General features: G+C 72.0%; 210 protein-coding genes and 8 pseudogenes (1 of these 218 cut by a window edge). 102 read left to right on the top strand and 116 right to left on the bottom strand.

Annotated elements, in window-relative coordinates:
- The 4 genes and pseudogenes from K7G59_RS11635 to xylB form a co-directional block, all read right to left on the bottom strand.
- Positions 1-315 (bottom strand): annotated as a pseudogene (locus K7G59_RS11635) (hypothetical protein); the annotation flags it as partial.
- Positions 316-430: 115 nt separating this feature from the next.
- On the bottom strand, positions 431-1036 hold the full coding sequence (locus K7G59_RS11640; protein ID WP_225833131.1) for an N-acetylmuramoyl-L-alanine amidase: 606 nt from the start codon (positions 1034-1036) through the stop codon (positions 431-433).
- Between the two features lie 304 nt (positions 1037-1340).
- The gene (locus tag K7G59_RS11645) at positions 1341-2549 is read right to left on the bottom strand and encodes an ROK family transcriptional regulator (RefSeq protein WP_225833135.1); all 1209 of its coding nucleotides are present in this window, start codon (positions 2547-2549) and stop codon (positions 1341-1343) included.
- Entirely contained in the window at positions 2546-4039 is a 1494-nt protein-coding gene (gene xylB, locus K7G59_RS11650; protein WP_225833138.1) for a xylulokinase, read from the bottom strand. The genes K7G59_RS11645 and xylB overlap by 4 nt, the downstream gene beginning before the upstream one ends.
- A gap of 136 nt (positions 4040-4175) precedes the next feature.
- Between xylB and xylA the strand changes: the two genes are divergently transcribed.
- Complete coding sequence (gene xylA / locus K7G59_RS11655; protein WP_225833141.1) at positions 4176-5342, top strand: xylose isomerase; 1167 nt, start codon at positions 4176-4178, stop codon at positions 5340-5342.
- 217 nt (positions 5343-5559) lie between these two features.
- Here the strand turns inward: xylA and K7G59_RS34660 are convergent, their stop codons facing one another.
- Both K7G59_RS34660 and K7G59_RS11660 read right to left on the bottom strand, forming a co-directional pair.
- Positions 5560-5682, bottom strand: a complete 123-nt coding sequence (locus tag K7G59_RS34660; RefSeq protein WP_263976207.1) for a hypothetical protein — start codon at positions 5680-5682, stop codon at positions 5560-5562.
- 370 nt (positions 5683-6052) lie between these two features.
- Positions 6053-6862, bottom strand: coding sequence for an IclR family transcriptional regulator C-terminal domain-containing protein (locus tag K7G59_RS11660; RefSeq protein WP_225833142.1), 810 nt, complete (start codon positions 6860-6862; stop codon positions 6053-6055).
- Positions 6863-7048: 186 nt separating this feature from the next.
- On the opposite strand from K7G59_RS11660, the gene K7G59_RS11665 reads away from it, so the two are divergent.
- From K7G59_RS11665 to K7G59_RS11675, 3 genes are all read left to right on the top strand, one after another.
- Positions 7049-8134: a homoserine dehydrogenase gene (locus tag K7G59_RS11665; RefSeq protein ID WP_225833144.1), complete on the top strand. Its 1086-nt coding sequence runs from the start codon at positions 7049-7051 to the stop codon at positions 8132-8134.
- On the top strand, positions 8127-9557 hold the full coding sequence (locus K7G59_RS11670) for an aldehyde dehydrogenase family protein (RefSeq protein ID WP_225833147.1): 1431 nt from the start codon (positions 8127-8129) through the stop codon (positions 9555-9557). The genes K7G59_RS11665 and K7G59_RS11670 overlap by 8 nt, the downstream gene beginning before the upstream one ends.
- A gap of 76 nt (positions 9558-9633) precedes the next feature.
- A complete protein-coding gene (locus tag K7G59_RS11675) occupies positions 9634-10980 on the top strand; it encodes an aspartate ammonia-lyase (protein ID WP_225833150.1) in 1347 nt (448 codons plus the stop codon).
- Here the strand turns inward: K7G59_RS11675 and K7G59_RS11680 are convergent.
- The 5 genes from K7G59_RS11680 to K7G59_RS11700 form a co-directional block, all read right to left on the bottom strand.
- A complete protein-coding gene (locus tag K7G59_RS11680) occupies positions 10964-11401 on the bottom strand; it encodes an Lrp/AsnC family transcriptional regulator (protein WP_225833153.1) in 438 nt (145 codons plus the stop codon). The genes K7G59_RS11675 and K7G59_RS11680 overlap by 17 nt on opposite strands.
- A 93-nt stretch (positions 11402-11494) precedes the next feature.
- On the bottom strand, positions 11495-12286 hold the full coding sequence (locus tag K7G59_RS11685; protein WP_225833155.1) for a cyclase family protein: 792 nt from the start codon (positions 12284-12286) through the stop codon (positions 11495-11497).
- A complete protein-coding gene (locus K7G59_RS11690) occupies positions 12283-12963 on the bottom strand; it encodes an HAD hydrolase-like protein (RefSeq protein WP_225833158.1) in 681 nt (226 codons plus the stop codon). The genes K7G59_RS11685 and K7G59_RS11690 overlap by 4 nt, the downstream gene beginning before the upstream one ends.
- The gene (locus K7G59_RS11695; protein WP_225833161.1) at positions 12960-14408 is read right to left on the bottom strand and encodes an amino acid permease; all 1449 of its coding nucleotides are present in this window, start codon (positions 14406-14408) and stop codon (positions 12960-12962) included. Before K7G59_RS11695 ends, K7G59_RS11690 begins: the two co-directional genes overlap by 4 nt.
- A 188-nt stretch (positions 14409-14596) precedes the next feature.
- Entirely contained in the window at positions 14597-15058 is a 462-nt protein-coding gene (locus tag K7G59_RS11700; RefSeq protein WP_225833163.1) for a hypothetical protein, read from the bottom strand.
- Between the two features lie 167 nt (positions 15059-15225).
- Between K7G59_RS11700 and K7G59_RS11705 the strand changes: the two genes are divergently transcribed.
- Complete coding sequence (locus tag K7G59_RS11705) at positions 15226-16005, top strand: IclR family transcriptional regulator (RefSeq protein WP_225833166.1); 780 nt, start codon at positions 15226-15228, stop codon at positions 16003-16005.
- A 437-nt stretch (positions 16006-16442) separates the two neighbouring features.
- Complete coding sequence (locus tag K7G59_RS11710; RefSeq protein ID WP_225833168.1) at positions 16443-16628, top strand: hypothetical protein; 186 nt, start codon at positions 16443-16445, stop codon at positions 16626-16628.
- A 103-nt stretch (positions 16629-16731) separates the two neighbouring features.
- On the opposite strand, the gene K7G59_RS11715 is transcribed toward K7G59_RS11710, so the two are convergent.
- Positions 16732-17592 carry a hypothetical protein gene (locus tag K7G59_RS11715; RefSeq protein ID WP_225833172.1) on the bottom strand — a complete coding sequence of 287 codons (861 nt, stop codon included), beginning with the start codon at positions 17590-17592 and terminating at the stop codon, positions 16732-16734.
- A 271-nt stretch (positions 17593-17863) separates the two neighbouring features.
- Between K7G59_RS11715 and K7G59_RS11720 the strand changes: the two genes are divergently transcribed.
- Positions 17864-18772: an oxygenase MpaB family protein gene (locus tag K7G59_RS11720; RefSeq protein WP_225833175.1), complete on the top strand. Its 909-nt coding sequence runs from the start codon at positions 17864-17866 to the stop codon at positions 18770-18772.
- On the opposite strand, the gene K7G59_RS11725 is transcribed toward K7G59_RS11720, so the two are convergent.
- A complete protein-coding gene (locus K7G59_RS11725) occupies positions 18746-19285 on the bottom strand; it encodes a PadR family transcriptional regulator (RefSeq protein WP_225833178.1) in 540 nt (179 codons plus the stop codon). The two genes, K7G59_RS11720 and K7G59_RS11725, sit on opposite strands and share 27 nt — an antisense overlap.
- A gap of 127 nt (positions 19286-19412) precedes the next feature.
- Here K7G59_RS11725 and K7G59_RS11730 point away from each other — a divergent pair, with 127 nt between their 5' ends.
- Positions 19413-20168 (top strand): alpha/beta fold hydrolase, encoded by a 756-nt coding sequence (locus K7G59_RS11730; RefSeq protein WP_225833180.1) that lies wholly within the window; start codon positions 19413-19415, stop codon positions 20166-20168.
- 17 nt (positions 20169-20185) lie between these two features.
- Here the strand turns inward: K7G59_RS11730 and K7G59_RS11735 are convergent, their stop codons facing one another.
- Positions 20186-20785: a class I SAM-dependent methyltransferase gene (locus K7G59_RS11735; protein ID WP_225833182.1), complete on the bottom strand. Its 600-nt coding sequence runs from the start codon at positions 20783-20785 to the stop codon at positions 20186-20188.
- A 286-nt stretch (positions 20786-21071) separates the two neighbouring features.
- Here K7G59_RS11735 and K7G59_RS11740 point away from each other — a divergent pair, with 286 nt between their 5' ends.
- Together K7G59_RS11740 and K7G59_RS11745 are read left to right on the top strand one after the other, a co-directional pair.
- A complete protein-coding gene (locus tag K7G59_RS11740) occupies positions 21072-21398 on the top strand; it encodes a DUF742 domain-containing protein (RefSeq protein ID WP_374114211.1) in 327 nt (108 codons plus the stop codon).
- Positions 21399-21431: 33 nt separating this feature from the next.
- Positions 21432-22034: an ATP/GTP-binding protein gene (locus K7G59_RS11745; protein WP_225833184.1), complete on the top strand. Its 603-nt coding sequence runs from the start codon at positions 21432-21434 to the stop codon at positions 22032-22034.
- 9 nt (positions 22035-22043) lie between these two features.
- Here the strand turns inward: K7G59_RS11745 and K7G59_RS11750 are convergent, their stop codons facing one another.
- A complete protein-coding gene (locus K7G59_RS11750; protein ID WP_225833186.1) occupies positions 22044-22475 on the bottom strand; it encodes a PPOX class F420-dependent oxidoreductase in 432 nt (143 codons plus the stop codon).
- A gap of 91 nt (positions 22476-22566) precedes the next feature.
- Between K7G59_RS11750 and K7G59_RS11755 the strand changes: the two genes are divergently transcribed.
- Both K7G59_RS11755 and K7G59_RS11760 read left to right on the top strand, forming a co-directional pair.
- A complete protein-coding gene (locus K7G59_RS11755; RefSeq protein WP_225833188.1) occupies positions 22567-22980 on the top strand; it encodes a roadblock/LC7 domain-containing protein in 414 nt (137 codons plus the stop codon).
- Between the two features lie 127 nt (positions 22981-23107).
- Entirely contained in the window at positions 23108-24103 is a 996-nt protein-coding gene (locus K7G59_RS11760) for a DUF6397 family protein (RefSeq protein WP_225833190.1), read from the top strand.
- Between the two features lie 14 nt (positions 24104-24117).
- Here the strand turns inward: K7G59_RS11760 and K7G59_RS11765 are convergent, their stop codons facing one another.
- Together K7G59_RS11765 and K7G59_RS11770 are read right to left on the bottom strand one after the other, a co-directional pair.
- Positions 24118-24984 carry an acyl-CoA thioesterase II gene (locus K7G59_RS11765; RefSeq protein WP_225833192.1) on the bottom strand — a complete coding sequence of 289 codons (867 nt, stop codon included), beginning with the start codon at positions 24982-24984 and terminating at the stop codon, positions 24118-24120.
- A gap of 19 nt (positions 24985-25003) precedes the next feature.
- Complete coding sequence (locus K7G59_RS11770) at positions 25004-27517, bottom strand: RNA helicase (RefSeq protein ID WP_225833195.1); 2514 nt, start codon at positions 27515-27517, stop codon at positions 25004-25006.
- A gap of 145 nt (positions 27518-27662) precedes the next feature.
- Here K7G59_RS11770 and K7G59_RS11775 point away from each other — a divergent pair, with 145 nt between their 5' ends.
- A complete protein-coding gene (locus K7G59_RS11775) occupies positions 27663-28457 on the top strand; it encodes a metal-dependent hydrolase (RefSeq protein ID WP_225833196.1) in 795 nt (264 codons plus the stop codon).
- Between the two features lie 131 nt (positions 28458-28588).
- Here K7G59_RS11775 and K7G59_RS11780 read toward each other — a convergent pair whose 3' ends face one another.
- From K7G59_RS11780 to K7G59_RS11790, 3 genes are all read right to left on the bottom strand, one after another.
- Positions 28589-29059 carry a DUF5709 domain-containing protein gene (locus K7G59_RS11780; RefSeq protein WP_225833199.1) on the bottom strand — a complete coding sequence of 157 codons (471 nt, stop codon included), beginning with the start codon at positions 29057-29059 and terminating at the stop codon, positions 28589-28591.
- Between the two features lie 759 nt (positions 29060-29818).
- Positions 29819-31600, bottom strand: coding sequence for an ABC transporter ATP-binding protein (locus K7G59_RS11785; RefSeq protein ID WP_225833202.1), 1782 nt, complete (start codon positions 31598-31600; stop codon positions 29819-29821).
- Positions 31597-33441: an ABC transporter ATP-binding protein gene (locus K7G59_RS11790; protein WP_225833205.1), complete on the bottom strand. Its 1845-nt coding sequence runs from the start codon at positions 33439-33441 to the stop codon at positions 31597-31599. The genes K7G59_RS11785 and K7G59_RS11790 overlap by 4 nt, the downstream gene beginning before the upstream one ends.
- A gap of 527 nt (positions 33442-33968) precedes the next feature.
- Between K7G59_RS11790 and K7G59_RS11795 the strand changes: the two genes are divergently transcribed.
- A complete protein-coding gene (locus K7G59_RS11795; RefSeq protein WP_225833208.1) occupies positions 33969-34451 on the top strand; it encodes a hypothetical protein in 483 nt (160 codons plus the stop codon).
- A gap of 84 nt (positions 34452-34535) precedes the next feature.
- Here the strand turns inward: K7G59_RS11795 and K7G59_RS11800 are convergent, their stop codons facing one another.
- Both K7G59_RS11800 and K7G59_RS11805 read right to left on the bottom strand, forming a co-directional pair.
- A complete protein-coding gene (locus K7G59_RS11800) occupies positions 34536-36560 on the bottom strand; it encodes an N-acetylmuramoyl-L-alanine amidase (protein ID WP_225833211.1) in 2025 nt (674 codons plus the stop codon).
- Between the two features lie 164 nt (positions 36561-36724).
- A complete protein-coding gene (locus K7G59_RS11805) occupies positions 36725-38251 on the bottom strand; it encodes a M1 family metallopeptidase (RefSeq protein ID WP_225833213.1) in 1527 nt (508 codons plus the stop codon).
- 162 nt (positions 38252-38413) lie between these two features.
- Between K7G59_RS11805 and K7G59_RS11810 the strand changes: the two genes are divergently transcribed.
- Positions 38414-40024: a peptide-N4-asparagine amidase gene (locus K7G59_RS11810; RefSeq protein WP_308295019.1), complete on the top strand. Its 1611-nt coding sequence runs from the start codon at positions 38414-38416 to the stop codon at positions 40022-40024.
- Between the two features lie 72 nt (positions 40025-40096).
- Here K7G59_RS11810 and K7G59_RS11815 read toward each other — a convergent pair whose 3' ends face one another.
- A complete protein-coding gene (locus K7G59_RS11815; protein ID WP_225833216.1) occupies positions 40097-40588 on the bottom strand; it encodes a MarR family winged helix-turn-helix transcriptional regulator in 492 nt (163 codons plus the stop codon).
- A gap of 116 nt (positions 40589-40704) precedes the next feature.
- On the opposite strand from K7G59_RS11815, the gene K7G59_RS11820 reads away from it, so the two are divergent.
- Positions 40705-42507, top strand: coding sequence for an ABC transporter ATP-binding protein (locus K7G59_RS11820; protein ID WP_225833218.1), 1803 nt, complete (start codon positions 40705-40707; stop codon positions 42505-42507).
- A gap of 52 nt (positions 42508-42559) precedes the next feature.
- A complete protein-coding gene (mltG, locus tag K7G59_RS11825; RefSeq protein ID WP_225833220.1) occupies positions 42560-43462 on the top strand; it encodes an endolytic transglycosylase MltG in 903 nt (300 codons plus the stop codon).
- Positions 43463-43474: 12 nt separating this feature from the next.
- Here mltG and K7G59_RS11830 read toward each other — a convergent pair whose 3' ends face one another.
- Positions 43475-44554 (bottom strand): NAD(P)-binding domain-containing protein, encoded by a 1080-nt coding sequence (locus K7G59_RS11830; protein ID WP_225833222.1) that lies wholly within the window; start codon positions 44552-44554, stop codon positions 43475-43477.
- 173 nt (positions 44555-44727) lie between these two features.
- On the opposite strand from K7G59_RS11830, the gene K7G59_RS11835 reads away from it, so the two are divergent.
- Positions 44728-45150 (top strand): secondary thiamine-phosphate synthase enzyme YjbQ, encoded by a 423-nt coding sequence (locus K7G59_RS11835; RefSeq protein ID WP_225833224.1) that lies wholly within the window; start codon positions 44728-44730, stop codon positions 45148-45150.
- 550 nt (positions 45151-45700) lie between these two features.
- A pseudogene (locus K7G59_RS11840) lies at positions 45701-46078 on the top strand (helix-turn-helix domain-containing protein); the annotation flags it as partial.
- Positions 46079-46313: 235 nt separating this feature from the next.
- Here the strand turns inward: K7G59_RS11840 and K7G59_RS11845 are convergent.
- On the bottom strand, positions 46314-46928 hold the full coding sequence (locus tag K7G59_RS11845; protein ID WP_225833227.1) for a TetR/AcrR family transcriptional regulator: 615 nt from the start codon (positions 46926-46928) through the stop codon (positions 46314-46316).
- A gap of 107 nt (positions 46929-47035) precedes the next feature.
- On the opposite strand from K7G59_RS11845, the gene K7G59_RS11850 reads away from it, so the two are divergent.
- The 3 genes from K7G59_RS11850 (at position 47036) to K7G59_RS11860 (ending at position 49862) form a co-directional block, all read left to right on the top strand.
- A complete protein-coding gene (locus K7G59_RS11850; RefSeq protein ID WP_225833230.1) occupies positions 47036-47605 on the top strand; it encodes an ester cyclase in 570 nt (189 codons plus the stop codon).
- A 736-nt stretch (positions 47606-48341) separates the two neighbouring features.
- Complete coding sequence (locus K7G59_RS11855; protein WP_225833233.1) at positions 48342-48626, top strand: hypothetical protein; 285 nt, start codon at positions 48342-48344, stop codon at positions 48624-48626.
- Between the two features lie 270 nt (positions 48627-48896).
- Positions 48897-49862 (top strand): LysR family transcriptional regulator, encoded by a 966-nt coding sequence (locus K7G59_RS11860; protein ID WP_225833235.1) that lies wholly within the window; start codon positions 48897-48899, stop codon positions 49860-49862.
- A gap of 120 nt (positions 49863-49982) precedes the next feature.
- Here the strand turns inward: K7G59_RS11860 and K7G59_RS11865 are convergent, their stop codons facing one another.
- From K7G59_RS11865 to K7G59_RS11905, 9 genes are all read right to left on the bottom strand, one after another.
- Positions 49983-50159 (bottom strand): hypothetical protein, encoded by a 177-nt coding sequence (locus K7G59_RS11865; RefSeq protein ID WP_225833237.1) that lies wholly within the window; start codon positions 50157-50159, stop codon positions 49983-49985.
- A gap of 54 nt (positions 50160-50213) precedes the next feature.
- Positions 50214-51410: a M6 family metalloprotease domain-containing protein gene (locus K7G59_RS11870; RefSeq protein WP_225833239.1), complete on the bottom strand. Its 1197-nt coding sequence runs from the start codon at positions 51408-51410 to the stop codon at positions 50214-50216.
- A 63-nt stretch (positions 51411-51473) separates the two neighbouring features.
- Positions 51474-52754, bottom strand: a complete 1281-nt coding sequence (locus K7G59_RS11875) for an alpha/beta fold hydrolase (protein ID WP_225833242.1) — start codon at positions 52752-52754, stop codon at positions 51474-51476.
- The gene (locus K7G59_RS11880) at positions 52751-53773 is read right to left on the bottom strand and encodes an ABC transporter ATP-binding protein (protein WP_225833244.1); all 1023 of its coding nucleotides are present in this window, start codon (positions 53771-53773) and stop codon (positions 52751-52753) included. Before K7G59_RS11880 ends, K7G59_RS11875 begins: the two co-directional genes overlap by 4 nt.
- Positions 53770-54591 (bottom strand): ABC transporter ATP-binding protein, encoded by an 822-nt coding sequence (locus tag K7G59_RS11885; protein WP_308295020.1) that lies wholly within the window; start codon positions 54589-54591, stop codon positions 53770-53772. The genes K7G59_RS11880 and K7G59_RS11885 overlap by 4 nt, the downstream gene beginning before the upstream one ends.
- Positions 54588-55580 (bottom strand): ABC transporter permease, encoded by a 993-nt coding sequence (locus K7G59_RS11890; protein WP_225833246.1) that lies wholly within the window; start codon positions 55578-55580, stop codon positions 54588-54590. The genes K7G59_RS11885 and K7G59_RS11890 overlap by 4 nt, the downstream gene beginning before the upstream one ends.
- Positions 55577-56524 carry an ABC transporter permease gene (locus tag K7G59_RS11895; RefSeq protein WP_225833248.1) on the bottom strand — a complete coding sequence of 316 codons (948 nt, stop codon included), beginning with the start codon at positions 56522-56524 and terminating at the stop codon, positions 55577-55579. Before K7G59_RS11895 ends, K7G59_RS11890 begins: the two co-directional genes overlap by 4 nt.
- Positions 56521-58203 (bottom strand): ABC transporter substrate-binding protein, encoded by a 1683-nt coding sequence (locus K7G59_RS11900; protein ID WP_225833250.1) that lies wholly within the window; start codon positions 58201-58203, stop codon positions 56521-56523. The genes K7G59_RS11895 and K7G59_RS11900 overlap by 4 nt, the downstream gene beginning before the upstream one ends.
- A gap of 309 nt (positions 58204-58512) precedes the next feature.
- Positions 58513-58746, bottom strand: coding sequence for a hypothetical protein (locus K7G59_RS11905; protein ID WP_225833252.1), 234 nt, complete (start codon positions 58744-58746; stop codon positions 58513-58515).
- 700 nt (positions 58747-59446) lie between these two features.
- Here K7G59_RS11905 and K7G59_RS34665 point away from each other — a divergent pair.
- The 6 genes from K7G59_RS34665 (at position 59447) to K7G59_RS11930 (ending at position 64391) form a co-directional block, all read left to right on the top strand.
- The gene (locus K7G59_RS34665; RefSeq protein WP_263976209.1) at positions 59447-59569 is read left to right on the top strand and encodes a hypothetical protein; all 123 of its coding nucleotides are present in this window, start codon (positions 59447-59449) and stop codon (positions 59567-59569) included.
- 8 nt (positions 59570-59577) lie between these two features.
- Positions 59578-59790 (top strand): hypothetical protein, encoded by a 213-nt coding sequence (locus tag K7G59_RS11910; protein ID WP_225833254.1) that lies wholly within the window; start codon positions 59578-59580, stop codon positions 59788-59790.
- Between the two features lie 199 nt (positions 59791-59989).
- Positions 59990-60469: a hypothetical protein gene (locus K7G59_RS11915; RefSeq protein WP_225833256.1), complete on the top strand. Its 480-nt coding sequence runs from the start codon at positions 59990-59992 to the stop codon at positions 60467-60469.
- 1131 nt (positions 60470-61600) lie between these two features.
- Positions 61601-62458 carry a hypothetical protein gene (locus tag K7G59_RS11920; RefSeq protein WP_225833257.1) on the top strand — a complete coding sequence of 286 codons (858 nt, stop codon included), beginning with the start codon at positions 61601-61603 and terminating at the stop codon, positions 62456-62458.
- Between the two features lie 214 nt (positions 62459-62672).
- Positions 62673-62993, top strand: a complete 321-nt coding sequence (locus K7G59_RS11925; RefSeq protein ID WP_225833260.1) for a hypothetical protein — start codon at positions 62673-62675, stop codon at positions 62991-62993.
- A gap of 987 nt (positions 62994-63980) precedes the next feature.
- On the top strand, positions 63981-64391 hold the full coding sequence (locus K7G59_RS11930; protein ID WP_225833262.1) for a DUF5959 family protein: 411 nt from the start codon (positions 63981-63983) through the stop codon (positions 64389-64391).
- Between the two features lie 156 nt (positions 64392-64547).
- On the opposite strand, the gene K7G59_RS11935 is transcribed toward K7G59_RS11930, so the two are convergent.
- Complete coding sequence (locus K7G59_RS11935; protein WP_225833773.1) at positions 64548-65846, bottom strand: phosphatase PAP2 family protein; 1299 nt, start codon at positions 65844-65846, stop codon at positions 64548-64550.
- Positions 65847-66856: 1010 nt separating this feature from the next.
- The gene (locus K7G59_RS11940) at positions 66857-68269 is read right to left on the bottom strand and encodes a PLP-dependent aminotransferase family protein (RefSeq protein ID WP_225833264.1); all 1413 of its coding nucleotides are present in this window, start codon (positions 68267-68269) and stop codon (positions 66857-66859) included.
- Between K7G59_RS11940 and K7G59_RS11945 the strand changes: the two genes are divergently transcribed.
- Positions 68268-69536 (top strand): aminotransferase class V-fold PLP-dependent enzyme, encoded by a 1269-nt coding sequence (locus K7G59_RS11945; RefSeq protein ID WP_225833266.1) that lies wholly within the window; start codon positions 68268-68270, stop codon positions 69534-69536. The genes K7G59_RS11940 and K7G59_RS11945 overlap by 2 nt on opposite strands.
- The gene (locus K7G59_RS11950) at positions 69536-70828 is read left to right on the top strand and encodes an MFS transporter (protein WP_225833269.1); all 1293 of its coding nucleotides are present in this window, start codon (positions 69536-69538) and stop codon (positions 70826-70828) included. Before K7G59_RS11945 ends, K7G59_RS11950 begins: the two co-directional genes overlap by 1 nt.
- 366 nt (positions 70829-71194) lie before the next feature.
- Here the strand turns inward: K7G59_RS11950 and K7G59_RS11955 are convergent, their stop codons facing one another.
- The 5 genes and pseudogenes from K7G59_RS11955 to K7G59_RS35295 all read right to left on the bottom strand — a co-directional run bounded on the left by K7G59_RS11955 (position 71195) and on the right by K7G59_RS35295 (position 74642).
- Positions 71195-72970 carry a DEAD/DEAH box helicase gene (locus tag K7G59_RS11955; RefSeq protein ID WP_225833272.1) on the bottom strand — a complete coding sequence of 592 codons (1776 nt, stop codon included), beginning with the start codon at positions 72968-72970 and terminating at the stop codon, positions 71195-71197.
- Positions 72971-73057: 87 nt separating this feature from the next.
- Positions 73058-73261: a cold-shock protein gene (locus tag K7G59_RS11960; protein WP_023544341.1), complete on the bottom strand. Its 204-nt coding sequence runs from the start codon at positions 73259-73261 to the stop codon at positions 73058-73060.
- A 333-nt stretch (positions 73262-73594) separates the two neighbouring features.
- Positions 73595-73750: pseudogene (locus K7G59_RS11965) on the bottom strand (hypothetical protein); the annotation flags it as partial.
- A 218-nt stretch (positions 73751-73968) separates the two neighbouring features.
- Positions 73969-74307 (bottom strand): annotated as a pseudogene (locus K7G59_RS11970) (zinc-binding dehydrogenase); the annotation flags it as partial.
- Entirely contained in the window at positions 74286-74642 is a 357-nt protein-coding gene (locus K7G59_RS35295; RefSeq protein WP_374114212.1) for an alcohol dehydrogenase catalytic domain-containing protein, read from the bottom strand. The gene K7G59_RS35295 and the pseudogene K7G59_RS11970, both read right to left, overlap by 22 nt.
- A gap of 313 nt (positions 74643-74955) precedes the next feature.
- On the opposite strand from K7G59_RS35295, the gene K7G59_RS11975 reads away from it, so the two are divergent.
- Positions 74956-75120: a hypothetical protein gene (locus tag K7G59_RS11975; protein ID WP_225833276.1), complete on the top strand. Its 165-nt coding sequence runs from the start codon at positions 74956-74958 to the stop codon at positions 75118-75120.
- Positions 75121-75241: 121 nt separating this feature from the next.
- Positions 75242-75652: a hypothetical protein gene (locus K7G59_RS11980; RefSeq protein WP_225833278.1), complete on the top strand. Its 411-nt coding sequence runs from the start codon at positions 75242-75244 to the stop codon at positions 75650-75652.
- Between the two features lie 411 nt (positions 75653-76063).
- Here the strand turns inward: K7G59_RS11980 and K7G59_RS11985 are convergent, their stop codons facing one another.
- The 6 genes from K7G59_RS11985 to K7G59_RS12010 form a co-directional block, all read right to left on the bottom strand.
- Positions 76064-77788: an SWIM zinc finger family protein gene (locus tag K7G59_RS11985; RefSeq protein ID WP_225833775.1), complete on the bottom strand. Its 1725-nt coding sequence runs from the start codon at positions 77786-77788 to the stop codon at positions 76064-76066.
- An 11-nt stretch (positions 77789-77799) separates the two neighbouring features.
- Positions 77800-81606: a DUF5682 family protein gene (locus K7G59_RS11990; protein WP_225833280.1), complete on the bottom strand. Its 3807-nt coding sequence runs from the start codon at positions 81604-81606 to the stop codon at positions 77800-77802.
- A gap of 5 nt (positions 81607-81611) precedes the next feature.
- Complete coding sequence (locus K7G59_RS11995) at positions 81612-82781, bottom strand: AAA family ATPase (RefSeq protein ID WP_225833282.1); 1170 nt, start codon at positions 82779-82781, stop codon at positions 81612-81614.
- Positions 82782-82875: 94 nt separating this feature from the next.
- Complete coding sequence (locus K7G59_RS12000) at positions 82876-87894, bottom strand: hypothetical protein (protein ID WP_225833284.1); 5019 nt, start codon at positions 87892-87894, stop codon at positions 82876-82878.
- Positions 87891-88745, bottom strand: coding sequence for a DUF4132 domain-containing protein (locus K7G59_RS12005; RefSeq protein WP_225833286.1), 855 nt, complete (start codon positions 88743-88745; stop codon positions 87891-87893). The genes K7G59_RS12000 and K7G59_RS12005 overlap by 4 nt, the downstream gene beginning before the upstream one ends.
- Before the next feature lie 103 nt (positions 88746-88848).
- Positions 88849-89259, bottom strand: coding sequence for a DUF5997 family protein (locus K7G59_RS12010; protein ID WP_225833288.1), 411 nt, complete (start codon positions 89257-89259; stop codon positions 88849-88851).
- Positions 89260-89317: 58 nt separating this feature from the next.
- On the opposite strand from K7G59_RS12010, the gene K7G59_RS12015 reads away from it, so the two are divergent.
- A complete protein-coding gene (locus K7G59_RS12015; RefSeq protein WP_225833289.1) occupies positions 89318-90109 on the top strand; it encodes a LysR family substrate-binding domain-containing protein in 792 nt (263 codons plus the stop codon).
- Between the two features lie 174 nt (positions 90110-90283).
- On the opposite strand, the gene K7G59_RS12020 is transcribed toward K7G59_RS12015, so the two are convergent.
- The 3 genes and pseudogenes from K7G59_RS12020 to K7G59_RS12030 all read right to left on the bottom strand — a co-directional run bounded on the left by K7G59_RS12020 (position 90284) and on the right by K7G59_RS12030 (position 92789).
- Positions 90284-91834 (bottom strand): MFS transporter, encoded by a 1551-nt coding sequence (locus tag K7G59_RS12020; RefSeq protein ID WP_225833292.1) that lies wholly within the window; start codon positions 91832-91834, stop codon positions 90284-90286.
- 108 nt (positions 91835-91942) lie between these two features.
- A pseudogene (locus K7G59_RS12025) lies at positions 91943-92186 on the bottom strand (HAD family phosphatase); the annotation flags it as partial.
- A 126-nt stretch (positions 92187-92312) separates the two neighbouring features.
- Positions 92313-92789 carry an Lrp/AsnC family transcriptional regulator gene (locus K7G59_RS12030; RefSeq protein WP_225833296.1) on the bottom strand — a complete coding sequence of 159 codons (477 nt, stop codon included), beginning with the start codon at positions 92787-92789 and terminating at the stop codon, positions 92313-92315.
- A 295-nt stretch (positions 92790-93084) separates the two neighbouring features.
- Here K7G59_RS12030 and K7G59_RS12035 point away from each other — a divergent pair, with 295 nt between their 5' ends.
- Entirely contained in the window at positions 93085-94569 is a 1485-nt protein-coding gene (locus tag K7G59_RS12035; RefSeq protein ID WP_225833299.1) for an FUSC family protein, read from the top strand.
- Positions 94570-94712: 143 nt separating this feature from the next.
- Positions 94713-95768, top strand: a complete 1056-nt coding sequence (locus K7G59_RS12040; RefSeq protein WP_225833302.1) for a lactonase family protein — start codon at positions 94713-94715, stop codon at positions 95766-95768.
- A 100-nt stretch (positions 95769-95868) separates the two neighbouring features.
- On the opposite strand, the gene K7G59_RS12045 is transcribed toward K7G59_RS12040, so the two are convergent.
- The 4 genes from K7G59_RS12045 to K7G59_RS12060 all read right to left on the bottom strand — a co-directional run bounded on the left by K7G59_RS12045 (position 95869) and on the right by K7G59_RS12060 (position 99750).
- Positions 95869-96792, bottom strand: a complete 924-nt coding sequence (locus K7G59_RS12045) for a sirohydrochlorin chelatase (RefSeq protein WP_225833305.1) — start codon at positions 96790-96792, stop codon at positions 95869-95871.
- Between the two features lie 152 nt (positions 96793-96944).
- Positions 96945-97919, bottom strand: a complete 975-nt coding sequence (locus K7G59_RS12050) for a BadF/BadG/BcrA/BcrD ATPase family protein (protein WP_225833308.1) — start codon at positions 97917-97919, stop codon at positions 96945-96947.
- The gene (locus K7G59_RS12055; protein ID WP_225833310.1) at positions 97916-98593 is read right to left on the bottom strand and encodes a uracil-DNA glycosylase; all 678 of its coding nucleotides are present in this window, start codon (positions 98591-98593) and stop codon (positions 97916-97918) included. The genes K7G59_RS12050 and K7G59_RS12055 overlap by 4 nt, the downstream gene beginning before the upstream one ends.
- 71 nt (positions 98594-98664) lie before the next feature.
- Positions 98665-99750, bottom strand: coding sequence for an exo-alpha-sialidase (locus K7G59_RS12060; RefSeq protein ID WP_225833312.1), 1086 nt, complete (start codon positions 99748-99750; stop codon positions 98665-98667).
- A gap of 276 nt (positions 99751-100026) precedes the next feature.
- Here K7G59_RS12060 and K7G59_RS12065 point away from each other — a divergent pair, with 276 nt between their 5' ends.
- Positions 100027-100611, top strand: coding sequence for a hypothetical protein (locus K7G59_RS12065; RefSeq protein ID WP_225833314.1), 585 nt, complete (start codon positions 100027-100029; stop codon positions 100609-100611).
- A gap of 8 nt (positions 100612-100619) precedes the next feature.
- Here K7G59_RS12065 and K7G59_RS12070 read toward each other — a convergent pair whose 3' ends face one another.
- Entirely contained in the window at positions 100620-102611 is a 1992-nt protein-coding gene (locus K7G59_RS12070) for a HEAT repeat domain-containing protein (protein WP_225833316.1), read from the bottom strand.
- A gap of 134 nt (positions 102612-102745) precedes the next feature.
- Positions 102746-104431 carry a DNA alkylation response protein gene (locus K7G59_RS12075; protein ID WP_225833318.1) on the bottom strand — a complete coding sequence of 562 codons (1686 nt, stop codon included), beginning with the start codon at positions 104429-104431 and terminating at the stop codon, positions 102746-102748.
- A 70-nt stretch (positions 104432-104501) separates the two neighbouring features.
- Here K7G59_RS12075 and K7G59_RS12080 point away from each other — a divergent pair, with 70 nt between their 5' ends.
- On the top strand, positions 104502-105260 hold the full coding sequence (locus tag K7G59_RS12080) for a PaaX family transcriptional regulator C-terminal domain-containing protein (protein WP_225833320.1): 759 nt from the start codon (positions 104502-104504) through the stop codon (positions 105258-105260).
- Between the two features lie 16 nt (positions 105261-105276).
- Here the strand turns inward: K7G59_RS12080 and K7G59_RS12085 are convergent, their stop codons facing one another.
- On the bottom strand, positions 105277-106356 hold the full coding sequence (locus K7G59_RS12085) for an NADH:flavin oxidoreductase/NADH oxidase (RefSeq protein WP_225833322.1): 1080 nt from the start codon (positions 106354-106356) through the stop codon (positions 105277-105279).
- A gap of 130 nt (positions 106357-106486) precedes the next feature.
- Between K7G59_RS12085 and K7G59_RS12090 the strand changes: the two genes are divergently transcribed.
- Complete coding sequence (locus K7G59_RS12090; RefSeq protein WP_374114219.1) at positions 106487-106852, top strand: ArsR/SmtB family transcription factor; 366 nt, start codon at positions 106487-106489, stop codon at positions 106850-106852.
- Between the two features lie 79 nt (positions 106853-106931).
- Here K7G59_RS12090 and K7G59_RS12095 read toward each other — a convergent pair whose 3' ends face one another.
- From K7G59_RS12095 to K7G59_RS12100, 3 genes and pseudogenes are all read right to left on the bottom strand, one after another.
- The gene (locus K7G59_RS12095) at positions 106932-108266 is read right to left on the bottom strand and encodes an FAD-dependent oxidoreductase (protein ID WP_225833326.1); all 1335 of its coding nucleotides are present in this window, start codon (positions 108264-108266) and stop codon (positions 106932-106934) included.
- 373 nt (positions 108267-108639) lie between these two features.
- Positions 108640-108789 (bottom strand): annotated as a pseudogene (locus K7G59_RS35300) (IS1182 family transposase); the annotation flags it as partial.
- Positions 108790-108872: 83 nt separating this feature from the next.
- On the bottom strand, positions 108873-109817 hold the full coding sequence (locus K7G59_RS12100) for a beta-ketoacyl-ACP synthase III (protein WP_225833329.1): 945 nt from the start codon (positions 109815-109817) through the stop codon (positions 108873-108875).
- 90 nt (positions 109818-109907) lie between these two features.
- On the opposite strand from K7G59_RS12100, the gene K7G59_RS12105 reads away from it, so the two are divergent.
- Together K7G59_RS12105 and K7G59_RS12110 are read left to right on the top strand one after the other, a co-directional pair.
- On the top strand, positions 109908-110537 hold the full coding sequence (locus K7G59_RS12105; RefSeq protein WP_225833331.1) for a TetR/AcrR family transcriptional regulator: 630 nt from the start codon (positions 109908-109910) through the stop codon (positions 110535-110537).
- A 91-nt stretch (positions 110538-110628) separates the two neighbouring features.
- Positions 110629-110772 carry a hypothetical protein gene (locus K7G59_RS12110; protein WP_225833333.1) on the top strand — a complete coding sequence of 48 codons (144 nt, stop codon included), beginning with the start codon at positions 110629-110631 and terminating at the stop codon, positions 110770-110772.
- Between the two features lie 259 nt (positions 110773-111031).
- Here the strand turns inward: K7G59_RS12110 and K7G59_RS12120 are convergent, their stop codons facing one another.
- From K7G59_RS12120 to K7G59_RS12140, 5 genes are all read right to left on the bottom strand, one after another.
- Complete coding sequence (locus K7G59_RS12120; RefSeq protein ID WP_225833336.1) at positions 111032-111700, bottom strand: TetR/AcrR family transcriptional regulator; 669 nt, start codon at positions 111698-111700, stop codon at positions 111032-111034.
- Between the two features lie 210 nt (positions 111701-111910).
- Positions 111911-112600: an HAD family hydrolase gene (locus K7G59_RS12125; RefSeq protein WP_225833338.1), complete on the bottom strand. Its 690-nt coding sequence runs from the start codon at positions 112598-112600 to the stop codon at positions 111911-111913.
- A 40-nt stretch (positions 112601-112640) separates the two neighbouring features.
- Positions 112641-113576: a M56 family metallopeptidase gene (locus tag K7G59_RS12130; RefSeq protein ID WP_225833340.1), complete on the bottom strand. Its 936-nt coding sequence runs from the start codon at positions 113574-113576 to the stop codon at positions 112641-112643.
- Positions 113577-113714: 138 nt separating this feature from the next.
- The gene (locus tag K7G59_RS12135) at positions 113715-114266 is read right to left on the bottom strand and encodes a DUF5134 domain-containing protein (RefSeq protein WP_225833342.1); all 552 of its coding nucleotides are present in this window, start codon (positions 114264-114266) and stop codon (positions 113715-113717) included.
- Between the two features lie 332 nt (positions 114267-114598).
- Positions 114599-114991, bottom strand: coding sequence for a VOC family protein (locus K7G59_RS12140; RefSeq protein ID WP_225833344.1), 393 nt, complete (start codon positions 114989-114991; stop codon positions 114599-114601).
- 69 nt (positions 114992-115060) lie between these two features.
- Here K7G59_RS12140 and K7G59_RS12145 point away from each other — a divergent pair, with 69 nt between their 5' ends.
- Complete coding sequence (locus tag K7G59_RS12145; RefSeq protein WP_225833346.1) at positions 115061-115600, top strand: GNAT family N-acetyltransferase; 540 nt, start codon at positions 115061-115063, stop codon at positions 115598-115600.
- Positions 115601-115636: 36 nt separating this feature from the next.
- Here K7G59_RS12145 and K7G59_RS12150 read toward each other — a convergent pair whose 3' ends face one another.
- The gene (locus K7G59_RS12150) at positions 115637-116320 is read right to left on the bottom strand and encodes a glycerophosphodiester phosphodiesterase family protein (RefSeq protein ID WP_225833348.1); all 684 of its coding nucleotides are present in this window, start codon (positions 116318-116320) and stop codon (positions 115637-115639) included.
- Between the two features lie 527 nt (positions 116321-116847).
- Here K7G59_RS12150 and K7G59_RS12155 point away from each other — a divergent pair.
- The 4 genes from K7G59_RS12155 to K7G59_RS12170 all read left to right on the top strand — a co-directional run bounded on the left by K7G59_RS12155 (position 116848) and on the right by K7G59_RS12170 (position 120772).
- The gene (locus tag K7G59_RS12155) at positions 116848-118245 is read left to right on the top strand and encodes a DUF6421 family protein (protein WP_225833351.1); all 1398 of its coding nucleotides are present in this window, start codon (positions 116848-116850) and stop codon (positions 118243-118245) included.
- Between the two features lie 41 nt (positions 118246-118286).
- Positions 118287-119033, top strand: coding sequence for an SDR family oxidoreductase (locus K7G59_RS12160; RefSeq protein ID WP_225833777.1), 747 nt, complete (start codon positions 118287-118289; stop codon positions 119031-119033).
- Entirely contained in the window at positions 119030-120100 is a 1071-nt protein-coding gene (locus K7G59_RS12165; protein WP_225833353.1) for a low specificity L-threonine aldolase, read from the top strand. The genes K7G59_RS12160 and K7G59_RS12165 overlap by 4 nt, the downstream gene beginning before the upstream one ends.
- A gap of 78 nt (positions 120101-120178) precedes the next feature.
- A complete protein-coding gene (locus K7G59_RS12170; protein WP_225833355.1) occupies positions 120179-120772 on the top strand; it encodes a transglutaminase domain-containing protein in 594 nt (197 codons plus the stop codon).
- 38 nt (positions 120773-120810) lie between these two features.
- On the opposite strand, the gene K7G59_RS12175 is transcribed toward K7G59_RS12170, so the two are convergent.
- Positions 120811-121287 carry a hypothetical protein gene (locus tag K7G59_RS12175; protein ID WP_225833358.1) on the bottom strand — a complete coding sequence of 159 codons (477 nt, stop codon included), beginning with the start codon at positions 121285-121287 and terminating at the stop codon, positions 120811-120813.
- Between the two features lie 438 nt (positions 121288-121725).
- Entirely contained in the window at positions 121726-122454 is a 729-nt protein-coding gene (locus tag K7G59_RS12180) for a 1-acyl-sn-glycerol-3-phosphate acyltransferase (RefSeq protein WP_225833361.1), read from the bottom strand.
- 283 nt (positions 122455-122737) lie between these two features.
- On the opposite strand from K7G59_RS12180, the gene K7G59_RS12185 reads away from it, so the two are divergent.
- The 5 genes from K7G59_RS12185 to K7G59_RS12205 all read left to right on the top strand — a co-directional run bounded on the left by K7G59_RS12185 (position 122738) and on the right by K7G59_RS12205 (position 127279).
- Positions 122738-123070 carry a thioredoxin family protein gene (locus K7G59_RS12185; RefSeq protein ID WP_225833779.1) on the top strand — a complete coding sequence of 111 codons (333 nt, stop codon included), beginning with the start codon at positions 122738-122740 and terminating at the stop codon, positions 123068-123070.
- Positions 123071-123279: 209 nt separating this feature from the next.
- Entirely contained in the window at positions 123280-123789 is a 510-nt protein-coding gene (locus K7G59_RS12190; protein ID WP_225833363.1) for a flavin reductase family protein, read from the top strand.
- Between the two features lie 219 nt (positions 123790-124008).
- Complete coding sequence (locus K7G59_RS12195; RefSeq protein WP_225833365.1) at positions 124009-124797, top strand: electron transfer flavoprotein subunit beta/FixA family protein; 789 nt, start codon at positions 124009-124011, stop codon at positions 124795-124797.
- Between the two features lie 52 nt (positions 124798-124849).
- On the top strand, positions 124850-125812 hold the full coding sequence (locus tag K7G59_RS12200) for an electron transfer flavoprotein subunit alpha/FixB family protein (protein ID WP_225833368.1): 963 nt from the start codon (positions 124850-124852) through the stop codon (positions 125810-125812).
- Between the two features lie 168 nt (positions 125813-125980).
- The gene (locus tag K7G59_RS12205; protein WP_225833370.1) at positions 125981-127279 is read left to right on the top strand and encodes an aldolase/citrate lyase family protein; all 1299 of its coding nucleotides are present in this window, start codon (positions 125981-125983) and stop codon (positions 127277-127279) included.
- A gap of 504 nt (positions 127280-127783) precedes the next feature.
- Here K7G59_RS12205 and K7G59_RS12210 read toward each other — a convergent pair.
- Positions 127784-128833 (bottom strand): LacI family DNA-binding transcriptional regulator, encoded by a 1050-nt coding sequence (locus tag K7G59_RS12210; protein ID WP_225833372.1) that lies wholly within the window; start codon positions 128831-128833, stop codon positions 127784-127786.
- A gap of 224 nt (positions 128834-129057) precedes the next feature.
- Between K7G59_RS12210 and K7G59_RS12215 the strand changes: the two genes are divergently transcribed.
- The 3 genes from K7G59_RS12215 (at position 129058) to K7G59_RS12225 (ending at position 131496) form a co-directional block, all read left to right on the top strand.
- Complete coding sequence (locus tag K7G59_RS12215) at positions 129058-130002, top strand: ROK family protein (RefSeq protein WP_225833374.1); 945 nt, start codon at positions 129058-129060, stop codon at positions 130000-130002.
- Between the two features lie 91 nt (positions 130003-130093).
- A complete protein-coding gene (locus K7G59_RS12220) occupies positions 130094-130285 on the top strand; it encodes a hypothetical protein (protein WP_225833376.1) in 192 nt (63 codons plus the stop codon).
- Between the two features lie 155 nt (positions 130286-130440).
- Positions 130441-131496 carry an NUDIX hydrolase gene (locus K7G59_RS12225; RefSeq protein ID WP_225833378.1) on the top strand — a complete coding sequence of 352 codons (1056 nt, stop codon included), beginning with the start codon at positions 130441-130443 and terminating at the stop codon, positions 131494-131496.
- A 7-nt stretch (positions 131497-131503) separates the two neighbouring features.
- Here K7G59_RS12225 and K7G59_RS12230 read toward each other — a convergent pair whose 3' ends face one another.
- Together K7G59_RS12230 and K7G59_RS12235 are read right to left on the bottom strand one after the other, a co-directional pair.
- Positions 131504-132208 (bottom strand): MBL fold metallo-hydrolase, encoded by a 705-nt coding sequence (locus tag K7G59_RS12230; protein ID WP_225833380.1) that lies wholly within the window; start codon positions 132206-132208, stop codon positions 131504-131506.
- Positions 132209-132270: 62 nt separating this feature from the next.
- Positions 132271-133626, bottom strand: a complete 1356-nt coding sequence (locus tag K7G59_RS12235) for a dipeptidase (RefSeq protein ID WP_225833382.1) — start codon at positions 133624-133626, stop codon at positions 132271-132273.
- Positions 133627-133757: 131 nt separating this feature from the next.
- Here K7G59_RS12235 and K7G59_RS12240 point away from each other — a divergent pair, with 131 nt between their 5' ends.
- Entirely contained in the window at positions 133758-135014 is a 1257-nt protein-coding gene (locus K7G59_RS12240; protein ID WP_225833384.1) for a geranylgeranyl reductase family protein, read from the top strand.
- On the opposite strand, the gene K7G59_RS12245 is transcribed toward K7G59_RS12240, so the two are convergent.
- A complete protein-coding gene (locus K7G59_RS12245) occupies positions 135004-135510 on the bottom strand; it encodes a nitroreductase family deazaflavin-dependent oxidoreductase (RefSeq protein WP_225833386.1) in 507 nt (168 codons plus the stop codon). The two genes, K7G59_RS12240 and K7G59_RS12245, sit on opposite strands and share 11 nt — an antisense overlap.
- Before the next feature lie 126 nt (positions 135511-135636).
- Here K7G59_RS12245 and K7G59_RS12250 point away from each other — a divergent pair, with 126 nt between their 5' ends.
- The 3 genes from K7G59_RS12250 to K7G59_RS12260 all read left to right on the top strand — a co-directional run bounded on the left by K7G59_RS12250 (position 135637) and on the right by K7G59_RS12260 (position 138319).
- Positions 135637-136332 carry a TetR/AcrR family transcriptional regulator gene (locus tag K7G59_RS12250; RefSeq protein ID WP_225833388.1) on the top strand — a complete coding sequence of 232 codons (696 nt, stop codon included), beginning with the start codon at positions 135637-135639 and terminating at the stop codon, positions 136330-136332.
- Between the two features lie 98 nt (positions 136333-136430).
- A complete protein-coding gene (locus tag K7G59_RS12255) occupies positions 136431-137657 on the top strand; it encodes a sensor histidine kinase (RefSeq protein WP_225833390.1) in 1227 nt (408 codons plus the stop codon).
- A complete protein-coding gene (locus K7G59_RS12260; RefSeq protein WP_225833392.1) occupies positions 137654-138319 on the top strand; it encodes a response regulator transcription factor in 666 nt (221 codons plus the stop codon). Before K7G59_RS12255 ends, K7G59_RS12260 begins: the two co-directional genes overlap by 4 nt.
- Here the strand turns inward: K7G59_RS12260 and K7G59_RS12265 are convergent.
- Together K7G59_RS12265 and K7G59_RS12270 are read right to left on the bottom strand one after the other, a co-directional pair.
- Positions 138280-138573, bottom strand: a complete 294-nt coding sequence (locus K7G59_RS12265) for a DUF6332 family protein (protein ID WP_225833394.1) — start codon at positions 138571-138573, stop codon at positions 138280-138282. The genes K7G59_RS12260 and K7G59_RS12265 overlap by 40 nt on opposite strands.
- Positions 138574-138649: 76 nt before the next feature.
- The gene (locus K7G59_RS12270; protein WP_225833397.1) at positions 138650-140140 is read right to left on the bottom strand and encodes an MFS transporter; all 1491 of its coding nucleotides are present in this window, start codon (positions 140138-140140) and stop codon (positions 138650-138652) included.
- 85 nt (positions 140141-140225) lie between these two features.
- Here K7G59_RS12270 and K7G59_RS12275 point away from each other — a divergent pair, with 85 nt between their 5' ends.
- Positions 140226-140618, top strand: a complete 393-nt coding sequence (locus K7G59_RS12275; RefSeq protein ID WP_225833781.1) for a MarR family winged helix-turn-helix transcriptional regulator — start codon at positions 140226-140228, stop codon at positions 140616-140618.
- A gap of 34 nt (positions 140619-140652) precedes the next feature.
- Here K7G59_RS12275 and K7G59_RS12280 read toward each other — a convergent pair whose 3' ends face one another.
- Together K7G59_RS12280 and K7G59_RS12285 are read right to left on the bottom strand one after the other, a co-directional pair.
- On the bottom strand, positions 140653-141396 hold the full coding sequence (locus tag K7G59_RS12280) for a maleylpyruvate isomerase family mycothiol-dependent enzyme (protein ID WP_225833399.1): 744 nt from the start codon (positions 141394-141396) through the stop codon (positions 140653-140655).
- Positions 141397-141778: 382 nt separating this feature from the next.
- Positions 141779-142945 (bottom strand): MFS transporter, encoded by a 1167-nt coding sequence (locus tag K7G59_RS12285; RefSeq protein ID WP_225833782.1) that lies wholly within the window; start codon positions 142943-142945, stop codon positions 141779-141781.
- 550 nt (positions 142946-143495) lie between these two features.
- Here K7G59_RS12285 and K7G59_RS12290 point away from each other — a divergent pair.
- On the top strand, positions 143496-143966 hold the full coding sequence (locus tag K7G59_RS12290; protein ID WP_225833401.1) for a hypothetical protein: 471 nt from the start codon (positions 143496-143498) through the stop codon (positions 143964-143966).
- Positions 143967-144031: 65 nt separating this feature from the next.
- Here the strand turns inward: K7G59_RS12290 and K7G59_RS12295 are convergent, their stop codons facing one another.
- Together K7G59_RS12295 and K7G59_RS12300 are read right to left on the bottom strand one after the other, a co-directional pair.
- On the bottom strand, positions 144032-144394 hold the full coding sequence (locus K7G59_RS12295) for a hypothetical protein (protein WP_225833404.1): 363 nt from the start codon (positions 144392-144394) through the stop codon (positions 144032-144034).
- 239 nt (positions 144395-144633) lie between these two features.
- A complete protein-coding gene (locus K7G59_RS12300; RefSeq protein ID WP_225833406.1) occupies positions 144634-145617 on the bottom strand; it encodes a helix-turn-helix transcriptional regulator in 984 nt (327 codons plus the stop codon).
- Positions 145618-146132: 515 nt separating this feature from the next.
- Here K7G59_RS12300 and K7G59_RS12305 point away from each other — a divergent pair.
- Positions 146133-146546 carry a DUF5317 family protein gene (locus K7G59_RS12305; protein WP_225833408.1) on the top strand — a complete coding sequence of 138 codons (414 nt, stop codon included), beginning with the start codon at positions 146133-146135 and terminating at the stop codon, positions 146544-146546.
- Positions 146547-146701: 155 nt separating this feature from the next.
- Entirely contained in the window at positions 146702-147097 is a 396-nt protein-coding gene (locus K7G59_RS12310) for a luciferase family protein (RefSeq protein ID WP_225833410.1), read from the top strand.
- A gap of 12 nt (positions 147098-147109) precedes the next feature.
- Here the strand turns inward: K7G59_RS12310 and K7G59_RS12315 are convergent, their stop codons facing one another.
- Positions 147110-147889: a DeoR/GlpR family DNA-binding transcription regulator gene (locus tag K7G59_RS12315; protein ID WP_225833413.1), complete on the bottom strand. Its 780-nt coding sequence runs from the start codon at positions 147887-147889 to the stop codon at positions 147110-147112.
- 133 nt (positions 147890-148022) lie between these two features.
- On the opposite strand from K7G59_RS12315, the gene K7G59_RS12320 reads away from it, so the two are divergent.
- Both K7G59_RS12320 and K7G59_RS12325 read left to right on the top strand, forming a co-directional pair.
- A complete protein-coding gene (locus K7G59_RS12320; RefSeq protein ID WP_225833415.1) occupies positions 148023-148904 on the top strand; it encodes an SIS domain-containing protein in 882 nt (293 codons plus the stop codon).
- 56 nt (positions 148905-148960) lie between these two features.
- The gene (locus tag K7G59_RS12325; RefSeq protein ID WP_225833417.1) at positions 148961-149821 is read left to right on the top strand and encodes a class II fructose-bisphosphate aldolase; all 861 of its coding nucleotides are present in this window, start codon (positions 148961-148963) and stop codon (positions 149819-149821) included.
- Positions 149822-149838: 17 nt separating this feature from the next.
- Here the strand turns inward: K7G59_RS12325 and K7G59_RS12330 are convergent, their stop codons facing one another.
- Positions 149839-150972, bottom strand: a complete 1134-nt coding sequence (locus K7G59_RS12330; RefSeq protein WP_225833784.1) for a methyltransferase — start codon at positions 150970-150972, stop codon at positions 149839-149841.
- Positions 150973-151343: 371 nt separating this feature from the next.
- Here K7G59_RS12330 and K7G59_RS12335 point away from each other — a divergent pair, with 371 nt between their 5' ends.
- Positions 151344-151994, top strand: a complete 651-nt coding sequence (locus tag K7G59_RS12335; RefSeq protein ID WP_225833419.1) for an alpha-ketoglutarate-dependent dioxygenase AlkB — start codon at positions 151344-151346, stop codon at positions 151992-151994.
- A gap of 71 nt (positions 151995-152065) precedes the next feature.
- Complete coding sequence (locus K7G59_RS12340; protein ID WP_225833423.1) at positions 152066-153304, top strand: ROK family protein; 1239 nt, start codon at positions 152066-152068, stop codon at positions 153302-153304.
- Between the two features lie 158 nt (positions 153305-153462).
- On the opposite strand, the gene K7G59_RS12345 is transcribed toward K7G59_RS12340, so the two are convergent.
- The 5 genes from K7G59_RS12345 to K7G59_RS12365 all read right to left on the bottom strand — a co-directional run bounded on the left by K7G59_RS12345 (position 153463) and on the right by K7G59_RS12365 (position 156338).
- The gene (locus K7G59_RS12345) at positions 153463-153669 is read right to left on the bottom strand and encodes a DUF1272 domain-containing protein (RefSeq protein ID WP_225833425.1); all 207 of its coding nucleotides are present in this window, start codon (positions 153667-153669) and stop codon (positions 153463-153465) included.
- A gap of 145 nt (positions 153670-153814) precedes the next feature.
- Entirely contained in the window at positions 153815-154723 is a 909-nt protein-coding gene (locus tag K7G59_RS12350; RefSeq protein WP_225833426.1) for a phosphotriesterase, read from the bottom strand.
- Positions 154720-155313, bottom strand: a complete 594-nt coding sequence (locus tag K7G59_RS12355; protein ID WP_225833428.1) for a DUF4865 family protein — start codon at positions 155311-155313, stop codon at positions 154720-154722. Before K7G59_RS12355 ends, K7G59_RS12350 begins: the two co-directional genes overlap by 4 nt.
- Positions 155314-155335: 22 nt before the next feature.
- A complete protein-coding gene (locus K7G59_RS12360; protein ID WP_225833430.1) occupies positions 155336-155725 on the bottom strand; it encodes a cupin domain-containing protein in 390 nt (129 codons plus the stop codon).
- A 4-nt stretch (positions 155726-155729) separates the two neighbouring features.
- Positions 155730-156338 carry a TetR/AcrR family transcriptional regulator gene (locus tag K7G59_RS12365; RefSeq protein WP_225833432.1) on the bottom strand — a complete coding sequence of 203 codons (609 nt, stop codon included), beginning with the start codon at positions 156336-156338 and terminating at the stop codon, positions 155730-155732.
- Between the two features lie 185 nt (positions 156339-156523).
- Here K7G59_RS12365 and K7G59_RS12370 point away from each other — a divergent pair, with 185 nt between their 5' ends.
- Positions 156524-156814 carry an SHOCT domain-containing protein gene (locus tag K7G59_RS12370; RefSeq protein ID WP_225833434.1) on the top strand — a complete coding sequence of 97 codons (291 nt, stop codon included), beginning with the start codon at positions 156524-156526 and terminating at the stop codon, positions 156812-156814.
- On the top strand, positions 156804-156947 hold the full coding sequence (locus K7G59_RS12375; protein WP_225833436.1) for a hypothetical protein: 144 nt from the start codon (positions 156804-156806) through the stop codon (positions 156945-156947). Before K7G59_RS12370 ends, K7G59_RS12375 begins: the two co-directional genes overlap by 11 nt.
- 76 nt (positions 156948-157023) lie before the next feature.
- On the opposite strand, the gene K7G59_RS12380 is transcribed toward K7G59_RS12375, so the two are convergent.
- Complete coding sequence (locus K7G59_RS12380; protein WP_225833438.1) at positions 157024-157653, bottom strand: ATP-binding protein; 630 nt, start codon at positions 157651-157653, stop codon at positions 157024-157026.
- A 287-nt stretch (positions 157654-157940) separates the two neighbouring features.
- Positions 157941-158264: a hypothetical protein gene (locus tag K7G59_RS12385; protein WP_225833440.1), complete on the bottom strand. Its 324-nt coding sequence runs from the start codon at positions 158262-158264 to the stop codon at positions 157941-157943.
- A 296-nt stretch (positions 158265-158560) separates the two neighbouring features.
- Here K7G59_RS12385 and K7G59_RS12390 point away from each other — a divergent pair, with 296 nt between their 5' ends.
- Complete coding sequence (locus K7G59_RS12390; RefSeq protein ID WP_308295021.1) at positions 158561-159685, top strand: PLP-dependent cysteine synthase family protein; 1125 nt, start codon at positions 158561-158563, stop codon at positions 159683-159685.
- Between the two features lie 923 nt (positions 159686-160608).
- Here K7G59_RS12390 and K7G59_RS12400 read toward each other — a convergent pair.
- Positions 160609-161442 (bottom strand): DeoR/GlpR family DNA-binding transcription regulator, encoded by an 834-nt coding sequence (locus tag K7G59_RS12400; protein ID WP_225833442.1) that lies wholly within the window; start codon positions 161440-161442, stop codon positions 160609-160611.
- Between the two features lie 332 nt (positions 161443-161774).
- Here K7G59_RS12400 and K7G59_RS12405 point away from each other — a divergent pair, with 332 nt between their 5' ends.
- Positions 161775-164273 (top strand): hypothetical protein, encoded by a 2499-nt coding sequence (locus K7G59_RS12405; RefSeq protein ID WP_374114213.1) that lies wholly within the window; start codon positions 161775-161777, stop codon positions 164271-164273.
- A gap of 73 nt (positions 164274-164346) precedes the next feature.
- Here K7G59_RS12405 and K7G59_RS12410 read toward each other — a convergent pair whose 3' ends face one another.
- The 4 genes from K7G59_RS12410 to K7G59_RS12425 all read right to left on the bottom strand — a co-directional run bounded on the left by K7G59_RS12410 (position 164347) and on the right by K7G59_RS12425 (position 169107).
- Positions 164347-166785 (bottom strand): right-handed parallel beta-helix repeat-containing protein, encoded by a 2439-nt coding sequence (locus tag K7G59_RS12410; protein WP_225833446.1) that lies wholly within the window; start codon positions 166783-166785, stop codon positions 164347-164349.
- Between the two features lie 161 nt (positions 166786-166946).
- Positions 166947-167552, bottom strand: a complete 606-nt coding sequence (locus K7G59_RS12415) for a hypothetical protein (RefSeq protein ID WP_225833448.1) — start codon at positions 167550-167552, stop codon at positions 166947-166949.
- 241 nt (positions 167553-167793) lie between these two features.
- The gene (locus K7G59_RS12420; protein ID WP_225833450.1) at positions 167794-168618 is read right to left on the bottom strand and encodes an MOSC domain-containing protein; all 825 of its coding nucleotides are present in this window, start codon (positions 168616-168618) and stop codon (positions 167794-167796) included.
- Between the two features lie 42 nt (positions 168619-168660).
- Positions 168661-169107 carry a DUF6643 family protein gene (locus tag K7G59_RS12425; protein ID WP_225833452.1) on the bottom strand — a complete coding sequence of 149 codons (447 nt, stop codon included), beginning with the start codon at positions 169105-169107 and terminating at the stop codon, positions 168661-168663.
- Between the two features lie 293 nt (positions 169108-169400).
- Between K7G59_RS12425 and K7G59_RS12430 the strand changes: the two genes are divergently transcribed.
- Positions 169401-170690, top strand: coding sequence for a TerD family protein (locus tag K7G59_RS12430; protein WP_225833787.1), 1290 nt, complete (start codon positions 169401-169403; stop codon positions 170688-170690).
- Between the two features lie 32 nt (positions 170691-170722).
- On the opposite strand, the gene K7G59_RS12435 is transcribed toward K7G59_RS12430, so the two are convergent.
- Positions 170723-171880 carry a glycosyltransferase gene (locus tag K7G59_RS12435; RefSeq protein ID WP_225833789.1) on the bottom strand — a complete coding sequence of 386 codons (1158 nt, stop codon included), beginning with the start codon at positions 171878-171880 and terminating at the stop codon, positions 170723-170725.
- A 75-nt stretch (positions 171881-171955) separates the two neighbouring features.
- Here K7G59_RS12435 and K7G59_RS12440 point away from each other — a divergent pair, with 75 nt between their 5' ends.
- Positions 171956-172750 (top strand): glutamate racemase, encoded by a 795-nt coding sequence (locus K7G59_RS12440; RefSeq protein WP_374114214.1) that lies wholly within the window; start codon positions 171956-171958, stop codon positions 172748-172750.
- An 88-nt stretch (positions 172751-172838) separates the two neighbouring features.
- Positions 172839-173384 (top strand): hypothetical protein, encoded by a 546-nt coding sequence (locus tag K7G59_RS12445; RefSeq protein WP_225833454.1) that lies wholly within the window; start codon positions 172839-172841, stop codon positions 173382-173384.
- 144 nt (positions 173385-173528) lie between these two features.
- Here K7G59_RS12445 and K7G59_RS12450 read toward each other — a convergent pair whose 3' ends face one another.
- Positions 173529-174500, bottom strand: a complete 972-nt coding sequence (locus K7G59_RS12450; RefSeq protein ID WP_225833456.1) for an O-antigen ligase — start codon at positions 174498-174500, stop codon at positions 173529-173531.
- Between the two features lie 329 nt (positions 174501-174829).
- Between K7G59_RS12450 and lnt the strand changes: the two genes are divergently transcribed.
- The 4 genes from lnt (at position 174830) to K7G59_RS12470 (ending at position 179918) form a co-directional block, all read left to right on the top strand.
- Complete coding sequence (lnt, locus tag K7G59_RS12455; RefSeq protein WP_225833458.1) at positions 174830-176443, top strand: apolipoprotein N-acyltransferase; 1614 nt, start codon at positions 174830-174832, stop codon at positions 176441-176443.
- Positions 176444-176511: 68 nt separating this feature from the next.
- A complete protein-coding gene (locus K7G59_RS12460) occupies positions 176512-176991 on the top strand; it encodes an NUDIX domain-containing protein (protein WP_225833461.1) in 480 nt (159 codons plus the stop codon).
- 54 nt (positions 176992-177045) lie between these two features.
- The gene (locus K7G59_RS12465; protein ID WP_225833463.1) at positions 177046-177867 is read left to right on the top strand and encodes a 3-hydroxybutyrate dehydrogenase; all 822 of its coding nucleotides are present in this window, start codon (positions 177046-177048) and stop codon (positions 177865-177867) included.
- A gap of 104 nt (positions 177868-177971) precedes the next feature.
- The gene (locus K7G59_RS12470; protein WP_225833465.1) at positions 177972-179918 is read left to right on the top strand and encodes a GAF domain-containing protein; all 1947 of its coding nucleotides are present in this window, start codon (positions 177972-177974) and stop codon (positions 179916-179918) included.
- 64 nt (positions 179919-179982) lie between these two features.
- Here the strand turns inward: K7G59_RS12470 and K7G59_RS12475 are convergent, their stop codons facing one another.
- On the bottom strand, positions 179983-181365 hold the full coding sequence (locus K7G59_RS12475) for an MFS transporter (RefSeq protein WP_225833467.1): 1383 nt from the start codon (positions 181363-181365) through the stop codon (positions 179983-179985).
- A 943-nt stretch (positions 181366-182308) separates the two neighbouring features.
- Positions 182309-183220 (bottom strand): DMT family transporter, encoded by a 912-nt coding sequence (locus K7G59_RS12480; protein WP_225833469.1) that lies wholly within the window; start codon positions 183218-183220, stop codon positions 182309-182311.
- 347 nt (positions 183221-183567) lie between these two features.
- Between K7G59_RS12480 and K7G59_RS12485 the strand changes: the two genes are divergently transcribed.
- The gene (locus K7G59_RS12485; protein ID WP_225833793.1) at positions 183568-184626 is read left to right on the top strand and encodes a galactosyldiacylglycerol synthase; all 1059 of its coding nucleotides are present in this window, start codon (positions 183568-183570) and stop codon (positions 184624-184626) included.
- A gap of 108 nt (positions 184627-184734) precedes the next feature.
- Here K7G59_RS12485 and K7G59_RS12490 read toward each other — a convergent pair whose 3' ends face one another.
- Positions 184735-185514: a polysaccharide deacetylase family protein gene (locus K7G59_RS12490; RefSeq protein ID WP_225833472.1), complete on the bottom strand. Its 780-nt coding sequence runs from the start codon at positions 185512-185514 to the stop codon at positions 184735-184737.
- Positions 185515-185579: 65 nt separating this feature from the next.
- The gene (locus K7G59_RS12495; protein ID WP_374114215.1) at positions 185580-186386 is read right to left on the bottom strand and encodes an SDR family NAD(P)-dependent oxidoreductase; all 807 of its coding nucleotides are present in this window, start codon (positions 186384-186386) and stop codon (positions 185580-185582) included.
- 465 nt (positions 186387-186851) lie between these two features.
- On the opposite strand from K7G59_RS12495, the gene K7G59_RS12500 reads away from it, so the two are divergent.
- Positions 186852-187754: a DMT family transporter gene (locus K7G59_RS12500; protein ID WP_225833474.1), complete on the top strand. Its 903-nt coding sequence runs from the start codon at positions 186852-186854 to the stop codon at positions 187752-187754.
- 233 nt (positions 187755-187987) lie between these two features.
- Here the strand turns inward: K7G59_RS12500 and K7G59_RS12505 are convergent, their stop codons facing one another.
- From K7G59_RS12505 to K7G59_RS12520, 4 genes are read right to left on the bottom strand one after another with little or no spacing between them, the layout of a single operon-like run.
- Positions 187988-188572, bottom strand: a complete 585-nt coding sequence (locus tag K7G59_RS12505) for a hypothetical protein (protein ID WP_374114220.1) — start codon at positions 188570-188572, stop codon at positions 187988-187990.
- A 4-nt stretch (positions 188573-188576) separates the two neighbouring features.
- Entirely contained in the window at positions 188577-190112 is a 1536-nt protein-coding gene (locus tag K7G59_RS12510) for a substrate-binding and VWA domain-containing protein (protein ID WP_225833478.1), read from the bottom strand.
- Positions 190109-191296, bottom strand: coding sequence for a toxic anion resistance protein (locus K7G59_RS12515; RefSeq protein WP_225833480.1), 1188 nt, complete (start codon positions 191294-191296; stop codon positions 190109-190111). The genes K7G59_RS12510 and K7G59_RS12515 overlap by 4 nt, the downstream gene beginning before the upstream one ends.
- Positions 191293-192375, bottom strand: a complete 1083-nt coding sequence (locus K7G59_RS12520; RefSeq protein WP_225833482.1) for a hypothetical protein — start codon at positions 192373-192375, stop codon at positions 191293-191295. The genes K7G59_RS12515 and K7G59_RS12520 overlap by 4 nt, the downstream gene beginning before the upstream one ends.
- A gap of 367 nt (positions 192376-192742) precedes the next feature.
- Between K7G59_RS12520 and K7G59_RS12525 the strand changes: the two genes are divergently transcribed.
- Entirely contained in the window at positions 192743-193708 is a 966-nt protein-coding gene (locus tag K7G59_RS12525; protein ID WP_225833484.1) for an aminoglycoside phosphotransferase family protein, read from the top strand.
- On the opposite strand, the gene K7G59_RS12530 is transcribed toward K7G59_RS12525, so the two are convergent.
- From K7G59_RS12530 to K7G59_RS12540, 3 genes are all read right to left on the bottom strand, one after another.
- Positions 193689-194117, bottom strand: a complete 429-nt coding sequence (locus tag K7G59_RS12530) for a MarR family winged helix-turn-helix transcriptional regulator (protein WP_225833486.1) — start codon at positions 194115-194117, stop codon at positions 193689-193691. The genes K7G59_RS12525 and K7G59_RS12530 overlap by 20 nt on opposite strands.
- On the bottom strand, positions 194117-194629 hold the full coding sequence (locus K7G59_RS12535; RefSeq protein ID WP_225833487.1) for a polyketide cyclase: 513 nt from the start codon (positions 194627-194629) through the stop codon (positions 194117-194119). Before K7G59_RS12535 ends, K7G59_RS12530 begins: the two co-directional genes overlap by 1 nt.
- 118 nt (positions 194630-194747) lie before the next feature.
- Positions 194748-195527: an SDR family NAD(P)-dependent oxidoreductase gene (locus tag K7G59_RS12540; RefSeq protein WP_225833489.1), complete on the bottom strand. Its 780-nt coding sequence runs from the start codon at positions 195525-195527 to the stop codon at positions 194748-194750.
- A 154-nt stretch (positions 195528-195681) separates the two neighbouring features.
- Here K7G59_RS12540 and K7G59_RS12545 point away from each other — a divergent pair, with 154 nt between their 5' ends.
- On the top strand, positions 195682-196071 hold the full coding sequence (locus tag K7G59_RS12545) for a VOC family protein (RefSeq protein ID WP_225833491.1): 390 nt from the start codon (positions 195682-195684) through the stop codon (positions 196069-196071).
- Here K7G59_RS12545 and K7G59_RS12550 read toward each other — a convergent pair.
- Positions 196040-196777: a transcriptional regulator gene (locus tag K7G59_RS12550; protein WP_225833493.1), complete on the bottom strand. Its 738-nt coding sequence runs from the start codon at positions 196775-196777 to the stop codon at positions 196040-196042. The genes K7G59_RS12545 and K7G59_RS12550 overlap by 32 nt on opposite strands.
- Positions 196778-196961: 184 nt before the next feature.
- Here K7G59_RS12550 and K7G59_RS12555 point away from each other — a divergent pair, with 184 nt between their 5' ends.
- From K7G59_RS12555 to pqqB, 4 genes are all read left to right on the top strand, one after another.
- Positions 196962-197930, top strand: a complete 969-nt coding sequence (locus K7G59_RS12555; protein WP_225833495.1) for a pyridoxal-phosphate dependent enzyme — start codon at positions 196962-196964, stop codon at positions 197928-197930.
- 284 nt (positions 197931-198214) lie between these two features.
- A complete protein-coding gene (locus K7G59_RS12560) occupies positions 198215-198607 on the top strand; it encodes an SseB family protein (RefSeq protein WP_225833497.1) in 393 nt (130 codons plus the stop codon).
- Positions 198608-198736: 129 nt separating this feature from the next.
- Complete coding sequence (locus K7G59_RS12565) at positions 198737-199849, top strand: hypothetical protein (RefSeq protein WP_225833499.1); 1113 nt, start codon at positions 198737-198739, stop codon at positions 199847-199849.
- 57 nt (positions 199850-199906) lie between these two features.
- Positions 199907-200803 (top strand): pyrroloquinoline quinone biosynthesis protein PqqB, encoded by an 897-nt coding sequence (gene pqqB / locus K7G59_RS12570; protein ID WP_225833501.1) that lies wholly within the window; start codon positions 199907-199909, stop codon positions 200801-200803.
- On the opposite strand, the gene K7G59_RS12575 is transcribed toward pqqB, so the two are convergent.
- The 3 genes from K7G59_RS12575 to K7G59_RS34670 form a co-directional block, all read right to left on the bottom strand.
- Positions 200800-201198, bottom strand: coding sequence for a MarR family winged helix-turn-helix transcriptional regulator (locus tag K7G59_RS12575; RefSeq protein WP_225833504.1), 399 nt, complete (start codon positions 201196-201198; stop codon positions 200800-200802). The genes pqqB and K7G59_RS12575 overlap by 4 nt on opposite strands.
- Positions 201199-201270: 72 nt before the next feature.
- On the bottom strand, positions 201271-201621 hold the full coding sequence (locus K7G59_RS12580) for a VOC family protein (protein WP_225833506.1): 351 nt from the start codon (positions 201619-201621) through the stop codon (positions 201271-201273).
- 175 nt (positions 201622-201796) lie between these two features.
- Positions 201797-201931, bottom strand: coding sequence for a hypothetical protein (locus K7G59_RS34670; protein WP_263976218.1), 135 nt, complete (start codon positions 201929-201931; stop codon positions 201797-201799).
- A 149-nt stretch (positions 201932-202080) separates the two neighbouring features.
- Here K7G59_RS34670 and K7G59_RS12585 point away from each other — a divergent pair.
- The 13 genes and pseudogenes from K7G59_RS12585 to K7G59_RS12645 all read left to right on the top strand — a co-directional run.
- A pseudogene (locus K7G59_RS12585) lies at positions 202081-202434 on the top strand (Beta-galactosidase C-terminal domain); the annotation flags it as partial.
- A 301-nt stretch (positions 202435-202735) separates the two neighbouring features.
- Positions 202736-203197, top strand: a complete 462-nt coding sequence (crcB, locus tag K7G59_RS12590) for a fluoride efflux transporter CrcB (RefSeq protein ID WP_225833508.1) — start codon at positions 202736-202738, stop codon at positions 203195-203197.
- A complete protein-coding gene (locus tag K7G59_RS12595; protein ID WP_225833511.1) occupies positions 203194-203586 on the top strand; it encodes a DUF190 domain-containing protein in 393 nt (130 codons plus the stop codon). The genes crcB (K7G59_RS12590) and K7G59_RS12595 overlap by 4 nt, the downstream gene beginning before the upstream one ends.
- On the top strand, positions 203583-203957 hold the full coding sequence (gene crcB / locus K7G59_RS12600; RefSeq protein WP_225833513.1) for a fluoride efflux transporter CrcB: 375 nt from the start codon (positions 203583-203585) through the stop codon (positions 203955-203957). The genes K7G59_RS12595 and crcB (K7G59_RS12600) overlap by 4 nt, the downstream gene beginning before the upstream one ends.
- A gap of 78 nt (positions 203958-204035) precedes the next feature.
- A complete protein-coding gene (locus tag K7G59_RS12605) occupies positions 204036-204872 on the top strand; it encodes an undecaprenyl-diphosphate phosphatase (protein ID WP_225833515.1) in 837 nt (278 codons plus the stop codon).
- 179 nt (positions 204873-205051) lie between these two features.
- Entirely contained in the window at positions 205052-205732 is a 681-nt protein-coding gene (locus K7G59_RS12610) for a FadR/GntR family transcriptional regulator (RefSeq protein ID WP_225833797.1), read from the top strand.
- Positions 205725-207173: an amino acid permease gene (locus K7G59_RS12615; protein ID WP_225833517.1), complete on the top strand. Its 1449-nt coding sequence runs from the start codon at positions 205725-205727 to the stop codon at positions 207171-207173. Before K7G59_RS12610 ends, K7G59_RS12615 begins: the two co-directional genes overlap by 8 nt.
- A gap of 37 nt (positions 207174-207210) precedes the next feature.
- Complete coding sequence (locus K7G59_RS12620; RefSeq protein WP_225833519.1) at positions 207211-208227, top strand: asparaginase; 1017 nt, start codon at positions 207211-207213, stop codon at positions 208225-208227.
- 139 nt (positions 208228-208366) lie between these two features.
- Complete coding sequence (gene aspA / locus K7G59_RS12625; RefSeq protein WP_225833522.1) at positions 208367-209779, top strand: aspartate ammonia-lyase; 1413 nt, start codon at positions 208367-208369, stop codon at positions 209777-209779.
- 293 nt (positions 209780-210072) lie between these two features.
- Positions 210073-211101, top strand: coding sequence for a UDP-glucuronic acid decarboxylase family protein (locus tag K7G59_RS12630; RefSeq protein WP_225833524.1), 1029 nt, complete (start codon positions 210073-210075; stop codon positions 211099-211101).
- The gene (locus tag K7G59_RS12635) at positions 211098-212960 is read left to right on the top strand and encodes a glycosyltransferase (RefSeq protein WP_225833527.1); all 1863 of its coding nucleotides are present in this window, start codon (positions 211098-211100) and stop codon (positions 212958-212960) included. Before K7G59_RS12630 ends, K7G59_RS12635 begins: the two co-directional genes overlap by 4 nt.
- Positions 212961-213015: 55 nt before the next feature.
- A complete protein-coding gene (galE, locus tag K7G59_RS12640; RefSeq protein WP_225833529.1) occupies positions 213016-214038 on the top strand; it encodes a UDP-glucose 4-epimerase GalE in 1023 nt (340 codons plus the stop codon).
- Positions 214039-214077: 39 nt separating this feature from the next.
- Positions 214078-215505 (top strand): UDP-glucose/GDP-mannose dehydrogenase family protein, encoded by a 1428-nt coding sequence (locus K7G59_RS12645; RefSeq protein WP_225833531.1) that lies wholly within the window; start codon positions 214078-214080, stop codon positions 215503-215505.
- Here the strand turns inward: K7G59_RS12645 and K7G59_RS12650 are convergent.
- Positions 215439-217043, bottom strand: coding sequence for a right-handed parallel beta-helix repeat-containing protein (locus K7G59_RS12650; RefSeq protein ID WP_225833534.1), 1605 nt, complete (start codon positions 217041-217043; stop codon positions 215439-215441). The genes K7G59_RS12645 and K7G59_RS12650 overlap by 67 nt on opposite strands.
- Positions 217044-217328: 285 nt before the next feature.
- Between K7G59_RS12650 and K7G59_RS12655 the strand changes: the two genes are divergently transcribed.
- The gene (locus K7G59_RS12655) at positions 217329-218255 is read left to right on the top strand and encodes a glutaminase (RefSeq protein ID WP_225833536.1); all 927 of its coding nucleotides are present in this window, start codon (positions 217329-217331) and stop codon (positions 218253-218255) included.
- On the opposite strand, the gene K7G59_RS12660 is transcribed toward K7G59_RS12655, so the two are convergent.
- From K7G59_RS12660 to rho, 3 genes are all read right to left on the bottom strand, one after another.
- Positions 218233-218439 (bottom strand): hypothetical protein, encoded by a 207-nt coding sequence (locus tag K7G59_RS12660; RefSeq protein WP_225833538.1) that lies wholly within the window; start codon positions 218437-218439, stop codon positions 218233-218235. The genes K7G59_RS12655 and K7G59_RS12660 overlap by 23 nt on opposite strands.
- A gap of 94 nt (positions 218440-218533) precedes the next feature.
- The gene (locus tag K7G59_RS12665; protein ID WP_225833540.1) at positions 218534-219694 is read right to left on the bottom strand and encodes a D-alanyl-D-alanine carboxypeptidase family protein; all 1161 of its coding nucleotides are present in this window, start codon (positions 219692-219694) and stop codon (positions 218534-218536) included.
- A 251-nt stretch (positions 219695-219945) separates the two neighbouring features.
- Positions 219946-221208 (bottom strand): transcription termination factor Rho, encoded by a 1263-nt coding sequence (gene rho, locus K7G59_RS12670; RefSeq protein WP_374114221.1) that lies wholly within the window; start codon positions 221206-221208, stop codon positions 219946-219948.
- A gap of 501 nt (positions 221209-221709) precedes the next feature.
- Here rho and K7G59_RS12675 point away from each other — a divergent pair.
- The 3 genes from K7G59_RS12675 to K7G59_RS12685 all read left to right on the top strand — a co-directional run bounded on the left by K7G59_RS12675 (position 221710) and on the right by K7G59_RS12685 (position 224095).
- Positions 221710-222636 (top strand): hypothetical protein, encoded by a 927-nt coding sequence (locus K7G59_RS12675; RefSeq protein ID WP_225833542.1) that lies wholly within the window; start codon positions 221710-221712, stop codon positions 222634-222636.
- Between the two features lie 133 nt (positions 222637-222769).
- Entirely contained in the window at positions 222770-223327 is a 558-nt protein-coding gene (locus K7G59_RS12680; RefSeq protein ID WP_225833545.1) for a PadR family transcriptional regulator, read from the top strand.
- A 3-nt stretch (positions 223328-223330) separates the two neighbouring features.
- The gene (locus K7G59_RS12685; protein ID WP_225833546.1) at positions 223331-224095 is read left to right on the top strand and encodes a class I SAM-dependent methyltransferase; all 765 of its coding nucleotides are present in this window, start codon (positions 223331-223333) and stop codon (positions 224093-224095) included.
- 169 nt (positions 224096-224264) lie between these two features.
- Here K7G59_RS12685 and K7G59_RS12690 read toward each other — a convergent pair whose 3' ends face one another.
- Positions 224265-224849 carry a hypothetical protein gene (locus K7G59_RS12690; RefSeq protein WP_225833548.1) on the bottom strand — a complete coding sequence of 195 codons (585 nt, stop codon included), beginning with the start codon at positions 224847-224849 and terminating at the stop codon, positions 224265-224267.
- A 237-nt stretch (positions 224850-225086) separates the two neighbouring features.
- Positions 225087-225286: pseudogene (locus K7G59_RS35305) on the bottom strand (MarR family transcriptional regulator); the annotation flags it as partial.
- Positions 225287-225373: 87 nt separating this feature from the next.
- Here K7G59_RS35305 and K7G59_RS12700 point away from each other — a divergent pair.
- Positions 225374-225571, top strand: coding sequence for a hypothetical protein (locus K7G59_RS12700; RefSeq protein WP_308295024.1), 198 nt, complete (start codon positions 225374-225376; stop codon positions 225569-225571).
- Between the two features lie 18 nt (positions 225572-225589).
- Here K7G59_RS12700 and K7G59_RS12705 read toward each other — a convergent pair whose 3' ends face one another.
- Positions 225590-227116, bottom strand: the 3' portion of a protein-coding gene (locus K7G59_RS12705; RefSeq protein WP_225833550.1) for a SpoIIE family protein phosphatase. It continues 552 nt past the right edge of the window; 1527 of the gene's 2079 nt are visible here — the last part of the coding sequence; the start codon falls outside the window, past its right edge; it ends in the stop codon at positions 225590-225592.

Consider the following 227116-nt stretch of genomic DNA (forward strand, 5'->3'; position numbering starts at 1 on the left):
CCGACGACAACCCGAAAACCTCAGTAACCGCCCAACTTCGCGATGTCTACTGGCTCGACTCGCCCCATCTGCGTCATGCTCCTGTAGGTGCGCGGATTCCGACGGCCTCCGCATCGAAGCTGGTCGCCGACGAGGTCCGATGTGGCGTACGGCCACCCCGGCCCGTGCGCTGCGCCGCCACGACTCCGCCACCACCGGCCGTACCGGCCGCGGCACCGTGCCCACCGCGGTGAACGTCTCGTGTGCCCGGCGCAGCACCCGGACCCGCTCGGCGGGGTCCGTACCCGGCTCCAGGGCCACCCATGGATCGGCCAACTCCCCCTCCTCGGACGGTGCTACGACGACGAGACGATGCCGTCACGGTGGTGACACGGCGGCGGCCGTCATCGTCACTCGCGGCGTTCGCATGGACAACCGGTCGGGCGCGCCGCTAGGCGAAATTGACCAGTCTGATGTAGCGGACCCAGTCCCAGTACGGGCCGGGATCGGTGTGGTCGGTGCCGGGGACCTGGTAGTGGCCGATGATGTGCTCTCTGTCCTTGGGGATCCCGTATTTCGTACAGATCGCCGCTGTCAGTTTCGCGGACTGCTCGTAGAGGGCGTCGGTGAAGTAGGCGGGCTGATCCACCCATCCCTCGTGCTCGATGCCGATGCTGCGTGTGTTGTAGTCCCAGTTCCCGGCGTGCCAGGCGATGTCGGCCTCGCGTACGCACTGGGCGATGTGACCGTCCGCCGAGCGGACCATATAGTGCGCGGACACCTTCTTCAGCGGATTCTGGAAGATGGCCAGCGTGTTGCCATAAGTCTCCTGCGTGACATGGATGATGACCCGGTCGATGGCGTAACTGATGGGGCGGGAGGACGCCGTGTAGTTGGAGATGCTCGCAGGCTGCCACTCGGCCGGCGGGTAGTCGACCGCCTGGACCTGCGCAACGGCAGGGGCGCCGGGGAGCAGCGCGTAGGGGACGGCGGTGAGGGCTGCGCCTTTCAGGAGCAGACGCCTGCTCAGGTGCGGTCTTGCCCGGTCCTTGTCCATCCACGGTGCCTTTCGGGAGAAGTGGGGGCTTTCTCGGAAGGGGGACTCTGTGTCGGCCAACGGTGATGCGATCGCCGGGGGGCGAACTGCCATTGCGTGCAGCGCCATTTCAGCGCCACGACGGCCCGGTGATCGCTCCTCGTGTGCATCACGGTACGGCGTGTGAGAGTCGGGCAGAAGGGTGCGCCACGGTTGCGTGGACAACTCGCGAGCTGTGGAAAACTCCGTCACCCGATCGAGTGAGCTCCATCGGGTGACCGGCCGTTCGGGCGCACCGGAACCCAACGGCCTTGACGCGTAGGTGTCAGGGCTGCTCCGCCACCGCCGCCGGGTCGTCCAGCACGGCCCGCACGACCGAGTGCGCCGCGCCGAGCAGCGGGCCTTCCGGGCCCAGCCGGGACACCGACACCGGGCACGGCGGTCCCGCGGTACGGCCCGTCAACTCCGCCTGCAGTGAAGGCAGAAGCCATGGTGAGAGACCGGCCAGGGCGCCGCCGAGCACGACCGACTCGGGATCCAGCAGATTGACCGCTCCGGTGAGGGCGATGCCGAGCGCCGTACCGGCGTCCCGCAGGGCTGCCCGGACGCCCGCATCGCCCGCCTCGGCGCGCTCCGCGAGCAGGCCGACCGGATCCTCGCGCGGTGCGAGCCCGGCGGCACGCAGCACCGCCTCCTCGCCCGCGTACTGCTCCAGGCACCCGCGCCCGCCGCACGGGCACGGGGGGCCGTCCGGGCGTACCGGCACATGGCCCAGTTCACCCGCGAAACCCCGTGTGCCGCGCAGCAGATGCCCGTCCACCACCACCGCCGCACCGATGCCGATCTCGGCCGACACATGCAGGAAGTCGCGCGGGGTGCGGTCGCCGAGCCACAGCTCGGCCAGGGCGCCGAAGTTGGCCTCGTTGTCCACGGTCAGCGGAGGACCGTCCGGCAGCAGCGCGCCCACGTCGGTGTCGTGCCAGTCGAGGTTCGGGGCGCGTACGACCGTACGACCGTCCCGCGCCACCAGACCGGGCACTGCCACGGCGAGCCCGGCGGGCCACAGCCCCTCGTGCTCCGCGTCCGTGACGACCTGGCGCACCAGCGCCGTCAGATCCTCGATGACCGGGCCGGGTGCACGCCCACGGTTGCCACAGTGGCGCACGACCCGCGCGCGCACCGTGCCGCGCAGGTCGACCGCGCATACCGCGAGATGGTCGACGCCGATCTCCGCGCCGATCCCGGCCGGGCCGTGCCCGCTCACCGCGAGCGCCGACCCGGGACGGCCCACCCGGCCGGGCCGCTCCGGCCCGAGCTCCTCCAGCAGACCCCAGCGGATCAAATCGTCCACCAGGGTCGACACCGCCGCACGCGTCAGCCCGATGTGCGAGGCGACCGCGGCCCGAGAGAGCGGCCCCTCGGCGCTGACGGCGTACATCACCCGGGCGAGGTTGCGCCGGCGCATGCCCTGCTGGGTGTCCGGCAGGGCGCGGCCGGCGCCCGAGGGCCGGGACTGGTGCGGCGGTGCGGTCATGCCTGGCGTCGATCCTCGGTGTCCGCCGCTCGGCTCTGGGCGTGCGGCCTTGCTTTCGTGCCCCGCTCCAGCAGCGGGGCCGCGTCGGAGAGTACCCCGGCGATCCGAACCAGTGTCTCCTCGTCCCGTTCCACCGCATCCAGCACCGGACCCGCGGCCGTGTTCCACCGCCGGGCCACCGCCGCGGGATCCTCGCCGGTCAGCAGGCCCGCCGCCTGCGCCGCGGCACCGAGGGCGACCAGTTCCCGGGCCTGCGGTACCTGTACCGGCTGCCCCGAGAGCCGCCGCACGGTCTCCTGCCACGCCCTGCCCCGGGCGCCGCCGCCGATCAGCAGCAGCGGGGTGCCGCGGTCCGCGTCCGCGTCGAGGACCAGGTCGAGGGCGCCGAGCAGTGAGTGCACCGCGCCGTCGTAGGCGGCCTGCAGCAGCTGTCCGGCCGTCGTGTCGTGGCGCAGCCCGTGCAGCAACCCGGAGGCGTGCGGCAGGTTCGGCGTGCGTTCGCCGTCCAGGTACGGCAGCAGGGTTGCGCAGCCGCCGGGCTCGACGGCCTCGCGGTCCAGGCCGAGCAGAGCCGCGACCCGGTCGACGGCGAGCGTGCAGTTGAGGGTGCAGGCCAGCGGCAGCCAGTTCCTGTGCGCGTCGGCGAAGCCCGCCACGGTGCCCGTCGGGTCGGCCGGGCGGTGCTTGGAGACGGCGTACACGGTGCCGGAGGTGCCGAGGCTGAGCACCGCAGTACCCGGCCGCAGGCCGAGCCCGAGCGCCGCCGCCGCATTGTCACCGGTGCCGGGCGCCACCAGAGTGCCCTTCGAGAACGGAAGATCCTGGCTGTCGCGCACTGTGCCGGCCACCTCCCCCGGCCGCACCACCCGGGGGAGCAGCGCCGGATCGAGCCCGATATGCGCGAGCGTCTCCGTGTCGTACGTCTCCGTTCCGGACGCCCACCAGCCGGTGCCGGAGACATCGCCGCGGTCGGTCGTGCCCTGCCCGGTGAGACGCTCGGTGAGGTAGTCGTGGGGGAGGCGCACCGCGCGGGTGGCGCGGACCGCCTCCGGCTCGTGCTCCGCCAGCCACGCCCACTTGGTCACAGTGAAGGACGCCCCGGGGACACTGCCGGTCCGCTCCGCCCAGGCCTTCGGGCCGCCCAGCTCCTCGACCAGGCGGCGGGCCTGGGGCGCCGAACGGACGTCGTTCCACAGCAGCGCCGGCCGCACCGGTTCGCCGTGCTCGTCCAGGGTGACCAGGCCGTGCTGCTGGCCGCCGACCGACACCGCCGCCGCCTCGTGCGCCGCGTCGCCGCACTGGCGCAGCGCCTCGCACAGCGCATCCCACCACTGCCGCGGATCGCTCTCCCGGCCCGCCCCCGAGGACACGGTGTGCGAGGCCCGGCCGCTCGCCACGACCTGCCCGGTGGACGCGTCGACGACCAGCGCCTTCGTGGACTGTGTGGACGAGTCCACGCCCACGACGAGCGGACCCTCGGCTGCTGACATCGGGCTCTCCCTCCACTGTGCCGTCACGACACGTCGTCTCTTCCCCAAGGTGGGTCGTCTCTTCCCAGAGATGTGTCCGCATACTAATTTGTAAATGGCCATGACGAAATGGTCCGGAGCAGCGAGGAGCCATGGCATGAACCACCAGCCCACCCCCGACGACAGGTTCACCTTCGGCCTGTGGACCGTCGGCTGGCAGGGAAGGGACCCGTTCGGCGACGCCACCCGCCGCGCCCTCGACCCGGTCGAGACGGTGCACCGTCTGGCCGGGCTGGGCGCCTACGGTGTGACCTTCCACGACGACGACCTGATCCCCTTCGGGGCCTCGGACACCGAGCGCGAGTCCCACGTCAAGCGCTTCCGCCAGGCCCTCGACGCGACCGGCATGACCGTCCCGATGGCCACCACCAACCTCTTCACGCACCCCGTCTTCAAGGACGGCGCGTTCACCGCCAACGACCGCGACGTGCGCCGCTACGCCCTGCGCAAGACGATCCGCAACATCGACCTCGCCGTCGAACTGGGCGCGAAGACGTACGTCGCCTGGGGTGGCCGCGAGGGCGCCGAGTCCGGCGCCGCCAAGGACGTGCGCGCCGCCCTGGACCGCATGAAGGAGGCCTTCGACCTGCTCGGTGAGTACGTCACCGCCCAGGGCTACGACCTCCGCTTCGCCATCGAGCCGAAGCCGAACGAGCCGCGCGGCGACATCCTGCTGCCCACCGTCGGCCACGCGCTCGCCTTTATCGAGCGCCTGGAGCGGCCAGAGCTGTACGGCGTCAACCCCGAGGTCGGCCACGAGCAGATGGCCGGGCTGAACTTCCCGCACGGCGTCGCGCAGGCCCTGTGGGCGGGCAAGCTCTTCCACATCGACCTCAACGGCCAGTCCGGCATCAAGTACGACCAGGACCTGCGCTTCGGCGCCGGTGATCTGCGAGCGGCGTTCTGGCTCGTCGACCTTCTGGAGAGCGCCGGTTACGAGGGTCCGCGCCACTTCGACTTCAAGCCGCCGCGCACGGAGGACCTGGACGGGGTGTGGGCGTCGGCGGCGGGCTGCATGCGGAACTACCTCGTCCTGAAGGAGCGTTCGGCCGCCTTCCGCGCCGACCCGGAGGTCCAGGAGGCACTGCGTGCCGCCCGCCTGGACGAGCTGGCACAGGCGACGGCGGCGGACGGCCTGCAGGCCCTGCTCGCCGACCGCACGGCCTTCGAGGACTTCGACGCGGAGGCGGCCGGCGCGCGCGGGATGGGCTTCGAACGACTCGACCAGCTGGCCATGGACCATCTGCTGGGGGCACGGGGCTGAGCTTCCCCGCGCGCGGGGAGAGCGGCCCCGGTACAGCCGCTCTCCCCGGTGTTCGGACAGCCCGGTCAACCGCGCTGACGGGCGGATTCACCGACTCGGAGGGCCCAGGGGCGCACCGGCTGGTTCACAGTGTCTCGGGCAGCCGACGTACACCACCGTCGTCCTGACGCCGTGTCCACCAGCCGGCCCCGGGTGTCGAACGCGCCCGGGCCGCCGGTCATCCCGAACTCGTCGCGCGGACGAGCGCCGGCGTGCCGTCGCCCCCGCGTGCGATGCCCTCGCTCTTCCCCGGCACCCCGTCCACCCGGCCCAGGCCGACGACGAGCTGCTTGGACAGCACGGGAACGCCCGCGGCGGCCGGGACGTCCAGCTGGTCCGGCGACCGCGAGGTGCCGTCGTCCCGGGGGCGTCCCCGGGGGCGCCGAGGATGCCGACCGTCCGCAGGACGTCGTTCGCCCGGGTTGCTCGCCCGCGGATCTGCGTGGTCAGAGAAGGGACTTGCTCACCGGAACGAGGACGGAGCGACAACGGACCCTCGACAACTGCATCGGCCTGCGAAACAGGCCCGAACGTGCCCGCTGATCACGCTGCCGCACCGGGAATATCCAAGATCCCCGACAGAGCCGAGCTGAGAGTGCGAGTTCGATTCTCGTCACTCGCTCCGGAGAGAAACCCCAGGCCGGCCATTTGGGGCTTTCTTGTGTGCGGTGTCAGTGAGGTGGGTTGTCACCGTCGACGTACTTCGTCAGTGCTGTCGCGGCGGCCGTGAGGTCCGTGCGGATGGTCTCCTCACGGGTCGCCAGATCCTCCTGCCTGCCGACGACCGATACTGCGCCCCTGATGTGTCCGGCGGTATCACGCACAGGGATGGCGTACTCGGTGACGCCGTGCTCGAACTCACCGTGCGCCGCGACGAAGCCGCGCAGCCGATCGCGGTCGTTGGCGGCGGCCACCTCCCTCGCGGAACGAGCCGCATTGGGGCCGCCGACACCGATCAGCTCGTAGTCGTCCAGCAGGGCGGTGATCTCCTCGGCGGTGTGGTCGAGGAGGAGCGCGCGGCCGGCGCCGGTGCACCAGCATGGGGTGACGAGGCTCGCCAAGCCCTGCCACTCCTGGCCGAGGCCCGCGGCGGACTCGGCGCGCAGCAGCCGGACCTGGACGCCGTCGCGGACGGACAGCCGTGCGCCGACACCGTGCTTGACGGCCAGGCGGCGCAGCAGCGCACGGCTGCGGCCGAGCAGGCCGGGGTGCAGGGACGCGGCCGTCGTGAAGAAGGCGGTGCCAGCACGGAGCGTCGAGTCGTCGCGGCGTTCCAGGAAGCCCTTGTCGCACAGATCCTGGATGGTGCGTGACGCCTTGCTGCGCTCGACGCCGACCTCGTCGGCGAGTCGGCTGACGTTGAAGCCGTTACGGCCGGAGACCTCGCGGTCCAGGACCGCGTTGACCATCTGCAGGGCCATGCGCAGTGAGGAGGCTTGTCCCCTGCCCGGCGGGCGGGGTGCGGGGCCGTTCGTCGTCACGTTCGCACTATAGCGAGTCGCTGATCAGCGGGCCGGTGCGACGACGGCAGGACGTGCGGCAGGTGGACGGTGCACAACGGCAGTCGGTCCGATCGCTTCGGCATGGTCGTACTGACCTGCCCGCGCCCGACGCTGTGGGTGGCCGGGCCGCCAGGTGGGCGGTGCCCGCTGGAGAAGGAGGACCGGATGACCCGATACGACCTCGCGCTCATCGGATTCGGCGGCGTGAACCGTGCGCTCGCCGAGCTGATCGCCAGCCGCAGAGACGCCCTGGAGGCCGAGCTCGGTTTCGCGCTGCGGGTGGTGGCCATCACCGATCTGCGGGCCGGATCGCTGGTCCGCACGGACGGGGACGGGATCGATCTGGTACCGCTGCTCGCCGCCGTCCCCGGGGAACTGGACTTCTCCGCGATGGACGGCGGCAGCGTGGAGCCCCGTAACGAGTGGGTGATCCGTGAGGTGCCCGCCGACATCGTGGCCGAGGCGACCTTCACCAACCCCGCCGACGGCGAGCCCGCGCTGTCGCACGTGCGGTGGGCGATCGAGGCTGGCAAGCACGTGTGCACCACCAACAAGGGGCCGGTCGCCCTGCACTGCCAGGCCCTGCGCGAACTGGCCCGGCGGCACGGCGTGTGCTTCGAGTTCGAGGGCACGGTGATGTCCGGCACCCCCGTCCTGCGCACCGCCCGCCGGATGTTCGGCGGACTGGCCGTGACCGGCTTCGAGGGCGTCCTGAACGGCACCTCCAACTACGTCCTCGGCCGCCTGGAGGCCGGCCTGTCCTTCGCGGACGCCGTCGCCGAGGCCCAGCACCTGGGATATGCGGAGGCCGATCCGACCGCCGACATCGAGGGGTACGACGTCCAGCTCAAGGTCATGATCCTCGCGAACGAGGTGCTGGGCGCCGACCTGACCCGCGCGGACGTGCCGTGCACCGGCATCTCGGCGCTCACCGCCGAGGACATCCGGCGGGCAGAGGCCGAGGGGCTGCGCTGGAAGCTGGTCGGCTCGGCCGCCCGCCGCCCGGACGGCACCGTGGAGGCCCGGGTCGCTCCGGCCGCGTTGCCCGACGGGCACCCCCTCGCCGGGGTCACCGGCCCCGTCAACACCGTCGCCTTCCATACCGACCTGCTGGGCACCGTCACGGTCGGCGGACCCGGCGCCGGACGCACCGAGACGGCGTACGCCCTGCTCTCCGACGTAATCGGCATCCACGAGCAGAGCAGCTCGGCCGCCGGTGCCAAGACCCTGCAGGAGGCCCACCGTGGCTGACATCGCCCTGAACATCGCGCTGCCCCGCCACGCACAGGCTGAGGGCATGGCCTCTGTGCGCAACCCCTACACAGGCGAGATCATCGGCTCCGTCTGTCTCACCCCGGCCACCGCCGTGGACGACGTGCTGCGGCGGGCCCGCGCCGGGTGGGAGACGGCCCGCCGGCTCTCCCGCGCCGCCCGCGCGGCCGTGCTGGACGGCGCGGCCCGGCTGATCGAGGAGCGCGCCGAGTCGTTCGCCCGGCTGATCGTCGCTGAGGCGGGCAAGACACTGGTCCAAGCCCGCAAGGAGACCGACCGCGCGGTCAACACCCTGCGGCTGTCCGCCGCCGAGGTCCGCCGCAACGCGGGCGAGGTGGTGCCGTTCGACGCGTACGCGGGATCCGAGGGTCGGCTGGGCTGGTTCACCCGTGAGCCGCTGGGCGTCATCGCGGCCGTCACGCCGTACAACGACCCGCTCAACTTGGTCGCGCACAAGCTCGGCCCGGCGATCGCGGGAGGCAACGCGGTCGTCCTCAAACCGTCCCTGCTCACACCCCTGTCCGCGCTGCGGCTGGTCGACACGCTGGTGGAGGCCGGGCTGCCGGAGGAGGTGGTGACCGTGGTCAACGGCGGCGCTGAGCTGGGTGCGGCCGTGGTGGCGTCGCCGGACGTGCGGATGGTGTCCTTCACCGGCGGGTTCCGCACCGGGGAGGCCATCGCCCGCACCGCGGGTCTGAAGAAACTTGCGATGGACCTGGGCGGCAACGCTCCCGTCCTGGTGTTCGCGGACGCCGACCTTGACGCGGCCGTGGACGCGTGCGTCTCCGGGGCGTTCTGGGCGGCCGGGCAGAACTGCATCGGCACCCAGCGCATCCTCGTCGAGCGCGAGGTGTACGAGGCGTTCCGGAACGCCTTCGTCGAGCGGACCCGGCGGTTGCGGGCCGGTGACCCGGCGGACGTGCGCACCGACGTCGGCCCGATGATCAGCAAGGAGGCGGCGACCGCCGCCGAGGCCACGGTCACGGCCGCGCTCGCCGAGGGCGCCCGGCTGCTGTGCGGGCACGAGCGGGACGGCGGCCTTTACGCGCCGACCGTGCTGGAGGATGTGCCGGGCACGGCGGCGCTCTGGCGCGAGGAGGCGTTCGCACCGGTCGTCGTGCTCCAGCCCGTGGACTCCTTCGAGGAGGCCGTCGAGCGGGCCAACGAGATCGACTTCAGCCTGCACGCGGCCGTCTTCACGGGCTCGCTTGACCGGGCGATGGCCGCCGCACAGCTGCTGGAGGCCGGAGGCGTGATGGTCAACGACTCCTCCGACTACCGCTTCGACGCGATGCCCTTCGGCGGCTTCAAGTACGGCAGCATGGGCCGCGAGGGCGTGCGCTTCGCCTACGAGGAGATGACCCAGCCGAAGGTGGTCTGCCTCAACAGGGAGGCGGAGTGAGCCAGCCGGGGACGGGGACGTCCGGAGGCTTCGGCGGCGGGTTCCGGATCGAGTCCGACGCGCTGGGGACGTACCGGTGCCCGCCGAGGCCTACTGGGGCGTGCACACCGCACGGGCCCTGGAGAACTTCCGGGCCAGTGGGGTCCCCGTCGGCGCCCACCCCCATCTCGTCCGCGCGCTGGCGCAGGTAAAGCATGCGGCGGCGCTAGCCAACGGCGAGATCGGGGCCTTGGAACCGCACAAGGTGCAGGCCGTCGCGTCGGCCTGCCGGGTCGTCGCGGACGGCCGTCACCACGACCAGTTCCGGGTGGACGTCATCCAGGGCGGCGCGGGCACCAGCACCAACATGAACGCCAACGAGGTGATCGCGAACCTCGCGCTGGAGCACCTGGGCCACGAGCGCGGGCGGTACGAGCACCTCGACCCGCTGGACGATGTCAACCGCTGTCAGTCCACGAACGACACCTACCCCACCGCGCTGCGGATCGCCATCAGCGCCGCCCTGACCGAGCTGACCGGAGAACTCACCCTTCTCTCGGCGGAGTTCGCTGACAAGGGCGAGGAGTTCGCGACGGTCGTGAAAGCGGGCCGCACCCAGTTGCAGGACGCCGTGCCGATGACGCTGGGCCAGGAGTTCGCCGCCTTCGGCGTCACAGTCGCCGAGGACGTCCAGCGGATCGGCGAGACCCTGCCGCTGCTGGCCGAGACCAGCCTCGGCGCGACCGCGATCGGCACCGGCATCGCCGCCGAGCCGGGCTACGCGGCGGCGGCCGTACGGCATCTGCGGGCGCTGACCGGACTCGATCTCACGCCCGCCGCCGACCTGGTGGAGGCCACCTCGGACACCGGTGTGTTCTTGCTGGTGTCGGGGGTGTTGAAGCGTACGGCGGTGAAGCTGTCGAAGGTGTGCAGCGATCTGCGGCTGCTCGCCAGCGGGCCGCACGCGGGCCTCGCGGAGATCAACCTGCCTGCTGTGCAGGCTGGTTCGTCGGTGATGCCGGGGAAGGTGAACCCGGTGATTCCCGAGATGGTCAACCAGATCGCGTTCGCGACCGCCGGCGCGGACGTCGCGATCACCATGGCGGCCGACAACGGGCAGTTGCAGCTCAATGCGTTCGAACCGCTCATCGGGTACCTGCTGTTGCAGCACATCGGCCGGCTCACGCACGGCTGCGAGGCGCTGCGCACCCGGTGTGTGGCGGGCATCACCGCCAACCGGGAGCATCTCGCGCGAACTGGCGCCGGAACAGTCGGCGCGGTGACGGCGCTCGCCCCGCGCATCGGCCACGAGACCGCCGCCGACGTCTCCCGGGAGGCCGCGCGGACCGGGGCGGACGTGGTGGACGTGGTCGTACGGCGCGGGCTGCTGGATCGCGAGACCGCGCTGCGGCTGATGGCCACGGACCTCACCGCGGCCGGCTGACCACCCGGGACAGCGCCAGCGCCGTCACCGTGTCCCGTACACCGGGCATCTGGGCTATCTGCTCCCAGATGCCCTGTACGCGTTCCAGGGTGGCCGCCTCCACGCTGACCAGCAGGTCGAACTGGCCGCTGAGGACATCACAGGAGACCACCTCGGGGATGCGTTTGAGAGCGGCGAGGACGTCGCCGCCACGCATCCGGTCCTCGCGGTAGACCAGGACGTGCGCGGCGACCGCGGCACGGTCCGGCCCGTGGGACGGGCGGACGATCGTGTAGCCGCCGATGTGCCCCTGCCGCTCCAGGCGTTCGACGCGCTGGCGCACGGCGTTGCGGGACAGCCGCACCCGCTGGCCCAGCTCGGCGTGCGAGATCCGGGCGTTGCGGGTGAGTTCGGTGATGATCTGCTCGTCGATGGCGTCCATGGCGCTGTGCCCGTCTCCTCAGGTGTCTCCGGACCGGCGAAAGCTCCGGCGGCCGTGTCGGGACGGCCGCCGGAGCTGGTGGTGCGGCGGAGGTCAGTCGGCGTGGTGCAGGGCGAAGACGCGGGCCGGGAAGCCCGAACCGCCCTGCGGCTTGGGCCAGGTGGCGACGATCAGCGCGCCCGCCTCCGGCACCAGGTCGAGGTCGGCCATCAGCTCGATCTGCCAGCGGTCCCGTTCCAGGACGTAGCTCTCCAGGCTGAAGTCCCCGGCGGAGGTGGCCAGTCCCGGGTCGGTGTCGGTCTGCTCGTGCCCGATCGCGGTGACGCCGGCCTCCTCGAAGAGGTGGGTCAGTACCTCGGCGGACCAGCCCGGGTAGTGGCTCACCCCCGCCGCGTCCTTGTTGGCCATGGCTGCCGGGTCGGGCCAGCGGCGGCCCCAGCCGGTACGCAGCGCGACGAACGCCCCTTGCGGGATACGGCCGTTGCGCGCCTCCCAGGCCGCCACGTCGGCCAGCGTCGGTACGGCGTCCGGGTCGGCGTCGACGCGCTCGGTGATGTCGAGGACGACGAGCGGCAGGATCATCTCGTCGACGGGTATCTCGTCCAGGGGCCGGGCACCGTCGACGAAGTGCACGGGCGGGTCGACGTGGGTGCCCCACTGCCCGACGATCGTGTACAGGTGCACGTTGAAGCCGTCGCCGCGGGACATGTCGAAGGGCATCTCGCGCTTCTCGTCCGGGAAGGCCGGGAAGTGCGGCTGGCCCGGGTGGAAGGCGTGCGTGAGATCGGTGCGGACCGTCTTGCCGATCAGTTCCCGGTGCAGGGCCCACAAGGGCGGTTCGGGAGCGGTGGACGGGGTGGTGACCGGGTGCGCGTGCGATGTCATGCGTGCTGGTCCTCTGTTTCGACGGTGTTCTTCAACAGCTCGGCGAGTTCGGCCGGTTCGGTGACGGATCCGAGGGCGCCCGCCGACTCCTCGGGGCCGCCGTACCCCCACCGCACATGGACGGCGGGGATCCCTTCGGCGGCGGCGCTCTCGATGTCGTAGGCCCGGTCACCCACCATGAGCGGGCGGCTGACGTCCGCGCCGGCCGCCCGCAGCCGGGCGACGCACTCCCGGATCACCAGCCGTTTCGTCGTACGGCCGGCCTCGTCGGACACCCCGCAGATGGTGCTCAGCCGGGAGTCGAGGCCGAAGCGGCGGGCCATCAGCTCGGCCTGGTCCTGCACCTTGGAGGTTGCGATGCCCAGCGGGAGCCCGCGCGCGGCCAGGGTGTCGAGGAGTTCGGGTATCCCCTCATACACGGCGGCGGCAAAGGCGCCGGTGCGGGCATACTCCGCGCGGTAGGCGGCGAGAGCGGCCCGCGCGGCGGGCTCCGGCAGGCCTACGACGTCGCGGAAGGTGTCGTACATCGGCGGGCCGACGAAGGTGCGCAGCGTGGGCGCGTCGGGGACCGGGGCCCCGACCGCCCGCAGGGCCTCGGCGGCGCTGGCGGTCACGCCTGCGGCGGAGTCCACGAGGGTGCCGTCGAGGTCGAGCAGGACGCAGGTGGGCGGCTTCACGCGACCGCCCCGGCAGCAGTGCGGCGGCGGTCGTACCGCAGCCAGTGGTAGAGGTAGCAGCCCGCGACGAACGGGACGCCGAAGTACAGGGCCGTCGCCTGCGCCGGGTCCAGGGCGATACCGACGAGCGAGGCGAGGCACAGGACGAAGGCGAGGACGGGGACGACCGGGTAGAAGGGCGTGCGGTAGGGCAGGCTGCCGAGGTCGCCGCCCGCGCGGAGGAAGGCCCGGCGGTGGAAGAACTGCGCGGCGACGATGGACATCCAGACGCCGACGGCGGCGAACCCGGCGATCGACACCAGCACCAGGTAGACGGTCTCGGGAGCCGCGACGCTGCTCACCAGGGAGGCGAGGCCGCCGAGCATGCTGAGCGCGAGCGCCGTCAGCGGGATGCCGCGGCGGGTGAGCCGGCGCAGCGCCTGCGGGGCCTGCTTCTCCTCCGCGAGGGAGAACAGCATCCGGGCGCAGGAGTACAGACCGCTGTTGCCGGCCGACAGCAGCGCGGTGATGATCACGAAGTTCATGGCGTCGGCGGCGTAGGGGATGCCGAGGGACGAGAAGACGGTGACGAACGGGCTCTCGTCCAGGCCGACCTTCTGGTACGGGATGGTCGCGGCGATCACCGTGATGGCGCCGACGAAGAAGACCAGCAGGCGTACGACGGTGACGCGCAGCGCCTTCGGGACGGCCTCGGCCGGGTTCTCGGTCTCGCCGGCGGCGACGCCGATCAGCTCGGAGCCGGAGAAGGCGTAGAACGCGGCGAGCACGGTGACCAGGACGCCGGAGAAGCCGTTCGGGAAGAGGCCGTCGGGGGTGTCGAAGTTCTGCAGGAGGAAGGGGTGCGAGCCGCCGGAGGCCAGCGGGTGGAAGCCGAACAGGGCGGCGCCGCCGAGGACGATGAGCGTGACCACGGCGATCACCTTGACCAGCGAGAACCAGTACTCGGTCTCGCCGAAGACGCGGGCCGAGAAGGCGTTCACGCCGAAGACGACGGCCGCGAAGACCACGCACCACACCCAGACGCTGATCCCGGGGAACCAGCGCTGCATCAGCAGTCCGCACGCGGTGAACTCGGAGCCGAGCGCGACGGCCCAGGTCAGCCAGTACAGCCAGGCGGTGGCGAAGCCGGTGGCGGGGCCGATCGAGCGGGAGGCGTAGACGTGGAAGGCGCCGGAGACGGGGTAGGTGACGGCGAGTTCACCGAGGCAGGCCATCACCAGCCAGACGACGAACGCGCCAACCAGGTAGGCGAGTACGGCGCCGAGGGGACCGGCCTGGGAGACGGTGAACCCCGAGCTGAGGAAGAGACCCGAGCCGATGACACCGCCCATCGCGATCATGACGAGATGGCGGGAGCGCATGGTTCTGCGCAGGCCGTCGGAGGGCGGCTGGGGAGCGGAGTCGGCGGCGGCCAGCGGGTTTTCCGGTACGGCTGAGACGGACACGGCGGTCTCCTCTGCGGAGCGGGGCGGGGAGGACGGGGCGTGGGGGGGGGATCGGCAGGACATGGCTGCGGGGTCGGGCCACTTTCGGCGGGGGGAGGCGTGCGCGCGGGGGTGGTCGCACACGGAGGGGAGCGGTCGCCCGGTGCGGGCGGCGGGCTCGGGAGGAGGAGGTCGGGGGTGGGGCGGGGTCAGGCCCGGGTGACGAGGTCCATGGGGGCGGAGAGTTCGATCACCGGGACCTCCCAAGGGTGGACGTCGGTGAGGCGGCCGAGGAGCAGGGCCAGTTCGTCGTCGCCGGCCGTGGCGTCGACGTACGTGGTCACCGCGAGCGTCGAGGAGAGGAAGCGTCCGCCGACCGAGCCGAGGGTGGGCCTGGCGCCGGTCCGCACGGTGAAGCTCTCCACGCCGAGGGCCACCTCGAAGACATCGCCGTAGACGCCGAAGTCGCCGAGTTCGGGTGAGGTCTCCAGGACCCGCAGCAGCGGGGCGAAGGACTCGTCGGCACGCAACGCGTCCAGGTCGCCCGCCGCGCACGCGGCCAGGGTCTCCGCCGGGACCGGCCAGTGCACCTTGATCGCCCGGACCGTGCGGCGCCGTACGGGCTTTCGGTCCTGTGCGGTGGCTTCCGGCGTGATCGTCGTCGTGACCATGCGTTCTCATCCCTCGGCGTTCGGCGGCTGGTACGAGGATGTTAGGCGTGCATTAAATGCACGGCAAGATGCAGATGCTGCACATTCCGTGATTCTTGAGGGGTGGGCGCTAGAGTGCGCAGCGACAGGTCACGGGGACGGCGGCCCCGGTGGACGCAGGTGTCGGCATGCCGGAGGGGCGCGTGGACTCAAGCGTGACGAGGGGCCTGGACGCCCTGTCGGCGCTCGCCCGCAGTACGGCCGGCGGCCGGCGGCTCGGCTCGGCCGTGTCCGTCTCGGAGCTGGCCCGGCAGCTGGACCGCGACCGCAGCCAGCTGTCCCGCATGCTCACCGCCATGACCGCGGAGGAGTTCGTCGGCCGCGACGACATCTCGGGCGGTGTCACCCCGCACTGGCGGCTCTACGCCGCGGCGCGCGACCTCACCGCGCACCGGCTGCGCACCGACGGGCTCACCGTGCTGGAGGGGATGGCCGCCGAGACCGGCGAGAGCTGCTACCTCGGCATCCTGGTCGGCGACACCACCGTGACCATCGCCGAACGGGTTCCGCCGGGCAGCCGCCAGCTCGGCTCCTGGATCGGCCGCCCCTACCCGGCCTACTGCAGCGACTGCGGCCAGGCGCTGCTGAGCGACGCCGACGACGACGAGGTGGCCGCGGTCTTCGCCCGCACCGAGTTCGTCCGCCACGGCCCCAACACCCCCACCGACCTCGACGACTTCCTGCGGCGGCTGGAGCTGACCCGGCGGCGCGGATACTCCGTCGTGGACGAGGAGGCCGAGCCTGGCCTGTACTCGGTCGCCGTGCCGGTCCGCGACTTCACCGGCGAGGTCGTCGCCGCCGTACAGGTCGTCGGACCGCGACGGCGTCTGGAACCAAGGACACAGGATTGCGTCGACGCCGCCCTGCGCGGGGGCCGCTTTTTGGAGACAGCTCTGCGCGGGGCCTGAGCTCGACCCTGTCGGGGATCTTGTTGTTTCTAAGTGCGGTGGCATGATCGACCGGCACACTCGGGGCGGTTCCGATGGTCGCTTCAATAGTTGAGGTGCTCGTTGTCCGTTCGCCCCCGCTCCGGTGAGAAAGATCCGCCCCTGACCGCCCGAGTCGCGCGGGCGAGCAATCCGGACGGTACGACGGCGATGTGGGTGAGGGATCGACTGGACGGCTTATGGCACGACGAGGACTTCGCCGAGTGGTAGCCGCGGGATGGGCGGCCGGGATCCACCTGCCTTCGACGCCTCAACGGGGTGGCGGACCTGAGAGGAGCGGTCGCTTGCCCGTAGGGGGCAGTCTCAGGGATGTCTCAGGGGCTGGAGGTGGAACCGCGGCGCCTGCGGGGCCGTTCTCACAGCAGAGAGCGCCAGTGGCCGTGAAGGAGGCGACGCTCATGTCGAAGAACGCGAAGATCGCCGCGGGAGGTGTGGCGGTCGGGCTCGTCCTGTGGCTGGTAGGGCTGCCCTGGTGGGTGGTGTTCCTGGTCCTGGTCGGAGTGCCGGCGGCCGGGTATCTGGCGCTGGACCCTTCGCAGCGGCGCAGGCTCCGTCGGCTCGGACGCAAGGAACTGGGCCGCTGACAGCCGGGTGGATGCCTCGGACGGCCCGTCGAGCGGTCGCGCGTGCCCTGCCGCCCGGGCGCCGGGGGCCGCGCTCTCCGGCCGGGCCGCGGCCCCCATGGGCTCAGATCGGCCGTACGGCCAACTTGTCGAGCGCGTCCAGCAGGCCCGGCAGTTCAGGCCCCCTGCCCACGGGGAGGACCTCTCCGGGTTCCTCGTCGAGCAGGACGAACGCGATGTCGTCGGTGCGGGCCACGAGCGACCAGCCGGGTCCGTCGGCGCGCAGGGTACGGGCGTCGCCCGGCGCGAACGACGAACGCACCCGGCCGATCGGCGGCGGCGAGTCGACATAGGCTCGCGCCTCCGCCAGGACACGCCGGACGCCCTGATGGCCGCCGCCCGCCGCTGCGTCTTCCGAAGGGGCGCCCTCCGAGCCCTCCGGCGAGGCCGCGCCGGACTCCGTCGGCTCTCCCGGGGCGGTGAAGTCGGCGTCGTCGATCTGTTCCCGCCATGACGCCCACTGCAGCGCGATCTCGTCCGCCCCGAGGCGCCGCTGCGCCGGGCCCCAGGTACTGGTGTCCGGCGGGCTCAGCGGACGCCCCTCCGCGACGTCGGCCGCGGGGTCGTGCGGCGCGGGCACACCGGGGGCTTGGACGGCGACCGCCAGAGGCCAGCCCGGCAGGGCGGTCACGACCGCGCGCTCGTCCGGCGACAGCTCGTACTGCATGCCACAGTCCCAGGATGCGATCGCCACGGCGACCAGCGAGACGTCGTCGATGACGACCGTCCAGCGAGCCCCACCGCCGTCCTGGCCCAGCACCAAGCCGTACCCGTCGGCGTGGGGTACGAGGCCCAGCGTCGCACAGGCCTCCGGATAGTCGTCGCCCAGCACGCTCGGAAACTGTGCCGGCGTCAGCAGTACCGCCGTCAGCACATACAGCGCATCGTCCGCGGCGGCGACGGCCTCGTCGTCCGTTCCGGCCATCCCTGCCTCCCAGTGGTTCACCCAACGGCGCGCACCCTAATGCCAGCGGAAGCCGCTTGTCACGACTCCGCACACCACGCGGACCTGCAGGTTTCCGCCTGGACAGGGGCGAAACGACCCGAGTGTGCACGGGCCCCGCGCAAGGCCGCGGACAGCCTCGCCGAACACGCGCCCCGCTGCACCCCGCCCGGGATCCTCGCTGGTCACGTCTGCTCTGCGCAACGCGGAGAACGTAGAGTTGGAGTTTCGGCAGCAGGAGGGGGGCGACCCGGTGAAGCGCTTCGAGCGGCTCGAACAGATCCGTCGCATGGACCCGGTGGCAGACGCGCCGGAGATCTACCGGCTCAGCGTCGCCCACGAGTTCCCCTGGGACTACACGCGCGCCCTGGAGCTGGCCCTGTACCGCACGTACGCCGTGCCGAGCATCGGGCGGCTGCTGGCGCAGACGGCGGAGATGACCGAGCGCAGCCAGAAGCGGTACGACGACACGGCGCTGCTGCTCGACGCCGTCGTGGAGCACGGATTCGCGTCGCAGGAGGCGCGGACCGCGATCCGCCGTATCAACCAGATGCACCGCAGTTACGACATCAGCGACGACGACATGCGGTACGTGCTCAGTACCTTCGTCGTGATGCCCAGGCGGTGGATCGACGCCTATGGATGGCGGCGCCTGTCCCGGCACGAGATCGTCGCCGGCACCGAGCACTACCGCGCCCTCGGCCGGCACATGGGCATCCCCGGTGTCCCCGAGACCTATGAGGAGTTCGAAGCGCTTCTCGACGCCTACGAAGAGGCGCACTTCGGGTGGGACGAGCAGGCGCGGCGGGTGTCCGACGCCACACTCGACCTCATGGCGTCCTGGTACCCGCGCCCCCTGGCGCCGCTGGTGCGCACGGCCACGCTCGCCCTGCTCGACGACCCGCTGCTGCGTGCGTTCCGCTACCCGGCACCCTCCTCCACCACCGCCGCGCTCGTCCGCTGTGCCGTGCGGACGCGCGGTCGGCTGGTCCGCCTCTTGCCGCCGCGCAGCGCGCCGCACTTCGCCCGCCAGAACCGGGAGGTCAAGGGCTATCCGAACGGCTACCGGCCGGCCGACCTGGGCACCCGTCCGGTCCCGGGACTCCGTGGCTGCCCCGTCCGGCACCCGGGCGCCTCAGCCGCCGACGCCTCCTGCGAGTGACGCGAGGGTGTCGCGGAGCCAGGCCAGCTCGGCCCGGCTCGTGGCACGTGCGATGGTGAGGACGCCCCGCCGGAAGGGATCGTCCAGTTCCTCGGCGCGCAGGGGCCGGTCGCCGTCGTCGTAGAAGAAGCTTGCCGGCTCCTCCAGGAAGGCCAGTCGGCGCCGCAGTACGGCCGCCTGGGCGGTCGGATCCTCGAGGTGGCGCAGGAACGCCAGCAGCGTGAACCAGTTGTTCTCGTCGGTGATCTCGCGCTGCGCGGGCTCGGCGAGGCGCCGCCGCAGCTCCCGCCTGCCCTCCTCGGTGAGGGTCAGCACGTGGCGCGGCGCGGCCACGGCACCGGGTTCGGTGGCCCGGGCCAGCAAGCCTGCCTTCTCCAGCCGCTTGATCGCCGGGTACAGCGTGCTCTCGGCGACGGGCCGTACGTGGCCGGTGAGTGCGGCGATGTGCCTGCGCAGGACGTAGCCGTGGAGCGGGGCGTCGTACAGGAAGCCGAGGATGGCGAGTTCCAGCATGACCGCATTCTCTCCCGAGACCGCTGTACCTCGTGACATTCATATTTCGTTTCAGCTATACCTCGGCCTCGATGTATTGTGCGCAGGCGGACACGTCATGCCGCCGCAGGCATCAGGGAGGGGCACGTTGAAGCAGGCCGAATTCGACAGCAGGGGGAGCCGGATCCGCTGGACCGAAGTGCCGGGCTCGGAGCCCGCGCGCGTGTATCTGCACGGGCTCGGGTCGATGTCCGCCGTCTATCACGCGCACATCGCGGCCCGTCCCGAACTTGCGGGCCGCCGGAGTCTGTTCGTGGACCTGCCCGGGCACGGCATCAGCGACCGGCCCCGGCACTACGGCTACACGCTGGAGGAGCACGCCGACGCGGTGGCGATCGCCCTGGACGAGGCGCAAGTCGCCCGCTCCGAGCTGATCGCGCACAGCATGGGCGGCGCCGTCGCCATCGTGCTCGCCCACCGGCGGCCCGATCTCGTCTCCCGGCTGGTCCTCGCCGAGGCCAACCTGGACGCGTTCCCGCCGCCGACCGCCGGCAGCAGCGGCATCGCCGCCTACGAAGAGGACGAGTTCGTAGAAAGTGCGTACGCGCGCGTGCTGGCGGCCGTCGGCCCGTTGTGGGCGGCCACCATGCGGCTTGCCGATCCGCGTGCCCTGCACCGCACCGCCGCCGCACTGCGACGCGGCTCGGACCCCGTGATGCGCACGATCTTGGAGGGCCTGGCCGTCGACCGCGTCTATCTGCAGGGCGAGCACAGCGGCGAACTCCCGGGCAGGGAGCGCCTGGAGGCCACGGGGGTGCGCGTGGTGACCGTCCCGGGCGCCGGGCACAACGTCATGTTCGACAACCCCGACGCCTTCGTGGCGGCCGTCGCCGGGTGGCACTGACCCGGCCGCCCCGCTCGTCAGTCCTCGCGCACGGCCAGCGCGAGGAAACGCGCGTCCTCGTCCGCGTACGACGTCATGCGCCATCCGCAACAGGCCAGCAGAGGGCCGAGATTCGCCTCGGCCCGCAGGTCGTCCGGGGTGATCTGCCGACCCTGACGCGCTGCCAGGGCCGCCCGCCCGATCGGATGGAACAGGGCGAGCATGCCGCCCGGCCGCACCACGCGGGCCAGCTCCCGCAGGTTGGCCACCGGTTGCGGCAGGTGGGCGATCAGGCCTGCGGCGAACACGGCGTCCAGGGACCCCGACTGCAGCGGCAGCGCCGCGACGTCGGCGAGCAGCAGTCGCCCGTCCCGGTCCCTGCCCGCTTGTACGGCGGCCTGCAGCATCGCCGGGGTGAGGTCGACGCCCACCACCACTCCCGAGGACTCTACGGCGGCGCGCAGCGGCGGCAGGGCGCGCCCCGTACCGCAGCCCGCGTCGAGCACGCGGTCGCCCGCCCTGAGACCCAGGTCGGCCACGGCAGCCGCGTAGGCAGGGCCGTCGTCGGGGAACCTGCTGTCCCAGTCGGCCGCCCGTGCGGTGAAGAACGCCTGGACGTGTGCGTGGTCATCGCTCATGTACTGCATGATCCCTCACGGCACGGGCAGATTCCTGTGCGCATGTTCGAGCGGGACCGATCGTTCCATCGCGTCTCTGCGCCATGTTCCAACACATTTCGAAATGCCTCCTCGTTGCGCGCCCGTGCCCCCTAGCGTCCCGGGGCATAGAACACCGGACCACGCCGCCTTCGGCCGGTCACCACGTTGAGGCGGCATCGATGACCGATAACGCGACCGGCGGCCCGCCGGAGCCGGGCGCCCAGGGGCACGACGGCGGAGCCGACCGCTGGTCCACCCGTACGCCATGGCCGACGGGCATACCCGACCGGGCCCCGCAGGAATGCGCTTCGGCCTCGTCGCGCTCGTCACCCGGGACCCCGCCGCACCGGGGACCGGCGACGGCGCCGCGCTCGGTCCAGAACACCGCGGGCCGATCGAGCCGTGCCGTCCGCAGACGCAGTCCGCCGCCGAGCCGGCCACGGACGCGGATCTCCCGGTCGGAGCGGTTCGGGTGCTTACCTGCGCGACCTCGTGGAACTGGGCTGCACGACCCTCTGCCGCCTGGCGCCCCAGACCACCTGCCGGCCCACGGACACCACGCGCGGTCATCCAGGGATCACGAGCGGTGTAGATGACTCAGCCGGCCCTCCCGAGAGAAGTGATCATGGCATCCGACCACTCCGACGCCCGCGACCAGACGTCTGCTCTGACGCTGAAGGTGCTCATCGCCGGCGGGTTCGGCGCCGGCAAGACGACCCTGATCCGGGCCGTCAGCGAGATCCGGGCGCTGCGCGCCGAGGAACGGCTCGGTGAGGCAGACCGACCGGCGGACGACACGCACGGCACGGTACGCAAGGTCACCACGGCCGTCGCCATGGACTTCGGGCGCATCACCATCCGCTCCGGGCTCTCCCTCTACCTGTTCGGCACACCGGGGCCGGACCCCTTCTGGTTCCTGTGGGACGAACTGTCACAGGGAGCGCTCGGCGCCGTCGTGCTCGCGGACACCCGGCGGCTGGAGGACTGCTTTCCGGCGGTCGGCTACTTCCAGCACCGGCGCATCCCGTTCGTCGTGGCCGCCAACTGCTTTCCGGGATCCCGCACCTACGGCGCCCACGACGTCTCCCAGGCCCTGACGCTCGACCGGGGCACTCCCGTGGTGCTGTGCGACGCACGCGACCGGGACTCGGGCAAGGAAGTGCTGATACGGCTGATCGAACACGCCGGGCGGACACACGCCGCCCGGCTCCGGGACCCGGCGGGCTGAGGCCTCTCATCAGGCGGCGGCCAGGTCCTTGACGGCCACCACCTTGTCGATGGTGGCGCGCGCGAGCAGCTCACCCGGAACGCCGTTGCGGGCGCCGTACTCGTCCGCGCGTTCCTCGCCCATGTAGCGCGCCGCGATCCGGGTGGCCCAAAGACGTACCTCGGCCAGGTCCTCCGACAACCGGGCGCGTCCGCTCAGCACCACGAAGTGGAACGGCGGCCGGTCGTCGTCCACGCACAGCGCGAACCGTCCGTCACGCGTGAGATTGCGGCCCTTCACGGTCCCCTTGCCGGTGTTGAAGACCAGTTCGTCCCCGTCGACCAGAAACCAGACCGGGGCCACGTGCGGGCTCCCGTCGGCGCTCACCGTGGACAGCTTGCCGGTTCGGGTGCCGTAAGAGACGAACGCCCGCCATTCCTCATCGGTCATCTTCTGTGCCATACGCCCATCCTGCTTGCCCGGACGCCGGTCGTGGGGAAGGCTGGCGGACAGACCCTCCGGTCAGGGGGAGACGTCACACGGGGAGACGGAAATGGCGCAGAACCAGGGACTCGGCTGGCTGTTGGACGACCTGACACAGCGGGTGGACCATGTACGGCACGCGCTGGTGCTGTCGAACGACGGGCTGGTCACGGGGGCCAGCACCGGCCTCCGCCGCGAGGACGCCGAGCATTTGGCCGCCGTGGCGTCCGGGTTGCACAGCCTCGCCAAGGGCTCGGGACGCCACTTCGGCGCGGGCCGGGTGCGCCAGACGATGATCGAGTACGACGACGCCGTGCTGTTCGTGACCGCCGCCGGCACCGGCAGCTGTCTGTGCGTGCTCAGCGGCGCGGAGGCGGACATCGGCCAGATCGCGTACGAGATGACCCTGCTCGTCAACCGAGTCGGCGAACATCTCGGGGTGGACGCCCGGCAACCCGAACGCGCACCCGCCACAGACGTCTGACCTGCCCGTTTGTCTCGCCCCGCGAAGTTGTCCACAGGCTCGCCACGAGATGCGGCGAACCGGCTACGGTGTGTGAACGGCGAACGCACACGGCGTGAGCAAACCGACTCCACGGGGGAGTTCGAGCATGTCGGCAAGCACCTTCGACCCAACCCGCCCCGCCAGCTATGCGGCCGGCCGTGCAGCCCGCGAACTTGCCCTCAAACGAAGTGAGTTCGACCTCGCGGTCCTTCTCGGCCAGATTCGCACCGTGCCCGACGACGGCGGGGGCGGGGACCGCCGCGTCGAACGGGCGGAGATCGACCGGCTGCGCACCCAGGACGGCTTTCCCGGAACCCTGCGCGAGCGGGTGCGCATCGTCGGCACCGCGGAGGGCGCCGCGCTGATGGAGATTCCGGCCGGCAGGTTCACGCGGCTGGCCCGCGTGGGCCTGCTCGTGCCCGTGAAGTTCTACCTGAGCCGCTACCGGGCCGTGGTCTGGCTCTACCTTGCCGAAGAGCTACGGCAATTCGCGTCTGATACCGATAACGCGCCCATGCTCAAGGGGCGTACGCCTGAAGCGGTGCGCGGTCAGCTCGAGACCGGAGTGGACCTGCGCGCCCGCAACTGGCGCAGCCGACACCGTGGCTTCCTGCTCCGGCAGGCCGAGGACGCGTGGCAACGCGCCGGCGCCCTCGCCTCCTTCCTCGAACTCACAGAGGTCGCCGATGTCGTCAAGGACCCATGCGAGCGCGCCCAGTTGAACCATTTCCGGACCACTCCGCCCGCCCACGGCATGCCTGGGCCCCCCTCCGCACTCCTCGCCGAGCAGATCATGACGGCCGCCGATCCCGACGAGATCGCGTGGTTGCGCAGTGAGCTGGCGGAAGCGGTGCGGGAGGCACGCCTGCGCCGCCCCGCTCCACGCCCTGCCGTACCGTACGACGCCCCCGCCCCGCAGCACCCGGCCCCGCGCCACGGTCGCCCCGGGCCACGGCCGGCTCCGCGACACGTCGAGCCTCTGTCACGGCCGGCCCCACGGCCGGCGCCCCGACACCATGAGCCGGAGCCGGGAGCGCCCCGACGTCATCGCGGCCTGCGGTCATGGCTGCGCCGCAGACGTCTCGGCCCCGCGCAGATCTGAACGACCGGGCCCAGCTACAGGGCTCGGAAGAGGCCCTCCTGGACGACAGAGACGAGCAGACGTCCCCGCTGGTCGTAGATGCGCCCGCGGGCCAGACCGCGCCCGCCGGTGGCGATCGGGGACTCCTGGTCGTACAGGAACCACTCGTCCGCGCGGAACGGCCGGTGGAACCACATCGCGTGATCCAGCGACGCCAGGTCGAAGTTCCGCGGTCCCCACAGAGGTTCGACCGGGATCCGGACCGCGTCCAGCAAGGTCATGTCGCTGGCGTAGGTCAGGGCGCACGTGTGCACCAGCGGGTCGTCGCCGAGCGGCCCGACCGCACGCATCCAGACGGCGCTGCGCGGCTCGGCTCCCTGGACGTCCTCGGCGTTCCAGCGCAGCCGGTCGACATAACGGATGTCGAAGGGCTGGCGGCGCGCCATCCGCTGCCACTGCTCCGGCAGCGCACCCAGATGTTCACTGATCTCCTCGGCCACCGTCGGCAGCGACTCCGGGTCCGGCACCTCACGGGCCGGCGGCAGCTGGTGCTCGAACGGTCCTTGCTCAGCCTTGTGGAAGGAGGCGGTCAGATTGAAGATCGTGCGGCCCTGCTGCACGGCCGTGACCCGGCGCGTCGTGAAGGAGCGCCCGTCGCGGACCCGCTCCACCTGGTACACGATCGGCACGCCCGGCCGGCCCGGGCGCAGGAAGTACGCGTGCAGCGAGTGCACGGGACGGTCGCTGTCGGTGGTGCGCCCGGCGGCGACCAGCGCCTGGCCGGCCACCTGGCCGCCGAAGACCCGCTGCAAGGACTCCTGCGGACTGCGGCCACGGAAGATGTTGACCTCGATCTGCTCCAGGTCGAGCAGTTCGACCAGCCTCTCGGCCGGGTTCGTCATGGGTGACTCTCGCCCCCGTTCACAGCTGGCCCACGTCGGTGACGCGCACGACCGCACGGCCCTCGGCGTCGGAGGCGGCCAGGTCGACCTCGGCGCTGATACCCCAGTCGTGGTCGTTGTTCGGGTCGTCGAAGATCTGGCGGACGCGCCACAGACCGTTCTCCGGCTCCTCCTTGATGACCAGCAGCTTGGGCCCGCGGGCGTCGGGTCCGGTGCCGAGGCCCTCGTACTCGTCCCAGTACTTGTCCATCGCCTCGCCCCAGGCATCGGCATCCCAGCCGGACTCGGCGTCCATCTCACCCAGTTCCTCCACCTGATCCAGGGCCGCGAGCTCCACCCGGCGGAACATCGCGTTGCGGACCAGGACCCGGAAGGCACGCGCGTTGGTGGTGACGGGCTTGACCTCGTCAGCCTTCTCCTGTGCCTCCTCGGCGGTCATCTCCTCCGGGTTGGCCAGCTGCTCCCACTCGTCCAGCAGGCTGGAGTCCACCTGGCGCACCATCTCGCCGAGCCACTCGATCAGGTCCTGCAGGTCCTCGGACTTCAGGTCGTCGGGGATCGTGTGGTCGAGGGTCTTGTAGGCGCTGGCCAGGTAGCGCAGCACGATGCCCTCGGTGCGGGCCAGCTCGTAGAAGGACACCAACTCGGTGAAGGAAAGCGCCCGTTCGTACATGTCCCGGATGACCGACTTCGGCGACAGCGGATGGTCGCCGACCCAGGGGTGGCTCTTGCGGTAGGTGTTGTACGCGTGGAAGAGCAGCTCCTCCAGCGGCTTCGGGTAGGTGATGTCCTGGAGGCGCTCCATGCGCTCCTCGTACTCGACACCGTCTGCCTTCATCGCGGCGACGGCCTCGCCGCGCGCCTTGTTCTGCTGGGCGACGAGGATCTGACGCGGGTCGTCCAGCGTGGATTCCACCACCGACACCATGTCGAGGGCGTAGGACGGCGACTCCGGGTCGAGAAGCTCGAACGCGGCGAGCGCGAACGTGGACAGCGGCTGGTTCAGCGCGAAGTCCTGCTGGAGGTCGACCGTAAGCCGGACGATGCGGCCCTCGGCGTCCGGCTTGTCGAGCTTCTCCACGATCCCGCCGTCCAGCAGCGAGCGGTAGATCGCGATCGCGCGACGGATGTGCCGCAACTGCTGCCTGCGCGGCTCGTGGTTGTCCTCCAGCAGATGGCGCATCGCCTCGAAGGCATTGCCCGGCCGGGCGATCACCGACAGCAGCATCGTGTGCGTGACCCGGAAGCGCGAGGTGAGCGGCTCGGGTTCGGACGCGATGAGCTTCTCGAAGGTGTTCTCCGTCCAGCCGACGAAACCCTCCGGCGCCTTCTTGCGTACGACCTTGCGGCGCTTCTTCGGGTCGTCGCCCGCCTTGGCGAGGGCCTTCTCGTTCTCGATGACGTGCTCGGGCGCCTGCGCGACCACGAGCCCCGCCGTGTCGAACCCGGCCCGGCCGGCCCGGCCCGCGATCTGGTGGAACTCACGGGCCCGCAGCGTGCGCACCCGGCTGCCGTCGTACTTGGTCAGGGCCGTGAACATCACCGTCCGGATGGGCACGTTGACGCCGACGCCGAGCGTGTCCGTGCCGCAGATGACCTTCAGCAGGCCGGCCTGCGCCAGCTTCTCCACCAGGCGCCGGTACTTCGGCAGCATGCCGGCGTGGTGCACGCCGATGCCGTGGCGGACGTAGCGGGAGAGATTGCGGCCGAACTTGGTGGTGAAGCGGAAGTTGCCGATCAGCTCGGCGATCAGGTCCTTCTCCTCGCGCGAGCACATGTTGATGCTCATCAGGGCCTGCGCCCGCTCCACGGCCTGCGCCTGCGTGAAGTGCACGATGTAGACGGGCGCCTGCTTGCTCTCCAGCAGGTCGGTGAGGGTCTCGGTGAGCGGGGTCAGCTTGTACTCGTAGGACAGCGGCACCGGGCGGGTCGCCGAGCGGACCACCGAGGTGGGACGGCCGGTGCGGCGGGTGAGGTCCTTCTCGAAGAAGGACACATCGCCCAAAGTGGCCGACATCAGGATGAACTGTGCCTGGGGGAGTTCCAGCAGCGGGATCTGCCAGGCCCAGCCGCGGTCGCCCTCCGCGTAGAAGTGGAACTCGTCCATCACGACCTGGCCGACGTCCGCGTCCTTGCCGTCACGCAGCGCGATGGACGCCAGCACCTCGGCGGTGCAGCAGATCACCGGCGCGTCCGCGTTGACCGAGGCGTCACCGGTGAGCATGCCGACGTTCTCGGTGCCGAAGAGCTTGCACAGCTCGAAGAACTTCTCCGACACCAGCGCCTTGATCGGCGCCGTGTAGAAGGTGACCTCGTCCCGGGCCAGGGCGGCGAAGTGCGCGCCCGCGGCGATCATGCTCTTGCCGGAGCCGGTGGGCGTCGAGACGATCACGTTCGCCCCGGAGACCACCTCGATCAGCGCCTCCTCCTGGTGCGGGTAGAGGGTGAGCCCGCGCTCCAGCGCCCACGACTCGAAGGCTTCGTACAGGGCGTCGGGGTCGGCGGTCGGCGGCAGCTGATCGATGAGGGTCACGGACCCATCTTGCCTGGCCTCGTCCCCGAGAGGGGAATCGGCTGCGGATACGAAGATCACGGCAGCTACGCTGTGTCGCCGACAAAGCGTCAGCGCACCGGGGCAACTGGACAGCGGCACACGAGGAATGGGGCGGGAAGCGGCCATGATGGGACCAGCACACTCACTGTCGGGGGCCGCTGCCTGGCTCGGTGTCGGAGCAGCAGCCGCGGCGGCCGGACACGCGATGCCGTGGCCGGTCCTCCTCGTCGGTGCCCTGATCTGCGCCGGTGCGGCCCTCGCCCCGGACCTGGACCACAAGGCGGCCACCATCTCGCGCGCCTTCGGGCCCCTGTCGCGCTGGCTCTGCGAGATCGTGGACAAGCTGTCGTACGCCGTCTACAAGGCCACCAGGAAGAAGGGCGACCCGCGTCGCTCCGGCGGGCACCGAACGCTGACCCACACCTGGCTGTGGGCGGTCCTCATCGGGGCCGGCAGCTCGGCGGTGGCCGTCACCGGTGGCCGGTGGGGGGTGCTGGCGATTCTCTTCGCGCACATGGTGCTGGCGATCGAGGGTCTGCTGTGGCGGGCGGCGCGGGGCTCCAGCAGCGACATCCTGGTCTGGCTGCTCGCGGCGACCAGCGCGTGGATCCTCGCCGGGGTGCTGGACAAGCCGGGCAACGGCGCCGGCTGGCTGTTCACCGCGCCCGGACAGGAGTACGTGTGGCTGGGGCTGCCGGTCGTCCTGGGCGCGCTGGTGCACGACATCGGGGACGCGCTGACCGTCTCCGGCTGCCCGATCCTGTGGCCGATCCCCGTGGGCCGCAAGCGCTGGTATCCGGTGGGGCCGCCGAAGGGGATGCGGTTCCGGGCAGGCAGCTGGGTCGAGCTGAAGGTTCTGATGCCGGCGTTCATGCTGCTCGGCGGAGTGGGCTGCGCGGCGGCCCTCAACGTGATCTGACCCGCCGCCTGCGACCGGGCTGCCCGACCTGCAGCGCCCCACTCGACGCTCTGCTCACCGGGTGCGGTCGACAGGGCGAGGCACACCTCCCCGGCCGGCCGGCCGGGCAGCGGTCGGGTGGCTCGGCGGGTTCAGCCGGAGAGGAAGTCCTCGTCCACGATGTGCACCGCGGCCTCCTCGGCGGAGGCGGCGGCGCCGTCGATGCCGACGTCCGTGGCGACCAGCGCGCTCTCCTCGTCCTCGTGCGCGCCCTCGTCCGGCGCGACCAGGCGGCCGGAGCGGAGGTTGCCGACCTCGTTGTCCAGGAGTTCCCCGTCGCTGCCCTGACAGTCGCCGATGTCGTCGCTGTCGATCGGAGCGAGGTCGGGCACCTCCTCGGCGAGCCGCTGGTCCAGCGTCTCCCCGGCGTGGCGTTCGGCCGCCGTCACACCGTCGTGTTCCACAGCCCACGGCCGCTCGGGAGGGGACCAGCCCCGGTCGAGGGGGTCGTCGACGCCGTCGAAGTCCAGGGTGTCCTCCACGTCGAGCACACCCGAGTCCTCCGGAATCTCGGACGGATCAGGCTGGTAGACGTCATCTCCCCATCCGTCGGCGTTGTCCACGGGTACCTCCAGGTGGTGAGGACGGCCTCGTACCTCCGGTGCCGGGAGGCAGGTCGTCGGCACGCTCGCCAAGGGTTTCACGCGGCGCGAACCGAACAGTTCCCGGGCGCTCCCCGAGCCGGTGCCGCTTTCCAGCCTTCCACCCCAGTTCGGGACTGCGCAACGGCACGACTCCTGGCCCGAGCCTGCGCCGCCCCTCCGGGGTATGGCCGGCGTCGTGGGTACGGACTGTGCGGCGGGTACGGGCAGCGCGGTGGGCAGGGCCGGTGCGGTGGTCACGGCCGTTGCCGAGAGCCCGGAGAGTGCGGGAGACGGGCCAGGCGCGCCGGCTCTGCCACCGGCATGGGCCGCGTCGACGGCGCCGGGCAGGCACCAGCGCACCGGCCACGCGCGGCGAAACGGACGCGACGAGGCCTCGACCGCACCCGCCCCCCGCGTCTCCGGTGCCGAGCACCCCGGCTCCGAGGGGGGACCTCCCCAGCCCGGGGCGGCAAGGCCGGAGCCCTGAGCGGCGCACGCCTTGTGGGCGGTACACCCCGAGCTGCGAGCCGCACGCCCCACCCCGCGGCGGACATGAGGCGAGTCCTGGGCGGGCTGCTCCGCCCCGTGGCGAACCCGCGCCGCGCACTGAGCGGGACGCTTCGAGCACCCGGCGGGCTCCTCCGTCGGCGCCGTCGGGGCCCTCGTGCCCACCATGGCGGCCTCGCCGACGCCGTGCTGGGCATGGATGCCCCGGCCCACGGTTCCGACGCCGCCCGGTCAGCCGTGCCACGACCGCCAGAGGGCTGCGTAGGGGCCGTCCGCCGCGACCAGCTCCTCGTGACTGCCCAGTTCGCTGATGCGGCCGTTCTCCACCACGGCGATCACGTCGGCATCGTGGGCGGTGTGCAGGCGGTGGGCGATGGCGACGACGGTGCGGCCGTCGAGGACCCGGGCCAGGGAGCGTTCCAGGTGGCGTGCCGCGCGCGGGTCGAGAAGGGAGGTCGCCTCATCGAGGACCAGCGTGTGCGGATCGGCCAGGACCAGCCGGGCCAGCGCGATCTGCTGGGCCTGCGCCGGGGTGAGCATCAGCCCGCCGGAGCCGACCTCGGTGTCCAGGCCGTCATCCAGTGCCCGCGCCCACCCGTCCGCGTCGACCGCGCCCAGGGCCGCCCACAGCTCCGCGTCGGTCGCGCCCGTGCGGGCCAGCAGGAGGTTGTCGCGCAGGGAGCCGACGAAGACGTGGTGTTCCTGGTTGACGAGGGCGACGTGGGAGCGGACGCGTTCCGCCGGCATCCGGGACAGTTCGGTGCCGCCCAGGGTGATCCGGCCGTCGCGAGGTGCGTAGATGCCGGCGAGGAGCCTGCCCAGCGTGGACTTGCCCGCACCGGAGGGGCCGACCAGGGCCAGCCGGGTGCCCGGGGCGACCTGAAGGGACACCTTGCGCAGCACGTCGACGCCCTCCCGGTAGCCGAAGTGCACACCATCGGCGTGCATGTCCCGTCCGTCGGGGGACAGCGCGTCGTCCCCGGCGTCCGGCTCGATGTCCCGCACGCCGACGAGGCGGGCCAGCGAGACCTGGGCGACCTGCACCTCGTCGTACCAGCGCAGGATCAGGTTGACGGGGTCGACGAGCATCTGTGCGATCAGGGCGCCCGTCGTCAGCTGACCGACCCCGATCCAGCCCCGCAATACGAAGACGCCGCCCACCATCAGGACCGAGCCGAGCACGAGGACGTGGACGGCGTTGATCACCGGGAAGAGCACGGACCGCAGCCACAGGGTGTACCGCTCCCAGGCGGTCCACTCCTTGATCCGCCGCTCCGACAGCGCGATGCGCCGGGCGCCGAGGCGGTGCGCCTCGATGGTGTGACCTGCATCGACGGTCTCGGCGAGCGCGGCGGCGACGGCGGCGTATCCGGCGGCCTCGGAGCGGTAGCCGGACGGCGCCCGCTTGAAGTACCAGCGGCCCCCCGCCACCAGCACCGGCACCGCGATCAGCACGGCGGCGGCCAGCGGTGGGGCCGTCACGACCAGCCCGCCGAGCAGCAGCAGGGCCCACACGACGCCGATGGCCAGCTGAGGCACCGCCTCCCGCATGGCGTTGGCCAGCCGGTCGATGTCGGTGGTGATGCGCGAGAGCAGGTCGCCGGTGCCCGCCCGCTCCAGCACGCCCGGCGGCAACCCCACCGAGCGGACCAGGAAGTCCTCCCGCAGGTCGGCCAGCATCCGCTCACCGAGCATCGCGCCGCGCAGCCGCACCTGCCGGACGAACACGGCCTGCACGGCCAGCGCGAGCGTGAACAGCCCGACGGTGGGGCCGAGACGCAGTTCCCGCGCGCCGTCGGAGACACGGGCGACGAGGCCGCCGAGCAGGTAGGGGCCCACCATCGAGGCGATCACGGCGACCGTGTTGACGGCGATGAGGAGCAGGAAGGCCCGGCGGTGCCGGCGGAACAGCTCGGCCACGTAGGCGCGCACGGTCGAGGCCGCGCCCACGGGCAGGGTGGTGGCGGTCGTCGGGGCGGCCGGGTCGTACGCCGGTGGCGCAACGCCGATCATGCGCTTTCCTCGATCTCTTCGACGGTCTGCGGAGCGCCCACCAAGGCGTTCCCGTCGGTTCCGGCCCCGGCCCTGCCCCCGTCTACCGCGGCCCTGCCCAGTTCGTCGTCGGTCTCGCGTGTCACCACGGCTCGGTACCGCGGCTCGGTGTCGGTCAGCTCGCGGTGCGCGCCGACCGCCACGACCTCGCCCTCGTGGACGAGGGCGACCCGGTCCGCGCGGTCCAGCAGCAGCGGAGAGGAGGTGAACACCACTGTCGTCCGTCCCGACCGCAGCCGCCGCAGCCCGTCCGCGATCCGTGCCTCGGTGTGCGAGTCGACCGCGGAGGTCGGCTCGTCCAGGACCAGCACCTCCGGGTCGGTGATCAGCGACCGGGCCAGTGCGAGCCGCTGGCGCTGGCCGCCCGACAGGGACCGGCCCCGCTCGGTGATGCGGGCGTCCAGCGGGTCGGCGGCGTCCAGTGATCCCTGCACGAGTGCATCCAGGACGTCCCCGCACTGCGCGGCGGCCAGCGCGTCCGCGGCCCGTACGGCACCGGAGGCGGGCACGTCGAGGAGTTCGCGCAGAGTGCCGGACAGCAGCACCGGGTCCTTGTCCTGGACCAGGACGGCGGTGCGGGCGCTGTCGAGCGCGAGTTCGTCCAGGGCGACTCCGCCCAGCAGGACCGAGGGGCCCGGTTCGGCGGGGTGGCCGCCCAGGCGTTCCGCGAGCCGCCCGGCCGCGTCGGGATCGCCGCACACCACGGCGGTGCACAGGCCGGCGGGCGCGAGCAGACCGGTGGCCGGGTCGTACAGGTCCCCGCCCGGCATCTCGGCCCGGTGCTCACCGGAGCCGTCGGCGGCCGTGGCCCGCTCCAGGGACAGGACGCGCGCCGCCCGCCTGGCCGAGGGACGCGAGAAGGAGTACGCCATCGCGATCTCCTCGAAGTGCCGCAGCGGATAGTGGAGGACCATCACCGAGCTGTAGACGGTGACGAGCTCGCCGACCGTGATCCGGCCCTGACGCGCCAGGTGGGCGCCGTACCAGACGACCGCGATGAGCAGCAGTCCGGGCAGCAGCACCTGGATGGCCGAGATCAGTGACCACATGCGGGCGCTGCGCACGGCCGCGTGCCGTACCTCCTGCGAGGCCCGGCGGTAGCGGTCGAGGAACAGCTCCTCGCCGCCGATGCCGCGTAGCACGCGCAGCCCGGCGACGGTGTCGGAGGCCAGCTCGGTGGCCCGGCCGGCCTTCTCCCGCTGGGTGTCGGCGCGGCGTGTCGCCCGGGGCAGCAGTGGCAGTACCGCGAGGGCGACGACGGGCAGGCCCGCGGCGACGACCGCGCCGAGGGCGGGCTGGTAGATGAGGAGACCGGTGCAGACCAGGACGACCGTCAGCGCGGCGGCGGTGAACCGGGAGACGGCTTCCACGAACCAGCCGATCTTCTCCACGTCTCCGGTGGAGACGGCTACCACCTCACCCGCCGCCACCCGCCGCGTCAGGGCGGAGCCCAGGTGGGCCGCTTTGCGGGCCAGCAGCTGCTGGACGCGGGCGGCGGCCGTGATCCAGTTCGTGACGGCGGTGCGGTGCAGGAAGGTGTCGCCGACGGCGATGCCGAGACCGCACAGCAGCATCAGACAGCCCGTCAGGGCGAGCCGGGTGCCGGAGCGGTGCACGACCGCCTGGACGGCGTGCCCGACACAGAAGGGCAGGGCGGAGACGGAGACGAAGTGCAGCAGGCCCCAGGCGAGCGACTTCACCTGCCCGTCCAGCTGATTGCGCCCGAGCCACCACAGGAAACGGGGACCCGAACGCGTATCCGGTACGCCCGGGTCGGAGTACGGAAGGTCTTGAATCTGCATGACGTCCCAGTGGCTCGTGTCAGGGAGGAGGAAGAGGCAGAAAGGGACAGGAGAGAGGGAGGGAGGACAGAGCGGAAGGCGGTGCGGGAGGCGGCGCGGCAAGGCGCCGTGAAAGGTTCGCGTCGCCGAGTGGTGATTTTCAATCGGTTTTCTCCGGCAGCCCGCACAAGCCACCGGTTTCGGCCAGGGCGACGGCGCGTCAGGACGACCGGCACGGCGCACGCCCGGAAGGCTGCCGATCGGGTTGCGGGGCCACCATGGTCCCGTGCAGATCGCCAGCGTGCGGCACGGGGCGGTCGCGGTGGCATCCTTCCGGACTCTCCTCGTGACCCTCACCGCGTGCGGCAGCACCCCCGCCTCGCCCCGGCCCGCACCGCCGCCGCGGAGGGCTTTCACCTGAAGGCGGCACAACACCCGACCGGATCGAGTGCCCCCGCGTCCGACGCGACGAGGATCCTAGGCGTCAGCGAGCGTCTCCACCCGCGGATCCCCGCCGACTCCGGACAGGTCGTCGCGGTGTCGGGCCGGTGAGGACCCGCCCTGTCCACGGTCGCGCTCTGCACCTGGCACGGCGGCCACCGGCGCGCGGCGGGCATCTCGCCGGCGCACACCGGGCGTACGACTGGACCACCGACCACCAAGCAGGTGAGGAACGCAACCTGGTCGGCGCGTTCACCATTTCCGGCGCCGGCGGTGTGCTCCCCGACCCTGGCACCCGGCTGCCCGACGTCCACGACGAGGGCGCCTACGGGCACCTGGACCAGTGGGACGGGAACCACCGGCACGATGTGGACCATGCCGTCGCCATCGACTGCAACCGCCTCGCGGGCACCCCGCCGCAGGACTCCACCCGCCCCTGGGGCGAGGACCGGGGTGGTGGCATCTGGTGGCACCTGGACCACGGCAGCGGCATCTCGGCCTGCGTCCGCGTCTCCAGGAAGGGGATGGAACTCGGCTGCGCAGGTTCGACCCGGCCCGCGATCCCGTCGTGGTCGCCAGGGCGAATCTGATCGCCCAGCGGCACAACCTGATCGCCCGACGGAGAGCGTCCGACCACCTCGGCGGGCCGGTGGCAGCCTCCCGCTCCCTCGACGTCACCGCCGGGCCGGGCGGCCCTCGTGCGCCGACGGCGGTCCCGCTGTGGTCGGCGTCGTCACCACGTCCACATCGTCGGCCCGGACGTAGGCGAGCCGGTGCCCGAACTGGATTTCGTAGTAGCCCTCCCGGCCGTTGACGACGGATCCGGGTGAGTCGTCGAAGGACGACTTGGCGACATAGGGACTCTCCAGGCGGGACTGCGTCACGTACCGCTGACCCGCCAGAAAGCGGTACGGGAGCGGCGACTCGGGCTGGGGCGGTACCCCCTCCGGCAGGTCGTCCCTTGACGGGAGAACACGGCCGAAGACCGGGACCTCCTCCAGGCCCTCCTTCGGCGTCACCATCCGGCCGGCCGCACCGACGGCCGTCGGCTGCTTCCTGGGGTTCTTGAACCACGCCTTGCTGCCCTGGTACCAGATCGCCGTCCAGTCGCCGCTGCGTCCGGCGACGGCAAAGGTCTGGCCGGCCGAGACACGCGACCCGAGGTCGTTGACGTCCTCCGTGGACCGCCTGCCGTCCGGCCTGCGGCCCGGGTCCCGGACGAGCGGTGCGTCGTCGTCCGGTTCGATGTGCAGGCGGACGGCGCTGGAGCCGTGCACCGGGCACGGTTCACCGTCGGCCACGCACCCGGTGAACAGCGGCTTGTGCGTGGCGAAGTCCGGCAGGATCGTCACCATGTCGCTGCGCGGACCGGCCGTGGCCCGAAGCGGCGCGCCGAGGAGGTCGAAGTAGTGCCGCCAGTCCCAGAAGGGGCCGGGGTCGTCGTGCATGTCGGGGATGGCCTCGGCGGTCGGGGCCGGCACACTGTCATGGCCGAAGATGTGCTGCCGGTCGAGCGGGACGCGGTATTTCCCGGCCAGGTAGCGCACCAGGCGTGCCGAGGCCCGGTACATCGGCTCCGAGTACCAGGTGCCCGGCTGTCGCAGGAACCCCTCGTGCTCGATGCCGATCGAGTGGGCGTTCACGAACTTGCTGCCGGAGTGCCACGCCTCGTCCTTGGTCCTGATGTGCTGGGTGACGTGGCCGTCGCTGGAGCGGATCGAGTAGTGCCACGACGCCTCAGTCGGATCCTGCACGGTCTTGAACATGCTCGCCAGCGTCGCCTCGGTGTCGTGCAGGACGATGTACTCGATCCCCACGTCCCGGGGCCGGTCGGCCAGGTCGTGGTTGCCGTGCCCGCCGTCGTCGGTCTCCTCGTACGGCGCGGGGAGCCAGTCGCAGGACAGTTCGGCGGGGCACTCCGCGTCCTTCGACCGCCGTGGGCCCTGTATCCGGGCGGCACGGGGGTGTACACGGGGGCTGGCGGGCAGGGTGATGTCCTGCCCTTCCGCGGTGATCCGGTGTGCTCCCCGCCGGATCACCGCGAAGACGTCGTTGGCGTAGGTCGCGGCTGACGTGACGTCGGGCGTGCCCGAGAAGCGCTCCACCGCCTCCCACCAGTCCGCCGGGTCGTCGCTCAGGGGCTTGCCGAGTCGGCGCTGTGTGTCCGCCAGAACTGCCGCTCCGCCGCGTACATTTGCGGCGGGATCGGTGCGCAGGCGCTCCGGCTGGACGTCGAGCAGTTGCGCGGCGCGCCCCAGCTCGGCCGGCTGTGCGGCGCGGCGGTTCGAGGTGGCGGCGTCACCTCCGTTGTCCCGTGCGGCGGGTGCTCCCGCGGTGTCCTCGTGCTGCCGGGCGTTGCCGCCGTGCTGTGCCGGCGAGCTGGGGGCCGGTGCCGGGGCACGGGCCCGGCCGGTGTCCACCAGGTGCATCGGTCCATAGCCGCCGGCGACGCTGGGGGCACCCGGATGGGCGTCCCAGCGCGACTGCATGTACGACACACCCATCAGTACGCTGCGCGGTACGTGGTAGGCCTTCGCGGCTTTCTCGAAGGTGTCCTGCAGACTCCGGTCCGGGCTCTCGTCGACGGTGGAGAGCGGAATGATCAGCAGCGGCGCCAGCAGTGCCGCGGACGTGATCACGTACGCCTTGCGGCGGCGCCCGCGGAGGGAGTTGGCCATGCGTGGGGCAGGTTTTCTCATCGCACGCTCCATCTCGGCGGACACGCCTTCACTTCACCCCCCGTACGTTTCCGGTCCCGGCGCGCCGCGTCGCGCCGAGCGTCACCGACCTGGACCAGTGCTCCCGCCGAGCCCACCCGGTCGGCGGCAGCGACTGCGCCTCCCGGGTGGGCGGCGGGCCGGCCTCATTGCCGCACCGGTTCCACCTGCCAGTCAGGGTGGCCCGGCATGGACGGTGTGTGCGGCCCGTACAGCCACGACGTCAGGAACGGGTTCAGGTCCTCGCCCGCGACCCGGGACGCGAGTGCGATGAACTCCCGGGTGCCCGCTGCACGGCCCCGGTACGTCGCCACCCAGGACCGCTCGATCCGGTCGAAGGTCTCCGCACCGACCTTCTCCCGCAGGGCGAACAGCACCAGCGCCGAGCCGTCGTAGCGCATCACCTTGAACAGCGTCGGCTCGGTGGGCTCGGCGGGTGCCCCGTCGTCGTGACGCCACTGGTCGTGCTGCGCGTAGGCCGCCCGCATCGCGGCCTCGAGGCTGACGCCGTCATGCTCCTCGGAGTACAGACGTTCGTAGAAGCGGGCGTGCCCCTCGCTCAGCCACAGGTCGGACCACCGCCGGATGGCGACGCTGTCACCCGTCCACTGGTGGACCAGCTCGTGCACGAGATTGCGTTCGGCGTCGACCCGGTCGCCCAGCAGGTCGTCCTTCGGCACGACGGACAGCGACTGTGTCTCCAGTGCCACCGGCAGGTCCGTGTCCCCGACGAGCACGCCGTAGCGGCCGAACGGGTACGGGCCGAGCCGCCGCCACAGCCAGTCCAGGTGGCCAGCGGTGAGCGAGCGGTAGGCCGCGGTGTCCTCGACCAGTTTGTCGGGGACCACGTCCCGGACGGGCAGGCCGTGCGGGCCGGCGCTGTCCACGAACGCGAACTTCCCGATCGCCAGCTGGACCAGTTGCGCGGCGATCGGCTGCTCGGAGTCGTACGTCCACCGGGTGCGCCCATCGGGTCGCCGGTCGGTGCCCACCAGCCGGCCGTTGGCCACCGCGCTGAGGCCGGCGGGGGTGGTGATGTGGAAGGTGACCGGAGCGCGCAGGCTCGGGTGGTCGTTCGCCGGAAAGATCATTCTGGCGCCGTCTGGCTGTGCGCAGACCAGGGTTCCGTCGGGCGTGGGCACCCAGCCGTAGTCCTGGATCGCATCGTCGCGGTGGCGTCGCTGGGTCGGGTCGGCGGTGTAGGCGACGCGAGTGGTGAACGTGCTGCCGCGGGGGATCGGCCGGGCGGGCGTCACGACGAGTTCGTCGCCGTCGCGTACTGCGGTGGCCGGTGCGCCGTCGACCGTGACCTCGTGCAGCGTGTTGCCGGCGAAGTCGAGATCGAAGCGGGACAGGGACTGTGTGGCGGTGGCGCTGATGGTGGCGCGGGCACCGAAGGGTGTCCGCGGTGCCCGCCAGTCGAAGTCCAGCGTGTAACGGCGGACCGAGTAGCCGCCGTTGCCGGCGAGCGGCATCAGGGGATCACCGATGCCCGGCGCACCGGGGGTAGGTGCCGGGCCGGACGAGGAGGCCGAGCCGGGGGCGGATGAGCCGTGGCCTGGGCGCGGTCGCACATCGTGCAGAACGGCGGCACCGGTGAACGCGACGGCACCGGCCAAGGCGAGAGCGAGGGCCGTACGCCCCGCTCGCATGCCGACGGTCGTGATCTTCATGACCGCACTATGTCAGCAAGGTGCTCTTATCGCATGAGATGTCCGTATGTAGTGCGCCTGCATGGGGCAATACGGTCGACCGGGGTTGTGGCGGGCCCGGACCGGCAGTCTGCCCGGACCGGGCATTGCGCTCCGAGGTCAGCTCCCCGTAGAACACCGATCATGAGAAGACGGATAGTCATGTCTGTGCTCGCAGGGGTGACCCTCCTCGCGGGCATGCTCTTCGGCACCGGAGTTGCCGCCGCCCAAGCCGCCGACATCCCGGCCGAGTTCGGTACCGACTGGCACGACCCGCTCACCGCGGCGCCGCCCGTCGACCGGCCGCACACCGAGTCCTGCGAAGTCACCCTGGCCGACACCCAGTTCCGCGACTTCACCCCCTACCGGGGCACGTACACCCCGCCCGAGGGATGCGGCGACCACTGGAGCAAGGTCGTGCTTCAACTCGACGGCAAGGTGAAGGGCCGTCAGTACGACCGGCTCGGCTATCTGCACGTCGGCGGTGTCGAGATACTGCGTACGTCGACGCCCGAGCCGTCCCCGGAAGGCATCGCCTGGCACGTCGAGAAGGACGTCACCCGCTACAGCGACACCTTCCGCAGGGCGCAGGACGTCGAGATGCTGATCGGGAACGTCGTCAACGACACCTACACCGGCGTCATCGACGTGCACGTCACCCTGACCTTCTATGCCGGCCACCCGCGGACCCCGGCCCCCGACCGGGTCCTGACCCTCGCCGACACCCCCGACGGCCAGACCCTCACCACCCCGCGCAACAGTGAGCGCGTCGTCGCAGAGGTGTACGCCACCGGATCCGGTGGCGGCTGCGAGGAGTTCTGGTATCTGACCGTCGCCGACCCGGCGTCGTACTCGTGCAAGGCCGACCACGGCCCCTATCGCGAGGTGCAGATCAAGGTCGACGGCCAAATAGCGGGCATCGCCTCGCCGTACCCGAACGTGTGGACCGGTGGCTGGTCCAATCCCTTCCTCTGGTACGTCGTCCCTGCCCCGCACGCCTTCGACGTCCGGCCCATCGAGTACGACCTCACGCCCTACGCCGGCCTGCTCGACGACGGCCGCCCGCATCACGTCGAGGTCTCCGTGGTCGGCGTGCCCGCGGGCCAGCCGGGCTGGAGCGCCCCCGTGAACGTGCTGGTCTGGCAGGACGCCCAGCGCGCGCAGGTCACCGGTGCGCTCACCGAGCACCGGGTCACCGACATCGCCAACTCCTCCACCTACACGCCTGGTTCGGAAAACCGCGTGGACACGCGGGCCGGGCACCGGCTCACCGTCGCCGGGTACCTCGACACCTCGCACGGCCGTGTGACCACCACGGTCACCCGCACCCTCGCCAACACCTCCGCGCACACCTGGACCGACGGCGAGAACACGGACGGACTCGACGCCACCTGGACCGACGACGAGACCGTCACCGTCGGCGGACCCGGCCCCGAACGCACGTCGCACACCCAGCGGACGTACACGGTGAACGGCGTCATCACCGTCGGCGAGGACGACCGGCTGCGCACCGAGCTGACCCTCGGCGACCGGGCCACGGTCGTGCAGCGGCAGGACGGCCGGCGCACCGCGTGGTCGCAGCTCGACGACACCTACAGCGGTGACGCCGCGTTCACTCTGAACGTGCCGCGGGACCAGCGGCACGCGGTCGGCACCTCGATGGAGCGCTACCGGCTGTACGGGTCGGACGGCTGCTACGACCGCACTGTGGCCACGGCCCAGGGAGTGCTCACGGAGGACCGCAGCCGCTGCTGAGTGCGGCAGGCCGAGGCGGTCCGGTGAACGCGCGGCCCCTCTCCGCCTCGGCGGGGCGGGGCCGCACGGCTGTCAGCGGCTCTTGCGGGCGTCCCCGTAGCTTTTGGCGATGTCCCCGTGACCGTGGGGGGCGTCCCCGTCGATCAGCGTGTCCAGCAGCACACCGAGCACCTCGCGCTCCTTCTCCGTCAGGGGCGCGAGTATCTCCTCGGCCGCCGACCGGCGGGCGCCGCGCAGCTCACGCAGGGTCGCGCGCCCGGCATCCGTCAGCTCGATCCGGGTCACCCGCCGGTTCGCCGGGTCCGCCGCCCGGCGCACCTTGCCGCTCGCCTCCAGGCCGTCGACCAGCGTCGTCACTGCCCGCGGCACCACCTCCAGACGCTCGGCGAGATCGGCCATGCGCGGCGGTGATCCGTAGTGCGCGAGCGTGCGCAGCAACCGGGACTGGGCGGGGGTGACACCCAGGTCGCGCCGCTCCAGATGGCGTTTCTGGATGCGGTGCACCCGGCGGGTGAGCCGCAGCAACTGCTCGGCGAGCAGGCCGTCGGGGTCGGGGGTGGTCATGCGGGAACAATATCAGGATGCCGTTCATTGTGAGTATAGGTAACAATGAGCTACGATCTCTAAGTCGTCGTCGGCCGGGGCCCCGCGCCGGCGCCCGCTCACCGCCGTAGGAGCCCATGCATCCCGACCGTGAACCCTCATGGACCCCGCCTGCCGACGCCATGGAACAGCCCCGGCAGGTGCGCCGCATCCTGAAGCTCTTCCGTCCCTACCGCGGGCGGCTCGCGATCGTCGGCCTGCTGGTCGGCGCCTCCTCGCTGGTCTCGGTGGCCACACCGTTCCTCCTCAAGGAGACGCTGGACGTCGCGATCCCCGACCGCCGCACCGGCCTGCTGAGCCTGCTCGCGCTCGGCATGATCCTCAGCGCGGTCCTGACCAGCGTCTTCGGCGTGCTCCAGACGCTGATCTCGACCACCGTCGGCCAGCGCGTCATGCACGACCTGCGCACCGCCGTCTATGGCCGCCTGCAGCGCATGTCGCTCGCCTTCTTCACCCGCACCCGCACCGGCGAGGTCCAGTCCCGCATCGCCAACGACATCGGCGGCATGCAGGCCACCGTCACCTCCACCGCCACGTCCCTCGTCTCCAACGCCACCAGCGTCGTCGCCACGATCGCCGCGATGGTCGCCCTCGACTGGCGGCTCACGATCGTCTCGCTCGTCCTGCTGCCCGCGTTCGTGTGGATCAGCCGCCGGGTCGGCAACGAACGCAAGAAGATAACCACCCAGCGGCAGAAACAGATGGCCGCGATGGCCGCCACGGTCACCGAGTCGCTCTCGGTCAGCGGCATCCTGCTCGGCCGCACCATGGGCCGCTCCGACTCGCTGACCGCGTCCTTCGCCGAGGAGTCCGAGCGCCTGGTCGAGCTCGAGGTGAGATCGAACATGGCCGGCCGCTGGCGCATGGCCGTGATCACGATCGTCATGGCCGCGATGCCCGCGGTCATCTACTGGACCGCCGGCATCGCCCTCCAGCTCGGCGGTCCGGAGGTCTCCCTCGGCACCGTCGTCGCCTTCGTCTCGCTCCAGCAGGGCCTGTTCCGCCCGGCCGTGAGCCTGCTCGCGACCGGCGTCCAGATCCAGACCTCGCTCGCCCTGTTCCAGCGCATCTTCGAATACCTCGACCTGCCGATCGACATCACCGAGCGCGCCGAACCGGTCCACCTCGACCAGGTCAAGGGTGAAGTCTGCTTCGACGGCGTCGAGTTCCGGTACGACGGCAAGGGCGGCCCCGTCCTCGACGGCATCGACATCACCGTCCCGGCCGGCGGCAGCCTCGCGATCGTCGGCCCGACCGGCGCGGGCAAGTCCACGCTCGGCTGTCTGGTGCCCCGCCTCTACGACGTCACCGGCGGCCGGGTGACCCTGGACGGTGTCGACGTCCGCGACCTCGACTTCGACACCCTGGCCCGCTCCGTCGGCGTCGTCTCCCAGGAGACGTACCTCTTCCACGCCTCGATCGCCGACAACCTCCGCTTCGCCAAGCCCGACGCCACTGACGAGGAACTGCGGGAGGCGGCACGGGCCGCCCAGATCCACGAGCACATCGCGGCGCTGCCCGACGGGTACGACACGGTCGTCGGTGAACGCGGGCACCGTTTTTCCGGTGGGGAGAAGCAGCGTCTGGCGATCGCCCGCACGATCCTGCGCGACCCGCCGGTGCTCCTCCTCGACGAGGCGACCAGCGCGCTGGACACCCGCACGGAAGCCGCCGTGCAGGAGGCCATCGACGCGTTGTCGGCAAACCGGACGACCATCACCATCGCCCACCGCCTGTCCACCGTCCGCCGTGCCGACCAGATCGTGGTCCTGGACTCCGGCCGGGTCGCCGAACGCGGCACGCACGAGGAACTGCTGGAGCTGGACGGCCGGTACGCGGCCCTGGTGCGCCGGGACGCACAACTGGAGCCGACAAGCTGAAGGTAAGCAGAATATGCCAGGTTTGTGACGATATGCGTATTACCGTGCCCGCATGCTGACGAACACTCCGCCACGGAGCACGATTCGACTGACGCGCCGGGGCAAGCTCGTCCTCGTCGTGACCGGCGCCGTCGTCGCCGGTACCGCCGTGGCGGTGCCGCTGCTGACCCTCGGGGGCGGCCACGAGGAAGCGAGGCCCGTCACCCTCGTCATCCCGGAGGGCTGGCGCGCGAGCCAGGTCTACGACGCGGTCGACAGGGCCCTCAAGCTGCCGCCGGGCAGCACCCGCGAGTCCGTCGGCAAGGCCGGCCTGAAACTCCCGGACGACGCCAAGGGCAACCCGGAGGGGTACCTCTTCCCGGCGACCTATCCCATCGGCAAGGACGCGACTCCCGCGTCGGTGCTGCGCTTCATGGTCGACACCGCGAACAAGCAGTTCTACGGCGCGCCCGTCGCGGCCGGGGCACAGCGCAACGCCATGAACGTCTACCAGCTCGTCACCATCGCCAGCCTCGTCCAGGCCGAGGCCGACGCGAAGGCCGACATGGGGAAGGTGGCCAGGGTCGTCCTCAACCGGCTCGAGCGCGGCATGCCGCTCCAGATGGACTCCACCGTCAACTACGCGCTGAACCGCAACACCCTCGGTGCCAGCACGGACGACACCCGCATCGAGAGCCCCTACAACTCCTATCAGCGCATGGGACTGCCGCCCACGCCGATCGACAACCCCGGCGCGGAGGCGATGCGCGCCGCGATCAGTCCGCCACGGGGCGACTGGCTGTACTTCGTCACCGTCAAGCCGGGCGACACCCGCTTCACCTCCGACCACGCGACCCACCTGCGCAACGTGGCGGAGTTCAACGCCCTGCACCAGGGCGACGGGCAACCGAAGGGCGCGAGCCCCGGCGCGCGGACTGCGCCGTCTCCGGCACCGCAGGGTTCGCCCGCCCGCTGAGCCTGCGGGGCGTCATGCGGCGACCGGCTGCTCCTCGGCCAGCAGCCGCCTGATGTCCCGTACGGCCGCGCGCCCGGCCCGGTTGGCGCCGATGGTGCTGGCCGAGGGACCGTAGCCGACGAGGTGGACACGCGGATCGGCGACCGCGCGGGTCCCCTCGACCCGGATCCCGCCGCCCGGCTCGCGCAGCCGCAGCGGTGTCAGATGATCGAGCGCGGCCCGGAAACCGGTCGCCCAGAGGATCACATCGGCGTCCACCCGCCGGCCGTCGGCCCATTCGACGCCGTCCGGTGTGATCCGGGCGAACATCGGCTGCCGGTCCAACACTCCGTCGGCCAGCCCCTGCCGGACGGCGTCGTTGAGCGGCAGCCCGGTGACCGAGACCACACTCCTTGGCGGCAGTCCCTGCCGTACGCGTTCCTCCACCAGCGCGACCGCAGCCCGGCCCGCCTCCTGGTCGAACGGTCCCTCGCGGAAGACCGGGGGCCGGCGGGTGACCCAGGTGGTGGCGGAAGCGTAAGGGGCGATCTCCAGCAGATGCTGGGTTCCCGAGGCCCCGCCGCCCACGACCACGACCCGTTGCCCCGCGAACTCTTCGGGGCCGTTGTACTGCGCGGTGTGCAACTGCCGCCCGCGGAAAGTGTCCTGGCCGGGGTAGCGCGGCCAGAAGGGCCGGTCCCAGGTACCGGTCGCGTTGATCAGCGCCCGCGTCGACCAGTTGCCGTCCGAGGTCTCCAGGAGCAGCCGCCCGCCCCCTCCCTCCCGCACGGCCGTCACGGCCACGGGACGCCGTACCCGCAGGTCGAAGGTGCGCTCGTACCGGGCGAAGTACTCGCTGATCACCTCGGCCGACGGCCGGTCCGGGTCGGCGTCGGTCAGCTCCATGCCGGGCAGCGCGTGCATCCCGTGCACCTTGCCGTACGTCAACGACGGCCACCGGAACTGCCAGGCGCCGCCCGGCCCGGGGGAGTGGTCCAGCACCACGAAGTCACGGCCCGGCTCCAAGCCGGTGCGCCGTAGGTGATAGGCGCTGGACAGCCCGGCCTGACCAGCGCCGATGACGATCACGTCGACCTCGCGCGTTTCGTTCACGCTTCTACCAACGCAGAGCCGTGCGGGGATCTTCCCCTGCCCCGGATCACTGCCGTCCCCGGCCGGCGGACATGACGGCGATGCGAGCCGAAAAGGTGACGGCGGACGGTGCAGCCGGAAACCGGCGAGGTGGAGTGGCCGGGGGAGGACAGCGCATGGGTCAGGATGGGGGCATGCCCGATGCCTTCACCACCCGCATGCTGCACCTCGTCACCGGTTCCCAGGAACGCGTCGTCGACATCACCGGCGACTGCGAGCAGTTCCTGCGCGAGGCGGCGGCCGGCCGCGACGGCCTGCTGAACGTCTTCGTACCGCACGCCACCGCCGGAATCGCCGTCATCGAGACCGGCTCCGGCAGCGACGACGACCTCCTCGCCGCCCTGCACGCCCTGCTGCCCGCCGACGACCGCTGGCAGCACCGCCACGGCAGTCCCGGCCACGGCCGCGACCACGTCGTCCCCGCGATGGTGCCCCCGCACGCCACCCTTCCGGTCATCGGCGGCCGACTGGAACTGGGCACCTGGCAGTCGGTCTGCCTGGTGGACACGAATCGGGATAATGCCAACCGTCAGGTGCGGCTGAGCTTTCTCGGCTAGTGATTCGCTTCGGTGGGACTGCATGGGCAGGCCCGGCCGCGCCAAACGACCCGTGGAGCGTTGAGAAGTGCCCGCCTCCTTGACGCGGCTGTCATCGTGTAGTCAAACGCGAGTGGCGGACCAGGACTCTGCGCGGTCAGGTGGTGACGCTTCAACCCGCGACCTCTTCGTCCCGAACGCGATCAGAACCGTATTGCCCTTGATCCTGAGCGCTGACCTGCGTGTGCGCCGTCCCGGACCGTCCGTTTCAGTTCGGGTCAGTCGTTGTTCGGCCGCTCCGTTCGGCCCCCTGTTTGGCCCCCAGGGATCGGCCTGCCGGGCCGTTGGAAGCGGACGCTTCGGGCGCCGTGTGCGCCTCTAGTGACCTGAGTCAGAGGTTCGTTGTTGGTTTGGTGTGAATCGTCGTGGACCGAAGATTCCGCCATTTTCGGTAACGGATGCCCAGTGCGCTGTGCTTGAGGGGTGGGTGCGTCGCCGGTCGACGGCTCAAGCTCTGGCCTTGCGATGCCGGATCGCACTGGAGTGCGCCCAAAGGCGCTCGATCACGGAGGTGTCGCGGCGGCTGAAGGTTGCTCCTGACACGGTCCGCACCTGGCGAAGGCGCTTCCTCGAGCGCGGTCTGGACGCTCTGTCCGACGAGCCACGGCCCGGTGTCCCCAGGAAGATCGCCGATGCCGACGTAGAGCGCGTCATCGTCAAGACACTGGAGCAGAAACCGCCGAACGCCACACACTGGTCGACCCGGTACATGGCCGCGGCGACCGGGATGTCCCAGTCGGCCGTCTCCAGGATCTGGCGTGCCTTCGCCCTGGCCCCGCACCGCTGCGAGACGTCCAAGCTGTCCACGGACCTGCTGTTCATCGACAAGGTCCGCGATGTGATCGGCCTCTACCTCGACCCGCCGGAAAAGACCCTGGTGCTGTGTGTGGACGGACCGTTCACAGCGTGTGCTGCCGACGATGCCCGGGGGCCCCGAACGTCGCAGCCACGATTATGTCCGCGCCGGCACCACCACCTTGTTCGCGGCCCTGGAAGTGGCCAGCGGCAAGGTGATCGGTCCCACGTCGGCGACGGCGCCCGTTTGCCCAGCTGTCCGACTTCGTGGCCGTGCCCAAGTCCCAGCAGCTCTGCGGCCTGCATATCGGCCGCCTTTCAACAGGGGATTACGGCGTCCGCAGGGTGGCGAGGGCGGTGTGGAGGAGGAAGGCTTCGGCGCGGTCCCAGGGCCAGCCGTTCTCGGCGACCAGGGTGCGCCAGCCGCCTGGGCCGAACCAGAACCACAGGAGGTCCGCCGTCTCCTCCTCCGGGCAAGCGGGCGGTGCCAGGGTGTGCAGATGGTGTGCGGCGGCGCGGAGGGCGGCGCGGTAGTCGGCGGTGGCACGCTCCCACAGGGCCTCGCCGTCCTCGTGCGACGGCAGCGCCTTGTGGATCGCCTCGTGCACGGTGAACATGCCTTCGTTCCCCATCCGGGTGCCGTGGGCCAGTGCCCTGAGCACGGACTCCGGGTCCCGCTCGGCGAGCACGGCGCGCATCGCCTGCTCGTAGCCGGAGGTCCGCACAGCCGTGTCGACGATCTCGTTGAGGATGTCGCCCTTGCTGCCGGCGCTCGCGAAGACGGCCTTCGAGGAGACGCCCGCCTCGGCCGCGATGTCCGCGATGGTCACCCGCCCGTAGCCGCGTTCGGCGAACAGCCGGGTCGCCGACTGGAGGATCTGCGTACGCGTCTGGGCGGCGGCCTGCTCCCGCCGGGGCGAGACGTACTTGCGTTTGGTCGGCATGGGGCCAGCCTAGCCGTGGAAACGCTCGACCTATTCAATAGGTTGTGTGTAACCTGAATATCGGTCGGGGTGGCGAACCGCCCCATGCGCGAGAGGAACCGAACCCGATGGGAATGTCAGCCAAGGACGCGGCCCGCGGACTCTTCACGGTCCTGGCGACCGGGGATGCGGCGCTGGCCGCAGCGGTCGTGCACAAGGACTTCGTCAACCGCGAGGCGGTCGTTTCCCCCGCCCCCTGCTCACTCCCCGGGCCGGCGGGCGTGCTTGCGTCGGGCGCCTGGCTGCGCTCCGCCTTCACCGACCTGAGCTTCCCCGTCACCGATCTGGCCCACGACGGCGACCAGGTATGGCTACGGCTGCACATGCAGGGTCGGCACACTGGCCCCTTCGTCCGCTACCGCGACGGCGCACTCGTCCAGGCGATCCCGCCCACCGGGGCCGAGATCGACTCCGAGCAGGTCCATCTACTGCACCTGCGGGACGGCAAGATCGTCCGACACGAGGCGGTCCGCGACGACATCACCCTGCTCGGGCAACTCGGCGTCTTTCCGCCCGGCCCCACCGTCCAGCGCATCCACGACTGGCATGCGACCGGACGCGCCGCCCGCGCCGCCACCGTGATCGCCGAGGCCGCCGAGCAGGCAGCGGCCACCGCTCGCGAGCACATGCCCGGCTGAGCTTGATGTTCGACGTCGCTGATCACTCGGCCAGCCAAGACCCCCGGGTTCCGGGCCAAGACGACGCGGCCATTCTCCACGCCTCGAGATGTCGAGTAACGAAGCGCGAAAGAATGATCACCGCCCCGGAGTCTCCCCCTGGGCCGCCCGTAGCCGAGAGATTGGGCGTCTTGTCCCGGTGCTACGGGGTGATTTCCCGTAGTGGTCGGGGGCCTTGGAGTCATGGTCACGGTCGGGTGGTCCAGCCGGGTCCCACAACGCCTGGCGCCATCGCGGTCCTGTCCAAGGCTTGTGGAGGTGCAGGTCGGAAGACTTCGTCGTCGACGGAGCGCGGCGCGACGTCCGCGTCCTCGACACCTCCATCGACAACTGGCGGCGCGTGCGGCCGGAAGGGCGACGATCGGGGAGGTCATCACGACGATGGAAGGCACCGGCCGCTCTGCCATGCCTGCGTTGATCCAGCGCGACGCCGTGAAGTTTGTCAAGGCCGACTGGTATCCCGAGCTGCACGGTGTCCGTCTGCATCGCGGGCGTCTGTCTCGACGAGCTGCCGCTGGTGCGTGATGGTCTGTTCCCGGGGGCGCGGCCCTTCGCGTCTGACCCGGAGGCAGCCGAAGACCATGTCTCGAAGAGAGTCTTTCCCTGCGGTGACTGGTTGGTGGCGATGGCCATCGCATCGCTCTGAAATCGACCCCCTCCCTCAAGTGCTTCGAGCGCTCGCAATACGGTCGTAGCCGTGCGCTTCGACGACAATGAGCCCGTCTTCAAGCGGAGCAAGTGGGGGACGAACCGCTATGAGTACAACCCGCGGAACCCCGTAGGCTTCGCCTTGATCGTGGTGGCCATCGGCTTCGCTGTGGTGATGCTGCTACTGATGCACAACCAGGCAGGCCCCTTTGCGCCGCCGAACCCCACTACCGCACCGTGGAGTCCAACGCCGGACATGTCACGGTGGGCGCCACCCGAAGAGGGCTCACAGGGGCTGACTCCGTCTGAGCCGGAGCATTCGCCACGGCCGTGAGCAGCTGACCGGGTGGTCGCTGTTCGGCTCCCCCGAACAGCGGGGTGGTGGAGCTCCTTCTGGCACCGAGGCTGATGCCGTTTCCGGCCCCGACGACGATGACGTCCGAGTTCTCGTGACACGATGAGTAATATTCCACATTGCACAGACTGGCTGCCAAGGCTTCGAGCGAGCCTGGCGTATCAGTGTCAGATCATGTGTGACATTTCATATGGGACTGTGGGTCCGACCCCTGTCGGAAAGCGCGTGCCGCTCCCTACCATCCGCGCCATGGATCTGGAGGTGCGGCATTTGCGAGTGATCTGCGCGATCGCGGAGGCCGGAAGTCTGACCCGTGCTGCCGCGACGCTCTGCATGACCCAACCCGGGCTCAGCGCCCAGTTGCGGCGCATCGAGGCCATGCTCGGCGGCCCGATTTTCGACCGCGGGCAGACCGGTGCCGAACCCACCGCGCTGGGTGAGCTGGTGCTCACCCGGGCGCGGGCCATCCTGCCGGGCATCGACGGCCTGCTGGCCGACACCGCCCGCGCCGCCCGCTGCGGAAGCGCTTCCGGCCGCGTCCGCCTGGGAGCGGTGGGCGGGCCACTGCTCGCCGATCTCATCGTGACCACCAGGGAATTGATCCCTGGCTCGGAGGTGACGACCCGATGCCAGTACTCCCCGTCGCCGCTGCTGGACGACCTCGCGGCAGGACGCCTGGAAGCGGCGGTCCTCGGCGACAACCCCGGCCACGAGCTCCCGCCCCGCGAGGGAGTGGTCCTGCGCCCGGTCGTCACCGAGCCGGTCTTCGCCCTGCTCCCGTCCACCCACCCGCTGGTCGTACGTGATGAGGTGAGCCTGAAGGAACTCATCGCGGATGACTGGGCCATGCCCCACCCGGACAGCGATCGCACGCGGGAGTACTGGGCGTCCGTCTTCTCCCGGACGGGCCGTCAGCCGCGCACGCCCTACGAGGCGGAAGGCCGGCAACTGATCGACATCGTACGGACGGGCCTGGCGGTCAGCCTCTGCCAGGCGACCTTCGTCGAGGTGCCCGGCGTCGCCGTGCGGCCGCTCGCCGGCAATCCGCTCTGGTACCGCCACGTGCTCGCCTGGCGCCAGGACGGGCCGCTGGCCGCACACGGCGACGAGATCGTCCAAAGGGTCGCCGAGGGATATCTCGCCACCTGTGCCGGCACTCCGGCCTACGCACAATGGTGCGGGCGCCATCCGGAGCTGCTGCGTCTGCCGGAGTGAGTCACCGCGCGGCAGGCGGCGTGCCGAAATGATCGGCACGGTGAGCTGGACGCGAGCCTGATGGACTCCCGTGTCGTCCAGGGACATCCACCGTGAGGAGGCGGAAGCGGACCTTCTCGGTCATGGCCCTGCTACGGTGCGCCGCGCGGCCCCGGCTGCCGCGCGCCCTGCCACCCGGCCCATCCGTACGAGGCGGCCGTACTCGCTGTGCGCCTTGATCGGCCCGCGCTCCCCGGCCGCCGCGGCTACGGCGATCAGCTCTCCTCCCGGCAGGAGGTTCACCAAGCTCGGCGTCACCAGGGAGGGCGTCCATGACGGGCTTGCCCGCACGGCGTGGTGACCGCCGGGGAATCACTGCTTGGTCATCGTGATCCGATCGTGCAGAGGACCGCTGCCATCCACGTCGATCCGGACGCCGGTGTCGGGGTCGGTGAAGGACTGCCCGCTGTGGAAGGCCGCCATGTCCAGGGCCTGGCAGCCCGAGGGCGGGGTGGCGTCGGCGTTGCCGTTCACGACCTGGACCGGGCCGTAGCCGGTCTGGGTGGAGGAGTCCACCTTGTAGATGAGCACGCCGGTGGAACAGGCGTCGCTGTCCGCGTCGACGGCCCTGCGGGACTCGGCGACGTAGGCGGTGGTCTCGCCGGTACGGATCACCGCGATCTTCGTTCCGCCGGGGCTTTCGACGGCCTTGAGGAGGACGGTGCGGCTTCCGGCCGAGGGGAGACAGGCGACCTGGCTGTCGTCGATCCAGCCGAACTTCCACCGCTCCCAGCCGAGGTGCTGCGGGGCGGCGCCGGCGATATTGCCCATGAGGTCCCAGCCGCGGACGAAGCGGTGGTAGTCGGTGCCGGTGAACGCGTAGAGGTCGGGCAGGCCGAAGGTGTGGCTGGTCTCGTGGTCGGCGACCTTGAAGCCCCAGTGCCACATGTCCTGCCCGAACGTCACGGCCCACTTGATGCGCGTGCCGTCGGCGGTGACGCCCGCGGTGGTGGGGTCGTACAAGTACGTCGGTGAGAAGCTGATCGCGGAGGCTGACTTGGCCGGGACGATGTAGACCATGGCGTACTGGGAGAAGTCGACGTACGGATCTGCCGCGGCCACCGCCTGCCGGACGTACGCCTCGTGCTGCTCGAAGGTGATCCCACGTTGGAAGCCGTAGCTGGTGGAGTCCTGCGGCATCCGAACCCAACGGGCCAGCGGGGTGATGTCCAGCCGGGTCCGGCCGTAGGAGTCCCTCCTCATCCAGTCGCCGGCCGGGGCGAGTTCCCGGTAGTAGTCGGACGTGGAACCGGAAGCCTGGGCGTCGGGGAAGTCGACGAACAGCATGAGTACGTGCTTGGTGCCGAGGGGTCGCTGGAACTGGGTGTAGTCGGTGGCGTGGCCCTCGTCCGTCCAGCCGGTCCTGCCGGGGAGAGCACAGTCGGTGGCGTGAGCGGTGCCGTGCCCCGGCGCCGCGGTCGCGGTCGGGGCGGCGGCGGTGATCGACAGGAACGCCGTCGCTGCGGCGCCCGCGGCGAGGGCCCTGATGCTCTTGATGGATCCGGACATGTCTCCTCTTCTCTCCTTCGGGTTGAGGGGAAGGACGTCAAGCAGGTGAATGGGGGGAGGACGTCAGGCCCGGCCGACGGCCAGGTCCATCAGCCGGGACAGCACGCCTTCGCCGGACGCGGTCACCCCGTCGTGCTCCCACTCGTTGGTGACCCAGGCGCGCAGCGCGCCGACCGAGCACGCGGTTGCCAGGGACAGCTCTGCGGGTACATACATGTCGTCGTGGTAGATCGCGGCGGCCACCGGCACCTGGTTGGCGGCCAGCCGCGACGGTGCGTACAACGCGGGCCAGTCGGTTCGCTCGGCCAGCAGCCGGACCGCATCGTGGAACGGCCGTAGCCCGGCGATCTCCTCGAACATCCAGGGATAGAACATCTCGCCTGTGAACAGCAGCGGGTCGGCGTCCTCACCGAACTCCGGGCGGTCGGTGAGCACCCGGGCGGCGGCCCAGTCGGTGGGCTTGCCGCCCTGCGCGAAGATGGATTCCTGGAGTACGGCGAAAAGGGGGTTGTCGACAAACCCCGTCAGGTTCATCACCTGCTGCAGAAAGGTCGCCGAGAGGTCGCCGTCGGTACCGACGGCTTCGTCCAGCAGCCAGTGCAGGCGCTCGGCTCCGTCCCCCATACCCAGCACCAGGCCGAGGGTGCGCAGTCGGCGCACCGTGAGACGGTCGCCGTCGGGCAGGCGGACCGAGCGGCGGTCGAGGAGGTCAGCGATCCGCCGGACCAGCTCCCGGTCGCCGGGGTAACGGGCGTAGAAGGCGGTCACCTTCTCCCTGACCTCGGGATAGGTGGCCGTGTAGACGTCGTCGGCGGTGGCGTACAGGCCGGGGAGGCCGCCGGTGATGTAGCAGGCACGCAGTCCTTCGGGGGCCTGGGAGAGGTAGGTGAGGGTGAGGAAGCCGCCATAGCTCTGGCCGAGCGTCTCCCATGGCTCGTCGCCACACAGCTGGTGCCGGATCAGTTCCGCGTCGGCGACGATCGAGTCCGCGCGGAAGAAGGCGAGATGGGCCGCCAGTTTCCGGGCATCGGGGAACTGTCCGGCCGACCGGGCCGTGACCGGGGTGCTGCGGCCCGTGCCGCGCTGGTCCAGCAGGAGCACCCGGTGGGTCCTCAGGGCACGGGCGAGCCAGCCGGTGGTGGCGTTCAGGGGCCGCGGCGACTTTCCGCCCGGTCCGCCCTGCAGGTACAACAGCCAGGGCAGGCGCTCGCCGGCGCGGGCCGGGTCGGACACTTCCCGGGCGAACACCTGGATCGAGGGTCCCGCAGGGTCGGCGTGGTCGAGCGGCACGGTGAAGGTGTGGTCGGTGACGGCGAGGCCTGGCAGGCGGTAGCTGCGGCTCATGAGGTCCTTTCCTCGGCAGACGACTCGGAAAGCGGCACGGACGTCTGCTCGGTCAACGGCTCGGGGTAGTGGCAGGCGACCTCGTGGCCCGGGGCGATCGGGCTGAGCGCGGGCCGTTCGGTGGCGCAGCGGTCGGCCGCCCTCGGGCAACGGGTACGGAACGGACAGCCGCTGGGCGGGCTGAGCGGACTGGGCAGGTCGCCGCGGAGCACGATCCGTTCCCGGGCCCGTTCGGCGTCCGGATCGGGCAGTGGTACGGCGGAGAGCAGGGCGTGGGTGTACGGGTGCGCGGCGCTGCCGTAGAGCGTGTCCCGGTCGGCCGTCTCCACGACCGTGCCCAGGTACATCACCGCGACGCGCGTGCTGATCTGACGCACCGCGCCGAGGTCGTGCGCGATGAACACGTAGGCGAGCCCGTACTCCTGCTGCAGGTCCTTGAGCAGGTTGAGGATCTGCGCCTGGACCGACACGTCGAGCGCCGAGACGGGCTCGTCGCACACCACCAGTTTCGGCCGCAGTGCCAGCGCCCGGGCGATACCGATGCGCTGCGCCTGGCCGCCGGAGAACTCGTGGGGATAGCGGGCGGCGTGCTCCGGCCGCAGGCCCACCCGCACCAGCAGATCCTCCACCGGCTCGTCGGGAGTCAACCCCTGATAGCGGTATGGGGCCGTCAGGATCTGCCGGACGGTCTGGCGGGGGTTCAGCGAGGAGAACGGGTCTTGGAAGATCATCTGCAGGTCGCGGCGCACGGGCCGCGGCAACGGCTCGTCCATGGTGGTGAGTTCGCGTCCGGCCATGCTGATCGTTCCTGATGTGGGTTCGATGAGCCGGGTCAGCAGCCGGGCGACGGTGGACTTGCCGCAGCCGGATTCGCCGACCAGACCCAGCGTTTCCCCCGCGTCCACTCGCAGCGACACCCCGTCGACCGCCCTGACCTGCCCGGCGAGCCGCCGGGTCAGGCCGTGCCGTACGGGGAACCGCTTGACCAGGTCGCGTGCTTCGAGCAGGGGCGCGTTCACGCGGTCACCTCCGGCGTCGACAGAGTGGGCAGGCGATCGGGCAGCGGCCCGTCGACGCGGGGTACGCAGGCGAGCAGGCCCTTGGTGTAGGTGTCGCGCGGGCGGTAGAACACCTCGCGGACCAGGCCTCGTTCGACCGCGCGGCCGCTGTACATCACGACGACCTCGTCGGCCAGGCCGGCGACCACGCCCATGTCATGGGTGATGAGCATGATTGCGGTGCCGGATTGCTCCCGTAGTTCCCGCAGCAGTTCCAGGATCTGGGCCTGTACGGTCACGTCGAGCGCGGTGGTCGGTTCGTCAGCGATGAGCAGGTCGGGCTCCAGGCACAGGGCCATCGCGATCATCACGCGCTGACGCATGCCGCCGGAGAACTCGTGCGGGTAGGCGCGGGCGCGGCGTTCGGGCTCGGGGATGCCGACCCGGTCCAGCATCCGTACCGCGACCCGGTGTCCCTCGCGGCGCCCGGCCCGGCGGTGTGCACGGTAGGCCTCGGCGATCTGGAAGCCCACCGGGTAGTAGGGGTTCAGGCAGGACAGCGGATCCTGGAAGATCATCGCGATCCGGTCACCACGCAGCCGGCGCAGCGCCCGGCCGCTCAGGTCGGTCAACTTCTGTCCGTCGAAGCGGACTTCACCCGTGACGTGGGCACCGCGCAGCAGACCCATGATGGCCAGGCTGGTCACGGACTTGCCGCTGCCGGACTCGCCCACCACGCCGAGCACCGACCCGGCGGCCAGGTCCAGTTCGAGTCCGTCGACGGCGCGCGCGCCGCTCGCGAAGTCCACGGTCAGGTCTCGTACGGTCAGCAGGGTCATCCCACGGCCCTCACTCTCGGGTCAAGAAGCGCGTAGACCAGGTCCACCACGACGTTGGCGATCACGACGAACGCCGCGGCGAACAGCGTCACGCCGAGGATCACCGGCTGGTCGGCGCTGTTGATCGCGTCGGCCGCGAGCTTTCCCACGCCGGGCAGGCCGAAGACCGACTCGGTGATGAGGGCGCCGCCGAGCAGCGCACCGAGGTCCATGCCGAAGATCGTCACGATGGGCATCAGCGCCGGCCGCAGCGCGTGCCGGCGCAGCACCGTCGGCTCGGGCAGACCCTTGGCGCGGGCAGTGCGGACGTAGTTCTGACCGAGGCTGTCGAGCATCTCACCGCGGGTGATCCGGGCGTAGATGCCGGCGTAGAGCATCGCCAGCGTGATCCACGGCATGACCATGGACTGAACCCAGCCGACCGGGTCCGCGGTGAGCGGGATCGCCTGCGGATAGGGCAACAGGCCCAGCTTGACGACGAGCAGGTACTGCAGCACCAGGGCGGTGAAGTACACCGGCAGCGAGACGCCGCCGAGTGCGGCCGTCATCGCCGCCCGGTCCCACAGGCTGCCGCGGCGCAGCGCGGAGATCACCCCGGCCGTGACGCCGACCAGCAGCCACAGCACCGCCGCGCCCAGGGCGATGGAGATGCTGACCGGCAGCCGGTCGGTGAGCATCAGCCACACGGGCTGGTCGGTCTGAAAGCTGAATCCCAGGCACGGAGCGGGACAGTGCACGGCCTGCGCACCCGTGCCGTACGTACGACCGCCCACGATGCCGATGAGGTAGTCACGGAACTGCACGCCCACCGAGTGGTTCAGGCCGAGCGTGGTGCGGATCTCGGCAATGCGCTCCGGGCTGCACGCCTTGCCGCAGGCGCCCTGGGCCGGGTCGGCGGGCATCAGATAGAAGATGGCGAAGGTGGCCGCGCAGATCACCAGCAGGATCAGCGCCGTCGCGGCCAGCCTGCGCAGGACATAAAGGATCATCGGCGTCGGCTCCGGGGATCGAGTGCGTCCCGTACTGCGTCGCCCAGCACGTTGAAGGCGAGCACAGTCGCGAACAGGAAGCCGCCTGGGATGAGGAAGTAGACGGGGTCGGCGGCATACCACGGCACCGCGGCGGCGATCATCTGGCCCCACGAGGGGGTCGGCGGGCGCACCCCGACGCCGAGGTAGGACAGGCCCGCCTCGGTGGCGACGTAACTGGGGATCGACATGGTCGCCACGACGAGGACCGGCCCACTCAGGTTGGGCAGCACCTCCCGCACCAGCAGTGCGCGCCTGGAGGCACCCAGCACACGGGCCGCGGCCACGAACTCGCCGCGGGCCAGCACCATCGCCTGCCCGCGTACGATCCGCCCGACGTACGGCCAGCCGAAGAAGCCGAGCACGACGACCAGCAGCAGCTGCCGGTTCACGCCCGGCGCCGCGGAGATCAGCGCGATCATGAAGATGAGGGCGGGAAAGGACATGAGCAGGTCCATCAGCCTGCCGACGACGGTATCGGTCCAGCCGCTGAAGAACCCGGCGGCCAGTCCGAGCGCCGTTCCGAGCGTCACCGACACGGCGGTGGCGAGCAGGGCGATCAGCAGCGAGACCCGGGCGCCGTAGACGACACGGGCGAGAATGTCCCGGCCGCTGCCAGGCTCCACGCCCAGCCAGTGCTGGGTGCTGATACCGCCTCCGGTGCCCCGCGGCAGCCCGCCGAGCACCGGATCCACCGCGTCGGAGTGGAACTCGGTCGGGGATGAGCCGGCGGTCCAGGCGATCAACGGGGCCGCGAGGGCGATGAGCACCAGGAGCACGACCACTGCCAGCGCCACCGTGGCGGAACGCTGGGCCAGCAGCCGGCGCAGCAGGGACGTCTCGTCCGGGCCGACGCGAGGTGGCGTGTCCGACGACGGCACGGGGGCGGGGAGGGTGGCGGTCACTTCCGCAGCCCCAGGGAGACCAGGTCCAGGCGGCCGACGTAGGCGATGTGCCCGTAGGCGCCCGTGACATGGGGGCCGACCAGGACCGCCGCCTTGTCCCACAGGAACGGCACGACCGGAGCGTCACGCATGATCTGCTGGGCGAGTGAGCCGTAGGCGGTCGCGGCGGCCGCCGGGTCCTTCATCCGGGCGATCGCGTCGATACGGGCGTTGACCTTGGCGGAGCCGTACTGGGCGTGGTTGTTGTTGCCCTCGGAGGTGATCAGCCGGCCGTCGAAAACGAGGGGCAGGTAGGTGGAGGCGCCGGGCCAGTCGGGTGTCCAGCCATCGATCACCAGGTCGTGCTCCTGGGCGGTGTTGCCCACGGTGCTGTAGAACGCCGACGAGCTGATCGCGTTGATCTTCACCTTGATCCCGGCCTTGGCCAGGGATGCCTGCACGGCCTCGCCCTGCGCCTGTCCGCCGGCGGTGGCTGGGGTGTCGAGCGTGAGGCTGAGGCCCGAGGCGTGGCCTGCCTGGGCGAGCAGCGCCTTCGCCTTGGCCGGATCGCCCTTGCCGCTCGGGCTGGGGAAGGGATCGTCGGTAACGGCACCGGGCAGGGACGGCGGCAGCAGGGTGGTGGCCAGTTGGCCGGCGATCGGTCCGCCCCGGGCGGTGCGCAGGGCGTCCTTGTCCAGCGCGTAGGCGATCGCCTGCCGCACCCGGACGTCGTCGAGCGGCTTGTGCCGGGTGTTGATGCTCAGGTACCGCGTGTTGATCGACTCACCGGTGACCAGTCGCTTGCGCACTGCGGGGTTGGCCATCACCGGCCCGACCGAGGCCGGGCCGACCGGCTCGAAGGCGACGGCGTCCGCGTCCTGCCCCTGGGCGGCGATGAGCCGCTGGTCGACGACGGCCGGGTCGAGGTTGAGATCGATCACGACCTTGTCCGGCAGCCCCTTGCGCACGGTATCGGTGGCAGGGCTCCAGTGGGTGTTGCGGACCAGCGTGAGCTGCTTCTTGGGCTCGAAGTCCCCGATCCTGTAGGGGCCGGAGGAGAAGGGCCTGCTGTCGTAGCGGATCCCGGTGTCCTTGTCCTGCGGAACCGGGGCGAAGATCGGCAGCGACACCGCGGAACCGAAGTCGGCCACCGGACGGTTGAGCTTGAAGACGATCGTCCGGCCGTCCGGGGTCTCGATCGAGGCGAGCCCGTGCTTGTCCTTGTAGGGGCCCTTGTAACTCCGCCCCCCTGCAAGCCACATGCGTGCGTACGGCGGCCCTTCGGGGAGTTCCGCGGCGAAGCTCCGCTCGACCCCGTACTTGATGTCCCGGCTGGCGATGGGCCGGCCGTCCTCGAACTTCACCCCTGCCTTGAGCGTGAAGGTCCAGGTGCGGGCCCCGTCGCTCGGGCGGCCGGTGTCCGTTGCCAGATCCGGCACGATCTTTCCCCCGGCCGGCCCGGGTGCCGCCGCGTACGTCGTCAGCGTCCGGTAGATGAGGCGGCCCACGTCCTCGGAGGACGTGACGTAGTTGCGGGCGGGGTCGAGGTGCTCCAGGTCGAGGCTGGAGAGCACGTGAAGCGTGCCTCCCTTGCTCGCCGACGCGCCCTGCCCGTCGCCGCCGTCGGCTCCCCCGCAGCCGGCGACGGTGACGAGTCCGAGGGCGGCAGCCATGACCATCCCGGAACCTCGTGCTCTCACGGTGACTCCTATGTGATGTGACATTTCACTGTGCGTGCGTCAAGGGTGTACGTGACCAGGCCCACACGGCCAGCTCCCGGGTCCCCAGAACATCGGGTTATGGGCGCCGCTCCCCGGGGGCATGAAGCGCTGCCGATACGAGCCGAAGGCACGCAGGGGCGGTGTGGCCGGCGCATGATGCGCAGACCACACCGCCTTCGACCGTGGGCATCTCGCACTATGCGGTCACCACTTGTAGGTCCAGACGGTGTCGTTGTACGCGTCGGAACTGTTGACGTAGATCCGGATACGGGCGGTGCTGTCCTCGAATCAATGGCCGGGCTTCCAGGTCTGCATGTCCAGCGCGGTGCAGTTCCCGGTGGGGGCGGCGGCATCGGGGTTGGTGACCACCCGGATCGGCCCACTGCCGGTGGCGGTCGAGGTGTCGACCTTGTAGATGACGACACCGGTGGCACAGGCGCCGGAGTCGTGGCCCGCGGCCTTGCGGGACTCGGCGAGTCCTGAGCATTGCTCAGAGGGGGCAGCGTCCGAGGACAGCAGCACCTTCTGGATCGTGCTGGGCGTCGGCGCTGTCGTACTTCTCGGAGCAGCGACCGCAGCGGTCACCGTCGCTCGCAGGCGCCGCGTTTCCCCCGCACCACCGTCCACCCATGCGGCGCCTCCAGGCCATTACCCCGGCGCGGTAGCGCCCACCTGCGGACCGGGCAGCGTGCCTCCGGGGGATCGGAGTCCAGGCTCTCTGAGTACGGATACTCAGACGCCTTGGTGACCGATACAGATGGGTGCATGACGGACAGGCATTAGCGTTGTTCTCGATCACCGAAGTGTTGCGGTCGCACGTTCACAACAACTCATCCACAACACCTCATCTGGCAGAGCGAGACCTGGGGGAGGGGACCACGCGTGGCGTGGCAGGAGTGGGAGCAGCTCAAGGCCGCAGCGGCGAGCGTCACGAGACACGGATGCAGCTAAACCACCTGTCAGATGGCCCGGGAGGCGGCGGCTCAGGCGGCAGCGGCGCCTCCGGCAAGTTGAGGTCCGACAAGGCGGCTTGGTCCCACGCAGGCGAAGGCGTCGCAGACGTGCAGAGCGACATCGGAAAGGTGATGACAAAGCTTGAGCACGGCCAGACCGGCCTCGGTAAGACGACGGGATGCCTGACCGCGGTGGCGCAGAAGGGTGTGTACGACTCCTGGGAGCGCCGTCTAAGGACATCAGCGACCTGTGCGGCGGGCTCGCGGGAGTGCTGGACAAGACGGGCCGCGACCAGCTCAGGACAGACGAGGCCATCAATGCGGAGATCGGAAAGCTGAAGGTGCATTCCGAGGACACCTCCGCCGACGGCGGCTCGGGCAAGGGTCGGTGACACAGAACATGGACCTCAAGACGCTCAAGGCCATCAATCCGTCGGAGTACGCAGACGCGGCGGACGGGTATCGCACGATGAGCGACGCGGCTGGTGCGCCCAGAGATCGTGTCGACAAGCACATCACCAAGGCCATGCGGCAGGCCAACGAGGGGGAGGCCGCGACAGCAGCACTCAAGAAGCTCAACGAGCTGTCGCGGAATTTTCACTACACGGATTGAAAGCCCACTCCAACTACTTCAACCCTGCAAAAGATCAGATGTCGGCGGACAATATTGCAAGGATTGTTGTCGGCAGATCTGACGAGATCGTTAGGGAGCAGCCGCGGTGAGAACTGTATACCCTGGAATTCTACTTGGTGCTTTTCTCTTGACTGGATGCAGCTCTTCGGACGGAACGACTGTAGGTGACTCGAAGAAAATGAACATGCAAGAGGCTGCAGAACATGCCGACAAGATCCTTGACGGCACGTTCGCCGCGATCAAGCCGACAGTGCACTGGACCCATGGCGAGTCAACCGAGGGTAGTTGTGACGTATCGAGGCGGCGGGCGGTAATGACTGTAATTTCAGAGTCGCGGAGGGGGAACTTTCTAGGTGCGGTGGAGCGTTACTGGAAATCGCAAGGATACAACCAGATCGGCGTCAATCGGGACACGAAAAGTCCAGCCATGTATTTTCAGACGCCAGATGAATTTAATGTGCGTCTCTTGATTGGTGATAACGGGCAGGCATTCTTTGAAGTGGCAACACCATGTGTGGAAAAGTCATCGGTGTCACCACCCACCTCGAAGACAGTTGGACCGAATTATGCGGGAAAGCCGATTCCGGACGCGAATGTCCATTCCGACTTCTGGTCATCCGGTGGTCCCGTTCCTTCGTCCTCCCAGAGCGGGTCGTGACGAAGAGAAGGAAGCCAGGGCCGTCGACAGTGGACGGGGCCGTTGGAACTCCGCGCCGTGGAACCAGCTACGCCGGTGGAAGGCGCGGCGGGCGACCCCGCATCCGGGAAGGCCACGGAGATTCCCGATGTGACGAAAGGACAGGCACGGATCCAGTGCAGCCACGTACCAGGAACCGTAGAGTCCGCCGCCTTGCATGGACGGAAGTGACCGATGGCAGGGACGGACGCCAAGGACACCCCGGCTGTAGCGGCGTCCCCTTCAACGGCGCCTGTTGACCGGACCACTTCTTCCCGGACGAAGGAGCCGTGAGTCGCGCCATGCCCGCCTCGGTTGGGCAGCGGCACTTTCGCCAGGCAGGTGCACGTCCATGCTGAGGGTTGACTTAACGGAGGTTGGCGGACACCAACAAGGACAATGCCGACCGTCGGGTGCGGCTGAGCTTCTTGGGCCAGGGATCCGCTTCGGTGGGACTGCATCGGTGAGGTCCGGCCCCCGCCGAACGACCGTGGCGGCCAGGACTCTGTAAGGTCGGGCGGCGGAGCTTGACCCCACCACCTCTTCGTCCCGAAGTGATCTGGACGGCGGATCCGCCCTGGGCTGCCCCGCCCCCATGCGCTGATGGTCTGCAGGCGTCCGCGCTTGTCCGCTGCTGTGCGTCGACGTTGTCACACAGGCAGGGCTCCAGCCTCATCCCGGCCACTTTCGCGCGAACGTGCTCGACCAGCCTCAGCCGTGCTTCACAGACACTGAGGCACAGTAACGACCCCGCTCGATCTGGCGTCTTCCGCAGTACGGCCCGGCCTTCCTCCTCCGTGAGCATCTGCACTCGGAAGAGGGCCTCCTGGGCGTTGGAGCGCAGGTCGCAGGCGCGGATCCAGACCGTGTACTGGCCGGCGAAGAGAAGGCATCCTCGACCGTCCTCGCCCTCACCCGGGCTTTGATCACGCGACTGGACCGGCCAGGGATGCGGCTCTGGACGCGGCAGCCCAGTCTTGAACCGTGTGTGCGCAAGGACGTGAGCGGCGACGGCGGATGCCTCATGTCAGTTCGCCGGTGCGGCTTCCGGGCCGCAGCCGACCCGCCGTTCGGGAGCCGACTGGAAAGACCTTTCTCGAGAAGGCGGCCTACGTGCTGGCGCCCGGGACGGTCGTCTTTGGTCTGCTCTATTACTTCGGCAGCACCTACATCACGTCGTACTACTCCTTCTTCGGGATCTTGGCGAGCGATCTGCAGCTGTCCTCGCAGAGCTACGTTGCGCGCAGTGATGACGCGCTTTTTCTGCCCCTGTGGTTCCTGTTCTGCTGTGGGCTCGCCGTGCTGCTCGCCTTCGGGCTGCTGGAGCGGTGGCTGCTGAGGAGCGGCCGGAGCCTGCGGCGCCGGGTGACCCGGGGCCTGCTGGGCGCGGGGACTGTTCTGACGCTGCTGGGGCTCGTCGTGTTCATGGGTCCCGCTTGGTGGAACAACGAGATCATTGCCCGTCTGCAGCCCGGCCTGGTCCGGGAGTTCCTCCCCACTTTGGTGGTGGCCCTGGGCACGACCATGGGGATCTGTGCGGTCCATCTGCGCATGGCGCACCAGCGTCGTCTGAACGCCGGCCGGCCGACTGACAGGCTGTGGTTGGTCGGCGGGTCGCTGTTCACCGCCATGCTCTTTCTGTCGCTGTTCTTCAGCATGGCGCGATACGCCCACGATGCCGGTCTGGCACAGGCCCAACTCGATGCGAGAGGTCACTATCGCGGTAGGCCATGGGTCCGCGTCTACTCCCGGCAGCCTATCGCCTACAACCTGCCCGACATCTCACGGGAGGACCTTGCCCCCGACCACGGGCCCTACCGGTACCGGTATGAATGGTTCGTGCTGTTGGCGAAGAGCAACGGCCGGTATTACCTGGTGAATCGCTCATGGCATCCGTTCTCGAACAACACGGTGGTCGTGCTGCCCGACGACGACAGCGTTCGTGTCGACGTCCTCGGGCGCCCGTCATGAGCGCCTTTCCGCCCGTCAGGAAGCGGACCCGCTGTCTCCAGGCTCGGTCGCCCCAGGCGGTGCATGAGGGCTTTCCGGAGAAGACTCGGGTGAGCCGGGAGAGGACTCGGGTGAGGCCGGAGAGGATTCGGGTGAGCCGGGAGAGGATTGCGGTGAGCCAGGAGAGGAATCGGGTGAGCCGAGGGAGGACTCGGGTGAGGCGGCAGGAGAAGAGTTGCTCTCGGGCGCCGGCGTGGTCGAGGAGTTCGTCTCCTCGGCAGAGGGCTTCCTCGACTCGTACGTAGGCCTCCCCGGCTCGCTGGGCGGTTCTTCGGTGGTGCCACCCGATTTCGACGCATGGACCACCAGTTCCACGCGGATGGTCGCAGAGGGCGGATCAGTCTCGATGACCAGAAGCACCGTGCTGACCCCGGCGACCGTCGGTTTGGACACGATCTCGATCGCGCAGGACTCGCCGGGCTTGAGCGTCCTTCCGGCACAGGTCCCCAGATCGGCGGAGAACTGCGACGGTCGCGCGGATCCCCTGGACCGGTAGGACATTGGCCCGGCGGTGCTCTCCCTGGTATGAACGCTCCGGACCTTCACCGGCTTGTCCTCGGTATTGGTGACACGCACCCGGCCGACGGCAGAGGATCCGACCTGTACCGTCGGAACACTGATGTGCGAGGTGTCTCCCGTGTGGACATCGCCATACAGCTTGTCCGAGCCCGGTTCCTTCTTCACCTGGCACCCAGCCGCCCACCACACGGCCACGGCCATCACCGAAGCACTGCACACGACACGCCGGACTGCGCCCCGCATGATCACCTCTGTTTCGATCTGTGTTCGACAGTCACCTTTCCACAGCAGGGGTGCCACCTGTCCTGACACGAACGACGCGGCGCTACCTCTCACCCGCGCGCACTAATACGCCTGCAGCGTTTCGCCAACTGGCCTGCTTGAGGCGCTTCAGTGCTGCGAAGCCCGCCTTTCGTCTTCCTCGACGGCTGCTTCCAAGGGTGCTACCACCCGTCCTGCAGATGCTGGCCCACGCGGCGAACGGGGCGTATCGCTGGTACGGAGTGCTCCTTCGAGGACGGACGGCCGCTGGACAGATGCGCCTGCTGTTCATGGCGGACCGGATCCCGCCGGAGCTGAGGGTGATCGTCGAGTTCCTGAACCGGCAGATGCGGTATCGACGTGTATGCGGTCGAGCTGACCCAGTACAGGGCGCCGGAGACCTCTGGGTGTCCTCGTCCCGCGCGTCCACGGGGAGGTTGCCACGGCCGCGCAGTCCCCTTCCGGCCGCCGCACCGACAGCGGACCGCGCGTGCCGGACCGCCAGGCGGCGCCCGGCCTCCTTCGCCTCCGCGGCCAACTCGGCTGGACTGGTTGTCTTCGGCCCAGGGCGGCGGCGAGCATCCGTCGGGCGCCCATCACCTGGGGAGGTGCGCCCTTCACGCGCTCCCGGGAGCCTCCTTGTCGGACTCCGCCCGTATCGTGCACGCAAGCACTGGATACACGACCGGAAAAGGGGAGTGGGATGGACGAGTGGGTTCCCGTTGACTTGATACATCTGTCTGATGGACGAGACGTCTCCCTCGTCCTGCGTGCGGTTGGGCCCCACGAAGCTCGACGCGCCCACGTTCGAGCCGAGTGCCTGGTGACTACGGATTTCGTGAATGCCCGCTTGGAGACCAGCATCTGGCTTGATCACCTCCAGGAGTGGGAGGAAGCACTGAGCCGCCTCCGTGCTGGTGAAGACGCCAGCTGGCCGCAAGGAAGCCGAGGGCTGGAGCTGTACTTTCACCCGCACGAAAACGGCTGGCTCTCCCTCTCGGTCCACGACCCCGACAGGTTGACGGTGGCCCTGGGACTCGAAGCACCGCCTGAGTGGATCGAGGAGCACGAGGCAAACGTTCAGCGCCTGCGTGAGGCCTGCGGCGAGTCCTGAAGACGTCAGCCCGCCAGACTGAGGTCTCGGGGTTGCAGCTCGATCAGAGCAGCGGCGACGGCGGAGCCGCGATGGCGAGGCGTTGAGCGTATGGCCTCGTCGTCCCGGAGCACGGCTCGTGCGTATATGTCCGTGAGCGCCATTTCCGGGGCTGACTCAAACCAGCTCGGGTAGCGGGTCCGGTCGCAGCGCCGGTGCGGCTTTCGACTCCCACAGTCTGGTGGTCCGTAGGTAGCCGTGGATCACTGAGATCATCGCCAGAATGAGAAGTGGTCCGAACACCCACGGATGGAGGGCCATTTCCATCGGCAGATAGCGGTACGAGACCAAGAGTGCGGCGAAGACCGCTGTGCCGTGGGCGACCATCTGGGTTCCTGACCGGTCCCAGCCGCGTTCGAGCGAGCGGAGAGCTGCTTCGATCGTGAGGGCGAACACCACACCGGCCACGAGATCCGTGCCGTAGTGGTAGCCGAATCCCAGCGTTGCGCCGAGCGTGGCGATCAGCCAGAAAGCGCCTGCGTACCGCAGGATCCGTGGGCCCGTGCGGGAATGGATGAAGATCGCGGTGGCCCAGGCTGTGTGCAGACTGGGCATGCAGTTGCGGGGGGTGATCTCGTCGTATGACACCGGGTGCGGAGTGCTGATCGGCGGCGGTGTGTCCGGCCACAGGTTGGCCACCGCCCAGTGCACGCCACCGGTGCCGGAGGCTCCCGGCCCGTACGCGAAGACCGGTCCGACCACCGGGAAGAGCATGTAGATGCCCGGTCCGAGGAGGCCGATCACCAGAAAGGTGCGCACCAGATGATGGCGCGGGAAGCGCCGTTCGACCCTCACGTTGCGCAGCTGATACAGCGCGACGACGACCGCGGCCACCGCCAGCTGAGCGTATACCCAGCCGAGAAGATGGGTGCCGATCGGGCCGGTGGCCTCGACCATCCGGCCTGCCAGCCACGACGGGTTGCCCAGCGCGTGATCGGCGGTCGCCACGTACGGGTCGAGCACCGACGGGCGGGTCTTCGAGGTGATGAGCAGCCAGGTGTCGCCGGTCTTGCGTCCGGCCACCAGCAGCAGGCCCAGCCCGACGCCCTTCAGCAGCAGGACGCGTTCCCGGCCCGTGCGGCGCGTGACAGCGATGACCGCACAGCCCAGCATCACCCACAACGCGCCGTTGCCGAAGAAATGGCCGTCGGTCATCTTGGCGTCGACCGCCCACCGCACCCCTACGAAGACGACGTCGATGCCGATCGCGACACCAGCCGCGATGAACCGTTGCCGCCAGGTGAGCACCACCATCATCAACGCCATACCCGCGTACAGCGGCCCTGGCTTGGGAGCGAATATCACCTCTTCCGCCTGATTGGTCATCGGCCCCGGTGTACCGCAGCAGCGACGCGCGACGATCTCCAGCGTGATGAGGAAACCGAGTGCCACCACGCCCGTCGCGGCCCACAGGATCGCCCGCGGTTGACGCCACGCGGCGTACGTAGTTCTGCCGGTTATTCGCGAAAAGACTCGCGATGATATAGGTATCAACTGTCTGACCGATTTGTTATCTAGTCAACCAGGCCGCCGTTCGCGCTGGATGGCATGGTTTTCCGGTGGGGGACGGAGGGGGTGATCGTCGCTAATTCGAACATGCTATCGGAGTGGCGGGGAATGGTCTCCGACAATGTCATCAACCGCCCGGAGCGCGTCCATGAGGAGACTCGCGTCCGCGTGGAACTCGGGCGCCGTAAAACGGCTTGCCGGACCTGGCTGTTCACACTGGCCACCTCTGGCTGCTACCGAAGGCACCACGGTCGGCGCGCTCCGTTCCCCCTGCTCGGCCATCCTGTTCCGGCGAACCGGCCCGTCCGCAGTGCCCAGGATCATACCGACTCCGGCCGGCTCCGCGACGGCTCGGTCTGGGCGAGCCACGCCCGTGTGATCCCTGGCATGCGCTGGCGCCTCATACTCGGCTCGACCGCCCAAGGAACACGGGTCGTCATGAAGTTCGGCGTGCCGTCGGCCGCGTAGCTGTCGGTCACCTCGGTCCGGGTGGGGTCGCCGGGCACGCCGGTCTGCCGTACGGCTTGCCGTCGTAGTACGTGCGGACCCGTTCGGCGTTGTCGCCGCAGCCGCGGCTGCGGTGCAGGCGTCGGTGCCGAAGACCACGAGGCGCTCGGACTCCAGTCGCGTGCGCTACCTCGCCGGGGACGGCACGTCGCTGCGGCCCGCCCGGCCGGGACGGCTGCCGAAGCCCACGCCGGACGGATCGAACGTGGCCTGCGCCGATGTGCTGCCCGGTCACGGCGACGACGGAGGGCGTCCGTGGGCTGCTCATCGTGAAGACCCCCGAGGCGGCCACCGACCCGGCGCGCGAAAGGTTGCCCTGAGTCGGACGGCTGACGGTTGCGTCGGCGAGTGGCAGGCCCCTGCCATGTGGGGTGGCTCGGTCGGCGGACGGTGACGGGTGGCCTGGGGCCTCATCCGGCGGCGCATGCCCGTGCCGCCTGAGCAAGGCGGCGGACGCCCTCGGTGAGGTCGGCGGGGTGTTCGGCGGCCGCGAAGGCAAGGCGCAGGTAGGCGCCGGAGGGCTCGGCCGGGAAGAAGGTGGTGCCGGCGTCGACCGCCACGCCGTGGGCGCGGGCCGCGTCCGCGAGGACGTAGTCCTCCAGGCCGGGCGGCAGTTGGACCCACAGGTGGAGGCCGCCGTCAGGGATCCGGGGAACGGCCCAGTCCGGCAGGTCGCGGGCCAGGGCTCCCGCGAGGACCGTCCAGCGTTCCCGCAGCCGGGTGGAGAGGGTGCGCAGATGGCGGTCCCAGGCCGGAGTGCTGACCAGTTCCACGGCGGCCTCCTGCAGAGGGCGGGTGATGAAGAAGTCATCGACCCGGCGCATGCCCCGCAGCCGCCGCATCACCGGCCCGCGGGCGATCACCGCCCCGATGCGCAGGCTCGGTGAGGCCGGCTTGGTCAGTGAGGTCAGGTGGACCACCGTCCCGTCGCGGTCGTCCGCGACCAGGGGGCGGGGCACCGGTCGCCCGTGGCCGAGATGGCGGGCGAAGTCGTCCTCGACGAGGAACGCCCCGGTGGCGCGGGCCACGTCCACGACCTGACGCCGCCGCTCGGGTGTCAGCACCGTGCCGGTCGGGTTGTGGAAGGTGGGCTGGCAGTACAGCAGCCGGGCCCCGGTCACGGCGAAGGCGTCGGCCAGCAGGTCGGGGCGGATACCGTGGTCGTCCATCGGTACGGGTACCGGGCGCAGCCCCGCAGCGCGGGCAGCGGCCAGCGCGCCCGGGTAGGTCGGCGACTCCACCAGCACCGGGCTGCCCGGCGCGGCCAGCGCCCGGAACAGCATCGACAGCGCGCCCTGCCCGCCGCCGGTGACCAGCACGTCGTGCGGGCCCAGGTCGCCGCCCGCGACCCGGGCGAAGATCGCGCGCAGGGGGGCGAGGCCCTCGGCGGGTGCCCGGTCCCAGGCGTCGGGGCGACGGGCAGCGCGGGCCAGCGCCGCGCTGAGCGCCCGGTCCGGGCGCAGTGCCGGGTGCAGGTAGCCGCCCGCCATGGAGATCGTCCCGGGCGGCAGCGGGCCCGAGGGGGCGTCCGCGGCACCCGCGTCGAAGTCGTTTCCGGCGAGCGCCACCGCCTGCCAGGAGGTGTCCGGGGCGTCGTCGCTGGCACGGGTGTGGCGCGGGGCGACATAGGTGCCGCTGCCGGGACGGGTGACCACCTCGCCCTCGGCAGCCAGTTGGGCGAACGCGCGCGACACGGTCACCGGACTGACGCCATGACGCCCCGTCAATTCACGGCTGCTCGGCAGCCGTTCGCCGGGCGCCAGTTGGGCGATCTCCATGCGGAGGATCGCCACGAGGACTTCAGTACTGCTACTCTCATGCATGAGACAACAGAGTAACGCTTCTCTCCTTACTGGAGAATCGCTTCTCAGCTCGGCGGAGTTCACCCCGGCGGACATCGCGGCCCTCCGCGCCGACACCCCTGGCTGCGAGTCGGTCGTCCACTTCAACAACGCCGGCTGCGGCCTGGTGGCCCGCCCCGTGCTCGCGGCCGTGACCGACCACCTCCGACTCGAAGCGGAGATCGGCGGATACGAGGCGTCGGCCGCCCGAGAGACCCAGGTCCGCGACTTCTACACCTCGATCGCCGACCTCCTGGGCACCGGCCCCGGGAACATCGCCTTCGCCGGCAGCGCCACCCACGCCTACACCAAGGCACTGTCGGCGATCGACTTCGAGCCCGGAGACACGATCCTCACCACGCGCAACGACTTCATCTCCAACCAGATCGCGTTCCTCGCCCTACGCAGACGATTCGGCGTCGAGATCGTCCACGCCCCCGACCGCCCCGACGGCAGCGGGGTCGACGTCGACGCCATGGCCGCGCTCATGCGCACCCACCGCCCCCGCCTGGTCGCCGCGACCCACGTCCCCACCAACTCCGGCCTCGTCCAGCCGATCGCCGACATCGGCCGCCACTGCCGCGAGTTGGAGCTGCTCTATCTCGTCGACGCCTGCCAGTCGGCGGGTCAGTACCCGCTCGACGTGAACGCGATCGGCTGCGACCTGCTGACCGCGACCTGCCGCAAGTTCCTGCGCGGGCCGCGTGGTTCGGGCTTCCTCTACGTCTCCGACCGCGTCCTGGAGGAGGGCTACGAGCCGCTGTTCATCGACATGTACGGGGCCCGCTGGGTCGAGCCCGAGAAGTACCGGCCGGTGGACAGCGCGGCACGGTTCGAGGAGTGGGAGTTCCCCTACGCCACCCTTCTCGGCTGCGCGGCCGCGGTGCGCTACGCCCTGCGGGTCGGCCTGGAGCCGATCTCCCGCCGGACGCCCGTGCTGGCCGCCGGGCTGCGTGACCGGCTGGCGGCCCTCCCCGGCGTACGGGTCCTTGACGGCGGCCCGGCTCCGGCGGCGCTCGTCACCTTCGAGATCGCCGGCTGGCAGCCGCAGCCGTTCAAGGCCGCCCTGGACGAGCGAGGCGTCAACTCGGCACTGAGTTTCCGGGAGTTCGCGCAGTACGACTTCGCGGACAAGGACGTCGACTGGTGTCTGCGCCTCTCCCCGCACTACTACAACACTGAGGAGGAGGTCGACATGGTCGCCGCGGCCGTCTCCGAGCTCGCCGAGCGCGGTCCGGGGAGCCACTGATGGCGTCGGTGCACGCTTCCACGGGCGCGGCGACGGCTGCCGCGGCGCCGTTGCCGAGCCTCTGGCGCAACGGGGACTTCCTGAAGTTCTGGCTGGGCGAGAGCGTGTCGCTGCTCGGCACCCAGGTGACCACCCTCGCCCTGCCCCTCACCGCCATGCGCGCGTTCGGGGCGAGCGACGAGCAGGTGGGACTGCTGCGCTTCCTGCAGCTCGTCCCGTACCTCGGCCTCGCTCTGCTCTTCGGGGTGTGGGTGGACCGGGTCCGCCGACGCCGGGTCATGCTCGCCGCGAACCTCGTCCGGATGGTTCTGCTTGCGCTGGTCCCCGCCCTGTACTGGGCGCACGCCCTCAGCCTGGTCACCCTGACGGTCATCGCCTGCGCCGTCGGTGTGGCGTCGGTGCTGTTCGACGTGAGCTGGATGTCGTACGTGCCCACCCTGGTCCGCGACCCCGGCCAGTACGTCGAGGCGAGCGCGAAAATGGGCGTCAGCTCCTCCGCGGCCGATGTGGCGGGGCCCGGTATGGCGGGTGTGCTGGTGTCGGCGCTGACCGCACCGGTGGCGCTGATCGTGGACGCCTTCTCGTACCTGGTGTCCTTGGTCTCCCTGCTGCTCGTCCGAACGCCTGAGCCGCGCCCGGAGAAGGGTGCGCGACGGCATGTCTGGGGCGAGCTGCGGGACGGCCTCCGCTGGGTCATGAAGGACAGGATCCTGCGGGCCCTGGCGCTCGTCGGATTCTGCTGCAACTTCTCCATGGTCACGGTGTGGACGATGTTCCTGCTCCACGGCACACACGATCTGCATCTGTCCTCGTCCGCTCTCGGCGGCATCTTCGCCACCGCCTCCGTGGGCGGCCTGATCGGCGCGCTGATCTCCGGGCCCGTCATCAAGCGCTTCCTGCTCGGACGCGTCTACCTGGTGGCCCAGTCGGCCCTCCTGCTCGGTCCGAGCCTGATCGCCGCCGCCACCGGGCCCCGATCGGTGGTGATCGCGATGTGCGTCGTGTCCTTCTTCGTCACGTATCTCGGCCTCGGCGTCGCCAACGTCGTCATCGTCAGCCTCCGGCAGACCAGCACGCCCGCCTCGATGATGGGACGGATGACCGCGGCCTTCCGGACGCTGCTGTTCGGCGGTGGCGCCCTCGGCGGCCTGTCCGCCGGCTTGCTGGCCGGTCATCTCGGTGGCAGGGGCGCCCTGGCCGTCGCGGCGATCGCCTCCGCCGTGGTGGCGGTCGCGCTCCTGGCGTCCCCGGTCACCCGGCTCACGGCCCTGCCGCCACCGATGGCTCAGTGACGCGTACCGTCCTGAAGGACGGCGGCCCGGTCGGTACCGGCTGGGCCGCGTCCTTGTGCGGCTGCGCGGGACTGAGGTCCGCCCGTCCGGGACCGCTTCTGTCCGAGAGCGGCGGCTTCAAAGCGGGCGCCCGGGGTCATCCGACGCCCACCCCGAAGCGTCGATGCCAAGGTGCCGCCGCAGGGCGGAAGCCCACCCGGTCGCAGGAGGAGGCGCTCGGTTGTTCCGCCTCTTCGGCGAGCGCGCCGCTGAGGCCGTCACGCCACGGGGCCGAGCGTCTCCTGGGGGGAAGTCCTCCGCCCTGCTCTACTTCGCACTGGCCGGCACCGATCATGCCGGCCACAAGGAGCAAGGCGGCGATCCGCGCTACGTAGCAGACGTGCCGCGGCCACCTCTGCGGCCGGGGTTCCGGTCGCCGGTGCCGGCAGCGCCACCGGCTGTCGTCCGTCGGCCGGATCCGCGGGCGACCTTGCCGGAGGCAGCGCTGGTCGCGGCCCCGTTCCCGGCCTGTCGGCCGGATCCGCGGGCGACCTTGCCGGAGGCAGTACCGGTCGCAGCTCCGCCCCCGGCCCGGCGGTCGGCACTGCGGCCGCCCGAGCCAACAGCACCACCGGTGGCCTTGCCGGCTCCCGTCCGGCGGGCAGAACCGCGCCCGCTGCTCGCGGAAGACTCGCCGGCTCCTGCTGCCTCTGCTGCGGCCCGGCGGTTCGAGCCCCGGTCCCTGGTTCCGGTGGCAGCGTCTGTCGCCGCTGCGCTGCCGCCTTTCCGGCGGCGGCTGGACCGCTTGCCGGGCTTGGTGCTGGTCTTCCGGTCCGGGGCGGGCGCTGCCGGTGTCGCCGGTTGGGCGACTTCGATGGTGATGGGAACGCCGGAAGGCTCGCGGGCACCGGTGATCGCGGCCAGTTCCGCGTCGCGGGACGTGATACGGGCTGTCCTGGGGCGGATGCCCGCGTCCGACATGAGCTGGGTGACGTCCCGTTTCTGGTCGGGCAGGACCAGTGTGACCACGCTGCCGGTGCCGCCTGCACGGGCCGTTCGGCCGCCCCGGTGCAGATAATCCTTGTGGTCAGTGGGGGGATCGACGTTCACGACGAGGTCGAGGTCGTCGATGTGGATGCCCCGGGCCGCGACGTTCGTCGCCGCCAGCGCGGTGATCTGGCCGCTCTTGAACTGTTCCAGGGTGCGATTCCGCTGTGGCTGGCTACGGCCTCCGTGCAGTGCGGCCGCACGGACACCGACGGCCAGGAGCCGCTTGGCGAGCCGGTCGGCGGACCTCTTCGTGTCGAGGAAGAGGATGACCCGGCCGTCGCGGGCTGCGATGCGTGTGGTGACGGCCTTCTTGTCGGTCTCGTCCAGGACGTGGAGCACGTGGTGCTCCATGGTGGTCACCGCTCCTGCGGACGGGTCCACGGAGTGCACGACGGGGTCGGTCAGGAACCGTTGCACCAGGCGGTCGATGTTGCGGTCCAGGGTGGCCGAGAAGAGCATGCGCTGTCCGTCGGGCCGCACCTGCTGGATCAGCTTGGTCACCTGCGGCAGGAAGCCCATGTCGGTCATCTGGTCGGCTTCGTCCAGCACCGTTATGCGTACGCTGTCGAGCACGCAGTCGCCGCGCTCCACGAGGTCGTTGAGCCTGCCGGGACTCGCCACGAGCACCTCGGCGCCGCGCCGTAGCGCCGCGGCCTGCTTGGTGATGGACAGCCCGCCGACCACGGTGGCCAGCCGGAGGTTCACCGCCGTGGCGTAGGGGGTCAGCGCGTCCGTCACCTGCTGGGCGAGTTCCCGGGTGGGCACCAGCACGAGCGCGAGGGGTGCCTTGGGTTCGGCCCGCAGTCCGGCCGTACGGGCCAGAAGCGCCAGCCCGAACGCGAGGGTCTTGCCGGAGCCGGTGCGTCCCCGTCCCAGCAGGTCACGGCCGGCGAGCGAGTTGGGCAGCGTGGCGGCCTGGATCGGGAAGGGGGTGGTGACGCCCTGTGCGGCAAGGGTCTTCAGCAGCCCTGCGGGCATGTCCATAGCGGCGAAGTCCTCGACGGCCGGAAGTGCCGGCGTCGTGCTTTCCGGCAGCCGGAACTCCCTGGGGGGCGACGCGGACGGTGAGGGCGACGAGGTGCGCCGGTTCGGCTTCTGGGGCCTACGGGGCATGCGGTTATCTGCCTTCCTGGAAACAGCGCAAACCGGGGTCCGCACCATGACGGTGCGAACCCCGGTGCGTGGATACGCCGCCGGCGATCAGGCGGGGACGATGTTCTCCGCCTGCGGGCCCTTCTGGCCCTGCGTGACGTCGAAGGAGACCCGCTGGCCCTCCTGAAGCTCACGGAAGCCCTGGGTGGCGATGTTCGAGTAGTGCGCGAAGACGTCGGGGCCACCGCCGTCCTGCTGGATGAAGCCGAAACCCTTTTCGGCGTTGAACCACTTCACGGTTCCCTGTGCCATGATCTTCTCCTTCTGTAGGCAGAGGCCCCATCCGGAGATGCCGGAAAACAAATAATGCGCCCGAAGGAGAAACATTCCCGTCAGGCGCACATAGGTTAATGGGTACCAAAGACTGCAACCCTGAAACCATAGCACACCCTCGGCTGCCTGTGATGGGCCGGCGAGGCACGGGGTTCCCGGACCGATGCGATCGAATTCCAGAAGGCGAGCCGGTGCGGGTGCGGAACGTACCCGCTGGGGTGGCGACTGTTGTCGCAGGTGAAGCTCGCCCGTCCTCCCTGGAACGGCAGCGGGCGGGCGACCTCACGGCAGCCGGAGCCGTCGGGTGCCACGTCATCGGGTGGGCCGACGACTGGGCGGTGTCGGGCGCCACTGATCCGATGACGTGGCCGGAGCTTGGCCCTCGGAAGTCGAAGTCCTCGATTGTCCGCACCAAGCCCGGTTGTTGATGACCACCTTGCCGCATGCGGATCCTGACGCGTAATAGCGGAATGCCTCCGGGGCCTTGTCGAACGGGAAGGCCCGTGTCGAACGGGAAGGCCTGGTCGATCACCGGACGGATGCCCTTCTGTCCGATGAGCCGGTTCATCGCCATGAACTGTGCCCGACTGCCGACAGCAAGCACGCACACGGTGGCACCAGAGCCGAAGAGCACCCAACGGATCGATCGGCGGCGCGGCCTCGGAGAGAAGGCCGACACAGGCGACGTGGCCCGCCACCTTCACCGCCTTGAGTGATTCTTCGATCAGCCCCGCGATGTCGACCACACGATCGGCGTGCTGGTCGTGCGTCAGTTCGCGTACTCTGCTGGGCCAGTCGGGAGTGGCGTTGTAGTCGATCACTTCGTCCGCTCCGAGTTCAGCCAGGCGCTGCGCCTTGGCCGGGCTGCTGGTGGGGGCGATCACGCGGGCCCCGTCGCCGTCACCGGTCAGGGCGTTCCAGGCGGTGACCGCGGCGCAGGGCAGTGTTGCTGCCTCCTCGAACGACAGGTGCTCGGGCACGGACACCAGAGCTGTTTCGTCGATCAGGGCGAGCTCGGTGAGCATGCCGTCCAGCGAGCCGCCGAGCTGCGGGAGGTGCTGGATGCCGAACGGGCCGTCCTGCCAGCTGGGGAAGACGGTGCCGGCCACCCGCTCTCCGACCCGCACCGTCCTGACGTCGCGGCCCCCGCCACCACCTGGCCGGCTCCGTCCGCCACGGGGACCACGTCGGGTTCCGCCGGGAGTACGTAGGTGCCGCGCAGCACCATCAGGTCGCGAAAACTCAGGGCGGCAGCGCGTACGGCAACCAGGACCTGCCCGGGGCCGGGGACCGGGTCCGCGCGCTCGCGGACCGCCAGAGCGTCGATCCCGGCGCCGCTGTCGACGTGGTGGCCACGCATGAAACGGTGCTCCTTTCCCGTGCCCTGCGCGGCTGCCGGTCACTCGTCCACGTCCGACTCGGTGGCCGACGGGACTTCGGCGGCGGTCTTGCTGTAGCCGAGGGCCTCCACGATCCGGCCCTCCTCGACGCGCATGAGGTTCACGCCGCGAACGCAGTCGCTGGGCCCATCGCCGAAGCGGTAGCGCCAGCGGATCGTTGCTCGGTCGCCCGCGACGGCGACGTCCTCGGGCTGTCGCTATCTCGCCGCCGACCTGGCCCTGGCCGACCCCGCCCATCCGGGACACGCCGTCACGCGCCAGTACCGTGAGCGCGTGAGCCGGCTTCTTGCAGGCGAACTCGTCAGGCTTGGTCATCCCCGACCGGCCCACGCCGCCGACCAGCTCCTGCTGCTGATCGACGGAGCTTCGGCCGAGCAGATCCTCGCGCGGCGCGGCAACCAGGACGACCCGGCGTACCCGACCCGGCTCGCCCCTTGACGCAGGCCGGCACCCGAAACACGCACCGCGTCGGAGCGGCTCGGCCTTGGGCCGCACGCAGTTGGGCACTCGTCCGCCCCTCGTGGAACCGTGCATGGCGTGTTCGATGTCGTGCTGTGTCGTGGACACAGTCAAGCCGAGATCCAGCTCCTGCCTCCCCTGGGCGGGCTCCGCATTGTTCGGAGCTGCCATGGGCTGCGTCGCCTGGTCGCTCACCGTCTGGGCGCGCGCGTACTGCGACGCGGGCTACGAAGCCGGCGGACGCTTCGAGCTCAACTTTCTGCTCCCTCTGGTCGTGGGAGGCGAAGCACTCGTCGGGCTCGTGGCGCAGGCCGTCGGCCGACACGTGGTGCTCCGCGCGCCGACGGCGGTCCGCGTCGCACTGCCGACGCTGTTCGTGGCTGGTGCGACGGTGGGGCTGGCATGGTGGTTCTTCGCGACCCGAGGGACGCTGGACGGCTATCCCGGCGACTCCGGCCTCTGCCCCCCGAGTAACGTCCCGCCACAGTGGCCCGACTGGATCCCCGTCTGAACGGCCCCAACCGATCACGATCCGCCACCTGTCCCGCGGAACGCAGACGCAGGACGACGTCCTCCTCCCGGTCCTCGTCGATCCGCAGCGTCGGCGACGCGTCGCCGAACGAACGGCCCTGCCGGAGCCACGCGTACACGACCGTCGCGCACCCGGCCGGTGTCGCCGCGCCGGTGACCGCCGCCCGCACACAGGACCGTCACGCAGCCCCGCCAGAGCGCGGGTCGTCACGCAGCAGGGCGGGTACCGCCTCGAGCACACGCACCGTCGACGTGACGGTGCGGGCGACGACGAGAGCCCGCTCGGCGGGGGAACGTCCCCCACCGGTCGGCGCCGGGGCCTACGGGGACGCGGAGGAAGGGAACGGGCACGGACGGCGCGTCATGACCGGACATCGCGCCCGCCCCCGCCTCACCCGTTCCAGGCCGCCGCGCACAGCGCCCGGTCGACCTCGTCGGTGTAGTGGGCCGCGGCCAGCCAGGCGCGGGCGAAACGGTCGGGGTCCGCCGGGAGCAGCCGGCCGAAGGCGTCGCGGGAGCGCTCCGCAGCGGCCGCGTGCAGTTCGTCCAGGATGTCCCCCGCCGTGGCGAGACCATGCCGCCGCAGCCGCCGCGCGTCGGCGGAGCCGTTGCCGGGAAACGACAGGACCCGTCGGCCGCCCGAGGCCGCCTGCTGGACGCGCCGGCGCAGCAGGTGGATGGGGGCCTCGTCCGGCGTGGGCACCGCCGGGGCCGTGGGCGGGGCGGCCGGTGCCACCGGCAGGTCGGCGTGCTGGAGCCGGTCCAGACCGACGTCGACGCGGGAGCCGGGGTCGGTCGGGTGCTCGGTCGCCAGGAGTTGCGCCCGGGGACAGGGGCCCGGAGTGAGCCGGGCGACGACCCGGAGCCGGCTGCCACGGGCGGCGGCCAGCAGACGAAGGTTGTCGCGGTGAGGGAGCGCGGGATGGTCGTGGGCGGCGGCCAGCCGCAGTACGACACCTCCGCAGTCGGCCAGCAGACAGTCGCCCGTCGCCTCACGGACCACCCCGGCCAGGGTGAGCTCGAGGAAGAGCAGCCCATGGCCACCGCTCAGGGCGCGGCCCACCTGCTCGGCGGCGGGCACCGCCCACAGCCGGTCCAGGGGTGCCTCGCGCCAGCCGGCACCGGACGCGCGGACCGCCCGTACCCCGGCGCCGGCGCCGAGCCGCCCCGCCGGAGAGACGGTGGCCCCCGACACCGCGAGGCCCGCCCGGGACAGTTCACGGTGGGTCAGGGCGGTCTCGCCGACGCGTACGGCCCGGTCGGCCGCGCCCACCGCCCGCCCGGAGCCGCCGGGGGCCACGTCGGACACCTGGTACAGGCGGCCTTCGGCGTCGGCGGTCCAGGTGACGGCCCCCGCGTAACCGCTCGCGGTGAGCACCGGTTCGCAGAACAGGCCGTACAGCCGCAGCGAGCCGTCCGGGCGGTACGGCTGCCGTACGGTGCCGCGCAGCACGGCGAGTTCCGCTCCCTGTGCGCGGGGGATGCGGTGCGCCAGCGACAGGACGTCCCGGAGCGCGGCGACGAGGTCGGTGAGCCGGTAGGCGGGGTCCGCCGAGCGGGCCGCGCGCAGCGCGGTGACCGTGGACACGGCCGAGGCGGCGGCCCTGGGCAGGGCCGCCAGCCGTGCGGTGTGCGCGGCGCGCAGCAACTCCGCCTGGAGCACCGCCCCTGATCCGTCCGTACCGGCTTCGAGCACGGCTCTCGCCGCGTCCTGCAGGGCACGGGCGGCGGACCGCTGCTCAGGGGTTGCGGCCTGGGGCACGGCGGCCGAACTCGGCTCCTGCGAACTCGGCTCGGACGCACCGGAGTCGGCGGAGGGGGCCGCCGGCTCCGCGATCGGTGCCGCCGAGGCCGCCGCCGCGCGGTGGAGGCAGTCCGGGGCCAGCAGACAGCCGCACCGTATGTCGTCCGCCTTCGTCACCGCGCCGCCGGGGGCGTGCAGTTCGATGTCCGTGCTGTCGTCGACGGCGATGCGCACGGTGTCGCCGTCGCGGACGGCCGGGCGGTGAGCCAGCTTGGCGATGCCCGCGTCCAGCCGCTTGCGCAGGCGTGGCGAGAGCGCGGCGACGAGTCCGGCGGTCACGGCCGGGGCGACCGGAGGCAGATCCTGGCTCACACCGTCCTGGCTCATGCGATCTTCTCTCCTACCCAACGGGCGAGTTCCAGCGGACTGAGGGCGGCGACCGGCATTCCCGCGGCGACCAACTGGCCCGCGACACCCGTGGCGTACCGGGGCCGGCCCGCGTCGTCCAGGCTCGCGCAGCCCAGCACGTGGCAGCCGGCCCCGACCAGGGCGCGCACCTCGGCGAGCAGCCCGCCGATCGGGTAGCCCTCCTCGAAGTCGCTGACGACCACGACCAGCGTGCGCGAGGGCACGGTGACCAGTTCGCGCGCGTGCCGCAGTCCGGCGGCGATGTGCGTGCCGCCGCCCACGCTGACCTCCAGCAGCAGTGACAAAGGGTCCTCGACATGGTCGGTCAGGTCGATGACCTCGGTGGAGAAGGCCAGGAAGTGCGTGGACAGGGTGGGCACCCCGGCCAGTACCGAGGCGGTGAGCGCCGCCCAGACCGTGGACGCCTCCATGGATCCTGACACGTCGGTGACCAGGACGAGCCGCCAGTCGGCCGCCCGGCGCGCCCGCGTACGGAAGACGGGCCGCTCGGGAACCACCTGGACGGTGCCGTCCGGCAGCCGACGCGCGGTCGCGAGGTTGGCCCGCAGCGTGCGCGGCAGGTCGAGGCTGCCGCCCGGGCGCCGGCTGGGGCGTGGCAGCGCGGTGCCGTGCAGGGCCGGGCGCAGCCGGGTGGCCAGCTGCCGGGTGAGGGCGTCCACCAGACGCCGGACCAGCGGACGCAGCGCCGCCAGCCGTGCCTCCGGCAGCCCGCCCGCGTGCCGGAGCACCGAGCGGAGCAGGTCGACGGAGGGCCGAACGCTGTCCGGGTCGAGGGCCTGGAACACGTCCTGCCGGCCCGCCGCGGCGGCTGCCGCCAGCACCTCCTCCCGGATGCCCGGCCCGAACAGCGCGGCCAGTTCCTCGGACCACTCCCGCACCCCGGGGTACGACGCCTCGCGCCCCGCGCCGGTGAGGTCGCCGCGGCTGCCCTCACCGCGTCCGCTGCCGTACAGCTCGTCCAGCGCGGTCGCCAACGGGCGTGCCGAGGCCGGTAGTCGGTCGTCACGACGGCCCAGCAGCAGGCGCCAGCGGTCGGCCGGGGCGAGGTGGCGCTCCGTGCCGGAGGCGGGCGCGACGACCTGGTTTCCTGTGCCGGAGGCGGGCGCGGGCGGCGGCGCCGCGGCGACCTGGTTCCCCACGCCGGCGGCGGAAGAGTGCGCGCCTTCCGCGGCGTACCCGGGTGCCGCCTCCACGGCAGCCCCGGACGGCGGCAGCAGCCCCAACGCGCCGAGGCTCTCCCGGGCCGCCAGGTCGGCACGGGTCCACACGGCCAGCGCGCGGGGATCGACAGCGCCGGTGTCGGCCAGGCGGCCCCCGCCCGGCCGGTCCTCGCCCAGACGCTCCTCCACGACGGTCAGCAGCCGTTCGCGGGCGGCCGGGCTGAGCGTGTCGAAGCCGCCGCGCAAGGCCGGCAGCCGGTCCAGGAAATCCCGGTCCGACAGCTCCGCCACCCGGTCCAGCAGCGGTTCCAGCGCGGGCGGTGCCGACTCCAGCAGTGGCCCGGCTGCGGTCAGCAGACCGGTCAGGCGGCCGACGAGCGCCGAACGCGACTCGGGATCGCAGGCACCGTCCACCCAGGAGGCGACCCGGTCGCCGAACTCCCCGGCCTTCTCCTGTCCCAGCAGCACCCGTACGGCTCCCGCGGCCCCGCGCATCAGCGGGGAGCCGTCGGCGCCCAGCCGGGCCAGCGCGTCCATGAGCCGGATGCCCCCCGACACATCCGCGCGGTGGGCGAGCTCCAGCAGTGCGTGGGCGTCCGCCGGGTCGTCGGAGCCCGTCAGCCCGTCCACCTGGCGTACGGCCGCCACGCTGAGTGACTCGGCGACGGCCGCCGCCCGCGACGTACGGCCCGGCTCGGGGCCGAGCCCGGCGATGTGCCCGGCCCGCAGCCGGTCCAACAGGTCCAGTCCGGTGAGGAGTTCGGGCAGCGTCCCGGAGTCCGGCAGCACCTCGGCGGTGTCGTCCAGCCGCTCGTCCGTGAGGCCGGGCAGACCGCACTGCGCGGCCTCCGCCAACCCCCGCAGGGCCTGTGCCGCCGTGGGCCCGCCGGCGCCCTGCTCCACGCGCCGCCGCTCACGCAGCAGCCCTTCCGCGGCCTGGGCGGCGGTGACCCCGCGGACCCCGGCCGCGGTCAGCATGGCCGCCGTGGCCGGAGTCCAGCGCACCCCCCAGCGGGATGTCAGCGCGTCGGCACCCCCCGCACCGGTGACCGCATTGGGCTCGGCGTACGGCACTCCGCACACCGTCAGGCGACGCAGCAGTACTTCGCGGCGCCGGTCCAGCTCGGAGCGGAGGGGATCGAGACGCAGGTCGCGGGCGGTGCCGGGGCCGCTGCCGTCGGCAGGGCCGGGCAGCCCCAGCGCGGCCAACTCGGCCTCCACCGCCGGGGCCAGACCGCAGCGCGGCGCTGCCGGGGCCGGGCGGCCCTCCCGCGTCCCCACGAGCGCCTTCTCCATCGCCCGGGCGACGGCCCGGCCCCGCCCGTGCGGTTCGCCCTGTGCCAGCACGGTCTGTACCGCCTCGATCAGCTCACCCCGGCCCGCTGCGGGCAGCCCCCGGAGCCGGGCCAGATCACCGGCGAGCCGTACGATCTCCCGCGCGTCCGCGGGCCCGGACGGATGGCCCGTCGCACGGAGTTCGGCACACACCCGTACGGCGGCCCGGGTCAGCGCCTGCGCCAGTGCCGCGGGATCACCGGCCGCGTCCAGCACCATGTGCTGCCATTCGGGGTCGCGGATCCCGGCGGGGTAGCCGGAGCGCTCGTCCAGCAGGGCGTAGGTGTAGGGGATCAGGGAGGTCGTCCACGTCGAGGCCGGCTCGTTGCCCACCGCCTCGGCGGCCGGTACCGGCTCGGCCGGTGCCAGCAGTGCCGGGGCGTGGAAGGCGCCGACGAGTACGGCGGCGCGCCTGCCGTCGGCCGTGGCGGCGGCCAGACAGGACCGCATCCAGCGCTCCCGCCGCAGATCCAGCTCCGGCACCCCGCCCGCGGCGACCGCGTCCGCCCGCAGGGCCCAGCCCGTGAGCAGCGCGGCCCGCCGCAGCGCCTGCGGCGCGGAACCGGGGGCGGTGGCCTCGACCAGCCGATCCCACAGGTCGTCACCGGGCCGGCCGGTGAGCCGGGAACGGAGGGCACCACCGAGTCCGGCCATGGCGCAGTCGCCGGACACTGCCGCGCCGCCGGAGGTCCGCGGCGGCACCGAGCCGCTTCCCGCCTCCGCACCGGCCGGCTCGGCACCGGTCGTCCGTGACGCGGAGGGGTGTACGCCGCTGCCGCTCGGCCGGCCGGTCCCGCTGCCGTCCTTCGGCTCGCCGCTGCCCCCCGAACCGGCGGCCTGCCCGGCAGGTGCCGAAGGTGCCGAAGGTGCCGGAGACACCACAGCCGCCGGTGGCCCCGCGGTCCAGGCCCGGTCCGCCAGCGGCAGGTCGCAGGCGATCACCGGTACCCCGTGCCGCGCGGCCCAGCGCACCGCCGCCAGTTCCGGGGAGAAGTCGGCGAACGGGTAGAAGGCCGGGCCGCCGACACCGTCGGTGGGTGCGGCGGCCAGGGCGACCGGCGCCCGGGTCTCCTCGTGGGCGAGCCAGGGAAGCCAGTCCTGCAGTTCGGCGGGGAGTTCGACCAGCAGCACGTCCGGCTCCGCCGCGTCCAGCAGCGCGGGCACGGCGGCGGCCAGGGAGGGCGCGTGGTGCCGTACGGCGATGAGGTAGGGCGCCGCCGGGTCGGTCAGGGCTGCCAGGGCCGCTTCGGGAGAGGTGCGGGGCACGGTCGTCAGCCCTCCAGTACCGTGCGCAGGTCCCACAGCGTGCGCCAGGTGGCGGAGCCCTGCTCGGCACGGCGCCGGACCGGACCGTCCCAGTAGCCGCGCAGCCGTGCCGCGTCCGCCGGGTCGTCCTTGCGTACGACCCCGAGGAGATGACCCGGCAGCAGCCCGAGGACGTCCCGGTCCCCGGGGAAGTAGGCCGCGGCCAGCCCCAGCGCGCCCGCCACGGACACGGCCTCGGCGGTGCTCATCACGGTGGACGGCCGCTCCACTTCCCAGCCCTCCGCCGACCGTCCCTCCCGCAGGTCCCGGAAAGCGGTGACCAGGGCCTCCAGCACGGCGTCGTCGACCTGGAACGCCGCCCCGGACCGCTCCACCGATGCCTTCGCCTGGCTGCGCACCAGCGCTGTCTCGGCGTCGAGGTCGGAAATCGGGCCCACCGTCTCGAAGTTGAAGCGGCGCTTGAGGGCGGCCGACATCTCGGACACCCCCTTGTCGCGCAGGTTCGCGGTGGCGATGAGGCTGAAACCAGGTGCCGCATGCGCCAACGCATCGTCGCTGCCCGCCAGTTCGGGTATGGCGATGCGGCGCTCCGACAGCAACGACACCAGCGAGTCCTGCACCTCGGGAAGGCAGCGCGTGACCTCCTCCACGCGGGCGATCGCTCCCCGTGTCATCGCGGTGAGCACCGGCGACGGCACGAGCGCCTGCCGGCTGGGCCCCTGGGCGAGCAACAGGGCGTAGTTCCAGCCGTACTTGAGCTGGTCCTCGGTCGTCCCGGCGGTGCCCTGCACGACCAGGCCACTGGTGCCGCACACGGCCGCCGACAGCAGCTCGGAGAGCATCGACTTGGCGGTGCCCGGCTCGCCGACGAGCAGCAGGCCCCGTTCACCGGCGAGCGTGACGACACACCGCTCCACCAGCGCCCGGTCGCCGACGAACTTCCCCTCCACCACCAGGCGGCGCGGCACCCCGGCGGGCGCCTCGGCCCCGTCGGGCAGCCGCAGTGCCTGGCCGCCGCTGCCCATGACGAACGTGACGACGGCCCGGGGCGTGAGCCGCCACGCGGGCGGCCGGGGAGCGGAGTCGTACGCGGCGAGGAAGGCCAGCTCGGTGGCGTACCGGTCCTCGGGCGGGACGATCTGCCGGGTTGTGTCGGGAGCGAGGACGGTGGTCATCGGAAAGTGCCCTTCGGCGTCGTACGGACAAAGGCCGGGCGAGTGCGAACAGAGGTGAAGCGAACCGGAGCCGAAGGGGCCGGTGTCGAGTGGTTCATCGGCGCCGCCCCCGCCGCGTCGCACGTGTGGTCAGTTCCTCGTACGCCGGGGCATCGCCCGAGCGGACGCGGTCCCAGGCGCGGGTGAACAGTTCCGGCACCGGGAGCAACGGCAGCGCGCGCTGCCGGCCGTGCACCGGGTACAGGCCCTCCTTCCACGTCTCCACCGGCAGCGCGGGCGACTTCAGGTCGCGCCAGCCGCAGGGCAGGAACAGGGTGCGCCCGGCACGTGGCCGCTTGGCCTCCACCACCAGGTCCGTCGCCGCCAGTTCGGCCCGGGCCCGCTTCATCCGGGCGGGCTTCCAGCCGGTCCAGCGGATGCAGTTGCGGTCCGTCGGATCGGGCAGGGCCAGCAGCTGGAGGTACAGCACCGCCGCGTCCTCGCCCAGGCCGTGCGCCGCGGCCACCTCGGCGACGAGCGCGGGCACCGTGACCGTCGGGTCCTGGGCACAGCCCTGCAGGCCTTCGGCCCCCGCCCCCGTGCCGGCCGAGACCGCCCGGCCCAGCTCCTCCCCGAGGAGGGTGCGCAGTGCCCGCAGGCCGTGGCCGCGCGCGGGGCCGACCAGGCCTTCGAGGAGTCCGAACACCGGGTCGTCCGCACCGGTGAGCGCAGCCGGCCGGACCAGGACGGCCTCCGTGTCCTGGTACCAGGGCCGCAGCACGATCGCCTCCCCGACCCGGGTCAGGCCGTACGCGTCGCCGCCGCCGGTCGCGGGCAGGCCGTACGCCTTGCGGAGTTCGACGGCGGTGGAGGCGCCCTTCTCCGTCCAGTCGACGTCCAGGCCGAGCATCAGCTCCGGATCGGTCATCCGATGGCGTACGGCGGCCAGGCCGTCCGGCAGCCGGTCGCGCAGGGGATGGCCGTACGGCAGGACGTAGGCCAGCGCGGCGAGGGCGTCCACCGCGCCCGCGAGGTCGTACCGGCCGGGCAGCGCCTCGGGGTCCTCCCCGACCAAGCTGCCGTTCTCGTCCGGGCGCTGGACCGTGGTGCGGCTCAGCCATGCGGTGCGGGAGGGGTTGAGCACCGTCTCGGCGTCTGCCGCGCCCAGGCCCGCCAGTTCCGTGGCGAGGTCCTCGGGTACGCGGACCAGCGAGCCGAGCCGCTCGGCCCACATCTGTCCCGCGGCCTGCGTGTCCGGGCCATGGGACCACAGGGCGGCCGGGTCGGCGGGCAGCAGCGCGCCCAGGAGCCCGGTCCGCTCCTCGTGGCCGAGGGTGTTGACCCGGGCCGTGCCGAACTCGCTCTGCCGGGGCTTGAGACCCATGACGGCCAGTCCCTCCGCCGTGGGCTCGGGCAGGAGCCCGCCGAGCAGGACGGTGGCCTGGACAGGGCCCAGTGCGCCGCCGGTCGCCGTCTGCAGCGCTTCGGCGGCCCCGGCCTGCCAGGGCGCGGCGCCCTTGTCCCGGATCAGCCGGGTGACGGCGGTCAGCTCCTCGGCCGATATGGCCGACGGACACCGGACCTCGTCGACCAGCGTGAAGTGGGCGACGGCACCGAACGCGCCGGACGGGTCGTGGTCCAGGGCCAGCCAGTTCAGCGTGTTCCGCTGCGTGTCGATGTTCCGGCAGCCGAGGATCACCACTGTGCGGCCGTCGCGGCGCAGCACCTGCCCGGCGCGCTGCTGCTTGTCGGACGGCTCGCCCAGCACGACTTCCCGGAGCGTGCCGCCGGCCGAGCCGAGCGGCCCTTCGGCGAGCGCCTCGAAGAGCAGGAGCAGCGCCTCCCGCTGGACGTCGGCCAGGGCGGGCGACGCCGCCCGGTAGGCGAGGGCGCGCAGCACGCCCAGGACGGGCGGCCACACCAGGCCGATCCCGGGAACGGTGTGCTCATCGCTGCGCCAGCCGTCACCCAGGGCGCCCAGGCGCTCCAGGCCGGGCAGCGGCTTGCCCTCGGCGGGCTTCCCGGACAGTACGTGGTTCACGGCCCGGATCTGGCGGAGGGTGCTCCACTGCTTCCCCTGCCACCAGCCGTGCAGGCCCGCGATGCCCGCGACGGCCTCGCGCACGGTGTGGTCCTCGCCGTGCTCGGGACAGTAGTCGGCGAACATGCCCTCGGTGGCGGAGCTCTGCCGGGGCCGCTCCTGCGGCGGGTTCGCGAACGCGGTGGCCGACTCGCCGATGCGCAGGGCCGAGCGGACCAGCGAGGCGACGCCGACGATCAGCCGGGCGTCGGTGAGCCCTGGCAGAGCGTTGGCCACCGCGCCCACCAGGACCTCGTCCGCCGGGGGTACCGCGGCCCTGGCGGCCTCGTCGGACCCGGCGTTCTGCAGCGCCTCCCGGCGTCCTGCCAGTGCCGTCGCGGCGGCCTGCAGCACCTGTGCCGCCTGCTCGTCGGTGAGGGCGCGCAGCACGGCCGAGCCCTGCTCGTCGCGGGGGCGCAGGGCGTGCCAGAAGGGCAGCGGGGGCACGAGCCGGGTCCCGGCGGCGAACTCGCCCCCGGGATTGTTCGGCTGCACCCGGCCCAGTTCGCCGTGCGCGGAGGTGTCGTCGCCGGCGAACACGCCGACGTGCCGGAACAGTTGCGTCACGACGGGCTCGGCGCCTCCGGGCAGCCGCAGCGCGCCGAGCGGGAACGCGCCCGCGCGGCTGCTGCCGAAGACCGGCACCGACACGGTCCGCCCGTCCGCCGTCCCGGCGGTCCTGCGCGCCTCGGCGCCCTCGCCCTCCGTGCGTACCCAGCGGCCGAGCACCGTGCCGTCGGTGCCGAACGGGCTGTTCTCCAGGCCCGGTTGCAGTGGCAGCACCTCGCACTGGCCGGGCAGCAGCCGGGCGTCCTCACGGATGCCGGCGCGCAGCAGCGCGGGCAGCGAAGCGCGGCCGTGGTCACCCGTGACCGGGTCGTACTCGAGCCACACCGTCTGCAGGCCCTGCCTGCCCTGACGCCAGTACGTGGTGCCGTCGCCGATGACCGCGCGGGTCGGCGGCAGGACCGTGTCACCGGCGTGCAGGGTGCGGCCACCGGTGGCCCGGCCGCCGCCGGGCAGCGGAATCGACGGGACGACGCTCTCGTTGCCCGACCACCAGGACGGAAGCTGTTCGCCGCCCAGCTCGAACACCTCGGCGGGCCGGGCCGACCAGTAGCCGTACTGCTTGCTGCCGTGTCGCCACATCACCAGCAACTGCCCGTCCACGTACCGGAACCGGGGGCGCTGCCAGCGGTCCAGCTCCTGGGGCAGGCGCAACGCGTGGTCGAGGAGCACCTCGCCGGGGCCGACGACGATCGCCCGGTGCCGGCGGGCCAGGATCAGCGCGGGCCAGGACTCGTGGACCGCCAGCGTGTCCGCGGTGCCCTTCCTGACCTCCGCGTCGAGCCGCTCGAGCGCCTCGTCCAGGGCGGGCCAGCCCAGTTCGTCCAGGATTCCGGCGCGCAGGGTGCGGCCGAGCAGCGGCGTCGTCCGGCACCGGGCGACGCGGGCGACGGCGTCCGGATCGACCTCGGAGGCGATCGCCCGGAAGGGGCGCAGCCGGTCGAGGGTACTGCGGGCACCGGGCAGCCCCACCGCACGCGTGACGTCGTCGGCGGCCTCGTCCAGCCACTCGCGCAGGACCCCCCGCAGGACGGGATGCGCGGCGACGGCCGTGAGCAGTTCGCCGCCCCGCTGGTCGCCGCCGACCGTCTCCACCGCCTCGTGCAGCAGAGGCCGAAGGCGCGGGTCGGCCGCGACGGCCACCAGATCGCGCACCCCGGCCCGGGTGTCCTTGAGCCAGTCGGCGAGCGGCAGGAACACCTGGACGTCCGTGTCGGGGACGGCCAGTGGGACGCCCTCGGCCACGCACAGGTCCAGCAGGTCGAGGTCGGCCCCGGCACGCCAGCGCCCGGTGAACAGGTCGACCGGGCGGCCGGTGGCCCGCAGCCGCGCGGCCATGCGCTCGACCAGCGCCAGCGTGGCCGGCGAGCGGCGGGAGAACGTGCCGCCGTGCTTGCGGAAGGACGCCCACCGGCTCAGCCACTCGCCCGGGTCGACGCCGTACTCCCGCCCCGTCTCCTCGTCGGTCAGCAGCCGCTCGGCCCCGGTCCCTGCGAGCAGCGTCAGCCAGAACTCGTCGTCCTCGACCTCCCGGCCCAGACCGGTCGGCATGATCTCCAGCAGGCGTGCGCGGACCGCCGGCCGGCGCTCGGTGAGGACGGGCAGGACGGCACGGTAGGCGGTCCAGAAGGACGCGGGCGCGCGGACCGCGGCGGGGGAGGCGATCAGGTCGGCGACCAGCGCGCACTCCTCGGTGACCCGGTCCAGGCCCGCCGCCTTGATCAGCCCGCGCGCGTCCTGCGGCAGTGAGGCGTACGGCGGCATGCCGGCCGCGCAGCGCTCCACGATCAGCTGCCGGAACTGCGCCCAGGCGGCAGCCGGGTCGAGCCGCCGGGTCAGGTCCTTCACATGCTCCTTCAGCGCTTTGACGGTCAGCGCCCCGGCGAAGGCGAACTCCAGGAACACCGCCCGCTGCCGCTCCTCGTCCACCGCGAGCGCGTGCACCCGCTCGGCCTCGCGGGCCTTGCCGAAGAACGCGGCGGCGTACGTGGTGTTCTCGTGCTCCAGGAAGACACGCGCGGCCTGTTCGTAGAACGTCGGCAGGAAGTGCGGCACGGCCCGGCCGAGCCGCTCGCCGAGCGCCTCGAAGCCCTCCTTGGCGTTGCCGGGGCGGGACTTGGCCTGCCGGGCGAGCCGCTCGACGTCCTTGACGAGGGCCAGTGCGTGGTGTCCGTTCGCCGGGTCGTTCACCAGCGCCCACGCCGGGAAGCCCAGTGTCTCCCGGCGCACCTGTCCGATCTCCTGAGCCTCCCGTTCGCGGGCCAGGCCCAGGAACTCCAGCGCCAGGTCCTCGGCCTCCCCGAGCGTGCCCGGCACCAGCCGGACCACCTGCCGGCCGTCCAGGGCGGGGTGGGTGTAGGTGCGGACGGTGAGCACGTCGGCGTCCTCACGCGCGGTGCTGCCCGGCGGCAGGACGGCGCCGGCGTCCAGGAGGGCGGCGACCGTGGTCCCGTCGTACTGCGTGTCGTACTGCGTGAGGTCGTTCATGCCGCCCGCTCCTCGTCCTCGACGTCCCGGCCGGCGTACAGCGCCGCCGCCATGCGCATGCCCTCCGACCAGGCGACCGGACCGATCTGACCGAGTGACAGGACGCGGCCGTCCGCGTCGGCCCACACCAGTGGGCCGGTCTCGGTCTCCGCGTAGCTCTCGTAGTCTCCGATCCAGACGCGGGCCTCGATGCCGCGGCCGTCCTCCAGGACGGGACACACCGCGTGACCGCCGCGCACGCGGTAGCCCAGCTGGGTGGCCCGGCCGTGCAGGAAGCGCAGTTCCTTGAAGGAGCCGCCCGCGTACTCCTCCACCTGCCGTGCGTCGGCATCGAGGCCGGCCGGGCGGTGCCAGACCTCGCGGAAGAGCTGCCGGGCGCGCTGCTCCACGCCCAGCTCCACGGCGAACTCCCGTAGTTCCGCGAGGTCTTCGAGGAGGACCGGATGCGGGATGCGGACGAGATCGGGGGTGATGCGGACGGTGTCGCCGTCGAGGTCGACCAGACCGAGGCCGCGGTCCGAACCGGCGTCCCGCAGGAACCCGGCGACCTGGCCGTCGGCGCCGGTGACCACCAGATCGCGCAGCGCCGACTGCCAGGCGGGGTCAGGCCACACCCGGGTGACGACGGCGAACGGCACGGGCAGCGAGCGAACCATCCACCGCTCGACATCGGCCAGGCACTGCCGCTCGTGCCGCTCCAGCCACTCGACGAGCTGCTTGAGGCCCACGACCGCCGGATCGTCGGCGATCTTCGGCGGTACGGACTTCAGCCGCCGCCCGGCAGCGTTGCGGCACACCACCTTCCCGCCGTCGAGGGCGACCTCGTAGTCACCCGCCGACACCCACCCCATACGTGCCTCCCCGCACCGCAGTGATCAAGTGACGGGAACTCTAGGGGAGGCCACTGACAACGCCCTCCGCGGAAACGGAGGGCGTTGTGGAAAACCGGGACGATCAGCGGCGCTGGGCGCCCTTCTCCTGGTTCTCCTGCTTCTCCTTCTTCAGGTTCTTCAGCCGCGCCGCTTCCTTGCGGACCTCGGCCTGCGTCGCGCGCTCCTTCTCCAGCCACTCGGGCCGCTCCTGCTTGAGCGCCTCGATCTGCTCGGTGGTCAGTGCCTCGGTGACCCCGGCGCGCGCGAGACCCGCGATGGACACGCCGAGCTTCGCGGCGACGACCGGACGCGGGTGGGGGCCCTTCGCTCGCAGCTCGCGCAGCCACTGGGGCGGGTTGGCCTGCAACTCGTTCAGCTCGGCGCGCGAGACGACACCCTCCTGGAACTCGGCTGGGGTGGCGGGGAGGTACACACCCAGCTTCTTCGCCGCGGTCGCGGGCTTCATCGTCTGGGTGCTCTGCTGCGAACTCATGAGGCCAAGGGTATCGGCCGCGTACGGGAGAGCCGACCACGGCCGGTAACCTGGCCTGGTGACAGGCTCGCAGGAATCACCGTCGTTCCGGCTCGCATACGTCCCCGGAGTGACGCCCGCGAAGTGGGTGCGGATCTGGAACGAGCGTCTGCCCGGCATCCCGATGACCCTCGTCCAGGTCCCGGCCGCGGAGGCACCCGAGGTGCTGCGCGCGGGCGAGGCCGACGCGGGCTTCGTACGGCTGCCGGTCGACCGTACGTTCTTCAGCGCCATCCCGCTCTACACCGAGACCACGGTGGTCGTCGTCCCCAAGGACCATGTGATCACGGCGGTGGACGAGGTGAGCCTGGACGACCTCGCCGACGAGGTGCTCTTCCACCCGCTGGACGACGTCTTCGACTGGGACAGCCCGCCCGGCGAGCCCGCCTTCGAGCGGCCCGCGACCACGCCGGACGCCATCGAGCTGGTGGCGGCGGGCGTCGGCCTCCTGCTCGTCCCGCAGTCGCTGGCCCGTCTGTACCACCGCAGGGACCTCACCTACCGTCCCGTCGTCGACGCCCCCGGGTCGAGCGTCGCCCTGTCCTGGCCGCAGGAGGCCACCACCGACCTGGTGGAGGACTTCATCGGCATCGTCCGGGGCCGCACGGTCAACAGCACGCGGGGCCGTGCGACGGCGAAACCGGAGGACGAGCCGAGGCGGAAGCGCCCTGAGCAGCGCGCCACCCGCCAGCAGCAGCCCCCCGCGAAGTCGGCCGGCGGCAAGCCCGCGGCCCGCACCGCCCGTGGCCGCACGGCATCCGGCGGCGGCGCCAAGCCGGTCAAGCGGGGCAAGCCGCGCCGAAGGTCCTGACCCCGCGGGGAAGCAGTGCCCGCAGCCGTGGCTTTTCAGCTGCGCGCGGGGTTGTGCCTGCTCGGAGCCCGTGCCGAAGGCCAGTGGTCCGGAAGAGGCGGTGCCCCGTTCTGGTTCCCGGGCGGTGTCCCGTCCCCCTCTCAGGTGGTGCCCGGTCCCGTCCCGGTCCTGTCTTCAGGTGGTGTCCGGTCCCGTCTCCAGGTGGTGTCCCGGTCTGGTTCCCTCGACAGCCCGCCTGACCCTCTCCTGCGCCCCGCCCTCCTCGCAGTCCCGCCCGACCGGTGGCCCGGTCCCCTCCGGCTCGGGATGCGTCCGGCGTTCCCGTAGGTCGGCGACCGCCAGGGCCAGCGCGATCATGATGATCCCCACAGCGGTGAGCAACCCGAGCTGGATCGCCGTGGCGGGGTGGCTGTGGTTGGCCTGGTGGGCGAAGTACACCGCGCCCACGACGGCGATCCCGGCCGCCGAGCCGACGCGCTGCCCCGTCTGCAGCACCCCGCCGGCCGCACCGGCACGGCGCACCGGGACGCGGGTGAGGGTGAGGGTCGTGTTGGGGGAGACCGTCAGGCCGGACCCGATGCCCCCGATGAGCAGCGGCAGCGCGGAAGCCCACCCGACGCCCTCGCCGGGCACCAGCTGCACCGCCACGACCACTCCGAGCAGTCCCAGCGCCACCGCGCTGAGACCGACGACGACCAGCTTGCGGCCGAAGCGCGTCACCAGCCGGCCGCCGGCGGCTGCGCCGACCGCCGAGGCGGCGGCGAAGGGCAGGACCGTGAGACCCGCCGCCAGCGCGCTGTAACCGACGGTGTTCTGCAGAAACAGCGAGTACACGAAGAAGACCGTGGTGAAGCCCGCGAAGTAGGTCAGGCTGATCAGCGCGCCGAGCGTGAAGGACCGCAGGGAGAACAGGCGCAGGTCGAGCAGGGGTGCCCGCCCGCGCCGTCCCGCGCGCCGCTCCCACGCCCAGAACGCCGCCAGCAGCAGCGCGGCCACCGGCAGCAGCGCCCACTTCCGCCGCCCCGCCCACTGCTGCTCCTGCACCAGAGGCAGCATCAGCGCCAGCACGCCCGAGCCGAGGAGCAGCACCCCGAACAGGTCGAACTCCTCCCGTCTGCCCGTCGACGCCGGGAGCCGGGGCAGCAGCCGCAGCCCCGCGGCGAAGGTGGCCACCCCGATGGGCAGGTTGACGTAGAACACCCAGCGCCAGCCGTCGCCGGTGCCGAACGCCTGGATCAGCAGGCCGCCCGCGAGCGGGCCGACCGCCGTGGAGACCCCGATGACGCTGCCCAGCATGCCGAACGCGCGGGCCCGCTCCCGTCCCTGGAACATCTGCTGGATCAGCCCCGAGGTCTGCGGGGCGATCATGCCCGCCGCCGCCCCCTGAAGCAGCCGGAACAGCACCAGCCAGGAGGCGCCGGGGGAGAGCCCGCACGCCGCCGAGGCCACGATGAACAGGGCGAGCCCGGTGAGGAAGGCCTCGCGGCGCCCGCGCATGTCGCCGAGCCTGCCCGCGGGGACGAGGGCGAGCCCGAAGGTAAGGGCGTAACCGGAGACGACCCACGACAGGTCGGCCCCGCTCGCCTGCAGCCCGCGCTGCATCGACGGAAGCGCCACGTTCACGATCGAGGTGTCCAGCAACGACATGAAGCCCGCCGTCAGACAGACCCCGAGCGCCTTCCACCGCCGGTCACCTGGGGCCGGGCGGTGCTGGACTGTAGTCATGGGGCCACGCTAGGTGGCCTTCGCCCCGGGCGCACCGCGAGAGATCACCGCCGGCGGCCCCCCGGCGGTTCCCGGACGGTGCGCGCCCCGCGGGGAGGGCCGCCCGCATCAGGGCCGGACGGACTCGGTGGGCGCCGCCGCATCCCGGAGCCACGCGTACGCCGACTGTGCGGTGAACTCCGTCTGGCCTGCGCGCCGCAGCAGCGACGCGGTGGCGAATTCCCGGGCGCCGACCTGCGCGGCCACGTACGGTCGCGGATGCAGCGCATCCCGGCCGCGTGCGCGGCGGCGCGCCGTGGGCCGTGTCCGCCAGAACCACGCGGTCCTCCGGCGCCGCGCCGAGCCGCCGGGCCGGCCGGCAGCTCCACGAACTTCCGCATCTCGGGGTGACAACGCCTTCAGCAGGGCCTCCGCCGGGGCTTGGAGGCCCACCGAGAGGGCGCCGGGGTTGCTCCTGCGGCCCAGCATGCCCGGGGTGTCAGCCGCGGGCCGCCCGCCCGACGGACTCCACCAGGGGCAGCAGCCGGTACGGGACCCGCTCGCGCAGCGCCACCTCCGTGCGGGTGCGCACCACGCCCGGCAGACTGATCAGCTTCTGGATCACGTCCTCCAGATGGGCGTTGTCCCGCCCCACCACGCGGGCCAGCAGGTCCCCGCCACCGGTGATCGAGAAGGCCTCCACGATCTCCGGTACGGCGGCCAGTGCGTCCCCGACGTCGTCCAGGTGGCCCTGGGTGACCTCGATGTGTACGAACGCCAGCACCGGATGGCCCAGGGCGGCGGGCGACAGGGAAGGGCCCGTACCGGTGATGACCCCGTCGCGCTCCATGCGGTCCAGACGGGCCTGGAGGGTGCCGCGGGCGACACCGAGGATGCGGGCGTACTCGCGCACGCTGGTGCGCGGCTGCTCCAGCAGCAGCCGCAGGATGCGGGTGTCGAGTTCGTCCACGGCCATGGTGCTCCGGCCTCCTCGTACCGACGGTGATCACCGCAGACTGTACCAATGGCCCATCCGGGCAGCCTGCGGACATAACACCCGACCTGGTCCGTTGGCTCGGCAGCGGCCGGGTGTCTCCGGGCTCCGCTGGGCCAATGGCTCAGCAATGACAGAGCGAGTTGAGCCAGTCGGCGCCCGGATGCTCTCATGGACGCGTCGATGGCGCTGCGGACCCCGCGGCGCCTTTTTCATGCGGACGATCGCATGCGGACAACCACCGTGCGTACAGACGACCACAAGGGGGCGGGCAGTAGTGCTGAAGAGGATGTTCGTGGCTCCGGACCCGGGGCGGGCGCGCCTGCGCTTCGCCGCGCGGGCCGTCCTCGGCATCGGGCTGGCGGTCGCGGTCTGCGGACTGGCCGGACACTCCCTCGTCGGCGCGGTCACCGGCGGTCTCGCCGCGCTGCTCGCCCTGTTCACCGTCACGGATCCGACCGTGCGCGGCCAGGCGGTCACCACTGCGCTGCTGCCCGCCGTCGGCGTGCCCGTGCTCGCCGTCGCGGCCGAGCTGCACAACGTTCCCGTGGCGCGGGACCTGGTCTTCCTGGCCGTCGTCGGCGCCGGCGTGTACGCGCGCCGGTGGGGCCCGCGCGGGCACAGCCTCGGCGTGTTCGCCTTCATGACGTTCTTCGTCGCCCAGTTCGTGCACGCCACCCCCGAACAGCTGCCCGAGCTGTACGCCGCCGTCCTGCTGTCCGTGCTCAGTGCCGCGGTGGTGCGCTTCGGCGTGTGGTGCTACGAGCGCCGGCTGCCCGTGCCGGCCGTACCCGCACCGCCCGGGGGAACCGGCCTCGCCCGCGTGACCACCCGCCAGGCCGTCCAGGCGACCGCGGGCGCGGGTTTCGCGCTCGTCGTCGGCCAGCTGGTGTCCGGCCAACGCTGGTACTGGGCCGTCGGCGCCACCTGGTGGATCTTCGTCAACACGGCCTCGCGCGGTGAGACGCTGGTGCGCGGTTTCCGCCGGGTCCTCGGCACGGTGATCGGCATCGGCCTGGGCTTCCTCGTCGCCGTCCCCGTCCACGGGGCGCCCGCGCCCACCATTGTCCTCGTCGCGGTCGCCGTCTTCGGCATCTTCTACACGGCGGCCGTGTCCTACACCTGGATGATGCTCTGGGTGACCGTACTCGCCGAGATGCTCTACGGCGTCCTCGGCGTACTGAGCCCTGCCCTGCTCGCCCTGCGCGCGGCCGAGACCACGGTGGGCGCGCTCGGTGCCGTGCTCGCCGTCCTGTTCGTGCTGCCGGTCAGCACCCACGCCACCACCGACGTGTGGATCCAGCGCGCCCTGCGCTGCGTCCACGCCTGCACCGCCGAGGCCGCGGCGCGGCTCGCGGGTTCGGCGACGGCCGACCCGGCGCCGCTCGTCGCCGAGCTGGAGCAGTTGCTCGGCCGGGTACGGCTCTCGGTCGCCCCGCTGGTGCACCCGCTCAACCCGATGCTCGGCCGCAAGCACCGAGCCCGCCGGGTGGTCGCCCTGCTCGACGACTGCGCCCGGGAGATCCGCGGCCTGGTCGCCGTCGCCGCCGACCCCGAGGCCTCGCACGACGCCCGCCTCGCCGCCGCCTGCTGGCGGGTGGAGGCCGCCGTGGAGGCCCTCACCCAGGGCCGCCACGTCACGTTCGTGCCGGAGCCACCCGCCGAGCCCGCCCTGGCCCATCTGCACCGTGTGGAGCGCGCCCTCGCCGACCTGGCCGAGCCGCTGCGGGCACCGACGGGGTCGCCGCTGGTGGGCGCCTGAGCCGAGGCCCGTCGTGCCCGGGGCTCTCCTGAGCACGAGTGAAGAAGCGCCCCGCCGAGCCACTCTTGGTCTAGACCGCCCTGGGTCGACTGCTACCGTCGGCCCCGGACGGGCTCGACCTCGGGTGGCGAGAGGGGACTGCGGTGGCAGTGGACGGCAGGCCGGGCAGGCGCGGGGCGTGCAGGGCGTTCATCGGCTCGTTCACCGCGGCGGGCGGACCCGGTCTGGTGACCGCGCAGGTCCGGCCGCACGACGGCGCCCTCAGCCCGGTCTCCGCCCTCAACCACCTGCCCGACCCCTCGTATCTCGCCCTGTCACCGGACGGGAGCACGCTCTACGCGGTCAGCGAGACGGCCGACGGTGCCGTCGCCGCGTACCGGGTGCACGGCGACACGCCGGAACCCGTCGGCCTGCCCGTGGCCGTCGGCGCCAGCGGGCCCACCCACCTCAGCCTGTACGCCGGGCACGTCCTGACCGCCAACTACGGCTCCGGCAGCGTCACCGCCGTGCCTGTGCGTCCCGACGGCACGCTCGCCGCCGCTCCGTCCGGAGTGCTCCGGCACACCGGCTCGGGCCCGCACGACCGGCGGCAGCGCGGCCCGCACGCCCACCAGGTCCAGCCCGACCCCAGCGGCCGGTGGGCCGTCAGCGTCGACCTGGGCACGGACTCGGTACGCGTGTGCCGGCTGGACGGAGGCGCCCCCGTCCTGCACGGGGAGTTCGCGCTGCGTCCCGGCTCGGGCCCCCGCCACCTGGCCTTCCACCCGGACGGCGGCCACGCCTACGTCGTCAACGAACTCACCCCCACGGTCACCGTCTGCCGCTGGGACGCCGGTGGCGGCGCCCTCAAGCCGCTGGTCGAGGTGCCGGTCCTGCCGGGCGCCCCGGTCGGCGACGCCTACCCCTCGGGGATCGTCGTCTCGCCCGACGGCCGCTTCGTATGGACCGCGACGCGCGGTGAGGACGTCCTGTCCGTGTTCGCCGTCGTGGGGGCCGACGGGGACGGGCTCCGGCTGACCGGCGCGGTGCCGTGCGGCGGCCACTGGCCGCGCGCGCTGGCCTTGCACGACGGCTTCCTGTACGCGGCCAACGAACGCTCCGGCGACGTGACCTGGTTCGCCGTGGACGGGACGACGGGGCTGCCCCGCTACGAAGGGCATGTGGAGGTCACGGCGGCCTCCTGCGTCGTCTTCGGCTGAGCCGGCGGGCCCGTTCCGGCACAGCGACGGCCCGCTCCAGCAGAGGGAGCGGGCCGTGTGTCGTCTGGGTGCCGTGCCGTGCCGTGCCGTGCCGTCCGCGTCAGCGGACCGGCGTGCCCTGCGCCTGCGGCGGGACGATGCCCAGTGCGGTCGTGTACTTGGCCAGGGCGAGCTTGCCGATCGCCGGGTAGGCACCCAGCGACTCGGCGGCGGCGCAGCCCGCCTCCTCGGCAGCCGCCGCCAGCAGCGCGGGGTCGATCTCCGGGCCGATCAGGTACGGCGCCAGGGCCAGCTGCTGCGAGCCCGAGGAACGCAGCTGCTCGGCCACGGAGGCGATCGCGCCCTCCTGGTCCAGGGCCGCCGCCATCACCGGCACGGCCAGGCGCGCGGCGAGCAGCATGCCGGTGATCCCGGCCGCCTGTACGGCCTCCTCGCCACCCACGGACGCCAGGATGATGCCGTCCGCGGCCGTGGCCACGGTGAACAGGCGGGCGCGGTCGGCGCGGGCCAGACCCGCCTCGGACAGGCGTACGTGCAGTGCCTCGGCGAGCAGCGGGTGCGGGCCGAGGGCGTCGGTCAGGTCGGCGGCGACCCGGCTGTCCATCACCGACTGGCGGATCTGCCGCAGCAGGGCGCTGTCCGGACCGGCCAGCAGCGGAACGACGACGGCGACCGGGCCGTCGGGCTCCTCGGCCTCGACACCGGCGGCCAGTGCCTGCTCGTAACGGGCGGTGCGCTCGTCGGCGGCGTGCGCCAGCACCGACCGCAGCGAGGGAAACTCCGAGTCGTCCCCGTCCAGGTAACCGATCCGGGCGTCCAGACCGGGCAGCTCGGAGCGGGCGATGCTCACGACCTCCTCGGCGAGAGCGCACGTGGCGGTGCTGGGCACGCCGGGCACCGCGAGAACGAGCGCGGGCGCGCCGTCAGGAGCCACCAGCGGTTCCGGGCGGCGGTGCCGTCCGGGCTGGCGGGGTCGCGGCATTCGTACTGGCAGGCCGGACGCGGGCCCAGTGGGGGAGCTCATGGCGCCGCATGTTACTGGCTTCCTGGGCTTCCCTGTTCGGGGAGGGTGCAGGTGAGCGGTATCCGTCCGGTTTTGTCTGCCGAGGTGCCCACCCATGACGCATCATTCAGGCACATGTCGCATACATGCCGAACTCTTGATAGGAAAAGGGATCAATCTACTTTTGTGAAGACCGTGTGGAGCAAGGTCGGTTCACCCGGCAAGGTGAGCCGGCCGGTCGCCAGGTCGGCGGCGATCCGCGCCGCGCCGTGCAACGGGTCGCTCTCGGCCGGAACCCGTCGGGCGTGCGGCAGCCGGGCCGCCAACTCCTCGCCGAGCGGTACGAGCAGCGGGTCCCCCATCGCGAACAGACCGCCGGTGAGCGCCACCTCGGGTGCCCCGGAGGCGGGGCACACGGCGGCGGCGGACTCGGCCATGTTCCGGGCCGCGGCCCGCAGGATGCCGGCGGCGACCGGGTCGTGCCCGGCGCAGGCGGCCACCCGCGGCGCGAAGGAGGCGAGGACGGCGGGCCGGTCGGAGCGGGGGTAGAGCAGGCCGGGCAGCGCACGCACCGGTCCGAACTGCTCCTGCGCGCAGGCCAGCAGCGGGCCGGAGCCGCCCTCCCGGCCGTCGTGGGCGCGCAGCGCGGCCTCGAGGCCGGCCCGGCCGATCCACGCGCCGCCGCCGCAGTCGCCCAGCAGGTGCCCCCAGCCGTCCGCCCGCCGCCAGCCGGTCAGATCGGTACCGATGGCGATGAGGCCGGTGCCGGCGGCGAGCACGGCACCGGGGCGGGCACCCAGGGCGCCCACGTAGGCGGTGACGGCGTCGGCGGCGAGCGCCACCCGGCGCACACCCAGCTCCCGGGCGAGGGCGCCCGGAAGTTCGGCGCGCAGGGCGTCGCCCAGGGAGGCGAACCCGGCGGCGCCCACAACGGCGGTGTCCAGTACGCCCACACCGGTCTCCGCGGCCAACGACCTTGCCAGGGGGACCAGTTGCCCGATCAGATGGCCGGGGTCGATCCCGCGCGGGCCGGTGCGCACCGGCTCTCTTGTCTCCCGCGCCGCCGACGGCTCCCGCCCCGGGGTGCCGACGACGACCCGGAGGCCGGAGCCCCCCGAGTCCACGGCGAGATACCCGGCGACGGTCACGGCAGACGCCAGTCCACCGGTTGTCCTCCCTGCTGGATCAGCAGGTCGTTGGCCCGGCTGAACGGACGCGAGCCGAAGAACCCACGGTCGGCCGACATGGGCGAGGGGTGCGCCGACTCCACGGCGGGCAGAGCGCCGAGCAGCGGCCGGAGGTTGCGGGCGTCCCGGCCCCACAGGATGGACACCAGCGGCTTGCCGCGCCCGGCCAGGGCTCGGATGGCCTGCTCGGTGACCTCCTCCCAGCCCTTGCCGCGATGGGCGCCCGGACTGCGCGGGGCGGTGGTGAGCGCCCTGTTGAGCAGCAGCACGCCCTGCTGCGTCCACGGGGTCAGGTCGCCGGTGGCCGGCTGGGGCAGTCCCAGGTCGGCGGTCAGCTCGCGGTAGATGTTGATCAGGCTCGGCGGCAGCGGGCGGACGTCGGGTGCGACCGAGAACGACAGCCCCACCGCATGGCCCGGGGTCGGGTACGGATCCTGACCGACGATCAGGACCCGTACTTCGTCGAAGGGTTGCTGGAAGGCCCGCAGGACGTTCGGTCCGGCCGGAAGGTAGGTGCGTCCCGCGGCGATCTCCGCGCGCAGGAAGTCGCCCATCCCGGCGATCCGTCCGGCGACGGGTTCCAGGGCCTTCGCCCAGCCCGGTTCGACGATTTCATGCAAGGGTCGTGGTGCCACGGCCGTCACCCTACTGCCGTACGGCGGCAGGTGATCAACCGGTGGCCGGGGCAGGCGGACCCCACAGGCTCTCAGGCGACCACCGCCGCTCGCACACACAGCACGTCCGGCAGGTGCGCGGCCAGTTGCCGCCAGGTGTCGCCGTCGTCCGCCGAGGCGAACACCTCGCCGTTGCGGTTGCCGAAGTACACACCGGCCGGATCGGCGTCGTCGGTGCACAGCGCGTCGCGCAGCACCGTGCCGTAGTGGTCCTCGGACGGCAGCCCCCTGGACAGCGGTTCCCAGCTCTCGCCCGCGTCGGCCGTGCGGAAGACCCGGCAGCGGCGCCCGGCCGGCACCCGGTCGGCGTCGGCGTTGATCGGGAAGACGTACGCCGTGCCGCCCCGGTGCGGATGAGCCGCGGCGGCGAAGCCGAACGTCGAGGGCAGGCCCGCGCCGATGTCGGTCCAGTGCGCGCCCGCGTCGTCGCTGCGGTACACCCCCCAGTGGTTCTGCAGATACAGCCGGTCCGGGTCGCCCGCGTCCTTGGCGACCTTGTGCACGCACTGACCGAACTCCGGGTTCGGATCGGGCAGGAACACCGCCGACACACCGGAGTTGGACGGCGCCCAGCTCGCGCCGCCGTCCGTGGTACGGAACACCCCGGCCGCGGAGACGGCCACGGTCACCGCCCGTGGGTCGCGCGCGTCCGTGATCACCGTGTGCAGGCCCTCACCCCCACCGCCCGGCACCCACTGCGAGCGGGTGGGGTGCTCCCACAGGGGCCGCACCAGCTCGAACGTCTCCCCACGGTCCGCCGAGCGGTACAGCGCGGCCGGTTCCGTGCCCGCGTACACCACGTCCGGCTCGGCGGCGGCCGGGTGCAGCTGCCACACCCGCTCCAGCGAAGCTCCGGTGTCCTGGGGGAACTTGACGGCGGGCTGGGCGGGTTCGGTCCAGGTGCGGCCGAGGTCGTCGGAGTGGAACACCGACGGTCCCCAGTGCGCGCTGTCGCCGCCGGCCAGCAGCCTCGGCCGCTCACCCCGGGTGTCGATGGCGACCGAGTAGACGGCCTGGGCGTTGAAATAGGGACTCTCGTCGAACTCCCAGGCGCCACCGCGCCGCCGTCCGATGAACAGGCCCTTGCGGGTGCCCACGGCGAGCAGTACCTCGGTCATGCCGATCACCTCCGGGACGTCTTCGTCCGGGTAGCCGTCAGTTATCGGCCAGTCTGCACCCCGCCACTGACAGTCTCCCCGGTACGGAACGTTCTCGCAGGTCGCAGCGGCGTCGTCGGCCCGGAGCGAAGATCGGCCGAATCCGTTCCCGGATGTGCCTGCGCGATACCGGGGTCTCGTGCGACCGTCGAAGTGACGACTCGTCGTGAGCGGGGGGCCAACGCTCCCGCAGGGGAGGGCGTTCCGGTGTGTCGGTGCGCTCGTGGGGAGGATGCCTTGAAGGCGTTCCGGGGTCCGAAGGTGCGGCTGTGGCGCTGGCGGCGCAATCCGCTGAAGCGGCGGGCCGACGTGCTGGAGGCCTGGGTGGTGGTCGGTGTGTGGCTGCTGACCGTCCTGACCGGGGTGCTGTGCGGTCTCGCGGCGGACCGGTCGCTGGAGCACACGCTGGCCCGGCAACGCGCGACCTCGCGCCCCGCCGTCGCACGCCTCGTGGCGCCGGTCCCGGGGGCGCCGCGGGTACAGAGCGAGGTCGTCCCGGGTGACCGGATCTGGGCCAAGGTGCGCTGGAGTGCGGCCGACGGCTCGACCCGCACCGGGGAGGTGCGCGTCGAGCCGGGGAGCCCGGCCGGCACCCGGATCATCGTCTGGACCGACCCGAAGGGCCACCTCGTCAGCCGTCCGGTAGATGCCTCCGAGTCCGCCTTCCGGGCCGGCCTGATCGGCGTCTTCGTCGGGGTGAGCACCGCCGCAGTCCCCTTCGTCGGCGGCATGGTCCTGCGTGACCGGATGGAGCGCCGCCGCCTGGACCGATGGGAGACGGAATGGGCGCGATGGGGCCCGCAGTGGCGACGGATGGTCTGAGGCGCCCGCTACCCCTGCGCCATCACCTCCCGGCACCGCTTCAGCAGCGCCTCGTCCTTCGGGATGTCCTGACCGGCACATCCGCTTCCGCGGACGGTATGGCGGCGCGGCGTGGCCAGTTCGGCGGCCACCAGGTCCCGTAAGGGAGCGGCTGCGGAGCCCATGGCGAGCAGGCACCGGGCGATCGGGGCGCGGGTGTGCGGGTTCTCGGACCAGGCGGTGCGGAACACCGGCAGCACGGGGCCCGGATCCCCGTCGACGCACCACAGGGCGTACGCCGCCGTCACCCGTTCCCCTGCCGGCCGCCCCGACCGGGTCACCCGCCGCAGCTCCGGTACGGCAGGGCGTGCGGCGGAGCCGAGCCTGGAGAGCCGGCGTGCGGCAAGACGGCGGGCGGCCGGTCCTGCGCGCCTCAGCTCCCTCAGCAGGACCGGGAGTACGGCCGTCGTGTCCCCGTCCGCCGACCACAGCGCGCCCGCCGCGAGGGCGGCGTGCCGGGTGTTCAGCAAGTCCCGCAGCAGTGGTCTCGCGCACCCCGCAGCACCCAGTGCCTCCAGTGTCCTGATCACGTCCGGGACGAGGGAGTCCCACGCCACCGGGCGGCCCCCCGAGCCGGGCAGCAGCCGCAGCACCTCCGGGACCGCCTCCGTGTCCTCGACGGCCCGGACCGCCGACAGCAGCGGAGGAGCTAGTTCGGCGGCGGAAGAGGCCAGGGGGATCCGGCCGAGCCGGAGCCGTAACGCAGGGGCGAGCGGGACCGCGGCCCGGCCCAGGTGGGTGAGTTCGAAGCCCAGACCGTCGGGGGCGACGGGGCCGGCCAGGAGCTGGGCCAGTACCGGGACTGCTCGTGGATCGCCGGTCCTCGCCAGGGCCTTCAGCGGGCCGCCCAGGGTCGGGCAGGCGCGTTCCCAGCGGTGCGTCCACAGTTCGGGCCGGGCGGCGACCAGCGCGTACAGGTCGTCCGCGGCCGGCGCGGCCAGGGCGTACAACTGCGCCAGCACCGAGACCGCCGCGTCCCGTAACCGGTCCTGATCCGCCTTCACCTGGGCGCCGATCAGGGTGACGGGTCCGGTGTAGTCGGCGCGCCACTCGCGGAACAGGCCCGCCGACATCCACACGGCGTTGCACCGGTCCACCGGATCGGGGCTGGTCAGCTGCCCGGTGAGCAGGGCGATCCGGTCGCCTGTCCGGTCGCCGAGTGCGGTGTGCAGCGTGCGCAGCAGATGGGCGCCCTCCTCGTCGGAGGGGCGCAGCCGCCGTAACCGCCCCACCAGGGTGTCCGGGTCGGCGGGATCCGAGGGGTCCGGCACGCGGGCGCGCTGGGCGGACCTGTCCCGCAGCAGCCGCACGGCCGCCGGCACCAGGTCGGCGGGGAGCCTGCCGGGGGCGGTGAGTGCGAGCTGGCCGAGTGCCGCGAGCCGCGGCGCCGGGGCGTACGGCGGTGCGCTCTGCGCGGTCAGGAGGTCCGCCGCGGCGTCGGCGTGCCCCTGGTTGCGGCGGCCGAACAGGCCGAGGGCGTCGGTGAGGGCCAGCAGGACGCGTTCGTCCCGCTCGGCGCGGAACCGCCGGCGCAGCAGCTCCAGGACCTGTCCGGGCTCGTCCAGGAACCGCACCACGGCGTCCGCCGCGGCCCGGCGCACCCCCGGGTCGGGATCCTCGGCGAGGGCCACGAACGACTCGGCGTTCGCGCACACGGCCGAGCGCGCCCGCGGGTCGCCGCCCGCGCTGTCCGCGCCGATGCGGACCAGCAGTTCCACGATGCCGCCCCGCTCCGGCACCGCCTCGCGGGCCGCGAGCGAGAACAGGAAGGGCACGCACGCCAGCGTCGAGTCGTACACCTTGCCCTGGTGATGCACCGCGCCGTACAGGCCGTCGAGCGCGGTCTCCCGCTCGGCGGCGTCCGCGGAGGCCAGTGCCCGCAGCCATCCGGGCACCTCCTCCGCGCTGCCGTACGCGTGCCGCAGCGAGGCCCAGTCGACCTCGTCGATCCCCGTGAACACGTTGTCCTCCCCCGGGCGAGTGCACCTGATCGCGAGTCTGCACCACGGCACTGACAACGAAGCGGAAGCACGTGCTGACTGTGTGCGATCCGTCGGCTGTCACCAGCCATGGACACGACATCCGGGGGAGGGCGTCAGTTCAGGTCGGGCAGGGCCCGTTCCAGGACGGCGTCGAGGTCCGCCGCGGCGGGCAGGGTGCCGAACGAATGGCCCCAGTCGCCGCCCAGCCTGCTCGCGCAGAAGGCGTCCGCGACCGGGTGCGGGGCGTGCCGGACCAGCAGCGATGCCTGGAGGGTGAGGGCCATCCGCTCGACCAGCCGCCGCGCGCCCACCTGGCCGGTTTCGGTCAGCTGCGCCTTCAGCCCGGTCACGGCCGTGTCCAGCCGGGCGTCCGCGCCGCGTGCGAGTGCGAGTTCGGCGAACAGGGCTTCGGCGGCCTCCGGTTCCCGGCCGAGGGCGCGCAGCACGTCCAGCGCGTTGACGTTTCCCGACCCCTCCCAGATGGACAGCAGTGGGGCCTCCCGGTAATGGCGGGGCATGCCGGAATCCTCGACATAGCCGTTGCCGCCCAGGCACTCCAGCGCCTCGGCGGTGAACGCCGGGCCCCGCTTGGTCACCCAGTACTTGCCGACCGCGGTGGCGATCCGCCGGAAAGCCCGCTCGCCGGCGTCCCCGCGCACGGCCCGGTCCGCCGCGCCGGCCAGGCGCAGGGTCAGTGTCGTCGCCGCCTCCGACTCCAGGGCGAGGTCGGCCAGGACGTTGCGCATCAGGGGCTGGTCGAGGAGCCGGGCGCCGAACGCGCTGCGGTGACGTGCGTGGTGACCGGCCTCGACGAGCGTCTTGCGCATCAGGGTGGCCGAGGACATCACACAGTCCAGCCGGGTGCAGTTGACCATCTCGATGATGGTCTTCACGCCGCGCCCCTCCGGTCCGACCAGCCAGGCCACGGTCCGGTCGAACTCCGGTTCGGAGGAGGCGTTGGACCGGTTGCCGAGCTTGTCCTTCAGCCGCTGGATGCGGAAGGTGTTGCGGCTGCCGTCCGGAAGCACACGGGGCACCAGGAAGCAGGACAGGCCGCCGGGCGCCTGCGCGAGCACCAGGAAGACGTCGCACATCGGCGCAGAGGTGAACCACTTGTGCCCGCGCAGCGTGTACACGCCGGGCTCGCCGGTGGGCGTGGCCTCGGTCGTGTTGGTGCGCACGTCCGAACCGCCCTGCTTCTCGGTCATGCCCATCCCGGCGAGCAGGCCCGGCTTCTCGGTCGGGACGCGCAGCCCCGGGGCGTACTCGCGGCTGGTGAGCAGCGGTTCGTAAACCTTGGCCAGATCCGGCTGGGCGCGCAGCGCCGGGACGGCCGCGTACGTCATCGACGTGGGGCAGCCGTGTCCGGCCTCGGTGTGCCCCCACACCAGGCCGCCCGCGGTACGGGCCACGTGCGAGCCCGGCCGCTGGTCCGCCCAGGGGGCGCCCGCCAGGCCTTCGGCGACCGCGGTGCGCATCAGGTGGTGCCAGCTGGGATGGAAGTCGACCTCGTCGATCCGGTTGCCGTAGCGGTCGTGGGTGCGCAGCTCCGGCTCGTGCCGGTTGGCCTGCTCGCCCCACTCCTGCGCCTCCTCACCGCCGGCCCGCAGGCCCAGACGGCGGATGTCGTCCTCGGCCCAGCCGGCGCCCTCCCGGCGCAGGCCCTCCAGCAGCGCCGCGTCGTCGGAGGCGTCGTAGGGGGCCAGGGGCGGGGCCTGGTTGGTGACGTCGTGCGTGGCGTGCTGCTGACGAGGGTGTGACGGCGACTGCGTCGGCGTCTGCGCGGGTGTCGAGACCATGAGGCTATGTTGCGCTTGATCTGCGGCTGTAGCAATGATGCAACATGAGGCGCACGTACAGTACGTGCCCATGCGCATGAACATGCCCGCCGAGCCCGGTGAGGCCGGCCTGCGACCGCTGTCCGCGCGGTCTGTCGTGCTGAGCCTGCTCCTCGGCGCGCACCCGCCGCAGCTTCCGGTGAAGGACCTGGTCCGGCTGGTGGAGCCCTTCGGGGTCGGTGCCTCCACACTGCGGGCCGCGCTGAGCCGGATGGTGGCCGCCGGAGACCTCCGGCGCACGGACGCCGTCTACGGACTCAGCGACCGGCTGCTGGCCCGCCAGCGCCGCCAGGACGACGCGGTGCATCCCCGCACGCGCGCGTGGCACGGCGACTGGGAGATGGTGGTGATCACTGCCACGGGCCGCGGCCCCGCCGAACGCGCCGAGCTGCGCGCCCGGTTGGTCGCCCTGCGGCTGGCCGAACTCCGCGAGGGCGTCTGGCTGCGACCGGCCAACCTGGGCCGGCCACTGCCGGACGATCTCCACCGCGTGGCCCGGACGTACACGGCCCGCCCCGACGAGTCCCCGCAGGACCTGGTCGCTCTCCTGTGGCCGCTGGACGACTGGGCGGCCACCGCCCGGAGCCTGCTCTCACGGACGGGCGGTGCCCGCCGTCCGGCCGACCGCCTCACCGCGTTCGCCGCGGCGGTACGCCACCTGCTCACCGATCCCGTCCTGCCCCCGAGCCTCCTGCCCCCCGACTGGCCGGGAGAGGCGCTGCGCACCGCGTACGCCGCGTACCAGCGGGACCTGGCGGCTTCGGTGGGGCGGCGCGAGCACCTGGCGTGACGCCCCCGGACGGGTTTCAGACGGACCGGTGGTACTGGTCCGGCACCCGCACCTCGCCGCCGAGTTCCCGGGCCGCATGGCGGGCCCAGGACGGGTTGCGCAGCAGCTCCCGGCCCAGGAGGACCGCGTCGGCCTCGCCGTTGGCCACGATCTTGTGGGCATGGCCGGCCTCGGTGATCAGCCCCACCGCGGCGACCGGCAGCGATGTCTCGGCCTTCACCCGGGCGGCGAACGGGACCTGGTACCCGGGGCCGGTCGGGATGCGGACGTCGGAGACGTTGCCGCCCGTGGACACGTCCAGGAGGTCGACGCCGTGGGCCCGCAGATCGCCGGCGAACCGAACCGTGTCGTCCGGGGTCCAGCCGCCCTCCTCCAGCCAGTCGGTGGCCGAGATGCGGAAGAACAGCGGCTTGTCTTCGGGCCACACCGCCCGCACCGCGTCGACGACCTCGAGGGCGAACCGGGTGCGGTTCTCGTACGAGCCGCCGTAGGCGTCGGTGCGGTGGTTGGAGTGCGGGGAGAGGAACTCGTTGATCAGATAGCCGTGGGCGCCGTGGATCTCGACGATCTCGAATCCGGCGGCGAGCGCCCGGCGCGCGGCGTCGGCGAACTGGCCGACGATGTCCCGGATCTGGTCGGTCGTCAGCTCGGTGGGCTCCGAGTGGCGTTCGTCGAAGGCGACCGGGCTCGGTGCGAGCGGCTGCCAGCCGTGCGCCTCCGGTCCGACCGGCGCTCCGCCCCTCCACGGCCGTTCGGTCGAGGCCTTACGGCCGCCGTGCCCGAGCTGGATCGCGGGCACCGTGCCCTGCGCCACGAGGAAGCGGGTGATCCGGCGGAAGGCCTCGGTCTGGGTGTCGTTCCACAGACCCAGGTCGTACGGCGAGATCCGGCCCTCCGGCGAGACCGCCGTCGCCTCCACGACGATCAGTCCGGTGCCGCCCGTGGCGCGCGCCGCGTAGTGCGCGAAATGCCAGTCGTGCGGGACACCGGCCTGCGGGCCGTCCGGCTCGGCCGAGTACTGGCACATCGGGGGCATCCACACCCGGTTCGGGATGGTCACCCCGCGCAGGGTGATGGGCGCGAAGAGAGCACTCACGACAGACTCCGTTCGTTCACGGGACCGAATGGCTACTCGTACGATAGACGTCGTAGTACGAGAGATGTCAAACTACGATGGTCCTCGTACAATGCAGGCAGGCGAGGGAGAGGAAGTTGCCGTGACCGACGTGACCGACGTGACGGGCGCCGTCGCGCCCGGCCGTGCGCTTCCGCATCCGGAGCGGGAGGAGATCCGGCTGGAGGCCGTGCTGCACGCCCTCTCCGACCCGATGCGCCTGCGCATCGTGCGTGAACTCGCGGACGACGGAGGCGAGTTGACCTGCTCGGACTTCGAGCTGCCGGTGACGAAGTCCACCACCACGCACCACTTCCGGGTGCTGCGCGAGAGCGGGGTGATCCGGCAGGTCTACCGCGGCACGGCCAAGATGAACGGCCTGCGCCGGGGCGACCTGGACGACCTCTTCCCGGGACTTCTCGCCAGCCTCCTCGCAGCCGCCGACCGGCAGTCCGCCCGCCTCCACGACGCACCCTGAGCCGGTCCTCCCGGCGGCGGCCACGGATCAGTGACGGATCACCGGATGCCGGACGACCGCCGGGGGACGCGTCGGCGCCCTAGGCGGACCGTGCTGCTCCCAGGAGCCTGTCCCAGTCCGCCAGTTTGACCACGCTCCGCCCCAGCCGCGCACCCAGCTCCGCCTCGGCCCGCTCGATCGCCTGCCAGCCGGTCCACGGCACCGGCTCGATCCCCGCCGCCCGCAGCGCCGCGACCGCGTCCTCCGGCACCTGCCTGGACGCGAGCGCGGGTGCGTCGGCGAGCAGAGCGGTCGCCGTCTCCTTCCCGCAGGGCCGGTTGGTGCCGATGACACCCGTCGGCCCACGCTTGATCCACCCGGCGACGTACTCGCCCGGGGAGACGGCGCCCTCGCGGACGACCCTTCCCTCCAGGTGCGGGACGGTGCCGGTGGCCGGGTCGAACGGCAGCCCCTCCAGCGGCACCCCGCGGTAGCCCACCGAGCGCAGCACCAGCTGCGCCGGTACGTCCTCGTAGCGGCCCGTGCCCGTGACGCCGCCCTGTCCGTCCGGCGCGGTCCGTTCGAACCGCACGGCGCCCACCCGGCCGTCGTGCTCCAGCAATTGTGCGGGGCGCAGGAAGAACCGCACATGGATACGGCGGGCCGCGCCGGAGGACGGTCGGTCCGCCCAGCCGCGCACGACCTCCACATTGCGGCGCCGCGCGGCGGGCAGCGTGGCGAGATCAACGGTGTCCAGCGCCAACTCGGCCCGGTCCACGATGACGTGGGTGTCAGGCAGACCGCCCAGCTCACGCAGCTCCTTGGTGGTGAACCGGGCCTGCGAGGGGCCGCGCCGGCCCACCATGTGCACATCGGTGACCCGGCTCGTCGCCAGCGTGTCCAGCGCCTCCTGCGGCATGTCCGTCGGACGCAGCTCCGTGACGCCACGGGCCAGCATGCGCGTGACGTCCACCGCCACGTTGCCCACCCCGATGACGACCGCCGAGCGCACACCGCTGAGGAAGCCGGCGTCCCGTGCGTCGGGATGTGCGCTGTACCAGGACACGAACTCGGTCGCGGACCAGCTGCCCGGCAGGTCCTCGCCGGGAATCCCGAGCCGGCGGTCGGTGGCGGCGCCCACGCAGTACACCACCGCGTGGTACATGCTCCGCAGCCGCTCCACGGGCAGCCCGCCGGGCCCGCCCACCGGAACGCCGCCGAGGAACCGTACGCGCTCGTGCTCCAGCACCGTGCGCAGGCTGCCCTGCAGGGACTTGATCTTCTCGTGGTCCGGGGCGACGCCGTACCGCACCAGGCCGTACGGGCACGGCAGCCGGTCCAGGACGTCCACGCGCACGTCCGGGTCCTGCTGAACGAGGCTCTGGGCGGTGTAGCACCCGCTCGGCCCGGAACCGACGACGGCGACACGCAGCACAGCGGTACTCCCTGCCCGGAGGAGGTGGTGTGCGGACGCTTCCAGCATGACACCGACGGAGCCGTGGCGGCAGAGGCCGACGGGGTGATCCGGGGGGGCGATGGATCGGTCGTGGCCGTCCCGTCGGCAGCTGTGAGGCTCTGGCGGGTCCTGCCCGTCAGGTGTCCGGGAGGTGGGCCTGTGATGCGGCCGGGGAGGCCCGGCCGGTCAGCCGGTCAGGGCGGCGAGTCCCGCGGTTCCGGCATGTCGGAAGAACTTGCGGAGGTTGTGGCAGGCGGCGCGTAGGCGCCGCTCTCCACGAGCGCCGTTCTCGCCGCGTAGGAAGAGCTGACGGCCGTTGGTCGTGTAGTCGAGGGCGTCGCAGGCGTTGGCCGTCGGTGTGGTCCGCGAGAACCGGTCCCGGGTCCAGCACCTCGTCGACCAGGTCGGTGACGAACCGGGCGAGGTGGCCCTCGGGCAGTCAGTCGTCCAGCGATGGCGGCAGGGGCGGCCGCTTCGCCCTGACCGGCTCGACCTCGAGCAGTCCGTCCTCGCCGTGCATGGCGGGGTCATCGCGTGCGGAAGATCACGAGACACAGGCGGGTCTGCCGCTACTAGGGCCCGCTCCTAGGGGCAGGTGACGACCTGGCCCGCCCAGGACAGGCCGCCGCCGAAGGCGAGCAGCAGGACGGGGGAGCCGGAGGGGACAGCGCCGTCCTCGGTCAGCTTGGACAGGGCCAGGGGGACGGATGCGGCCGAGGTGTTGCCGGAGTCGACGACGTCCTTGGCGACGACCACGTCCTCGGGCAGGTCGAGTTGGCGTACGACGGCCTCGATGATGCGGAGGTTGGCCTGGTGGGTGACGACGCCGGCGAGGTCGTTGGGGGTGAGTCCGGCGCGGTGGCAGGCCTCGCGGGCGATGGCAGGCAGTTCGCTGGTGACCCAGCGGAAGACGGTCTGGCCCTCCTGGGCGAAGTGGGGATGCCAGTCATCGACCAGGCGGACGGCATTGCTGCGGGTGGGGTCCGAGCCCCAGGCGACCGGGCCGACTCCCTCCTCCTCGTCGGCGCTGATGACCGCGGCGCCCGCGCCGTCGCCGAGCAGGACGCAGGTGCTGCGGTCGCTCCAGTCGGTGACGTCGGACATCTTCTCGGCGCCGATCACAAGGGCGTGCCGGGCGGCGCCCGCTCGTACCGCGTGGTCCGCGCCGGCGAGGGCGGTGCAGAACCCGGCGCAGCCGTTGTTGAGGTCGTAGGCGACGGCGGAGGGGATGTCGAGGCGGCCTGCGACCTGGGCGGCGATGGAGGGGCAGCGATCGACGGCGGAGCAGGTCGCCACGGTGATCAGACCGATGTCGGACGGTTGGAGGCCGGATGCGGCCAGCGCCTTGCTCGCGGCGGCGGCTGCCAGGTCGGTGACCGACTCGTCCCGCGCGGCGATCCGCCGGGTGGCGATCCCCGTCCTGCGGCGGATCCAGTCGTCGCTGGTGTCGACCATGCCGGCCAGGTCGTCATTGGTGAGGACATGGGCGGGCTGGTAGTGCCCCAGGGCGGCGATACGGGATCCAGGCACAGCGATGCTCCTTGGTCGGACAGCAGTGCCGGGAATATAGCAACCGATCGGTCGGAAGCTAAACGGGTGGTCGTTGGCTACGATGACGGCATGAGCCCCCGCAAGTCCGTCGCCGAGGCCCGCAGGACGCGGGAGCGGATCGTGGAACATGCCATCGCCGTCGCCTCGGTCGAAGGCCTCGAAGGGCTGACCATCGGGCGGCTCGCCACGGATCTGGGCATGAGCAAGGCCGGAGTACTCGGACACTTCGGCACCAAGGAAGCTCTTCAACTCGCCACCTTGGAAGGGGCGTCAGCGGTCTTCGCGCGCACGGTATGGGAACGGGCGCAGCACGAAGAGCCCGGCCTTCCCCGGCTGTGGGCCGTCTGCGGCGCCTGGATCGCATACATCGAGACGGAGCGCGAGGTCTTCCCCGGCGGCTGCCTCTTCACCACCGCAGCCGTCGAGTTCGACGCGCGCAGCGGCCCCGTGCGGGATGCGGTGGCGCGCCTGCACAGGGTGTGGCGCCGACGGCTGGCCGGTGAGGTACGCATCGCCGCCGACCGCGGCGACCTGCCCTCCGGCACGGATCCCGAACAGGTCGCCTATGAGCTGGTGGGGCTCTACATGGCGTTCAACCAGGAGATCCAGCTCTTCGCCGATCCGGCCGCTGCCGAGCGCACTCGCCGGGCCCTGGCTCGTCTCTTCGGACAGGAGCAAACGTCGTCCGACGGATCATGAGGGGGGCCGACGGCCTCTTCTCGGCCGGCCCGACCTCGAAGAGCCCGAACCGCAGGCGGTTGCCGGTTACCGAGACACGCTCCCGGCCGACGTGGTCTTGGTCGGTGAGGGGTGCCTGCCGCTCGAGGACACCGAGGTACGGCCCGCCCTGTCCCCGGCGTACTGCACCGGCAGCGGATCGGGCCCGGCCGTGCCGGACCGGTCCGCGACGGCTTCCGCGTACCGCGCGGCCTGACGGTGCTCGCTCGACGGGTGCCTGCCGGTCGCCCAGGAGAACCGCACCACCCAGGACGAGGGTGCCGACCCGGTCCTCGCGTTGATGCGCCGACCAGTCACAGCCGGCGCCGGTCGCTCGGGATGATCGCCCAGGTGCGCGACGCGGGGTTCCTGCCGCCCCGCACGCACGCCGCTGATCGGGGGCGTAGGGCTTCCGGTGGACCGGGGGACTTCCGGATGCCGTCGACGGGCCGACGACGAGGAGGAGACGCCGAGGGTCAGGAGGCGCCCGTGCGGTCCTCCGTCGCGAAGAACCGCGACAGGTCCTGGTCCGGCGCCCCGGCACCCGGACCGCTCCCCGGCGGCATGCCCAGCTCCCAGTCGAGCCGGTACCGCGTGAACAGCTCGGCCCGCAGTGCAGGGACCGGCATCGGCACCCCCGGCACCAGCGCCGAGTACACCGCACCCATCAACAGCGCCCGCAGCATCGCGTAGTCGGCCGCGACGTCCTGGGAGCCGTACCGGGCGACCGTGTCACTCAGCAGTTCCTCCAGCCGGCGCTGCTCCGGGCACTGCACGAAACCCTCGTCATGGAGCAGCCCGGCCATGTGCTGACGCATCAGCACGGGCCGGTCGTGGGCCAGGCCCAGGACGGCGTCGATGGCCCGCGCCATCCGCTCCCGGCCGTCCTCGGTGCGCGGCTCCCGCTCCAGTGCCTCCTCCAGTGTGCGGTGCATCAGCCGGTGCACCGCGGACTGCACCAACTGGCGCTTGCCGGGGAAGTAGTACGACACCAGCCCCCGCGCCGAGCCCGCCCGGTCGGCGATGTCACCCAGGGTCGTGGCCTCGAACCCCCGCTCGCCGACGAGTTCGACGGCGGCCTGCAACAGCCGCTCCCGGGAACGTCGCCGCAACTCTTCATTGACCGAGGCGCTTCGCGGGGACATCCTGTAACTCCTGCGTTGACTGGCTGCCAGCCAACTATACTCAACGCAGGGGCCGCAGCCATGTGCGCGGTCCGCTCAGAGCTGCCGTCCGTCTGGGGCGACACGGGGGATCGTCTCAGACGGACGGCCACGCAACGACACAGGCGCACAGCCGACGAGTTCCTGCCCGCAAAAGCCGCGTGACGAGGCTTCCGGCAGAGGCGGCGGGATTCAGCCGACCAGGTCCAACACCGGCGACAGTGCGTCCGGGCGTTGTGCCACCGGCAGATGGTCCACGAAGTGCACCCGGCAGCCGAGCGCTGCGGCCCCGCCGTCCGCCACCCGGTTGTCCCCGACCATCAGCACCCGCCGAGGATCGGCGCCGAGCGCCTCGCACGCGACAGAGAACAGCCGCGGGTCCGGCTTCTGCACGCGGTGTTCGTACGACAGCACATAGGCGTCCACATACGCGTCGAGGCCGTGCTCGCGGAACACCGGGCGCAGGTCCCAGCCGATGTTGCTGACCACGGCGACGCCCGTCCCGCGCTCGCGCAACGTGCGCAGCACCTTTTCCGCGTCCGGGTACGGGCTCCAGGCGGCGGGGGACATGTGCCGGTCGTACAACGTGTCGTGCAGGCTCGGGTCGGGCAGCGGCACCAGGCGGGACAGGCCCGTGTAGGCGGCACGGTGCTGCTCCGTGCTGCGGTCCCGCTCCGTCCACAGCCCCGCCAGCTCCGCCGGTACGTCCACCGGTTCCGCCCCGCCGGGCAGTGCGCCGGCCGACTCCAGGGCCTTCGCCGTCGCGGTCAGTTCGGGCTCGGCCATGACATGCCCGGTCTCGTCCAGCACGGCGCGCAGCCAGGACTCGGTCGGCTCGATACGGAACAGCGTCCCTGAGAAGTCGAACAACACTCCCTGCATGTCCGGGACTCTACCCCGGCACCGTCCACCGCGGGGGCCCTCAGCCCAGCGCGCGAAGCCCCGGGACGAACGCCACCAGAACCGGGAGCACCGGTACCAGCGCGGCGACCGCCGTCAGCCGCAGCCGGTGCAGTGCCGGGAGCCGGTCCGGCGGTGTCAGCAACCGGTGCACACGCTGCGGGACATGGGCCTGCGCAGCCGGGCACGGCCCGAACACGCCGCGCTCCTCGTTGAGTTCGACCAGTGCCAGAGCGGTCGTCAGCCGGCCGAAGCGCCGCGAGGCCATGTCGTCGGCGGCCAGTTCGACCAGCCGGTGCATCTCGGCTTGGAACGCCGCGAACACCGGAATCCGGGGGAATCCGTCCGCCAGTGCGGTGGAGCAGTGCAGCAGCCAGTCGTGCCGGGCCTGCGCGTGTCCCTGCTCGTGGGCGAGGAGGGCGTCCAGTTGACGCTCCTTCAGGCGGCGCAGTGCGGCTGTGGTGATGACGAGCTGCGGCGCGGCGCCGGGCAGCCACCATGCGTCGGGCCGCTCGCCCTCCAGCACCACCAGCCGGCCGCTCACCTGCTCCTCGCCCGGCAACAGCGGTGCCCGCACGCGAAGTTCGGCCCGCCGAGCCCGCCGCCGGCCCCGCGCCCGTACGACCTCGCGTACCAGCATCGCCAGGCTCCACAGCCCACCCAGGGCGAGCGTCATCGCGGTGGCCGCCGCCCAGGGGCCCGCCGCGCCGAGGGCATACGCGTCCACCACAGCGGGCGGAGCCGTGGCGAACACATGCCCGCGCACGGCCTGCCAGGCAGCCGCCGCGCTCAGTGTCATCGACAGTGCGCAGCACAGCAGGACGGCCGCCACCACGCACTGCCAGACCCACAGGGCGACGACCGGCTCCCGGTCCAGCCAGTCCGCCCGGGCGAGCAACCGCGGGGCGAGGACGGCGGTCAGGGCGCCGAGCAGCAACAGGGCCACGGGGACCATCATGGTCAGCACCCTATGGGGGCGACGCCGGGTACGGGTACGGTCCTCGGCGGTGAAGTGACGCACACGCTCAGGCAGTTACGCGTCACTGGTCCGTCTCCCGCCTCACCGCAGCCCGGGTCCCCGCGGTCTCCGGCCCGGTCACATCGTCAGCAACATGGTGACCATGCCGATTCCCATCGATAGGCGGCATGCCCGCGCCAACTCCGGCCGGTCACCCCACCGTACGGCTCCCGAGCATCCGGCCCGGGCGGCAGCGGGCACCAGGCGGGCGCCGGACCGCAGGACGTAGCCCGTGAAGTACAGAAGCAGCATCCCCGTCAGCAACGGCACCCCGGAACCGCCGTGGGCGTGGTGTGCGGAGGCGGGGGAGGAAGCCATGGTGAGCGACATGTAGACCATCGCCGAGGCTCCCACCAGGTGGTGGAGGTGGTGACGGTCGCCCCGTACGACCCACAGCGCGTGCAGTACCGCCGCGCCGAACACGGCCGTGTACAGCGGCCAGGCCCAGCCCGGCGGCGTGAACACCGTCGCGGGTACCGCCATCGTGGCCATGCCGAACCCCATGAGCGCCTCACCGCCCGCGGCCCGGCGCTGCTCCTCGAGCCCGCTGCGCATCCGCACCAGGCAGTAGGCCCCGGTCGCGGCACACAGCGCGACCAGCAGCCAGGCCGCCGGAGTCGGTCCGTGCACGCGTCCCTCCCCGGCTCGACGATCGGTACAGGGGTGCGATGCCCACGGCACATGGCGCGCACGCGAGCGCAAGGGAGTACACGGGGAGCACTCGGCGGAGCACGCCGGTGCAGGGCGGGGACGGCTGAGGGCCGGTGGGAGTGCCGACCGGGTCGGCGTGAAAAGGTCCGTGAAAAGGTCTACAGGTACGCCGATGCCGTCTCGGCCTTGTGTCTTCCGTTTCCGGCACGCCCGGCACGCCCGGCACGCCCGGCACGCCCGGCACGCCCGGCACACCGGGCTGAGGGCGGCGACCGCCGCGTTCCCGAGGGGACGGACCGTGCGCGACGGCGTCAGATCCCGGGCCGGTACCGCAGAGGGTGCTCCGCCGGGACCTCCACCAGCACGATCGGTGTGCCGTCCGGATCCTCCGTCCACATCTCGATCAGTCCCCACGGCTCCCGCACCGGCGGCCGTACGATCCGCACGCCCCGGGCGGCCAGTTCGTCCTGGGCGGCGGTCACGTCCGCGACCTGGAGCCACAGCCGCGCGGCGGGCCCCGGCGGCGTCGTGGCCCGCCCCGACAGCTCCAGGAAGCCACCGCCGAGGAAGTACACGGTCCCGCGCTCGGGTCCCGTGCCGAACTCGCGGTAGACGGACAGGCCCAGCTGCTCACCGTAGAAGGCACGGGACCGTTCGGGGTCGGTAGGGGTCAGGAGGATCCGGCTGCTCAGTACGTGCACCATGCCGGCGGAGCCTAGCGGCAGGGTTACCCTCGTCCCTGGCTCAGCCACGCCCGAGATCGGAGACCGCCCATGGAGACCACCACCGCCGGACTCAACTTCCGTGATGCCACCGACGCCGACGTCGACGCCCTGGTGGCCCTCGTCGAGTCGGCGTACCGCGGGGACGCGAGCCGGGCCGGGTGGACCACCGAGGCGGACATCCTGGACGGGCAGCGGACCGACCCCGAGGGCGTGCTGGAGGTGATCAAGTCGCCGGACAGCAGGCTGCTGACCGTCGAGCGCGACGGACGTATCGTCGCCTGCTGCCAGCTCGAACACCGCGACGAGCACGCCTACTTCGGCATGTTCGCGGTCAGCCCCACGCTGCAGGGCGCCGGTCTCGGCAAGACCGTGATCGCGGAGGCCGAGCGGCAGGCCCGCGAGGCCTGGGGCGTCACCGAGATGCACATGACGGTGATCTCGGTCCGGGACGACCTGATCGCCTGGTACGAGCGCCGCGGCTACCGCCGCACGGGACGGATGACGCCGTTCCCGTACGGCGACGAGCGCTTCGGCATTCCGCGCCGCGACGACCTGCGGTTCGAGCTGCTGGTCAAGCCGCTGGTGTGACGCCCACGCCGCTGCGGGGCGGGAGACCGGGCCGGGTCACGCGGTGAAGCGGGCCGTGCGCTTGATCTCCGGGTAGTCGGTGGTCGCGCCGTCCAGCTGGAGGGCGCGGACCAGCCGCAGGTGGTCCTGTGTGTTGACCACCCAGCCGATGACCCGCAGCCCCGCCGCGTGCGCGCGTTCCGCGATCTCCAGGGTCAGCCGGCGGATGTCGAGGCACAGCGTCGGGGCACCCACGGCCTTCGCGCGCTCCACCACGTCGGTGCCGTAGCGGCCGGCCACCAGCGCCGTGCGCACCCCGGGCACAAGCCGGGCGATCTCGGCGACGGCCTCGTCGTGGAACGAGGACACCTCCACCCGCGAGACCAGGTCCCGCCGCCGCATGACCTCGGCGAGCGCCCGGGCCGCCGTCACATCCTTGATCTCGGCCTGCAGCGGTGTCCTGACGGCGTCCAGCACCTCCTCGAACACCGGCACGCGCTCTCCGCGGCCCGCGTCCAGGGCGCGCAGCTCGGCCAGCGTCTTCTCGGCGATCGGGCCGGTGCCGTCGGTCGTGCGGTCCACCTCCGCGTCGTGCATGACGACCAGGGCGCCGTCCTTGCTCAGGTGCAGATCGAGTTCGATGACATCGAGGCCGGCCTGCTGCGCGGCGACGAAGGAACGGAGGGTGTTCTCGGGCTCGACACCCATGACCCCGCGGTGACCGATGGTAAGGAAGTTCAAGGTTCGACTCGCTTCCGTCGACGGCGGCTCGGCGACGCGCGGACCGGACGGACGTCGTCGTCCACGCGGCAAGGTCGCAGCCTAATGGCCGGGTCCGTCGATGAACCCGTGCTTGCGCGGGGGATCGGGGGCACAGGGGGCGACACCCGGCCTGAAACCTGGCCCGAACTCGCTTCCGTGTGTCCCCCGCGCGTGGGCGCGTCGTCCGGACGTTGACCGGCCGGACGTGGCTGGATCCGGACGGACTCGAACGGGTCACGCACGGGGGCGAGCAGGGGGCGGACGGGAGAGGGTGAACGAGGGTCGGACAGGACCCCGATCCTGCCCGCCTGCGGGCAGACCCGCCCGCCCCGCACTCGTCTTATCCCGGCTTCGACGGCGAAAGTGATCGCCGTCACGGTTTGGCGCAGGAAAAATGTCGGTGACCAAGGCGGTCGACAGAATATTTTCCCGAGCTCCCTCTTGCTGGCGGAAACCGGGTATGCATACGGTGTCCCTACGCGAGGTTCTCCCGTGGAGGATGGGAAATGACGGAAATTCTTGTGCAGGCGGCTACGGAGGATCGGGCTCCTTCGTCGACCAGGGTGGTTGAGCACCCGGCCTGGCCGGTGCTCAAGGATGCCGTGGAGCAGATCCGGCCATGGCAGTCGAAGGACGGGTCGATCGACTTCGCCGCCGAGGGCGCCCCGGCCAGGACTGACGCGGAAGCCGCCGTACGGCGTGTCGTGGACGCGGTCCAGCAGCTCTCCCCGCTGCTCCCGCACGACGCCGCCTACCACGAGGCCCTGGTGAAGGACCTGGGCCGCTGGGCCGAGGGTGGCTTCCGGGTGCCGGACTTCCTGGACTCGCTGCTGGCCTTCCAGCCCGCCGCGAACCGCGTGGACGGCCTGCAGCACCTGGTCGTCTTCCCGATGTACACCCAGAACGGCAACCTCGACCGCAACCTCGAGGCGGTCGTGCTGCGCATGGTCTGGCCTCAGTGGCTGGCCGAGCTCGAGCGCACCCGTTACGACAACCCGCTGTTCTGCGGCATCTCCTTCGAGGACTTCACGGCCGGGTACGACACCAACTCCGCCGTCCTCTTCCCGGAGACCATCGCCGTGCGCGAGGCGCCGGAACGATTCTCCTGGGGTGGCATCTTCTGCGACCGCGAGGCCGCCCGCTTCCGCAGGGTCACCGACGCAGCCGTCGGCATCCTGGGCCTGGAGCTGCCCGAGGACATCGCCGCGATGGTCCACGACCAGAAGCGCTGTGAAGAGGCCTTCGTCCTGTGGGACATGGTCCACGACCGCACCCACAGCCACGGCGACCTGCCGTTCGACCCGTTCATGATCAAGCAGCGTCAGCCGTTCTGGATGTACGGCCTGGAGGAGCTGCGCTGCGACCTCACCGCCTTCAAGGAGGCCGTGAAGCTGGAGGCCGACGGCGTCCCGCAGGCTCGTGACGTGCAGTACGCGGTGCTCTTCGACCGCATGTTCCGCTTCCCGGTCACCGGTGACCGCGTGCGCAACTACGACGGGCTCGGCGGCCAGCTGCTCTTCGCCTACCTCCACAAGCACGACGTCGTCCGCTGGACCGACAACAAGCTCTCCATAGACTGGCAGCGCGCCCCGCAGGTCACCAACCAGCTGTGCGCCGAGATCGAGAAGCTCTACAAGGACGGCATCGACCGGCCCAAGCTCGTGCACTGGTTCGCCGGTTACGAGCTGGTCTCCCACTACCTCGCTCCGCACCCGGGCTCCAAGTGGGCCAAGGGACCGGAGGCCCTGGACCTGGGCCAGCCGCCGCGCAAGCTGGTGGACGACGTGCTTCCGGACGAGTTTCCGCTGAGCATGTTCTATGAGGCCCTGTCCAAGAAGCTGAAGAACGTGATCGCCTCCACCAAGGGCATCACGGCGGACAGCGCCGAGCGGCTCGCCGCGTGAGCGACCGCATCCGGAACACTGCTCAAAAGGGGAAGAACATGGTGGGGAACGGGCCTCTCAACGGTGCGGTGATCGCGGTGGCCGGCGCGGGCGGACCCGCGGGGCGTGCCACCCTCATCCGGCTCGCCGAGGCCGGGGCGACGGTCGTCGGCTCGGACAACAATCCGGAGCGCCTGGCGGAGGCCGTGGACGCGGCCCGCTACGCGCGCGGTGGCGCCACGGTCACCGGGGAGACGGTCGACCTGCTCGACCTGGGCTCGACCCGGGCCTGGGCCGATCGCGTCGAGAAGGAGTTCGGCCGCATCGACGGCCTGGTCCACCTCGTCGGCGGCTGGCGCGGCAGCGCGACCTTCGCCGAGACCGACCTCGCCGACTGGGACCTGCTGGAGAAGCTGCTCATCCGTACCGTCCAGCACACCTCCCTGGCGTTCTACGACGCGCTGCAGCGCAGTGACCGCGGTCGCTACCTGCTGATCAGCGCGGCCGGCGCCTCGAAGCCCACCGCGGGCAACGCGGCGTACTCCGCCGCCAAGGCCGCGGCCGAGGCCTGGACGCTCGCCATGGCTGACGGCTTCCGCAAGGCGGGGGGCGAGGAAGGGCCCCGCACGGCGGCTGCCATCCTGGTGGTGAAGGCGCTGGTGCACGACGCGATGCGCGCCGAACGCCCCAACGCGAAGTTCGCGGGCTTCACGGACGTCAAGGACCTGGCCGAGGCCATCGAGGGTGTCTGGAGCAAGTCCGCCGCCGAAGTGAACGGAAACCGTCTGTGGCTGACCGAGAAGCCGTGAACCCACCCAAGACCGACGCGCGTCGCCATCACGACCCGCAGGTCCGCGGTTTCGCCAGTGACAACTACGCCGGAGTGCACTCCGAGGTGCTCGCCGCCCTGGCCCTGGCCAACGGCGGCCATCAGGTCGCGTACGGCGAGGACGACTACACCGCGAACCTCCAGCGGATCATCCGCAGCCACTTCGGTGGCGGCGCGGAGGCCTTCCCGGTCTTCAACGGCACCGGCGCGAACGTCGTCGCGCTCCAGGCGGTCACCGACCGCTGGGGCGCGGTGATCTGCGCCGAGAGCGCGCACATCAACGTCGACGAGGGGGGCGCCCCCGAGCGCATGGGCGGGCTGAAGCTGCTCACCGTGCCCACGCCGGACGGCAAGCTCACCCCTGAGCTGATCGACCGCCAGGCCTGGGGCTGGGAGGACGAGCACCGTGCCATGCCGCAGGTCGTCTCGATCACCCAGAGCACGGAACTGGGCACGCTCTACACGCCTGACGAGATCCGGGCCATCGTCGAACACGCCCACGCGCACGGCATGAAGGTGCACCTGGACGGCTCCCGCATAGCCAATGCCGCCGCCTCCCTGGACATGCCCATGCGGACGTTCACCAGCGCGGTCGGCGTCGACATCCTCTCCTTGGGCGGCACGAAGAACGGCGCCATGTTCGGTGAGGCGGTCGTCGTCCTCAACCAGGACGCCGTGGGGCGGATGAAGCACCTGCGGAAGATGTCGATGCAGCTCGCCTCCAAGATGCGCTTCGTCTCGGTGCAGTTGGAGGCCCTGCTCGCCAAGGACCTGTGGCTGCGCAACGCCCGGCACGCCAACGAGATGGCGCAGCGGCTCGCCGAGGGCGTGCGGGCCGTGCACGGGGTGGAGATCCTCTACCCGGTGCAGGCCAACGGCGTCTTCGCCAAGCTTCCGCACGACGTGAGCGAGCGGCTGCAGAAGCGGTTCCGGTTCTACTTCTGGGACGAGGCCGCCGGAGTGGTGCGCTGGATGTGCTCCTTCGACACCACGGAGGACGATGTCGACGCGTTCGTGGCGGCGCTCAAGGAGGAGATGGCGCGCTGACACCACGCTCCGCATAGGTATGCGGTCACCTGAAAAGTCATTGACTGTCGGGTGATCGCATTCCTATGCTCTGCAGGCATGGAGCTGATCCAGAAAACCGCAGACCTCTCCGCGTACTTGGCCGCTGACGAGGTCATCGACCATCGCCATCCGGTCGTCCGGGAGGCGGCCGCCGAGCTGGCCAAGAACGCCGCCGACTCGTATGGGTATGCGCGTGCCGCTTATGAATTCGTCCGGGACACCATCCCGCACTCCCAGGACTCGGGTGACCTCCGTGTCACCTGGCGAGCCTCGGACGTACTGAGCTTGGGCACGGGTATCTGCCACGCCAAGGCCCACGCCCTCGCCGCGCTACTGCGTGCCGAGGACATCCCGACCGCCCTGTGCTACCAGCGCCTCACGAACGACGACGGCGGCGGTCACGCCCTCCACGGACTGGTCGCCGTGCGCTTCAACGGCGCCTGGCACCGCCAGGACCCGCGCGGCAACAAACCCGGCGTCGACGCCAGGTTCTCCCTGGACGGCGAGCGGCTGGCCTGGATCCCCGACCCGGCATCAGGTGAGCTGGACCACCCGTACCTGTACGCCGAAGCGCACCCGGCCGTACTCGACGCGCTCAAGTCCGCCCCGGACCGGTCGTACCTGTCGAAAACACTCCCCAGCTCCCTCTGACAGGCAACCGTGGAGCACCCCGCCTGTCGACGGATTCGTCACACGCGCCAACCTTCCCGGCCATGGGCAACGGGGGAGCGGCCGAGGACAGGACCACCCGCCCGGACATCCGCACGGCGCCCACCGGCCGGGACGGCGATCTCGCCGACCGCAACCACGCCGGCGCCGGGGCGGAAGCCGAGCTCGACGGCCGAGGGGGTGCCGAGCCCGGCGGTGCGGCACGAGCCGGGTCCAGCGGCCGAGGAGGTGCTGCAGCTGATGGCGAGCACCCGGCCGCCCTCGCCGCACAGCTCGCCGGTCGGCAGGAGTGCGCGCGCCGCGTCGAAGCGGGGCATGTCGTCGCCGGGGTCGAGGGCGCGGGTGGCCGCCGCCGGGTTGGCCAAGTCCCTTGTCATGGTGGGAAGTTTCGTGCAGGAGTCGTCACCGGCGAGCACGAGCGGCACCGCGACGGCACCCGCGACCAGGGCCAGCCGTGGCGACCGGCCGGTGCCGCCGGAGCCAGGCGAGACGGTCACGGGGCGCGGCCTCTCCTGTCCGCCGGCTTCTGCTCCCGCCTTACCGCCGGGCGCGACCTCTGCGCCGCCGGGCTCAGTACCTTCTCGGCCGCCGGGTTCCACTTCCGCCCGGCCGGGTGGTAGACGCCGCCACCCGGGCCCCGGCCCCGGGCAGACGCCACATCCTCGCCCAGGCCCGCGCGGTCCACCCCGTCACCGTCGTGTACGACGAGGACCATGTGCCGTCCGGCGCGGAGCCGGGCCTGGACCGCATGCTCGCCGGGCATCGTCGTCGACGCCGATCGCTTCGCTGTCCCCGAGGACCGTCACCCAGCGCCGCATCGACCGCCCCCGTAGCCGCACTCGTCCACGGGAGAGCTGTCAGGCTCTCCTGTCACGACGGCGAACCCCACCGGTCGGTGCGCTCCGGCCCGCCGCGGGATGCCGGGCCGAGGGGGCTCAGTGCGCTTCGGCTGCCCGCAGCTGCTCCGCCGTGGGCGCCGTACCACCCAGGTGGGCGGGCAGCCACCAGGAGTCCTCCGGGCCCTTGGGGCGGCCGGGATAGGTGCGCTGGGCCGCCTCCAGAAGCTCCTGGACGCGCTCGCGCAGCCGGCGGGTGATGGCGCCGGCGTACTGGTCGCGGGGGGCCTCGACCGCCTCGCCCACGCGGATGGTGACCGGCAGGTGGTGGCGCTTGAAATTGCGCGGGTGGCCCTTGGTCCACAGCCGTTGCGTGCCCCACACCGCCATCGGGACGAGCGGCACGCCCGCCTCCTGGGCCAGGCGGGCCGCACCCGACTTGAAGCTCTTCAGGGTGAACGACTGCGAGATGGTGGCCTCCGGGAACACGCCGACGACCTCGCCGGAGCGCAGCGAGTCCAGCGCGTGGGCGTAGGCCGCCTCGCCCTGCTTGCGGTCCACCGGGATGTGTTTCATGCCGCGCATCAGCGGCCCGGACACCTTGTGACGGAAGACGGACTCCTTCGCCATGAAGCGCACCAGCCGCTTCTGCGGGAGGGCCGCCAGGCCGTTGAAGATGAAGTCCAGGTAACTGATGTGATTGCTCACCAGCACCGCCCCGCCCGAACGCGGGATGTTCTGCGACCCCTGGCAGTCGATCTTCAGGTCCCAGACCTTGAACATCGTCTTCGTGAAAGCGACGACGGGACGGTAGACCAGCTCTGCCATGGGTGGGGCGGGCCCTTTCTGCTCTGCTCGGGAAAGGGGCTCCCGGCGGGAAAGTTACGCAGCCGTAGGTTTACGGCGTCTCGCAGATCGTGCCCGAAGAACGAACAGGTGGCCAGTCCTGGTGCCTCGCGGCGGCGAGATTCTCGTCACGTCGGCCTACATTCCGGCCGTGATCTTTAACCTGGCCTTACGGGAATCTTTTCCCTCGTGCCGGTGCTGGTGGTGAACCGGTGTGCGGCTGGGCCGCCGAACGCGGCAGGGGCAGGGAAGCGGGAGAGTGCGGATGCGGGTGGGCGGGCGGGACGACGGTAAGCGGCTCGGGGCGGCCGAGCTGGGCGGCGAGCTGGGCGAGCGGGCCACCCTCGTACAGTTCTCGACCGCGTTCTGCGCCCCCTGCCGGGCCACCCGGCGCATTCTGGGTGAGGTGGCCGGCATGGTCCCCGGCGTCACCCACCTCGAGATCGACGCCGAGGCCCACCTCGGCCTCGTACGGGAGCTGGAGATCCGCACGACACCCACCGTGCTGGTCCTCGACGCGGCCGGCCGGGTGGTGCGCCGCGCCGCAGGACAGCCGCGCAAGGCCGACGTCATCGCGGCGCTGGCGCAGGCGGTGTGAGGCAGTCGCAGGACATCGTGATCTTTCTCCCGGTTCCCGGGCGCGACCTTGACTGCGCCCGCCACCTTTCGTCAGCCTGACCTTATGCCGATCGAACTCCTTCTCTTCGGGCGGGTCCACGTCGACCTGGTCCGCACCGCGAGCGCGCGGTGTCCGGGTTGTTGACCACCATCGACCCCGCTCGCCTCCCCACGCAGAAGGACCACTCCGTGACGGCCACGCCCGCCCTCGGCACTTACCAGCTCGCCTCCCCCGATCTGCTGCGCTCCGCCTTCCGCCGGCATGCCGCGGGTGTCGCCGTGATCACCGCACGCGGAGACTCCGGACCGGTCGGCTTCACCGCCACCTCCCTCGCCTCGGTGTCCGCCGAGCCGCCGCTCGTCTCCTTCGGTGTCGGCACGAGCGCCTCCAGCTGGCCCGTGATCGCCGAGGCGGAGCACGTCGGCGTCCACATACTCGGCGAGCACCAGGGCGAGCTGGCCGCCACGTTCGCGCGCAGCGGCGCTGACCGCTTCGGCGCGCCCACGGCCTGGCACGAGGGCCCGGAAGGAGTACCCGTCCTGGACGACGTGCCGGTCTGGCTGGTCTGCCGGGTCGTCGGCCGGATCCCGGCCGGTGATCACCGGATCGTGCTCGCGGAACTGGTGCTCGGCGACCCGACGGGCGTCGGCCGCCCCCTCCTCTACCACCAGGGCCGCTTCAACGGCCTGCGGGATTGATCACCCCGTTCTCCCTCTGCGAACCCGTCGAGTTCCGGTTACGCTGCGTTGCAAAGGTCACAGTTCAAAGCGCTTGCTTAGCGGGCAGGAACTGGGTGTACTGACGAGTAATATTTCGGTCGGAGCGCGCGGACGCCCCCGATCGGGATCGGCCGCTTCAGGCGCCTATGCTGCCTGCAAGAGGCAGCCAGGAAATGACGATGCAGTAGGAGAGCCGGCGTGAGCTTGAGGATCGTTGTCACTGTGAAGTACGTGCCCGACGCCACTGGCGACCGGCACTTCGCCGATGACCTGACCGTCGACCGTGACGACGTGGACGGTCTGCTCTCCGAGCTGGACGAGTACGCGGTCGAGCAGGCGCTGCAGATCGCCGAGAACTCGGACGACGACGTCGAGGTCACCGTCCTGACGGTCGGCCCCGAGGATGCGAAGGACGCGCTGCGCAAGGCGCTGTCCATGGGTGCGGACAAGGCCATCCACGTCGAGGACGACGACCTGCACGGCACCGACGTCATCGGTACCTCCCTGGTGCTGGCCAAGGCGATCGAGAAGGCCGGTTTCGACCTGGTCGTCTCCGGCATGGCCTCCACCGACGGCACCATGGGTGTGCTCCCGGCGCTGGTCGCCGAGCGTCTGGGTGTTCCGCAGGTCACCCTGCTGTCCCAGGTCTCCATCGAGGACGGCACGGTCAAGGGCCGCCGCGACGGCGACGCCGCCTCCGAGCAGCTCGAGGCGCAGCTCCCGGCGGTCGTCTCCGTGACCGACCAGTCCGGTGAGGCCCGCTACCCGTCGTTCAAGGGCATCATGGCGGCCAAGAAGAAGCCGGTGGAGTCCTGGGACCTGTCCGACCTGGACATCGAGGCCGAAGAGGTCGGCCTGGACGGCGCGTTCACCAAGGTCGAGGCCGTGGCCGAGCGTCCGGCCCGTACGGCCGGCACGATCGTCAAGGACGAGGGCGAGGGCGGCAAGCAGCTCGCTGAGTTCCTCGCGGGCCAGAAGTTCATCTGAGGCCCGCCCCCGCTGACCGCCCCTCAACTTCGTTACGCAGGAGAGCAATCCCATGGCTGAAGTCCTCGTCTACGTCGACCACGTGGACGGTGCCGTCCGCAAGCCCACCCTGGAGCTGCTGACCCTGGCCCGCCGTGTCGGCGAGCCGGTCGCGGTCGCCCTCGGTAACGGCGCCGGTGACACCGCCGCGGTCCTCGCCGAGCACGGCGCGGTGAAGGTCCTCACCCACGAGGCGTCCGAGTACGCCGAGTACCTGGTCGTCCCGAAGGTGGACGCCCTGCAGGCCGCGGTCGAGGCCGTCTCCCCGGCCGCCGTGCTGGTCCCGTCCTCCGCGGAGGGCAAGGAGATCGCCGCCCGTCTGGCGCTGCGCATCGGTTCCGGCATCATCACCGACGCCGTCGACCTGGAGGCCGGTGACGAGGGCCCGGTGGCCACCCAGTCGGTGTTCGCCGCGTCCTTCACCACCAAGTCCCGTGTCATCAAGGGCACCCCGGTCATCACGGTCAAGCCGAACAGCGCCGCCGTGGAGGCCGCCCCGGCCGCCGGCGCCGTCGAGGCCCTGTCCGTGACCTTCTCCGACAAGGCCACCGGCACGAAGATCACGGGCCGTACGCCGCGTGAGTCGACGGGCCGCCCGGAGCTGACCGAGGCCGCGATCGTGGTCTCCGGTGGCCGTGGCGTGAACGGCGCGGAGAACTTCGCGATCATCGAGGCGCTCGCGGACCAGCTCGGTGCGGCCGTCGGTGCCTCGCGTGCGGCGGTGGACGCGGGCTGGTACCCGCACACCAACCAGGTCGGTCAGACCGGTAAGTCGGTGTCGCCGCAGCTGTACATCGCCAACGGCATCTCCGGTGCGATCCAGCACCGTGCCGGTATGCAGACCTCGAAGACGATCGTGGCCGTCAACAAGGACGCCGAAGCCCCGATCTTCGAGCTGGTCGACTTCGGTGTCGTCGGCGACCTCTTCGACGTCGTCCCGCAGCTGACCGAGGAGATCAAGGCCCGCAAGGGCTGATCCCTTCACCGCCTCCCTGGCCTACGAGGCCCCTGTGACCGACGCGGTCACAGGGGCCTCGGTGCATGCTGGACGCTGCCGGACAGGTGTTGACCGGCGGGAACCACCCCGGATAACTTCATTCAACGGATTGTTGATTCCGTACAGCGGAAAACTGGAGGGTGTGGGATGGGTCAGCAGGAGAAGGTGGCGGCGAGCCTCGCGGGTGCCGTCAGCGAGGAGATCAGCGCCTCCCTCGCGCCGGTCGACGCGGAACTGGAGCGCCGCTACCCCGGCGACCCCGGCACCCGGCAGCCCGTCCACACCGTGTACGTCCCCGGGGACGTCTTCGCCGCCGACACCATCCGCTCCTGGGGCGACCGGGCCCTCGCCGCCCTCGACGAGCACGCCCCCGACGCGGCCTCCTTCGCGGCGGTGCTCGGCCTGTCCGACGACCTCGCCGAGCCGGTTCACTCCCGTGTCCGCGCCAAGCTGGAGCGCGAGCCGATCGAAGACCTGCGCGTCGACTTCGAGGACGGCTACGGCCACCGCCCGGACGCCGAGGAGGACGAGGCGGCGGCCCGCGCGGCCCGGCTGATCGCCGAGGCGTACCGCAACGGCACGGCGGCGCCGTACATGGGCATCCGCATGAAGTGCATGGAGGCCGCGGTGCGCGACCGGGGCATCCGCACCCTCGACGTCTTCCTCACCGGCCTGATGGAGGCCGGCGGACTGCCCGAGGGGCTGGTGCTGACCCTGCCGAAGGTGACGTACGCCGAGCAGGTGAGCGCGTTCGTCCGCCTCCTCGAGGCCTTCGAGAAGGTCCACGGCCTCGACTCCGGCCGTCTCCGTTTCGAGATCCAGGTCGAGACCAGCCAGGCCATTCTGGCCACCGACGGCACGGCCACCGTGGCCCGCATGATCCAGGCCGCCGAGGGCCGGGCCACCGGCCTGCACTACGGCACCTTCGACTACAGCGCCTGCCTCGGGGTCTCCGCCGCCCACCAGGCCGGCGACCACCCGGCCGCGGACCATGCCAAGGCGGTCATGCAGGTCGCCGCCGCCGGCACCGGCGTACGCGTCTCGGACGGCTCCACCAACGTCCTGCCCGTCGGCCCGACCGCCAAGGTCCACGACGCCTGGCGGCTGCACTACGGCCTCACCCGGCGTGCCCTGGCCCGCGCCTACTACCAGGGCTGGGACATGCACCCCGGCCACATACCGACCCGCTACGCCGCCGTCTTCGCCTTCTACCGCGAGGGCTTCGAGCATGCGGCAGGGCGCCTGGCACGCTACGCCCACCGCGCGGGCGGGGACGTCATGGACGAGCCCGCCACCGCCAAGGCGCTCAGCGGCTACCTGCTGCGCGGTCTGGACTGCGGTGCCCTCGACATCGCCGAGGTCGCCCGCCTGTCCGGCCTGACCCGTGCCGACCTGGAGGGCTTCGCGGCACCCCGCCGCGGCGACCTGACGGCCTCCGCGAAGTAGGGGTCCCGGGTAGGGGTCCCGGAACGCCGGTCCGCCAGGAGGGCATACAGGCCGGGATGCGGGCGAGGCGTGCCGGCGCCGTTGCGCAGCACGCCGTGCCGGTTGACGTACCCCCTGGGCGCCGACGAGCGCCGCGTCGTCCGCCGGCCCGAGCCCTGCGTCGGGCGCGGGCGGCCAGGCCCGGCGGAATTCGCCGGGTCGCCCCACCCCCGGTGGCGTCGATCACGGCCGGATGCCGTGGATCCAGCCGGCTGACGAACAGCTCCCGTGACGAACGAGGGAATCCGACGCGCCCGGCTCGTGCCGCAGATGGCCGGGGTATGCGGGGAGCCGATGCCGAGGACAGGCACCCGGCCGTCGTCGGACGCCGGCCGGTCCAGCGGCAGCATCCGGTCGCCCCGCAGCAGCCCGGACTCGGCGGGCCGGGCGCCCGGCAGACGGCGGATGGTCGCGGGGTGCCATGGCCGGGCCGAGTTCCTCCCGGGTGCGGCCGTCACCGGCGGCTCAGTCCGCGGGCGGCAGCTCGCCCGAGCCGCGGGTGATCAGCCGGGTCGGCAGTTCGATCCGCTCCGGCGGGCTCGCGGGGCCGTCCAGCTGGCGGAACAGGCGCTCCGCGGCGGTGCGGCCGAGGGCCGCGGCGTCCTGGGCGACCACGGTCACGCCCGGCCGGAGCAGGTCGGCCAGCTCGATGTCGTCGAAGCCGACGAGGGCGACCCGGCGGGAGTGCTCGGCGAGCACCCGGATCACGGTGACCGTGACCCGGTTGTTGCCCGTGAAGATCGCGGTGACCGGTGACGGGCCGGAGAGCATGTCCTCGGCCGCGCGGCGCACCCGCTCCGGGTTCGTCGCTCCGAGCGACATCCAGTGCTCCTCGACCGGTATCCCGGCGTCCTCCATGGCGGCCCGGTAGCCGCGCAGCCGCTCGGCCGCGGTGTGAATACGCGGCATGTCACCGATGAAACCGATCCGCCGGTGGCCGTGCGCGATCAGATGGGCGACACCGGCCCGGGCGCCGCCGTAGTTGTCCGACAGCACGACATCGGCGTCCATCCTCCCGGCCGGGCGGTCCACGAACACGGTCGCCACGCCCGCCCTGATCTCCGGCTCGAGATAACGGTGGTCGTCCCCGGCCGGGATCACCACGAGCCCGTCCACGCGCCGCGCGCACAGGGCCAGCGCCAGTTCCTGCTCGCGCTCGGGGTCCTCGGCGCTGGAGCCGTTGATGAGCAGGGCGCCGTGGGCGCGGGCCACCTCCTCCACGGCACGGCTGAGCGGTCCGTAGAACGGGTCGGCGAGGTCCTCCAGGATCAGCCCGACGCTCGCCGTACGGCCCTTGCGCAGCACCCGCGCGCTGTCGTTGCGGCGGAAACCCAGGGCGTCGATCGCCTCCTGCACCCGGCGCTCGGTGTCCGGGGTGACCCCGGGCTCGCCGTTCACCACCCGGGACACCGTCTTCAGGCCCACGCCGGCCCGGGCGGCCACGTCCTTCATGGTCGGACGGTTGCCGTAGCGGCTTGCGGCGAGGCGGTCGGCGCGGCGGGTGGTCTCGGGCACGAGCGGTGTCCTGTCCTGTCGTTCCGTGGAAATCGCCCGGATCGACGCGGGTGCTGCCTCGATCGGGCTGTATGAGGATGTGGCGTCGAGCATAGAGCCTGGACAACGTTGTCAGGTGCGCGAGAGACTGTCCACCACGTCTCGGCCCGTGCTCCGTCACGACAGGCCTGCGGCGTGGTCTTGTTTCGCGCGTACTCATGGTTGAACGGGGAGATCTGACTCTGATGCACACCGACCTCGTGGCGGCCCTGGACATCGGCGGCACCAAGATCGCCGGCGCTCTGGTGGACGGTCACGGACGGATCCTGGCGCGGGCGCAGCGTCCGACGCCCGCGCAGCAGGACGGCCAGAGGGTCATGGGGGCCGTCGAGGAGGTGCTCGGAGATCTCGCCGGGTCGCCCCTGTGGGAACGCGCCGGCCGCGTCGGGATCGGCAGCGCAGGCCCGGTGGACGCCTCGGCGGGCACCGTGAGCCCGGTGAACGTGCCGGGCTGGCGTGACTTCCCGCTGGTCGAGCGGGTTCGTGCGGTCACCGGGGGCCTGCCGGTCGCGTTGATCGGCGACGGGGTGGCGATCACCGCCGCCGAGCACTGGCAGGGCGCGGCCCGGGGGCACGACGACGCGCTGTGCATGGTGGTCTCGACGGGCGTCGGCGGCGGCCTGGTGCTGAACGGGCGGCTGCATCCCGGCCCGACCGGCAACGCCGGGCACATCGGCCACATCAGCGTCGACCTCGACGGCGACCCCTGCCCGTGCGGCTCGCGCGGCTGCGTCGAGCGCATCGCCAGCGGCCCCAACATCGCCCGCCGCGCCCTGGAGCAGGGCTGGCGGCCGGGGCCCGACGGTGACACCTCGGCCGCCGCGGTGGCCGCCGCCGCGCGTGAGGGCGATCCGGTCGCCGTGGCCTCCTTCGAGCGGGCCGCGCAGGCGCTGGCCGCCGGGATCGCGGCCACGGCGACCCTGGTGGAGATCGACATCGCGGTGATCGGCGGGGGCGTCGCCAAGGCCGGCGACGTCCTCTTCGCGCCGCTGCGCAAGGCCCTCGCCGGCTACGCCACCCTCTCCTTCGTCCAGCGCCTCACGGTGACACCCGCACGGATGGGCACCGACGCCGGACTGGTGGGGGCGGCTGCGGCGGCCCTGCACGTCGCGGCGCCGACGTCCGGGTGAGGAGCGACCGCGCGGACGAGGGCGGTCCTGAGCGGCAGGAGAACCGCGGAGACGTGCGTTACCCCCGGCGGGTTCCGTAGTTGATCAGCGCATGAAGAAGCGCAGCATGCTCGCCATCGCCACTCTCGCCGCCGGATTCGTCGTGGCGGCCGTCACCCCGTCCCACGCGGCCGACGGCGGCTCCCTCGACGACCTCAGGCTTTCGGGCACGGTCGGCCAGGTCGACCACCTCGCCGGCCAGGACGGCCTGTCCGCGGACCAGGACGCCCTCGGGCAGGAGTAGCCCGGACATCCGACAGGAGCAGTCCGGCGCCGGGTGCCGGTGCCCCGCCGCACGGGGGCACCGGCACTTCCGTGTGCGCACCCTCAACGGGACGTGGTTTCCGTGGCAGGGTGGAGCGGGCAAGCCACAGGGGGCCAACAGAAGAGGGGGAGTCCGTGACCGTCGTCTGGATCAACGGCGCGTTCGGTGCGGGGAAGACCACGACCGCACGGGAACTGATCGAACTGATCCCGCACAGCACGCTCTTCGACCCCGAGGTCATCGGGGGAACGCTCCGCTACCTGCTCCCGCCCAAACGCCTCGCCGAGGTCGGCGACTACCAGGATCTGCCGATCTGGCGCCGGCTGGTGATCGATGCCGCGGCGGCGATGCTCGCGGAGGTGGGCGGAACCCTCGTGGTCCCGATGACCCTGCTGCGCCAGGAGTACCGCGACGAGATCTTCGGTGGCCTCGCCGCCCGCAGGATCGCCGTGCGGCATCTGCTCCTCGCCCCGGCTGAAACGATCCTGCGGGAGCGGATCGCCGGGCGGGAGGTCCCGCCCGACCTGTCCGACGGCGAGCTGCGGGTGCGCCAGTGGTCGTACGACCACATCGAGCCCTACCGGACCGCCCTCGCCTCCTGGCTCACTGCCGACACGTACGTCATCGACACCAGCGCCCTCACCCCGTACGAGACCGCCGTCCGCATCGCCGAGGCCGTGGACCGCGGTGCCGTGGAGCCCTGCGACATCGTGCAGACCCCGGAGCCCACCGCCGAGACGGTCGCCGCCGGGGTGCTGCTCTTCGACGAACAGGACCGGGTGCTGCTGGTGGACCCCACCTACAAGCCCGGGTGGGAGTTCCCCGGTGGCGTGGTCGAGCGCGGGGAGGCCCCCGCCCGTGCCGGGATGCGCGAGGTCGCGGAGGAGACCGGGATACGGCTGCGGGAGGTGCCGCCGTTGCTCGTCGTGGACTGGGAGCGGCCCGCGCCCCCGGGCTACGGCGGCCTGCGGATGCTCTTCGACGGTGGCCTGCTGGACTCCGCCGGGGCGGCCCGGGTGCTGCTGCCCGGCCCGGAGCTGCGCGAGTGGCGCTTCGTCACCGAGCAGGAGGCCGCCGCCCTGCTGCCGCCGGTCCGCTACGAGCGGTTGCGCTGGGCACTGAGGGCCCGTGAACGCGGAACCGCGCTCTACCTGGAGGCGGGTGTGCCCGTCGGCGGACAGTCCGTCTGAGGCGTGCTCAGCGTGCGCCGACCAGTTCGCGCAACGTGGCGAAGGCGCCGCCCAGCACCGGCTCGCCGTGCCCGAAGCACGCCACCTCCGCGTCGAGGTCAGCCAACCGGCCCAGGGAGGCGAGGAGTCGCGACTTGTCCAGGTTGAACACGCCCGGCATCACCGACCCGTCGACCGGTGAGGCCGCGACCGTGTCGCCCGTGAACAGCACACCGTCGTCGGGCAGGAAGAGGGCGATGCTGCCGTCCGTGTGGCCCGGTACGTGGATCACCTGGGCGCCGCCGCCGAATTCGAGCACCTCACCGTCGGACACCGGGGTGACCCGCCGCGGCCGTACCGGCTCTCCGGCGGGCAGGTGCTGCGCCGCCTGCGCGTGGATCGGCAGCTCCCAGTCCTCGAACAACGGCGGCGGGCCCGGTCGTTCACCCCGGACGAACGGGGCGTCCAGATGGTGGGCGAACACCTCGGCTCCGCTCAGCGCGGCGAACTCGCCCGCCCCGCCCGCGTGATCCTCGTGGAAATGGGTCAGCACGATCCGCCGTACGTCCTCGGGGGCGTGGCCGAGCGCGGTGACGGCGGCGGCGACGGCCCGCCCCGCGCCGATCGTGCCCGCGTCGATCAGCGTCAACTCGCTGCCGTCGCGCCAGAGGTAGGCCTGGCCGACGGGGAAGCGCAGGAGGTGCAGGCGGGGCAGCAGTTCGATGACGTCCATGCGCCGACCGTAGGCGGGGCCCCCGCCGGCCGGCGAGGGCCCTCTGCCCAGGGCAGAACGGTTCAGCCTGCGGCGTAGTTGCGCAGGAACAGCGCCTCGGTGACCGACAGCCGCTCCAGCTCCTGCGGGGACACGCTCTCGTTGACCGCGTGGATCTGCGCCTCGGGCTCGCTCAGGCCGATGAGCAGGATCTCCGCCTGCGGGTACAGCCCGGCGAGGGTGTTGCACAGCGGGATGGAACCGCCCTGTCCGGCGTACTGCATGCTCTCGCCCGGGTAGGCGACCGCCATCGCGTCGGCCATCGCCTGGTAGGCGGGGCTGGTGGTGTCGGCGCGGAACGGCTGGCCCTGGCCGACCTGCTCGGTGGTGACCCGGGCGCCCCACGGCGTGTGCGCCTCGATGTGCGCCTGGAGCAGCTTGGTAGCCTCGGCGGCGTCCACGCCCGGCGGCACCCGCAGGCTGATCAGGGCACGGGCGGCGGACTGCACCGACGGGGTGGCGCCGACGACGGGCGGGCAGTCGATGCCGAGGACGGTGACCGCGGGGCGGGCCCAGATACGGTCGGCCACCGAGCCGTCGCCGATCAGCCCGACACCGTCGATCACCTTGGCGTCCGCCCGGAACTGCTCCTCGGTGTACTCCAGACCGTCCCACCGTGCCGTCGTGTCGAGACCGTCGACCGTCGTCGAGCCGTCCTCGGCGCGCAGCGAGTCCAGGACCCGGATCAGCGCGGCCAGCGCGTCCGGGGCGGCGCCGCCGAACTGGCCCGAGTGCAGGTTGCCCGCGAGGGTGTCGATCGCGACCCGGAGCAAGGTCATGCCGCGCAGGGTGGTGGTGACCGTCGGCAGGCCGACGCGGAAGTTGCCCGCGTCGCCGATCACGATCGTGTCCGCCTCCAGCAGCTCCGGGTGCTCCTCGGCGTACCGCTCCAGGCCGCCCGTGCCCTGTTCCTCGGAGCCCTCCACGATCACCTTCACATGGACCGGGACGCCACCGTTCGCCTTCAGCGCACGCAGCGCGAGCAGGTGCATGATGAAGCCGCCCTTGCAGTCGGCACTCCCGCGGCCGTACCAGCGGCCGTTCCGTTCGGTCAGCTCGAACGGCGGGCTGGTCCAGCCGGCCTCGTCCAGCGGCGGCTGTACGTCGTAGTGCGCGTAGAGCAGGACCGTCCTGGCACCCTCGGGGCCCGGCAGGTAGCCGTACACCGACTGGGTGCCGTCGGGGGTGTCGAGGAGGGCCACGTCCGTGAAGCCCTCGGCGTGCAGCGCGTCGGCTATCCAGTTCGCGGCGCCTTCGCTCTCGCTCTTCGGGAACTGCGCGAAGTCCGCCACGGACCTGAAGGCGACCAGTTCGGTCAGCTCCGCCTTGGCCCGGGGCAGCAGCGAGGCGACGGTCTCGGCGACCGGATTCGACGACATGGGCACGCTCCTCGTAGGTGCGACATTGAACTGCTGAGTGCACCGATCCTCCCACAGCGGCCTGCGTGGACGACCGCCGTAGGATGCGAGGGACAGGTTGGGCAGCGGCTTGATCGGAGCAGTAGACCATCGTGAGCGGCGAGAACTCTTCGGCGGACGACGTGCAGCGGGTGTGGGACGTCGTCGTGGTGGGCGCGGGACCGGCGGGGGCCTCGGCCGCCTACGCGGCGGCCGTGACCGGACGGCGCGTGCTGTTGCTGGAGAAGGCCGAGCTGCCCCGCTACAAAACGTGCGGCGGCGGCATCATCGGTCCCTCGCGCGACGCCCTGCCGCCCGGCTTCGAGCTGCCCTTCCGGGACCGCGTGCAGGCGGTCACCTTCTCCCACAACGGACGCTTCACCCGCACCCGCCGCTCCAAGCAGATGCTGTTCGGGCTGGTCAACCGCCCCGAGTTCGACCAGCAGCTGGTCGAGCACGCGCAGAAGGCGGGCGCCGAACTGCGTACGGGGGTCACGGTCCTGCGTGTCGAGCAGCACGGCTCGGCGGTGCCCGACCGGCGCACGGTCGCCGTGGTCCTCCAGGGCGGCGAGACGGTTCTGGCCCGCGCGGTCGTCGGCGCCGACGGCAGCGCCAGCCGCATAGGTGCCCACGTCGGGGTGAAGCTGGACCTGGTGGACCTCGGTCTGGAGGCGGAGATCCCGGTGCCGGAGACCGTCGCCCAGGACTGGAAGGGCCGGATCCTCCTCGACTGGGGGCCGATCCCGGGCAGTTACGGCTGGGTCTTCCCGAAGGGCGACACCCTGACGGTCGGTGTCATCTCCGCGCGGGGCGAGGGCGCGGCCACCAAACGGTACCTGGAGGACTTCGTCGCCCGGCTCGGCCTGGCCGGCTTCGAACCGAGCGTCTCCTCCGGCCACCTGACCCGCTGCCGGGCCGACGACTCGCCGCTGTCCCGCGGCCGGGTGCTGGTGTGCGGGGACGCGGCGGGTCTGCTGGAGCCGTGGACCCGTGAGGGCATCTCGTTCGCGCTGCGCTCGGGCCGGCTGGCGGGGGAGTGGGCGGTGCGGGTCGCCGAGGCGCACGACGCGGTCGACGCCCGTCGCCAGGCCCTGAACTACGCGTTCGCGATCAAGGCGGGGCTCGGCGTCGAGATGAGCGTCGGAAAGCACCTGCTGACCTTGTTCGAGCGCCGCCCCGGTCTCTTCCACGCGGCCCTCACCGGCTTCCGCCCGGCCTGGCGGGCGTTCCGGGACATCACCCAGGGGTCGGGGACGCTGGCCGAGATCGTGCGGTCCCACCCGATGGCCCAGCGCGCCCTGACCGCGTTGGACCGCAGGCGCGTCCCGGCGCAGGACGGCGTTGCGGCGCAGGACTCCGTCACTCCGTGACCGTGATCCGGAAGACGGGGTGGTCGCCGGCCGCCGCGGCGATCTCCTCGTCGGAGGACTCGGCCGTCACCCCCTGGAAGTACTGGTTGACCTCCCAGCCCCACTTCTCCAGGTAGGTCCGCAGGATCGGGAGCTTCTCCGCGTCGGGGAGCTCCACCGCGGTGAACGCGCGTACCTTCCGGCCCAGCCGCAGCTCCCCGCCGCCCGCCGCGCGCATGTTGCGCACCCACTGGGAGTGGCCGCGCGCCGAGACGAGGTACTGACCGCCCTCGTAGGTGTGCGGGTTCACCGGGATGCGCTGCATCTGGCCGCTCTTGCGGCCACGCACCGACAGCTCTGCGCTGCCCGCGAGGCTGATCCCGTGCCGGGCGAGCCAGCCGATCAACCCGTTCAGCCGCACGTTCAGCGCGCTGCCCTTGAGGTAGTAGGGCGAGGAAGAGGGCGAGGAAGGGGACGAGGAAGGGGACGAGGAAGAAGACGGCGACGCAGACGACATGGTGACCCTCACGGTTTGAGAGAGCGGTGCTCTCGGTTGATTCGAGTATGGGGAGATCGGCGCTCCAATGCAAGAGCACTGCTCTCGACTGTGTGCACTGCTCCGCCTGCGTGGCACACTGCTTGCATGAGCACCGCACAAGGCGCCCGCGCGCGGGCCAGAATCGAAGTCACCGCCGCCATCAAGGACGAGGCGCGCAGACAGCTCGCGGCCGAGGGCGCGGCCAGGCTGTCGCTGCGGGCCGTCGCCCGTGAGCTGGGCATGGTCTCCTCGGCGCTCTACCGCTACTTCCCCAGCCGCGACGAGCTGCTGACCGCGCTGATCATCGATGCCTACGACTCCCTCGGTGAGGCGGCGGAGACGGCGGAGGCCGCCCACCGGGAGAGGGCCGGCGCGGACCCTGCGCAGCGCTGGACCGCCGTGTGCGAGGCGGTACGCGAGTGGGCCCTCGACCATCCGCACGAGTACGCCCTGATCTACGGATCGCCCGTGCCCGGCTACTCCGCCCCCGAGACCACCGTCCCGTCCGCCGCGCGCGTCGGCCTGCTCCTCATCGGCATCGTCCGTGACGCGCACCAGGGGCCCGGCCTCGCCGAGCTCCCCCTACCCGCCGACCTGCGCCCCGAGGCCGAGCGCATGGCGGCGGACCTCGCGCCCGACCTGCCCCCAGAGGCGGCTGCGGCGCTGGTGGCGGCGTGGGCCCAGCTGTTCGGACTGGTCGGATTCGAGTTGTTCGGGCAGTTCCACCGGGTGGTGGAGGACCGGGCGACGTTCTTCCGGCACGCGGCGACCCGGCTCGCGCACGGGGTGGGGCTGCGCTGACGGCGTGGCGAGGGGGGCGTCGTACTCCCCGGGGAGTAGCTGTGATCACCTCGCCCGGCCGACGTCCTCCGCGACCGGCGGCGTCTAGCGTGGCGGTCATGGATGAGCAGTACGGAGGGGGTCCCTCGCGCCGGTGGCGGTACGGGCCCCCGCGGTGGCACAGCGCCGACGACCCCGAGCCGTACCGCGCCCGCCGGCCGTGGCGCTCCACCGTGCTGCTCACCGCGCTCGTGCTGATCGGCTCGAACTTCGCCGCGCACGACCAGCCGCACCGCCAGCCACTCGACCCCTACGCGCGCGTGCTGCTGCTCGTGGCCTCGCTGGTGCTGTTGTGGCGGCACCGCCACCCCGTTCTCGTGGTCCTCGGCACGACCGGCGCGACCCTGGTGTACCTGGCCGGCGGCTACCCCTACGGACCGGTGTTCGCGGCCGTCGCGCTCGGCTGCTTCACCGCCGTCGTCGCCGGGCACCGACGGGCCGCCTGGACGGCGGTCGGCCTGCTGTGGGCCGGGCACGCCCTGGTCGCGCTCTGGCTCTACCGCTGGCTGCCGCCCGCGGGGGACAGCAGGGCAGGTCTCGGCCAGGAGGCCGTCGCAGCCACCTGGGTGCTGGCCATCGTCGCGGTCTGCGAACTGGCCCGGGTGCGGCGCGAGCAGTGGGCGCGGGAACGCGCGGACCGCGCCCAGGCGGCCGGACGGCGCGCGGACGAGGAGCGGCTGCGGATCGCCCGTGAACTCCACGACGTCCTCGCCCACAGCATCTCCGTCATCAACGTCCAGGCGGGCATGGGGCTCGCGCTTCTCGACAGCAACCCCGAGCAGGCGCGTGCGGCGCTCACCACGATCAAGGCCGCCAGCAAGGAGGCGCTCGGCGAGGTGCGCCAGGTCCTCGACACCCTGCGCGCCCCGGGCGCCGCCCCGCGCGCCCCCACGCCCGGCCTGGACCGGCTGCCCGAACTCGCCGAACAGGCCGCGTCCGCCGGGCTGACCGTCGACATCGAGGGCGAGCCGCCCCGGCTGACACCCGGCGCGGACCTCGCCGCCTTCCGGATCGTGCAGGAGGCCCTCACCAATGTCGTACGGCACTCCGGATCGCGCCGCGCGCGCGTGCGGTTCGCCTACGACGAGGGCGAGGGCATCATGCGGCTGCGCATCGACGACGACGGACCCGTGACCGGCGCGGACACCGGCGGCAGCGGGAACGGGCTGGCCGGGATGCGGGAGCGGGCCGCCGCGCTGGGTGGCACCATCGAGGCGGGCCCGCGCCCCGACGGCGGTTTCCGGGTGCTTGCCGTACTGCCGTCGCACACCAAGGAGGACCAGTGATCCGGGTACTGCTCGCCGACGACCAGTCGCTGGTGCGGGCCGGTTTCAGGGCGCTGCTCGACGCGCAGCCCGGCATCGAGGTGGCCGCAGAGGCGTCGGACGGCGACGACGCCCTGCACAAGGTGCGCGAACTGCGGCCCGACGTCGTCCTGATGGACATCCGCATGCCCCTGCTGGACGGGCTGGCCGCGACCCGGCGGATCACCCAGGACCCGGAGCTGCGGGACGTGAAGGTGGTCATGCTGACCACCTTCGAACTGGACGAGTACGTCTTCGAGGCGATCCGTTCGGGCGCCTCCGGGTTCCTGGTGAAGGACACCGAGCCGGACGAACTCCTGCGCGCCGTAAGGGCGGTGGTGGACGGTGACGCACTCCTGTCGCCGGGCGTCACGCGCCGCCTGATCGCCGAGTTCGCCGCCCGCTCCAAGGAACCCGCCGCCGCGGACGCCCTGGCCCGGCTCACCGAGCGGGAACGCGAGGTGATGGCGCTGGTCGGCATCGGCCTGTCCAACGAGGAGATCGCCCGGCGCCTGGTGGTCAGCCCGCTCACCGCCAAGACCCACGTCAGCCGCACGATGGTCAAACTGGGCGCCCGTGACCGCGCCCAACTCGTCGTCCTCGCCTACGAGTCGGGGCTGGTACGGCCGGGCTGGCTGGGCTGACCCGCCTGCCGGAAGCGGACCAGCACACTCACCACCCGGGCCATGAAGACCACCGGGACGGCCGCCAGGCCGAGCCGCAGCAGGGCGGCCCCGAGCAGGCGCGGCAGATCGAAGAGCAGTGCGGGGCCGGCGACGGCCCCGAACACCACGGCCGCCGCGAAGGCCGCGCTGACCAGCGCGTACCCGATCTCCACCGTGGCCGCGTCCTGCTCGGCCCTGGTGCGCCGCCCCCCATGTCCCCCGGACGCATACATACCGTCAGTCTCACAGACGTGCGCCCGGCGGGGTCAACCGACTCCCACCGGACGCACGCACGGAGGCGGCCCCCTGTCAGTCGCGGACCGGCACGCGGTCCGCGTCCGCCTCCTTCACGGTGGACCTGGCGACGACGATCGTCGGCCGGCTGCGGCGGACCCGCAGCCCGGGGAGGGTGATCAGCAGGCCGGCCAGGGCGATGCCCGTGACGACCATGAAGCCGGGCCGGTAGCTGTCGAGGACGGCCTGCGCAGTGGCGTGCGCGGGGGCCTGCGCGGTCACCACGGCCGTCACCACGGCCAGGAAGATCGCCCCGCCCACCTGGATCGAGGTGTTCAGCAGGCCGGAGACCATGCCCTGCTCGCGGTCCTCGACCCCGTTGGTGGCCTGGATGTTGAGCGAGGGGAAGACCAGCGCGCAGGCCGCGCCGATCAGCAGCATCGACGGCAGGATGACGGCCGCGTACTCCGGGTCGAGGTCGATGCGCAGGAACAACGCGTACCCGAGGACCATCAGCGCGAACCCGGTCGCGATCAGCCGCTGGGTGCCGAACCGGTCCACGATCGCGCCGACCTTCGTCGACGACACCGCCACCAGCGTGCCCGCCGGCAGGAAGGCGAGCGCCGTGTGCAGGGCCGACCAGCCGAGCAGGGACTGCATGTACAGCGTGGTCAGGAACTGGAAGCCGACGTACGACCCGAAGAAGGCCACCGCGCCGAGCTGGGCACGGACCTGGTTGCCCGAGCGCAGCACGCCGAGCCGGATCAGCGGGCTCGGTGAGCGCCGCTCGATCAGGACGAAGGCGGTCAGCAGCACGGCGACCGCGAGGAACGACAGCAGGGTGCGGGCCGAGGCCCAGCCGGCCTCCGGTGCCTGGACGACCGTGAAGACCAGCAGCAGCATGGCCGCGGTGCCGAGGACCGCGCCCGGGACGTCGTAACCGTCGTGGTTCTCCTCGCGGGCGCTGCGCGGCAGCAGTCTGACCCCGGCGAGCAGGGCGACCAGGGCGATGGGGCCGGGCAGCAGCATGGTGAAGCGCCAACTCACCTCGGTGAGCAGACCGGAGAGCACCAGGCCCATCGAGAAGCCGGTGGCGGCGCAGGTGGTGTAGATGGAGAGCGCGCGGTTGCGCAGCGGGCCCTCCGGGAACGTCGTCGTGATGATCGACAGACCGGCCGGTGCGGTGAAGGCCGCGCTCAGTCCCTTGATGAAGCGGCTCGCGATCAGCAGCGGACCCGAGTCCACGGCACCGCCGAGCAGCGAGGCCAGGGCGAAGACGCCGAGGGCGACCAGGAACACCTGGCGCCGGCCCAGCAGATCGGCGGTACGTCCGCCGAGAAGGAGCAGGCCGCCGTAGCCCAGGATGTAGCCGCTGACGATCCATTGCAGCGTGGACGTGGACAGATGCAGATCGGAGCCGATGGACGGCAGCGCGACGCCGACCATCGAGACGTCGAGCGCGTCCAGGAACATCGCGGCGCACAGCACCAGCAGGGTGCCCCACAGCCGGGGAGTCCAGCGACCCGTCGAGGAAGGGGGCGCCGGGGTAGTGAGCGGAGAGGTCATGACACAGAGACTACATGCACATGCATCGAATGCAAGAGCATTTAATTCTTGTGCAATGACCTTGTTTCTCTGCTACGGTGCGGTCATGGCGGCGAAGAAGGCCGAGCAGGCGCTCGTGGAGCAGTGGCGGGGCATCCTGGACCTGCATGCCCGCACCCAGTGCGAGCTGGACCGGGCGCTCGGCGGACACGGCTTGTGTGCCAGCGACTTCGAGGTGCTCGACGTGCTCGCGGGGGGCGCGGCGGCGGACGGTGCCTGCGCCTACCGCGTGCAGGAGATCTCCGAGCGGGTCCATCTCAGCCAGAGCGCACTGTCCCGGCTGATCGGCCGCCTGGAGAACGACGGCCTGGTCGAGCGGGCCATGTGCCCGGAGGACCGGCGCGGGGTGCGCGTGGCGCTCACGGCGAAGGGGCGCGCGTTGCACGGTGAGGTACGGCCCGTGCAACGCGCGGTACTGGCCCGCATGCTGGCCGACTGACGAACCGTCGGATCGGCCGGGTTGCTCCTCGCCGTTAATCGATACCGGCCTTCGCCCGCCACAGCGACGCCAGCGAACGGTCGCCGGCCACCTGCGGCACCGGCACCCGGTTCCACAGCGCCAGGTACAACTCGTCGGCGGGCCCGGACAGTTCGGCATCGGCGGTGCCGGCCGTGTCCCTCGAGGTCACCGGCGGCTCGGCGCTGAGCCGTACGGTCCACACCGCGTCCGCGCCGCCGTCCTGCGCCCGCACCCGCAGCACCCTCGGCTCGTCCGTCCGTACCTGGCTCTTGCTGCGGGCGTGGAAACCGCGCAGCAGCTCGTCGATGCCGTCCACCGCGAAGTCCGTGGCGACCGGGGTGGCCGCAGCGCCCAGCGCGGCCTCGGCGTCGTACCGGTGCACGGTCGTCTCGTGCGCCTGCCGCCGGGTCCAGAACGTCAGCGGCGAGGGGCAGGGCGCCGGATGGAAGGTCCAGCACTCCAGGTCGGCGGGGGCGGCGTCCAGCGTGTCCACCAGCAGGCGGTGGCTGTCGCGGTACCAGGCCACCAGCTCGGCGCCGTCCAGGTCTGGGTCCTCCTCGAGGGGTCGCGGGGTGGCGAGCCCTTCGGTGACGAACCCGGCGGCCCACCGGTGTACTGCGCCCGTGTGCCGCAACAGGTCGCGCACCTGCCAGTCGGGGCAGGTCGGCACCTTGGCGTCGGTGCCCGCACGTTCGGCGGCTGCCGCCAGCAGGCGGCCCTCTCGGTCCAGTGTCTGCAGGTACTCAGCGATCTCCATGCGGCCGAGTCTGCAGGATGGACCCGGCTCGATGCCCGCGTTTTTCCCCTCGGGACCGTCATCGGGAGCGTGAGGGGACACGACGGCGACCGGGCCGGACGCGGGGCGCCGCTCGGCGTGGAGGTCGGGGTCCCGAGTGTCCGCCCCCCCGCACCGGCTCGCGGCCCCACACCAGCGGCGCGTACGCCTGCTTCCTCGGCGTGCGGGGCACCGGTCTTCCTCGGTGTGCAGGGCCTCGGCCGCGTCCGCGTCCGCGGCGGTCCCGCCTCGGCGTGCCCGACGGAAGGCCGAGTGCGCGAGGCTGGAGAGGACCCTTCCGTGCAAGGAGCCCACCCGGCCTGCCCGACGGGAAAGTTGGTGGGTCGCGAACTGCCGGCCTCGCTCAGCCGCTCATGACCCGCCGGGTCGACACCCCGACGGCGGCGGCCACGGCGGCCAGTACGGCGACGCTGGTGAGTGCGACGGGCAGGGAGAACCGGTCGGCCATGAGCCCGATCGCGGGCGGGCCCAGCAGCATGCCGCCGTAGCCCAGGGTCGAGGCCACAGCGACACCGGACGCACCGGCCAGGGCGCCGGCCCGTTCCACGGCGACCGGGAAGAGGTTGGCGAGGCCGAGTCCGGTGACGGCGAAGCCCAGCAGCGCCGCCCACACCGACGGCGCGAGCGAGCCGAGCAGCATGCCCGCCGCTGCGGTGGTACCGCCGGCGATCACAGTCCGGGCACGGCCGAGGCGCTCCAGCAGAGCCGTCCCGGTCAGCCGGCCGGCGGTCATGGCGAGTGCGAAACACGCGTATCCGGCCGCCGCCGAGCCCGACGAGGCCGCGAGGTCCTGCTGGAGATGCAGGGCACCCCAGTCGGCCATGGCCCCCTCGCCGTAGGCAGTGCACAGCGCGATCAGCCCGAACACCACGACCAGTCCCCGGGTACGGCCGTCCGCCGGGCGTGCCCCGCCACCGGTCTCCGGCAGCACACGTTCCTGGGGCACGGGAGGCTCGTGCCGCAGCAGCGTCCGCCCGGCGACACCCGTGACCAGCAGCCCGATCAGCGTCAGACCGGACAGGTGCCAGACGGGGGAGACCGCTCCGGCGACCAGTCCGCCGAGGCTCGCGCCGGCCATCCCGCCGAGGCTGAACGCCGCGTGGAAACCCGGCATGACCGGCCTGCGCAGCGCGGCCACCAGGTCGACGGCGGCGGTGTTGAAAGCCACGTTGACGCCGCCGTATCCGGCGCCGAAGAGCAGCAGGACGGCACCGAGCGCCGCCGCGGAGTGGGTGAGCGGGGGCAATGCGACACTGAGCGCGAGCACCACCATGCACACCACTGTCACCGGGTGACTGCCGTAACGGCGGCACAGCCTGCCGGTCAGTGTCATGGTGAGCACCGCGCCGGCGGACACCCCGAGCAGGGCGAGCCCGAGGGCGCCGGCGGAGGCGTGCGTCTGGTGCTTGATGTCGGGGATACGGACGACCCAGCCGGCGAAGACGAAGCCGTCCAGGGCGAAGAAGGCGGTGATCGCCGCGCGCAGACGAGTGAGATCGGTGCCCGGCAGGACGCTGTGCGAACGGGTTTTGTTTATTAGCGGCACAAAGTCACCCTAGAGATGTCCGACGGCGGCGACAAGGGTGTGGGGGTGTCTGGGGCGGTCGAGGTGTGCCGCCGGACGGTCTTGCAGGATCCAGGCTCCGGATCGCCCGGGACGGCCGCCGCCATGGCCGCACGCGTTCGGCACGCCCAGCTCGGCGGAGCTTCGGCCGGTGTCGGTCGGGACGGTGCGGAGGCAGAGGCCCGGGCCGGCCGCGACCGTCATGTTCGCGTGGGCCCACGCCCACGAGCCGGACGCTCCCGATGGCGCGGGAACTCGGCCGCGGGCGATGACCGGTGGGGGTCAGCGGCCCCGGTGCGCTGCCCTGCCGCCCCGGGAACCGAGGAGGAACTCGCCGAGTTCGAGAACGATGTGCCGACGGAGTTCGTGCGCTCCCGCCGTCGCGGATGCTCTCGGCCGCCACGACCAGGCCACGACTCGTCTCCTCGACGAGGCGGGCGGGGCAGGGAGTCGACGTGCCGGGCGAGCCCGCACCCAACGGTGATTCACTGGCGCGATGGGACCGTTCCACGAGTACCTCACGGACTGGGAGTTCGGCGAAGAGTGGCGGCCAGTGGTCGAGCGCCTCGCGGCCCGCGTCACGACCTGGCCCAGTGGGGCGCCGGAACCGGAAGACTTCTGCGTGGACTTCCCCGTCGACGGCCTGTGGACAGACGGCCTGCTGGTGTGGGTGAGCCTGGTCGACCCGTTGCGCAACAGGATCAGCACCTGTCTGGGCGGCCAGATCGACCGTACGGGTCTGCGCTGCGGCACCCTGAACCCCCACAATCCGGGAGACCGTCTCGACTGCCGCTTCGTCCTCCTCGGTGAAGGAAGATCCCTCTCTGCCCTGGCGGATGTGCTTCTGGACTGGGTGGCTGCCGAGGCCGCACGTCTCTCGACCGGTCGACCGCAACCCCCGCGCCCGTCGGGGTGCCGGCAACCGGAGGCCGGGCCACGGTTCGCGGATACACCGAAAGGCCGATGATGATGATCTGGAAGTAGCCGCCTCCGGCCGAAACCGGAGGCGGCTCGTCGTTCAGTACCGTGTCCTCAGTAGCGCAGGTTCAGCTTCACCGTGGCGCTCCTGCCGGTATAGGACTGGTGGATCTGCTCGCGCCTGCCGGAACCGCAGGCCTTCACCTCGTCCGCGTAGCGTTGGTTCTCGGGCCTGATCGTGACTGCCGCGCACAGGCCGTCGGACCGGGTGTCCTCCACCCACCCGTCGATGTACAGCATCTCGACCCCCTCGACCTTCCTGCACTTCAGTGTCCACGTGGCCACCCCGCCGTCGATCTTGGGGGAGTCGCTGTGAGGGCAGGTCGCAGCACTGGCCGGCGTCGCGCTGCCCACCACCGTCCCTCCGACCAGTGCAACGGCAGCCAGGGCGGTGCGAACAGACGAGGCCAGGCGCATGATGGGTCTTCCTTCCGTGGGGCCTGGAGCGAACATAGGAGGTTCTGGCTGCAGGCGGAGTGGTGCTACTCCCAAGGGGCGACTCAATGCGTCCTTCTGAGTGACACGGGCCGATGAGGGCAGCTGTCCACGCGGGCATCGGACACGTCGCTGCGGTACGGACGACGAGCACTCACCACCCGTGCAGCGACCGCCGACGCGCCGGCCACAAGAACATCACGGAACACCGGCTCCCCGGATCAGATGCCCTCTTGCAGCAGACTGCCGGCGCGGAGAGTCCGTTGATACAGGACGCGGTGACCGACACGGGTCCTGGTGACCAGTCCGGAACGGTGCAGGATCCCCAGGTGGTAGGAGACGCTGCTTGCGGCCAGGAAGTGACGCCCGCTCAGTTCCGTGGTGGTTCGAGGGGTCTCGAGGTCGGAGAGGAGCTTGGCCCGGGTCACGCCCAGCAGCGCACCTGCGGGAGACATGGCCGCGGGTTCGGTACCAGACTCCGGGGGAGCCGGGTAGACCAGCATCGGCTGCCTGCGTAACGGTCCGTGCGGAAGCGGATCGATGATCATGTGCAGGTCGGTGTTGAACACGGAAGGAGTGAGGACCAGGCAAGTGTTGTGGGCGATCCGTCCCTGAAAGCGGGTGATCAGACGTAGATGGTCATCGCCCCACATGATCCGGGGATGGAGGCTGGTGAGCATGCCGGCCAGGCCGTCCCGTGCGGTCGTGTGGGCTCGTCGGGTGATGTCCGCCTCGATACGGGCGCGCAGAGGCGCCCAGTTCGGCCCGATCGCCACCTGCCACAGCCGGTCCAGCTCCGCGGCCAAGCGCTCGGCGAACGCGCGCTCACCCTGTTGCACCGCATCCAGCACGGATCTGGGCGCGGGACTGCCCAGCACGTGCATCGACCTGTTTCCCTCGATCATGATCTGGAGCTCGATGCGCAGCCGCTCAGGGTCGGCGCCGGCCACCCTGTGCAACTCGTCCTGTACGGCCATCTCCGAGGCCTCGGGCTGCGGAGTGAGAAAGTCCGGGACGTAGTCCCACGATCCGCCGAACAGCGATGTGAGCAGGATCAGTTTCTCGTCGCGGAACGACTCTCGGAGCAGAGCGCTCCACCCTCTGGCACGGGACTGCACGCTCTTCCGGACCAGCCACAGGGCGTCGACCATGTTCCCGAGCGGCGAAATCGCCAGACGTGTGTTCGCCAGGGTCTGTGCGTCCATGTCGATGCGTAGCACGGCCACCCCCGTCGGGCCGCACCCCAGGCACGTGGCTCCGGGTACGGCCAACAAACTCGATCGAACCATGACGGCCGGAGAACCCCCCAGGCCCCGACTTGTGATTGTGCACTCAGGCATCGTCGGCGCGAGCAGCCTTGGCGAAGTATTTCCAGGAACAGCACTGGAGATGAGCACACACAGCCCTCAAGGCGTGCCCCGACTCGGATGCGGCGCCTGGAAAGTGCCGGGGCCGACCTCGTCGACCCGCGACTGCGGCACCGCCTGGTCCACACCATCGGCGCCCGCTGGGCCTTCCGCGGCCCCGCCGACTTCAGCCACACCTCACGGTTCCGGCAACCACTGGCCCGGCGAACGGGCCACTGCCGCTCTTCCCGCCGCGAGCAGCCACCTTCTCCGGAGGCCCCTTCTTGCCCTGGTGTTCGCCCTCTCCCCGCTATGGCTCGGGCTGAACGCCCAAGGCCGTCCCTGGCCGCTGACGGCCGCTGACGGCCGCTGCCGTGGCGGTTGCCGTCGGCGGTGCCCTGCTCAACGCCCTGGCGTCCGCCGCCGACGGCCGCATGCCCTACGGCCCTTGCGCCGCGGCAGCCGCTGGACCGGCCGCCGGACCCCGGACGGCCAAGAACGTGTCCGCAGGGCACACCGTGCGTCTGCTCGCACTCGGCGACACCATCCCTGTCCCGGCCCTGCACGCCGTGATCAGCATCGGCGACATCCTCCTGGCCGCCTCCGCCGTACTGCTCATCTCCACCGCCATGCACCACAACGCCCAGCCGCGCACGCCCGCTACGAACAGGGGACACCATGTCCAGCACCCTCACCTGGCGACGCCTGACCCTTATCGCCTTCGCTGTCGCCGCCGTCGCTGCCCTGCTCACACCCTCGGCGGAGCCCCCGACTGCACCGGCGGCTGACCCGGCCGCGCGGTGCCGCATGGCCCAGCGGCCGGACTTGGCGCGGTCCTCGGAGCCGGGACGCGCGGGTGGGGTGTGAACGCGGGGCGGATACAGGTCGGTTAATGCTTGCTCACGAGCTGGTTGCAGAGGGATGAGCAGGCCATGATGGGCCCATGACGTTGGCCTCGCGTGCGCTCGCGCTCTTGGCGACCTGGCCGGACCTGAGACCGGCCATGCCCAGCTGTGGTCTGGGACAGGCGGTGAGTTCGCCGCAGGGCGAGATCGCCCACTTCCACTCGGACCGTGATGTGGATCTGCGGCTGACCGACCGGGCCATCCGGCGGTTCGCCGGGAACTTCAAGGGCTCGGACGCCATCCGGGTCGTGCCGGGGTCGCAGTGGGTGACCCTGCGGCTCGACGCCGCGAGCGACGTCGACCTGCTGCTGACCCTGGTCAGCGTGGCGCTCCAGGCGCAACAGGTCTGGCCCGACCCCGGCGACCGGCAGCCGCTCGGCTGCAACGACCAGCGTGGCGCGGGGTTCGTGAAGGCGGACCTCGGCGGCATCTGACGCCGGCGGACGTCAGACCACCAGGACCTGGATGCCCGCGTCCTCGAAGCGGCCCACCGTGTCCTGGCTCACTGCCGTGTCCGTCACCAGCGTGCTCACCAGATCCGCCGCGCAGATGCGGGCGAACGCCCGTTGGCCCAGCTTGCTGGAGTCGGCGGCCACCACCACCCGCTCGGCGCGTTCGCACAGCAGCCGGTTGATCGCGGCCTCCGCCTCGTCGTGCGCCGCCGCGCCGTGCGTGACGTCGAAGGCGACGACGCCGAGGACCGCCACGTCGAGCCTGATCTGAGCGAGCACGCCGTCCGCGAGCGGGCCGATGAGTTCGTACGACTGTGCGCGCGCCACCCCGCCCGTCACCACGATCTTGAACTGGGGGCGTACGGCAAGCTCGTTGGCGATGTTGAGCGCGTTCGTGACGATCGTCAGCGCGGGTGAGCCGCTGCTCAGATCGCCGCGCACGGCGAGCGCCCGGGCCACCTCCGTGGTGGTCGTGCCGCCGGTCAGCCCCACCGCCTCGCCCGGCGCGACGAGGCCGGCGACGGCCTTGGCGATGCGCTGCTTCTCGGAGGCGCGGCGGGCCGTCTTGTAGCGCAACGGCAGCTCGTACGACACCCCGTGCACCACTGCCCCGCCGCGCGTGCGCACCAGCATCTGCTGCTCGGCGAGCTGGTCGAAGTCCCGGCGGATCGTCGCCGCCGACACCTCCAGTGCGGTCGCGGCCTCCTCGACCTCCAGCCGGCCGCGCTCGACGAGAAGTTCCAGCAGCGCCTTCCAGCGGGCGTCCCGGGACATCTGCAGCCTCCGTTCTCGGACCGTTCTCCGATCTCACGGCGACCCTAGCGCACCCCGCGCTGAGCTCGAATGCTTGATTGTGCTCGAAAAATAGCTATATCTTGCAGGAACAATCAGCTAGGGAGGGTGTGGCATGAGCCATGTCGAGCACGAGCTGAACAGCCAGCCCGAGTGCTGGACACGCGCGGCCGAGGAGGCCGGACGGCACGCCGGAGCGCTGCCGGCGCCGGGGGAGCGGGTCGCGTTCGTCGGGTGTGGGACGTCGTACTTCATGGCGCAGGCGGCGGCCGTCCTGCGGGAGAGCACCGGCCAGGGGGAGAGCGACGCGTTCGCCGCGTCCGAGTTCCCGCGCGGACGGTCGTACGACCGAGTCGTCGCCCTCACACGTTCCGGCACCACCACCGAGGTACTCGATCTGCTGGGCGCGTTGCGAGGAAACGCGCGGACCACGGCCGTCACCGCCGACCCCGCGACCCCCGTGACGACGGCGGCCGACGATCTCGTCGTACTGGACTTCGCCGACGAACGCTCGGTCGTCCAGACCCGCTTCGCGACCACCGCGTTCACCCTCCTACGCGCCCACCTCGGCCTGCACCCCGACACCGCCGTGGCCGACGCCCGTACGGCTCTGTCCGTTCCGCTGCCCGAAGGCCTGGTCGGCTGCACGCAGTTCACCTTCCTGGGCCGTGGCTGGACCGTCGGACTGGCCAACGAGGCCGGACTGAAGATGCGTGAGGCCGCGCTGTCCTGGACGGAGTCCTACCCGGCGATGGAGTACCGGCACGGCCCGATCAGCATCACCAGCCACGGCACGGCGACCTGGATGCTCGGCGAGGCACCCGACGGGCTGGAAGAACAGGTCCGCGGCACCGGCGGGCTGTGGGTCGCGGGCGGGCTCGACCCGCTCGCCGAACTCCTCCGCGTCCAGCGGCTCGCCGTCGCCGTCGCCGCCGCCCGCGGCCTCGACCCCGACCGGCCGCGCCACCTGACCCGCTCTGTGATCCTCGCGCCCTGACCAGCGCCTTTCAGGACGCATCACGACAGGCCGCCACACGAAGGGACAACACCGCCGTGCCCCTCGCGACCACCGCCGAGCTGGTCGGCCGCGCCGCCGGGAACCGCTCCGCCGTCGCCGCCTTCAACATCGTCACCCTGGAACACGTCGAGGCCGTCATCTCCGGCGCCGAGGCGACCGGGGTGCCCGTTGTCCTCCAGGTCAGCGAGAACGCCGTCAAGTTCCGCTACGGACGGCTCCTGCCACTGGCCCGGGCCGCGGTCGCCGCCGCCGAACGGGCCGACGTACCCGTCGCTCTGCACCTCGACCACGTGCAGAGCGACGATCTGCTGCGCCAGGCACCCGGCGCCGGCTTCAGCTCCGTGATGTACGACGCGGCCCGTCTGCCGTACGCCGAGAACCTCGCCGCGACGCGCGCCGCCGCCGACTGGGCCCACGCCCGGGGCCTCTGGATCGAGGCCGAGTTGGGACAGATCGGCGGCAAGGACGGCCGGCCTCCGCTGGACGCCCACGCGCCCGGCGCCCGCACCGACCCCGACCAGGCCCACGACTTCGTCCGCGGCACCGGCGTCGACGCCCTGGCCGTCGCCATCGGCAGCGCGCACGCCATGACGGTGCGCACCGCGGCCCTCGACCACCGCCTCCTCGAGCGGCTGTCCGCCGCGCTGACCGTGCCGCTCGTCCTGCACGGCTCCTCCGGCGTCCCCGACGACGGCCTGGTCGCCGCGGTCGCGGGCGGCATCGCCAAGGTCAACGTCGGCACCGCCCTGAACGTGGCGATGACAGGGGCGATCCGCGACTTCCTCGCCGCGCACCCCGAGGCCGTCGACTCCCGCAAGTACTTGAGTGTCGGCCGGGAGGCGATGGCAGGCGAGGTGAGCCGGATCATCGGCGTACTGGGCCGCGGGCCCGCCTGAGCCCGGGACCCTGGGCGCTAACCGTTCTTGACGGCCTTGAGCACCACGAACTTCGGGTCGCTGGCGACCAGCTGGGCGTTGCCGAAGAGCCGCTTCAGTTTCACGTGGTAGCCCAGGTGCCGGTTGCCGATCACCCACAGTTCGCCGCCGGGGCGCAGCGCGCGCTTCGCCCCGGTGAACATCCGCCAGGCCGTGGCGTCGGTGGTCGCCTGGTGGGAGTGGAACGGCGGATTGTTCAGGACGAGGTCCACGCTGCCGGGCGCCACCCCCGCCAGCCCGTCCCCGACCCGGAACTCGGCATGCCCCGGCACCCCGTTGGCCTTGTACGTCGCCTCCGCGGACGCCACCGCCTGGAACGACTCGTCCACGAACAGCACCTCGGCCGTGGGGTCGGCGAGCGCCACCGCCGTACCCACGACGCCGTTCCCGCACCCGAGGTCCACCACCCGTCCGGCGCCCGGTGCGGGCAGGTGCGCCAGGAAGAACCGGGTGCCGATGTCCAGCCGGTCGGCGCAGAACACGCCCGCGTGGTTGACGACCGTGTGACCCGAGGCCGGGCCGATGCCGTCCGGGAGCGCGTAGGTGTACGGCCACGGGTTCGCGGGCCGCTCACGCGACGGGTCCGGGGTGCAGAGGATCAGCCGCGCCTTCTGCTGCGCCAGCGAGGTCCGGGTCGGCCCGAGAACCCGCTCGAACAGCTGAAGCGTCGACGTGTGGATCTCCTTGACCATCCCGGTGCCCACCACGACCGTGTCCGCGTGCACGGCGGGCGCCAGCCGCAGCAACTGGTCCTCCAGCAGTGCCAGGCTCTTCGGTACCCGCACCAGCAGCACGTCCACGCGCTCCGGCGGCGGATCCTGGGTGGTGAGCAGCTGTACGACACCGGGCGCGACACCCGCCCGCGCCAGATTCACCCGGGTCGCCTCCTGGCTCAGGAAGGAGTCGGTGATCTGCGTCGGCCGGTGCTCGGCGAGCGCCGTGACCAGGGCGCCCCAGCGGTCCCCGACCACGACGACCGTGCCCGTGAGCGGCACCCCCTCCTCGGCCAGGTGCCGCAGCAGATACGCGTCGGAGGCGTCCCAGGCACGCAGCCGGTCGCGCGGATTCTCAGGGAAGCGGGACAGCTCGAACTCGCCCCACGGCGTCGTCATACGGTCGTTCATCGTGACTCCAGGCTAGCGGCCCCGGCCCGTCGGCCACGCTCGCACAGGATCGCCTTTGCCGGGACGATGCACAGCTCGGGCCGGTCGTGCGGGTTCTTGGGCGTTCAGGTGGAGCGTGGTCGCGTGGGTGGTTCTGGTGGGGCGAGATGGGCGGGGCTTTCCGGTGGTGCGTGGTCGTGCGGGTTCTTCGGGTGCATGAGGCGGGCGGTCCTTCCGGCGGGAACGGGCGTGTGGTCCCTTCGGGCAGGGCCGACGGTGCGGACTCGGGGCAGGCCATGTCGAGCGGGCCGTGGACGGGCCCGTCGCGCGGACTCTTGGGCAGGCCGAGGCGAGCGGGGTGTTCGGGCAGGATGGGAAGCGTGGACGTGGAGTTGTTTCCCAGAGAGCGGATGCGGGTCGCGGCCGGCGCCGTGCACGTGCCGGAATGGCTCGGCGCGGGACGGCAGCGGGAGCTGGTCGCCGCCTGCCGGGAGTGGGCGCGGCCACCGGCCGGACTGCGTACGGTCCGTACCCCGGGCGGCGGCACCATGACCGCCCGCCAGGTCTGCCTGGGCTGGCACTGGTACCCGTACGCCTACGCCCGCACGGTCGTCGACGGCGACGGAACCCCGGTGAAGCCCTTCCCGGACTGGCTCGGGGAGCTCGGCCGCCGCGCGGTGGCCGACGCACTCGGCCCGCGGGCCGTCCCCGCCGACCCGTACGACATCGCGCTGATCAACTTCTACGACGTCGGCGCCCGGATGGGCATGCACCGCGACGGCGACGAACGGTCACCGGCGCCCGTGGTGTCGCTGAGCCTCGGCGACGCGTGCGTCTTCCGCTTCGGCAACACCGAGAGCCGGTCCCGGCCGTACACGGACGTGGAGCTGCGCAGCGGAGACCTGTTCGTGTTCGGCGGCCCGTCCCGGTCGGCCTACCACGGTGTGCCGCGGGTCCACCCGGGCACGGCCCCGGCGGCGCTGGGCCTGACCGGTCGGCTGAACATCACCCTGCGGGTGAGCGGCCTGTAGAGAGCGGTGCAGGTCACGCCCGTCGAGGACCAGAGGACGCGGCGGCTGCGGATCATGGGAGACTCGCCCTCATGAGCGGCAAGGCGGACCCCCGGAAGGCGGGGGATGCGAGCACTTCCAGGGCACGGCTGGACCGGGGGCGCGGTGCACTCGGACCCGCGCTGGAACTGGTGCACACCGGGCGGGCACCGACCCGTGCCGTGCTCACCGCCGAGCTCGGCGTCACGCGGGCGACGGCCGGTGCGGTGGCCGCCGAGCTGGAGGCGCTGGGCCTGATCAGGGTCGACGCCCGGCCCGGCGCGGCGGCCGGGTCCCAGGGGCGCCCTTCGCACCGGCTGGAGGTCGCCGAGGACGGGCCGGTGGCGCTCGCCGCGCAGGTGCACGCCGACGGTTTCCGGGCGGCGCTGGTCGGTCTGGGCGGGCGCATCGTGGCGACCGCGCCCGGCTGCGAAACCGTGGACGCCGACCCGGCGAAGGTGCTCGGCTCGGTGGTGGAGGCGGGTGCCGAACTGCTCCGTACGACCGGTCGCCGCTGCGTAGGCGCGGGCCTCGCCGTACCGTCCGCGGTCGCCGAACCGGACGGCCTGGCCCTCAACCCGCTGCACCTGGCCTGGCCCGTGGGCGCCCCGGTCCGCCGTATCTTCGCGGAGTGCGTGCGCGCCGCAGGGATCGCCGGCCCGGCGTTCGCGGGCAACGACGTGAACCTCGCCGCGCTCGCCGAACACCGGCACGGCGCCGGCAGGGGCTCCCGGGACCTGCTGTGCGTGGCCACCGGGCACCGGGGTGTGGGCGGTGCGCTGGTCCTCGACGGCCGCCTGCACAGCGGGAGTTCGGGCCTCGCCCTGGAGGTCGGGCACCTGACCGTCAATCCCGAGGGCCGCCCCTGTCACTGCGGCAGCCGTGGCTGCCTGGACGTGGAGGCGGACCCGCTGGCCCTGCTCATCCAGGCAGGCCGCGAGCCCGGCCCTGAGGTGTCCCTGCTCCAGCAGGCCAACGACCTGTTGCGCACCCAGTACGCGGACCCGGCCGTCCGCACAGCCGCCGAGGCACTGATCGACCGCCTCGGCCTCGGTCTCGCGGGCCTGGTCAACATCCTCAACCCCGACCGGATCATTCTGGGCGGTCTGCACCGCACCCTCCTCGACGCCGACCCCGGCCGGCTCCGCGCGGTCGTCGCCGACCGCAGCCTGTGGGGCCAGAGCGGCGGTGTGCCGATCCTGCCCTGCACCCTGGACCACAACAGCCTGGTCGGAGCGGCCGAACTGGCCTGGCAGCCGGTACTGGACGACCCGCTGGGGGCACTGCGGTGACGGCTGTCCCGGCTTCTCCTGCCGCCCGGGCCGACCTTCCCTCGACTGCCGACACGCCCGGAGAACAGCCAGGTCATGAGTGACCTCGGGCGGGTGCATGCGGTGTGGTGGCCCGACCTTGTCGCTCTGCTGCCTGCGGACCCGTCGCTGTGAGCCGGTTACGCAGTGGCCTGGGCCGGGGTTGTGACGGGCGTCCGGCGGGGCCGGGTGACCAGCTCGCCGCCGCAGTTGGGGCAGGTGTGACGCATGGCCTCGGCACAGGCGACGCAGAAGGTGCACTCGTACGAGCAGATGCGGGCCGGACCGTCGGCCGGCAGCCCGGCTGACTCACAACGCTCGCAGCGGTCGCGCATCTCCAGGGCCATGGCGTGTTCCTCATCTGCTCGGTGCGGTGGGTCTGACGTCGGGCTTTCCCTCCATCCTCCCGACGGTGTGCGGGGCGGCCAGCCTCCTGCGGGACAGAGATCCACGCGATCGGGCCACCGTCCCCGCCCCCCCGTGCGCCGGCGGTCAGAGGCAGTCGGTCCCGAAGGCCTGCCCCGGATGCACCGTGAGGATGCGGTCCACCAGCTCCGCGCCCACCGCCTCCTCCAGCCGTGGCCGTACCCGGCGCAGCAGATACGGCATTCCAGGACCGCCGTCGACCGAGCGGGCCCCCGCGGTCACCGTGTCCCCGCCCAGCAGCAGCCGGTCCCCGAACCCCGCCTCCGCCAGGGCGCGTACGGCCTCCGGCATCCGCCAGTCCGTGGCGTGATGGGCACGGGACGGCCCGTCGAAGGCCAGCCAGCAGCCCGCCCGGGCGGCCTGGCGCTGCACCACCGGGTCGGGTGAGCGGTTCAGATGCCCCAGGATCACCCGGTCACCGGAGACGCCCAACTCGCCGCACAGCAGGTCGAGTACGTCCAGGGCTCCGGTTCCCAGCTCCAGGTGGACGGCGATGGCCACACCGGTGGCGTGGTGTGCCTCGGCCGCCGCTGTCATGGTCCAGCGGGCGTGTGCGTCAAGGGCGTGGAAGCCGCCCGCCACCTTGATGAACCCGGCGCGCACACCCGTCGTACCGATGCCCTCGGTCAGTTCGCGGACGAAGAGATCGGCCAGCCGGCCGCGCAGCCCCGCGAGCAACTCCGGGCTGTAGTGGGCGGCTTGGTGCAGGCCTGTCGCGCAGACCACATGCACCGCGCTCGCCCGGGACAGCTCCGGCAGGTCCGCAGCCCGCCGGCCCATGCCGTACGGGGTCCACTGCACGACGGCGGCGCCACCCGCGGCCCGGAAAGCGGCCAGTTCGGCCCCCGCGGCACGTGGGTCGTCCAGCTCCTGCCCCGGCAACCGCGGGCTGCGCAGGAAGAGATGGTCGTGCGCGTCGCACACGCCCAGCTCCTCGGGGCGTATGTCGGCCAGGACCGTACGGACCACGCTCACCACTGCTGCCCGCGCGGCAGCAGATGCCGCTCGGGCGCCGACAGGTGCAGTACCTCGAAGACGTCGCCCTCGGCCTTCAAAGGCGCGTCCACCCCGCCCTCCCAGAGCGAGAAGTGGACCAGCTCCCACGCGCGGGTGTCCACGACGGACGCCGCCAGCACCGCACCGTCCTCCGCGGCCAGTCGTGCGGTCTCGCCTGCGGCGTCCGCCATGAACGAGGCCAAGTCCACGCCCTCCGGAACCGGTTGGCGCCGTCGCACGGCGAACGCGGCCGCGGACCCGGCGGCGACGCCCTCCTCGAACGCCAGCCCCGTCCACTGCCGTACCTCCGGGCGCCCGAAGTCGTTGACGGGCCCCTGGAAAGTGCCTCCCCAGAGGAAGCGGTTCATGCCCTCCATGGTGTTCCAGAGGTAGAAGGGCCCGTACTGGTTCACCGGCGAACCGTGCACCCCCCGCTCACGCAGGATGTACGTCTTGATGCCGAGGCCGTCCCAGTCGTCCAGCAGATGCGCGACCCGGGCGACGCGGGAGCGGATGACGCCCATGTCGTAGTCGGCGGGCAGGGTGAACTCGTACTGCATTGCATGCATGTCGCGATACCTTTCTCAGGCCTCAGGCGGGGTAGTCGTTCACGTGCGCGTCCCAGACGGCGGTGGTGCCGTCCCCGGCGGCCTCGACGACCGCGAGATGGGTCATGAAGGTGTGGGGTGCCGCCCCGTGCCAGTGCCATTCGTCCGGCTCGATCCACACGGTGTCGCCCGCGCGGATCTCCTCCACCTCTCCGCCCCTGCGCCGGACCAGCCCCTCGCCCTCCAGCACGTGCAGCACCTGGCCGTGCGGGTGCCGGTGCCAGGCCGTGTGGGCGCCCGGCGCGAAGTGGACGTTGAACATGCGCAGCCGGGACGGGGCGGCGGGCGCGGCTATCTCGTCCAGCCAGACCGTACCGGTGAAGTTCTCCGGCGGGCCCGGCACGCTGTCGGGTCGTCGTCGGGTGATGTGCACGAGGTCACTGCTCCTGTCGGGGAGTTCGGTGCGTCGGGGGAGCCTCGGGTGCGAGCAGGGAGAGCAGTCCGCGCACACCGGCGTCGAATGCGGCGGGGGAACCCGAGGCACGGGCCAGCACATAGCCGCCCTGCACCGTCGCGAGGACGGCCGAGCCGATCTCCTCGCCGTCCAGGCCGGGTGCGAACTGCCCCTGGCGTTTGCCCTCTTCGACGATCTCGGCGATCCGTGCCCGGATCGCGGCGATCGTCTCGTCCACCGGCGCGCGCAGTTCGTCGCTCGCCATCACGTCCGGGTCCATGGTCAGCCGTCCGACCGGGCAGCCGCGCAGCACATCACGCTCGCGCAGCAGATACGCCTTGATGCGCTCGTACGGCGTGCCGGGCCCGTCGAGGACTCGCTCGGCGGTGGCCCGCAGTTCCTCGGCGGTGCGCCGGATGGCCGCCAGGGCGAGGTCCGGCTTGCCCTTGAAGTGGTGGTACATGCTGCCCTGGCCCGCCCCGGCGAGCTCCAGGATCGCCTTGGGGCTCGTGCCCACGTAGCCACGCTCCCACAGCAGCTCGCGGGTGGACTCGATCAGTCGTTCCGGGGTGCTCATGCGATCACTGTACATACTAGTAGTTACACTCCGCCAGTCCCTTTTCCTCGTCCGCCGGCCCCGCGGAGCAGTCACGGACCGCCCGCGTACCACCCTGGAGGTATCCACACTGCCGCCGACCGCACGACGACTCGCACCCCCTCCCGGAGGGAGTCTTCGGACATCACCCGAAGACCCTGCGACGACGGAGAGGAAGCGACATGCAGACGCTGGCGAACTGGGACGGGGGGCCCGGCCCGTGGATTTTGTTCGTCCCGCTGATCTGGGCGGCCGTCGTGATCGGCGCCGTCACCTTCCTGCGACGCACCGTCCGGCGCGGACGCGGCGGACCCTGGCGGCCCCTGGACGCCGGACGCCCGTCCGGCGACTCGCCGCTCGCGGTCCTGGGCCGCCGCTTCGCCTCCGGCGAGATCGACGAGGACGAGTACTGGCGCCGACTGTCCGTCCTGGAGGAGCAGTTCGGCCGTACGGGCCAGGGTGGTGCCGCATGAGCACGACCACGACCACGACCACGACCACGCCCGCGGCCAGGCCACGGCCAGGGCGACGACAGCGGTCCGCCCGGGCGGTGCCCCGCTGAAGCTGGCGGCGGCCGTCACCGCGTACGGCTCGTGGTCGCGGTGAGCGGGGAACGCTCGAGCGTGCCGGGACACCGCCGGCTCCCGCTCCCCGTCTCTCCGTCGGACGGCTCACCGCCCGGTCAGCCGGGGACGGCCGACCGGGCGGGAGTCGATGCGGCCTCCGCCGGGACCGCCGCCGGGACCACCGCGGGGGCGGGAGCCGGGGGTGAGGCGCGGACGACGACGGGGGCGGGGGCGGTGACGGGGGCGGGCGGCGACTGGAGGTCCACGAAGTGCGGCGTGGGCTGCCGCTGTGCCGTGCGGTGCGGTGTTCGCGCCTCCTGCCGGCGTACCGCCGTCGGGGCGGGCAGCGTGAACCACACGACCTTGCCCTTGTCGCCGTCCGGGCGCGCCCCCCAGCTCTCGCTCAGCGCGGCCACCATCGCCAGGCCCCGCCCGGACGTGGCCATCGGGGCGACATCGGCCGCGTCCGCGACCTCGGCCACCGCCGGCAGACGAGGATCGTTGTCGCGCACCGACACGGTGAGCCGGTCCGGCAGCAGCACCAGCTCGACGGTGCACGACTTGTCGGGTCTGGCGTGCCGGTGGACGTTGCTGAGCAGCTCGGTCACGCCGAGCGCAGCCCGGTCTATCAAGGGATCCAGACGCCAGTAGCGCAACTGCGCAGATACGATTCTGCGGACCTGTCCGATCCGCGACGGCAGGGCTTGGAGCTCCACCGTGCAGTGCCTGCTTGGGTGACTGATCACGGCTGCGACTCCCCGATGTGAGGTCCGGAGGACCGGAGGAACACGGAGAACAACGGATCCAGCAGGGTGCCCGTCCAGACGGCCGCCTGCTGTCGTGGCCGGCGGGCTGGTTCGCAGCGTTATCGCCGGTAAACCCAGAGTGACGTGAGACCAGCGTGACGCAGCGGATCCGCTCCCGCAACTCGCCGCGACCGGCGTGTCCGCGTCCGCCGGACCCGAGTCCCAGAGCTTTCACGCCCGGGGCGCGCGCCACATCCGCAGACGCCGCGCCCGAGCCGCCGTTTCTCTCAGCCGCCGCGGCGGGCGGCCCGGCGTACCGCCTCGATGAAGCTCCGGGCCGCCGGCGGCCCCGGCTTCCCCGGAGCGGGATCCTGCTCGCCCATCGTCAGCAGGTAGCGCTCGCCGTTGAGATCGGCCAGCGCCCGGTCGTCCGGCGCGAACCACGGCTTGGAGGCGCGCACCGACTGCACGGGCGCGCTGTCGATCTCGCTGCCGTAACTGGTGAGCAATTCCAGCCTGCCGTCGCTGATCCGGACCTGACCGGCCCTGGTGAGCGAGCGCAGGCGCTTCCCGATCCGCACGCCCGTGGCCGTGAACTCCGGTTCCGCCATTTCTCGCCGCCCCCTCGCGCGTGATCCCTTGTACACCCCCGTTTGGGACGAGCGTCCCATGCCTGCAGTCTGCCTCCGCCCGGCCCGGAGCACCAGTACGCACGAGGTGGGTACGCCCGGCGCCCAAAACGATCGCGCCGTGCGCCCCGTGCGCCTGGCACATGCGGACAACAGGCCCCCTTTGAGCGGACCAAAGATGCGTTTATGCAGGTGGGAACCGGTGTGGAAGGTGCTTAGGATCGGTGTTCCGGTCACCTGAGAGGCGGTGTCGGTGTGCAGCTGTAAGGAGTCCCGCCGTGAGTACGATCCCCAAGACCCGGACCGGCGCCACCCTCGACGTCGACCGCAGTGACGCCGCCTACCGCGACTGGCTGAAAGAAGCCGTCCGCAAGGTCCAGGCCGACGCCAACCGCTCCGCGGACACGCACCTGCTGCGCTTCCCGCTGCCGGAACAGTGGGGCATCGACCTCTACCTGAAGGACGAGTCGACGCACCCCACCGGCAGCCTCAAGCACCGGCTCGCCCGCTCCCTGTTCCTCTACGGCCTCTGCAACGGCTGGATCCGTCCGGGCCGCCCGGTGATCGAGGCGTCCAGTGGCTCTACGGCCGTCTCCGAGGCGTATTTCGCCAAGCTGATCGGCGTGCCCTTCATCGCGGTCATGCCCCGCACCACCAGCGCCGAGAAGTGCCGCCTGATCGAGTTCCACGGCGGACAGTGCCACTTCGTGGACGACTCCCGGAGGATGTACGAGGAGTCCGCCCGCCTCGCGGTGGAGACCGGCGGCCACTACATGGACCAGTTCACCTACGCCGAGCGGGCCACCGACTGGCGCGGCAACAACAACATCGCCGAATCGATCTTCCGCCAGCTGGAGTTGGAGCGGTTCCCGGAGCCCGCCTGGATCGTCGCCACGGCCGGCACCGGCGGCACCTCGGCGACCCTCGCCCGGTACGTCCACTACATGCAGTACGACACCCGCATCTGCGTCGCCGACCCCGAGCACTCCTGTTTCTTCGAGGGCTGGACCACCGGCGCTCAGGACGTCACGTGCGACTGCGGCTCCCGGATCGAGGGCATCGGCCGCCCGCGCATGGAACCGAGTTTCGTGCCGGGTGCGATCGACCGCATGATGAAGGTCCCGGACGCGGCCAGCGTCGCCGCCGTACGAGCCCTGGAGGGCGCCATCGGCCGTAAGGCGGGCGGCTCCACCGGCACCGGCCTGTGGAGCGCGCTGAAGATCGTCTCCGAGATGGTCGCCGAGGGCCGCACGGGCAGCGTGGTCACCCTGCTGTGCGACCCCGGCGACCGCTACCTCGACAAGTACTACGCGGACGCCTGGCTCGCGGAGCAGGGCCTGGACATCGCGCCCTACACCCAGGCGATCGAGTCCCTGCTCGAGACCGGGGTGTGGCGGGGCTGACGCGCGCCCCGCGCTCACGCGTTCGGCGAAAACGGGGGCGTGTCGTCGAGGGTGAGGGTCATCCGCACGCGCGTCCCGGTGGCCGAAGCGGCGGATCGCCCAGTCCTTGACCGGAGCAGGCGTTGCGTCGATGGACGCGCCGCCCACCGCGGTGGCCGGACTGGACCGCGGACACACCGCCGCCGCGACCGGTCCGGCCACCGCCAGCGCCGCGAAGCCCCAGCGCCCCGCTCAGCGCGCCCAGCGCCGGACGCCGCAGACCCGGCCGTACTTGTCGATTCCGTTGAACGCCGACGGACATCGCCGTCAGTGCTGCACGTGGGTACGGGCGCATGGACGGTCCGAGGGAGCCTGCGTAGGAGCCAGGCCTTGGCGGGCCCGCCGCGGCGGCTGCGTCACATGTCGACGTGCCAGTCGGTGGTGACGCAGGCGTTGCGGCGGCAGCCGCCGTCGGCCGGCCGCGTGCCGCGTCCAGGCACCGGTCATCCGCTGCCGGCATGGGCGCGGACTGCTCAAGACGGCCTGGAGCACCCGTCGCGCGACACCGCGACACCGGCGAAGCCCTCGGGGCCCGCGTGGCTCATCACCGGCAACCGTCTCATCCCGCCGTCCCGGTCGAGCTTCCGCTGGACCGCGCCCGTCCAGGGAAACCGCACGCGCGGGGCCGACAGCCCCCTCGGCTCAGTCCACCGCGGACGGACGTGAGGTCCGGCTGCGCGGTGGCATCCGTTTCCGGCCTCGGGTAGCACCCCGGCCCCGATGCTGACGGGCACCGGCGTCCGGCCCGGCGGCGATGTCCCGGAAAGACAAGCCGTACGGGCACGGCCTGGATGAAGCCGGTCCCGACCGGGCGCCGCCGGCGAGCCATGGCCACGAACCCCCTCGTGAACTTCTCGGGGCCGGCAGGCGTGGCTGGCCTGTCGTCAGATGCCCGTGCCGTCGTCCTCGGTCTCGCCCACCACCACCAGCTGCCGCAGATGCTCGGAGATCTCCGCCCGCGCCGCGGCGGGCAGCCCCGCGTCGGTGACCAGCGTGTCCACCTGGTCCAGCGCGGCGAACGAACTGAGGCCCACCGTGCCCCACTTGGTGTGGTCGGCGACGACCACGACCCGGCGCGCCGAGTGCACCAGACGCCGGTTGGTCTCGGCCTCCGCGAGGTTCGGCGTGGACAGACCGGCCTCGACCGATATCCCGTGCACCCCGAGGAACAGCAGATCGAAGTGGAGCGCGGAGATCGTCTGGTCGGCCACCGGCCCCACCAGAGAGTCGGACGGGGTGCGCACCCCGCCGGTCAGCACCACCGTGGCGGCGCCCTGCCGCTGCCCCGAGGACCGCTGCGCCGCGTGGAAGACGTCCGCGACCCGCACCGAGTTCGTCACCACGGTCAGATCCGGTACCTCCAGGAGGTGGTGCGCGAGCGCGTACGTCGTCGTACCGCCGGACAGCGCGATCGCCGTACCCGGCGTGACCAGCTCGGCGGCGGCGCGCGCGATGTCCTCCTTGGCGGTCGGTTCCAGACCCGACTTGGCCTCGAAGCCCGGCTCGTGGGTGCTCGCCTCGACCACCGGCACCGCGCCGCCGTGCACCTTCTCCAGCACACCCTGCCGGGCGAGCGCGTCCAGATCGCGGCGCACGGTCATGTCCGACACGCCGAGCCTGCGGGTCAGCTCGTTGACCCGAACGCCGCCCCGGCGCCGGACCTCGTCCAGGATCAGGGCACGGCGCTGCTCCGCGAGGAGGTTCTGATTCTCACTCACGTACGCTCCGGTCCTTTCGCCGCCAACCGTCCGACACGCTCGGCGCACCTCCCCGGGCCCTCGACTCCGCTCGAGCAAGGGGACCCCCATCGACCAGGAGGTCCGGGTCCGTCCAGGGTGCGCGGGCGTCCCATCCTTTCACGGGTCGACACAGGGTGCGCCACCGCCTGTGCCTGACGCTCGCCGTCACACGGATCGGGGAGATTCCGTGACGAGAGGTGTACGGCGTCCTGGAACAGGCCATCCTTGTGCGGCACGCTGCGGCATCGCACATGGCCGCAGGCCGTGTCACGGGGGAAGTGGGAGAACGTCACGGGGGAAGTGCGAGAACAGTGGAACGTGCACAGGAGCGAACCGGTGTAGGGGACGTGGAGCGCACCGCCGCCGAGCAGGCGCCCGGCGTCGCCGCCCGGCGCAGGGGGCCGGAGACCGACCTGGAACTGCTGGTCCATGGTGTCGGCGGCACCACGCCCGAGGAGATGCTCGACGACCCGCGTACCGTCCGGATCACCGGCGACCGCACGGCCGCCGTCTTCCGGCGTGCCGCGGACGTCGGCGCCGAGGAAGAGGAGCGGCCCCGCAACGGACCGGTGCAGGAGGCGTACGTCTGGTGCAATCTCACCTCCGGTGACGGCAGTCGCGCGCTGTGGCTGTTGCTCCTGCCGTTCATGGTGGTCAACCTCGCGCACTGGATGCGCCCGGCCGCACCGGGCCGGCGGCGCGCCGTCCGCCTGTACGGCCTCCTGGTGCGCCTGGCCGCGCTCACCCTGACCGTGCTGCTGGTGGCCGCCGTCTGCGAGGTCACCGTGGACCTGGTGGCCTGGCAGTGCGCGGGCGTGCGTGCCTGCTCCGGCCGCCACTCCTGGCTGGGCTTCCTCTCGCCCGGCACGTCCGGCGGCTGGTGGACCGCGCCCGGCAGCCGGCTCGCCCTCGCCGCGACGGCACCGGCCGCGCTCACCGGTCTGCTCTGGTACCTCTCGCACCGGACCTGGAGCGCCTACGAGTCCCACCGGCCGATGACCGACGGAACCGAGGCGTCCCACGGAACCGAGGCGTCCCACGGAACGGAAGCGTCTCACGGAACGGAAGCGTCCCACGGAACGGAAGAAGAGCCCCACGGAACGGAAGTGGCCTGCGAAACCGAATCGATCTGGAGTCCCGAGCCTGCCCGTGACTGCGAACCGCAGACCGACGGCAGCGCCCTCGCCCGGCCCGGTTTCTGGTACGGGCGGCGTCTGGTGGCCCGGCTGCGCGCCGCGCACACCGCGGCCGGCCTGCTGACCGTCGCCGCCGCCGTCGCCACACCGGCGGCCCGCTTCGACCACCGCCCCGGCGGCCCCCCGGCCCTGAACGTCCTGAGCTGGCTGCTGGCCGCGGCCCTGTGCGGCGGCGCGGTCGCCGTCGCGGCCGTGGTCTGCAGCCGGGGGCGCAGCGAGCACCGCCTCGACCAGACGCTGGACCGGCACCTCGTCCGGGGCCTGCCGCTCGCCGGGCTCGCTCTGCTGCTGCTCACGCTGCTGTACGTCTGCTGGCCCCGGCCCGGCTGGCGGTCCGCCGGGCGGCTGCCCGCGGACCCGGCCTTCGCAGCCCTGATGCTGGCCCAGGGGCTGCTCGTCCTCGCCCTCGCCGCCGTCGCGCACGACCTGTACCGCCGCGACCCCGACCCGCGCACCGGTATGCGCGGCCTCGGCGGACCGGCGGTCACCCTCCTCGCCTGCGCGCTCGGCGGAGTGATGTCCGGCGGGATCGCACAGCGCGTCGCCGACTGGCTGGACGGCACCCGCGCCTCCCTCGCCGGTCCGCCGGTGCTACTGACCTGGCAGGCGTCCGCGATCCCGGCCCTCTTGGCGGTCCTGCTGGTCCTGGCTGCCGGACTCGCCGTACGCACCGCCCGGCTCAGTCGCGCCGAGCGCGCGCGGGTGCACCACGAGCACCCCGGCGAGCCCGAGGATCCAGCCCGCAGCCGCGCCATCGCCCACGTCCGGGCGATGGCAGCCCTCACCGACCGGGCTCCCCTCGTCGTCGCCGTCCTCTCCGCCACCACCCTGATCCTGGGCGCCGGAGCGCTGGCGGGGGCCGCGGCCACCGGAAAGACCCCCGACGGGGCCGCGCACCGCACGTACGACGCCGTCCGGGTCGCGGCCGAGACCTCGCAGGCACTCGGCTCCTGGCTGATCGGACTCGGTTTCCTGATGTTCGTCACCTGGGGCCGACGCGCCTACAAGGACGCCTCCGCCCGGCGCACCATCGGCATCCTGTGGGACGTCGGCACCTTCTGGCCGCGCGCCGCCCATCCCTTCGCGCCGCCCTGCTACGCCGAGCGCGCGGTACCGGACCTGACCTGGCGGATGGCGGCCTGGACCCGGCGCACCGGGGGCCGTCTGGTCCTCTCCGGCCACTCCCAGGGCAGCGTCCTCGCCGCCGCTGCCGCCTGGCAGCTGACGCCCGCGGTCCGCCGGCGCGTCGCCCTGCTGACCTACGGTTCCCCGCTGGAGCGCCTGTACGGCCGCTGGTTCCCGGCCCACTTCGGGCCGTCCGCGCTGGCCGCCCTGCACCAGGACGTCGCCTGCTGGCGCAACCTCTACCGGCGCACCGACCCCATCGGCGGCCCGGTCCGCGTGCGCGACACCGCCGTCCCCGATGTGGACCACGAGCCGCTGCAGGACCCCTTGGCCTACGGCCGCACACTCCAACACCCGCTCCCGGCCCCGGTCCTCGGCCACGGCGACTACCAGGCCGACCCGGCCTTCGCCCGGGAACGCGCACGCCTGCTGGCCCGCCTGCACCCGGACCTGCCGGGACAGCGCCCGGAACCGAAGCAGCCGGGGTGAGGCCGCCGTAGGGCACCGCCGCTCCGGCAGTGCCCAGGTACGGGCCGCCGGTCCACCCTGCCCCGCCGACCGGTCAGGGCAGTTCCGGCAGGTCCTCCGCGAACAGGAGGGTCAGGTCGTCCCTGGTCGGATCGTCCAGCTGGGCGACCCGGCTCGCGTGCCGTTCCACCATCGCCTCGAAGGTCTGGCGCGCGGTGCGGCCGTTGCCGAACGCCGGGCCCTTCGGGATCACCGTGAAGTACTTCAGCAGCGCCTCCGACGCGCCCGGCGCCAGCCGGTACTCGTGCTCCTCGGCCTGCTGCTCCACGATCCTGAGCAGTTCCTCGGGGCCGTAGTCACCGAAGGTGATCGTCCGTGAGAAACGGGAGGCCACACCCGGGTTGACGGACAGGAAGCGTTCCATCTCCGCCGTGTAACCGGCGACGATCACCACCACCGCGTCGCGGTGGTCCTCCATCAGCTTCACCAGTGTGTCGATGGCCTCCTTGCCGAAGTCCCGGCCGGCGTCCTCCGGGGAGAGCGCGTACGCCTCGTCGATGAACAGCACCCCGCCGCGTGCCCGTTCGAACGCCTCCTGGGTGCGGATCGCCGTGGAGCCGATGTGCTCGCCGACCAGGTCGACCCGGGACACCTCGACCAGGTGGCCCTTCTCCAGCACACCGAGGGAAGCGAGGATCTCGCCGTAGAGCCGGGCGACCGTCGTCTTGCCGGTACCGGGGGAGCCGGTGAAGACCAGGTGCCGTTTGACCGAGGCCGCCTTCAGGCCCGCCTGCTGCCGGCGCCGGCCCACCTCGATCATGTCGGTCAGCGCCCGGACCTCGAGCTTGACGCTCTCCAGGCCGACCAGCGCGTCGAGTTCACCGAGCACGGCCTTCGGCGTCCGGGCGGGCTTCTCCGGCTCGGCCGGGGCGACGAGCGTCTCCTGCTCGGTGCTGCGCTGCCCGGGGATCACGCCGAGCACCCCGGGGGAGTGGGAGGTCGTCTGTACGGCTGTCTCGCGGACCGTGGGCGGCCTGAGACTGCCGCTCTCGTCGCTGGTGCAGTCCTCCACCACCGGTCCCGTCCCGGAGCCCGCGTCCGGCCCTGCGTCGGCGAACTCGTAGCCGCCGCGTGCGCACCGTTCCGTACGGCACTTCCTCAGTGTCGTACGGCAGCCGTCGATCACATGGAAGCCGTAGCCGCCGCTGCCGCTGACCCGGCAGCCCAGGAAGCTGCCCCGGCCACCGGCGGACACGTAGAACCCGGCCTCCGCGGGGGAGTCGACCGTGCAGCGCTCGATGGTCGGGTCGGCGCCCTTGGTGACGATCACTCCGGTCTGGGTGCCGTCCAGGGTGCAGTTGCTGAGCGTGCCCCCGCTGCCGTGGTCGCGGAACCACGCGCCGGTGGCCGCCTCCCGGATCCGGCAGTCGTCCAGCTGGGCGGTCGCCCCGTCGCTCACCGACACCGCCGTGTTGCGCACCTGCGACAGGTCGCTGTCCACGACGTCCGCGCGCGAGCCGCGGTCCAGCACGAACAGCGCGTCCGGCACGTCGTGCACCCGGCAGGAGTCGAGGACCGCGGTGGCGCCGTCACTCACCCACACCGCCGGGTAGTCGCCCGTGCTGTCGAAGATCTCGCACTGGTGCGCGTCCACCCGGGTGCCCGGGTCCCACACCGACAGGCCGTTGCGCCCGAACTGACGGACCGTCGTCCTGGTCAGGGTGAGCACCGAACGGGAGCGCAGGTCGACCGCGTTCTCGGGGATGTCGTGGATCCGGCAGTCGGCGAGTGTGAGCACCGCGTCCGTGTCGAGCGTGACCCCGTCGGCGGCGGTGCGGTGTACATCGCAGTCCGTCAGGTGCGCGCTGGCCCGCTGGGTCACCTGCACGCCCGCCCCGCGGACCTCGTACACCTCGCAACCGACCGCCTCCAGCGTGGAGTTCTCGCCGGTCGCGGCGATGCCGGTGCCGGAGACATGGTGCACCCGGCAGCGCTCCAGGCGAGGGTGGGCGCCGCCGCGCACCGCCACGCCCGCCTGCCCGGCCGAGACGACCTCGCACTCCTCGAACACCCCTGCGCCGCCGTCCAGCACGGCGATGCCGATGCCGGCCGGATTGTCCACGCTGCAGCGCCGCACGGTCGGCCGGGCACCGCCGCGCACCTCGATGCCCGTGGCGGACCGGGTGACGATCCGTACGTCCCGCAGCTCGGGCGTGCCCTCCTCGACCAGCACTGCGGGAGCAGCCGCGTCCTGGCCCTCGACGTGCAGGTCCTGCACCACGGCCGAGGCGCGGACGGTCAGCGGCACCCCGTCCACGGGCGCGATCCGCACCGAGCCCGACGAGCCCTCGGGGCCGCGCAGCGTCACCGCCCGCTGGACCACCAGGTTCTCCCGGTAGGTGCCAGGGGCGATGGTGAGGACGTCGCCGTCGCCGGCGGCGTCCAGGGCGGCGGCGAGCGAGGCGTACTCACCCGTGCGGCGCCGCCACCGCGAAGTGCCGCTGTGCGTCACCTGGACCGTGCCCTGTGCCATGGCGTTGCTGTGCCCCCACCTCGTCGTACTGATGGCTCGTCGGCGCCCGCGAAAACCGGCACGCCCCTACGGCTCGTCGTCCGTGGCCGTCACCGAAAGCGCTTCGGCCGGTCCACCGTAGCGTGCGCGCGAGCGGTGGGTTGACCAGAGCCGGAAGGCGGTCAGCTGCCGGTGCCCGCCTTGCCCCAGTCCGGACCCGCCCGGTCCCAGGCCTGGTCCCAACGCGCATACCTGCGGCGGACCATGCGCCATACGGCCAGGCGCCGCCCGACCTCGACCAGGCCCGCGGTCATCAGGGCCGCGCCGAGCCCGGCGAGCACCGCGTGTGCCGTCGCCGTCGCGGAGTCCAGCGGGCGAGTCGTTATTCGGCCGTGTCCGTCCGTCCAGAGTCTGAAACGGTCGCCGTGGTGCGGGGACTTGAGGCGCGTCAGGGCCGGCCCGTGCCGTCGGGTGCCGTCCGGTCCCGTCCAGTCGGCGACGACGCGGCGGCGGGACTCGTGCACGGTGGGGGTGTCGGGGTCGGTGTCCAGCGGAGCGGCGCCCAGGTCACGCACCACCGTGGCCGTGACGAGGTGCCGGGAGTGATGCTGCTGCCGCGCGGACCGCTGCAGCGAGTCCTGCGCGGCGGCGCCGACCAGAGAGCCTGTCACCGGCGCGGCCACGGCGATCAGCACCAGGGCCACGAGGGCGACCCAGGCCTCGGCCAGATCCGTCGCACGACGCAGCGGATTGTGCCGCCAGCGCCACAGACCCGTCACTGCCCGCACGTATCCCACCCCCCTTCCGCTCCGGGCCGGCCCCCCGGCGTGCGCCTTCGGCCCGGTCCGGAGAGAGCGACGTCACGCCCGACCGGGACCTCTCACGAATTTCTCACACGTCCCAACGATGGGGACCCGGCACCCGGTTCCCCGTTCGCGCACCGAGTTGGGGGATTGTGGGGTGCCGGCGTGATCGTGCCCGTGGTCGTGCTCCGGCGCTCCGCTGCCAGGAGGCCGTGCGCCCCGAGCTCTACCGGAGCACCCGCACCGGGTCGCCGACCCGGACCGTGCCGGGGGACAGGGGCACCAGGCACTGTCCGAATATCAGCCGCCCGCCGATGGCGCGGTGCCGTGCCAGCGTGTGCAGGGGTTCCCGGCCACGCACCGCCAAGTCCTGGTCGGTGGTCGTCACGACGCAGCGCCCGGCCGGCTTGGCGACCCGGAAGACCACCTCACCCACGGCGATGCGCGACCAGTTGTCCTCCGCCCAGGGCTCGGTGCCCTCGACGACCATGTTCGGCCGGAAACGGTTCATGGGCAGCGGGCCCTCGGCCGCGTTCCTGCCGTCGGCTATCCGGGAGTTCAAGTCGGCCAGTGAGGCGAGCGTGGTGACGAGGAGTGGGTAGCCGTCGGCGAAACTGACGGTCTCACCGGGCAGCGCGTACGCGGGATCGACCGGACGGCGCGTGGCCGGATCGTCCATGTGGACCAGGCGGACCTCCGCCCCCAGATAGGCGCTGCACCAGGCGTGGGCGGCCTCGTCCGCCGGCACCGCCTCGACCTTCGTGCCGAAGATGTTCACCGGCACCGTCGGACCCGCATCCGGCACCGGTACCCTCAGCGGCCGGCAACCGGGCGCCGACAGGACGACGCCGCCGCCGGGCTGTGGCTCGGCGGCGGCGAGCGCGAGACGCGGCTCCTCGCGCTGTGTGACGACCTTTCCCCCGTTGTCGATCAGCGTCCAGCGCCGGTCCCCGGCCAGGCCCCAGGGCTCCACCACGGCCTCCCGGAGCGCGTGGCTCCGGAACGCCTTGACCGGATGGACGTGGATCGACTGCAGCTTCGGGTTCTCCATGGCACCATCGTGCCAGGTGCACGACAGCGGCCGGAGCGCCCGTCAGTAACCGCGGTACTGCTGGTTGTTGTACGGGTCCTGGTAGGGGGGCTGCATGGGGCGCGGCGCGGCGGGGCGCATGGCCTCGTACCCCGTGCCCGCCGCCATCGGACCCGCCGCCGGGCGCTGCTGTGGCGCCTGCGGGCCGGGGTAGCCGCGGGGCGCGCTCGCCTGCTGCGGGATGTACGCCGTGGGCGCCTGCTGCAGCGGAGAGGGCTGGGGCGGCTGCGGGTAGCCGTAGGCCGGCACCTGCGGCGACGGGGCCGCCGGGAGCGCAGGAAGCGCCGCCGGCAGGGCGGGCAGGCTGCTGCTCGAGTCGTAGACGGCGGGGACCCGGATCGGGGCGATCTGCGGGGTACCCCGCTCGGCCACGAGCGAGTCGTAGATCGGAGTGTCCGGGAAGGAGGCGGAGTAGTAGCCGCCACCATAAGTGGAGCGGGGGGAGGTCATGGCACATAAGTTAAGCCCACGATGTGCTGGTTGGGGAGACCGATAAGAGGGTTGTTTTCCGTGTCGGCAGGGCCTTGAGATCCCTAATGCGAGCGAACTCGCCAAAAAGGGACTCCGGTCATCGTTTGGATCGCGTAAATGACGAGTTCCTGTTGGGTTACCGTCGGTTGACCGGCGATCTTTCTGTGCCGCTCGGGGGAGTTCCCCGCGCTCGGGAATAGGTTGGGCGGGCAGGGACGACCCGGGACTGCCGGGTGCGCCCGGACGCCGAAAGAATGGGGGCGGACATGTCAATGTCGAAGGGGTCCAACACGCCGGTGCCGAGCAGGGCCCTGCGCGTCGAACTGGGCTGGCGTTCCGGACCCGGCGTGCCCGACGCGGATGCCTCGGCACTGCTGCTCGCCACCGGAAAGGTCCGCTCCGACGCCGACTTCGTCTTCTACAACCAGCCCGCGCACCCCTCCGGCGCGGTGCGCCACGAGGGCAAGCGCGCCGCGCAGGACCGGATCACCGACACACTTTTCGTGGACCTCGCGCGCGTGGAGGAGGCGATCGAGCGGGTCGTCCTCGCGGCCTCCGCCGACGGCGGTACCTTCGGTCAGGTCGCCGGCCTGTACATCGAGGTGACCGACGCGTCCGACGGCACGGTGGTCGCCCGCTTCGACAGTCCCGGCGCCACCCTGGAGACGGCATTCGTTCTCGGCGAGTTCTACCGTCGCCAGGGCAGCTGGAAGTTCCGCGCCATAGGGCAGGGTTACAGCAGCGGACTCGAGGGTCTGGCGACCGACTTCGGGATCACCGTGGATGAGCCCGCGGCCCCGTCCCCGGCGCCGCCCACCGCGCCGCCGGCGCCCGTGCAGCCCCCGGCCGGACCGCTGCTGTCCCCACCGCCTGCGGGAACACCGCTGCCCCCGCCGCCTCCGGGTGCCACGGCCGTTCCCCTGCCGCCGCCGGTGAGCCTGTCCAAGGTCACCCTCACCAAGGCGGCCCCCTCCGTCTCGCTCGCCAAGCAGGGCGGCACCTCCGGAGCCATGCGGGTCAACCTCAACTGGCAGATGCGCACACATCTCCCGGGCTGGGGCGGACGCTGGGGCACCGGACAGCAGAACCTCGACCTCGACCTGTGCGCCCTGTACGAACTCGCCGACGGCCGCAAGGGAGTGGTCCAGGCCCTGGGCAACGCCTTCGGGTCGCTCGACCGGCCGCCGTACATCCACCTCGACGGCGACGACCGCACCGGAGCCGTGGCGAGCGGTGAGAACCTCACCGTCAACCTCGACCACACCCGCGACTTCCGGCGCATCCTGATCTTCGTCACCATCTACGAAGGCGCCTCCTCCTTCGCCGACCTGCACGCCACCGTCACCCTCCAGCCCCAGCACGGCGCCGCCATCGACTTCTCGCTGGACGAGTGCACGGTGCCGTCCACCGTGTGCGCGCTCGCCCTGATCACCAACACGGGCGGCGACCTGCTGGTCCAGCGCGAGGCGCGGTACCTCGTGCCCGAACGCGGCGTGAGCCCGCAGCGGACCATGGACCGCGCCTACGGGTGGGGCATGAACTGGACCCCGGGCCGTAAATAGCGGTACGGGCCGCTGGGCCGGCGGGCCGCCGGTCAGCCCTCGTCGGGCAGGGCGCCGGGACGCGCGTACGTACGGCCCTTCCAGGCCGCCCCGCGTCCCCGGTAGTGCTGCACGGCGGAGTCGACCGTCATGAGGAGATAGAGGAACGCGGTGAACGGCAGCAGCGGGGCGAGCCGGAGCGGCTGCCGGTAGTAACGCAGCATCGGCACGTACGTCCCCGTCATCACCGCCCACGCGAGCGCGCCGGCGACCGCCGTCGCCGTGCTGCCCGTGGTCGCGCCCACGACGACCCCGGCGGGCGGCAGCAGGTACACCAGTGTGAGCCCGGCGACCGTACCGAGCAGCAGCAGCGGGTTGTGCCGCAACTGCGCGTAGGCGCTGCGCGAGACCATCCGCCGCAGGTCGCCCAGCCGGGGATACGGCCGCACGCTGTCCACCCGGTCTGCCAGCCCCAGCCAGACGTGCCCTCCGGCGTCCTTCACCGCGCGTGCGAGCGCCACGTCGTCGATGACGGCCTGCCGGATGGCGTCCGGGATCCGTGCCGTCGCGGCCATGTCCGCGCGCAGCAGCACGCAGCCGCCCGCTGCTGCCGCCGTGCGCGAGCCCTTCCGGCCGATCCGGCGGAACGGATACAGCTGAGCGAAGAAATAGACGAAGGCGGGAACCACCAGCCGCTCCCACAGGCTCTCCACCCGCAGCCGTGCCATCTGCGACACGACGTCGAAGCCTCCGGTGCGGGCCGCCGCCACCAGCTCGCGCAGGCTGTCCGGCGCGTGCGCGATGTCCGCGTCCGTCAGCAGCAGATACTCGGGCCCGCGCGCGCGTGCCCGTGCGATGCCGTGCCGCACCGCCCACAGCTTGCCCGTCCAGCCCGCGGGCGGCTCGCCGGGGGAGTCCACCGTCAGCGGCAGCCCGCCGTACCGCCGGGACAGCTCACGGGCCAGCTGCCCGGTGCCGTCGCTGCTCCCGTCGTCCACCAGGAAGACCTCCGCCCGCCCCGGATAGTCCTGAGCCAGCAGCGAGGGCAGGCTCACGGACAGCACCGCCGCCTCGTCACGGGCCGGGACGACCACACCGACCGAGGGCCACACCTCCGGGTCCCGGCGCGGCGGCAGTCGCACGTCGGTGCGCCAGAAGAACCCCTGGCACAGCAGCAGCCAGCACCAGGCGGCGAAGGACGCGACGGTCATCCACAGGAGGGCGCTCACGGGCGCAGTCTGCCCCACCGGAGGGGTCCACAAGAGCCCATCGTCTATCGTTGCCGGGTGAAGATCGCGCTCATGGACTCCGGAATCGGCCTGCTGGCGGCCACTGCCGCGGTACGGCGCCTGCGACCCGACGCGGATCTCGTCCTCTCCCTGGACCCCGACGGCATGCCCTGGGGGCCACGCACGCCCGAGGACCTCACCCGGCGTGCGCTGGTCGTCGCCGAGGCCGCCGCGGCCCGCGAACCCGACGCCCTGATCATCGGCTGCAACACCGCCACGGTGCACGCCCTGCCCGCCATCCGCGCCCGCCTGGAGCCCGGCATCCCGGTGGTCGGCACGGTCCCGGCCATCAAGCCGGCCGCGGCCGGCGGCGGGCCCGTCGCCATCTGGGCGACCCCCGCCACCACCGGCAGCCCGTACCAGCGCGGCCTCATCGAGAAATTCGCCGACGGAGTCAAGGTCACCGAGGTCCCCTGCTGGGGCCTCGCCGAGGCCGTCGAGTACGCGGAGGAGACGGCCATCGAGGCCGCGGTCGCCGCGGCGGCCGAACTGACACCGGACGATGTGACGACCGTCGTCCTGGGCTGCACCCATTACGAACTGGTGGCGGAACGTATCCGCGCAGCCGTGCAGCGCCCCGGCACCGCCCCGCTCGTCCTGCACGGCTCCGCCGGCGCGGTCGCCGCCCAGGCCCTGCGCCGCATCGGTGAACAGCCCGCCCCCGACGCCTCCGCCGAGGGCACCCTCACCGTGCTCCTGAGCGGGCGGGAGGGTGAGCTGCCCGAGGCCGCGCTGCACTACGCCGAAGGACGGCTGCTGCCCGCCGTCACCCCGCTGCCCGACCGGGCGTGAACCGGTCGGCGACCCCGCTGGGCCGCCCGGAGCAGTCACCCTGTGCGAGCGCGTATCGGCGCAGGGAAACCTGAGTAACCTCGTAGACATGGAGGACCACCCCCACGCCGAGGACGCTCCACACCCCGACGTATGGACGGGCCGTGCCACCAACCGGGTGCAGTGGCTGCTGGCACTGTTCGGCGCGGCCTGCCTGGCGCTGGGCATCGAACTGGCTGTGAACTCGGCCTGGACCTCGGGCGTCGCCCCGCTGGTGATGTCCGTCGTGGGCTGCATCGCGGCCGGTCTGCTGGTCCTCTTCGGCACCCTCGCGTTCGTGCACGTCGATCTCAGGCTCGACAGGGAGTCCCTCGAAGTACGCTGCGGCCACATCGGTGTGCCGCGCCGCCGCATCCCGTTGTCCCAGGTCGCCGGCGCCGACTTCACCGCGCTCGTCACCCCGCGTCACTGGGGCGGCTGGGGCTACCGGTGGCGCCCCGAGAAGGGCACCGCGGTCGTCGTCCGGCGGGGCGAGGGCGTCGTGCTGCGTCTGTGGGACGGCCACACCTTCACGATCACCGTCGACGACGCCGAAGCGGCGGTACGCGCCATCAGGGCCCGGCTGCGGACGATCACCCCGGATGCGGCGCACTGAACCGCCCCCGGGGGAGGCGGTGCGCCTGATCGCCTCGTGGAGGACGTGACGGGGCACTCGGGCATGGTGCGCCGGACCGCCTCGGGCATGGCATCCGCATCACCTGGGCATGGTGCGGCGGGACCGGGCGCGGCTCGCGCGGCCTCAGAGCGGCTGCTCCACGCCCTCGCCCGCCCACGATCGCGCGGTCGCCCACCCGGCCAGAAGCCCCGCGCCCGCCGTCACCGTGGGGAAGCTCAGCGCGTTCCCGACCGCCGCGAGCGCGGCCAGGGCCGTCAGGGCCGTGCCCGCCGAGAGGACGACCGGGGTGGAGCGCGGGCCGCGCCACAGGGCGTAGAGCATCCAGCCGAACGCTGCGGCGAGCAGAAGCACCCCGACGAGCCCCTGCTCGGCGGCCTGCTGGAGCGGGGCCGAGTGCGGCCTGCCGTCGGGTGTCAGTGACTGCTGCGCGGTGGGGCTCAGTTCCCCGAAGCGTCCGGGGCCGGCGCCCAGGGCGGTGTCCCGGTCCGCAAGGCGCAGCGCTTCGTGCCACAGCTGCACCCGGTGCCCGGTGAACCGGCTGTCGAGCGCATCGGCGAGGCCGCCGGGCAGGGCGTCGGCGGCGACCGCCCAGATGGCCCCCGCCATCAGGGCCGCGGCCAGGGCCAGGCCCGCGACACCTGCGCCCCGGTGGGGCATCGCGCCCGCGGCGAGCGAGCACAGCAGGACGACGGCACTGGCCGCGCACCCGGCCGTCGATCCCATGACGGCACCCGTCAGCGCGATCCCGGCCGCGAGGACCCTCATGGCGAGCCGCAGCGCCGGCACGGGCGTGGCCCATGCGGCGCAGCACGCGGCTCCGGTGGCCAGCGTCAGCAGGGCAGCGGTGGCGTCGGCCTGCCCGAGGGGGGCGGCGTAGCGGAGACCGGGAGAGAGACCGGGCTCGGCCACGGCGAGGGCGAGCCCGGCCACGGCACCGGCGCAGGGCGCTGCCACCGGTAGCAGCGCCCCGGAGATCCGGCCCGAGGCATAGCCGGCGGCCACGGCGAGCACCGCGAGCAGCATGCCCTCGGGCCGGCCGTCCCGAGCCGCCGCGGTGATCAGCGACCACCCGGCACAGGACCCGAGCAGGATCATGCCGACCCCGTCAGAAACGTTTCGCCTGGCGCCGTCCGTGTTCATGCCCACCCCGGCCACGGACCTCGTCCCCGTCGACCCCAACCCGCCGCCCCTCGTACCGGTCCCCCGACCTTTCGCAGGCCTCGGCCACGCACCGGGTCCGGCCGTACCGCCGAGGCTCGGCCACACCGTAGCGGCTGATGACCGGTTTGTGGACGAGTTGCGCAGGAAGGTCGTGATTCCCGCCCCTCGGGGCTCGACCGCCCGGTTCAGGGCTCGCGCCCCCGCTCGGAGGTCGGCCTCGGCCGTGCTGTCGGCGCCCTGGTCACGCGCCGTACACTCCCCGGGTGACCGTCACCGCAACTTCCCTGGACCAGTCGGACCAGCTCACCTCGCAACCCGCGCCCGGCGCGCGCGGCAACCGTCTGATGCGCCGTCTGGTGCCGGCCGCCGCCTCCGCGCTCTGCGGCGTGCTGCTCTACCTCAGCTTCCCGCCGCGCACCGTGTGGTGGCTGGCCCTGCCCGCCTTCGCCGGGTTCGCCTGGGTGCTGCGCGGACGCACGTGGAAGGCGGCGCTCGGCCTCGGCTACCTCTTCGGTCTCGGCTTCCTGCTGCCGCTGCTGGTGTGGACCGGCGTGGAGGTCGGTCCCGGTCCCTGGCTCGCCCTGGCCGCCATCGAGGCGGTCTTCGTCGCTCTGGTCGCGGTGGGCACAACCGCGGTGTCCCGGCTGCCGGCCTGGCCGGTGTGGGCCGCCGCCGTCTGGACGGCCGGCGAGGCCGTACGCGCGCGCGTACCGTTCCGCGGCTTCCCCTGGGGCAAGATCGCCTTCGGGCAGGCGGACGGCGTCTTCCTTCCGCTGGCCGCCGTGGGCGGCACGCCCGTGCTCAGCTTCGCGGTCGTCCTGTGCGGGTTCGGTCTGTACGAGGCAGTGCGGCTGATCGCCGAGCGGCGGAGCGGCCGGGCCGTCCGGCGCGCCACCGCTGCCGCCGCACTGCTCAGCGTGGCCGCGCCGGTGGCGGGCGCGCTCGCCGCCCGATCGCTGGTGAGCGACAAGGCGGAGGACGGCACCGCGACCGTGGCCGTCATCCAGGGCAACGTGCCGCGCTCCGGGCTGGAGTTCAGCGCCCAGCGGCGGGCGGTGCTCGACTACCACGCGCGCGAGACACTCAAGCTCGCCGCCGCCGTCAAGGCGGGCAAGGTCGCGAAGCCCGACTACGTGCTGTGGCCGGAGAACTCCTCCGACATCGACCCGTTCACCAACGCCGACGCCGCCGCGGTGATCGACAGTGCCGCCAAGGCCGTCGGCGTGCCCATCTCGGTCGGCGGCGTCGTCGAGAAGGACGGCAGGCTGCTCAACGAGCAGATCCTGTGGGACCCGGCCAAGGGGCCGACCCAGACCTACGACAAGCGGCAGATCCAGCCGTTCGGTGAGTACCTCCCGCTGCGCGGGCTCGTCGGCGCGATCAACAAGAACTGGACCAGCATGGTCCGCCAGGACTTCAGCCGGGGCGGCAAGGCGGGCGTGTTCGACATCGAAGGCACCAAGGTCGGCCTCGCGACCTGCTACGAGGCCGCCTTCGACTGGGCCGTGCGGGACACCGTCACGCACGGCGCGGAGATGATCTCCGTGCCCAGCAACAACGCGACGTTCGACCGCAGTGAGATGACGTACCAGCAGCTCGCCATGTCCCGGGTCCGCGCCGTCGAGCACAGCCGGACCGTCACCGTGCCGGTGACCAGCGGGGTCAGCGCGTTCATCATGCCCGACGGGCGGATCACCCAGAAGACCGGTATGTTCGTGCCCGCCTACCTCGTCCAGAAGGTGCCGCTGCGCACTTCGAAGACGCCCGCCACCCAGCTGGGCGTCCTGCCGGAGATCGCCCTGCTCCTGGTCGCCGCGGGCGGCATCGGCTGGGCGATCGGGTCAGGCGTGCGCGGCCGGCGCGCGGGTGGCGCGTAGCCGTACGACCGTCGTACGCCCCCTGAATCGGCGAAGGTTGCGTGGACCGGCCGGTTAGGGTCGGACGCATGTCTACTCCTGAGTTCATCCGCACCATCAGGGCCTCGGCGGGCCACCAGCTGCTGTGGCTCCCGGGGGTCACGGCGATCGTCTTCGACGACGAGGGTCGCGTGCTGCTGGGCCGGCGCTCCGACACCGGACAGTGGGCGGTGATCGGGGGTATCCCGGAGCCGGGCGAGCAGCCCGCGGTCTGCGCTGTGCGGGAGGTCTTCGAGGAGACCGCGGTGCGCTGCGTCGCCGAACAGGTCGTCCTCGTACAGGCCCTGGAGCCGGTCACCTACGACAACGGGGACGTCTGCCAGTACATGGACATCACCTTCCGCTGCCGGGCCGTGGGCGGTGAGGCGCGGGTGAACGACGACGAGTCGCTGGAAGTGGGGTGGTTCGCGGTGGACGCGCTGCCCGATCTGAACGAGTTCGGACTGTTCCGGATCAAGCAGGCCATGACTGAGGGACCCACATGGTTTGACCCTACGACTTTCGGCTGAACTATGGGCGTCCGCCACATGTGGTGATATGCGGGGCCCGCCTAGGGTCGACACATGACCTCGTCCAGCCCCCCGCTCGCCGCGCAGCCGCAGGCTCAGCTTCTCCCGCTCGACCTCGGCGGCCGGACCGTCCTCGTCACCGGTGCCGCGAGCGGCATCGGTCGCGCCTGCGCGCTTCGCCTCGCTGCGGCGGGCGCACGGGTGAGAGCCGTCGACCGTGACTCGGCGGGCCTGGCCGCGCTGGCGGAACACGCCCGGCGGGCCGGAGACCACGAGGGCACGGTCGAACCGCACACGCTCGACCTCACCGATCTCGACGCCGCCGAGCGCGCCGCCGTAGGCACCGATGTCCTGATCAACAACGCCGGCCTGCAACTGGTGCGCCCCATCGAGGAGTTCCCGCCCGACGTCTTCCACACCGTGCTGACCGTGATGCTGGAGGCGCCGTTCCGGCTCATTCGCGGTGCGCTGCCGCACATGTACGCGCAGGGCTGGGGTCGGATCGTCAATGTGTCCTCCGTCCATGGACTACGCGCCTCGGCCTTCAAATCCGCCTATGTGGCCGCCAAACATGGTCTCGAGGGTTTGTCCAAGACGGCAGCTCTGGAGGGCGCGGCCCATGGCGTGACCTCCAACTGTGTGAACCCGGCCTATGTGCGTACCCCCCTGGTCGAGAAGCAGATCGCCGACCAGGCCCAGGCACACGGCATCCCCGAGGAGCGGGTGGTGTCGGAGGTGCTCCTGAAGGACAGTGCCGTGCGACGGCTCATCGAACCGGAGGAGGTCGCCGAGGCCGTCGCCTATCTGTGCAGTCCCCAGGCGTCCTTCGTCACCGGCACCTCCCTGGTGCTCGACGGCGGGTGGACGGCCCACTGAACGGCCCCACCGAACGGGGCCCCACCGAACGGCCGGTCCGTGCCGGATCCGGGAGTTTTCCACAGGCCGGACGAGTCGGCCCGGCGATGCGGAATCCTGTGACCATGTCTCGCGATCACCTCCGACCGGCCGAGCGTCCCGCTGACGGCCCCGGCGCGCCCCACAGCAGTGCGGACGCCCCGTACCTCGAACTGCTGGCCCGGGACGCCTCCGCAGAGGCGTACGAACAGCCGGTGCTGATGGCCCGCGCCGAGGGCCGGCCTGCCGCGCGTATCGCCGCGCTGGAACACGCCAAGCTGCTGGCGCTGCGCGTCCGCTCGGAGCTGGAGGGACGGCGGCGGCGCGAGGCCGAGCTGTCCGCGCTCTTCGAGACCGCCCACGACCTGGCAGGACTGCGGGACCTGGACGCCGTCCTCCAGGCGATCGTGCAGCGCGCCCGCTCCCTGCTCGGCACGGACGTCGCCTACCTCAGCCTCAACGACCCCGCGCGCGGCGACACCTACATGCGGGTGACGGAGGGCTCCGTCGCCGCCCGCTTCCAGCAACTGCGCCTCGGCATGGGGGAGGGGCTCGGCGGACTGGTCGCCCAGACCGCGCGACCGTACGTCACCGAGGACTACTTCCACGACGACCGCTTCCAGCACACCCTCGCCATCGACTCGGGCGTCCGCGACGAGGGCCTGGTCGCCATCCTCGGCGTGCCCCTGATGCTCGGCCCGCACGTCATCGGCGTCCTCTACGCCGCCGACCGTCGTGCCCGCGTCTTCGAGCGCGAGCAGATCGCCCTGCTCGGCTCCTTCGCCGCGCTCGCCGCCGCCGCCTTCGACACCGCCAACCTGCTCACCGAGACGCGTGCGGCCCTGGCCGGTCTGGAACGCGCCAACGAGATCATCCGGGACCGCAGCGCCGTCATCGAGCGCGCCTCCGAGGTCCACGACCGGCTCGCCGAACTCGTCCTGCGCGGCGGTGGGGTGCACGACGTGGCCGCAGCCGTCTCCCAGGTCCTGGACGGCACGGTCGAGTTCGCCGAGACCATTGCCGCGCCCGCCGACGCGCTGGAGGCCTCACGCGCCGGGGGACATGCCGTACGGCACGGCAGCGACTGGATCGCCGCGGTGGCCGCGGGCGGTGAACTCCTCGGTGCGCTCGTCCTGCACGGGCACCCGGGCCTCGACCCCGTCGACCAGCGCACGCTGGAACGCGCGGCGATGGTCACGTCGCTGCTGCTGCTCGCCCGCCGCTCCGCGGCCGAGGCCGAACAGCGCGTGCGCGGCGAGCTGTTGGACGACCTCCTGGACGCCCGGGACCGGGATCCGCGCCTGCTGCGCGAACGCGCCGCCCGGCTCGACGCGAACCTGGACGCCACCCATGTCGTCCTCGCCGCGCGACTGGACGGCCCGGCCGCCGACGCCGACGAGGAGGCCGCCGCCCGTCGCCGCCTGTGGTCGGCCGCGTCCCACCTCGCCGCCACCCGGCACGGCCTGGCCGCCGCCCGCGACGGCGGCACCGTCCTGCTGCTGCCGCTCGGCCCCGGCGAGACCGCCGCGGACGTGGCCCGCCGAACCGCCCGCCAGCTGGGCACGGCCGTCCACCAGCCGGTCACCGTCGGCGCCTCCGCCCCCGTCACCGATCTCGCCGCCCACACCGACACCGTGACCGCCGCCTACGCCGAAGGCCGCCGCTGCCTGGACGCGCTGCGCCTGCTGGGCCGCGCGGGCGACGGCGCGGCGGCCGAGGACTTCGGCTTCCTCGGCCTGCTCCTCGCGGGAGAACGGGACGTCGGCGGATTCGTCGAGCGCACCATCGGAGCGATCACGTCGTACGACGCACGACGCGGCACGGAACTGCTGCGCACGATCGAGGCGTACTTCGCCTGCGGCATGAGCCCGGCCCGCACCAAGGACGCGCTGCATGTCCATGTGAACACGGTCGCCCAGCGTCTGGAACGGGTGGGCCGTCTGCTGGGCGCGGACTGGCAGACTCCGGCCCGGGCCCTGGAGATCCAACTGGCCCTGCGCCTGCACAGGTTGTCGGTGCCGGAACAGCACTGACCTCCCGCAGGCGAACGCCGTACGGGAGGCCAGCGGGGCCGGGGGAGGAGGGTGGGGCCGCCGGTCAGGCGGTCCGAGCCCCGGCCGCCGGAGTGTCCGCCGTGTCGTCCTCTCCCTCACCGGCCGCCGTCTCCGCGAGGTCCCGGTGCCGCGTCTCCCGGGCCACGCCCACGGCGACCAGAGTCAGCACCGCCGCGGCGATCACGTACAGGGCGATCGGCGTGGAGCTGTCGTAGTCGGCGAGCAGCGCGGTGGCGATCAGCGGGGCCGGCGCGCCCGCGGCCACGGAGGCGAACTGGGCGCCGATGGAGGCGCCCGAGTACCGCATGCGCGTGGCGAACATCTCGGCGAAGAACGCGGCCTGCGGCGCGTACATCGCACCGTGCAGCACCAGCCCGACGGTCACCGCAAGCACCAGGTACCCGAACCTGCCGGTGTCCACGAGCGAGAAGAACGGGAACATCCACAGGCCGACGCCGGCCGCGCCGAGCAGGTACACGGGCCGGCGCCCGACCCGGTCGGAGAGCGCGCCCCAGGCCGGGATCACGGCGAAGTGCACGGCGGAGCCGATGAGTACGGCGTTGAGGGCGGTCTGCTTGGAGACGTCGGCCGAGTCGGTGGCGTAGACGAGGATGAAGGCGGTGATGACGTAGTAGCTGATGTTCTCCGCCATACGCGCGCCCATCGCGACCAGCACGTCCCGCCAGTGGTGCCGCAGCACGGAGACGAGCGGCAGCTTCTCCGTTTCACCGTCCGCCTGCCGGGACCGGGCACGCTCCAAGGCCTCCTTGAAGACCGGCGACTCATCGACAGACAGACGAATCCACAGACCGACCATCACGAGCACACCGGAGAGCAGGAACGGGATCCGCCAGCCCCAGCTGTCGAACGCGTCGTCCGAGAGAACCGCGGTGAGCAGCGAGAGCACACCGGTGGCGAGCAACTGCCCGGCGGGCGCCCCGGTCTGCGGCCACGAGGCCCAAAAGCCCCGTCGGCGCGCATCCCCGTGCTCGGACACCAGCAGCACGGCACCGCCCCACTCACCGCCCAGCGCGAAACCCTGAACCAGCCGCAGCGTGGTGAGCAGTACGGGCGCGGCGCTGCCGACGGTCGCGTGCGTGGGCAGCAGCCCGATGGCGAAGGTCGCCCCGCCCATGAGCACCAGGCTCAGCACCAGCAGCCTCTTGCGCCCCAACCGGTCGCCGTAGTGGCCGAAGACCAGCGCCCCGATCGGCCGGGCCGCGAACCCGACGGCATAGGTCAGAAACGACAGCAGCGTGCCGACCAGCGGATCGGAGTCCGGAAAGAACAGCTTGTTGAACACCAGCGCGGCGGCGGAGCCGTACAGGAAGAAGTCGTACCACTCGATGGTGGTGCCGATGAGGCTGGCGGCGACGATGCGGGGGAGGTTCGAGGGGGCTGGTGGAGCGGTCGCGGGGGAGGACATCGGCACCACTTCCTGGCGTTCGACGGGGACGTTTGCGTGTCGCCACACCGTAGGAACGTGCAGGTCAGAGGCGTATGTGGTGGGACACCATAGTTCTGGGCGTGGGAGTGCGTGCGCTCACCATGGTGGTAGTGCAGGGGCCCCGCGATGGCTTCAATGAGGATGCGGAGGAAACGGTCTGATGTGCGCTATCCGGGCACGATGTGGGGTGGCTGGCTCGGGAGTCAGAGGCTTTATGAGTTCTCGGTGCCGCGGCCGTCGCTGCGTGTTCACGTGCCGCATGGTCCGAGAACCGGCCCTCACCGGGATCACGGGAGTGCGGTCCATCTGACGTGGGGAGGCCCAGGGACGGCCCTGCTTCGGTCGCACTCGCTCGTCGAGCCGGCTGCGGAGGGCCGGTATCACCCAGCGCGGCCGGCGCGGACGGTCCTTGGCGGGCGGGAGGGCCTGACCCGTCGAGGATCATGTCAGGGCACTCGTCCGCGTCGTGGCCGACGAAGCCGCGGCCCGCTCACCCGGCGCGGACTTCAGGGCGTGTATCGCTTCAGGAACGGCTGCTTGCCGTACTCCTGGGCCAGCCGGAGGCGTCGATGCTCTCCGGGGTCGGCGAGGTCGTGCGCGCCAACGGAGTGGCATGATCCCGGCCACGCCGGTGCGGCCGGCGATGCAGGCGTCGAGGTGACGCCACACCGGGGGCAGGTACGTGATGGCGGCGTGGACGAGGCCGGGACTGCGGGTGAACAGGGTCATCGGCATCGCGGTGGCGTGGGGTGGGGCGTCCGGCGTTGTTCCAGTGGATGTGCAACCCGGCGTGATGAGGCGCATGGCGGCCATGGGCAGCCTGGGCCGGCCGCGCAGCGGGTTCACCACGCCCAGGGCGACAAGCCCGTCTGCCTGTGCTTCCGTTCCGGCTCCCTGTCCACCACCGCCCGCAGGGCACGGCTCATGTGTCACGGTGGACCTCTGGCGATCCCGGTTCTGCCTCGTCCCAGCTGCCGCCTGCGGCCACCACGGGCGATCGGGTGAGGCCGATGATGCCCGCCGCCATGAGGCCGACGCCCGCGGCCTCCGGCAGCATGTGCCAGCCCAGCGCGATGCTCTCACCGAACAGCAGGCCGCCGAGGGTCACGCTGATCAGGGCGTCTCCCAAGGTCAGGGCAGGCTGGGAGGCGGCCAGGGTGCCCGCTTGCAGTGTCCACTGGAGCAGCAGCACGCTCAGCAGGCCGGTGGCGGCGCCGGCGTACGTGTGCCAGGTGGTGAGGACCGCGGCGGGTCCTTCCGGGAACCGTGCGGTCACTTCCTTGATGAGCGCGGCGGTGACCGCGAAGCAGGCGGCGGTCGCGGTCCCGAGCGTGGCCGCCTGCAGCGGGCCACGCAGACGCCGGGCCGCGGCCAGCAGGACGGCGACACAGCCTGTCAGCCCGCCGCCGACGGCGAGCCAGCGCCAGTCGTCGGCCCGGTCACCGCCGGGTGACGGGGACGCGCTGAGCAGGAAGACGGCCAGCCCGCCGGCGAGCATCACGAAGGACCGCCACGTCCCGGCGCCGGGACGGCGGCGGAACACCGCCGCGCCGACGAGCAGGGCGAACAGCAGTTCGGTGGCCAGCAGGGGCTGGACCACCGAAAGCTGTCCGGCGTCCAGGGCGACGACCTGGAAGACCGCGGACAGCACCATCGCCGTCGCTCCGGCCCACCAGTACGGACGGCGCAGGAGTCCGGCGAGGCGGGCCACCACCGCTCTGGCGCCGCGGCCGGTGACCTCGTCCGGCTCCACGGCAGCCCGGCGCTGCAGGACGGACGCCGCCGCGTTGGACAGCGCGGACAGCAGGGCCATGGCGACGGTGAGCACGTTCATGCGGATACGTGGTCGTGCAGGAAGATCCGGCCGACGGCCATCGAGCACTCCGTGGGCGGGCGGCGGCAGGCGGAGACGGACCGGGCGAACAAGACGTATCCACCGTAGGCGCGTTCAAAACCTCCCGTGTCGGCTGGGGCCGGCAGGTGGACACGGGTCGGCGCCCGTGCCGACCCGTGCGGCGGACACCTGTTGCTCACTGCTCGATGCGCCGTAATCATGCCCTATATGTGCCCGTACCTCCTGGCTTGTTGTCCAGCCCCGCACGCGCTCGTGTCCGGGCGCGGTGCCGCAGCTGTGCCGGTGCGGCTGCTTCCGTGAGCCGCCTGCTGGTGATCAGCGCGAGCATGGGGTCGGGCCACGACATGGTGGCCGGTGAGCTGGCCCGGCGCCTGCGCCGGTCAGGGCACGAGGCGGTGCACGCGGACGTGCTGGACATGCTGCCCGTCGGCATCGGGGCCGGGCTGCGCAGCTTCTACCGCTCGGCGGTCCGGCACGTCCCCCTGCTGTACGCGGGCATCTACGCCGCCTTCTTCCGCGCCGGTGATGGTCCGCGGCCGGGCAGTGCGCCGCTCGCGGCGCTGGCAGAGGACCGGTTGCGGGCCAAGGTGGCGAACGAGCGCGCCGACGCGGTCGTTGCAGTCTTCCACCTCGCCGCCCAGCTGACCGGGCGCATGCGGGCCCATGGGCGGCTCGCGGTGCCCAGCGCGGTGGTCATCACGGACTTCGCCGTCCACCGGCAGTGGCTGCACCGGGGTAACGACCTCAACCTGTGCCTCACCCCGGAGATCGCCCGGGAGGTGCGGCGCAGTCTGGGACGCCCCACCGCCGCATGCGGTCCGCTGCTGCCGGACCGCTTCCGCCCCCACCCGGCCGGCGAGGCGTACTGGCGGCAGCGGCTCGCCTCCGGTGACGAGCGCCCGCCGGTGCTGCTGTCCACGGGTGCGTGGGGGGTCGGAAGCCGACTCGGGGCGACGGCCCGGCTGCTGTCCGGTGCCGGCTACCTGCCGGTCGCCCTGTGCGGGCGTAACGAGCGGCTGCGCCGCCTGCTGTCGAAGGTGCCCGGGACGCTCGCCATGGGCTGGGTGGAGGACATGCCGGGCCTGATCGCAGCCAGCTCCGCACTGGTGGACAACGCCGCGGGACAGACGGCGCTCGAGGCGCTCGCCGTCGGTGTCCCGGTCGTCGGATACCGTCCGATTCCCGGGCACGGCGTGGAGGGGGTACGGCGGATGGCGGTGCTCGGTCTGACCGAGCACGCCTCGGACTCGTGGCAGTTGGTGCAGTGTTTGGACCGCCTCGCCTGGGGCGGCCCGGTACCCGGCCGCCGGCTCGCCGCCGACCGCCCCTTCTTCCAGGGCGACGTCGTACCTCACCTGGAACGGCTGGCCGCCCGAAGACGCTGACGGCCCGCCGGCCGCGCCCGCCGATGGCGGACCGCTGCCCACCGGATCTGCGCGGCCCTGCCGCGTGCCGGACAACGGACGGCGGCGGTGCCCGGCCGCGCACCTGTCTCACACCGGCCGCTCCGCCCTGACGCCAGGGGCCGGCCTCCCCCCGACGCCGTGGTCGCCGAGCGACCCGACTGTCAGACCCGCCGCCCGGCAGGCGTCCACCAGACAGGGCAGCGCGGCCAGCGCCGCACGCCAGCAGCCCGGTGCCGCGTGGCGATCGGTGTCGTGCAATACCACCGTGCCGCCGCCCCGCAGTTCCCGCAGGACGCTCGCCACCACGGACTCTGCGGTGGCGTGAGCGGTCCAGTCGCGGCCCCAGGCCGTCCACAGGACCGGACGCAGCCCGATGCGGCGCGCGGCCAGCAGCCGGTCGCCGGTCAGAACGCCGTACGGGGGCCGGTACCAGGTGGGGGCGACACCGGACACCTCCGCCACCGCACGCGCGGTCCGCGCCAGCCGCCGGGCCTCCCTGACCGGCGCCGGACGCCAGGGCCGATCGTGCGTCCAGCCGTGGACGGCGAGTTCGTGACCGCGCCGGACGATGTCGTGGGTCAGCCGCCGGTGCCGCAGCACCTGCTCCCCGAGCACGAAGAACGTGGCTCGGACCGCCAGCTCGTCCAGCGCGGCCAGGAAAGCGGGGGTCGAGCGCGGATCAGGCCCGTCGTCGAACGTGAGCGCCACGTGGTCGCTGCTGCCGATGCCCGCCAGGGCCGGCAGCCAGGCCCGCCGCGGACCGGAGAGCCAGGTCCCGGCCGGCACGATGTGGGCCGCAGCGACCAGTGCCGGGGCGACGGCCGCGGCCGCGGTGAACAGCCTGCCCACACCGATGCCACCCCGCATGCTCTTCTCCCTTCGAACCCGGTCCGCTCCGCCTGTGGCTCCGCCGCGGCTCGCTGCCGTGCCGCTCACCCGAACCGAGCCGCCAAGCGCTTGTACGACGTGGGCGCGAGGGCGCGAACCACCGCGGGTACGCGGAGCCAGCCGGGCACGAACACCTCGTGGCGATCCCGGCGCACCGCCTCGACGACTGCTGCGGCCACCCGTTCAGGGGGGATCGGACGCGGGCGGGTGCGGGTGTAGGGCGTCCCTCTCCGGGCGAAGAAGGGGGTGTCCACCACACCCGGCACGACATGAGACAGTGCGACGCCGGTGCCGTCCAGCTCGTAGCGCAGCGCGTCGGCGAAGGTGCCGAGTCCGGCTTTCGCCGCGGAGTACACCGCTTCCTCCCGCACACCGACGCACCCGGCGATCGAGCCGATCAGCACCAGCCGGCCCCGGCGCCGCGCCACCATGTGCGGCAGGACCTGCCGGACCAGACGTACCACTGAGGCAAGGTCCACGGTGAGCACCCGGTCCAGCTCGCTGACGGGCATGGAGGTGAACGGCCCGGCCCAGCCCACTCCGGCCGCGGCGACGAGCAGATCGATGCCCGGCGCCTGCCGAAGGGCCCGGCTGACCAGATGTCGGGCGCCGTCGGTGTCGGCGAGGTCGCAGGGAATCGCAACGCCGGACGTCTCGCGCGCCACCATGTCCAGCCGGGCACGGTCACGTCCGGAGACCAGCAGTGTCCACCGCTCCTTCGCCAGGGCCCGCGCGACAGCCGCCCCGATCCCCGAGGAGGCACCCGTCACGAGCGCCACGCCGGTGGCGGGCGCGGTGCCCGACAGGGGAGAGGGCGAGGCCGTGTGCGGATCCGCCGTGGCGCGTCCCAAGCTGACCTCCTGAGTGGTGGGCGGGACGGCGCCCGGCCTGTGGACCACCCGCGAGTGCACGTTGACCGCCCCGTCCACCCCCGCGCATCCGTGTCTCCGACGAAGGCAACGACCATCGAGGGGTAGCCCGAGTCCGCTGATTTCAAACCTTCCCGTCGACCACGCAGACGACCCGTCGGCGGTCTCTTCGCCCAGGCGGGCCGCTGCGATCGGTGTCCGGCCTGGCGCACCACGGTTCGTGGTCGAGTCGCGTGAGCGGGCGGCTGTCCCGGCTCCGGCGCTGCTGGGCTGGCCCGCACCGAACGGACCGGATGACCGCCCGCTGGTCAGCTGTGCCGCTGTGGGCCGGCCGGACGGTGATGTCTGCCCGGCGATAGGCCGCACGTGTGTCTTTGCGGAACGATCCCGGCCGGGCTTGGGCCGTCGTGACGTCTGCGACCGGGCAGGGCAGGAGGATGAAACGCCGTGGTCTACCTCTACAGCCTTCCCGCCGCGTGCCTGCTGGGTTTCGGCTTCGTGCTCCAGCAGCATGCCGCCGAACGTGAACCGCTGTCCTTGATGCTGTCGTTCCGGCTGCTGCTGGACCTCGTGCGGGTGCCGCTGTGGCTGGCAGGCATCGGCTGCATGGTCATGGGCCAGATCCTTGGGGCACTCGCACTGACGCACGGCAACCTGGGGCAGGTGGAGCCGTTGCTCACCACGAACCTGCTCTTCGCGATGGCGCTCGCCCGGTGGATGGGTGACCAGCCGCTGGGCTGGTCCGGATGGCTGGGAGCACTGGCTCTCAGCGGCGGGGTGGCGTCCGTCATCCTGGCCGGGCGGCCGCACAGCGGTCAGGGTCAGGTCGGCGCGCTGCGGCACTGGCTCGTGATCGGCTGCGTGCTGGCGCTGGCCGGAATCCTCGTCGCCATCGCCCAGCACCTGCGCCTCCTGCACCGGCCGCCACTCCTGGCCGCCGCGGCCGGCACCCTCTACGGCCTCCAGGACGCACTCACCCGGGTCTGCGGCGGCATCATCGGCGCCAGGGGAATCACCGGACTGCTCGTGTCCTGGGAGCCCTGGGCCGTCGTGGCGCTGGCGGTGGTGGGTCTGCTGCTGGTGCAGAGTGCCTTCGAGGCCGGGCCGTTGCGTCTGTCCCTGCCTGCGCTGAGCGCCGCCGAACCCCTGAGCGGCATCGCCTGTGGTATCGGCTTCCTCCACGACGAACTGCGCACGACCCCGGGCGCACTGGCCTGGCAGGCGGCCGGAGTGGTCGCGGTGGTCGGTGGCCTCTTCGTCCTCGGACGACACCCTGTCATGCCGACCGGTGAACGGCGCCCCGAGCCCCCGGTCCATCACCACGCGCACCGCCCCCGGCATCGGCCGTGACATCTCCGGTCCGGTCTCACCTGCTCCGGCACCAGCGGCAGCCACGGCGTAACCGGCACCTGATGCAACGACGTGATGTCAGCCGTCGGCGCGAGCCACGGCGATGACACGGTGCACGGCGGCCACGGCACGGACAGCTGCCCGAAGGCCCCGGGCGACGTCCGCAGACGCTGTCCGCAGCCCCGTCACGACGCCGGATCCGGCCGGCATCTCGCCTGCTGGGGGCCGGCCGGTCACTTGCCGCGGTCCTCCAAGTACCGCGTGTGCGACTCCTGCCGGCGCGCCTCGGCGTCCCGCAGGGCCGAGGCCAGGCGACCGGCTTCCTCGCGCAGCAGCCCCAGCTGGCGCTCCAGGTGCCGTTCCGGGGGTTCCGTGCCCGGGGTGAGGCGGGTCCACCAGCGGGTCCGTATGAAGGCGTCCACGGCCTCGGGAACGTCCTGGCGTACCGCCCGTGAGACGGCGTGCACGCCCTCCGGGTCCCGGGCGAGTGCCTCGGCGACCCAGCCCGGTTCCAGCAACGCGGCGAGCAGGCCGGTCAGTTCGGTGAGCTCGGCGGCGGGGACGGGCGGCAGGTCGATGCCTGCCAGATAGCCGCCGAGCTTCTCGAAGTCGGCGCGCACCGCGTCCAGTTGTGCCGACGGGCTCGGGAAGTCGGGCAGGGCCGGCCGCTCCGGCGGGGCGATCAGAGCGCCGGCGCCGTACAGGCCCGCGACCACGACCGGCCAGTACGGGCCCGCGACCCCGGTGAAGGTCAGCACCAGGCCGAGCAGCCCGCAGGCGCTGCCGGTGAGGTTCTTGCGGGACTCCAGCCAGCCGATGACCTTACTGGTAGCCACGGATCTCCTTGAAGGCGCCGTCCAGCGAGCCGTGCCGGGCGTCGAAGAGGCGGCCTCCGGTCAGGTCGGCGATGTGTGACAGCTCCGCGCGGTCGGAGTCGCCGAAGAGGATCGGGAAGACGGGGGTGTCCCGCCGGGTGCCGGTGAGCCGGCGGTAGAAGGCGTCGAAGTCCCCGGCCTTCACGCCGCTGGTGTTCTCGCCGTCGGTCATCAGCACGATCGAGGTGAAGGTGTCGCGGCCGGTGCCGAGATGGTCGTAGGCCTTCTCCAGCGAGGTGTAGATCGCGGTGCCTCCGTCGGCTTCGAGAGCCTCGGTGTCCCGCCGGATGGCGTCCAGGCCGGCCTTGGGGTTCTGCGGGCCCACGACGTGCGTCCGTACGCTCTTCACGTCCGAGCCGAACGGCATCAGCGTGACCTCTTCGCGGTCGCGGAAGTCGCCGGTGAGATCGGTCAGCGCCTTCTTCAGGGCATCCAGCCGCCCGCCCTCCATCGAGCCGGAGGTGTCGAGGACGTACACGGTTCGGGAGGGGCGGCGCAGCTCGTTCTCGTACGAGTCGAGGAGCCCGTCGGCGACGGACCGGCTGCCGGGGAAGGGAAGTTCGCGTCGACGGCTGGTGTCCAGGCCGGACGCGGGCGGCACGGAGGCGACCACCGGCCGGCGGTGGGTCGTCTTGGTGATGAGCCGCTGCACGGCGGGGGTGCGCAGGTCCTGCGTCACCTTGCGGACGTCCTCCCGGGTGCGGGCGCCGGTGGCGGTCAGCGAGGAGAACGGATAGTCGGCGGTGACGACGCCGTCACGGGGACGGATCACCGTCAGACCCGGGATGCCCTTGAGGACGGACTCGTAGTTGAGCAGTGCGTCGACCGTGCTGCGTCGCTCGTACGCCGCCGCCAGCCAGCCCGACGAACCCGACGTCAGCTTCTGCCCCTTGAAGAACTCCTTCAACCGGGGTGTCGCCTTGGCGACATCCGCGTCGGTCAGCGCCGACTGTGCGCCGGACAGGGCGGAGGCGACCGACACGAGGGTGGAGAAACCGGAGTTGGAGCGGGCCGGATCGGTCATGCCGTAGGTCAGCTTGCCGTCCTGCACCGCCTGCTCGATCTGCGACCAGGTGACCTGCTGGGGCTTCCAGCCCAGGGCCCGGACGGTGGCCGGCCTGACGCCGATGGCGACCGGGCTGGACATGACAGGCGTTTCCGAGAGCACCTTCTTCGCCGCGTCGGGCCGCAGCCGCAGATAGTCGTCCGAGGACAGCCACAGCGCGTCGTACGCCCCGGCGGACCTGGTCCGGGCGATCAGGTCGACGGCGTCCAGGGTGCCCATGTAGGTGGGCCGGACGGTGACGCCGGTGTCCTTGCGGACCTGGTCGAGCACGGCGGTCATGTCACTGAGTTCGCTGGAGGCGAGGACCCGGAGGGTGCCGGCCTTCGGGGCCGTCGAATCGTCGGTGTGCTCCTGCGCCGTGCAGGCGGTCAGCAGCGCGGCCGTGACCGTCAGCAGGGCCAGTGCGCGTCTTCTCATCCGAGTCCGCCTTCCAGCGCGCCCTGCGAACGGCTGCGCTCCAGGTGCACACTCGCGCTGTGCAGCTCGTCCGTCAGCGACTGAACGGTGGAGGCCATCACCTCGGTCGCCTGCACCTTGTAGGTGTCGATGGCGTCCAGAGTGCGGTAGATCTGCTGGAACGCCGAGCGCAGCGTCTCCACGCCGACGGCGGGGTCGGCGGCGATGCGCTGGATCTCCCCGCTCTGCGTGGCGAGCATGTCCGAGTTGGCCCGGATGAGGTCCTCGGTCGTGCCACGCAGGGCGTTGACCTGCTCGACCACCTTCTTCTGGTTGTCGAGCGCGGAGGCCAGCATCACGGAGATACGCAGGGCCGAGACGGTGGTCGTGGCGGCCCGGTCGACGCCTTTGATCAGCTCGTCGTTGTTACGGCGAACGACGTCCATCGCGAGATAGCCCTGTGCGCACACCGCGAGCTGGGTGAGCAGGTCCTGGTGCTTCTGCCGCACCGGGAAGAGGACGTCGGCGCGCAGGCTGTCGGCCTGCTGGGGGTCCGTGACCTGGGCGATGTGCTCCTCGACGGCCGTGTCCAGGGCCTCGGTGAGGACGACGTACTCCTGGAGCTTGCCCATGGTCTCCCACAGCCGCACCCGCTCGGTCTGCAACGCGGCGTTGTCCCGCCGCAGTTCGTCCTGCCCGCCGCGCAGCGAGCCGACGATCCTGTTCAGCGTGGACTGGGACGAGGCGTACCTGGCGACGTGGTCGCGCAGTCTGTTGCCGCCGGGCAGCTTGGCGAGGAACTTGCGGGCCTTGCTCGTGGGCAGGTCACGTGGGTCGAGGTCCTCGACCACACGCCGGAGTTCGACGAGGGAGCCGGCGACCTTCGCCGAGGCGTCCTCGCCCTTGTCGGGCAGGCTGCGTACGGCCCGTTCCAGCATCCGGTTGGACTGGGCGGCGGCAGTGCGCATGTCCCCGGCGCCGAGGCCGGTGATCTCCCCGACCTTGCCCGCGAACTCGGGCGAGCGGGCGTCGAGCGAGGCGAGCCCCTCGACGTAGGCGGCGGCCTTGCGCGCCATGTCGGCCCGCACATCGTCCTGAACGGGCACCAGCCCGCCGGCTCTCTCCCGCGGCACGGGTGTGACGGCCTCGGGCGGAGTGAGGGTGAACTCGCTTTCGTTGATGGGCACGTGACAATCCCCCGTCATCCGCGTGCCCGGCGGGCCATGTCGTGCAGCACCGCGGAGGTGGGCACGGGCGCCTGCCGGACGCCGGTCAGCTTCTGGTTGAGGTAGGCGGCGTGTGCCGCGGTGGCCGCGACGAACTCGGCGGCGTCGCCCTGCGGCCGGAATCCGTGTCGGGCGGCGAGCCTGCGCAGGGCGGGGTCGGTGCTGAGCAGTTCACCGAGCGCGCGACCGTTCGCGTCGAGCGCCACGACCGTGTGGTCGCTGTTGACCGTGGTGTCCGGGTACAGGACCACCAGGTCCTCCGCACCGGCCCCGTGCTGTTCGGCGAGCAGCGAGGCGACCTGGGACTCGTACACCAGCACCAGAGGGTTCCCGGCGCCGCTGATGAAGTCCCGGAAGACCGCGTCCGAGCTGGACTGCTGGGCGCCCTGAACGCTGACCAGCTGGTGCAGCAGGGGCGCGGTGCGGTCGATGTCGGCCTTGCCCGCGACCACCTTGCCGCCGTTGGCGACGTAAGAGGCGGCGGCGAGGTACAGGGCGCCCGAGTTGGAGGACTCCGGGTCGGTGCTCGCGACGTAGAGGGTGCCGGTCAACTCCCCGTGACGGGAGGCTCCGTCGAGCTGCTGCCAGGTGCGGTTGTGGCGAGCGGCGTCCAGATAGGCGCCCATCTTCAGGGTGCCGCGGCTCTTGCCGTCCAGGACGGCCAGCCCGCCCGCAGCGAGTACCTCGGCCGCGCTGCGGTGGGCCACCACCACGAGCGGCGAGTAGAACGGCCGGGGCAGGGGCTCCTGCACGTGGTACTTCGAGGCCAGCTGGTCGGCGGGTGCCTTGCTGGAGGGGAAGGCGAAGTCGTACCCCTTGAGGTCCATGTCTTCCATGGCCCAGGACCCCGACGCCTCCGTCTTCACGGTGTAGCCCTTGGCGGCGAGGGCCTTCACCACGTCCGGATCGGCGAAGAAGTCGGCCTTCTCCGACCCGATCACTCCTCGCACGGTCTTCGTTGCCGTGCCCTTGTCCTCACCGTGCCGCCCCGCCACGACAGCCGCCACCACGCCGCCGATCAGCAGGACCGCGAGGACCATTCCCGCGATACGTCTCACGCCGCTGATCATGCACACGGAATCGGACATTCCCCGAGGCGGTCGGTGAACGGAACGTGGCGCACCGGCTTCGGTACTGCAACGCCGGCAAGGGGAGATCACCCTCACCGACGCGGTGTGGACCGCGCTCCCAGCGGCACATCGTGTGTCCGCGCTCCGCGCTCCGCGCTCCGCGATCCGCGGCATCCGCGCTCGGGACTGGGTACGACGACGAGGACTTCGCCGCCCTCGAGGTACGGGCGGCGGCCGGTCGGCGCATCGCGTGGCCCGCGGCGTCCAGGGTATGGAGGCGCGCGGAACGGCCCCGGGAACGGCCGGGGTCCCGGGGCCTGTGATGTTTGGTGGAGACGGTGAGTAGGGTGCCCGAATGATCGAGGTACCCGAGACGTTCGTACGCTGCACGGTCGAGCGTGAAGGAGAGCCCGGATCGGCCTGGCTCGCCGAACTGCCGTCGATCGTCGAGGAGTTGCTGGGCAGCTGGGGATGTGTTCCGGACGGTGGGGTCATGCACGGGGGCGTCGGGCTCATCGTCCCGGTGCGACGGCGGGAGGGCGTGGCCGCCGTGCTGAAGGTGTCGTTTCCCCATCCCGGCAATGTCCATGAGCCGGACGCCTTCACCGCCTGGGGCGGACGCGGAGCCGTCCTGCTGCACGAGCGCGACGACGAGCGTTTCGCGATGCTGCTGGAGCGAGGCCGGACATCGACCCTGGCGGAGGTCGAGGACGGCGACGAGGTGGTGACGGTCGCGGCCCGCCTCAGTCGCCGGCTGGCCGTCCCAGCACCGCCCGGCCTGCCCCGGCTCCGGGACGAGGCCGATGCCTGGGAGGAGCAGTTGCGCAAGGACGCCGGGGAACTCACGCACACCATGTCGCGTCGCGCCGTGGACGCCGCCCTGGCGACTGTCCGGGAGCTGGGACGTGCCCAGCCGGACCTCCTCGTCCACGGCGATCTCCACGCCAGGAACATCCTGCGCGCCGACCGTGAACCATGGCTGGCCGTCGACCCCAAGGGCCGTGCAGGAGACCCGGCCTACGACGCCGGCACACTGCTCATGTCACGCGCATTCACCCTCCTCGCGGCGGACGACATGCGCATGGCCGTCCACCGCGTCCTGGACGTCTTCGCCGGGGCCGCGGAGCTCGATCGCGTACGCGTGTGGCGCTGGGCCCAGTTCCACGCCGTCCGAGCCGCGTTCTGGGGCCGCCGCCACGGGTTCCGCAGAGCCCGCAGCGGACCGCCGCTGGACCGGCTCACCCAGTTCGCTGACGGGCTGGCGGACCTGCTCGTGGAGGGCGCTCGGAACGCCCCGGCACTCAGGAACCGGGCGCGGTGAGGCGGCGCAGCACGGCGACGGCCTCGTCCCGCACCCCTGGAGGGAAGAAGCGTGCGTCGACCTCCTCCACGGCGGCGATCGCGCGTGGGGCCAGTTCGGCGCCGGCGGCGGTGACGCGCAGCCGCTTGGCGCGGGTGTCGGAGGGGTCGACCTCGCGCTCGATGAGCCCCTTGCCCTCCAGGGTGCGCAGCACCTGTGACGTCATCTTGACGTCCGTACCGGCCTGGCGGGCCAGCGCCAGCTGACGGGGGTGCTCTCCCTGGGTGTTGAGCCACCAGGCGCAGGCGAGCAGCACGAACTGGACATGGGTCAGCCCCAGGGGGGCCAGGGCCGCGGTGATGTCCCGCTGCCAGCGCAGGGTGGCGTGCCAGAGCAGGAACCCGGGGCTGCTGTCGGGATCGAGAGCCATCAGCGGCGCGCCGCCTCGACCAGGGCCGCCATGGTCTCGGGCCAGTCCTCGGTGACGGCCGGACCGATCTTCGGGCCGAACTCGTCCGCGCCCTCGCCGGTGATCTCCATCCGGTACGTCACCCGGATCCGGGTGCCCTCACCCTTGCCCCGGCCGGACCCGCCCCGGCCGGACCCGCCCCGGCTGGACCCGCCCCGGCCGGACCCGCACCGCCCGGACCCGCCCCGCCCGGACCCATCCCGGTCGATCCGGTGCGTCGTCCGCAGGACCATGCCGCCGAACCGGGCCTCGTCCACGAAGAGTTCACCCGGCACGGTCTCGGTGACGACGAGGTGCACCGGCTCCTCTCCGTCCGGGTTCATCACGATCTCGGCCCCGGCGGCGAAGGGCCCGTCGAAGCGGATGCTCCGGATGTCGGCGTTCCATGCCCCCCAGTTCCCGACATCGGCCCACAGACGCCAGATCGCCTCCGGGGCGGCCTCGGTGTCAAGACTGTGCTCGTACGTCCACATGTGGTTCCCCCTGCGCTTGTCGCTGATCGACGGCGACTCCGCCGATCAACTGCGTGGAGATTATCTGTGCGCAGATCATATGTCCAGGCGGCGATGACTCGCCCCGTCGGTGGCGGGCTCAGTGCACGGAGAACCCGCCGTCGACGAAGAGCGCCTGGCCGGTGACGTAGGCGGAGGCGCGGCTCGCCAGGAAGACCGCGGCGCCCGCGAAGTCCTCGGCCAGACCGTTGCGCCCGACCATGGTGCGCGCGGCGAGTGCCGCCACCTTCTCCGGGTCGGACGCCAGGCGCGCGTTGAGCGGCGTCATGACGAATCCCGGCACGAGCGTGTTGCAGGTGACGCCGTACGGCGACCATGCCTCGGCCTGTGAACGGGCCAGTGACTCCAGCGCCCCCTTGGAGACGCCGTAGGCGCCGCTGTTGACGAACGCCCGGTGCGCCTGCTGGGAGGTGATGTGGATGATCCGCCCGAATCCCCGTTCGGCCATACCGGGGCCGAACCGCTGTCCCAGCAGATGGGGTGCCTCCAGGTTCACCGCCATGGTGGCGTCCCACACGTCCTCGCCCAGCTCGCCCATCGGCGGACGCAGGTTGATCCCGGCGGCGTTGACGAGGATGTCGGGCTCTCCGAACGCGCCGGCGGCCCGCTCCGCCGCCGCGCGCACCCCGGCGCGCGTACCCAGGTCGGCGCTCACCCAGGCCGCCCGGCAGCCGTCCGCCGTCAACTCGTCGACCGTTTCCCGAAGTTCCGGCTCTCTGCGGGCCACGACCACGACGCCGGCCCCCGCCCGCGCGAGAGCCCCGGCGATGGCCCGGCCGATGCCCGAACTGCCGCCGGTGACTACGGCCACCCGGCCGTCGAGTGAGAAGAGTTCGCTGAGGTACGTCCTGGATGTCATGTCCGCACCCTAGGCCGCCCGCCCGTGGCCGGGGCAGCCCGGTGGTGTGGATCATCCCGCGACCCTGCGTCTAGAATAAGTGTTCGGCATCGCGTGCCGGTCACCGGCCGGGTGAGGCATGGAGGTGCTTGGACATGCCCCCTGGAGGCATTCCTTGTCAGTCGAGTTGAATCACACGATCGTCCACTCCCGGGACAAGCGCGAATCCGCCGAGTTCTTCGCGGAACTGCTGGACCTGGAGATCGCGGGGGAGTGGGGGCCGTTCGTCGCGGTGTCCCTGAGCAACGGTGTGACGCTGGACTTCGCCACGATCCCCGAGGAGAAGATCACCCCGCAGCACTACGCCTTCCTGGTCTCCGAAGAGGAGTTCGACGCGGCGTACACGCGGATCAAGGAGCGCGGCATCGAGCACTATGCCGACCCGCACATGCGGCACCCGAACGAGATCAACCACAACGACGGCGGTCGTGGCGTGTACTTCATGGACCCGGCGGGTCACGCCATGGAACTGATCACCGTGCCGTACGGCGGCTGGCCCGCCTGAGCCCTGATCCCGCACCGTCGCCACCCGGCTTCTCGTCCGTCTCCCGCGCTGCCGCGAGGTAGTTGTAGGCCGAGGCCCGTGAGATGCCGAGCCGGGTGGCGACCTGCTGGACCGCGCCGCGCACGGCGAACACACCACGCCGGTCGAGGTCCCGGAACAGCTCCAGCCGTTCGTCCCGGCCGAGGTGGGCCCAGGTCCTGGCGCCGCTCAGCTCGCGGGCGTCGACGATCGCGGCCACGACGGCGCCCACGTCGTCCCCGAACGTCGTGGTGGGCAGGGCGGCCGGGGATCCGGTGATCCCCGCCAACTCGCCCACCAGCGTGTGCACTTGGCTGATGGCGGTCACGTCGAGATTGACGCACAGGGCACCGAACACCGTCCCCCGGGAATCCCGCAGCAGCATGGTGGAGGCCTTGACCAGCCTCCCGTCCCGGGTGCGGGTGAGGTAGTTCAGCTCGTCGCCCGCCTCGTCGCCGCGCGCCAGCAGTCGCATGCCGATCTCGCTCATCGACCCGCCCACGCCGCGGCCGGTGACCGACCCGGCGAGCGCGACGATCGAGTTCTCCGGCCGCCGGAAGTCGTGGATCACCACCTCGCAGCAGGAGCCGAAGGTCGCGGCGATTCCGTCGATCACCGGCATGAGTGCGGCGATGACTGCATCCTGCTCGGCGCTCCGGGCCGGCGCCCCCACCTGTGCGTCCGCCATGCGCTCACTTCCTCTTCGGTGGCCCGGCCACGGCATCCGGGGCTGCTCGGTCACGGGATCCGGGTTGCCCGGTCACGGCATCCGGGGCTGCTCGGTCGCGGAGAACCCCGATCTCTGGACTTCTCGTCTACATGTTAGACAATGATTCCAGATCCCGGTGGGTGTCTCAGAACGGAGAACGCACATGCCCGACCGTCAGCCCGTCACGCTGCAAGACGTCCAGGAGGCCGCGGAGCGGATCAAGGGCGTCGCCCACCGCACCCCGGTCCTGCGTTCGCGCACCCTGGACGAACTCGTCGGCGCCGAGGTGCACATCAAGTGCGAGAACCTGCAGCGCATGGGTGCCTTCAAGTTCCGCGGCGCCTACCACGCCGCCTCCCGGCTGTCCGCCGGGCAACTGGCCAAGGGCATCGCCGCCTACTCCTCCGGCAATCACGCGCAGGCCGTCGCCCTCGCCGCACGGGAACTGAGCACCACCGCCGTGATCGTGATGCCGCAGGACGCCCCGCGCTCGAAGCTGGAGGCGACCGTCGGCTACGGCGCCGAGATCGTCACCTACGACCGCTACACGGGCGACCGGGCCGCGATCGCCGAGGCGCTCGCCGCCGAACGGGGGCTCACCCTGATCCCGCCGTACGAGCATCCGCATGTCATCGCCGGGCAGGGCACCGCCGCACTCGAACTCATCGAGGAAGCAGGACAGTTGGACGCGCTGGTCGTGCCCGTCGGAGGCGGTGGGCTGGCCGCGGGCAGTGCGGTCGCCGCCAAGGGGCTGCTGCCGGACATCCGTGTCGTGGGTGTCGAACCGGAAGCCGGGGACGACACCAAGAGGTCCCTGGACGCGGGCCACCGGGTGTCGATCCCCGTACCCCGCACCATCGCCGACGGCCAGGCCCTGGACACCCCCGGAGAGCTGACCTTCTCCATCAACAGGCGCTTGCTGGACGGGATCTCCCTCGTCAGCGACGACCAGATCAGGGAGGCGATGCGGTTCGCCTTCGAACGGCTGAAGACGGTCCTGGAGCCGAGTGGCGCCAGCGCCCTGGCCGCCCTGCTGGCCCACCGCGTCGATCCTCTCCCGCGCCGTGTCGGCGTGATCCTTTCCGGCGGAAACGTGAGCGCCGAGCGGTTCGCCCAGATCATGGCCGGCTGACGATTCACGGGCGGCGGGCGCGGCTTCCCGGCCGGCCCCCCGCCGGCATCGCGCTGCACCCATGTCACCTCCCCGAACCGGCGACTCTGGCGGCCGGCCGACGGGTGGGAGTCCGCCACCGCGACGGCGCGGCGCCCTGTGCCCGCGCCGGACGCACCGTCCGGTCCCGGACCTCCCGCCGATTCGCGCGCATGTCCCCGATCCCAACGGGTACGCGAGGCGGGAGCACCTGGGCGGACCCCCGTCCGGGTGACCGTACGAACGCAGCGACCTGGGGATCTGCCATGGAGACACCCGCACACGACGACCTTCCGACGCCGGCCTCGCAGGCGCTGGACGCGTTGGCCGCGAACGCCGAGGACGAGGCCGCCCTGGACACCCTCGCGCACAGTGACGTACTGGTCCCGGTGCCGGACGACGCGATCGACGACGCCGACTCCTCGACGCTCGCCCTGCCCGTTCTCGAACAGCCCGGCGGGGATCTGGTCGTCCCCGTCTTCACCACGGAAGGCGCGATGACCGAGCTGCTCCCGTTCGTCTCGCGCTACCGCCTGGTGCCGCTCGGCGCGCTCGCCTCGCAGTGGCCCGAAGAGGACCTTTCGCTCACCATCGACGGCAGTTCCGCACACGGGCTGACGCTCACCTCGCAGGGGGTGCGCACACTCCTCGCACGCTGACCCGTCGGCCCGTCGTGCGGCCGGACGACGGGGCACGCCGGGGCACGGTGAGGGACGAGCGGCGCCGGTCTGCGCCCGTTCCGTCCGCAACGCGCGGCCCTGTCCAGGCCCGCGGGACAGAATGGGCCCATGAAATGGATCTCCGGCGCGGCGGGGGCACTGGTCCTCCTGCTGGTCCTGCGCAGCATCGTGCGCACCCTCGTGGTGCCCCGGGGCCTGTACTCCGGGCTGGTGTACCGGCTGTGGTGGGGCCTGCGCAGGGTGCTGTGCATCGCCGCGAGCCGGGGCGGCTACCCGGCCATCGACCGCGCGCAGACCTGGCTCGCCCCGCTCATGCTGATCGGCATGCTCGCGTTCTGGCTCGGCGGGGCCTTCGCCGGCTTCGGACTGGTGCTCCACGCGGTGTCCCCGCTGTCCTGGAGCACCGCGTTCCGGGAGGCCGGCTCCAGCCTCTTCACCCTCGGCTTCGCCGGCGGCGGCCGGCTGCGCCTGTCCGCGCTCGACTTCGCGGCCGCGGCCACCGGCCCCGTCGTCATCGCCCTGCAGATCGCCTACCTGCCCACGCTCTACGCCGCGTACAACCGGCGCGAGCTGGAGGTCACCCTGCTCCAGTCCCGGGCCGGCGAGCCCGCCTGGGGCCCGGAGATCCTCGCCCGGCAGTGGCTGGTCGACACCGAGACCGCGCTGCCCGATCTGTACCGCGCCTGGGAGCGGCTCGCCGCTGACATGGGAGAGAGCCACGCCACGTACCCGGTCCTGCTGGCGTTCCGCTCCCCCCGCCCCTACCGCAGCTGGCTGGTCGGTCTGGTCGCCGTCATGGACGCGGCGGCCCTGCAGCTCGCGCTCAACCCGCGCACCGCCCCGCCGGAGGCCCGGCTGGTGCTGCGCGCCGGGTTCACCGCCCTGCGCGACATCGCCCTCTCCGTGCGCGCCCCCGCCGACAGCGACCCGGCCCCGGACACCCCGATCCAGCTGACCTTCGACGAGTTCGAGGCCGCCGTGAGGATGCTGGAGACAACCGGGTTCCGGGCCGAACGCGGCACCAAGGAGGCCTGGCCGCACTTCCACGGCTGGCGGGTCAACTACGAGGCCGTCGCCTACGAGCTGTGCCGCCGCTGCGACGCCGTACCCGCCCTGTGGACCGGGCCCCGCGACTTCCCCGGCGAGTCCATCCCGCCCCTGCGCCCCGTGGACCGGCGACCCGGCCAAGGTCGGCCGGAACTGCCCCCCACCGCCGGGTAGTCATCCACCCGGGGAGGGAAGATCCCAGCGGAGACCGCCGATCGAGCGAAAGGTCCGATGGCCGTGAGGGTCGTCCTGCTGGGCACCGCCGCCGGGGGCGGCTTCCCGCAGTGGAACTGCGGCTGCGTACAGTGCGCCGCCGCCCGGGACGGCAAGCTGCCCTCCCGAACCCAGGAGTGCGCCGCCGTCACCGGCAACGGCCGCGACTGGTGGCTGCTGAACGCCTCGCCCGACCTGCGGGCCCAGCTCACCGCCACCCCCGCCCTGTGGCCCGGCCCGGCGCCCGGGGCCACCCCGCTGCGCGGTGTGCTGCTCACCGACGCCGAGCCGGACCATGTCGCCGGCCTGAGCACGCTGCGCGGGGCCGAGGGCCTGAAGGCCTACGCGGCGCCACCGGTCCGCGCCGTACTCACCCCCATGCGCGCCGCCCTGGACCGGTACGCCCCCTGGGAGTGGGCCGACAGCCTGGCCGACGGCGGGTTCGTGCTGGCCGGCGGCCTGGTCGTGACGGCTCACCCGGTGGACAGCAGGATCCCGAGGCGCGTGCCGGTGCAGACGCCCGCGTCCGGCGGCCCCTGGGTGACGGCGTACCGCGTCGAGGACCTGGCGACCGGCGGAGTGCTGGTGTACGCGCCGAGCGTCGGCGCGTGGAGCCCCGTTCTGGACGAACTGTGCTCCGGGGCCGACTGCGTGCTGCTGGACGGCACCTTCTTCACGGCCGACGAGACGGGCCCGGCGGCGCGGCCCGGCGGCGCACCGGCATTCGCGGAACATCTTCCGGTCACCGGCCCCCAGGGCTCACTGGAGGCCCTGGCCCGCCATCTCGGCCCACGCCGGATCTACACCCACCTCGGCAGCACCAACCCCCTGCTCGACCCCGCCTCACCGGCGCGCGCGCAGGTGGCCGAGCGGGGGGTCGAGGTGCTGCCGGACGGGGCCGAGCTGACGCTCTAGCGGTCCTGCCCGGCCAGCATGCGCTCCAGCACCGCCCGCTGCAGCGGCAGCACCTCGGCGTGCAGCCGGCGGCCCTTGGGGGTGAGCGCGACCCACACCCCGCGCCGGTCCTCCGCGCACACCGAGCGCTCGACGAGGCCGTCCTTCTCCAGCCGTCCGATCAGCCGGGACAGGGCGCTCTGGCTCAGATGGACCTGGCCGACCAGATTCTGCACCCGGCAGTGGTCACCCTCCTCGGGCGACTCGGCGGCCAGGATGTCGAGCACCTCGAAGTCGCTCGCGCCCAGCCCGTGCGGGTGCAGCGCGCGGTCGATCTCGCACATCGTGCGCGCGTGCACCGCCAGGATGTCCCGCCACCGTTCTTCGAGCCGGGCGTCGGCCGTCTTGACTGCCATACCCGCACCGTAGCACCGATCGGGCCATTCGTTGAGAGTGCAACTAGTCTGGTGCGAGCAGTCGCCCGGGGCTCAGGAGACCGGGTCCTGGAGCAGCCCGATCAGGTTGCCGTCGGGGTCCTGCACCGAGGCGATCAGGCGGCCGTTGCCGACGTCCCGGACGTCCTGGAGCAGCTCGGCGCCCCCCTCCACCAGGGCCGCCAGCCGCTCCCGCAGGTCGGTGACGTGCCAGAACGGCACCGGCCCGGTCAGACCCTGCGCGTGCCCGTGGGGGTCGAGTCCGACGTCCTGCCCGGCGGCCTTGAAACCGATGTAGTACGGCTCGTCGACGAACGGCTCGACCCCCAGCAGCGCGGTGAACAGGGCCTTCGCCCGGGCCGGATCCTTGACCGGGTAGATGATCGTCTGCAGGCCGGCGGTCATGACACTCACTCCTTCGTGACACGGGGACGACGGGGCTCCGTCGGTGCTCTCACGCTAGGACGGGCGAACCCGCCGCCGCTTCTTCGATCCTGACCGGTTGCGGTGACGGGCCACGTCTCCTGCCCGTCCCGTTTGCTGTGCTCGACCTTCCGATCCTGTTTGTCTCCTTCTGGCCCTACTCGCTGTGCGGCACCTCTGCGACGGTCAGGCGGGCCGCGCGCCTCGCGGGGACGAGCGCGCCGGCCACCGCGATCGCCAGCCCGGCCAGGGCCGGGCCCGCCGGCTCCGGGAGGTGCCAGACGTCCGTCATGGACGACGGCAGGGTGATGTCGGTCGCAGCCGCCCGGGCATGCCGGTGACGACCAACTTCATGACCGCCCTCAGCCAGTGCGACTCGATGGACTACTGGGGCCTGGGGCCTGGGGCCGCGAGGTCGACCTCGTCACCAACGACCAGTAGGAGTTCTCGCCGCTGCTGAAGGACGAGCGGGTCCGCCTGACCGGGCCGGACGGCGCCGAGCTGACCGGCGAGGTGGGGGCCGAGTTCGTGGCGCCGCGCGGCGCCGAGAGCGTGGGGACGTACGCCGACGGGCTCACCGCGGGCCGCCCGGCCGTCACCCGGCACACCCACGGCGAGGGCACCGTGCGCCGCGCCGACGAGTCGGGCACCTTCCTCTTCGCGATCAACCACACCGCCGCCGACGCCGAGGTGCCGCTGGACGGGCCCGGTACCGAACTGCTGACGGGTGGGCGCGCCGCGGGCTGTCTGGCGGTCCCGGCGGGGGCCGTGCGGGTCGTACGACTCGACGGCTGAGCCGGCTCCCCTCCGTCCGTGCGAGCCATGACAGCCGCGGGCGGAGGGGTTCTCGTTTCTCCTCCGCGCCACTGGCGGATCCCCCGCGCCCCCGCGACCGGCGCGGCGAGATCCACTCGCCGAAGTGGCCCGGATGTGCGAGAAGGGCTGGTGAACACTCCACGGAGCTCCCGCTCCTCCACGAGCGCCCGCGCCTGCGAGAGCGGGGGCGCACGGCGGTACCCTGGTTCCCGGCCGTGATCATCCGTCGATGATCCGCCGATCACCCGTCGGGGCAGGGCCGAACAGGAGACGTACGAGCATGACAGCCCCGGAAGCCGAGAGCGTACGCGTCCGCCCCGCACCGGCGCGGCGGTCCGAGTGGCGCACCCAGGCCCCCGTCGTCGCGGTGGTCGCCGCCGGCGGTGCCCTCGGCGCCACGGCCCGCTACGCGACGACGCTCGCATGGCCCACACCGGCCGGCGCCTTCCCCTGGGCGACCTTCTTGATCAATGTCATCGGCTGTGCGGTGATCGGCGTCTTCATGGTGCTCATCACCGACGTGTGGGCCGCCCACCGGCTGGTGCGCCCGTTCTTCGGCACGGGAGTGCTCGGCGGATTCACCACCTTCTCCACCTACGCCGTCGACATCCGCAGACTCGCCGACGCCGGGCATCCCCGCACGGCGCTCGCCTACCTCGCCGCGACCCTGCTCGCGGCGCTCGCTGCGGTGTGGCTGGCCTCGGCCGCCGCCCGCCTCGTGCTCACCCGGAGGCAACGATGACCTCACTCACCGGCCGGGCCCTGCGGCTCACCGTGTACATCGGCGAGGACGACACCTGGCACCACAAGCCCCTGTACTCGGAGATCGTGCACCGAGCGCACGCCGCAGGGCTCGCCGGGGCCAGCGTGTTCCGGGGCGTCGAGGGCTTCGGCGCCTCCTCCCGCATCCACACCTCCCGTCTGCTCTCCCTGAGCGAGGACCTGCCCGTCGCGGTGGTCGTCGTGGACACCGAGGAACGCGTCCGGGCGTTCCTGCCGCAGCTGGACGAACTGGTCGGCGAGGGTCTCGTGACCCTGGACGAGTGCGAGGTCGTCCGGTACGCCGGCCGCGCGTCGAACCCGGGCACAGGCCCGGACACCGTGGACCCGGAGGGTGAGAAGTCGTCGTGAACTGGCTGTTGGTCGTCCTCGGGGCCATGGTCGGCGCGCCCCTGCGTTACCTCACCGACCGCGCGGTCCAGGCCCGGCACGACTCGCTCTTCCCCTGGGGCACCTTCGTGGTGAACGCCACCGGCTGTCTGGTCCTCGGCCTGCTCACCGGGGCCGCCTCGGCGGGCGCCGCGGACCCCCGTCTCCAGCTCCTGCTCGGCACCGGCCTGTGCGGCGCGCTGACGACGTACTCGACCTTCTCCTACGAGACCCTGCGCCTGACCGAGGCCGGCTCCGGCCTCTACGCTGCCGTCAACGTCGTCGCGAGCGTGGGGGCGGGGCTGGCTGCGGCCTTCGCCGGGGTGTCGCTCGCCGACACCCTGTGGGCCTAGGCGCTTGTCGTACGGCCCGGCATAGTAAGCAAGACTGTCTACAGCAGTGTCGTCCAACTCATCCCAGAACTGGATCCCATGAGCGCCATCTCCGTCGGTCAGGCCGTCGTCCTCGGAGTCGTCGAGGGGGTGACCGAGTTCCTCCCCGTGTCCTCCACCGGCCACCTCAAGATCACCGAGGGGCTCATGGACATTCCCGTGGACGACAAGTCCGTCGTCGGGTTCTCGGCCGTCATCCAGGTCGGCGCGATCGCCGCCGTGCTGGTGTACTTCTTCAAGGACATCAAGCGGATCGTCTCCGCCTGGTTCCGCGGTCTGACCGACCGCGAGGAGCGCTACCACCACGACTACAAGTTCGCCTGGTGGGTCATCTACGCCACCATCCCGATCGTGCTGGTCGGCCTTGCCGCCAAGCCGCTGATCGACGGTCCGCTCGCCTCGCTGTGGGTGGTGGCCGCCTCGCTGATCGTCGGCTCGGCCGTGATGTGGTGCGCCGACCAGATGGGCCGGCACAAGCGCGGCGAGGACGACACGTCCTTCAAGGACGCGATGCTGGTCGGCTGTTCGCAGATCCTCGCGCTGCTCTTCCCCGGCTTCTCCCGCTCCGGCGCGACCATGTCGACCGCGCTCGTCCTGGACCTGGACCGGGTCGCCGCCACCCGCCTGTCCTTCTTCCTCGGCATCCCGGCCCTGACCGGCGCCGGCATCTACGAGCTGAAGGACGCCCTCGGCGCGGGTGTGGGCGCCGCCCCGCTGGCCGTCGGCACCCTCGTGTCGTTCGTGGTGGCGTACGCCTCCATCGCCTGGCTGCTGAAGTTCGTCGCCAAGCACTCCTTCAACGCCTTCGTGCTGTACCGGATCGTCATCGGCGTGGTCCTGATGGGTCTGCTCGCCACGGGCACGCTCGACAGCTGAGCGAGATCCTTCGACGTCCGCAGCACCCACGGGGTGCGGATGCCTGCATTCAGGCTCCGCATCCCGTGAATGTTTCCTTGCGCGATGCCTTGACAGTTCCCTTACGCAACCCGCAGGATCCTCCCGTGAACCTGTCAGACAGCCAGACAGGTGGCCCGGGTCCGCAGCGCGTGAGCGCGATGGAAGCGGTCCTCGGCCACCTGCGCGGCGCCATCGAGCGCGGCCAGTACGCGATCGGCGAGAAGCTCCCCTCCGAGGCCGAGCTCTGCCGCAACCTCGAAGTGTCCCGGCCCGTCCTGCGTGAGGCGCTGCGTGCGCTGCAGACGATGGGGCTGACGGTCTCCCGGACCGGCAAGGGCACCTTCGTCGTCGCGAACGCCGTGGAGGACCCCACCTTCGGCGACTACGCGGCCAGCGACCTGCTCGAGGTGCGCCGCCACATCGAGATCCCGGTCGCCGGGTACGCCGCCGTGCGTCGCAGCCCCGAGAACCTGGACCACCTGGCCCACCTCCTCGACCGCATGGAGCGGGAGACGGACACCACCGCGTGGGTCGCGATGGACACCCTTTTCCACCTGGCCGTGGCCGAGGCCGCCCAGAATCCCGTCTTCCGGCGGGTCATCGAGGAGATCCGCGACGCACTGGCGCGCCAGTCGGCCTTCCTCAACGAACTGGGCGGGCGCCGCGAGCAGTCCAACCGTGAGCACCGGGCCATCGTCGAGGCGCTGATCGACGGTTCCGAGCACGACGCGGTCGAGGCCATGAGCCACCACCTCGACCGCGTCGAGACGACCCTCACCGACATCGTGCGCCCCGCGCGCACCGATCCCCCTACGGAAGGCGGCCAGAGGCGTGAGTGAGCAGCACCTCAAAGACGAGGCGCGTCGGACGCGACCCTCGGCCGGCCATGTCGACGCCGGAGACGCCGGCTACAGCAAGTCGCTGAAGTCCCGGCACGTCAACATGATCGCCATCGGCGGTGCCATAGGCACCGGTCTCTTCCTCGGCGCGGGCGGCCGGCTCGCCGACGCCGGGCCCTCCCTGTTCGTCGCGTACGCCGTCTGCGGTGTCTTCGCCTTCCTGGTCGTACGCGCCCTCGGCGAACTCGTGCTGTACCGCCCGTCCTCCGGCGCCTTCGTGTCGTACGCCCGTGAGTTCCTCGGCGAGAAGGGCGCGTACACCGCGGGCTGGATGTACTTCCTCAACTGGGCCACCACCGGCATCGCCGACATCACGGCGGTGGCCACCTACACCCACTACTGGGGGATGTTCTCCGACATCCCGCAATGGTTGATCGCGTTCGTCGCCCTGGCGATCGTTCTGACCGTCAATCTGATCTCGGTCAGGATCTTCGGCGAACTGGAGTTCTGGTTCGCGATCGTGAAGGTCAGCGCGCTGGTGGTCTTCATGGGCATCGGCATCTTCCTGCTGGTCACCCAGCACCCGGTCGCCGGCCACCACCCGGGCCCGTCCCTGATCACCGACAACGGCGGCGTCTTCCCGAACGGCCTGCTGCCCATGCTGCTGATCATCCAGGGCGTCGTCTTCGCCTACGCCTCCGTCGAACTGGTCGGCGTCGCTGCCGGTGAGACCGAGAACCCCGAGAAGATCATGCCGAAGGCCATCAACTCGATCATGTGGCGCGTGGGCCTGTTCTACGTCGGCTCGGTCGTCCTGCTGTCGATGCTGCTGCCCTGGAACAAGTACACCGCCGGCGAGAGCCCCTTCGTGACGGTGCTGTCCCACATCGGGATCCCGGCGGCCGGTGACGTCATGAACCTGGTCGTGCTCACCGCGGCCATGTCCTCGCTGAACTCCGGTCTGTACTCCACCGGCCGCATCCTGCGCTCCATGGCCATGAGCGGTTCGGCACCGAAGTTCACCGCCCGGATGAGCCGCAGTCAGGTCCCGTACGGCGGAATCCTGCTGACCAGCGGTATGTGTGTCCTCGGTGTCGGTCTGAACTACGTCGTCCCGGCGGACGCCTTCGAGATCGTCCTGAACCTCGCGGCGATCGGCATCCTCGCCACCTGGGGCATGATCATGATCTGTCACCTGCTCTTCTGGCGGAAGACCCAGAAGGGTGAGCTGGCCCGGCCCTCCTACCGGCTGCCGGGTTCCCCCTGGACCGAAGTGGTGACGCTGGCGTTCCTCGCCTCCGTCCTGGTCCTCATGTACGCCGACGGCGGCGCCGGACGCACCACCGTGCTGTGCCTGCCGCTGATCGTCGCAGCGCTGACCGCGGGTTGGTTCGCCATCCGCCGGCGGACGGCGCGCACCTCCACCGGGGCCGACGCGTGACCCGCGTGCCCCCCGACCCCACGATGCAGGCAGAGTGATGTACAGCAGTTCCCCGGCGGACGCTCCCGTCGTCCGAGAGCCCCTCCACGCTCCCGTCGCCCACCTCATACGCGGCGGTGTCGTCGAGGGCATCCACTACGGATCCGTCGTCGTCCTCGGCGCGGACGGCCAGGTCCAGTTCCAGCTCGGTGACATCGAGGCCGCGTTCTACCCGCGCTCGGCCCTCAAGCCCGTCCAGGCCGTGGCCATGCTGCGCTCCGGGCTGCCGCTCGACGGGGAACTGCTGTCGCTGGCCGCCGCGAGCCACTCCGGCGAGGAACGCCACCTCGCCGGCACCCGGCGCATCCTCGAACTCGCCGGGCTCGGCGCGGACGACCTGCGCAACGTCCCCGACATGCCGTACGACCCCGCCGTCCGGGACACCTGGGTGCGCGAGGGCCGGCTGCCCGACCGGCTCGCCCAGAACTGCTCCGGCAAGCACGCGGCGATGCTGTGGACGGCCCAGCTGAACGGCTGGTCCCTGGCTGACTACCTGGACCCGGCCCACCCGCTGCAGCAGGCCGTCGCCCAGGCCGTCGAGGACCTCACCGGCCAGCACGCGGCACACGTCACCGTGGACGGCTGCGGCGCCCCGCTGTTCGCCATCTCCCTGCACGGTCTCGCCCGCGCCGCCGCCCGCATCACCACGGCGGCACCCGGCACCCCCGAGGCACGCGTCGCCGACGCCATGCGCGAGCACGCCGAGATGGCCTCCGGCTCGGCCCGGGACGTCGCCGCGCTCATGCGGGCCGTGCCCGGTCTGCTCGCCAAGGACGGCTTCGAGGGCGTCCAGGTGGCCGCGCTGCCCGACGGCCGCGCCATCGCCGTCAAGATCGCCGACGGCGCCGACCGCGCCCGCGTCCCGGTGGCCGCGGCGGCCCTGGCCCGGGCCGGCGTCGACCCGGCCCTGCTCACCGCCTTCGCGGGCGAGCCGCTGCTCGGTGGCGGGGAGCCGGTGGGGTGCGTGCGTCCGGTGCGGGCGCTGGACCCGGTCCCGTTGACGGCTTGCGCGTAGCGCTTCTCCGGCCAGGCCGATCTCCCTCTGCGGGCCGTCCGTAACGGGACGCGCCCGCGCGGCGGAAGCCGCATGTCGACACCCCCGCGCCCCTCCAGGGCGCTCTCACCTCGTACCTCGGAAAGAGGACCCGCACGTCATGACCGCGCCCACCCGAAGCGAACACGACCTGCTCGGCGACCGCGACGTACCCGCCGCCGCGTACTGGGGCATCCACACCCTGCGCGCGACGGAGAACTTCCCCATCACCGGCACCCCGATCTCCGCCTACCCGCACCTGATCGACGCACTGGCCGCCGTCAAGGAGGCCGCCGCCCTCGCCAACGAGGAACTCGGCCTGCTGGCACCGGAGAAGGCCGCTGCCATCGTCGCCGCCTGCCGGGAGATCCGCGCCGGCGAGCTGCACGACCAGTTCGTCGTGGACGTCATCCAGGGCGGCGCGGGCACGTCCACCAACATGAACGCCAACGAGGTCCTGGCGAACCGGGCGTTGGAGCTGCTCGGCCACGCGAAGGGGCAGTACGAGTTCCTGCACCCCAACGAGGACGTCAACCTCGGCCAGTCCACCAATGACGTGTACCCCACCGCCGTCAAGATCGCGACGGTGTTCGCGGTGCACGGCCTGCTCAAGGCGATGTCCGTCCTTCAGGACGCCTTCGCCCGCAAGGCCGTCGAGTTCCGCGACGTGCTCAAGATGGGCCGTACCCAGTTGCAGGACGCCGTGCCGATGACGCTCGGCCAGGAGTTCTCCGCCTACGCCGTCATGATCGAGGAGGACCGCAGCCGTCTGGCCGAGGCCGTCGAGCTGATCCACGAGATCAACCTCGGCGCCACGGCCATCGGTACGGGCCTCAACGCCCCCGCCGGATACACCGAGGCGGTCCGCCGGCACCTCGCCGGCATCACCGGACTGCCGCTGGTCACCGCCGCCAACCTGGTCGAGGCCACCCAGGACTGCGGTGCCTTCGTGCAGATGTCCGGCGTGCTCAAGCGGATCGCGGTCAAGCTCTCCAAGAGCTGCAACGACCTGCGCCTGCTGTCGTCCGGCCCGCGCGCCGGGCTCGGCGAGATCAACCTGCCGCCCGTGCAGGCCGGTTCGTCCATCATGCCCGGCAAGGTCAACCCGGTGATCCCCGAGGTCGTCAACCAGGTCGCCTTCGAGGTGATCGGCAACGACGTCGCCATCACCATGGCCGCCGAGGCCGGCCAGCTCCAGCTCAACGCGTTCGAGCCGATCATCCTGCACTCCCTGTCGGAGTCGGTCACCCACCTGGAGAGGGCCTGCGTCACGCTGGCCGAACGCTGCGTCGACGGCATCACCGCCAACACCGAGCGGTTGCGCGCGACCGTGGAGAACTCCATCGGCCTGGTCACCGCCCTCAACCCGCACATCGGGTACACGGCTGCCACCGACATCGCCAGGGAAGCCCTCGTCACCGGCCGGGGCGTCGCCGAACTCGTACTGGAGAAGGGCCTGCTGCCGGCCGAGCGGCTGGCGGGTCTGCTCCGTCCGGAGGTGCTCGCGGGCAGCAGCACGATGCCGGCGATCTGACCCGGCGGTCCGGCCCGGACACGCGGGCGCCGTCACACTCAGGGATGACGTCCTCCGGGGGGCACCGCGCCCCCCGCGTCCCGGGTGTGGCGGGGCGTCCGGCGCCCGTCCCCCGCGAGAGTACCGGCCGATCGGCTCAGTCCCACTCGCCATTATCCGGAAAGTGCTACAAACGCTCATAAGCTGAATTCGCGGCCTCGGTAAAGGCCGTCACTCGTCCCGGCAAACGGCGGTCCATATGCGCCCGCCGCTGGGCGGAGTGCCGGAATCCTTCGGTGAAACCAGGAGAATTCATGCGTGTGGCCGTGACAGGTGGCGGCGGTTTTCTCGGGTCGCATCTTTGTGGAGCGCTGCTGCGGCGCGGTGACGAAGTCGTCTGCCTCGACGACTTCTCCACCGGCGACCCCGCGAACGTCGCAGCCTTTCTCCAGAACCCGGCTTTCGAACTCGTCCGCACGGACGTCAGCCGCTCGATCGACGTGCGGGGCACCGTGGACGCGGTGGCCCACCTGGCCTCGCCCGCCTCACCCCCCGACTATCTGCGGCGCCCGCTGGAGACGCTCGCTGTCGGCAGCCGCGGCACCGAGAACGCGCTCCGCCTGGCCACGCGCCACGAAGCCCGCTTCGTCCTCGCCTCGACCAGCGAGGTGTACGGCGACCCCGAGGTGCACCCCCAGGAGGAGACGTACTGGGGACACGTCAATCCCATCGGGCCGCGCAGTGTCTATGACGAGGCCAAGCGTTTCGCCGAGGCGCTGACACAGGCGTACCGCACACACCGCGACACGAACACGGGAATCGTCCGCATCTTCAACACCTATGGTCCGCGCATGCGTCCGCACGACGGACGGGTCGTGTCCAGTTTCGTGGTCCAGGCCCTCGCCGGAGAACCCCTGACCGTATACGGCGACGGGAAGCAGACCCGCAGTTTCTGCTATGTCGACGACCTGGTACGCGGAATCCTCGCCATGCTGGACCGTGACGAACCCGGACCGGTGAATCTCGGAAACCCCGTCGAACTGACGGTTCTGAAACTGGCGGAACTCGTTCTCGACCTGACGGGATCCCGGGCCGAGGTGCAGTTCCACCCCCTGCCCGTGGACGACCCCACCCGCCGCCGGCCGGTGATCGCGCGGGCCGCGGAACGCCTCGGCTGGGTGCCCGAGGTGGACATCGAGGAGGGCCTGCGCCGCACCGTGCGGTGGTTCGCCGAGCGGCCCGGCGGCCTCACCGCCGCGCTCACGGCGATCCGGGGCGGGCAGCAGGACGGCGTGGCCGCCGCACAGCCCCGCCTGCTCGGCGCGACCCCCACGGCGTCGTGACACAGACGCACCTGGGCCCCGGCGCGGCGACCCGTCTGGCCCCGCCACCACAGGACTCCGACGAGGCGCTGCGCACCCACCTGCTGGTCCTGTCGTCGGGCAACGTCGTCGGCACCCCGCCGGACGGCCCGGTGTTCGGCCGTCCGCCCCGGTCCCTGCGGCCGGCGCCCGGGTCCTGGATCCCCCGGCTGCCGCGGGCGGACCGGTTGATGGTCGGGCTGCTCTCGCTGTGCTGGCTGGGCGCCCTCGGCTGGTTCTGGCAGTGGTGGGTGCGACCGGAACACCGGGCAGGCTGGGTCGGCTTCACGGTGAACAGCGCGCTGCTGCTCTACCTCTCCCTGCTCCCGATGTGCTTCATCGCGGTGGTGCTGCGGCTGCGCACCCTGCACCCCGCCGTCGAAGTGCCCCGGCTGCGCACCGCGTTCGTGGTGACCCGGGCGCCCTCCGAGCCCTGGACCGTCGCCCGCACCACTCTGAGCGCGATGCTGCGCCAGGACTTCCCCCACCCGTACGACGTGTGGCTGTGCGACGAGGACCCGGACCAGCAGATCCTCGACTGGTGTGCGGCGAGCGGCGTACGCGTGTCCTGCCGGCGCGGAGTCGCCGCCTACCACCGCGACTCCTGGCCCCGGCGCACCCGGTGCAAGGAGGGCAACCTCGCCCACTTCTACGACCACTGGGGCTACCAGGACTACGACGTGGTGGCCCAGCTCGACGTCGACCACGTACCGCATCCCGGCTATCTCAGGGAAACGGTCCGGCCGTTCGCCGATCCCGCCGTCGGCTACGTCGCCGCTCCCAGCGTGTGCGACGCCAACGCGGACGCCTCCTGGGCGGCCCGCGGACGGCTGCACCGCGAAGCCGCCTTCCACGGGCCGATGCAACTGGGCCACACCGACGGCCTCGCACCGCTGTGCATCGGCTCCCACTACGCGGTGCGCACCGCGGCCCTGCGCGACATCGGCGGACTCGGACCCGAGCTGGCCGAGGACTTCTCGACCACCTTCCTCCTGAACTCCGCAGGATGGCAGGGCGCCTTCGCCATCGACGCCGAGGCGCACGGCGACGGCCCCCTCACCTTCGCCGCGATGGTGACCCAGGAGTTCCAGTGGTCGCGGAGCCTGGTGGTGATGCTGCTCGGCATGCTTCCCCGGCATCTGGGGCGCATGCCCGGCCGGCTCAGGCTGCGGTTCGCCTTCGCCCTCTCGTACTACCCGCTGCTCGCCCTGACCACGACGTGCGGCCTGTTGCTGCCCCCCGTCGCCGCGGTCACCGGCATCCCGTGGATCAACGTCAACTATGCCGCGTTCCTCGTGCACTTCTGGTCCATGTCGGCCTTCCTGGTCCTGCTCACCGTGCTGTTGCGCAGCCGTGGTCTGCTACGGCCCGCCGACGCGCCCCTGCTGAGCTGGGAGGGCTGGCTGTTCGGGCTCACCCGCTGGCCGTACGTGGCGTGGGGAGTGGTGGCGGCGGTGGTGCAGCGGCTGCGGCCGAAGAAAATCGTCTTCAAGGTGACGCCCAAGATCCGGGACGGCATGGAACCGCTGCCGCTCAGGCTGATGCTGCCCTACCTCCTGATCACCGTCGTCCTGTCCACCGCGGCCGTCATCGGTGAGCTGACCGGGCCCGCGGTCGGCTACGTGTTCCTGTGCCTGCTGGGTTCCCTCTCCTACGGGATGGTGACGCTCGCGGTGAGCGCCCTGCATGCCCGGGAGACCGCCCGGTCCGCGGGCGTCCGCGTGTACCGGGCCCTGCGCACCGTCGCCCTGCCGCTGGCCGCGGGAGTCCTTGCTCTGTTCCCGCTGGCCTGGGCGCTGCTCCTCTTCCCCCTCTACCTGCGGGGGTTCATCGCGGGCTGACGCCGCCCGCCCGCCGCCCGGACGCCCACGCCCTTCGACGAAACGAGGTACCCCCATGCCCGAGACGGTTCTGGTGACCGGCGGCGCGGGATTCATCGGCAGTCACACCTGCGTCGAACTGCTCGACCACGGCTACGAGGTCGTCGTCGTCGACAACCACGTCAACAGCTCTCCCGCCGCCCTGGACCGCATCGCGAAGACCGCGGGACGGCCGCTCGCCGCCGCTTACCAGGCCGACGTACGCGACCGGCAGGCGCTCGGCGAGGTGTTCGCCGCTCACCACGTGGACGCGGTCATCCACTTCGCGGCCCACAAGGCGGTCGGGGAGTCGGTCGCCCTGCCGGTCGAGTACTACGACACGAACGTGGGCGGCACCTGCGCCCTGCTCTCGGTCATGCGCGAACACGCGGTCCACCGGCTGGTGTTCTCCTCGTCGTGCTCCGTCTACGGCGACGCGCGGACCGTGCCGCTGACCGAGCGGAGCCCGGTGGCCCCCACCAACCCCTACGCCCACACCAAGCTGCTGTGCGAGCAGATCCTCCAGGACGTGTGCGCCCACCTCACGGAGCTGAAGGTGCTCGCCCTGCGCTACTTCAACCCGGTCGGAGCCCACCCCGGCGGCCTGCTCGGCGAGGACCCGCGGGGCGTCCCCGGCAACCTCATGCCGTACGTCGCCCAGGTCGCCGTCGGCCGCCGGGACCGGCTGAGCGTCTTCGGCGACGACTACCCCACGCCTGACGGCACCGGAGTGCGTGACTACATCCACGTCATGGACGTCGCGGAAGGCCACCGCGTCGCCCTCGAACACCTCGACGACGACACCGGCATGCGGGTGTTCAACCTCGGCACGGGCACCGGCACCTCTGTGCTCCAACTGGTGGCCGCCTTCCAGGAGGCGAGCGGCCGGTCCGTGCCCTACCAGGTGGTCGACCGCAGGCCGGGCGATGTCGCCGCGCTCGTCGCCGACGCGAGCGCGGTGGCCGCCGCCTGGGGCTGGACCACCACCCGTGACCTCACCGCCATGTGCCGCGACGCCTGGCGCTTCCAGGAACTCAACCCTCACGGCTACGCCCGCTGACCCGCCCCGCCTCGGCGGCTCCAAGACAGGAGAATGTGCATGCGGTTGACTGTCATCGGTACGGGATACCTCGGAGCCGTGCACGCCGCGTGCATGGCGGAGATCGGACACGAGGTCCTCGGCGTCGACACCGACGCCCGCAAGATCGAGGCTCTCGCGGCCGGACGGGCGCCGTTCTTCGAACCCGGCCTGCCGGAGATCCTCGTCCGGAACATCCGGTCCGGGCGGCTGCGTTTCACCATGTCCCTGCAGGAGGCGGCGGACTTCGCCGACCTGCACTTCGTGTGCGTCGGCACACCGCAGCGACCCGGATCGCTCTCCGCCGACCTCAGCCATGTCGAGGCGGTCGTGGACGGGCTGGCGCCGCTGCTCACCCGCGACTCCCTGATCGTCGGCAAGTCCACCGTGCCGGTGGGCACCACCCGGTCGCTCAGCCGCAGGCTGGCGGCGGCGGTCCGGCCCGGCGTCGAGGTCCAGGTCGTCTGGAACCCGGAGTTCCTGCGCGAGGGGTTCGCCGTCCGGGACACCCTGCACCCCGACCGGCTGGTGGTCGGGGCCACCACACCCGACGGCGACCGGCTGCTGCGCGAGGTGTACGCGCCGATGCTGCAGGCCGGTGTCGCCTACGTCAGTACCGATCCGGCCACCGCGGAACTGGTGAAGGTCGCCGCGAACTCCTTCCTGGCGACGAAGATCTCCTTCATCAACGCCATGGCGGAGGTCTGCGACGCCTCGGGCGCCGACGTGGTGACGCTCGCCGACGCCCTCGGCCACGACGAGCGCATCGGGCGCCGGTTCCTCTCCGCCGGACTCGGGTTCGGCGGTGGCTGCCTGCCCAAGGACATCCGCGCCTTCCTCGCCCGTGCCGAGGAACTGCAGGTGTCGGAGGCGGTGTCGTTCCTGCGCCAGGTCGACCGGATCAACGAGCGGCAGCGCCGCCGCACCGTCGACCTCGCCCGTCACCTGCTGGGCGGCTCGTTCGCCGGGCGGCGCGTCGCGGTGCTGGGCGCCACCTTCAAACCGGACAGCGACGACGTGCGCGACTCGCCGGCCCTGGCCGTCACCGCGGAGATCACCGCGCAGGGCGCCGACGTCCGTGTGCACGACCCGGAGGGCATCGACAACGCGCGAGCCGCCCTGCCCGGCCCGGAGTACCACAGGGACGTCGTGGAGGCGTGCCGGGACGCGGACGCCGTACTGCACCTCACCGAGTGGCGCCAGTACCGCGAACTCGATCCGGCGCAGCTGGCCCAGGTGGTCCGGGCACCGCGGATGCTGGACGCGCGCAATGCCCTGGACCAGGCGGCCTGGCACGAGGCCGGCTGGCACGTCCGCGCCCTGGGACGTCCGGTGCACGTACCGCAGCCGGGTCAGGGCGAGGCCCTCCGGGTGACGATCCCTCATGCCTTGGGGGCGGGCTGCACGGCCCCGATGGCCGGCGAGCCGGTCAGCGGCGTGCCGAAGTAGTCCACCGGGCCGGGGTCGACGCCCACCGTGCTCAGCTGCACGGCGGCACCCGCCAGCGCCTGGGCGCACCGTGTCACCAGCGCGCCCCGCCTCGTGCCGGTTCGGCCCACGCCGGGACCGTTCGTGGACACCGGGACCTCGGTCAGGCACGGGTCGGCGCTGGTCCCGGTGGCCCTCGGGCCCTGCAGCTCCTGGCCCGACGCCTGCCGCCAGGCGGCCAGGTCGGTGTACCGGCCGTCGCCCCACTCCAGGTTCCAGCCCTTGGGAGCGTGGTAGTCGTTGCCCTGCATCGCCACCTCCGACGTGTCGAAGTGGCCCCCCGCCGCCACCAGCGGGGGCCCGTCGGTGGCGAACACGTTGTTGCGCACGGAGACGGCGTCGAGGTTGGGCTGGAGCCGCAGCGCGGGTGCCCGTACGGAACCGTGTGCCGTGGCCAGCACCGTGTTCTGGTAGATCGCGAGGTTCGACACCCACGACCCGAGCGCCACGATGCCGCCGTAGTCCTCGAGCTTGCGGGCGTTGTCCCGGCTGATGTTGTAACGGATCGTGTTGCCCGTGTGGGCGTGGTTCGGGACGGCGGAGTAGGCCAGGAAGCCCGCGCCGTCGTTGTCGTAGGACAGGTTGTACTGCACCAGCGAGTGCGACACGTTGTTGTCCAGCCCGAACCCGCCGCCGTCCACCCGGGAGCCGGTGCGGTTGGCATAGGCGACGTTGCGCTGCAGCACCATCCGCGTCGAGTCGTACGTCCAGATGCCCTCCGGGCCCTCCGCGGCCTGCGCCGAGGAGGACTTCCCGTTGGCGTGGGCGTCCGAGTCCTCCACCACACCGTGGCGTACGCTGCCGAGGACGATGCCGCTGCCGGTGTTGCGGTCGGCCGCCCGCGGATCGCCGTCGTTGCGGAATGCCGTCACCTTCGAGACCGTGATGTCCTCGTGGGCGTAGACGGGCGCGGTGGCGTCGAAGGCAGGACCGTCCGACACGACACCCGCCTCCTGGTTGTTGTGCACCGTGCAGTCGCGGAGCACCACGTCCCGGAAGCCGGATCCCCCAGGGCCTCCGTGCATCCGGATGCCGTTGCGGAAGCCGGACACGTCGACGCCCGTGACGCGGACGTACGGCAGTTTCCGCCGGCCGGGCAGGTCGCTGACGAGGGAGATGCCGTCCTGCTTGCGGAAGGCCTTGACGTTACCGGTGAGGACCAGGTTGCGGATGACGATCCCGCTCGTGTTGTGCACCTCGATGCCGTGGCTGCCGACGGCCGCGATCGCCGCGCGGCCGGTGCCGTAGGACTCGATCACCACGGGCTTGCGGGCGTTGCCCGCGTCCCCCTGACCGATGCTCAGAGTACCCGGGAACCGTGCGCCGCCCCTGAGCAGCACACGGTCGCCCGGCTTCAGCCGCACGGCGTCGACACGTCGCAGCGTCTGCCAGGCGGTCTGCAGAGTCCGGCCGTCGGCTTCGTCGTCGCCGTCCGGACTGAGATAGAACGTACGACCTCCCCGCGGGTTCTCCAGCACGGGAACGTAGGGCGCGGGCATGCTGCACCCCGCCAGCAGCGACGCCGCCCCGCACAGGCCGAGCACAGCGCCCCTGTAAACGTTTCGCCGGCGCAAGACCGCTCCTGTCTCTCGATGATCGGACGAACTGATCGCACGGACCCCGATCCGCGGCGATCGCGGACTCACCCTGACGCGCGGACCCCCGATCGCCGGGCCAGCACGCGCAGTCCGCGCCAAGACATGCCTGATTGGCCTCCTCCCACTGCCGCGAACGGAGCCGCACGACGTCCCGCGGGGGCGCTCCCCGGTCAGAAGTGCGGCATCATGACGATCATGTCCGCGCAGTTCCAACCGTTTCTTGATCGCATCGTGGCCGATATCGAGCGCACTCCGGGCCGAGGCCGCTCCGCCGACTACATCCCCGCTCTCGCGGCCCGTGATCCCCGCCGCTTCGGCATGGCCGTCGCCGAGCTGGACGGCACGGTGTACGGGGTGGGGGAGTGGCGGGAGCCGTTCTCGACCCAGTCGATCACCAAGGTCTTCACACTCGCCCTGGACCTGGCCCGTGAGGGCGACGAACTCTGGGAGCACGTCGGCCGCGAACCCTCCGGCAACCCGTTCAACTCCCTGGTCCAGCTGGAGTACGAGAACGGCATCCCGCGCAACCCCTTCATCAACGCGGGCGCGCTCGTCGTCACCGACCGCCTGCAGACCCGTACCGGAGACGCGGCCGGGGAACTGCTCGCCTTCCTGCGCGCCGAGAGCGGCAACCCCGCCCTCGACTTCGACGAGGAGGTCGCCGCCTCCGAGACCGCGCACGGAGACCGCAACGCCGCCCTCGCCCATTTCATGGCGTCCTACGGCAACATCGACAACGACGTGCCGGTCCTGCTCGGCCAGTACTTCCGGCAGTGCTCCGTCACCGCCTCCTGCGCCGACCTCGCCCTCGCCGCCGGTTTCCTGGCCCGGCACGGTATCCGCGCCGACGGCTCCCGGCTGCTCACCCGCAGCCAGGCCAAGCAGGTCAACGCGGTCATGCTGACCTGCGGGACGTACGACGCGGCCGGTGACTTCGCCTACCGGGTGGGTCTGCCCGGCAAGAGCGGTGTCGGCGGCGGGATCATCGCGGTCGTACCCGGCCGGTGCACGCTGTGCGTGTGGAGCCCGGGCCTTGACGAACACGGGAACTCGGTGGCCGGGGTGGCGGCCCTGGACCGGTTCACGACCCTCACCGGGCTGTCCGTGTTCTGACCGGCCGGCCGGGCCGGCCGGAAACGGTCCGGACGGTGCCGCCGATGCTCGTGCCCCCGTTGTTCAGCCGGGAGGGACGTCCACGGCCACCGCTGATCCCGGTGGAGACGTCGTCGGCGTGGAAGCCGTCGATGCCGGGGACGTCCTCCGGCCACGGCGCCGCCATGAGGCCCACGCCGAGCATGTCGGGGGCGTGGGCGCAAGACGTCCGTGTGGGCGCAGACCCGTGGCGCCCTGCGCCGGCCTGCTGCCGGGTCCGCCGACGGGGCCGGCGACGGTCAGCCACGCGCGCCGCGGCCGTACTTGAGCCGCAGTACGAGCGTCACGGTCCCGGCGCCGAGCCCGGCGAGACCGGCCATCACGGCGGCGTCCGGCCAGCCCGAGTCGTGGCCCGGCGCCGTGGCCGCCGCCACCGGTGCGGCGGAGGGGTGCCGGGGCCTGGGACGCAGCCCGTCCAGCGAGCCGACCGGATCCACCCGCCCGGCCGCGGCAAAGCCCCAGTCGAGCAGCGCACGGGCCTCCTCGTAGACCGTGAGTCCGCCGCCCGCCTGGGGGTTCAGCACCGTCACCACGAGCGTGCGCCCGCCCTGGTGGGCGGCGGCGACCAGGGTGTTGCCCGCGTTGCTGGTATAGCCGTTCTTGACCCCGATGATCCCCGGGTACCGCGCCACGCCGTCCTCGCCGGTCAGCAGGCGGTTGGTGTTCTCGATGGCGTACGACGCACCGTCGCCGGGGAAGGACGCCTCGGCGGTGGAGCAGTACCGGGCGAAGTCGGGGTCGCGCAGCCCGGCCCGGCCGAAGACCGCCAGGTCGTAGGCGGAGGACACCTGGCCGGGTGTGTCGTAGCCGTCGGGGGAGACGACATGGGTGTCCAGGGCGCCCAGCGAGCGGGCCTTGGCCTGCATGCGCGCCGCCGTGGCCTCCCAGCCGCCGCCCAGGGAGGCCAGTACGTGCACGGCGTCGTTGCCGGAGCTGAGGAACACCCCGCGCCACAGATCGGCCACGCTGTAGGTGTGCCCCTCCTTGACACCGACCAGGCTGCTGCCCTCGCCGATGTCCTCCAGTTCCTCGTTGCGGACCCGGTGCTGCAGACCGGCGGGCAGGGCCGGCACCAGGGTGAGCGCGAACAGGGTCTTCAGGGTGCTCGCCGGCGGCAGTCTGCGGTGGGCCGCGCTCGCGGCCAGCACCTCGCCGCTGTCGGCGTCGGCGACCAGCCAGGACAGCGCGGAGACGTCCGGCAGCCCGGGGGCGCCGGGGCGCGGCCTGACCTGGGTGCCGGAGTCGTAGAGCAGGGACGGCGGCGGCACCGCCGCCCGTGGCCCGGGCGGCGCGGGAACCGCGGGACGCTGTCCGGCGGCGGCCGGCGTGAGAGCCAGCACGCTCATCACACACACCGCACAGGCCGACACGGTCGCCCGACAAGAAAATCCGTTGATCATATGAGCAACGTACGAAGGGGTGTGCCGCGCACCGTGCTGCCCGGGCCGGACGTCCCGAGGAGCAACCCGGATGCCGCACGGCCGGCGGGACGGCAGGGGCGGGCCCAGGCCGGCGGGACGCCGGTCGGACGGGGCCCGGGTCGCAGGGGCGGCCCCGCGGGCGGGACGGCGGGACGGCAGGGGCAGCCCCGGGCGGGACGGCGGGACGGCAGGGGCAGCCCGGTGAGCCGGACGGCACCCGGCGGCCCGGGTCAGCCGGACGGCAGGGTCGGCTGCACGCGGCGCAGGAACGTGGTGTTGTCCGGGGTCTCCCGCATCCGCTGCAGGAGGGTCTCCAGCCCGGCAGGTCCGCCTTCACGGGCGCGCAGGACCCGGCGCAGGCCCCGTACGGCCGTCAACTCGGCCGGAGTGAGCAGCAGTTCCTCCCGACGGGTGCCGGTGGCGTCGATGCCGACGGCCGGGAAGAGGCGGCGGGCGGCCGGCTCACGGTCCAGCCGTAGTTCCATGTTGCCGGTGCTCTTCAGCTCCTCGAAGAAGTAGCCGTCGGCACGGGAGCCGGTGTCCACGAGCACGGTGGCGAGGATGGTGAGCGAGCCGCCCTCCTCGGCCTGGCGCGCGGCGCCGAAGAACCGCTTGGGGCCGAGCAGCGCGCCCGCGTCGACACCGCCGCTGAGAGTGCGGCCACCGGCGGCGGAGGCGTTGTTGTGGGCCCGGCACAGTCGGGTCAGGGAGTCCAGCAGGACGACGACGTCCTCACCGGCCTCGACGAGCCGCTTGGCCCGCTCGACGACCAGGTCCGCGAGGGCGATGTGCTCCCTGGGCGACCGGTCGAAGGTGGAGGCGTACACCTCGCCGCGCACCGAGCGCCGCATCTCGGTGACCTCCTCGGGCCGCTCGTCCAGCAGGAGGACCATCAGGCGGCATTCGGGGTGGTTTCCGGCGACGGCCGCGGCGAATTGCTGGAGCAGCACGGTCTTGCCGCTCTTGGGCGGGGCCACGATGAGCCCGCGCTGGCCCTTGCCGACCGGTGCGAGCAGGTCGGTGACGCGTCCGGCGAGGCCGGCGGCCGGGTGCTCCAGGCGGATGCGCCGGTGCGGGTGGAGCGGGGTGAGATCGTGGAAGCGGCGGCGGCTTTCACCGGGGGCCCGGCCACCCACGCGTGAGATCTCGGTCAGCGCATGCCGCGCCGCGCGGACGCCCTCGACGAGGTCGCCCCGGCGCAGGCCGTGACGGCTGATCAGCGCGGCGGGGACCTGCGGGTCGGCGGGGGTGGGCAGGAGGCTCGCCGCCCGCAGGTGTCCCTTGCCGTGCGCGTCGATGTCGAGGACACCGCTGACGAGCCGGTCGCCGGCCTGGGGCTGCGGCAGTGGCGCAGCGGGGGAGCGTTCAAGTGCGGTGGTCACGGGGGCAGGTCCTTTCGCGGACGGGAAGCAGCGTAGAGAGGGAAGAGGCCGCGAACGGCAGACGTACACACGCGTCTTCGGCGGCCGGAACGACACCTCGGCAGAGCACAGGAGTGCGGCCACGAGATGGTGTTGAGAGAAGCGGCCGGGACCGGCCGACTGGGAGAGGAACTGGCACCGGCGCCCTTATGAGAGGGCGTACACAGATGCTGCCTGCACTATACCGGTCGTCCTGCCCCGGTCAACAGCATGGAGGGCGGGTCTGTTCCCGGAGTCCCGCTGGATTCCCGTTGTGCTTCCGGGGCCGTGTTGATTCCCTGGCACGGACCACCCCTGTCACGAGCGGCGTCCTCGAACGGTTCTTCACTCGCTTCCCGGCACTCGAACGGGGTTGCGTCCAGCAGGAGTTGGTGCGCACGCGAGCTACTTCGCCGAACGGCGTGCGCGCTCTGCCGGGGTGTGCAGGCGGGTGAGCTGCGCGGTTGGCGCCGCGTGGGGCCCGCGGGGGAGGATGGGGGAGGATGTCCGCCGTGCCGCATCAGATGTCCCCAGAGCATAACGATCCAGGACGTTCAGGGGACTTGGCCACCAAGCGTGCCGTATCGTCGCGACATGTCCACGCCACCGCAGCCCTCGCAGCCTGCCGACCAGCCCGGGTCGCAGCCCCAGTCCCAGCCCCAGACGCCCCCGGCGGTTCCGCCGCAGCCGACGGCCTACCCCTACCCGAACCCCCAGTCGCCCCCGCCGGGAAGCTTCTACGCCCATCCCACGCTGGTCGGGCAGTCCGCCCAGCCCCTGCCGGGACAGCCCTTACCGGGGCAGCCGGGCCAGCCGCAGCCGGGAAACCCGTACGCGCAGCCGCCGCAGTACGGCGTTGTGCCCGTGCCGCCGTCCGGCGGTGGTGGTGGCGGTGGGGCCGGGCGGGCGGTGCTGTGGGGTGTCGTCGGCGCCCTCGTCGCCTCCGCCGCCTGGGCTGCCGGGGTGTTCCTGATCGGCGGCACAGGAGACAGCGCGGACCTGCGCGGCTACTCGGCGCCCTCGAACCTGTGCTCCGGCGCGGACTACTCGTCCTTCAAGGACGAGTACCCCGAGGGTGACTCCTCGCCCACCCACAACAGCCTCAAGCAGCCGGTGCTGGACGAGGGTTACTGCAGCCTGGGCCTGAAGAAGAGCAGCAGCTCCACGCTCTCCGACGCATACCTGACCATGCAGCTGGACCTGCACAGGAAGACCGACCCGGGGCCGGAGTTCACCGCCCTGTGGAAGAACTACGACGACAGCCACACGGGCTACGACGTCACCGCCGTCAGCGGGATCGGCGACGAGGCCTACCTCGTCAGCGAGGACACCACGAGCGGCTCCTCCAGCGGCTCCCGCTACGCCACGCTCGCCGTCCGGGACGGCTGGGTGACCTACACGATGAGCTACAGCGCCTATCTCAGCTCCTACGACGAGGACACGGACCCGCCGTCCCTCTCCGACGTGACGGCCTGGCTGAAGACGGACACCAAGGCGACGCTGGAGCAGTTGAAGAACTGACCGGGCCGCCGGGTCCGGACGACCCACCCGATGCGGGGCGCGGTGTTCGGGCGGACCGCGCCTCCGCCTCCCATATAGTCACTTAGTTGAATAAGTGTGCATGAGAGTAATCACTCGCTGCTAGCCTGTCCACATGTCGCTCAAGTACGCCGTCCTGGCCGCCCTGCTGGAGGGCGAGGCCTCCGGCTACGAGCTGTCCAAGCTGTTCGACGTCTCGCTCGCCAACTTCTGGCCCGCCACTCCCCAGCAGCTCTACCGCGAGCTGGAGCGCCTGGCCGGTGACGGGCTCGTGGAGGCACGCATCGTGCAGCAGGAGCGCAGGCCCAACAAGCGGATGTTCACGCTCACCGAGGCGGGCCGGACACAGCTGCGCGCCTTCGCGGCCGAGCCGCCCAGACGCCCCACCGCCGTCCGGGACGAACTCCTGATCAAGATCCAGGCCATGGACGACGGCGACCCCGGGGTGCCGCGGGCGCTGATCGAGGAGCGCCTCGGCTGGGCGCGCGGGAAACTCGACCGCTACCGGCGGGTGCGCGAGCGCCTCCTCGCCGGGCGGTCCGAGGACGAGTACCTGAGCACCACCGACCGCGTCGGGCCGTACCTCACCCTCATGGCCGGGATCGGCTTCGAGGAGGAGAACGAGCGCTGGTGCCTGCGGGCCCTCACGGTCCTCGAACAGCGTGTGGCCTGACCGATGTTCAGCCCCGAGGGACCGACGCTCCGCGAACTGGCCGTGCAGGCGCTGTCGTCCGTCGAGCACGGTTACGACCTGCTCGCCCCGAAGTTCGACCGGACCCCCTTCCGCACGCCCGAGTCCCTGTTGCAGTCCGTGGCGAAGGCGCTGGCGCCCCTCGGCCCGTTCGAGGACGGGCTCGACCTGTGCTGCGGCACCGGTGCCGGGGCGGAGGTGCTGACCGCCGTGTGCCGGCGGAGCGTCACCGGGGTCGACTTCAGCGCGGGCATGCTCGACGCCGCCCGGCGCCGGTTCGCCGGCGCCGGGCGGACGGGGTCCGGCGGGCCGGGCGTCGCCTGGGTACGCGGTGACGCCCGTGCCCTGCCCTTCACGGCGGCGTTCGACGTGGTGGTCAGCTTCGGCGCGTTCGGCCATTTCCTGCCCCGGGAGCTGCCCGGACTGTTCGCCCAAGTCCGCTCGGTGCTGCGGCCCGGCGGCTGCTTCGCCTTCCCGGTGCTCGCCCCGCCCCGCCCCACGCGTCCGGCCTACTGGATGCTGCTCGGCTTCGACGCGGTGATGCGGGTGCGCAACGCCGTCTGGCGCCCGCCGTTCGTCATGTACTACCGCACCTTCCGACTCTCCGATGTGCTCAGGGAGTTGGTGCGTGCCGGGTTCACCGTCGACCTGCGGGCACTGCCCGAGTTCGGGCGGCGCCGCGACGGCAGCCCCCGGGTCCGGCTGGTGGTGGCGGGCGTTCAGCCCGTCGCGGGCAGGGCGAACTCGTAGGCCGGGGCGCTGTATGGCCCCGTCGGCCTGGTCGGGGCCCTGGTCATGACGTGCACGCGCTTGCCCCCCGCTGTGCGGGCGGGGCCGCCTCCCGTGCGAGAGTGGTCGGGTCGGTTGTCCGGCCGGTGATGCGGGTCGGCGACCCGGTCGGCGATCGGGTCACCGGGGCTCATGCCCGGGGCTGGGTCCACTTCGGCCCGGTGCGGGCCCAGTCGCGCTCCCACTCGGCCAGCCGGCGGCGCAGGGCGATCCGGCGTTCGACGGCATGCCCGAGCAGGATCACACCCGCCGCGCCGCCCGCCGCGCACAGGCCGACGGCCACCGTGTGCTGCCAGACCGATACGGCATCCGGCGGCGCGGAGACACTGCGCCCCCGGGCGTCGAACCAGACGGAGACCACCTCGCCGGCCCGGGCGCCCGCCGGAACCCGGGCCGGTGCGGTCCGCTGCCCCTTGCCGGGCTCGGTCCAGCGCACCTCGGCCCGGTACGGGCGATCGGGGTCGCCCTGCGCCGAGGGCAGCGGCACAGGCGCGTCGCCGGTCACCATGGCACGCACCCGGTGCCGCTCGGCTCGTTGCGTCTGGGCGAGGCTCTGCGCCCGGTCGTGGGCGTGCAGACCCGCCGCCACCCCCACCAGGGGACAGACCACGAAGAGCAGGACGGCCGCGACCAGCGCCGTCCACGCCTCGATGACGTCCGACCGGCGCCGCAGCGGATTGCGCCGCCAGCGCCAGGCGCGCACACGGGCACCCATGTCCACCTCCTCGCCGCCGCTGGAGCCGGCGGGGCCGGGCGGGCCGCACCACGACCCGCCGCGTCCCGCCGCCGCTCAGGCGCGCGATCGGTCCACACCCCTCTCGTACCCGTCCAGCGCACCTCGCTCACGTCGCAGACCGCGAGTTCCAGCCAGGATGCGCGTCAGCCGGACGGCGGCCGGCCCGCCCCGGTGTCGCACCGCCCCAGGCAGGCGGCGAACCGCACCAGGTCCTCCTCCCGCCCCCGTCAGATGCGACACGTGGACGCGGCGGTTGTCCGGGTCCGGGCGGCGCCCGATCAGCCCCGCCCGCTCCAGCGCGGCCATCTGGCGGCTCACCGTGGACGTGTGCATGCGCCGGCCGAGGTGTGCGCCCGGTGGGCGAAGATCGTCCTCTCGTGCTGGATCGTCTCGACGGCCGACTCCGCTGCGCTCACGGGAACACCTCCTCCGCGCTTTCCAGTTGTCAAGTACAACTTGCTGGGAGGCCGGGGACCACGAGCCGCTGACCGCCCTCGACGGCGGTGCGGACGGCACGTGCTGCGCCGGGTGGCCGCCGGGCCCCCGAGCGGCCGGCGCCCGGCGGCTGCCTGCTGACCGGGACCGGCGAACACCAGGCGCGTGCCGCCGTGCAGGCGTTCACCGACGCCGACCTGATGAGGACCCGTCCGGCGGTGCCGGAAGAGGCGTACACGCATGTGGTGATCGGCCTGCGCGAGTGACCCGACAGGCTCAGCGGCTCACGGCAGTTCCTGCGCCCGGGCGATGAGCAGGGCCACGTCGTCGTGGTTGTCGGGGTGGTGCAGAGTCCGCAGGAGCAGGTCGCAGGACTCCTCCAGGGGGCGGGCGGGGTCGTCCAGCAGGGACAGCATGAAGTCCAGGCGCTCGTCCAGGGAGTGGCGCCGGGTCTCCACCAACCCGTCGGTGTAGAAGACCAGTTCGTCGCCGGGTTCGAAGTCGACGGTGATGGTGGAGAACTCGACCCCGCCGACACCCAGCGGCACCCCGGTGGGCAGGTCGAGCAGTTCCGGAGGCCGGCCGGGGCGGACCCGGGCGGGCGGCAGGTGGCCGGCGTTGGCGATCCGGCACTGCCGCAGATGCGGGTCGTGGACGGCGTAGACACAGGTCGCGATGGAGTGGTCCAGGGCGGAGGTGGTCTTGTCCAGGTGCTCCAGCAGCCGCGCCGGGTCGAGGCCGAGGGCGGCCAGCGTGGTGGTCGCGGTGCGCAGTCGGCCCATCGTCGCCGCCGCGCTGATACCGCTGCCCATCACGTCGCCCACCACGAGTGCCGTCTTGCCGCCCTCCAGCGGAATGACGTCGAACCAGTCGCCGCCGACCTCGGTGGTGGCGCCCGCCGGCTGGTAGCGCGAGGCGACCTCCAGGCCGGTCGTCACCGGCGGGTGGCTGGGCAGCAGGCTGCGCTGGAGGGTGAGCGCGGTGTTGCGGGCGTTCTGGTACCAGCGCGCGTTGTCGATCTGCACGGCCGCGCGCGCGGCCAGCTCCCGGGCCAGCAGCACGTCGTCCTCGTCGAACGGCGCCGGATTGCGGGTGCGCTTGAGGTCCAGGGCGCCCAGCACCTCGCCGCGCGCGATCAGCGGCACCGCCACGTAGGAGTGCAGGCCCGCCCGGCCCAGCAGTACGGCCCCCTCGGCGGAGCTGGCGATGCGCGGCAGGTCCTCGTCCTTCACCCGGGGCACCAGCACCGACTCACCCGTGCGTACGCACTCGGTGACCAGCCGGTCGGGACCGTACCGGGCGATCTGGCCGGGCGGGTCGGTGGCCCGTACCGCGTCCGTGCCGTCGTCCGCGCGCACCGCCAGGGCGCGGATCACCGCGGACTCCGACGGGCCGAGCCGGGTGCGCCGGCCCTCCACCACCGCGTCCAGCAGATCCACGGCCGCCACGTCGGCCAGCTCCGGCACGGCGACCTCGGCCAGCTCGCGTGCGGTGCGCTCCAGCTCCAGCGTCGTACCGATCCGGGCGGAGGCGTCGGCGATGACCGCGAGGCGGCGCCGTGCGGTCTCCGCCTCCACGGAGGCCCGGTGCTGCTCGGTGATGTCCACCACCGAGACCGCCACCCCCAGCACGTTGTTCATGGCGTCGTCCAGCCGGTACAGCGACAGCGACCACACATGGTCCTCGTCGGGGTCGGCGGGGGTGCGGCCGATGAGCGGGTCGTCGATCAGCGGCACACCGGTCTCCAGGACCCGCCGGGCCGCAGCCTCCAGGGCGTCCGCGTCCAGCCGCGGCACCACCTCGCGCAGCCT

This window comes from Streptomyces sp. NK08204, from assembly GCF_020400585.1.
In the GTDB taxonomy this organism is placed as follows: Bacteria; Actinomycetota; Actinomycetes; order Streptomycetales; family Streptomycetaceae; genus Streptomyces.

Excerpts from the sequence above, each read along its gene's own strand:
- K7G59_RS11640 (WP_225833131.1), bottom strand. The coding sequence starts at position 1,036 with ATGGACAAGGACCGGGCAAGACCGCACCTGAGCAGGCGTCTGCTCCTG.
- K7G59_RS11645 (WP_225833135.1), bottom strand. The coding sequence starts at position 2,549 with ATGACCGCACCGCCGCACCAGTCCCGGCCCTCGGGCGCCGGCCGCGCC.
- xylB (WP_225833138.1), bottom strand. The coding sequence starts at position 4,039 with ATGTCAGCAGCCGAGGGTCCGCTCGTCGTGGGCGTGGACTCGTCCACA.
- xylA (WP_225833141.1), top strand. The coding sequence starts at position 4,176 with ATGAACCACCAGCCCACCCCCGACGACAGGTTCACCTTCGGCCTGTGG.
- K7G59_RS11665 (WP_225833144.1), top strand. The coding sequence starts at position 7,049 with ATGACCCGATACGACCTCGCGCTCATCGGATTCGGCGGCGTGAACCGT.
- K7G59_RS11680 (WP_225833153.1), bottom strand. The coding sequence starts at position 11,401 with ATGGACGCCATCGACGAGCAGATCATCACCGAACTCACCCGCAACGCC.
- K7G59_RS11685 (WP_225833155.1), bottom strand. The coding sequence starts at position 12,286 with ATGACATCGCACGCGCACCCGGTCACCACCCCGTCCACCGCTCCCGAA.
- K7G59_RS11700 (WP_225833163.1), bottom strand. The coding sequence starts at position 15,058 with ATGGTCACGACGACGATCACGCCGGAAGCCACCGCACAGGACCGAAAG.
- K7G59_RS11705 (WP_225833166.1), top strand. The coding sequence starts at position 15,226 with ATGCCGGAGGGGCGCGTGGACTCAAGCGTGACGAGGGGCCTGGACGCC.
- K7G59_RS11710 (WP_225833168.1), top strand. The coding sequence starts at position 16,443 with ATGTCGAAGAACGCGAAGATCGCCGCGGGAGGTGTGGCGGTCGGGCTC.
- K7G59_RS11715 (WP_225833172.1), bottom strand. The coding sequence starts at position 17,592 with ATGGCCGGAACGGACGACGAGGCCGTCGCCGCCGCGGACGATGCGCTG.
- K7G59_RS11725 (WP_225833178.1), bottom strand. The coding sequence starts at position 19,285 with ATGCTGGAACTCGCCATCCTCGGCTTCCTGTACGACGCCCCGCTCCAC.
- K7G59_RS11735 (WP_225833182.1), bottom strand. The coding sequence starts at position 20,785 with ATGAGCGATGACCACGCACACGTCCAGGCGTTCTTCACCGCACGGGCG.
- K7G59_RS11740 (WP_374114211.1), top strand. The coding sequence starts at position 21,072 with ATGGCCGACGGGCATACCCGACCGGGCCCCGCAGGAATGCGCTTCGGC.
- K7G59_RS11745 (WP_225833184.1), top strand. The coding sequence starts at position 21,432 with ATGGCATCCGACCACTCCGACGCCCGCGACCAGACGTCTGCTCTGACG.
- K7G59_RS11750 (WP_225833186.1), bottom strand. The coding sequence starts at position 22,475 with ATGGCACAGAAGATGACCGATGAGGAATGGCGGGCGTTCGTCTCTTAC.
- K7G59_RS11755 (WP_225833188.1), top strand. The coding sequence starts at position 22,567 with ATGGCGCAGAACCAGGGACTCGGCTGGCTGTTGGACGACCTGACACAG.
- K7G59_RS11760 (WP_225833190.1), top strand. The coding sequence starts at position 23,108 with ATGTCGGCAAGCACCTTCGACCCAACCCGCCCCGCCAGCTATGCGGCC.
- K7G59_RS11765 (WP_225833192.1), bottom strand. The coding sequence starts at position 24,984 with ATGACGAACCCGGCCGAGAGGCTGGTCGAACTGCTCGACCTGGAGCAG.
- K7G59_RS11775 (WP_225833196.1), top strand. The coding sequence starts at position 27,663 with ATGATGGGACCAGCACACTCACTGTCGGGGGCCGCTGCCTGGCTCGGT.
- K7G59_RS11785 (WP_225833202.1), bottom strand. The coding sequence starts at position 31,600 with ATGATCGGCGTTGCGCCACCGGCGTACGACCCGGCCGCCCCGACGACC.
- K7G59_RS11790 (WP_225833205.1), bottom strand. The coding sequence starts at position 33,441 with ATGCAGATTCAAGACCTTCCGTACTCCGACCCGGGCGTACCGGATACG.
- K7G59_RS11800 (WP_225833211.1), bottom strand. The coding sequence starts at position 36,560 with ATGAGAAAACCTGCCCCACGCATGGCCAACTCCCTCCGCGGGCGCCGC.
- K7G59_RS11805 (WP_225833213.1), bottom strand. The coding sequence starts at position 38,251 with ATGAAGATCACGACCGTCGGCATGCGAGCGGGGCGTACGGCCCTCGCT.
- K7G59_RS11810 (WP_308295019.1), top strand. The coding sequence starts at position 38,414 with ATGAGAAGACGGATAGTCATGTCTGTGCTCGCAGGGGTGACCCTCCTC.
- K7G59_RS11815 (WP_225833216.1), bottom strand. The coding sequence starts at position 40,588 with ATGACCACCCCCGACCCCGACGGCCTGCTCGCCGAGCAGTTGCTGCGG.
- K7G59_RS11820 (WP_225833218.1), top strand. The coding sequence starts at position 40,705 with ATGCATCCCGACCGTGAACCCTCATGGACCCCGCCTGCCGACGCCATG.
- mltG (WP_225833220.1), top strand. The coding sequence starts at position 42,560 with ATGCTGACGAACACTCCGCCACGGAGCACGATTCGACTGACGCGCCGG.
- K7G59_RS11835 (WP_225833224.1), top strand. The coding sequence starts at position 44,728 with ATGCCCGATGCCTTCACCACCCGCATGCTGCACCTCGTCACCGGTTCC.
- K7G59_RS11845 (WP_225833227.1), bottom strand. The coding sequence starts at position 46,928 with ATGCCGACCAAACGCAAGTACGTCTCGCCCCGGCGGGAGCAGGCCGCC.
- K7G59_RS11850 (WP_225833230.1), top strand. The coding sequence starts at position 47,036 with ATGGGAATGTCAGCCAAGGACGCGGCCCGCGGACTCTTCACGGTCCTG.
- K7G59_RS11860 (WP_225833235.1), top strand. The coding sequence starts at position 48,897 with ATGGATCTGGAGGTGCGGCATTTGCGAGTGATCTGCGCGATCGCGGAG.
- K7G59_RS11870 (WP_225833239.1), bottom strand. The coding sequence starts at position 51,410 with ATGTCCGGATCCATCAAGAGCATCAGGGCCCTCGCCGCGGGCGCCGCA.
- K7G59_RS11875 (WP_225833242.1), bottom strand. The coding sequence starts at position 52,754 with ATGAGCCGCAGCTACCGCCTGCCAGGCCTCGCCGTCACCGACCACACC.
- K7G59_RS11885 (WP_308295020.1), bottom strand. The coding sequence starts at position 54,591 with ATGACCCTGCTGACCGTACGAGACCTGACCGTGGACTTCGCGAGCGGC.
- K7G59_RS11890 (WP_225833246.1), bottom strand. The coding sequence starts at position 55,580 with ATGATCCTTTATGTCCTGCGCAGGCTGGCCGCGACGGCGCTGATCCTG.
- K7G59_RS11910 (WP_225833254.1), top strand. The coding sequence starts at position 59,578 with ATGGACCTCAAGACGCTCAAGGCCATCAATCCGTCGGAGTACGCAGAC.
- K7G59_RS11915 (WP_225833256.1), top strand. The coding sequence starts at position 59,990 with ATGAACATGCAAGAGGCTGCAGAACATGCCGACAAGATCCTTGACGGC.
- K7G59_RS11930 (WP_225833262.1), top strand. The coding sequence starts at position 63,981 with ATGGACGAGTGGGTTCCCGTTGACTTGATACATCTGTCTGATGGACGA.
- K7G59_RS11945 (WP_225833266.1), top strand. The coding sequence starts at position 68,268 with ATGAGACAACAGAGTAACGCTTCTCTCCTTACTGGAGAATCGCTTCTC.
- K7G59_RS11940 (WP_225833264.1), bottom strand. The coding sequence starts at position 68,269 with ATGCATGAGAGTAGCAGTACTGAAGTCCTCGTGGCGATCCTCCGCATG.
- K7G59_RS11950 (WP_225833269.1), top strand. The coding sequence starts at position 69,536 with ATGGCGTCGGTGCACGCTTCCACGGGCGCGGCGACGGCTGCCGCGGCG.
- K7G59_RS11955 (WP_225833272.1), bottom strand. The coding sequence starts at position 72,970 with ATGCCCCGTAGGCCCCAGAAGCCGAACCGGCGCACCTCGTCGCCCTCA.
- K7G59_RS11960 (WP_023544341.1), bottom strand. The coding sequence starts at position 73,261 with ATGGCACAGGGAACCGTGAAGTGGTTCAACGCCGAAAAGGGTTTCGGC.
- K7G59_RS35295 (WP_374114212.1), bottom strand. The coding sequence starts at position 74,642 with ATGCGTGGCCACCACGTCGACAGCGGCGCCGGGATCGACGCTCTGGCG.
- K7G59_RS11995 (WP_225833282.1), bottom strand. The coding sequence starts at position 82,781 with ATGACCACCGTCCTCGCTCCCGACACAACCCGGCAGATCGTCCCGCCC.
- K7G59_RS12000 (WP_225833284.1), bottom strand. The coding sequence starts at position 87,894 with ATGAACGACCTCACGCAGTACGACACGCAGTACGACGGGACCACGGTC.
- K7G59_RS12005 (WP_225833286.1), bottom strand. The coding sequence starts at position 88,745 with ATGGGGTGGGTGTCGGCGGGTGACTACGAGGTCGCCCTCGACGGCGGG.
- K7G59_RS12010 (WP_225833288.1), bottom strand. The coding sequence starts at position 89,259 with ATGAGTTCGCAGCAGAGCACCCAGACGATGAAGCCCGCGACCGCGGCG.
- K7G59_RS12020 (WP_225833292.1), bottom strand. The coding sequence starts at position 91,834 with ATGACTACAGTCCAGCACCGCCCGGCCCCAGGTGACCGGCGGTGGAAG.
- K7G59_RS12030 (WP_225833296.1), bottom strand. The coding sequence starts at position 92,789 with ATGGCCGTGGACGAACTCGACACCCGCATCCTGCGGCTGCTGCTGGAG.
- K7G59_RS12045 (WP_225833305.1), bottom strand. The coding sequence starts at position 96,792 with ATGAGCTCCCCCACTGGGCCCGCGTCCGGCCTGCCAGTACGAATGCCG.
- K7G59_RS12060 (WP_225833312.1), bottom strand. The coding sequence starts at position 99,750 with ATGACCGAGGTACTGCTCGCCGTGGGCACCCGCAAGGGCCTGTTCATC.
- K7G59_RS12075 (WP_225833318.1), bottom strand. The coding sequence starts at position 104,431 with ATGGTCTCGACACCCGCGCAGACGCCGACGCAGTCGCCGTCACACCCT.
- K7G59_RS12080 (WP_225833320.1), top strand. The coding sequence starts at position 104,502 with ATGCGCATGAACATGCCCGCCGAGCCCGGTGAGGCCGGCCTGCGACCG.
- K7G59_RS12105 (WP_225833331.1), top strand. The coding sequence starts at position 109,908 with ATGAGCCCCCGCAAGTCCGTCGCCGAGGCCCGCAGGACGCGGGAGCGG.
- K7G59_RS12120 (WP_225833336.1), bottom strand. The coding sequence starts at position 111,700 with ATGTCCCCGCGAAGCGCCTCGGTCAATGAAGAGTTGCGGCGACGTTCC.
- K7G59_RS12125 (WP_225833338.1), bottom strand. The coding sequence starts at position 112,600 with ATGCAGGGAGTGTTGTTCGACTTCTCAGGGACGCTGTTCCGTATCGAG.
- K7G59_RS12130 (WP_225833340.1), bottom strand. The coding sequence starts at position 113,576 with ATGATGGTCCCCGTGGCCCTGTTGCTGCTCGGCGCCCTGACCGCCGTC.
- K7G59_RS12140 (WP_225833344.1), bottom strand. The coding sequence starts at position 114,991 with ATGGTGCACGTACTGAGCAGCCGGATCCTCCTGACCCCTACCGACCCC.
- K7G59_RS12145 (WP_225833346.1), top strand. The coding sequence starts at position 115,061 with ATGGAGACCACCACCGCCGGACTCAACTTCCGTGATGCCACCGACGCC.
- K7G59_RS12155 (WP_225833351.1), top strand. The coding sequence starts at position 116,848 with ATGACGGAAATTCTTGTGCAGGCGGCTACGGAGGATCGGGCTCCTTCG.
- K7G59_RS12170 (WP_225833355.1), top strand. The coding sequence starts at position 120,179 with ATGGAGCTGATCCAGAAAACCGCAGACCTCTCCGCGTACTTGGCCGCT.
- K7G59_RS12180 (WP_225833361.1), bottom strand. The coding sequence starts at position 122,454 with ATGGCAGAGCTGGTCTACCGTCCCGTCGTCGCTTTCACGAAGACGATG.
- K7G59_RS12185 (WP_225833779.1), top strand. The coding sequence starts at position 122,738 with ATGCGGGTGGGCGGGCGGGACGACGGTAAGCGGCTCGGGGCGGCCGAG.
- K7G59_RS12200 (WP_225833368.1), top strand. The coding sequence starts at position 124,850 with ATGGCTGAAGTCCTCGTCTACGTCGACCACGTGGACGGTGCCGTCCGC.
- K7G59_RS12205 (WP_225833370.1), top strand. The coding sequence starts at position 125,981 with ATGGGTCAGCAGGAGAAGGTGGCGGCGAGCCTCGCGGGTGCCGTCAGC.
- K7G59_RS12215 (WP_225833374.1), top strand. The coding sequence starts at position 129,058 with ATGCACACCGACCTCGTGGCGGCCCTGGACATCGGCGGCACCAAGATC.
- K7G59_RS12220 (WP_225833376.1), top strand. The coding sequence starts at position 130,094 with ATGAAGAAGCGCAGCATGCTCGCCATCGCCACTCTCGCCGCCGGATTC.
- K7G59_RS12230 (WP_225833380.1), bottom strand. The coding sequence starts at position 132,208 with ATGGACGTCATCGAACTGCTGCCCCGCCTGCACCTCCTGCGCTTCCCC.
- K7G59_RS12235 (WP_225833382.1), bottom strand. The coding sequence starts at position 133,626 with ATGTCGTCGAATCCGGTCGCCGAGACCGTCGCCTCGCTGCTGCCCCGG.
- K7G59_RS12245 (WP_225833386.1), bottom strand. The coding sequence starts at position 135,510 with ATGTCGTCTGCGTCGCCGTCTTCTTCCTCGTCCCCTTCCTCGTCCCCT.
- K7G59_RS12250 (WP_225833388.1), top strand. The coding sequence starts at position 135,637 with ATGAGCACCGCACAAGGCGCCCGCGCGCGGGCCAGAATCGAAGTCACC.
- K7G59_RS12255 (WP_225833390.1), top strand. The coding sequence starts at position 136,431 with ATGGATGAGCAGTACGGAGGGGGTCCCTCGCGCCGGTGGCGGTACGGG.
- K7G59_RS12265 (WP_225833394.1), bottom strand. The coding sequence starts at position 138,573 with ATGTATGCGTCCGGGGGACATGGGGGGCGGCGCACCAGGGCCGAGCAG.
- K7G59_RS12270 (WP_225833397.1), bottom strand. The coding sequence starts at position 140,140 with ATGACCTCTCCGCTCACTACCCCGGCGCCCCCTTCCTCGACGGGTCGC.
- K7G59_RS12275 (WP_225833781.1), top strand. The coding sequence starts at position 140,226 with ATGGCGGCGAAGAAGGCCGAGCAGGCGCTCGTGGAGCAGTGGCGGGGC.
- K7G59_RS12280 (WP_225833399.1), bottom strand. The coding sequence starts at position 141,396 with ATGGAGATCGCTGAGTACCTGCAGACACTGGACCGAGAGGGCCGCCTG.
- K7G59_RS12290 (WP_225833401.1), top strand. The coding sequence starts at position 143,496 with ATGGGACCGTTCCACGAGTACCTCACGGACTGGGAGTTCGGCGAAGAG.
- K7G59_RS12295 (WP_225833404.1), bottom strand. The coding sequence starts at position 144,394 with ATGCGCCTGGCCTCGTCTGTTCGCACCGCCCTGGCTGCCGTTGCACTG.
- K7G59_RS12300 (WP_225833406.1), bottom strand. The coding sequence starts at position 145,617 with ATGGACGCACAGACCCTGGCGAACACACGTCTGGCGATTTCGCCGCTC.
- K7G59_RS12310 (WP_225833410.1), top strand. The coding sequence starts at position 146,702 with ATGACGTTGGCCTCGCGTGCGCTCGCGCTCTTGGCGACCTGGCCGGAC.
- K7G59_RS12315 (WP_225833413.1), bottom strand. The coding sequence starts at position 147,889 with ATGTCCCGGGACGCCCGCTGGAAGGCGCTGCTGGAACTTCTCGTCGAG.
- K7G59_RS12320 (WP_225833415.1), top strand. The coding sequence starts at position 148,023 with ATGAGCCATGTCGAGCACGAGCTGAACAGCCAGCCCGAGTGCTGGACA.
- K7G59_RS12330 (WP_225833784.1), bottom strand. The coding sequence starts at position 150,972 with ATGACGACGCCGTGGGGCGAGTTCGAGCTGTCCCGCTTCCCTGAGAAT.
- K7G59_RS12340 (WP_225833423.1), top strand. The coding sequence starts at position 152,066 with ATGAGCGGCAAGGCGGACCCCCGGAAGGCGGGGGATGCGAGCACTTCC.
- K7G59_RS12345 (WP_225833425.1), bottom strand. The coding sequence starts at position 153,669 with ATGGCCCTGGAGATGCGCGACCGCTGCGAGCGTTGTGAGTCAGCCGGG.
- K7G59_RS12355 (WP_225833428.1), bottom strand. The coding sequence starts at position 155,313 with ATGCATGCAATGCAGTACGAGTTCACCCTGCCCGCCGACTACGACATG.
- K7G59_RS12365 (WP_225833432.1), bottom strand. The coding sequence starts at position 156,338 with ATGTACAGTGATCGCATGAGCACCCCGGAACGACTGATCGAGTCCACC.
- K7G59_RS12370 (WP_225833434.1), top strand. The coding sequence starts at position 156,524 with ATGCAGACGCTGGCGAACTGGGACGGGGGGCCCGGCCCGTGGATTTTG.
- K7G59_RS12385 (WP_225833440.1), bottom strand. The coding sequence starts at position 158,264 with ATGGCGGAACCGGAGTTCACGGCCACGGGCGTGCGGATCGGGAAGCGC.
- K7G59_RS12410 (WP_225833446.1), bottom strand. The coding sequence starts at position 166,785 with ATGGCACAGGGCACGGTCCAGGTGACGCACAGCGGCACTTCGCGGTGG.
- K7G59_RS12420 (WP_225833450.1), bottom strand. The coding sequence starts at position 168,618 with ATGGAGAACCCGAAGCTGCAGTCGATCCACGTCCATCCGGTCAAGGCG.
- K7G59_RS12425 (WP_225833452.1), bottom strand. The coding sequence starts at position 169,107 with ATGACCTCCCCCCGCTCCACTTATGGTGGCGGCTACTACTCCGCCTCC.
- K7G59_RS12430 (WP_225833787.1), top strand. The coding sequence starts at position 169,401 with ATGTCGAAGGGGTCCAACACGCCGGTGCCGAGCAGGGCCCTGCGCGTC.
- K7G59_RS12435 (WP_225833789.1), bottom strand. The coding sequence starts at position 171,880 with ATGACCGTCGCGTCCTTCGCCGCCTGGTGCTGGCTGCTGCTGTGCCAG.
- K7G59_RS12445 (WP_225833454.1), top strand. The coding sequence starts at position 172,839 with ATGGAGGACCACCCCCACGCCGAGGACGCTCCACACCCCGACGTATGG.
- K7G59_RS12450 (WP_225833456.1), bottom strand. The coding sequence starts at position 174,500 with ATGATCCTGCTCGGGTCCTGTGCCGGGTGGTCGCTGATCACCGCGGCG.
- K7G59_RS12460 (WP_225833461.1), top strand. The coding sequence starts at position 176,512 with ATGTCTACTCCTGAGTTCATCCGCACCATCAGGGCCTCGGCGGGCCAC.
- K7G59_RS12465 (WP_225833463.1), top strand. The coding sequence starts at position 177,046 with ATGACCTCGTCCAGCCCCCCGCTCGCCGCGCAGCCGCAGGCTCAGCTT.
- K7G59_RS12470 (WP_225833465.1), top strand. The coding sequence starts at position 177,972 with ATGTCTCGCGATCACCTCCGACCGGCCGAGCGTCCCGCTGACGGCCCC.
- K7G59_RS12475 (WP_225833467.1), bottom strand. The coding sequence starts at position 181,365 with ATGTCCTCCCCCGCGACCGCTCCACCAGCCCCCTCGAACCTCCCCCGC.
- K7G59_RS12480 (WP_225833469.1), bottom strand. The coding sequence starts at position 183,220 with ATGAACGTGCTCACCGTCGCCATGGCCCTGCTGTCCGCGCTGTCCAAC.
- K7G59_RS12485 (WP_225833793.1), top strand. The coding sequence starts at position 183,568 with ATGGGGTCGGGCCACGACATGGTGGCCGGTGAGCTGGCCCGGCGCCTG.
- K7G59_RS12490 (WP_225833472.1), bottom strand. The coding sequence starts at position 185,514 with ATGCGGGGTGGCATCGGTGTGGGCAGGCTGTTCACCGCGGCCGCGGCC.
- K7G59_RS12510 (WP_225833478.1), bottom strand. The coding sequence starts at position 190,112 with ATGAGAAGACGCGCACTGGCCCTGCTGACGGTCACGGCCGCGCTGCTG.
- K7G59_RS12515 (WP_225833480.1), bottom strand. The coding sequence starts at position 191,296 with ATGACGGGGGATTGTCACGTGCCCATCAACGAAAGCGAGTTCACCCTC.
- K7G59_RS12525 (WP_225833484.1), top strand. The coding sequence starts at position 192,743 with ATGATCGAGGTACCCGAGACGTTCGTACGCTGCACGGTCGAGCGTGAA.
- K7G59_RS12530 (WP_225833486.1), bottom strand. The coding sequence starts at position 194,117 with ATGGCTCTCGATCCCGACAGCAGCCCCGGGTTCCTGCTCTGGCACGCC.
- K7G59_RS12535 (WP_225833487.1), bottom strand. The coding sequence starts at position 194,629 with ATGTGGACGTACGAGCACAGTCTTGACACCGAGGCCGCCCCGGAGGCG.
- K7G59_RS12540 (WP_225833489.1), bottom strand. The coding sequence starts at position 195,527 with ATGACATCCAGGACGTACCTCAGCGAACTCTTCTCACTCGACGGCCGG.
- K7G59_RS12550 (WP_225833493.1), bottom strand. The coding sequence starts at position 196,777 with ATGGCGGACGCACAGGTGGGGGCGCCGGCCCGGAGCGCCGAGCAGGAT.
- K7G59_RS12555 (WP_225833495.1), top strand. The coding sequence starts at position 196,962 with ATGCCCGACCGTCAGCCCGTCACGCTGCAAGACGTCCAGGAGGCCGCG.
- K7G59_RS12560 (WP_225833497.1), top strand. The coding sequence starts at position 198,215 with ATGGAGACACCCGCACACGACGACCTTCCGACGCCGGCCTCGCAGGCG.
- K7G59_RS12565 (WP_225833499.1), top strand. The coding sequence starts at position 198,737 with ATGAAATGGATCTCCGGCGCGGCGGGGGCACTGGTCCTCCTGCTGGTC.
- pqqB (WP_225833501.1), top strand. The coding sequence starts at position 199,907 with ATGGCCGTGAGGGTCGTCCTGCTGGGCACCGCCGCCGGGGGCGGCTTC.
- K7G59_RS12575 (WP_225833504.1), bottom strand. The coding sequence starts at position 201,198 with ATGGCAGTCAAGACGGCCGACGCCCGGCTCGAAGAACGGTGGCGGGAC.
- K7G59_RS12580 (WP_225833506.1), bottom strand. The coding sequence starts at position 201,621 with ATGACCGCCGGCCTGCAGACGATCATCTACCCGGTCAAGGATCCGGCC.
- K7G59_RS34670 (WP_263976218.1), bottom strand. The coding sequence starts at position 201,931 with ATGACGGACGTCTGGCACCTCCCGGAGCCGGCGGGCCCGGCCCTGGCC.
- crcB (WP_225833508.1), top strand. The coding sequence starts at position 202,736 with ATGACAGCCCCGGAAGCCGAGAGCGTACGCGTCCGCCCCGCACCGGCG.
- K7G59_RS12595 (WP_225833511.1), top strand. The coding sequence starts at position 203,194 with ATGACCTCACTCACCGGCCGGGCCCTGCGGCTCACCGTGTACATCGGC.
- K7G59_RS12605 (WP_225833515.1), top strand. The coding sequence starts at position 204,036 with ATGAGCGCCATCTCCGTCGGTCAGGCCGTCGTCCTCGGAGTCGTCGAG.
- K7G59_RS12610 (WP_225833797.1), top strand. The coding sequence starts at position 205,052 with ATGGAAGCGGTCCTCGGCCACCTGCGCGGCGCCATCGAGCGCGGCCAG.
- K7G59_RS12620 (WP_225833519.1), top strand. The coding sequence starts at position 207,211 with ATGTACAGCAGTTCCCCGGCGGACGCTCCCGTCGTCCGAGAGCCCCTC.
- aspA (WP_225833522.1), top strand. The coding sequence starts at position 208,367 with ATGACCGCGCCCACCCGAAGCGAACACGACCTGCTCGGCGACCGCGAC.
- K7G59_RS12630 (WP_225833524.1), top strand. The coding sequence starts at position 210,073 with ATGCGTGTGGCCGTGACAGGTGGCGGCGGTTTTCTCGGGTCGCATCTT.
- galE (WP_225833529.1), top strand. The coding sequence starts at position 213,016 with ATGCCCGAGACGGTTCTGGTGACCGGCGGCGCGGGATTCATCGGCAGT.
- K7G59_RS12645 (WP_225833531.1), top strand. The coding sequence starts at position 214,078 with ATGCGGTTGACTGTCATCGGTACGGGATACCTCGGAGCCGTGCACGCC.
- K7G59_RS12650 (WP_225833534.1), bottom strand. The coding sequence starts at position 217,043 with ATGCCCGCGCCCTACGTTCCCGTGCTGGAGAACCCGCGGGGAGGTCGT.
- K7G59_RS12655 (WP_225833536.1), top strand. The coding sequence starts at position 217,329 with ATGACGATCATGTCCGCGCAGTTCCAACCGTTTCTTGATCGCATCGTG.
- K7G59_RS12660 (WP_225833538.1), bottom strand. The coding sequence starts at position 218,439 with ATGCTCGGCGTGGGCCTCATGGCGGCGCCGTGGCCGGAGGACGTCCCC.
- K7G59_RS12665 (WP_225833540.1), bottom strand. The coding sequence starts at position 219,694 with ATGATCAACGGATTTTCTTGTCGGGCGACCGTGTCGGCCTGTGCGGTG.
- K7G59_RS12675 (WP_225833542.1), top strand. The coding sequence starts at position 221,710 with ATGTCCACGCCACCGCAGCCCTCGCAGCCTGCCGACCAGCCCGGGTCG.
- K7G59_RS12680 (WP_225833545.1), top strand. The coding sequence starts at position 222,770 with ATGTCGCTCAAGTACGCCGTCCTGGCCGCCCTGCTGGAGGGCGAGGCC.
- K7G59_RS12685 (WP_225833546.1), top strand. The coding sequence starts at position 223,331 with ATGTTCAGCCCCGAGGGACCGACGCTCCGCGAACTGGCCGTGCAGGCG.
- K7G59_RS12690 (WP_225833548.1), bottom strand. The coding sequence starts at position 224,849 with ATGGGTGCCCGTGTGCGCGCCTGGCGCTGGCGGCGCAATCCGCTGCGG.